We start from the raw sequence: 230,686 nt of genomic DNA on the forward strand, positions 1-230,686 counted from the left end.
TCTGAAGTTGAAGAAGAAGTTCACTTAACTGTTGGTGTCGTTAGTTATGATGCTAACGGTGATACACGTACTGGTGGTGCATCAGGTTTCTTAACTGAACGTTTGGAAGAAGGTCAAAAAGTACGTGTTTTTGTTGAACACAATGACAACTTCCGCTTACCACAATCCGATGATACGCCAGTAATTATGATTGGACCAGGTACAGGTGTAGCGCCATTTAGAGCCTTTATGCAAGAACGTGAAGCGCGTGATGCCAACGGTGATAACTGGATGTTTTTTGGTGATCAAACTTTCACTCAAGACTTCTTATATCAAGTTGAATGGCAAAATTATTTGAAATCAGGTTTATTAACACGCATGGACGTAGCCTTTTCTCGCGACCAAGCTGAAAAAGTTTACGTACAAGACCGATTAAAAGAACAAGCAAGTGATATTTTTGCTTGGTTAGAACGTGGTGCACACTTATATATTTGTGGTGATGCTAATCGTATGGCCAAAGATGTTCATCAAACCTTGGTGGAAATCATCCAAGAGCACGGTAAATTAAGTGCAGAACAAGCAGAAGACTATTTAAAATCACTTAGATCTAATAAGCGTTACCAGAAGGATGTTTACTAATGAGCAGCAATTTCACCCAAGTTGAAAACCCAGTATTGGTTGTTGAAGGTAAGCAGGCCGATAACGAACGCTTGAAAGCGGAAAGTGATTACTTACGTGGTACGATCAAAGAAGACCTGCAAGACAGAATGACGGGTGGCTTCACCAGCGATAACTTCCAGTTGATACGTACTCACGGTATGTATCAGCAAGACGATCGTGATATTCGTGCCGAGCGTCAAAAGCAAAAGCTTGAACCATTACATAACGTTATGCTTCGCGCGCGTTTACCAGGTGGTATTATCAATCCAACACAATGGTTGGCTATTGATAAATTTGCTGATGATTATACTTCATACGGTAGTATTCGCTTAACAACGCGTCAAACATTTCAATTTCATGGTGTACTAAAACCAAATATTAAATTGATGCACCAAACACTGAACAGCGTTGGTTTAGATTCAATTGCGACTGCGGGTGATGTTAACCGTAACGTACTTTGTACTTCTAACCCTGTTGAATCAACCTTGCATCAAGAAGCTTACGAATGGGCAACTAAAATCAGTGAGCATTTATTACCAAAAACGCGTGCTTATGCTGAAATTTGGTTAGATGAAGAGAAAGTTGAAACGACTGAAGCAGATGAAATCGAGCCTATTTTAGGTAGTAATTATTTACCACGTAAGTTTAAAACAACCGTAGTAATTCCACCTAATAACGACATTGATGTACATGCCAATGATTTAAACTTTGTTGCTATCAGCGAAGGTGGTGAGTTAATTGGTTTTAACGTACTTGTTGGTGGTGGCTTAGCCATGACTCATGGTGATAAAGCAACTTACCCTCGTTGTGCCGATGATTTTGGTTTTATTCCAAAAGAACATACATTAGCGATTGCCGAAGCCGTTGTTACTACTCAACGTGATTGGGGTAACCGTGTTAACCGTAAAAACGCTAAAACTAAATATACTTTAGATAGAGTTGGTGCTGATACGTTTAAAGCTGAAGTGGAACGCAGAGCAGGTATTGAGTTCTCTGAATCTCGTTCATATGAATTTACTCACCGTGGCGATAGCTTTGGTTGGGTTGAAGGTATTGATGGTAAAAACCACCTGACCCTATTCATTGAAAATGGTCGTATTCTTGATTTCAACGATGCTAATTCTGGTAGTAAAGCGTTAAAAACAGGTATGCGTGAAATCGCCAAAATACATAAAGGCGATTTCCGTTTAACTGCAAACCAAAACTTAATTGTTGCCGGTGTTTCTGCAGAAGATAAAGCTATTATTGAACAACTTGCTCGTGAGCACGGTTTAATTAATGACGGTGTTTCTAATCAGCGTAAGAGCTCAATGGCCTGTGTTGCCTTTCCTACTTGTCCATTAGCTATGGCTGAAGCTGAGCGTTACTTACCTGGTTTAGTCGATGATGTTGAAGCTATTCTTGAAAAGAATGGCCTGAAAGACGACAGTATTATCTTACGTGTTACGGGTTGTCCAAATGGTTGTGGCCGTGCCATGCTTGCTGAAATCGGTTTAGTCGGTAAAGGTCCTGGTAAGTACAATATGTACTTAGGTAGTGATTTAGCCGGTAGTCGTGTACCAAAATTATACAAAGAAAATGTTGATGAGGCTGGCGTATTGAGTGAAATTGATGCGTTAAGTGCTCGTTGGTCTGCAGAACGTAATGACGGTGAAGCATTTGGTGATTTTGTTATTCGTGCAGGTATCGTTGAACAAGTTATTGTGAGCTTTAGGGATTTTCACCATGCTTAATACCACAACAGGTATTGCCGATAAAGAGCTTACCAGCCCTTTTGAAGTAGCCTTTCCTCATCCTGCTATAGGAGAGTGGAATCAATCTTTGGAAAAACAAACAGCGATTGCTCGTGCAGAGTGGGCAATGGAAAACTTGCCAGGTCAGTTTGTTTTATCTTCAAGCTTCGGCATTCAGTCTGCTGTGATGTTGCACTTACTTACTCAAGTAGATAGTAATATTCCAGTGTTGATTACAGATACAGGACATTTGTTTCCTGAAACCTATCGATTCATTGAGCAACTGACTGATCGTTTGAACTTGAACTTACAAGTCTATCAAGCAAAAGAAAGTGCCGCATGGCAACAAGCCAAGTACGGTGATGAATGGGCGCAAAGTGATGATGCACTTAAAGCGTATAACCGACGTAATAAAGTTGAGCCTTTAGAGCGCGGGTTATCTGACTTAAATGCTAATACTTGGTTTTCTGGTGTTCGTCGTCAACAATCGGCTCACCGAGAAGGTTTGTCTGTCGTGGGTACACTGCGTGGTCGTTATAAAGTACATCCAATTATTGATTGGAGTAATAAAGACGTGCATGAATACCTAACTAAACACAATTTACCTTACCATCCACTTTGGGATGAGGGTTATGTATCGGTTGGTGATGTTCACAGCACTAAACCATTAACACTGGGTATGACCGAAGAAGAAACACGCTTTGGTGGTGGTCAACGTGAGTGTGGTTTACATACTGACGGTGATGGTATTTAATTACCCAGTTAATTTATTATCTTAGCCGTAAAAATAAAAAGCTAAAAGAGCCACTCTTTTAGCTTTTTTTATGCCTGTTAATCGACTTATTCATTCAAAACAAGCACGAGATTTCTGGTGATTACTTGATGGCTTGCAGTTTTGTTTCTCTGCTTGACGTCGCGGTGGCGACCACACCCAAGGGGCGACGTACCGCCGCGTCTCCCCTTGGAACCCCTGCGACGCCCTACTCAGCAGAACATTCAGCTTTCAATTTCAACTAGCGTAAACCACGATTCCTGCCGCTAAGCTCATGGTACAAGTCGTCCATGAACAACGACAGCCCTCGACGTCCTCAACCATTGCTAGTTGGAGATTGAATTGCTGAGATGGGATTTGGAGTGTTTAGCACGGATAGCTGACATAACAGTTGTCATCCCCGTGGTTACTTAGTCGGGGATCCAGTTCTTAGTGACATAGATTCCCGACAAGACACTTCGGGAATGACGGTGGACTTTCCGGCTTATCAACAACCACCAAGTCTGCTTGAACAAACGCTGAAATGAATGAAAGTGTTCACGTATGTTCATCAGGGATGATGAACAAAGCGCTGTCGGCACATGGATGTGCCATCAGCGCTGTTACGTCGATAACACTTGAGTGAATTGAAGAATACGTTTGTTAGCAGCTCCGAGGGATTCCAAAGGGAGGCCGGAGGCAGTCTCACTCTTTCTTCTGGGTGTCGTCGCCACCGCGACAAATCATTTTAGTAGATACTTATTCTATTTATTCACTGACATAATGCCTTCTCATACCACTTTGGCGACAAAAGCAAAAATTGGGGTAAGGTCAGGAATAAGATCCCAAAGGAGACGCTGGCAAGCTTCACAGATTTCAACAAGTCATTAACTTTCCCAAGACATAAAAGAGTTATCGCCCACCACACTCTATTTCACGCTTAGGTATCCTTTTTGAGAAACAGCCAGACAAGGACGCCGACGAATAAAAAAACGTTAATATTTAGCAAGGTATCCACCAATTGCATACTCATTTGAAGGTCTCCTTTTTTAGCTCTTTGATAAAACAGACGACGATTAACAAAATGATGTAAATGAACGGCAAGGCACCTAAGGCGATAATGCTTTTGACAGCGGAGATGCTGTTGGAGAAGATCATTACTAACCCAAGTGCCCCCAAAATACCCCCCCAGATCAGTTTAGTATTCGTGGATGGGTTGAGGTTACCACCACTGGAAAACATTGAGAGTACAAACGCTGCACTGACTACGCTCGTCACTACAAAGAGAAAGGCTGCAATAACAGTCGCACTAATAGTCAGCACGGAAAACGGCAACTTTTCGAGGACAAAAAACGTGGTGCTATCGATGTTAGTTTCAATCACATCTAGAATTGCTATGTCCGTTTCCAAGGCCCCATAAAACCCGATACTACCAAAAGCCCCGAACCAGAAAATCGAGAAAACCGACGGTACCACAACCACACCGAGAATAAATTCCTTGATGGTCCTTCCCTTAGAAATACGAGCGATGAATACGCCTACGAACGGCGACCAGGCCAGCCACCATACCATGTAAGTGAGGGTCCAGGACTGAAACCAGTTGCCCGCTACTTCATCATAAAAGGTCAGTGTTTGAAAACCCTGGGTAAGGACTCTTGATAAGTAATCGCCTGCCCCACCCATAATCCCACCCATAATGTAATGGGTAGGTCCGGCGAGGATGACGAAGAACAACAAACAGCCCGCGATGGTCATAGCCGTATTAGAGAGCAGAGCCATCCCCTTGCCCAAATCAACGGTCAGCGGGCCGAGGTAGGCGATAAGCAGCAGCCCAAAAATGATCATACTGAGGGTCATTCCAGGCTTTTCCAGTCCGAACAGAGACACCACGCCGGCCTGGACTTGAAATACGCCAATGGCGATGGATCCGCCTACACCAATGGCGATCGCGGTGATAGCCATGAGGTCGCTGAAACCACCCACCAACTTCGGCCAGCCTTTATCTCCGAAGACATACCGGATGGGAGCACTGATAAGATTAGGCGTTCCCTTACGGAAACTGAAATAGGCAATGATAAGGCCAACCGTGGCGTATATGGACCACGCATGCAGCCCCCAGTGAAAGTTCGTGGAAAAAAGTGCATTCTGTGCCGCGTCTGGTTCGCTCATGTAGGGTAAAAAGGATTTATAGTGGAACAGAGGTTCGGCACTACCAAAATATAGAAGCCCAACTCCCATGCCTGCGGCAAAGAGCATTGTAAGCCAGCTCACTGTAGAGAACTCAGGCTCATCGTCATCCTTGCCCAGTTTTATGCTCCCGTACTTGGAAAAAGCTAGCCAGATACACAAGAATACCAGCAGGCAGACGGTCAGCATGATGAACCAACCTCGACTATTGAACATGATCCCGACCACCGTCGCAGAAAATGCCGCCAAGCCAGCCGTATCAGCGATACCCCACACGGCGATTCCACCGGTTAAAATCAATGAGAGCAGAAGGGTTGGATTCTTGAACATGAGGTTTCCTTTCCGTGTTGACCAATTAAAAATAGTGACTATATCTGATCTAATCTATTAAGAAGGTTAATAAGCCCGGTCTATATTTCATAGCCTTCCTCCTATCGCCGCCCATTTAATAATGGACTCAATATGTACGTTTGACTCTAGTATAGTCTTCACAGTTTTTACGATAAGCTTTATACGAAATATAATTTTATTGGCATAGGAAATTATATTCAGGCTTACTTAAATAACGCCGAGGCCCTCATTTATATAACTCTACTAATTCATTTGAAATTCTGATCTAGCCCCATAAAAATGGACGCGATAATTACGTCTAGCTGAAAAACTAAACCTGTAACCTCCGAACGAGCGCTTTATGATCATACACCTGTCTTTATCTAAATTTTTGAAAACGTCAACAATGCGCACGAAACTGTCTTTACAAACGCTAGAGCAATCTCAACATGGCTATGCCTTGGTTTGTATTATTTACCATTAAGCTCGTTCTATTGAAAAACTCTGCACTTCACTTATTTTTTTGATATCAAGCGCTAACATCACCAGTCTATCAATGCCTAGTGCAACACCTGAACACTGTGGTAATCCATGACTTAATGCCGCAATAAAGTTTTTATCTATGGGTTTAACGGGCAAACCTTGAGCTGCTCGTTTAGCATTATCTTCTTCAAACCTAACTTGTTGCTCGTTAGCATCAGTTAACTCATTAAAACCATTTACCAATTCAATACCCTTGAAGTAACATTCGAATCGCTGTGCGACTAGAGGATCTTCACTTGATATTTTTGCTAATGAGGCTTGAGCTATCGGAAAGTCATAGATAAATTGTGGCTCGTTAATACCAATGCTTGGTTCGATAATTTCAGTGAAGATGAACTGCAATAATAAGTCAGCATCATTCATTTCAATAAGCCAATCAGCAGCTTTTTCATGCTGATTTAGTACCTCAACAAGCTCATCAAAACTTGCTGTTAACGGATCAACAGAGACTGTTTTAAGGAAGATATCTTGATAGCTAGTAAATAATGCCTTATTACCACCTAAAACCACTTGTAGTAAATCAGCCACCTCAGACATCAAATCAAACTGATCAAAGCCAATACGGTACCATTCAAGCATTGTGAACTCAGGATTATGATTCTTACCTGACTCTTCATGACGGAATGCTTTAGCAATTTGAAAAATACAGCCATAACCTGAAGCAAGCAAACGCTTCATATGAAATTCTGGTGAGGTTTGTAAAAATAATTCGGTAGAGTGACCCGCTGGACTATCAGCTAAAAAATCATAATTGCAGGAGAGTGCATCCAAATAAACATCTGTCACTGTGCCCTGGGATAGTGCGGGGGTTTCCACTTCAATAACTTTACGCTCAGCGAAGAATTGTCTTATCTGCTGTAAGACTGCCGCGCGCTTTTGTGCGTTTTGCCAAGTCAGTGTACTTTGCCAGTTCATTGAAATTCCTTTGAAGTTTAGCGAGAAAACAGATAGATTTCCGACAATAGACCTCGGAAATGACGACTGATACTTTATAGTCTATTGCGAGGTAATCAATCAATTTACTTAATATATTTCTCAATAAATGGTTTTGAATTTAATCAAATTTCAGGCACAAAAAAGGCCGCGTTAGCGACCTTCCTTATTCGATATTATTTCTAATATGGATTTGTGTTTTAACAGATAATTTAACAAGACGTTGGCACGGAGTTGACGCTAGTCAATGAGTACCAACAACGAAGCTAAATCGATGTTAAAGACAAATTAAGCCATAATCTTAGAAACAACACCAGCACCAACAGTACGACCACCTTCACGGATAGCGAAGCGTAAACCTTCGTCCATCGCTACTGGGTTGATTAGCTCAACAACAAACTTAAGGTTGTCGCCAGGCATTACCATTTCAACACCTTCAGGAAGCTCTACAGCACCTGTGATATCTGTTGTACGGAAGTAAAACTGTGGACGGTATCCTTTGAAGAATGGAGTATGACGACCACCTTCATCTTTCGAAAGAACATAAACTTCAGATTCGAATTTAGTGTGTGGTAAAATTGAACCAGGAGCACATAGTACTTGACCACGTTCAACATCTTCACGCTTAAGACCACGTAGAAGAACACCACAGTTCTCGCCAGCACGACCTTCGTCAAGAAGCTTACGGAACATTTCAACACCAGTACAAGTTGATTTTTGTGTATCACGGATACCAACAACTTCTACTTCTTCACCAATTTTGATGATACCACGTTCAACACGACCAGTAACAACTGTACCACGACCTGAGATTGAGAATACATCTTCGATAGGCATGATGAATGCACCGTCGATTGCACGCTCTGGCTCTGGAATGTAAGTATCAAGTGCATCAGCAAGTTCGATAATTTTCGCTTCCCATGCTTCATCGCCTTGAAGAGCGCCTAAAGCTGAACCTTGAATTACTGGTAAATCATCACCAGGGAAGTCATATTCAGAAAGAAGTTCACGAACTTCCATTTCTACTAGTTCAAGTAATTCTTCATCATCAACAACATCACATTTGTTCATGAAAACGATAATGAAAGGAACACCAACTTGGCGAGACAATAAGATGTGCTCACGTGTTTGTGGCATAGGACCATCTGTAGCAGCAACTACTAAGATAGCGCCATCCATTTGTGCAGCACCAGTTATCATGTTTTTGATGTAATCGGCGTGACCAGGACAATCTACGTGTGCATAGTGACGTACTTCAGTATCGTATTCGATGTGAGAAGTATTGATTGTAATACCACGTTCACGTTCTTCAGGAGCGTTATCGATTTGTGCGAAATCTTTAACTTCACCACCGTGAACTTTAGTTAATACAGCAGAGATAGCAGCTGTTAAAGTTGTTTTACCGTGATCTACGTGACCGATAGTACCAACGTTAACGTGCGGTTTATTACGTTCAAATTTTTCTTTAGCCATTTTTCAATTACCTTTAAGTTTAGTAAACTATATAAATTAAAAGGCGCAGTCAAAATGACCTTGCCAGATGTAAATATTCGAGTAATGGATTCTCTAACGAGTTTCCATAATTTTTTGTGCTACCAATTTCGGTGCTTCATTATACTGCTGAAACTCCATAGAGTAAGATGCACGGCCTTGAGTAGCACTACGCAAGTCGGTAGCATAGCCAAACATTTCAGCTAAGGGTACCAATGCATTTACAATTTTCGAACCTGCAGGACCTTCGTCCATACCATCAATCATACCGCGACGACGGTTTAAGTCACCTACAACATCACCCATATTGGCTTCTGGCGTAGTAACTTCTACTTTCATCATTGGCTCTAGAATAACAGGGTTTGCTTCAAGCGCACCTTTTCTAAAGCCCATAGAAGCAGCAACTTTAAATGCTATCTCATTTGAGTCAACATCATGAAAAGAACCATCATAAAGGGTAACCTTTATGTCTAATAACGGATAACCAGCTAAAACACCACTATCCATCTGTTCTTTACAGCCTTTTTCTACTGCAGGAATAAATTCTTTTGGTACGGTTCCGCCAACGATTTCGTTAACAAACTCAAAACCAGCACCTTCTTCATTCGGTTCCATTTTCAACCAAACGTGGCCAAATTGACCTTTACCACCTGATTGACGGATAAATTTACCTTCAACTTCAACAGTACCGCGAATTGTTTCTCGATAAGAAACTTGTGGGTTACCAACGTTACACTCAACACCAAATTCACGTTTCATACGTTCAACAAGGATATCTAAGTGTAGCTCACCCATACCCGAGATAATGGTCTGTCCAGTTTCATCGTCAGTGGCCACTCTAAATGAGGGGTCTTCTGCTGCAAGTTTACCTAAAGCAACACCCATTTTTTCTTGTGCTGCGAGTGTTCTTGGCTCTACGGCAACTGAAATTACCGGTTCAGGAAACTCCATGCGTTCTAGCGTAATAACATTTTTGATATCACATAACGTATCACCCGTAGTGACATCTTTCAAACCAATTGCAGCCGCTATATCACCAGCACGAACTTCTTTAATCTCTTGCCTGTCGTTGGCATGCATTTGTACTATACGACCAAAACGTTCTTTTTTACCCTTAACTGGGTTATAAACGCTATCACCTGTTTGCACTACACCTGAATATACACGGAAGAATGTCAGGGTACCAACAAATGGGTCTGTTGCTATTTTAAAAGCGAGTGCTGAAAAAGGTGCTTCATCATCTGCGGAGCGAGTACCTTCAGTTTCATCTTTATCATCATTGATACCAGTAATCGCTGTCACTTCAGTTGGTGAAGGCAGATATTCAATAACAGCATCAAGTACAGCTTGTACGCCTTTGTTTTTAAAGGCACTACCACAGCTACACAAAATAATTTCATTCGCTAATGTACGAGCACGCAAACCTATTTTAATCTCTGCTTCGGTTAACTCACCTTCTTCAAGGTATTTATCCATTAGCTCTTCATTGGCTTCAGCAGCTTCAGAAACGAGGTTTTCTCGCCACTCTTCAGCAAGTTCTTGCATATCTGCAGGAATATCTTCATAGCTGAAAGTCATGCCCTGATCACTTGCATTCCAGTTGATGGCCTTCATTTTTATCAGATCAACAACACCTTCAAAATCGTCTTCTGCACCAATAGCTAAATGTATTGGAACTGCATTTGCGCCCAGACGAGTTTTAAGTTGCTCAACTACATATAAGAAGTCAGCTCCTGTTCTGTCCATTTTGTTCACAAACACTATGCGTGGTACGGCATACTTTTCCATTTGACGCCAAACCGTTTCGGTTTGCGGCTGAACACCTGAAGAACCACATAACACTAATACAGCACCATCAAGTACACGTAAAGAACGTTCAACCTCAATAGTAAAATCAACGTGACCTGGGGTATCAATGATATTGATACGGTGATCATCAAATTGACCTTCCATTCCTTTCCAGAAACACGTAGTTGCTGCAGAGGTTATGGTTATGCCACGTTCTTGCTCTTGTTCCATCCAGTCCATAGTGGCCGCGCCATCATGCACTTCACCAATTTTATGAGATAGACCTGTATAGAATAATACGCGTTCTGTGGTTGTCGTTTTACCTGCATCTACATGCGCACAGATACCAATATTACGGTAGCGCTCTATAGGAGTGATACGGGCCAAAATGAAATCCTCTTACTATTACTGGTCAGTAAACAAGTAATATATATTTAGTGTTATTAATTAAATATTCGTTGTTGAGTAAATCACAACAGCCAAACACTTAATTAATAAAACTCTGACTCATATTTCTAACTTAGTGGTAAAAGCACTAGTCCGTAAAATGAGTATGGCTAGCAAGAGTAACTCTTGCTAGCCATGTATCTACCTTTGAGTAAACCCAAAAGTAGATAATACAATCAGTCAATACTGCTAGCTTACCAGCGGTAGTGAGCGAATGCTTTGTTAGCGTCAGCCATACGGTGAACGTCTTCACGTTTCTTAACCGCTGAACCTTTGCTATCAGACGCATCTAACATTTCGTTAGCTAGGCGCTGAGCCATTGATTTTTCACCACGTTTACGAGCTGCTTCAACTAACCAACGCATGGCTAGAGCATTACGACGCACTGGACGTACTTCAACTGGAACCTGATAAGTAGAACCACCAACACGACGAGATTTAACTTCGACAGATGGGCGGATGTTATCTAAAGCTTCTTCGAAAAGCTCTAATTGATCTTTTTCAGATTTCTGAGCTAAAATATCTAATGCACCGTAAACAATTTTTTCGGCAGTAGATTTCTTACCATCAACCATAAGGATGTTGATGAATTTTGCTAAAAGTTCGTTATGGAACTTAGGATCTGGCAATATTTTACGTTGCCCAACGACGCGTCTTCTTGGCATCTTAATTCTCCGTAGTATTCAGGATAAATCCAAAATATATAAATTTTAAAAATTTCTTAATTTGGCCTTACTTAACGTTTTTATCTTTTACCTATCAAGTAGGTAAAGGAGGGAAAACTTAAGATTTAGGTCGTTTAGCACCGTATTTAGAACGGCCTTGTCTTCTATCGCTTACACCAGAACAATCTAGCGCGCCACGAACAGTGTGATAACGCACACCTGGTAAATCTTTAACACGACCACCACGGATTAAAATCACGCTATGCTCTTGTAAGTTGTGACCTTCACCACCGATGTATGAAGTTACTTCGAAGCCGTTAGTTAAACGAACACGAGCTACTTTACGTAAAGCTGAGTTAGGTTTTTTTGGTGTAGTAGTATACACACTAGTACAAACGCCACGACGTTGTGGACAAGCTTGTAACGCTGGAACGTTACTTTTTGTTACTTGTCTAACACGTGGTTTGCGTACTAGTTGGTTAATAGTTGCCATTATAGCTCCTGATTAGTTGTTACCAAGGAAAGTAGCCTTGATAAATTATTGTGAAAGCTTTAAATCAATGGGAAAAGCTTACACGCTCGTAATATATCTTTTACCTTATAAAGACGTGAAAATCATCACACCTTTTATATTATGCACACTGGGTACAGAATATCAGGTCGCGAAATTCTATAGGTCAATGATTGAGCTGTCAAGTATTTATACCAATAACACTAACTAAGTGATCATTTTAAAATAGCCAAACGATCCTATAACCTCGTTGCTTTAACTAACAATCGTTCGCTATCACTCAAACAAACGTCTTGTTATTGATAGATTATTCTTGTTGCTTATTTTTAAGTGAAAGCTCTGACCTTACTTAATGACGTTGGTATTCGTTTTCTAGGTAAAATTTATAAACTATAAAAACAAAAAACCGCACCTCTTTCAAGGTACGGTTTTATAATAACGCTTTACTATATGGAGTAGAGGACTAGCCCATATAACAAGTTATTAATGATTACCTGACAGTAAATCTGAATTTAACGCATCAGTTAATGCTTTTTCTGCATCATCCGCTGAAACGGTAGATTCAACAGCTGGTGCTAAAGCAGCAGCTTTACGTCTTGCTCGTTCTTGATGGTACGAATAACCTGTACCAGCTGGGATTAAACGACCAACGATAACGTTTTCTTTCAAGCCACGTAGACCATCTTTCTTACCTGCAACTGCAGCTTCAGTAAGTACACGTGTTGTTTCTTGGAAAGATGCTGCTGAAATGAATGATTCAGTTGCAAGTGATGCTTTAGTAATACCCATCATCTGCATTTCATATTCAGCTGGTTGCTTACCTTCAGCTTCAAGTTCACGGTTTGAGATATTAACTCGCGCCACTTCAACTTGTTCGCCTTTAAGGAAAGTAGAATCACCTGCATCAAGAATTTCACACTTACGGATCATTTGACGTACGATAACTTCAATGTGCTTATCGTTAATCTTAACACCCTGTAGACGGTAAACTTCTTGAACTTCGTTAACGATGTAGTTAGCAACTGGTGCAACACCACGTAAACGTAAGATATCATGTGGAGATTCAGGACCATCGGCAATAACTTCACCTTTGATTACTGGCTCACCTTCATAGATATTCAATAGACGCGTTTTCGGGATCATCTCTTCGTAAACTTCACCGCTAGGCTGAGTAATCAATAAGCGTACTTTACCTTTGGTTTCTTTACCGAAAGCAACAACACCTGTTTTCTCTGCAAGTATCGCAGGAAGTTTAGGTTTACGTGCTTCAAATAAATCAGCTACACGAGGAAGACCACCGGTAATATCACGAGTTTTTGAACTTGCTTGTGGTATACGAGCTAGTGCATCACCAACGCCAACATCCGCGCCATCTTCAAGGTTAACAATCGCATTACCTGGAAGATAGTAAAGTGCTGGAATTTCAGTTCCCGCAATCATTACTTCTTTGCCTTTCGCATCTACAAGTTTCAATGCTGGACGCATTTCTTTACCTGTTGCATTACGTTGTGCAGCGTCAGTAATAACGATACTTGATAAACCAGTTAACTCATCAGTTTGGCGAACCATAGTTACGCCATCAGCAAGATCAACGAATTGAACCTTACCTGCCACTTCCGTGATGATAGGGTGAGTATGTGGGTCCCAGTTAGCGATAGTATCGCCAGAGTTCACTGCTTCACCGTCATTTTTAGAAAGTACAGAACCGTAAGGAACTTTATAACGTTCTTTCTCACGGCCCATTTCATCAATGATTGTTAACTCTGATGAACGAGACGTAATTACAAGATGTTTCTCTGAGTTTGTTACAAACTTAGCGTTTTGTAATTTCAAAGTACCTGTATTTTTAACTTGTACGCTGCTTTCAGCAGTAGCACGAGATGAAGCACCACCGATATGGAACGTACGCATTGTTAACTGTGTACCCGGTTCACCAATTGATTGTGCAGCAACTACACCAATAGCTTCACCTTGGTTGATCATATGACCACGAGCCAAATCACGACCGTAACAATTAGCACAAATACCAAAGTCAGTCTTACAAGTAATGATTGAACGTACTTTGATTTGATCTACTGAGTTATCTTCAATAACATCACAAAGTGCTTCATCAATTAGTGTATTACGCGGAAGTAATACTTCTTCAGTACCTGGAATTAACACGTCATCACACACGACACGACCTAGAACACGTTCGCGTAATGGCTCAACAACATCACCACCTTCGATTAGTGGCGTCATTAATAAACCGTCATGTGTACCACAGTCATGGTTAGTAACAACCAAATCTTGTGCAACATCAACTAAACGACGAGTTAGATAACCCGAGTTAGCTGTTTTAAGTGCCGTATCGGCAAGACCTTTACGCGCACCGTGAGTTGAGATGAAGTATTGTAATACAGTCAGACCTTCACGGAAGTTAGCTTTGATTGGCGTTTCGATGATTGAACCATCTGGTTTAGCCATCAAACCACGCATACCCGCTAATTGACGAATCTGTGCAGCACTACCACGAGCACCCGAGTCAGCCATCATAAAGATTGAGTTGAAAGAATCTTGTTCTTCCATTTCGCCATCGCGGTTTTTAACCATTTCTTTCGAAAGGTTATCCATCATCGCTTTCGAAACTTTTTCGTTAGCAGATGACCAAATATCGATTACTTTGTTGTACTTCTCACCGGCAGTTACTAGACCTTGGTCAAACTGGGCTTGAATTTCAGCAACTTCAGCTTCTGAATCTTCTACAATCGTATACTTAGCTTCAGGAATAACCATATCGTCGATACCAACAGAACAACCTGCAATCATCGCGTAATGGAAACCTGTATACATGATTTGATCAGCAAACATTACTGTTTCTTTCAAACCTAAGTTACGGTAAGCATGGTTAATCAGTTTCGAAATTGGTTTTTTACCAAGTGGCTTGTCAATTAGGTCATAAGGTAAGCCCTTAGGACATACTTGCCACATAATTGCGCGACCAACGGTAGTATCACGTAATTTAGTTACTGGTTCCCATTCACCGTCAGCATTTTTAACGTGCTCAGTGATACGAACTTTGATACGAGCATGAAGTTCAGCAACACCTGTACGGTAAGCCTTTTCTACTTCTTTCTCGTCAGTAAAGTACATGCCTTCACCTAAACCATTAATACGGAATCTTGTTAGGTAATAAAGACCTAATACAACATCCTGTGATGGTACGATGATTGGTTCACCGTTAGCTGGTGCTAGAACGTTGTTCGTTGACATCATCAACGTACGTGCTTCCATTTGTGCTTCGATTGTCAACGGTACGTGTACCGCCATTTGGTCACCATCGAAATCGGCATTGTATGCCGCACAAACTAGTGGATGAAGATGAATTGCTTTACCTTCAATCAACACAGGTTCAAAAGCTTGGATACCCAATCTATGAAGTGTTGGTGCACGGTTAAGCATAACTGGATGTTCACGGATTACTTCATCAAGTACATCCCAAACTTCAGCGCCTTCACGTTCAACTAATTTCTTAGCCGCTTTAATTGTAGTCGCTAAACCACGTGCTTCTAATTTACCGTAGATAAATGGCTTGAATAATTCAAGTGCCATTTTCTTAGGTAAACCACACTGATGTAGTTTAAGCGTAGGACCAACAGTGATTACTGAACGACCAGAGTAATCAACACGTTTACCTAGTAAATTCTGACGGAAACGACCTTGCTTACCTTTAATCATATCGGCAAGAGATTTAAGAGGACGTTTGTTAGAACCCGTAATTGCACGACCACGACGACCGTTATCTAAAAGTGCATCAACAGATTCTTGTAACATACGTTTTTCGTTACGTACAATAATATCTGGAGCAACTAAGTCTAGAAGACGTTTTAGACGGTTGTTACGGTTAATAACACGACGGTATAAATCGTTAAGATCAGAAGTCGCAAAACGACCACCATCTAGTGGTACTAACGGACGTAAATCTGGCGGTAAAATTGGTAGAACATTCATAATCATCCACTCAGGTTTGTTACCTGAGGCAGCGAATGCTTCCATTAATTTTAAACGCTTAGTGATTTTTTTACGTTTAGTTTCACTACCGATTTCTGGTAATTCTTCACGCATTTGCGCTACTTCACCGTCTAAATCGATTTGTTGTAGTAAAGCTAATACCGCTTCAGCACCCATTAAGGCGTCAAATTCATCACCGTGCTCTTCTAACGCATCAAGATATTCTTCTTCCGTTAGAATTTGGCTTTTTTCTAATGTCGTTAAACCAGGTTCGGTTACAACATATGACTCAAAATAAAGCACACGCTCAATATCACGTAACGTCATATCAAGGAGCAAACCAATACGTGATGGTAATGATTTTAAGAACCAAATGTGAGCCACTGGACTTGCTAATTCGATATGACCCATACGGTCACGACGAACTTTAGTCAATGTAACTTCTACGCCACATTTTTCACAGATAACACCACGATGCTTTAAGCGTTTGTATTTGCCACAAAGACATTCATAGTCTTTTACAGGGCCAAAAATACGCGCACAGAATAAGCCGTCACGTTCTGGCTTAAAAGTACGGTAGTTAATGGTTTCTGGCTTTTTAACTTCACCAAATGACCAAGAACGTACCAAATCTGGCGACGCTAATCCGATGCGAATACCATCGAAATCTTCGGTTTGATTCTGTTGCTTAAGAAACTTAAGTAAATCTTTCACACACTTCTCCTGTCGGAGTTAAACTTTGAGAAGAAGGCAAAATAATTTGCCTTCTTCGCTTACCGGCTTATCCATCAGGATAAGCGCAGTTGACTTATGGTTTGAAACCTAGTCTTTGTCCAACTCGATGTTAATGCCTAACGAGCGGATTTCTTTCAACAATACGTTGAATGACTCAGGAATACCTGGTTCCATGCGATGATCACCATCAACTAAGTTTTTATACATCTTAGTACGACCGTTAACATCATCAGACTTAACTGTAAGCATTTCTTGTAAGGTATAAGCAGCACCGTAAGCTTCAAGTGCCCATACTTCCATCTCACCGAAACGCTGACCACCGAACTGAGCTTTACCACCAAGTGGTTGATGAGTTACTAGTGAGTAAGAACCAGTTGAACGAGCATGCATTTTGTCATCAACTAAATGGTTTAGTTTTAACATATACATATAACCAACAGTAACAGGACGTTCAAACTCACGACCGGTACGGCCATCAGTTAATACGAACTGACCACTTTGTGGCATATCAGCAAGCACGAATAACTCTTTAATTTCTTTCTCTGCAGCGCCATCAAATGCTGGTGTAGCAATTGGTAGACCAGCACGTAAGTTACCTGCTAAGCGTAAAACTTCATCATCAGAGAAACTAGCAACATCAACTACTTGGCGAGATTCACCAACATTGTAAACTTCTTGAATGAAGTTACGTAGTTTATGAATTTCTTGTTGCGCTTCTAACATGCGGTTGATCTTTTCACCGATACCGCGACACGCCATACCTAAGTGAGTTTCTAAGATCTGACCAATGTTCATACGTGATGGAACACCTAACGGGTTCAATACGATATCAACTGGTACACCGAATTGATCGTATGGCATATCTTCAACAGGTACTACGTTTGAAATAACACCCTTGTTACCATGACGACCAGCCATTTTATCACCAGGCTGAATATGACGTTTAACAGCTAAGTAAACCTTAACGATTTTTAAAACGCCAGGTTGTAAGTCATCACCTTGAGTGATCTTACGACGCTTAACTTCAAACTTCTTATCAAAATCTTCTTTGATATTATCAAATTGCTCAGCAATTTGCTCAAGTTCAGCTTGTTGCGCTTCATCAGCTAATTTTTGTGTTAACCACTTGTCACGAGACATTGACGTTAAGTCAGACTCATTTAAACCAGCAGATAACAATAACTTCTTAGTACGTGCGTAAATACCATCTTCTAAAATGCTTAATTCATCGCCAAGATCTTTCTTAACTTCTTTAAGTTGCATTTGTTCAATTTCAACTGCACGAGCATCTTTTTCAACGCCGTCACGAGTAAATATTTGAACATCGATGATAGTACCTTTAACAGAGTTAGGTACACGTAATGAACTATCTTTAACGTCAGCAGCTTTCTCACCGAAAATTGCTCGTAGTAGTTTTTCTTCTGGCGTAAGTTGTGTTTCACCTTTTGGTGTCACTTTACCTACTAAGATATCGCCACCATTTACTTCAGCACCAATATAAACAACACCCGCTTCATCTAATTTAGATAATGCTGATTCGCCTACGTTTGGAATATCTGCCGTAATTTCTTCACTACCCAATTTAGTATCACGTGCAATACACGTTAACTCTTGGATATGAATAGTAGTAAATCTATCCTCTATAGCAACACGCTCAGATAACAACATTGAATCTTCAAAGTTGTAACCATTCCAAGGCATGAAAGCAATACGCATGTTTTGACCTAACGCCAATTCACCCATATCAGTAGAAGGACCATCAGCTAATACATCACCACGTACAACTGGCTCACCCATACGACACACTGGACGTTGGTTGATACAAGTGTTTTGGTTAGAACGTGTGTATTTAGTTAAGTTATAAATATCAATACCGGCTTCACCAGCATGCATTTCATTTTCATTAACTTTTACCACGATGCGTGATGCGTCAACATAGCTTACTACGCCGCCACGTTTGGCAACGGCAGTAACACCAGAATCAACAGCAACTACTTTTTCCATACCCGTACCAACAAGTGGTTTATCAACTCGTAAAGTAGGTACAGCTTGACGTTGCATGTTCGAGCCCATCAAGGCTCTGTTTGCATCATCGTGTTCAAGGAATGGAATAAGTGACGCCGCAACAGAAATAATTTGTTGTGGTGAAACATCCATATATTGAACTTCAGCAGAAGCTTTTAACGTAAATTCGTTTCTATGACGACAGTTAACTAAATCTTCCGTTAACATGTTTTTATCATCACTTTTAGCGTTTGCCTGAGCGATAACAAAGTTACCCTCTTCAATCGCTGATAAGTAATCAATATCGTCAGTCACTAAACCGTCAATTACTTTACGGTATGGTGTTTCTAAGAAACCGAAATCATTGGTACGTGCGTAACATGAAAGCGAGTTGATCAAACCAATGTTTGGACCCTCTGGCGTTTCGATTGGACAAACACGACCGTAATGCGTTGGATGTACATCTCGTACTTCAAAACCAGCACGTTCACGGGTTAAACCACCCGGCCCTAAGGCAGAAATACGACGCTTATGCGTTACTTCTGATAACGGGTTGTTTTGATCCATAAACTGTGACAATTGTGATGAGCCAAAGAACTCTTTCACTGCCGCAGAAATTGGTTTAGCGTTGATTAAATCTTGTGGCATGATTGCATCTAAGTCACCAAGACTTAAGCGCTCACGTACTGCACGTTCAACACGAACAAGACCAACACGGAATTGGTTTTCAGCCATTTCGCCAACAGAACGAATACGACGGTTACCTAAGTGATCTATATCATCAACTTCACCTTTACCGTCACGAATGCCGATTAAGGTTTTCATTACTGAAATAATGTCTTCTTTTGACAAGATACCAGTACCAACATCATCAGCATTGCCAACACGACGGTTGAACTTCATACGACCTACAGTTGATAAGTCATAACGTTCTGATGCGAAGAATAAGTTAGAGAACAATCCTTCAGCAGCGTCTTTCGTTGGTGGCTCGCCTGGACGCATCATGCGGTATACTTCAACTAAAGCTTCTAGCTTGTTAGTTGAACTATCAACACGAAGTGTATCTGACATATATGAACCAACATCAAATTCGTTCATGTATAAAGTAGATAATACTTTATGGCCCGCTTGGCTAAGCTCGGCTAATAATTCTAAAGTGATAATTGCGTTTGCTTCAGCAATTACTTCACCCGTAGATTTGTCGATGTAAGCTTTTGATAAAACACGACCAACGATATAATCTGCTGGTACTTCTAGTTTTTCCAATTTTGCTTTTGATAAAGCGCGAATATGACGTGCGGTAATACGACGACCAGATTCAACTAATACTTCACCTTTTTTGATAGAAATATCAAAAATAGCTGTTTCGCCACGAAGACGTTCAGGGATAAGATCCATGATCAACTTATCACCTTTAATGGTGTAATCAGTTGTGTCATAGAACATCGCTAAAATTTCTTCAGTCGAATATTCTAATGCACGTAAGATAATTGACGCTGGTAATTTACGACGTCTATCTATACGTACAAATAAGTTATCTTTTGGATCGAATTCAAAGTCTAACCATGAACCACGGTAAGGAATAACGCGAGCGTTATATAATACTTTACCTGAGGAGTGAGTTTTACCTTTATCGTGATCAAAGAATACACCAGGAGAACGGTGTAATTGTGAAACGATAACACGCTCAGTACCATTGATTACGAAAGTACCGTTATCTGTCATCAACGGGATTTCGCCCATGTACACTTCTTGTTCTTTGATATCTTTAACAGTACCTGCTGCGGCTTCTTTATCGTAAACCACTAAGCGTAATTTTACGCGTAATGGTGCAGAATAAGTCACACCACGAATTTGACATTCTTTAACGTCAAATAATGGTTCACCTAAACGATAGCTAACATATTGTAATTCTGAGCTACCTGAATATGCTTTAATTGGGAAAATAGAACGAAAAGCAGCCTCTAGACCGGTTTCACCTGTTGCGTCAATATCAATAAACTTGCGGAAAGAATCGAGTTGAATGGACAACAAGAATGGATATTCCATTACTTGTGCACTTTTACCAAAGTCCTTTCTAATTCGCTTTTTCTCAAAGTATGAGTAAGCCATGGGGTTCCTCAGCTTGCTGGTTATGGCCAAATCTGCCCACTGAGCAACGCTCAGTTAGACAGGTTATGCTGTAATATTTACGTCTAAATACTACTAGATGATTTAAAATAATCACCTAAACGCTTAATAGTAAATTGTTAACAAATAAAGAAATATTTATTCACTAACAACAAAAGCGCAAAAAGGCCGGTGACGTTTAAATCACCAGCCATGCCTTTTCAGGCAAACAATCTGTTTAAAAACAGATTATTTGATCTCAATAGAAGCACCAGCTTCTTCAAGAAGTTTCTTAAGTTCTTCAGCTTCAGCTTTTTCTACGCCTTCTTTAACCATGCCAAGAGCTTCAACTAAGTCTTTAGCTTCTTTAAGGCCTAAACCTGTAGCGCCACGAACTGCTTTGATTACTGCAACTTTCTTCTCACCGAAGCTAGTCATAACAACATCAAATTCGCTTTGCTCTTCAGCAGCTTCAGCAGGTCCAGCAGCTGCAACAGCAGCAGAAGCAGAAACACCAAATTTTTCTTCCATTGCTTCGATTAAAGCAACAACGTCCATTACTGACATTTCAGCAACTGCGTTTAAGATATCGTCTTTAGAGATAGACATACTATAATTTCCTAATTTTTAATAAACAGGCTATATTTACTTTCTTATGAAAGTAATAAAAAGCACTGTTTGAAATAACTACAAATACAAAAAGCTGGGTTATAAGCAATAAGCTTATGTAACCTATGCAGCTTCCTGTTCTTTCTGATCGCGTATAGCAGCAAACGTGCGGGCTAATTTGCCTGCAGATGCTTCTTTCATAACGCTCATCAAACGTGAAATCGCTTCGTCGTAAGTAGGTAGCTTAGCTAACATATTTACGTCTACTGCGTTACCTTCAAATGCAGCTGCTTTTAATTCAAATTTTTCGTTAGCTTTAGCGAAATCTGTGAATAAACGTGCAGCAGCACCTGGGTGATCACTTGAAAAAGCAATTAATGAAGGACCTTTGAATACGTCAGAAACACATTCAAATTCAGTACCTTCTACTGCACGACGTGCTAATGTGTTACGGACAACTTTCATCCATACGCCATTTTCACGTGCTTGCTTACGCAATACAGTAATTGCTTCAACTGTAACACCACGGGCATCCGCGATTACAACTGAGTGAGCGCCATTAGCAGCTTCTTGAACTTCAGCAACAATTGCTTTTTTGTCATCAAGATTGATAGCCATTGGCTTTAACTCCTGGTTCAGACCGGTAAAGTACCGGTATTTACAATCCTTAGCTACTAATTACTTACTAGCTAAGCCATAACGGCGAGGACCAGAAAAATCTAGGAAATATCTGGGTAATCACCATCTACGTAGGATAAATTAAGTCGTTAAATCAGAAGAAATAACGACACCTACGGTCTTGGACGGGGGTTGTGTATTTATCAGGCATCACTCGATATTACTCGAACAAATAGGCCTAAAAACAGCACAACTCCTACCAAAATTTAAGGGGCGAAATTATAGATTATAATTTCGCCCTTGTAAAGATTCAATACACAAAACTTTACTCAACAATATTTACAGGTAATAAATTACCAGTAATATTAAGCTTGAGTTAGTGTTGCTTGGTTGACGACAACGCCGGCACCCATAGTTGTAGAAAGAGAAACTTTCTTCAAGTATTGACCTTTAGCATTTGCAGGTTTAGCTTTTTTAAGCGCTTCTAGCAAAGACTCTAAGTTTTCTTGCAATTGTGCAGGTTCGAAATCAGCCTTACCGATAGTAGTATGGATGATACCGTTCTTGTCGTTGCGGTAACGGATCTGACCAGACTTAGCGTTTTTAACAGCGCCAGCTACGTCAGGAGTTACTGTACCAACTTTAGGGTTAGGCATTAAACCACGAGGGCCTAAGATTTGACCTAGTTGACCAACAACACGCATTGCATCTGGAGAAGCAATAACAACGTCGAAGTTCATTTCGCCAGCTTTTACTTGCGCGGCTAAATCTTCCATACCAACGATGTCAGCACCAGCTGCTTTAGCTTTCTCTGCGTTTTCGCCTTGTGTAAATACAGCAACACGAACTTCACGACCAGTACCATTTGGTAATACTGTAGCGCCACGAACGTTTTGATCTGATTTACGAGCGTCAATACCAAGATTTACAGCAACATCAACGCTTTCACGGAAGTTAGCTGTAGCAAATTCTTTTAATAAAGAAACTGCTTCATTGATATCATATTCTTTTGTTACGTCTACTTTTTCACGGATAAGACGAGCGCGTTTTGATAATTTAGCCATTGATTAGTCCTCTACCACTAAACCAATTGAACGAGCAGAGCCCGCAATGGTACGCACTGCAGCTTCAAGAGAACCAGCAGTTAAATCAGGTTCTTTTGTCTTAACGATTTCTTCAAGTTGAGCTGTAGTAACAGTTCCAACTTTATCAGTGTTAGGACGACCAGAGCCGCTTTTTATGCCAGCTGCTTTTTTCAATAAGAAAGAAGCAGGTGGAGTTTTTGTTTCGAAAGTAAACGAACGGTCACTATATACAGTAATTACTACTGGAACCGGAGCGCCTTTTTCTAAAGAATCTGTTTTCGCGTTGAACGCTTTACAGAATTCCATGATGTTAACACCATGTTGACCTAATGCAGGACCAACTGGTGGTGACGGGTTAGCTGCACCAGCAGCTACTTGTAGCTTGATTAAAGCTTGGACTTTCTTAGCCATTTTAAAATACCTTTTGTTTGGGTAGTTAACGCAATTCACTTAACACTAAGGTGGAATTCACCAACTTATAGCAAAGTTTTCGCTTCCCTGTTTACAAAATTCGCTTTAAAAACAATTGTTTTCACAACAGAATAAAGCGCATTTAGTGCGCGCTAAAAATAAGCGGCAGCGGATTATATATTAACCAGCCATATCATTTCAAGCGCTTTTATTGTTACCTAGAAAATAGTCGTGTTATGTATTTGCTTCACACCACTATTTCCTCTGTAAAATCAGCGTTTTTCTGCTACTTTATTAGTACTAGAAATAGTCGCTTCTATACGACGGTTTTTCTCGTGTGCAGCGGCAGTATTATTTTTATCTAATAATTTGCTTTCACCATAGCCAATAGCCTTAAGTCGGCTTGCATCAATGCCAAATTCATTAATTAGCACATCAACAACCGCCTGAGCACGTTTAGTTGATAACGTTTGGTTGTATTTTGCGCTACCTTTAGCTGAACTATGCCCTTTAATTGTTAAACTAAGATCTGGGTAAGCTTCCATAAATTTAGCGACTTTAACCATAATTGGTTTATATTTTTCTTTAACTACGGCTTTGTTGCTATCAAAGTTAATAAGTAACTCAACTGTATCTTGCCCTTCAGTAAAAACAGTACAACCTACTTCATTTACCTTGTCCGTTGCAGGAGTATTAGCGCAATTATCTTTACTATCTAACACACCATCGTTATCACTATCTAATTCTGCGATAGGAGCCACAACCGCAACCGGCGCAACAACCGCAACGGCTTTAACCGGCTCACTACGCTTTATTTCAGCTTTTTGAGTACCAAAGAAATAAATAAAACCTAACTTAGCAGATAGGTCAGTGTAATTATCTTCAAATTGATAATGGCCTTTTCCTTCAAAATAAAGCGCCATATTCTTACTTAAATAATGGCGGTAGCCAGCACCTAACGCTGCAGAAAGGTTCGATTCCTCAACATCTAAAACATCTGCACCACCAACAACATAGAAACTTTCTTTAAATGGGAAATATAATAGGTCTAACGCAATGCTTTTGCCTGATGACAAATCATAATTATGATTTTCAGCAACCGGATTAAAGTGAGTATAAGAAAGTCTAGTTTCAAATAACTCTGAGATACGGTAACCCGCTTCAACACCTAAACCTGAAGCATGGTCAATTGATGAGTTGGCATTGCTATTAAAAAGACGATCCTCATCTGTTTTTAAATACATGGCATGGCCACCAAGATACACCTTGCCAACTAAACTCTCAGCACTTGGCTGCTCGGCAGCTGATAACGATAAAGAAAAAATTGATAAACCGATAAACTGGCTTATTTTTGAAACTGATAAGTAGCGCATTACATATTATCCCTATGAATGTAGTCCAATGATTGGTTTTTTACGGCGCATATTTTAATCGTTTTTCCTTTATGTTGCAGCATTTAGTTATTAAATTGTAAAAATACCTTTCATATTGTTACCCAAAACACATTTATGAGTAGTATTTCGTGCTGCACAGGGCTTAACCTCCTTGTTTTGGCTAAAGTCTCTTACATTTAACATTTTGATTTTAGTTATAATGCTTTCATAAAAATGTCAGTCACATTATTCCTAGGTCTTATATGTCTATATCTGCACACAGCTACAAACTACAAAAGTTTGTTGAAAGTAAAAGATTTCAAAGCTTTCTTATTTTCCTTATCCTCTTTAATGCAATTAGTCTGGGTCTTGAAACAACCACGTTTGGTAAAGCAAATGCTGCTCTTCTACACACTATAGATACGACCATATTAGTATTATTCACAATAGAGCTTTTATTAAAACTCATTGTGTATAGAAGTCAGTTTTTTCGTTCCGGGTGGAACTGGTTTGATTTTATAATCGTTGCCATTTCTTGGGCACCTACAAGCGGTGCATTATCGGTACTACGCGCCTTCAGAATCTTGAGGGTTTTACGTTTACTTTCTGTCGTCCCGCAAATGCGTCGTGTAATAGGCGCGCTAGGGCATTCATTACCAGGAATGGCTTCAGTCGTTGGTGTATTGAGTATTATATTTTATGTGTCTGCAGTACTAACGACTAAAATATTTGGCACTCATAGTGATGCGAATATGCAGGAGTGGTTTGGCAACATCGGTGCTTCTGCTTACACGCTATTTCAGGTAATGACATTAGAGAGTTGGTCTATGGGAATAGTTCGTCCAACCATGGAATTATTTCCTCTCTCTTGGGTATTCTTTGTACCCTTTATTATTATTACCAGCTTTGCGGTCCTTAACTTATTTATAGGTATTATTGTTGATGCGATGCAAGTCATGCATGAAGAAGAAGGTAAACCTAAACAAGTCATAGCGACTAAAGAAGATATGTTAATTCTTGAACAAAAAATTGATAAGCTAAATCAATTACTACAAAACAAATCTGAGCCAATTAAATAGCAGAAAAAAATTATCTTATGTGATTAAAGTATTACCAAATTGATACCAATAAGTTAAGGTTAACTCTATAAAAAAGATAACCTTACGGTAAAAAAATGACAGCGGCCTCTCTTTATTCTCATTTATGTAAACGAATGCTACTTGCTCTGGTGATACTTCTCTCCGCTTGTAGCAGCAAACCACAACCAAGCAACCCACCTACCCTAACCAAGGCTAATATTTATATTAACCAGCTGGCTTTTGACGTTCAAGCGCCAAAACAAGCAGTGATTGCTTTACCCATAGGTGAAACAGCAAGTCGCTTTATCGTTTATCAAAGTTCAAACATTATTTATCAAGGTAAGCTTACTGCTCAGCCCAGCTTTACTGAATGGGGCCAAGGTGCTCACTATTACCTCGCTGATTTTTCTCAAGTAAAGCGACGAGGTGAATTTCATATTGTAGTAAATACACCCAAGCAGCAACTAGCTTCATCAACGTTCGCGATTAAACATAATGCTTACTTCGCGCTTACAGCCAAATCACTAGTCAATTACTTTAAAGCGAGTCGTCATACTAACCCGAGAGATCAATCTCTTCGCATAAATGGTACTGAACGTTACGTTAATGTTTCTGGTGGTTGGGTAGATGCAGGAGGCGATCAAGGCAAGCATTTAAGTCAGCATACTGAGTCTAACTTTTTAGTATCTCAGCAAGGCGCAATAGCTGCGTGGGCAATGGCAAAATCTTATGATAGCTTAAATCGATTGTATGACCGAAGGGCCTTAACATTGGAGCTTGCTGAGGAAGTTATTTGGGGTGCCGATTATTTACATAGAATATTAGACAGTGAAGGCTACTTCTATACCAGTATATTCGATCAGCGCGGTTTTGCAGAAGAACGTTTGGTCACGGGCTATCAAGGACCTGACGGTGATTATAATACTAACTTCAAAGCCGCTTTTCGTGAAGGTGGGGGTATGGCTATTGCCGCGTTAGTAAGAGCACATGAACTGAGTAATAAAACAGGCGTTCAAGGTGAGTTTTCTGCAAAGCAGTATTTAACCGATGCTGAGCGTGCTTTTGCCCATTTACAAAAGAACAACCTACGTTATGTGGATAATGGTAAAGAAAACATTATCGATGATTACACTGCACTCATTGCAGCAACTGAACTTTATCGCATAACTAAAAAATCTAAATACTTAAAAGCCGCACGCCACCGTGCTCATAACTTAAATAATAGAATGACTTCACAAGGTTGGTTTGTGAGTGATGATGACGAAAGACCTTTTTATCATGGGGCTGAAGCAGGATTACCTGTAATTGCCTTAGTTGATTATTTAGCAATAGAGCGTAATCGACAAATTAAAGCGAAAACTAAACGTACTATTAAACTATCGCTTGATTATCAACTCGCCTTAAATTCTCAGGTCGCCAATCCATTTAATTTGGCACGCCAAACATTTAGAAGCTACAAAGATCACTTGTATTCTAAACAACAAGAAGGCTTTTTTATCCCGCATGCCAGTGAAGCTAAACATGCATGGCAAGGTGAAAGTTCACGCTTGGCCTCATTAACCGCCGCAGCAATATGGGGAGGTAAAATTACTCACATTGATAAAGCTGGTGCTTTTGGTATCAATGATGAACTCGGTTATTTTGCACAAAGCCAAATGGATTGGATCATGGGTAAAAATCCTTACCAAATAAGTATGCTATACGGCTTTGGCGTTAATAACCCACCGCATGCTAAAAGTGCGGGTACTATGTTAAATGGTGGTATTTCAAATGGTATCACTGGTGCAACATCAAGCCAAAATGGCCGTGGCATTACTTGGGCTGAAGGGCCTGATGAAAATAATAGGCGCTGGGTAGAGCAATGGTTACAAAATTCAACCTGGTATTTGTTAGCTATGACTGCAATGACTGAGTAATGAACATCAACGGACTGAGCTATTTAACTTAGTCCGTTAGCAAAACTACCTTATATCTCTTCAAGTACAGATTTTACACTAGAACCTTTTCATCAAGCAGCCATAAGTGAATAGGTTTATCTAACATTTACTCTACTACTGAACTTACACAGACGAGTATTAACCAGCTGATGATTAATCTATTATAGCGATCCTGTTATGCTGATATGCTGATATGCTGATATGTAAAGTGATAACAATCGGATCAATAAATTAATCCGTTGGATGTTTTTTAAATTTCTCTAGAAGTGTCGATTTAATCACAAAAAAAAACGCTTGCACAAGGCAAGCGTTTTTATATCAAGTGAGAAGGAGCGACTACTTAGCTACCCTTTTCAACTTGACCAAATTCTAAATCAACTGGCGTTGAACGACCAAAGATAAGTACTGATACCTTGATACGGTTTTTCTCGTAATCAAGTTCTTCAACCACACCATTAAAGTCAGCGAATGGTCCATCAATAACACGAATAACCTCACCTGGTTCAAACAATGTCTTAGGCTTCGGCTTATCAGTTTCTTCAAGGCGTTGTAAAATACGATCCGCTTCTTTCTGGGTAATTGGTGCAGGACGATCACTTGTACCACCAATAAAGCCAAGAACGCGTGGAACACTTTTCACTAAATGCCAAGCATCAACATCCATTTCCATTTGAACTAAAACGTATCCAGGGAAAAACTTACGTGAACTTTTACGCTTTTGACCAGCACGCATCTCTACTACTTCTTCAGTAGGGACTAAAATCTCACCAAACTTATCTTCTAAGCCGTGGATTCCAATGTGCTCTTTCAATGTCTTTTGAACGCGACCTTCATAACCTGAAAATGCTTGTACTACATACCAACGCAATTTCGGGTTTCTATTGACTTGATTTTCTGCATTTTCTGCCGCTGAAATTTCTTCTGGGTTATTTTCTTCTGGGTTATTTTCTTCTGACATAACTAAACCTGCATACCTGTAACTAAACCAACTAACCAGAATAGAACAGAGTCTAATCCCCAAAGTAGCAATGACATTAATAACGTCACTACTAACACAATACCTGTTGTTTGTACGGCTTCTTGGCGTGTTGGCCAAACAACTTTACGTACTTCAGTACGCGCTTCTTTTGCAAATATAGCGGCATTACGACCTTTTTCAGTTTGTAATGCAATTAAACCAGCAATACCGACCATTGCTACAACAGCAACGGCTCTAATTAATACTGATTCTTCACCGTAAACGTAATTACCCGCAACAGCACCAGCTAAAAGTAAGAATATAACTCCCCACTTTACTGTATCGAAAGAACTGCTTGGTTGCTCTTCTGTACTTGCATTCATAATTCTATTCCGTATTTATCTACTTTCTAATAACACGACTTGTTATCACAAGTCGCTAAAACATAGATGAATTCACCTATATTTACTCAAAAATGGCAGGGGTGGAGAGACTCGAACTCCCAACCATCGGTTTTGGAGACCGCTGTTCTACCAATTGGAACTACACCCCTACAGATTGCTTATAAAGCAATGGTTACACTTATCAGGTGAATCTTAGTTTTTTGGGAAATAAGAGATACTCGAGAAGTGAGGCGCTATTATACTCAGCCCAGTGTTTTACTCAAGAAGTATTTGATGTATTGGCTAAGATAAGCCGTTTCTCTGCAATACTATCTTCGAATCGTCAGAACATGATTATTTAAAACACAATCGATACTCAGTAGCCATTAAGAAATGGCATATCGCATTATTGAAGTCCGGTCACTTTTTCAAAATCCTACTCTATAAAACTAAAGACTTCTTTCAAGCTATTAATGACGCGCACAAAAAAGGCCGCGCGAGCGACCTTCTTTATTCGATATTATTTCTAATATGAATTTGTGTTTTAACAGATAATTTAACAAGACGTTGGCACGGAGTTGACGTTAGTCAATGAGTACCAACAACGAAGCTAAATCGATGTTAAAGACAAATTAAGCCATAATCTTAGAAACAACACCAGCACCAACAGTACGACCACCTTCACGGATAGCGAAGCGTAAACCTTCGTCCATCGCTACTGGGTTGATTAGCTCAACAACAAACTTAAGGTTGTCGCCAGGCATTACCATTTCAACACCTTCAGGAAGCTCTACAGCACCTGTGATATCTGTTGTACGGAAGTAAAACTGTGGACGGTATCCTTTGAAGAATGGAGTATGACGACCACCTTCATCTTTCGAAAGAACATATACTTCAGATTCGAATTTAGTGTGTGGTAAAATTGAACCAGGAGCACATAGTACTTGACCACGTTCAACATCTTCACGCTTAAGACCACGTAGAAGAACACCACAGTTCTCGCCAGCACGACCTTCGTCAAGAAGCTTACGGAACATTTCAACACCAGTACAAGTTGATTTTTGTGTATCACGGATACCAACAACTTCTACTTCTTCACCAATTTTGATGATACCACGTTCAACACGACCAGTAACAACTGTACCACGACCTGAGATTGAGAATACATCTTCGATAGGCATGATGAATGCACCGTCGATTGCACGCTCTGGCTCTGGAATGTAAGTATCAAGTGCATCAGCAAGTTCGATAATTTTCGCTTCCCATGCTTCATCGCCTTGAAGAGCGCCTAAAGCTGAACCTTGAATTACTGGTAAATCATCACCAGGGAAGTCATATTCAGAAAGAAGTTCACGAACTTCCATTTCTACTAGTTCAAGTAATTCTTCATCATCAACAACATCACATTTGTTCATGAAAACGATAATGAAAGGAACACCAACTTGGCGAGACAATAAGATGTGCTCACGTGTTTGTGGCATAGGACCATCTGTAGCAGCAACTACTAAGATAGCGCCATCCATTTGTGCAGCACCAGTTATCATGTTTTTGATGTAATCGGCGTGACCAGGACAATCTACGTGTGCATAGTGACGTACTTCAGTATCGTATTCGATGTGAGAAGTATTGATTGTAATACCACGTTCACGTTCTTCAGGAGCGTTATCGATTTGTGCGAAATCTTTAACTTCACCACCGTGAACTTTAGTTAATACCGCAGAGATAGCGGCTGTTAAAGTTGTTTTACCGTGATCAACGTGTCCAATAGTACCAACATTCACATGTGGTTTATTACGTTCAAATTTTTCTTTAGCCATTGTAAGATACCTCTGGGTATAGTAATTATTTACTGTTTATTTAAGTTTGATATTTAATTTGAGATAAGGATAGATTAATCTAGGAATGGTGCTGATAGGCAGATTCGAACTGCCGACCTCACCCTTACCAAGGGTGCGCTCTACCAACTGAGCCATATCAGCATTCATATACAAAGATTGGAGCGGGCGGCGAGAATCGAACTCGCAGCTTTAGCTTGGAAGGCTAAGGTATTACCACTATACGACGCCCGCGTTTTCTATCAGATATCTCTTTTTGATTTATCCTTATTTTGCAATAAGCATAAATCGAAAGATGGTGGAGGGAGGTGGATTCGAACCACCGAAGGCTGAGCCGTCAGATTTACAGTCTGATCCCTTTGGCCACTCGGGAACCCCTCCACTTAAAGCCTATACCTTTTAAAAAGGTACCTTATATAAGCATTGCTTTAATAAGTATTAATGGTGCCGACTGCCGGAATCGAACTGGCGACCTACTGATTACAAGTCAGTTGCTCTACCAACTGAGCTAAGTCGGCACTACATTAAGTGGTGCGAATTCTAGTGTAATGTTTTACGCCTTGCAATAGCTAAATCCAAATATTTTGCACTTTTTTCATCTTTATTGATTGTTTGATGGTTTTTCATTCAAAGAAAGACTGTTTTTGCTGCTCAACGGCTTGTTACTGGTGGTTAAAGTAAAAAATCCGACACTATTAAATGTCGGATCTCTTTATTTTTCTTTGCTAGGACATTTTCTTGACTATATTTCTTGCTAGATATAGTCCTGTTATTCCTTAATTCAGTACCAAGTTTTAATGTGATAAAGAAGAAGCGGGCATTCCGCCTAATTGTCCTGCTGACATTTGTGGCATTATCGGTGTTTGTTGATCCACTTGTGCTCTAGCCGCTGCCGCTGTTAAAGCGCCAACTGATTTATTTCGTGCTCTCACCATAGGTGCTGGGATGATACGGCCCTTTACTTTTGGCTCTGGGGCAAAGTTAGCCGCCGATTTACCCAGCAGACGAGTATGGATACACGATCTAATTTCTTCTAGGGTGTAATTAGCTTTTACTTTAATACGAAGATGTGGAATTGAAGCTGCTTCTAGGCTACCACTAACAAACCAATCTTTTTTAATTTTATAACCTCGGCCCTGCGTATCTACTAAATCAATGGCGCCCAGTAGTTTCATACTGCTACGATCACAAATCACAAAATCTAAGTACTTGGTTTCGGCGCTTTTTGCTGCCGTTTGACTGGCCCGACTTGAAACACCATTGCGTATAGTTACCACATCACTGAGTCTGACGCGATTCAACACTCGGTATTTTGCACCTAATGCTTGTTCAACAAGGTTTTGGAAGTTTTTTTCTGCGGGGGTAAAAATTGCTTTTTTACTATCAAAAGGAAAAGGAAAGCTGTTGTCATTTAAACGACTAGCTAACACGGCAACAATTACCACTAAGGTAATCAAGGCAAATAATATCAGTTCCATACATTTCTCCAGCGATTCAAATTCTTGACGCTTTCTCTATATTAGAGAATAAACGTACTACTTAACCTTGATTAAGCAAAATATGTGCCGAAGTTCTATATTACACAAAGGTTTATTAAGATCCGATTTTATCTATGAGTACGTTGTTATTACTGAGGTATTATTTTGAATAGTGCTTATTTAAGAAATAGATGCAGCGTCAAAATGCTGCACCTATATATAGTGGCATTAATTTAGGCGGGGTATTTTTCTTCTAACGCTTGGTATAATTGCTGCTGAAAATCTTCTGCGCCAGTATCTAAAGTAGTGACTAGTTTTGCTAATACTTCATTATCTTCTTCACCGTGCCATTCTTTAATATAACTCCCCTCTTTATAACCGTGATCTTGGCGGAAAAAGTTTAGTGTATTTTTACCAACATATTGTCTGAATAATTCATCTAGATCCATATTCATTAAAGACATGCAGTCAGCTAAAGCCTTAGCATCAAAAGCTCTACTTGTAACAGCAGCTGACGCTAAATTTTCTAGCGCTATTTTAAAGTCACTTTCTGCCGTACCTTGGTGTAATTCTTTTGAAAGTTCACTGGCAATTAATTCGGCGCTATCACCAGACATTAAACGTAAACTCAAACCAAAGTGAAAAATATCAACGAGTTCTAATTGCACTTGAGCGATGTCAATTTCTTGGTGTTTCCACCATTTCCAACCATGATGGTCTAACATCTCAGCACATTCTACCCAAATTGCACGATACCATTCATAGCCATTTTCACGCCATGTATCACTAACACGACTGTTCATCGCATCTTGCATGACCAGCATTTGGCTAATTTGTTTCTCGGCTATAGAGAGTGCAGTTGATAGTTTTTCGCTCATGTATTTCTCAAATAATAATGTTAGTACCGTTATTTTGCCGTAGCTGATAGCTTGTGACAAGTATTATACCAAACGGATTAATTTATTGACCAACTTAGCCCTACATTAGTCAGATTACAATTAGCTGTTTGTTTTGCTTTAAGAGTGACTTTATGACTATATTAGATAGGTAAAACTCTTTTCCCTCTGCTTCTTGTTACCACATCACCAAGCAAACGAGTTAGCTCAAGGAAAGCCCTATGAAGTATTTAGAAAATAATCTACTACTTAACTCCGTCATTGATCTAATTGATGACTTGATTTTTTATAAAGATAAACACTTCAGATACATTGGTTGTAATACTGCTTTCCTCTACTTTGTCGGTAAAAAATCTGAGGACCTGATAGGCAAGGATGATTTTGAGATATTTGATCACGACTTGGCTAGCCTATTCAGAAAGCACGATAAACTTATGCTCGCTGAAGGTTGTGTTAGATCCAATGAAGAATGGGTTATCTATCCTAATAACAAAAAAGTTTATCTGTTAACTAAAAAAATTCCTTTTGTCTATGATGGTATTAACACGGGAATTTTAGGCATTAGTCGAGATATCACTTCGTTAGAAAAAGCCAATCAGCAATTACAGCAACAAACGTTATTGGATGAACTTACACGGGTAAAAAATAGAAAAGCGTATAATCTTAAAATTAAATCTTTACTGGCTGTTTTTGAACGTTACCAAACATCTTTCTCAATTATCAGCATAGATATTGATGATTTTAAAAACATTAATGATAATTTTGGTCATGATGTTGGCGATACGGTCTTACGCAGTTTTGGTGCTCTTATCGAAAAAAACATTCGAGAAACTGACCATCTATTTAGAATTGGTGGTGAAGAATTTGTCATTTTATCGGAGTCAAAAACCAAAGTTGATGCGATTCAGTTAGCCGAAAAATTAAGAAAAATTGTTGCATCTAAAACTCTTCATTCGAATATTAATATCACCATCAGTTTAGGTATCTGTGAAGTAACCACAGGTGATGGCCCCAACTCTATCGCTAAGCGAGTTGATAATTTACTTTATGAAGCAAAGTCACATGGAAAAAATACAGTGACCTATCGTTCGGTAACATGAAATTTCAATTTATTGATCGAACCATACTCTTTGATATTAACTCATTAACTGAACAGTTTTTTTCTTACCATAGCGCGATAGGCTTTCGGCGTTAAGTGTAAGTCTTTCTTAAATAATCGCGTTAAATGCCCTTGATCTTGATAACCCACCTGATCGGCTATTTCTTGTATGGTTAAATTACTTGATGCCAATAATTCTTTTGCTGTTTCTATTCTCAACTGTTGCCAGTATTGTGTAGCACGTACTCCAGTAGCTGATTTGAATCGACGGGTAAATGAGCGTTGGCTCATACCAAATTGCTTGGCGATCTCTGTCAGGGTTAATTCCGTATTCAAATTCGTGCGTAGCCAAAATTGAATTTCAGCAATCAATTCATCCGCATGCCTATCGCCCGATCCCTCCAAATAACGTTGTTCCTCATAAGGCTTGCGTATCTCATGAGAGAAATTCCGTTCTACATTTTGTGCTGCCTCTTTACCATAGTGCTGAGAAATTAGGTGAACAATGATATCAGCCAATGCATTTAGGCTAGCAGCACAATAAATGCGTTCAGATTGAGTAATAAAAAAATCGGGTTTTAAATCAACTTGCGGGTAATCTCGTTTAAATTGGTCAACATAATGCCAATGTGTGGTCGCCGAGTGATTGTCTAGTAAACCTGACTCTGCCAAAAAGCACACCCCGGTGCCAACACCAATTAAAGTACTTCCTTGCTGCCAGCAATGCTTTAACCAAGCAACTAATTTTTGATGACTTTTAAGTACAGGGCGAGGATTGCGCCACAGACTGGGCACAATAATAATATCAGGTGGGGCTGATTTAACTAATAATTCACTATCAAGGGTGATATCTGCAACCATAGTAATGCCTGCACGTGACTTTATTTTAACTGACGACTCACTTAAAAATTGCGTGTTAAGTTTTAATACTGATTTATCATAACGCCTAGCAAAAGCTTCTCCAGCAAGTAACATCTCAATAGGTAAAGTCACTCCCGTGGCTAATACATGCGGATATATAACTAAATTCACAGTTAACTTATTTGTTAAACAATCTGTTTTTATACGCTTATTAGGCATAATTTCTTTCCTACTCACCACTTATGGCCATTATTACACACTATAAGGCCATTTTGGCTTATTATTATTTTGAGGAGTCATTAGAATAGACACTATCAAACGCAATACTACTATTTTGCATTTATTCAAATTCTTTAAGTGGATTATTACATGACACGTTTACCTTTAATTATTGGCATGGGCGGTATTAATGCTTCAGGCCGTACCTCATTTCATCAAGGATTTCGACGTATAGTAATCGACAAATTAACTGCTCAAGCGCGCCAAGAAACATTTGTCGGTTTAGCAAGCTTAATGAAAATTGTCACAAAAAAAGATGGCAGTTTAGTTGATGCTGACGGTAATCTTGTTTTAGCGAATGAAATCGAAAGCAAGTTTGGGCAACAAATTCTTGCCGGTACCTTAATTCGTAAAATTGAAAAAAATCATTTTGATCCTGATGCGACTCACTGGCATCAAAAAATGAATCTCAGCGCTACAGATAAACCTATAACATTTGAATTACGTGCCAAAGAATTACCTAAACCAGTACCAAATTCATGGTTGGTAACTGATATAGGTGAAGGCCGAGTTTCTGTCGAAATTCCTGAACAACTAACGATTACGCACGATTCGTATCGTGATAACCCGATTAAGGCTGCAGGTCAGTTTCCAACAGGGTTTGATCCTGCCGAGCTTTACAACAGTCGAAATCATCCTCGCGGTTTACAAGCAACTATTTTTGCTGCTACGGATGCTATACGCTCTACTGGGTTCGAATGGGATGACATTTTAGCTAAAATTAGTCCTGATGAAGTAGGGACATACTCAGCGTCCATTGCAGGACAAATGCATGATGAGGGTTTTGGTGGCTTAGTTAAAAGCCGTTTAACGGGTTCTCGTGTCAGTACTAAGCAATTAGCGCTGGGACTTAATACTATGTCTACTGATTTTATCAATGCTTATGTTACTGGTAATGTCGGCACCACCTTTACTAGCTCAGGTGCTTGTGCAACATTCTTATATAATTTACGCGCAGCGGCACATGACATGGCAGCTGGTCGTACTCGTATCGCTATTGTGGGTAGTAGTGAAACACCTATCACACCAGAAATGATTGAAGGCTTTGGCAACATGAGTGCATTAGCCAATGAAGAAGGGTTAAAGAAACTTGATGGTACTGATACTGCTGATCATCGCCGAACTAGCCGTCCATTTGGTAATAACTGCGGTTTTACTATGGGTGAAGGTGCTCATTTTGTTGTATTAATGGATGATGCCCTTGCGTTAGAAATGGGCGCAAAAATACTTGGTTCTGTTGCCGACGTATTCATTAATGCTGACGGTTATAAAAAATCGATTACAGCACCTGGTCCTGGTAACTATATTACTATGGCCAAATCCGTTGCTTTAGCGGAACAAGTTTTAGGTAAAGAAGCGCTACAAGAGCGTAGTTTTATTTTGGCGCATGGTTCAAGTACACCACAAAATCGCGTTACTGAATCATTAATTTATCATAAAGTCGCAGAATGTTTTGATATCAAAAACTGGCCTGTTGCTGCGCCTAAAGCTTATGTTGGTAACACGTTAGCTCCCGCTAGTGGCGATCAAATGGCAATGGCATTAGGTATTTTTAGCGATAACATTATGCCAGGTATTACCACTATTGATGAAGTTGCTGAAGATGTTCATAACGAACACCTTAATATTGCAACTGACCATTGGCACTGCCCTGATATGGATATAGCGTTTATCAATTCAAAAGGCTTTGGTGGCAATAATGCAACTGCTACTGTTTTTTCTCCAAAAGTCAGTTTAACCATGATGGAAAAACGTTATGGCGCTGAGGCAATGGAAACTTACCAACAAAAATTAGCTGAGGTAGAACAAGCTCAACAAGTTTATCGCGATAACGCTAACAATGGTCAATTTGATTTAATTTATAAGTTTGGTAAAGGTCTGATTAATGAAGCTGATATTGAGTTAACTAGCGACAGTTTAACCTTTGCTGAATTCAAAAATAGCATTGCACTACCGAGCAAAAACCCGTTTGATGATATGGTCTAACCTTATCTAGTATGGTGTTAGCTTGCCAAATTGGTAAGCTAACACCTGAAATGCTGTTGCATTTTCTTTAAGTGTAAAATCGAGTCACTTCTCCTCCTACTTATAGTTTTCCCAAACAAAAATAAGGCAAAGTATGTCTCGGCTTCGCATCATTCTCATCACATTCCTATCACTATCAGCCTTTGCTGCTAACTCGCTGATCACTCGTTTTGCTTTAGAAAAAACGACTATTGATGAAGCCAGCTTCATTATGCTTCGAGTTGTCTCAGGAGCTCTATTCTTGTGGTTATTCTTAGCGATAAAAAAAGATAAAAAAATAGTACAAGGCGGTACATGGTTTGCTGCTTTTGCTTTGTTTATTTATGCCGTCAGTTTTACCTATGGTTACGGATTGATTGCGGCTGGCACAGGTGCCTTATTACTCTTTGGCTCAGTACAAATTACTATGACCGTTGCGGGTTACCGTGAAGGAGAACGGCTAAACGTAATACAACTAGTCGGCTTTGTTTTAGCACTTGCTGGATTAGTCATTTTGATGCTACCCGGTATAAGCGCACCTTCCTTTATGGGAGCATTCTTGATGTGTATTTCAGGAGTCGCTTGGAGTATTTACACACTGCAAGGCAGAGGTGCAAGTAGCCCCGCAGCTAGTACTGCCGGTAACTTCATAAAAGCTGCCCCCATGGCAATACTGTTATGGCTCATAGTTTACCTTTCCTCAAATAACACTATCGATTTAGCAAACATAGGCGTTATTTATGCATTGTTATCAGGTATTGTTACTTCTGGTATCGGCTATATTATTTGGTATAGTGTTTTACCTGAACTTAAAGCCACTCAAGCCGCGATTGTGCAATTAAGTGTCCCACTATTGGTAACATTAGCGGGTGCCCTATTGCTCAATGAGGCCATCACATTACGCATTGTATTCGCTTCTCTGACTATTTTAATCGGTACTATTCTAGTGCTTACGTTTAAACGTAAGCACTAGCAGTATTTTAGCTCTTCAATGCCACCAGCATAACGACAAGGCATTGAATAACTAGAGTTACCTTAAAGACAATAAGAGAATGACATCTCACCAACTTTCATCCTTACCCTGTTGTAGCTACTACTTCACAACAGATAACCATTCTAAAATAACTTCAGTACCGCCAACAAACTGTATTTTATTTTGATAATTCGCTAAATACAGCATGATATTCAAAATAATTCTAAGCTAATAGCATTATATTCTTAAGCTGTATTTATATTATACAGTGGCTTTTCACATCACCCACAACAAGCGTTTTTACTGAACTTTCGTTTCCCAACATATTTTTTCAGTTCGTTTTTTATTCTATTTGTAATGATTACACATCAAATAATTGTAGATAATATACAATATAACGTATATAAGTGTGTCCGTCATTCAGGGTTATTCGCTTAAGAAATCCCCGCTGCTGACAGGTAAAAATACAAGGGAAGCTAAGTCAGCTTAAAGGACACAACAAAACAATAATAATATAAAACAACAATAAAATAGGTAAAACCAAATGATTACATCAAGCTTAAAGGCACGTAAATCTCTCGCTGCTATTGCCGTAGGTACCGCACTAATACTTAATGCCCCTAGCGCATTGGCTATCGACACAGGTACGGTTAAAGGCCATATCATCAGTAATGAAGGCACTGTCCTCAGCAATGCGACCATCACCTTAAAACATAAAACCAAAGGTTTAGTATTCACGGTTAAAACCAACGATAAAGGTAATTACTCACTGCGTAATGTTCCCGTAGGTGACTATAATATTACCATCACAAAAGATGGCTACAACGGCGCAGAAGAACCTAATATCAGCTTGAGAATTGGTCAACCTGTTATTATAGATAGTCAATTACTGTCAAGCTCTGCGACAGCGCAAGAGATTGAACGCATTGATATTCTCGGTAGTAGTATTCGTCGTGTAGATTTAGCGTCTTCAACTTCAGGTGTTACCTTCAATCAGGAAGAGCTTGATAGAATGCCAGTAGATAATGGTTTTGAAAATATTGCTTTATTAGCCCCCGGTACCTCTTCTGCAGGTGGTTCAAATTTTAAGGGTGCTTCTAGCTTTGGAGGTTCATCTTCTGCGGAAAATGCCTATTACTTAAACGGTCTTAATATCACTAATATTAAAACAGGTTTAGGCGCGTTATCCCTACCATGGGAAGCTATTTCGCAGACACAAGTTAAAACAGGTGGTGTAAGCCCTGAATTTGGTGGTGCCTTGGGTGGTATTGTTAATGCCGTATCAAAGTCTGGTGATAATGAATTTAAATTTGGCGGACAAATACGTATTGATCCCTCTTCAATGCGCGCAAGCCAAGACACTGTTTACCTTGCCAACGGCAATGTTTCTAGTGATGGAGCTACTGGACAAGATAGTTACCAATTTACCGAAGCAAGACTTTGGGTAAGTGGTGCCATTATCGAAGATTCACTATTCTTCTATGGTTTATATGAGCCACGTAAAGAAGATGAAACATACTCAACACAAACCGTAACGACAGATCGTGTACGAGAATCAGACCGCTGGTTTGCAAAAGCAGATTGGTTTGTTAACGAAAATCACTCTTTTGGCTTTATGGCGATGAATAATAAACGCACATGGACCAAGAAAAATTACGCCTATGACTCGCAAGCCAATACTGTTGGTGAAAAACTGGGTGTGAACTCACCCGGTGAAGATGGCGGTCAATTATATAGCATTAATTATAACGGTTACTTAACGGATAACTTCAGTGTAAACGCAGTGATTGGTCGTGTGGTTGAGGAAGTTAATACTATTCCTGGTTCAGCAGCACCAAGTGTCTGGGATGCTACTGATGGCTGGGTGAAATTAAGTAACGACACTGACAGCACTTTAAAAAATGAAGAATACACCCGTGACCAAGCACGTATCGATTTCAGCTTAGATCTTGAAGAACATGCAATTAGTTTTGGAGTTGATTATACCAATGTAGCCGTTGATTATTTAGAGTTCCCTAATGGTGAAGGTGACGCTGCCGCTTGGTGGACAGTATATACTGCCGGCGATGGCAGTGTTTCTGGTGCGCCAGCAGGTGATACCTATATTGAAAAACGTGTCCGTAATAGATTTACTGATTCTGATGTGAGTCAACTAGCCTTTTATGTAAACGACTCATGGCAAGCAACTGACAATTTAGTATTAAACATGGGTGTACGTTATACCCAATCTGAAAATACCATGAACAGTGGTGAAGCTTATGTTGATTTTGATAGTCAAATAGCACCGCGCTTACAAGCCATCTATGACTTATCTGGTGATGGAAGTTCAAAAGTTTATGCCACTTATGGCCGTTTCTTTCAGCCAGTATCAGCTAACATGAACATTACTCAAGGTAGTTCAGCAACAGACGTACGTGATTATTACCGCACAGACCAACTAGACAACGATGGTTATCCCGCTTTACTGGCTGACGGTTCTCCTAGCCATGGCTCAGCATATCGCGAGACTGATATTCGTCAAGACAGCACTAACTTAGCAGCTGGTGGTATTGCTTCGACTACGTTAGAGCCTATGTACTCAGATGAGATCACCGTAGGCTTTCAGCAAGAAGTATTTGATACCATGACTTTTGGTACACGCGTTATTTGGCGTGAACTTGGCCGTGGTGTAGAAGATAGTGATATCCAATCACCGCTGAATAAGAAACTGGCTGAACTTGGGTATAATGATGTCGGTGGTACATGGTTCTTACACAACCCGGGTGAAAGCTTAACGATTGAACAAGATTTTGATGGTAATCCTGATAATGGCGTTGAAGCAGTAACTTTATCTGCTGAGGAAATGATGTTGCCTAAGATGGAACGTCATTATGCTGCAATGGAATTCACCCTTGATGGTTCGATCACGGATAGCTTCCGCATTAACTCTTCTTACACTTACTCTAAAAACTGGGGTAATACAGAAGGTCTAGTTAAAACAGATAATAACCAAGCAGATCCAGGTTGGACAACTTCATACGATTACGGAGATGTTATGGACCACGGCTATGGCTTGTTACCAAACGATCACACCCATGTATTTAAATTTAACGGTAGTTACGACATTACTGAAAACTTAATTTTTGGTTTCGTTTCGAGTATCAGTTCTGGTCGTCCACAAAGTTACCTTGGCCGTCATCCAACAGGCGTAGATAGCTGTGCTGCTGGTAATGTATGGGAAGCGTGTTATGGCAATTCTGGTCATGAGAGCTTTTACGATGAAAACGAACAACCGGCTAAGCGTGGTTCAAAAGGTAACCTTGATTGGGTTACTAATGTCGACTTATCATTAACTTATATTACTGAAGTAATGGAGGGTGATTTATCATTCAAAGCAACAGTTTATAATGTATTTGATAGCGATTCAGCGACCAATATTAATGAAACAAGAACGTCCCTTAATGATGATGGTAACTTAGTTAAAAATGCAGATTACGGAAGTATTACTGATCGTCAAACAGAACGTTATGTATCATTTGTTGCCCGTTACGAGTTTTAATATTTACTGTTTAAGCAGCTAATATGTCGCTGCAGCTAAGATTCAAGCCGCTCTTTTAGAGCGGTTTTTTTATCGCTCAACCTTAAGTATTATGCGTACTTTCCTTACCGAGTCAAAGCCAACCAATAAAGCTGTACATAAAACCAGTAAACGCATTATACTTAAGTCTTTGTTGTTAATAACTAACACTTGGACATGGCTTGAAACTCTATATTGCCGAAAAACCGAGTTTAGGTCGCGCTATTGCTGCCGCATTACCTAAACCACAAAAAAACCATAAAACACATATTGAGCTCGCTAACGGTGATGTGGTCAGTTGGTGTATCGGACACATCTTGGCGCAAGCAGACCCTGAAGATTATGATGCCGAATTAAAAAAATGGCGCATGGAAAGTTTGCCAATAGTGCCACAGCAATGGCAATTAAAACCCATTCCCCGTACTCGTGCACAACTGACAGTACTAAGAAAGTTGGTAAAACAAGCTGATGAAATTATTCACGCTGGCGATCCCGATAGAGAAGGTCAATTACTCGTAGATGAAGTAATTGATTACTTTAAATTATCAAAAACCAAAAAAGCTAACATTAAGCGCCTGCTGATCAGCGATTTAAACTTACCTGCCGTTAAGCGAGCACTTACGTCACTAAAACCTAATAGTGATTTTATGCCGTTATCTATTTCTGCTTTAGCTCGTTCTCGCGCTGATTGGCTTTATGGTATTAACCTTACCCGTGCTTATACCTTACAAGGGCAAAAAACCGGTTATAACTCAGTATTATCGGTAGGTCGTGTGCAAACACCTTTGTTAGGTTTAGTGGTTAGACGTGAGCAAGAAATATCAGAATTTGTCAGTAAGCCTTTCTTCCAAGTGCAGGCCCATATTGCGCTAACTGCAAATGAAGCCGTCGCTTTTACCGCCAAATGGCAGCCAAGTGAAAACTGTCAACCATATTGCGATGAAGAAGGTCGGGTTTTGGTAAAAGCATTAGCTGAAAATGTCGTTAAACGCATTACTAACCAACCCGCAAAAATCAGTAATATTGACAGTAACGAAAAACAACAAGCCGCCCCATTACCCTTTAATTTATCACAATTACAAATTAGTGCTGCTAAGCAGTTTTCTATGAATGCCAAGCTTGTGCTTGATGTGTGTCAGGCTTTGTATGAAAGACATAAGTTAATTACCTACCCACGCTCAGATTGTCGTTATTTACCTAAAGAGCAATTAAAGCAAGCAAGTGGCATTGTTAATACACTCGCCAAATCATCATTACCTTGTAATAAACCCGCTCAAGGGGCAAATACTTCTTTAGTAAGTAAGGCATGGAACGATAAAAAAATAACCGCCCATCATGCGATTATCCCTACCGAGAAATCACCTGAAAACATCAACTTAAATACCTTTGAAAAAAATGTCTATTTACTTATTGTACGTCAGTATTTAGTACAGTTTTATCCTGCCTATATTTATCAGCAAACCAAAGTGAATTTGTTGATTGCTGGCGGACACTTTGTAAGCCAAGCAAAAACAGAGAAACAACTGGGCTGGCAAGTATTATTCCCAAAAAGTAATAAAACGAAAAACCAAAACAAGTTAGAACATGGGCAAGAACAAGAGCAAACATTGCCTCCTTTAACAAAAGGGCAACTATTACATTGCCAACAAGGCGAATTAATAGAAAAACACACCTCACCACCGCAATCTTTTACTGATGCAACGCTGCTCGGTGCAATGACCGGAATTTCGCGTTACGTCAATGACGCGGCCATTAAAAAAGTACTGAAAGAAACTGATGGTCTAGGTACAGACGCTACTCGCGCCGGCATTATTGATTTACTTTTTAAACGTGATTTTTTACAACGTCAAGGCAAAGCAATAACCGCAACTGAGGTTGGTGTTGCGTTAATCAACGCCCTACCCACCATGGCTACTTTGCCAGATATGACAGCACAATGGGAAGCAACTCTCACAGCAATCAGTGAGAAAAATGCCAACTATCTAAGCTTTATGCAACCATTAACAATTATTGTCAATGAGATGGTGCAAGGTGCCAGTCAGCAATCTTTTTCTGGTTTACCTAAGGTTGCTTTTAAACCTAAGCGCGGCAAAAGAACCTTTCAGAAGAAGCCCGTAAAAAAAGCAAGTTAGCATCAAGAGACTTGTCTGAAGTCAGACTGTAAAAAGGTAGGTAATCTCAAACAACCTTAAGAGATAGGAAGATGTCAGTGCTATTATTCTGAGGAAAGTTTACGTGTCATTAGCTTGCCTATTGCAAGTCAATTTACCGCTGCCGTAAGTCAGACTTAACGTAAACTACTTTTTAATGCGCCAAGTAATGCCATATAAATTGGATCACAAAACTCAGTTACAGCATTTTCATTATCGGAAGTGAAACTAGAGCTCCATTCAACCAACACACCCGTGCTACTTTCAGACAAATTAACCATACCTAGATAGTTATCTACCGCTGACTTAGCAATAGCATCTGGTCCATCATCAATGGAATAGGTAAAAGTATAATTACTTGTATCTAGTGTTACTAAGGTTTCGTGAATTGCATCATTTAGAATGCGCTTAGCGCCCACTTCAGTGCCACTAGCAGGACCTACTTTAACTAAAGAGGTGATCACTCCTTCCGCCCACGACATATCATGAAAGTTGCCTATTTGTTGCCAAACTGCTTCAATTGACGCGTCTATGACTATATTGTTGTAACATCTACCCATGAGTGACACCTGATTGTAAAACATGAAATATACAGTTAAGTTTATGTCATCACAGTAAAATTGCCAAATAACAGGAAACTAATAGTACACAGTACGACCTGTCTATAATCTATAGTGCTGATTATCCCCAAGCAAACACTTTTCTATCGTCCCAGATTGTAATATCATCGAAAATATTCTGAGTAAAAGCAAAGAGAGCAAGATGATTATTCTGCAAAACGCCATGGAAAAAAGTAACTTATATAAAGTTGATGAATTTGGCGTTAAAAATTACAACTATGGCATATTAGCAATACTTTCCTTCGTCCTATTTGCATTTATTAATATCAGCTTAGGTTATGTCACCTTTGTAGCAGAAACCGCCGTAGAGGGATCACCCGTAAAGAATTATGCTGATGCTTTTTGGCTGATGCTGATGTCATCAACCACCATCGGCTTTGGTGATGTCTATCCAATTACGTTAGAGGGTCGTATTGCTGTTTTTACTATGTTCATTTTAGGTGTCGGCATATTAGGTGGTGTAGGCGCTGTTTTTGCCAATAAGATTTTTGGCTTTGCTGATACCAATATAAAAAATCGAGAACTTAGACAGCAAAATGAAGAAATCCTGTTACAAAATGATAAGATTTATCAAAAATTAACCGCATTAGAAGATAAGTTAGAAGCGTTTAATAAAGAGACAAGATAATCCATGGAACTTGATGCAAGACAAACGTTAATTTTGGCGGTAATGGTCCTCTTTTTAGGACGATTATTAAATAATAAAATAACTTTTTTGCAACAGTACAATATTCCAGAGCCTGTCACTGGAGGTATTGTTGCCTCAATTTTCTTTAGCGTTATTTATTTCATTTTTGATCAAAGCATCGATTTCTCTTTAAAACAACGAGATATATTACTAGTTGTTTTTTTCACCTGTGTTGGCTTGTCTGCAAAATTCTCCACCTTAATGCAAGGGGGAAAGGCACTAGTCACTTTACTTTTTATGGCCGTTTTTTACTTATTTATTCAAAATTTCACTGGTATCGCAGTCACAATGGCTACCGACTTAGCAACGCCTGTCGGTGTATTAGGCAGCTCTATATCTCTCAGTGGTGGACATGGAACTGCTATTGCTTGGGCTCCTACCTTTGTTAGTGATTTTGGTATTAAAAATGCGACGGAAATAGGTATCGCGTGTGCCACCTTTGGCTTAGTTTTGGGGGGAATATGTGGTGGACCAATCGCCGGCTATTTAATAAAACGTCATAAACTTAGCTCAAGTTGCCAAGAACACCTTTCTGTTGGAACTAAAAACGAACAAGAAAAAATAACAGTTCATAGTGTTTATAGCGTGTTATTAATTTTATGTATTGCCGTTGGTATAGGTTTACACTTACATCAATTAATTGACAGCTTCGGTATTAATTTACCTATTTTTGTTCCTTGCTTATTTGGCGGTATTATTCTTACCAATACGATACCTTTAGTTTGGAAAAAGTTACCTTGGCCAACAGGAACACCCACATTAGCGTTAATTTCTGATTTTTGTTTGGGGTTATTTTTGGCCATGTCTTTAATGAGCTTGCAACTATGGACACTCATCGATCTCGCTTTACCAATTTTATTACTACTAGCCGCGCAAGTTATTATGGTTTTATTATTCATCATCTTTGTGGTGTTTAGAGTATTAGGCAAAAATTACGATGCAGCCATTATGGCTTCGGGTTATGCAGGGTTAGCGTTGGGAGCAACACCTACAGCCATTGCTAATATGACCGCAGTGACAAAAAAGTATGGGGCTTCACCGCAGGCATTTATCGTTGTACCACTCATTGGTGCTTTCTTTATTGATATAGCTAATGCGTTTGTTATCCAAATTTTTCTTGGCTGGCTGAGTTAATAAATTAACCCCTTTAGGCAGAGTATTTACAGCTAGGTATAAAATTTTCCTTTAGGATATTTTCTTAGTAAAATGTTTAGACTTAATTGTTCAAGATTACTAACAGAAATAGTGCAATTTCAAGACTCTCTTATACGAGGTATGACCCTCTAAAAACCAGAGAAAACGCCAGCCTATTGTCTCCATCAAAATAACAAACTATGTTTTACTATCTTCCTTACCCTATCTGATGTATAACAGCGCAATGAAAATTCCAAAGCGTATATTGCCTCTCGTAGAAGAAGGCTTAATTGATGAAGTGCTCAACCAATTAATGAGTGGTAAAGAAGCCACTGTCTATCGTGTTCGTTGCGGCGATGAAATTCGCTGCGCGAAAGTTTATAAAGAAGCGACTCAACGTAGTTTTAAAAAAGCGTCACAGTACACCGAAGGTCGAAAAGGCCGAAGTAGTCGACGTGCTAGAGCAATGGAGAAAGGCTCTAAGTACGGTAAGAGCCAACAAGAAACAGCTTGGCAAAATGCTGAAGTGGAAGCCTTGTATACTCTGGCTGAACATAATGTCCGCGTACCTCAGCCTTATGGCTGTTTTGACGGCGTGTTATTGATGGAACTTATCACCGATGAACAAGGTGATGTTGCTCCTCGACTTAACGATATTGTAATGCCTGCAGACCAAGCGATGGAAGATCATGCCTTAATGATGATTTATATCATGCGCATGCTCTGTGCTGGTATAGTTCATGGTGATCTATCTGAATTTAATGTTTTAGTTGATGCTTATGGTCCCGTGGTTATTGACTTACCTCAAGCAGTTGATGCTTCGGCTAATAACAATGCCAAAGCGATGTTACTGCGCGATGTCAACAATATCACTACGTATTATGCTCAATTTGTTCCAAATTTAGCATTAACTAGATTTGGTGAAGAAATGTGGGCTTTATATGAAGCAGGTGAATTAAGCGATACCACTAAATTAACCGGTTTATTTGCTGAAGACACTCAAAGTGCCGATGTAGAGACGATACTAGCCGAAATTCAAGCGGCTTTTGAGCAGGAGCAAGACCGACTTGCCTATCTCAAAGAAGCTGCTGAGCAAGATTAACTTAATCCTCTCTTCCGATAGTCCTTATTTTTAATCATTCCTTAAATGAAAAAGGCACATTAACTTAAGTTAATGTGCCTTTTTTGTCATTACTTCTTGGTATATTTTTCTAACCACTTAAATACTTCGTCGTACCAAACCACTAAGTTGTCCGGTTTACGAATATGGTGATCTTCATCTGGAAACATCACTAAACGACTATCAATGCCTTTACGCTGTAAGGTGGTAAATGCACCTAAACTTTGTGCGTAAGGTACGCGATAATCTAACTCACCTTGAATCACTAACATAGGTGTTTGCCAGTTATTAACATAAGCATATGGGTTGAATTTAGTGTAATCAGGGCTTACCTTGCCTTTAGCACTACCACTTTCTTTGCCCCATGAAGGGCCGCCCATATCATACTCAGGGAACCATAACTCTTCAGTAGATTGATAAAAACTTGGCATATCGTATAAACCCGCGTGATTAATCAAACATTTAAAACGAGTAGGCCAGTTTCCGGCAATCCAGTTCATCATGTAACCACCGTAAGAGGCACCTAAAGCACAAGCATTATCACCATCTAACCAAGGTTGATCTTTTACAATAAATTCTAAACCTTTTTGTAAGTCTTCTAATGGCTTACCACCCCAATCACGACTGATTGAATTGGTAAATTCTTGCCCATAACCAGTAGAGCCGTGGAAGTCGACCATCACCACTCCATATCCCTGCGCTGCCCATAATTGAGCATTCCAACGATAATGGAACATATTGCCAAAACTACCTTGAGGGCCACCGTGTACTAAAAAGGCTATAGGGTATTTTTTACCTGCTTCAAAGTTAGCTGGCTTTAACCAATAACCGTGCACGGTTTCATCATTCCAACCTTTAAAGTTAAATTGTTGGTAATCAGCAAACTTTACTTCGCCCAGCTTATCTTTATTGATATGAGTTAATTGCGTTAAATCATCACCATGGTTATCAATAGAAAAAATATCTTGCGGTGAATTTAAAGTATGGCGAGTAAAATAAATTTTATTCCCGTGGCTTGATATATCACCATTACTACCAACATTATAAATGCTACGTACTTCATCAAACTCAGGTGTAATAGAGAAAATACTTTTTTGGCCAACATCTTGCGCCACAACATATACAGAATTGTTATCCGGTGCAAAAGCTAAGCTACTAATTGAACGATCCCAGTCACTGGCAACTGCGCGGGTTTTTCCTGTTCTGTTATCACGTAACTGTAGCGTAAACTTATCCGCTTCATAGCCTGGTATTTTCATGGCTTTATAAGCAAGATATCTACCGTTAGGTGAATAAACAGGACTTGAATCCCATGCTTGATTCTTTTCGGTAATATTCTTGAGATTAAAAGCCGTTTGCCCTTCAGCAAGAGACACTTCAAAAATATCAAAGTTAGTACTCCAAGCATGATCTTTGGCTGCGGCTTTACTTGATGAGTCTTTCGCTGAGAATGCTAAAGACGTCGCATCAGGATGAATGCTTACCTGGCTAAGACCTGCAAAATCACTTACCCAATTTGGCATAATATCTTGGGCATGCTGAAGCTGACCGTTTTTATCGACATGAGCAATAAATAGATGCTCTTTATACTCTGTTGTCCATGTATCCCAGTGGCGAACCATCAATTGGTCATAAGCACGGATATTATATTTTTTTTCTTCATCCGCTTTCTTTGACTCAACGGTGCAAGCTAACGTTTCACAACCTGGCTTAACAGTAAAAGACAGCGCGAACACTTGACCATTTTTAGCAAATTTAAAGCCGTTAACTTCTACCGGAAAATCCGATATTTGCTTCGCTGTTTTTTGCTGTAAATCTTGCTGCCAAATTTGGTTAGTTCCACTGCGTGATGAGAGGAAATACACAGATTTTCCATCATCCGCCCAGACAACATTGCTTTCAGAGTTCTCATGTTCGGTAAGTTGACTGATTTGGCCAGTCTTAATATTTTGTTTATATAAGTGATTGTCTTTAGAGCTACTGCCTTTTTTCAAACCATAAACGAGTACATCACCTTGAGGAGATAAAGTGACATCATGCAGTTGGTTTAATTCATTAAGTTTTTCAACGGTAAACACTTCAGACGCTGAGTCCGCTGCTTTTACCGTAGTTGCCGCAGTCAATAATGACAGCGCTGCAACGCTAAGTAATTTTTTCATACGAGTCTCGAATAATTGTAAACTCAGCAAGAATATACAATCCGCATGCGTTACACAATTACTTAACTGTAAAGCTATGGCAACAGAACAATAAAATTCGACAACGACGTACACTGTTTTTTACGCTAAGGCATAAATATGATGTTTATTCTGACTGAATGACTCAATTAATTTTGAATATTACAAGTTAGACGTTTAAATAATATACAGCTATTATTAAAGCACTTCATGGAAGTAGGCCATCTCTTGATAGTGATGTTTGCGATCTGTAGTAAATGAGTATGGTTCATATACAACAATCAAAATTAATGGATTTATTATGTTTAAAAAATTATCTTTAGTAATTTTAATATTACTATTTTGCCAAGGTTTTGTTTACGCCAAAAAACTACCCACAAGAATATCGTATATTGCCATTCCTGTCGTAACCCCTACACAAAGCTGGCAAGTATCTGCACAATTACGCGTCCCAAGAAACTCAAATTCCGCAATCCCCGCAGTCGTTATTTTACATAGCTCTGCCGGTGTCGACAGTACAGGTTCCTTCTACGCCCGTGCACTCAATAATAGTGGTATTGCAACCTTAGAGCTTGATTTATGGGGTGCGCGTGACTTAGATGGAGGCAGCGAGAATAGACCTGAGTCCCCACAAGAAACCTTGCCTGATGTTATCGCCGCTCTCGCTTACTTAGCTCAGCATCCTAGCATTGATAAAGATCGCATTGGTGTTATTGGTTTTTCTTGGGGAGGTATTTTATCTATGTTAACCGCAACAGAGCAGTATATGTCAATGTCTGGTTTACCCTATCGTTTTGCCGGACATGTAGCTCACTATCCTCTTTGTTGGTTATTTAATTATGCACCTGGCTTTGAGTTTGACAACTTTACTGGCGCACCTGTTCTCATTCAAACCGGCGCCAAAGATGATTATGATTTACCAGAAACCTGCCCAGCATTAGTAAATAACCTCTCTGAACATGATCAATCACTTGTTAAAGTTAATGTTTATAAAAGAGCTTTTCATGCCTGGGATCGATTAGAGCCTAAGTGGGTAGTAGACGATCCTTTTTCACATTTAGGCCAAGGGGGACAAGTTACGTTAGCACCCAATATACGAGTTGCTTATAAATCTCGACATCGGGTAGTGAAGTTTTTCACCGGATTATTTAATCTACGAAAGAGTAAACCTAATGACCATGACCATGATAATGATGAATAGTATTACCTTTGATAAGGTAATGGAGCTATAAACACAAACAGCCCGAAGTTATGTTCAATAACTCGGGCTGTATCAGTAAGTCTTTCAAGTGAAATGAATAAGTTAGCTACTTATTTGCTTGTTTCGCTTTTTTATCATTTTTCTCTTGGCGGCGTTCTTCAATAATACTTTGAATGTCACCACCGATGTGACTTTCACCACGTTCTTCAGCCAATGATATTTGACGTTGACGTTCAGCATAGCGGTTACGTTGTTGTTCAGAAACTTTATCATGACAACGGTGACAACTTACGCCTTTAACATAATGTTCGCTTTCTTTTTCAACGTCAGTTAACGGAAAACGACAGGCAAAACATTGATCGTATTGTCCTTGCTCTAGTTCATGATTAACTGCAACACGACCATCAAAAACAAAACATTCACCTTCCCATAAGGTTTCGGTACTTGGCACTTCTTCAAGGTATTTTAAGATGCCGCCTTCAAGATGATATACCTCTTCAAAACCTTGTTCTTTTAAGTATGCCGTAGATTTTTCACAACGAATACCGCCAGTACAATACATGGCAACTTTCTTGTGTTTATTTTTATCTAGGTTCTTTGCAACATAATCAGGAAACTCACGAAACGTTTCAGTGTTTGGATTTATGGCATTTTTAAAAGTGCCAATTTCAATTTCATAATCGTTACGGGTATCAACTAAGACCACTTCTGGATCAGAAATTAAAGCATTCCAATCTTTAGGCTTCACATAAGTGCCAACTACTTGGTTAGGATCAATACCTTCAATACCCATAGTAACGATTTCTTTTTTCAATTTCACTTTAGTGCGATGAAATGGGTTTTCTTCGCTGTAAGATTCTTTATGAGAAATGTTATCTAAACCCGGCTGTTCTCCGAGGAATGCCAACACTGCATCAATACCAGCTTGTGGGCCAGCGATGGTACCGTTGATGCCTTCAGCAGCCAATAATAAGGTACCTTTAACCTCAACACTGGTCATTTTATTTGATAATGGCTCACGTAATGCTTCAAATGCATCTAAACGTACGAACTTATATAACGCACAAATAGTAATACTATTAGTTGACGATTTTTTTGATGTTATTTGTGATGTAACAGATGTTGATAACTCTTTTTCTGATGTACTCATGGTCTCTCCATTGAGCTAACTGGAACGTAAATCCAGTGCTGTAGATTAAATTTTTTAAAATCAATAATAAACGGATCATTAATCACGTTTTTAGGGAGGCGTATTTTAGCAGAGTTGTCTTAAAATTAAAATAGCTCACTCAGTAGACGAACTATGGCCTAACGTCATCAAAAACTAGGATTATGCTAATAACATAAACGCCAAAAAAAACGCCACCCTGTTTTAACAGGCTGGCATTTTTATTTAACTATTTGGTATTTTCTTTAAGTGAAGTAATGCTCTTTCTAGGAGGAAGCACGGAGCCTATGACTATAGGTGAGTACTTCCAACAACAAAAGAGTGAAACTTAACGATAAGAAAATATCAAATTAGGCTTCTACTTGTAAAATCACCGTATCAGCTTTCTTGGTGTATTCTTCCATCTTATCAAAGTTCAAGTAACGGTAGGTATCAGCAGCAGTAGCATCGATTTGAGATGCATACTCCATATACTCAGCAGGACTTGGAAGTTTACCTAAGATAGCACCAACACCAGCAAGCTCTGCTGAAGTAAGGTAAACATTCGCGCCATTACCTAAGCGGTTAGGGAAATTACGAGTTGAAGTAGACAATACCGTCGTATTATCACCTACACGTGCTTGGTTACCCATACACAGTGAACAACCCGGAGTTTCTACACGAGCGCCGGCTTTACCATAAATGTTGAAGTAACCTTCATCTTTGAGTTGTGCGCTATCCATTTTAGTCGGTGGTGTAACCCACATGCGTGTTGGCAATGAACCACCAAAGTTCTCAATCAATTTACCTGCAGCGCGGAAATGACCAATGTTAGTCATACATGAACCGATGAATACTTCATCAATTGCAACACCAGCAACATCTGATAATAATTTCGCATCATCAGGGTCATTTGGACAACAAACGATAGGCTCTTTGATATCAGCTAAGTCAATTTCAATAATGTGAGCGTATTCAGCATCTGAATCGGCTTCCATTAATGAAGGGTTAGCTAACCATTCTTCCATACCCTTAATACGACGGGTAATAGTACGAACGTCACCGTAACCTTCAGCAATCATCCACTTAAGCATAACAATATTAGACTTTAAGTATTCAGCAACAGAATCTTCTTCGAGCTTGATTGAACAACCTGCTGCAGAGCGCTCAGCTGAGGCATCAGATAATTCAAACGCTTGCTCTACTGATAAACCTTTAAGGCCTTCAATTTCTAGTACACGACCAGAGAATTCGTTGATTTTACCGGCTTTCTCAACAGTTAATAAACCTTTTTTGATACCGTAGTAAGGGATAGCATGAACTAGGTCACGTAACGTGATACCTGGTTGCATTTCACCTTTAAAGCGAACCAATACTGATTCAGGCATATCAAGTGGCATAACACCCGTTGCCGCTGCAAAAGCAACTAAACCTGAGCCCGCAGGGAAAGAAATACCTAATGGGAAACGTGTATGAGAATCACCACCAGTACCGACGGTATCAGGTAACAACATGCGGTTTAACCAAGAATGGATAACACCATCACCTGGGCGTAATGAAACACCGCCACGATTCATCATGAAATCAGGTAATGTATGATGCGTAATAACATCAACAGGCTTAGGGTAAGCTGAGGTATGACAGAAAGACTGCATAGTTAAATCAGCAGAAAAACCTAAACAGGCTAAATCTTTCAACTCATCACGTGTCATAGGACCAGTAGTATCTTGCGAGCCTACAGTCGTCATTTTAGGTTCACAATATTGACCAGGACGAACGCCATCAACATCACATGCTTTACCTACCATCTTCTGCGCTAAAGTAAAGCCTTTAGCAGAAGCCGCTGGATCAACCGGCGTTGCAAATAAATCAGTCGTTTCTAAACCTAATGCTTCACGAGCACGACCTGTTAAACCACGACCAATGATAAGAGGAATACGTCCACCAGCACGAACTTCGTCAAACAGTACCGGGCTCAGTTCAAATGTTGAAATAACCTCGCCAGCAGCATTTTTAACAACGCCTTCGTATGGATAAATGTCAATAACATCACCCATGTGCATCGCTTGCACGTCTAATTCAATCGGTAATGCGCCTGAATCTTCCATAGTGTTATAGAAGATAGGAGCGATTTTACCGCCTAAACAGACACCGCCACCACGTTTGTTAGGGATACAAGGGATATCATCGCCCATAAACCATAAAACTGAATTAGTTGCTGACTTACGAGAAGAGCCTGTACCCACAACATCACCAACGTACGCTAGTGGAATCCCATCTTTTTGCATTTCTTCAAGCTGAACGATAGGACCAATAGTGCCATCTTCATCAGGGTTGATACCTTCACGGGCAATTTTAAGCATTGCTTTAGCGTGTAATGGAATATCAGGACGAGACCAAGCATCAGGTGCTGGTGATAAATCATCAGTGTTAGTTTCACCCGTCACTTTAAAAACTTTAACTGTGATCTTTTCAGCTACTTTTTCTTTTGATGTGAACCATTCAGCGTCAGCCCAAGATTGCATAACTTGCTTAGCAGCAACATTGCCCGCTTCAGCTTTTTCTTGAACATCATGGAAGGCATCAAACATTAATAATGTATTTGATAGGCCTTTAGCTGCTGTCGTTGATAACGTGTCACACTCTAAAAGGTCAATCATCGGCTGAATGTTATACCCACCTAACATGGTGCCTAATAATTGTGTGGCTTTTTCAGGGCTTAAGATGGATGAAGTCGCTTCACCTTTAGCCACTGCTGCTAAAAATCCCGCTTTAACATAAGCTGCTTCATCAACACCCGCTGGTACACGATTTGTTAATAAATCAATTAAAAAAGCATCTTCACCGACTGGTGGGTTTTTAACTAATTCGACTAATGCTGCTGTCTGTTCAGCGTCTAAAGCTTTAGGTACGATACCTTCAGCTGCACGTTCTGCTATGTGGTTGCGATATTCTTGAAGCACGACATTCACCTTTTTATTTGGAGACACTAGTCACTTTAGAGATGACTCGATAACATAGAGCCGATTTAGGACAAAGCTTTTAAGTATCTAGGATTAAAAAATTCATCTTAATAATACAATATTGTCGACACTTTTTGTCATCTGTAATTAGTTACAGTGTTTATTTTCAATATTCACTTTATTTATAGTATTTATTTTTCAATCAGCTACGTGTATTAACGTTTTAATTTGTACGACTATTATACTAGTCTATTATTCTTCTTTTTTTATATTGTCGGAAATGTTTCGATTTTGCTTAAGATTCTCTTATGCAAAAAGTTAACAATTAGGCTTGTTAAGATGGCTGCATGGTGTGTTGATTTAGGCAGCTTGATCATAGTTATAGTATAGGAGATAAGATGGTTTTCAGCGACTAGAGGAATTTTAAATCTGCCAAGATAATCGTATTTTAGTCGCAAAATTGCATGGGTATAGGAGGCTTTAGAACTAAACATCACCTTGAAAAGAGTATTTCCAGTGTAGCCAACAATCCAATATAAGTCACATAACTATATTTTCTAGTTGTCATTATTGTTATGAATAGTGCTTATTTAAGCAAATGATTAGTAGTTAGCAGAAAATCAGGTAAAATAGTCGCAAAAATTTGTCCTTGCTAATAATGTCAATATTATTAGCCATATTATAGCTAGAGAGAGTATCAGATGAGCTTATATTCAGAGTACATTAAAGAAATAGAAAGTCGTAAAACCGATCTAGGATTGGCACCTTTGCCAATTGATTCTGCCGATTTATTATCTGAGATTATCGCTCAGATTAAAGACTCAGGTAATGCGCATCGCGAAGAGTCTCTTAACTTTTTAATTTATAACACCTTACCAGGTACAACAAGTGCTGCAGGTGTTAAAGCTGCATTTTTAAAAGAGATTATTCTTGCTGAATCAGTAGTAGCTGAAATCACCCCTGCATTTGCTTTTGAATTGTTATCTCACATGAAAGGTGGTCCTTCAATTGAAGTGTTACTCGACCTTGCATTAGGTGATGACGCTGCATTAGCTGCTCAAGCCTCAGACGTATTAAAAACTCAAGTATTCCTATATGACGCTGATACTTCTCGCCTTGAAGCTGCATTTAAAGCAGGCAACACTGTTGCTAAAGATATTCTTGAAAGCTACGCCCAAGCAGAGTTTTTTACTAAGCTTCCTGAAGTAGCAGAAAAAGTTGAAGTAGTGACTTATATTGCCGGTGAAGGTGATATCTCAACTGATTTACTTTCTCCGGGTCATCAAGCCCATTCTCGTGCTGACCGTGAATTACATGGCCAATGCATGAGCACACCAGAAGCCCAAGCAGAAATACTAGCATTACAAGTTAAGCATCCTAATGCGAAAGTGATGTTAATTGCTGAAAAAGGCACTATGGGTGTTGGTTCTTCTCGTATGTCGGGTGTTAACAACGTTGCACTATTGGCAGGTAAACAAGCAAGCCCATACGTACCGTTTATTAACATTGCACCGGTAGTTGCTGGTACTAATGGTATTTCTCCAATCTTCTTAACAACCGTTGATGTAACTGGCGGTATTGGTCTTGACCTTAAAAACTGGGTTAAGAAAGTAGATGCAAGTGGCAACGCAGTTGTTGATGAAAATGGTGATGCAGTTTTAGAAGAAGCTTACTCAGTAGCAACTGGCACTGTGTTAACTATTGATACCAAAGCGAAGAAATTATACAACGGTGACAAAGAGCTTGCGGATATCTCTTCAGCCTTTACACCACAGAAAGTAGAATTCATGAAAGCAGGTGGTTCTTACGCGGTAACATTTGGTAAGAAATTACAAACGTTCGCTGCTGAAACACTTGGCGTAGCAACAACACCTGTATATGCAACTTCAAAAGAAATTTCACATGAAGGTCAAGGTTTAACGGCCGTTGAGAAAATCTTTAATAACAACGCTGTTGGTGTAACGTCTGAAACACCATTACATGCAGGCTCAGATGTTCGCGTTAAAGTGAACATTGTTGGCTCTCAAGACACGACAGGTCCTATGACATGTCAAGAACTTGAAGCGATGGCAGCATCTACTATTTCTCCACTAGTAGACGCTGCATACCAATCAGGTTGTCATACAGCGTCAGTTTGGGATAGCAAAGCTAAAGCTAACATTCCTAAGCTTATGGCATTCATGAATAAGTTCGGTCTTATTACTGCACGTGACCCGAAAGGCGTTTACCATGCAATGACTGATGTTATTCATAAAGTACTAAACGATATCACAGTAGACGATCGCGCAATCATCATTGGTGGTGACTCGCATACTCGTATGTCTAAAGGTGTAGCCTTTGGTGCTGACTCGGGTACAGTAGCAATCGCGCTAGCCACAGGTGAATCGGCCATGCCAATTCCTGAGTCTGTAAAAGTTACTTTTAAAGGTAACATGCAAGGCCACATGGATTTCCGTGATGTAGTTCACGCAACTCAAGCCCAAATGCTTAAACAATTTGGTGGTGAGAACGTATTCCAAGGCCGTATCATTGAAGTGCATATTGGTACTTTATTAGCTGACCAAGCATTCACATTTACTGATTGGTCTGCAGAAATGAAGGCTAAAGCGTCTATCTGTATTTCTGAAGATGAAACGTTAATTAAATCACTTGAGCTTGCTAAGAGCCGTATCCAAATCATGATCAACAAGGGTATGGAAAACGAAGCGAAAACACTTAACGGTTTAATCGCATTAGCTGATCAACGTATCAATGACATTAACACAGGTACTAATCCAGCATTAGCACCAGATGATAATGCTACATACTACGCAGAAGTAGTGATTGACTTAGATATTATCGACCAGCCAATGATTGCTGATCCAGATGTAAACAACGAAGACGCCTCTAAACGTTATACGCATGACGTTATTCGCCCTGTTTCATTCTACGCTGATAAATCAGTTGATTTAGGTTTTGTTGGTTCTTGTATGGTTCACAAAGGCGATATGCAAATCATCGCTCAAATGTTCCGTAATATGGAAGCACAAGGTAACAAGATAGAATTTAAAGCACCATTAGTTGTTGCGCCACCAACTTACAACATTGTTGATGAGCTTAAAGCTGAAGGCGATTGGGATATTTTACAGAAGTATTCAGGTTTTGAATTTGATGATGCTGTGCCTAAAAACGCTGCCCGTACTAAGTATGAAAACATCATGTACTTAGAACGCCCAGGCTGTAACTTATGTATGGGTAACCAAGAGAAAGCTGAACCAGGTGACACGGTTATTGCAACATCAACGCGTTTATTCCAAGGTCGTGTTGTAGCAGATACTCCTGAGAAGAAAGGTGAATCACTACTTGGCTCTACACCGTTAGTGGTACTTTCAACTATGCTTGGTCGTTTCCCTTCAATCGAAGAGTACAAGTCAGCAGTAGAAGGTATCGATTTAACTCGATTCGCTCCTCCTACGCATGAGATGACTACTAAGTACACTGCTCAAGCAGTACCGGTTAAAGTGGTATAATAGATAATTAGTGGGTAGAACTTCTACTTTACTATCTAAATAAAAATGCGGATTACTTAACTTAATTAAGTCAAGTAATCCGCATTTTTTTTATCCTTTAATTTATGCTTTGCTATTCACTATATAAATTTACTAAAGTGCCATTTGATTCAAGTAAATAATCACTTCACAAAGTCGCTTTTCGTATTACCCTTTTATTGGACACTCAAGTTTAGCCGTTAAGTTTGGCATAATTAAATTAGGTGACGCACGGGGGAAATCGAAGCTTTCAACACCTTTGATTAACTCCAATTTATAACCATAAGATCCACAGATTAGGTAACTTCTACGCAATAAAAATGCAGATAAACGCTCAAAGTTAACTTTATTATTAGAAATAACTTCTAACTGATAATGGCTGTCATCAAATTGAGTTCTTTTGAATTGTAGTTTGTGATCAAAGTCCCATTCTGACTGGGCTTTACCTAGAACGACTTGACTAGGTCCTGCACAAGCAGCTAATAATGAAACACATAACAAGAAAGTAATATAGTGAAGTACTGGTTTTAGGGTGAAATTTAACATAGTTATTATCCTTTTAACTGTTGTCTTATTAGTCTATCAAATAGCAAATGATGACAGCAATAGTGCTGAATCAGTTACTTAAGAGAAATTAAGTACCGATAGGGTGCTCAATCAGATTAAAGCTCGTTTTTGGCTCACCATAAACATAAATACTGCAATTTTTCCAACTAGTAGGAATTGTCCAAGTATTATCATTTTCTACCGTATAAACATGGCGCTTATTAGCACAACGAACATCTAAAGTATGTAAAGACCCTTCAATGTTGGTTAACGAAAACTTATTTCTTACTAAGTCTGCATACCAGTAATCTCTATCGATAGCAGCCTTAATCATAATATCTTTGTCGCTACTGATTACTGAATCAATATCTGCCATAACCTTTTCAAGTTTTGCCAAATACGGCTTTGCCTCTTCAAGTTTAATAAGCTTTTTATAGGTATTAAATGTGCTTTGAAATTTATTTGACGTCGCCTCTAAGTAAAATTGTTGATACAGCACTGAAAATTTTAACTTCTCACTTTTTACTCCGCTATCAAGGGTCACTCGATCAAGGTGATATAACTGTAAGGTATCATTACCTATTTCTCTTGCATAATTTGCCGCAAGAATGTGCATGTAGTTATTTTCACTCAGGTGCATTGTTTTTCGTGCGTTCATCTTAGCTAATTGATGTTCTACTTCCTGGTAATCTTTATCTTTCAAAGCTTGGGTAGCTATTTCATATTTTTTCTTAAATCTTCGAGACACTCCTTTAGTTCCAACGTTCTTGCCCATACGAAAATTCATTTGTACTGTATTAACACATTGCTGTATTGGCTTACCATTTTCAAATGCTGGTTGATACTTCCATTTAGTCACGGCTTTTAGCGTTGCCTTATTAAAATCTTCGCTACCTGAAGATTCTTTAACTAATGCATCTGAAACGTTGCCCTTTTCATCGATAACAAAACTAATAACTGTCCACCCTTCACGGCTTTCCCGAGCCGCGTCAATAGGGTATTTAGGTTGAATACGTTCAATCGGCTCAGGAGTGATAATCGTTGATAGGTGCTGAGAAATTTCGTTGGCAGCAACTTGGCCGTAAGTGCTAGCTGCTAGAAGAGCAACTACACCGATATAGAATATTTTATGACTCATAATGAAATCCTTTTTTTTAGAGTTACCTAAGGTTAACAGAATGTTAATTACCAATCTACAGACATAAAAAAACCAACTATAAATAACTAAAATTAGTCACTATAATTGGTTTTATTAAATAATATTTAATTCGCTAAGCGAAAGTAAACGTTATTATTTTTTCTTTTTAACTGCTTTAGCATTTGGTAAATCAGTGATTGAACCTTCAAAGATTTCTGCTGCTAAGCCAATTGATTCATTTAACGTTGGGTGAGCATGAATGGTTAAACCAATATCTTCTGCATCAGCACCCATTTCAACAGCTAAACAAATTTCGCCTAACATTTCGCCAGCATTGATACCCACGATAGCGCCACCAAGTATACGACCTGTTTCTTTTTCGAAGATTAACTTAGTTTTACCTTCAGTACGTGCAGAAGCGATAGCACGGCCAGATGCAGCCCAAGGGAAGTTAGCGATTTCAATGTTTAAACCTTGCTCTTTCGCTTCAGACTCAGTTACACCAACCCAAGCCATTTCTGGATCAGTATAGGCGATTGAAGGGATACAACGAGGTTCGAAAGTATGCTTCTTGCCAGAAATTACTTCTGCTGCACAATGTGCTTCATGAACGGCTTTATGCGCAAGCATAGGTTGACCAACAACATCACCAATCGCGAAGATGTGAGGTACGTTAGTACGAAGTTCATTAGTTACATTGATGAAACCACGTTCATCAACATTTACGCCCGCTTTATCAGCAGCAACTAAGTGACCATTTGGCTTACGACCAACAGCAACTAAAATTTTGTCATAACGTACTTGTTCTTTTGGAGCTTTTTTGCCTTCAAAAGTAACGTATAAACCGTCATCTTTTGCTTCAACAGCAACAACTTTAGTAGACAACATGATGTTGAATTTTTTCTTGTTGTAGTTGTTATAAACTCTAACGATATCTTTATCAGCTGCTGGAACTAATTGGTCTGCAAACTCAACAACAGATACATTAGAACCTAAAGCAGAGTATACAGTACCCATTTCTAGGCCAATGATACCGCCACCAAGTACTAATAACTCTTCTGGAACGTCTTTAAGCTCTAGTGCGCCAGTTGAATCGATAACACGTGGGTCATCGTTCGGGATAAATGGTAAGTCAATTACTGAAGAACCCGCTGCAATAATTGCGTTATCAAAAGTAATAGTCGTTTTTTCGCCGTCATTACCTTCAACTTCGATAGTTTTATCAGAAGTGAATTTACCGTAACCGTAAACTGTAGCTACTTTACGGGCTTTAGACATACTGCCTAAACCACCAGTAAGTTGAGCAATTACGCTTTCTTTCCAGCCACGAATTTTATCTAAATCAATTTCAGGCTTACCGAAAGTAACACCGTGAGAAGCCATTGCAGCTGCATCATCAATAACTTTAGCAACGTGAAGTAATGCTTTTGATGGGATACAACCAACGTTTAAACAAACGCCACCTAATGTTTCACGGCTTTCAACTAATACTACGTCTAAACCTAAATCTGCTGCACGAAATGCCGCTGAATAACCACCAGGGCCTGCACCTAATACTACTACTTGAGTTTTGATATTGTTACTCATGCTTATCCTCATTGAATATGTAAGCTGATATAGGGTTTCTGTATCAGCTTTTATTTATAATAATTTCTTGTGGCGAAATTCTACGCCTATGCGTTGAATTTCGCCAATATTAATTAACCACTGCCGACTAAAGTCTGAGTGTCTAACGTTTGAACGTACAGATTAAAGTACTAACTTACGAATGTCAGACATAACGCCCGCTAAATGCACAGTGAAACGTGCAGCTAATGCACCATCAATAACACGATGATCGTAAGACATTGATAGTGGCAACATTAATTTAGGTTCAAAATCCTTACCATTCCACTTAGGTTTCATTTCTGATTTAGAAACACCTAAAATAGCCACTTCTGGTGCATTAACGATTGGCGTAAATGCCGTGCCGCCAATACCACCTAGGCTAGAGATAGTAAAACAACCACCTTGCATATCTTGCGCTTTTAGTTTGCCATCACGTGCTTTAATACTAATTTCTAATAATTCACGAGATAACTGATGAATACCTTTTTGATCAACATCACGAACTACCGGTACAACCAAACCATTTGGCGTATCAACCGCAACACCGATGTGAATGTACTTTTTAAGAATTAAGCTTTCACCATCTTCACTTAGGCTTGAGTTAAACGTTGGGAAAGTGCGTAATGCATCTGCCGCCGCCTTCAAAATGAAAACTAATGGTGTAATTTTAAAACCAAGCTTTTGTTTTTCACAAACAACGTTCTGTTCTTTACGGAACGCTTCAACGTTAGTGATATCAGCTTCATCGAATTGAGTAACATGTGGAATAGTTACCCAGTTACGATGTAAAAATGGTCCAGAAATTTTCTGAATACGTGTTAATGCTTTCGTTTCAATTTCGCCAAACTTAGAGAAATCAATCGCTTTAGCACTAACAACTTGTAAACCACCTTCACCCGCAGCAACTGAACTACCTGCATTCGCTTTTGGACGAGATAACTCATATTTAACATATGATTGCACATCTTCTTTTAAGATTCGGCCTTTACGACCAGTGCCTTTCACTAAGGTTAAATCAACACCAAATTCACGTGCAAGACGACGAATTGAAGGTGAGGTGTAAATAGTACCTTTATTTACATTACCCGCTTGTGGGTGATGTGGAACAGGTGCACTTTTCTGTGGTGCAGCTACCGCCGCTGGAGCAGAAACAGGAGCAGCTGCTACTGGTGCTGCTTGAACTGCAGGTGCTGCTGCAACAGGTGCTACGCCGCCAGAAGTTTCAAGTTTTATAACAAGTGAACCTTGCTTAACTTTGTCACCGTTGTTAATAAAGACTTCTTTCACTGTACCGGCGTGGGTTGATGGAACATCCATCGTTGCTTTATCTGTTTCGAGTGTGATTAAACCATCTTCTTCTTCAATCACATCACCAACGCTAACTAATACTTCAATAACGTCAACTTCGCCGTCTTCGCCAATATCAGGTACTGCGATTTCAATCACTTGCGATGCAGTAGCAACAGCAGCGACTACTGGAGCAGCTTCAACTGCAGCAACTGGTGCTGCAGGCGCTTCAACTACGGCTGCAGTAGGCGCTTCTTCAGCTGGAGCAGATACTGCACCAGCCGCCTTCATTTCAGCAATAATATCGCCTTCTTTAATTTTGTCGCCAACTTTTACGTTTAAGCTAACAAGCTCACCCGCAAATGGAGCAGGAATATCCATTGAAGCTTTATCAGTTTCAACAGTAACAATACCTTCATCTGCTTCTAAGGTATCGCCAACAGCAAAACAAATTTCAATAATTTCAACTTCATCGCCACCCACATCAGGGACTAGAACTTTTTCTATAGACATAATATTTTCCTTATCTAGCCGCTAATTAAGCGTAAAGTGGGTTAAGTTTTTCAGTATCAATATCAAAACGTTTAATTGCTTCAGTTACTACTGAACGTTTGATTTCACCACGGTTTGATAATTCAAATAATGCCGCAACAACTACATAAGCTGCACTTACTTCGAAGTGTGTACGTAAGTTTGCACGACTATCACTACGACCAAAACCATCAGTACCTAAACAACGGTATTCAGTATCAATGTACGCACGTACTTGATCAGAGTAGTTTTTGATGTAATCCGTTGCAGCAATTGCTGGGCCGGCTGCTTTAGTAATGATTTGTGCAATGTAAGGTACACGCTGTTCACTTTCTGGGTGAAGCATGTTCCAACGTGTTACATCTTGACCATCACGGCCTAGTTCATTGAATGAAGTTACTGAGTAAACATCACTAGAAACATTGTAATCATTCGCTAGAATTTGTGCCGCTTCACGTACTTTCTCTAAAATAGTACCTGAACCTAATAACTGAACATTAGCAGTCGCTTTACCTTTAGCAGGTGCGGCTTGTTCAAGTTGGTAAATACCTTTAATGATTTCTTCTTCAACCGTTTTACTTTCCGGCATTGCTGGATGTTGATAGTTTTCATTCATTAACGTTAAGTAGAAGAAAACATTTTCATTTTCTTCGTACATGCGACGTAAACCTTCACGCACGATAACTGCAATTTCATAACCGTAAGTTGGATCATAAGTCACACAGTTAGGAATTAAACCTGCCTGTACATGAGAATGACCATCTTGATGTTGCAGACCTTCACCGTTAAGCGTTGTTCTACCTGCAGTAGCACCTAATAAGAAACCACGTGCTTGGCTATCGCCAGCTGCCCATGCTAAATCACCAACACGTTGGAAACCAAACATTGAGTAATAAATATAGAATGGAATCGTTACTGCATTACACGTTGAATAAGACGTACCGGCAGCAACCCAAGAGGCCATAGCGCCTAATTCGTTAATGCCTTCTTGTAAAACTTGGCCTTGTTTATCTTCACGATAATAAGCAACTTGGTCAGCATCTTGTGGAATATACTTTTGACCTTCGCTAGCATAAATACCTACTTGGCGGAATAAACCTTCCATACCAAAGGTACGTGCTTCATCTGGAATAATTGGTACGATGCGCTTACCAATTTTTTTATCTTTTAATAAGCTGTTCAGTACACGAACAAATGTCATTGTTGATGATACTTGACGCTCACCTGAACCTTTTAAAATCGGTTCAAATATTTTAAGTGCTGGAATTTCAAGTTGCTCTTCTGCTTGCTTACGACGTGCAGGTAATGAACCACCTAATGCTTCACGGCGGGCTTTCATGTACTTGAATTCTTCGCTATCTTCAGGGAATTTGTAGAAAGGTAAATCAGCAATATCATCATCACTTACTGGGATATTGAAACGATCACGGTAATGTTTAATTGCCTCAACGTCCATTTTCTTAACGTTATGTGCAATGTTTAATGCTTCGCCTGAAGCGCCTAAACCGAAACCTTTAACTGTTTTAGCTAAGATTACTGTTGGACGACCTTTAGTGTTTTTCGCTTTTTCATAAGCCGCATAAACTTTAACTGGATCATGACCACCACGGTTTAAACGCCAGATATCTTCATCTGACATGTTAGCAACCATAGCTTTAGTTTCAGGGTACTTGTTAAAGAAGTTTTCGCGCGTGTACTTACCACCTTTCGCTTTACAGTTTTGGTATTCGCCATCAACTGTTTCGTTCATTAACTGTAGTAATTTACCTGACGTATCACGTGCAATAAGAGAATCCCAATAAGAACCCCAAATAACTTTCACTACTTCCCAGCCTGCGCCACGGAATGTACCTTCAAGCTCCTGGATGATTTTACCGTTACCACGTACCGGGCCATCTAAACGTTGTAAGTTACAGTTAACAATGAACGTTAAGTTATCTAAACCTTCACGTGAAGCTAAACCGATTGCACCTAATGATTCTGGCTCATCTGTTTCACCATCACCTAGGAAACAGTAAACACGTTGGCCTGAACAATCTTTAATGCCACGGTCAGTTAAGTATTTTAAGAAACGTGCAGTATAGATAGCTTGTAATGGACCTAAGCCCATAGAAACTGTTGGGAACTGCCAAAAATCTTTCATCAAATGAGGATGCGGGTATGAAGATAAACCTTTACCATCACACTCTTGACGGAAGTTATTCATTTGCTCTTCAGTTAAACGACCTTCCATAAAAGCACGAGAATAAATACCTGGAGAGATATGACCTTGAGCAAAAATGAAATCGCCACCGTCAGCTTCCGATGCAGCTTTAAAGAAGTGGTTAAAACCCACATCATATAAAGTAGATGAAGAGGCGAAACTACCAATGTGTCCACCAAGCTCTAAATCTTTTTTAGAGGCACGTAATACTAAAACTAAAGCGTTCCAACGAATTGCAGAACGAATTCGTGATTCAATAGTCTGATCCGCAGGCATGTTTGGTTCTTGACCTGGTGGGATAGTATTTACATAAGCAGTAGTTGCATCAAATGGTAAATGAGTACCACCACGACGAGCTCGTTCAATTAACGTTTCTAATAATTGATGTGCGCGCTCTGGGCCTTCATTTTCTAATACTGACTCCATTGATTCTAACCACTCTTGGGTTTCTGCTGAATCAATATCGATATTTGGTAGATCTGACATATTGTTTAGTCTCCAATACTTTTTTATTTAATAAAAAGTTTTAATTAAATGTTTAAAATTAAATTCTCTAACTATTCGTTATTTCACTTCATTAATTCTTTCTTCTAACTCTGTGCGCTGTGCGCATAATTCTTCTACATTCTGCGCATTGAACGTTCCATGCGACTGTTTTCTTGTGTACATTTCTTTAAAGAGTAATAAAACTTCTTCGATAAACGCTAAGTGTCTATGGCTTGCTCCCCAAGCATTTTGAGGTTCGCCACTGACTTATCTACATTCTGCGCATTGAACGTTCCATGCGACTATTTTCTTGTGTCGATTTTAATAATACTTCTTCGATAAACGCTAAGTGTCTATGGCTTGCTCCCCAAGCTTTTTGGGGTTGGCCACTGAGAATGGCATTAAGCAAGCGCTTTCTATAATCGGTAATCTTGCTAAAGATATCAGGACGCTTTGCTAATACTGTTAAATTTTGTGCAATATTATCTGCTAATAATGACGACATGCTGCGAGCAAGCTGTAAAATAACCGCATTATGTGACGCTGCACAGATGGCTAAATGAAACTCAACAACCGCTTCAGCTTCCCCTCGAAAGTCATCTTCTAATTGGCTGTTACCAATTTCATTATGCTTTGCTTGAATTTGTTCAAAGTCCGCTGGTGTACCTCGCATAGCTGCATAGTAAGACGCCATACCTTCGATACCATGGCGAAACTCTAATAAATCAAATTGTGATTCATTATTATTGGACATTAATTCAAAAAAGGGATCAGAAAAACCACTGAGTAAATTGTTACAAACAAAAGTGCCTCCACCTTGTTTACGTGTCACCAAACCTTTGGCTTCTAACTTCTGTATCGCTTCACGTAATGATGGTCTTGAAACTTCAAATTGCAGTGCCAGTTCTCGCTCAGGTAATAATTTTTCACCTGGCTGCAAACTGCCTTCAATTATCATCCCTTCAAGCTGGGCTAAAATAATATCAGCTAATTTCTGTGGCTTTACTCGCCCAGTGTTTTTGGCTGTTAGAATTGATTTATTTGTCGTTACGTTTGTATTCATAAAAGTAAATTAAATAATTATTTCAATGATAATAAAAAGACAATAAGGCTTAAAATCACTCGCCAAACACATGGTAAATTGGTAAGACCAATCATTTTCTGGGTAATAAAGTAGCAAATTTAGCTACTTTTGACAAGTAAATTTAGTTGATGGATAGTATTTATGCAAGTTTTTTATGCGCTAAAACAAATTATTTTAACTATTTTAGCGCATTAATAGAGAGGAAAACGATTGGTCTGACCAATCGTTTTTAACTAGATTTAATTAAGTAAGCCACTAAGTGTCAAGATTGAAATAACGGCAAGTACAAGTAGAACATTGCGTTTTGCCAGTCTAACAAGTAAACAAGGCTCTGCTGTGCAATCGTTTTCGTTTACCAAAAGGTCTTCCGATTTTTCTGCAACATCAATTAAAACTTGATGGGTTGCTTTTTGACTATCAAACAAACTTTCTAGCCAAACAGGCATAGCTTTGGAGAAGTGGCCAACAAACATATAACCAAAAGAAGCTATACGCACAGGTAACCAGTCTAACCAAAAAAGAACATCATGATGGTTTTGGCAGCCATTCATAATATTTGGAGCAACATTCCCTTCATGAGCAGTTTCATGCTGCTCTTCAGTTTCAATGTCGCTTTTATCTACTGAACTGACTTCTGCTTGAGCTTCATTTTCAGCGGCACTAGCCATACATTTTGCTTTTTTATGTTCAATGACTGTAGTTAACAAGCGATAAAATACCGCGCCAGCAGCACCAAAAACGGTGAAGAACAGCATAATAGCAATGTAATAACGGTAGTTTAACCAAATAAGTGCTTGGCCAAAGCCCATCTCCGGCAAGTTTTTGTCTGATAATAATTGCTCGTGATGCATTTCGGTCGTCGTTTCTTCGCCACGAAAAGCAGAGTGTAAATAACTCTTGTAGCTCTTTCTAGTGGTTGTGCAACCAAAACAAACGATAAGTATCACGGTAGAAAGCAGTAATTGAAGTACAGAGTTGTCAATAATCTCTAGTAACAGGTATGTCGCAATAACAGGCAAGAGAATAAACACAGCACTAGCAGTAGTGCCGTGCTTAGCGGTAAAGTTTTTGCCAAAGAAATCTAGGTAATGTTGGTAATAAAAATTAAATTGCCATACTTTTGCAGATAAAGATCGATCGGCTGCTAATGCAATTAATAAACTTAATAAACTCATGTTAGGTGTTGTTCCTTGTCGCTTGTTCAGTCAAACACTGACGAAAGTATTGCCAGTCAAATACCGACCCGGGATCGGTTTTTCTAACCGGGGCAATATCACAATGACCAACAACATTGTCCATAATAATAGCAGGAAATTGGTCTTGCAAACAAAGTGTTAAAGAGATTAATTGCTGATATTGTTTTGCTGTATAACAGATATCATCTGTGCCTTCCAATTCAATGCCAATGGAGTAATCATTACAACGATCTCTTTTCTTAAATGATGAGACCCCTGCATGCCAAGCTTTGTCAGTAAAAGCAACATACTGAATCACACGACCATCACGCCGAATGAGACAGTGTGCTGAAACTTCAACGCCTCTTAAGTCATTAAAACTAACATGGGCGTTACAATCTAGTTGGCCAAGAAATAAATCACTAATGTAATTACCGCCAAATTTCCCAGCAGGCAATGAGATATTATGAACAACAAGTAAACTAATTTCTTCATCCAATTCACGGGGTGAAAAAAACGGTGACGGCAGGTGTTCCGCCTGAGCTAACCAGCCAGAGGAAATTGAAAGCATGTGTTTCTCATTTTTATAGTGATTAATGCGTTTGGTCGTAAGGTTACACTTTGTACTTTATTACTTGCTAACATACAATATCGATACCCTTAATCAAAGGTTGCTTAGTATGGCTGAAGTTGACCCAACAAACAAAATAGCAAAGATATTCGTTTGGCTAGCCTGGATAATTGGCTTAGCACTATTAATGTTCGTATTTCAGGATGTTCTAGACGAGCAATTCAACCCGAATAGCCGCCCGGAAATGCGCTTAACGGAGAATGGCCAAGCAGAGGTGATTTTAGATCAAAATAGGCAAGGTCATTATGTTGCCCGTGGCACAATAAATGAGACTCCTGTTACCTTTTTACTCGATACTGGTGCAACTCAAGTATCCATACCCGCGCATATTGCTGAGCAGTTAGGTCTAGTCGCACAAGGGAATTATCGAGTACAAACTGCAAATGGCAGTATTACCGTTTATAAAACTGAAATTGCCCAATTGAGCTTAGGTAATATTTTCTTGTATAATGTCGCCGCTCACATTAATCCGGCAATGAAAGCAGATGAAATACTTTTAGGCATGAGCGCACTAAAACAAGTAGACTTTTATCAAACGGGTAAACAATTAATCTTACGGGACCCCCTGTAATAGGAAGAAAGCAATGCTTAGTTCACAATTAGAAAAATTACAGCAAGATATTAGCAAAACAATCTCTTGGGCCCTTTGTGAAGATTTAGGTGCCGTTGATAATGTTATGCCTCAAGCGAGCCAAGATATTACCGCGATGTTAATTCCCGAAAATGAGCAAGCAGTTGCCACTGTAATTACCCGTGAAGATTGTATCGTTTGTGGTGTAGCATGGGTGAATGAAGTATTCAAGCAACTTGATGCTTCCTTAAATAGAAACGCTGAACAGGCGACCAAAATCACTTGGTTCGTTAATGATGGCGAATCTGTTGCCGCTAACAGCACTTTGTTTGAACTTGAGGGTGATGCTCGTACTTTGTTGACGGGTGAGCGTGTCGCCTTAAACTTTTTACAAACATTATCAGGAACAGCCACGTTAACAAGTCATTATGTTAAAGAGTTAGCCGGCAGTGATACTAAACTTCTTGATACCCGTAAAACGTTACCGGGATTACGTAGTGCACAAAAATATGCCGTGTTATGCGGTGGCGGTGTAAACCATAGAATTGGTTTATTCGATGCCTTTTTAATAAAAGAAAACCATATTGCCGCTTGTGGTGGCATTAGCCAAGCAGTTGCTACAGCTAAAGGCAATCACAGTGATAAGACTGTTGAAGTAGAAGTAGAGTCACTCAATGAACTTGAACAAGCGCTTAACGCTGGTGCTGATATTATCATGCTTGATAACTTCACCCCTGAAATGATAGAGCAAGCCGTCAAGGCAACACGCGGTAAAGCAAAACTAGAAGTCTCTGGCAATATGACCATTGAAATTTTGCAGGAATACGCCAAAGCAGGCGTCGATTACATCTCAAGTGGCGCACTAACCAAACATGTTAATGCTATTGATTTATCGATGCGTTTTAAATAAGCACTACTATAAATAAAAAAAGCGGTAAGCATTTTATGCTTACCGCTTTTTTTATGAAAAACTTATCGTATCTTTCAGATACATTAGGTTTAATTAGGTTCCCATTAATCCCCAAACCACAGCGACAAGGGCCGTTACTGCTATCATGATGCTGTATATAGTGCCAATAAAGCTAAATTTTACAAAGGTAAAAAAGTAGCCTTGTTTATATACTTTCTTCTGCATTAAAAATAAATAGATGGGTATCCATAGCAATAAACCGCCTGCAACTATTCCAACAAAATTTGCGATCTCTGGGCTGTTGGTTTCTATATTAGCCTCTAATAAATCGAGTATTTCAGAAAGTAGTAGTGCGATGAAAATAAAACTGTGGCTATGCAAAGCCACCGTTAAATGCTCCATATATAATCGTTTTGAGAAAATAAACATCACTTTCAGTAATACCGCAAAAAGTGGTAGTAAAATAAACATCAACTGAGGAAGCTTACCAATAACTTGCTCAATGAGTGGACCGGTATCTGAGTTAAAAGCTTTTTCAGCTTTTGTAATTAACTCTTTAACAAAGACATTAACTTTTTTATTCTTTTCTTTAGAAAGAAAATCAAGTTGTACCTTTTCGTCGCCACTATCATCTATAGTTAAGTCTTTCTTAGTATTAACGTCCTCATCACCGGTCTTCTCTTTCAATAAACTGGTAATCAATGCGTCAAAACGGGCTTGTTTATCGGTAGGTAAAGGTTCTTTAACTTGCTCAAAATCTAACTCGACAAGTTTTCGAGTCAGTTTTATAATATCTTTGTTATTACCTTGGGTATAGTCACTGTTTAAATCGTTAAGGTAAATGTTAAACCTTGCTAAATCAGCAGTTAACTTATCCGCCTTAGCAATAACTTCAACATTATTTTCTTCTTTATTTTCTAACGTGCTCTTCTCTGTTTTCAGCGTTTCTATATGGCTTTTAACTTCAGTGATCAGACCTTGTTTGCCGTTTATATTAATGACGTTATCATCACCCGCAACAAAGAACTTCAAGGTTATAAAAAAAACAATACTAATAAATAAATATAATCGTAGTGGCGGTACATAATGCACCCTCCTACCAGCAAAATATTCATTCGTTAAAAAAGCGGGTCTTGTTAGTAAGGGAAAAACTGTTCGACTTGCGCGAGAATCAAAACTAAAAATATCATCTAGTAGGTGCATTATAACCACCCAAAAATATTTCAATTTCGACTCGGCTTCTTGTCCACAATTTGCACAAAAAGGTCCACTTAGTGGAACATGGCAATTTTCACAACTTTGATTGTCCTCAATTGGAACAGTTACCACATTATTTGTAGATTCGACTTCGGTTAACTCTGTTGTTTGCATAATGAATAATTATTGAATAGCAATAGACAATAAAAGCATAACACTATGTGAATATAAAGTTACAAAGTAATTAAAAAACTTAAGAAAATAAGATGTCGAGACTGATCTATTCTGCTAAATTGATAATTGAGATAAAAGATCAAATCAATATATTTCAACTAACTCTATTAAGACTGGTCAACTATGCTTAGACATAATCACCAAAAAACAATATTGAAAATAAAGCCAAAAGCAGGAGAATTATAATGGCGTTTGAAGTTAAATTTGAATTAACCGAATCAGACTTAGATCATTTCCGCGATGTTATGCGTAAAGCGCAAGCAGGTGCCAAACAACTTAGCGAGCAAGAAATTTTAGCTAATGCTAAAAAGATTAGTCAAAATATAAAGGATAATGTACCCGAGTTTGTTCGTGAAAGAATTCAAAAGCTAGAAACTTTTGTTGCCATGATTGAAGATGATGAATGGCAGATCCCAAGTGACGAGCGCACCGAAGTATTAAGTGCTTTAGCTTACTTTAGTGATCCTGAAGATTTAGTACCTGATCATATTCCAGTATTAGGCTTTTTAGATGATGCGATTATGATCGAACTTGTTGCTGAAGAATTTAAAGATGATTTTGAAGCCTTTGAAGAGTTTTGCGCATACCGTCAACGTGAAGAAGGTCGAAGCGGAGATGCAACTATTACTCGTGAAGAGTGGTTAGAGTCAAAACGTCACGAATTACATAGTAGAATGAGAAGTCGTCGTTCATCGAGAAGAAGTGGCCGTTCTTCATTTCGTTCTGTTTTTTAAAGTAAACACCGTTAAAACGATTTCTCTATAAGAGTAGAATTGGCTTTAAGCTATCAAAATGGCAAAGCATTTGCTTTGTCATTTCTTTACCTTCTTATCTTAACTCTACTTAAACTGTTCTTGCTAAAGGTCGCTCGGTCTACCTGCATCCCCTTGACTATAATCACACACCCCTTGAGAAAAGATTGCTCGTAAAGACGTTAACTGCTCAGCTAGCTCTATGCCACCATACATACCTTGCTTAATTGCTTGTTCAAACGGAATTTTATAACATTTGAAAACACTGCCTTGCCAAGGTCCTTCGGCTTGAATACGGCTATTTGAAAAAATAGCATAATGCTCTGCACATGCTCCTCGTTTTAGCGCTTCATTTCCATAACCAACATCGTTCCAATTACCATCCCAAACATCTCTTCCTTCCGCCAGCACCCCACCCTTATCATCAAAACAAGTATCTTGTAATTGTGTAGGTTTGCTTTGAACCGCATTGAGCTTCGGAAATTCATTACGTTTCAATAGCCATATATCCATAAGGTCAAACGCTTGATTTGTCGGATCAAAATCACGCTTTGCCACCCAAATCACCTGGTTTTCATAATGTCCATTCGCTTGTTGTAAACGTAAACGCGTGCTAAAAGATGCCGACATGTGATGCATGTCCAATTTTTCTTCTAAGTAATGGCGAACATCAATAATGGGTAAATCAAGTTTACCAATAAAAACCTGTCCTCCTCGATAGGCTGCTTCAATCGCGTTAACTGAAGCACTACGTCGAGGTGCCATTTCATTATCAATCACTTGCGTTATATTATCGCTGCCCCATAACGAAATCCAAAATGGCATTTTACGGCCAAAAGGAGTAATAATTGTTTCAGCTCTCATTTGGTGTTGCGCTTTCCAACTGCCTATATTTTTATTGAGATGAACAAATTCAGCTAAGGTGATTTTATTTTGTTTTAAAGCGTGTAGTCCATATTGAACCCCTTCATTATCCCAAGTACTCTCTACTAATCCGTGCTTATCACGGCTGAACAGCCAAGCCATATCTTCCCAGTAATTCCAATTCGTTTGCTCAACCACATCGTCACTATAAAAGTGTCTTAAAAACCCCTGCCTAGGATTATGAATAAAGGTTGATAAGCCAAAGTAACCGTTAATACATTCGCTATTGCCTTGAGGGAAACTCGGCACCATGCCCGCCATCAATTGAGCGACAGGTTGAAGAAAAGCAATTTTTTGTGGAAAGTCTTGTAAGCTGTTCATACCTTCAAGTAGTTGTCGTTGCTCCCACTGTTGCCAACGGCTATTGCCTTTTGATCGAAAGGTAAAGTAATTATTAAATAAGTCACAATCTAAGGTATAAATTGTTTGGCTTAACATATCAGGATAAGAATATTGAGGAATTAAGCCATCAAGAATTCCACGGCTATTTTGACCGATAAGATATTGTGCTAACCCTCCACCTGATCCGCCAATACCAACAGTGTATAACGGCTCGCCAAATAAACTAATGAAATGGAGCTTAACCCTACGAGCGGTATCTTCTGCCAATAACATATTATAGGTATAGCTAGTACGATTACCGCTTGAACTAATAATCGCATAGCCTTTTTGTACTTCTTCTAAACGACGAGAAATGGTTCGTGTCGCTTTTTGCCTACCTTGTCTAAAACCTATGCCCGAACCGCCATGAAACTGATAGATTAGTTTTTTATTCCACAGTGAGCTTAACGTACGTGTACCCAACTCCTCTGGGGTGATTGCCATAACAATAGTGTAGATAAAACGATTAATACTGCCTTGCTCTGCGCGAAACAATTGCAAAGGTAGCTGGGCATCTCTTAAAGACGTTAATTGAGAAAACTGCTCAGTAGCAATTTTAATTAGCTTTTCATCAAGATTTAAATAATAAAACTGTAGATGACTTTTAAATAGGCAATCTTTCGAATAACCAATAACTTTACTACGCTGCGCTATATTTTCATAAACAGGCACACCAAAGCCTTCTTGGTTATCTACCAAGGGCTGACCTATATGGGAATCTATGGTCATGCAATAGAACGGATATTGCTTTGAGCCTGAATATAAAGAATTACTGGGTCCAACATCACCGAGCATGACCGGAAAGTGGAATGTTTCTTTTGGTCGAGTCACTAGGCTGATATGCGGAGAGATTGGCAGTAAATAATTATCCTCTGCTGTGGCTAACCGCTTAACTTGCCGATATTTGTACGGTTGTTCAGAAGGATAAAGCCATACTAAAACGGCAATCAGAGCGAGAGTAGATAATATAAATTTTTTCTTTTGCATTACAACACCACCGAAAAAATTACCCACACCTAAGTTAAATATAGTGGAATTAATTTAGTCCGGTAGAAGATATTATGCTGAAAAAGTCGCCGCTTATTTCAACTTAGCAATAAACGTTTTTCTAAACTTGGCTAATTTTGGTGATACAACGGCTTGGCAATATTGATTTTCTGGATTATTTTTAAAGTAATTTTGATGATAATCTTCACCACAATAAAAAGTAACCGCTGGACTCACTTGCGTGACAATAGAGTCATCAAATAACTGCTCTTGATTAATTTCATCGATTATAGCTAAAGCAACTTCTTGCTGTTGCTCATCATGGGTAAAAACTTCAGAGCGGTATTGTGTTCCTATGTCATTTCCTTGTCGGTTTAACTGCGTTGGATTGTGCAAACTGAAAAATATCTCTAATATTTCTCTATAGCCAATCACTTCACTATCAAACTGAAGCTGTACTACTTCAGCATGACCACTACGACCAGTACAAACCTCTTCATAAGTTGGCGCTGTACTCTGCCCTCCCATATAACCTGGCTTTGCTGTAATAATGCCCTTGACCAAGTTGAGCGCACTTTCAATACACCAGAAGCAGCCTCCGGCTAAAGTCGCTTTTTGTAATGGCTTTTCGTTAAGTTGATCTGTCATTTTATCCACTGCCTTAATCATTGTTTCTTTTATGATTTATCTCAGCCTTTTTTGTTGTTAAATAGGCTAAGATATTATCGTTAATTTATCTATACCCAAGCCACTTGAAGCTGCATATTCAGGTAGCTTGGATATATACCATTATTATTATACTCATATTTAGCCAGTAAGAAATATATGCCACAATTCTTCAAAAGAACGAGCCAAATTCAAGCTATAATTGCGTTGCGTAGCATTGCTATCGCGATTCAATTACTGTTAATTCTCTTCGTCAATTTGGGCTTAGCGTACGAGTTACCATGGATGCCATTGGTAAGTGTTATCAGCTTAGAAGTACTTTTTACATTCAGTAGTTATCTTTATTATAGCCGCAATCATTTAAGTGAAAAGAAGGCCAGTCAAAAAGCAATCTTAGTTCAAATATGCGCTGATATTATTTTTCTTTCACTATTACTATTCTTTAGTGGCGGAGCAACCAATGCTTTTGTTTCTTTATTACTCATTCCTATCGCGATAGCCGCGGTCACTTTAACACCATTATTACTGACGGTAGTTGCCTTCCTTGCGATTGCTTCTTACAGCATTTTATTATGGTCATTACCCATGAGTGTTATGCACGGTAATATGCAAGGTCACTTTATTGGCATGGGTATCAACTTTTTATTTTCAGCACTCGTGGTTGCTATTGTCGTTGGTAAAATGGCACGTAGTATTAATCAACAAGAGCTTGCTATTGCTGCCTATCGTGAAAATTTATTGAAACAAGAGCAAGTGACCTCTTTAGGTGTTGCTTCCGCTCAGGTAACTCACCAATTGGCGACACCTATAGCAACAGTGCAACTGCTGGCTGATGAATTAAGTGAAGATTTACCTGGCAACGAAATAGTGCTTGATATGCAAAGCCAACTTACTCGTTGTAGAGACAGCTTATCTGAATTTCGTGCGATGGTGTTCGATATAAAAGAACAGGTCATTAAAGCCATTAATTGCCAAGATTTATTCGATGAAATAACCGATAATGTCCGAGTAAATAATCCAGAAGTCATCTTACAATTATTAAAGAATAGTGACGAACACGCTAAAGATGTCACCATTGATGGTGATGCTGCCTTGTTACCTGCTATTCTCAATTTAATTAATAATGCGATTAGAGCGAGTAAGGCCAATAACAGCAATGCACTTAGCCTCACTTGTCAAACTATTGAGGATAACTGGCAATTCACTATTCGTGATTATGGTAAAGGATTTACTTTAAAGAAACTTAATGAGCTAGGGGTAAAACCGGTCAATAGTGATCAAGGTTTTGGCATGGCCGTTTTTTTAAGTCACGCAAGTTTAGAACGCCTTGGTGGTAAGTTAGCTTTAACAAATCATCAAGAGGGCGGTGCATTAGTCACTTTAAGCCTGCCAATTTCATCACACAATCAACTATAAGGAAATGATTATGCCTAATTCAGCAATAGCTACAGTGCCATCAAAATTATTAATCGTTGAAGATGATGTTATTTTTGCCAACACCCTTAATAGACGACTGACTAAACACGGTTTTGATTGTGTTCAAGTAGATAATAACAATGATGCGTTACTCGCATGCCATCGCCACACACCCGATTATATTTTGCTAGATATGAAATTAGCAGAAGAAAACACCTTATCAATCATTACACCATTACGTAAATTACGCCCAGATAGCCGTATTGTGCTACTTACTGGTTTTGCTAGCATTGCTACCGCAGTTGACGCAATAAAATTAGGGGCAGATGATTATCTCTCTAAACCAGTCGATAGCCAAACACTGCTTGCGACGCTTAAAGGCAGCAAAGCTGAAACCATAAAAGTTGATACCCAAAGCGAACAAACTTTATCTGCAGAGCAAGTTGAATGGCAACATATTCAACAAGTGTTAAAAGCTAACCAAGGTAATATTTCGGCAACTGCTAGGCAGCTTTCAATGCACCGAAGAACGTTACAACGTAAGTTACAAAAGCGACCTCAATCGCCTTAAACACGCCAACTTAAAGAGGACTTAATAGTTATATGCCAGGTGTTGATGAAATCTAACCATCATTTCTTCTTTAGTCGGTTCTATTTCCAGTTCTACTGCCATTAATTGCATTGCTTGCTCTATCTGATTTAAAAATCGTCCAAAGCCATGGCCACTATTATTTTCAGGTGTTGCCACAAAGACTAATTGCACATTATCCGTAAGCTCAGCTGCATTCCATTTGCTAACAATACCGCATGGACTCTGCTCAGGGTTATACCCTAACATTTGCAACTCACCCACTCGAGATACGATCTCATGAATACTGTATCTAACAATAGGTACTAGCCCATTGGCAATCAGCGCACCATTGTTTAGGTTATAGCGCTTTGCCGCCATAGTAAAAACATCTGTTAAATACATATACAAAGGATTGTAAGGATCTTTTGAATGACTATCTATTTCTACTTGTTGCAATAACTCATTACTGATCTTCAAGGTAACAACAGCATAATTCATTGCACTATGGTGACTTGGTACTGTCACTTTTTGGCTAGCATAGCGTTTATCAATCTCACGTAATTTATGGGCTTGGGTAATGGTGCAACCTTTATTCTTAGAAAACAGATCGTAAGTCAAATGCTGATGATCTCTCAAACGCATATCGCTTTTATCTAGCTTAATTTTTTCACAAAACTTTTCCACCACTTGACTAACTTTACTATGAAAATGAGCAGCGTTAACCCTGATTTCACTCCCAGTAGCTAAAAAGAGTAAACACACTTTCTTAGCCCTTTTACTACCATCAAAAAACGATTTTTTAAGGTGGTGGCTTTCTGGATTGTAATAAAATAAAATTTGCTGGTTAGTTTGCCACTGATGCATTTCTTGGCTGTATCTTACGCGTGCAAGTTTATCATTGGCAATAAACTGACAATTTTCTAGCTCTACTTCATCAGTCAATTCAAAAAACAGTACCGATAATTGCTGATAAAAATCATAATATGGCTGTGGCTTTAAATCGCTGTATTTTCCTGACAACTGCTGAAACAATTCATCGGTCAACGTAAACTCGGCTAAGATATATTGATTATCACGCACATTACCAGGTAAGTAAGCTTTGTGAGCGGCACTTCGTTTTCTAATAATTGACATCTTCATCCCTAAATTTATTAACCTTTTACGATGGGAGCAGTATAATGAGTGCCGATGAAGCTTTTGTGACATAAATATGTCACAAATATGACAAGCATTTACGCGTAAAAGGACCTAATTTGTTAAACGATCAACAAGCCCTGATTGAAGCGATTAATCAAACGATGCCTTTTGGTAAATATGCAGGTAGAAAATTATTGCAATTACCTGAGCCGTATTTGGTTTGGTTTCATAGCAAAGGGTTTCCTGAAGGTAAATTAGGACAACAGTTAGCCTTGATGTATGAAGTGAAACTCAATGGTTTAGAAACCATGCTGCAACCATTATTACGTACTTAATAGCTTAAAATACATAGTGTTTTCTCAAAGAAGTTTATTTAGCGATCCCTAACCAACAGCAAGAACCTTTTTTAGAGTAATTTTGTCTATCAAGTTAGCTCTTTATTATATATCGCCATAACGTTTTAACATGATGCGCTGCTAACAAATTGTTTTGCCAAAGTAAACTTTCATAAGGAAAATTTGCCTGCTCTTTTCCTTATTTTATCCTATTCACTCCTCTTTCAAATTACATTTTTTCGCTTGCATCACTACAAAAAATCCTCTTAAATAACTTGTCAACTGATGAAATTTCATACTTTTTTAGTCAAGATAAAGTTCGATAATCGAGCACTCTGTAGTTTTAAGTAATGAATTACCTCAGGAAAACGAGACACATTAAATTTGTTTATTAATTGATTTATAAAACAATTATAAAATTTTTATAAGGTGGAATAAATGAAAAGACAAAAAAGGGATAAATTAGGTAGAGCGCATTCTAATGGATATCAGGCTGGCCTTGGCGGCAAAACTAAGGAGCAGTGCCCTTATCAGGATATTGATACTAAATCTCAATGGCTAGGTGGTTGGCGAGATGCCATAAGTGATAGAAATTTGGGGTTATTTAAGTAAGAAAACGGAATAATACTAATCCCCGAACGTTAACGTTCGGGGATAAATATCGTAAAAAAACTAAGCTTATAGAGTGTTAATTAAATCACCCGAGAAAAACGTTGCTGATTAACATGCTTTTTCATATAAGCATCAAAGCTCATACAAATGATACGAATTAATAAGCGGGCTTTTTGCTCTACCTTAATATGTTTAGCATTATTTTCTACTAAACCATCATCAATGAAAGTATTTAATAATGGTAAATCTTCAGCAAAATACTCATCAAAATTAATATTATATTTTTCACTAATAACTTGTTTATCTAGATACAAATTACACATCAATTCTTGAATAACTTCACCACGTAAAATGTCATCTTCAGATAAACTTACGCCTTTAATTTGGGCATGCTGTTTTTCTGTAATTGCTTGGTAATATTCTTTCAGATCTTTTATATTCTGGCTAAAGCTATTACCAATAGAGCTAATTGATGACACGCCTAAGCCTAATAAGTCACAGCCACCTTTAGTCGTGTATCCTTGGAAGTTACGATGCAAGGTACCATCACTTTGCGCGATAGCTAATTCATCATTTGGTTTAGCAAAATGATCCATACCGATAAAGTCATAACCAAAGTCACAAAGTGTTTCTATTGCCAATTTCATTAAGGCGAATTTTTCTTGCGTACTTGGTAACCATTCATCACGCAATTTACGCTGTGCAGCAAAACGGCTTGGTATATGGGCGTAACTAAATAGATAGATACGGTCAACATCCCACTCATGCGCTTTTACTAACGTTTTAGTAAAATTCTCAAGTGTTTGATGCGGTAAACCATAAATAAGGTCAATATTAATAGACTTAAAGCCAACATCTTTGGCGTGCTGAATAAAGTCACCAATGAACTCAGTTGACTGCACACGATTAATAGCTTGTTGTACTTTTAAATCAAGATCTTGCACACCTAAACTCAAGCGATTGAAACCTAATGAATATAAATGCTCAGCTAAGTCCATTTCAATTTCACGAGGATCAATTTCAATACTCATTTCTAAATCATCTGAGAAATTAAATTTCTCTTTTAATAAAGATACAAGTTGAGTAATTTGTGGGTGAGTTAAAAAACTAGGTGTACCACCGCCCCAATGCAGTTGCTTAACGGTATACTCTTCAAACAAGGGTGCCTGTAGCGCTATTTCTTGTGCTAAATATTCAAGGTAAGTATCTGCTTTTCCACGATGACGAGTAATGACTTTATTACAACCACAGTAATAACAAAGCGTATGACAAAATGGGATATGCACATAAAGTGACAATTCGCGGTTTTGCGAGTTTTCTATCGCTTTAATAAAGTCATCATGTTTAAAATTATCATGAAACTCTAACGCTGTTGGATAAGAGGTGTATCTTGGTCCGCTGGTGTTATATTTATTTAATAGCGCATTATCGAAGAATTGACTTACTTTCATATTTTCATACCGTTTTATTTAGTGAACGAAAATATTATAGCCTTTTATAATTTATACGCATTGATCAAGCGCAATAACAGACCTTAATAAGCTCTGTTATTGGAATTAAGGCCTGGAACTAGCGCTAAGGGGTCAGGTGAGTAAGTTGCTCAGTAGTGAATTGAAAAAGCTTATCCAAATCAGTAACAACCCCATCATGCCTTTTGTTTAAAGCCGTTATACGTTGGTAATCTTCACGCATACGCTCTTTTTTCGTTAGCGTTTTACGTGCATCAAGAATGGAAAGATTTTTAATTTCTTCATACAAGCCAAAAATTGCCGGAAATTTCTCAGATAATTCCGTCAATGTTTTCAATGAAGACAACAATACTGACAAACGCCAGCAACCTTCATCAAACTCACATTGCTCTTCCTGCATAGCACGTGTAATTAATAGCACACTATCAAATACTTTTTTATCGTGCTTATTTAGTGCTTGCTGTTGTGCCAATTTTGCTTGTGCTTGTTGTTTTTTTTGTTGGGCTACTTTTTTTAATAACTTACCTGCATAAAATGCTAAGGCAAGTACAATAATAACGCCAAACAACAAAGCATAAAGCCAAAAATCACTCATCGAAGTTACTCTTTCTCTTCAAAATCTGAAAAGTCTGGGCGATCTAATTTATCCCATAAGTCATCTTCACTATCACCGTTATTAGATTCATCGCTATCACTAGCGTCGTCATCTTCATCGAGACCTAATTCAGCCGATAATGCTTGATGACGTTCCATCTTCTCATTGTAGTAATCAACTTCTTGCTCTGTTAAGGCAGTATCATCTTCTTGCTTAGCTAAAATTGTTTGCAACGTTTCATCTTGTTCAATTGCATCTAATTCTTGCTCTGGCGATAACTCAATAACGATGTTCTCAACGACTGTATCTTCAACAAAACGAATACTCGCAATAGGTGCCGATTTTTGGCTGGCTAGTTTCGCTTTTGCTTGTTTAGATTTTTCTGCTTTAGCTTTTTCGGCTTTAGTAATTATTTTACCTAAAACAATCGGGGTTTTATTGCCAAGACGCGGATCTTTATTGCCCCCTTGCTGATTATTATCAGTTTGCTCTGGCATTGCTTCTTTCTGACGATTGCCCGCCACCTTACCCGTTGTTTTGCGGGTACGCTTCTCAACTTTTTCTAATTCTTGCTTACTTAACTTAGGTTTAGCTGTCGGTGCTCCACCTGGTTTTCTAGATTTTTTTGAACGAGACATAGATACAGTTACTTTTTTACTAATAATGTCAGCTATTTTACGTTATTAATGGCTTAAAAACCTTAAAAAGCAGAAAAAAGACACAAAAAAAGCGCCAATCGGCGCTTTTTTTATGTCTTATTATTTTAAAGACGCATCTTAATCTTTGGGTCAGTATTGATTTCGCCACTTTTAGAGATAGTAGCGATATTATCATTGCAGCTTAGTACTGCCACATGAGTATCATGAAAGTCTCTAATAAAGTTAAGCTTATAGCCAAATTGCGCTAAGCTACTGGCAGCAAATTTTTGTGCCAACGTTAAACTTTCCCAAAGTTTATCTGTATCGCCCAACATTTCTTGCCGGCGCTCCAACAGGTATTCTCTTTGCATTGCTGCAGCCATAATTCCCCCTCCCTAGACCAATTATGATTTAGATAAGTTTTTATTATTATTATTATTATTACTATTTTGAATGAAATTTAACCTACTTTACATATAACATCAATAGCGATTACACTGTTACCTTGAATTAGTTGGTTTTTAACCAAATAGTCTTTGATAGTTAAGGTAAAAAATGACACGTGTATTAGATGAATTATCAGCGTTATTAAAACTAGAAGTTATTGAACAAGGCATCTATCGAGGACAAAGCCAAGATTTAGGCTATAAAGCTCTCTTTGGTGGTCAAGTTATGGGCCAAGCGCTTTCAGCTGCTCAAGAAACGATTGCTGCTAATCGCTCTGTTCATTCGCTACATTATTATTTTTTACGTCCTGGTGACGCTAGCTTACCTGTTGTTTATGAAGTAGAAGTCATTCGTGATGGTTCGAGTTTTAGCACCCGTAGAGTGCAAGCAGTGCAAAACGGTAAAGCCATATTCTATATGACAGCGTCTTTTCAACATGCTGAAACAGGCTTTGACCACCAAGATACAATGCCAAAGGTGACTGCTCCCGAAGATCTTCCATCATTCACTGATTATATAAAAGCCAACCAAGACTATATACCTAAGTCATTGCGCGAAAAGTTTCTTGCTGAAAAGCCTATTGATGTTCGTCCTGTTCAGCAATATAACTGGTTGCAACCAAAACCAACAGATTCTGTAAGCCAAATGTGGATAAAGGCCAATGGAGATTTACCTGATGATTTAGGCATACATACCTATATGTTAGCTTACACGTCAGATTTCCATTTTTTACCGACGGCATTACTACCTCATGGTGCCAGTCATTGGCAACCAAACTTCCAAATTGCCACTATAGATCACGCTATGTGGTTCCATCGTCCATTTCGCTTTGATGATTGGTTACTTTATTGTATGGATAGTCCGTCTGCGAGTAATGGTCGCGGGTTAGTGAGAGGACAAATATATAATCGTCAGGGGGAGTTAGTTGCCTCTACCATGCAGGAAGGTGTGATTAGGCAACGATAACTATTAGTAACGTGGTTATAAATCTATAGTCACGTTACTTTTTAGACAAGTTGCTTTGCAGTCAAGTAAATGACAGCTATATAGCACGTGTTCTTTTTTCTAATACTTTACGTTTTTCAACCGCTAGTGAAGTGACGCGCGCTTTTAATACCGGCTCTAAACCTAACATAAAGTACACTTCAGCCATTAAAAATAATGGCCCAATCAGAAACTGGCTCAAATCATCCACAAAAGCCGGTTTGGCTTTTTCATAATAATGACCAATAAACTGAATAATCCATCCAACAACAAATAAACCTAGTGCGATATAAATCAAACCCGCTGTACCACTCAATAATTGCGCAATAAACAAGTTAATTAATATATATATCAGCATGCCCAATGCTAATAAACGATGCAAAAAAATATAGTAAATAGCGACTACAGAAAAAATAGCCATCGCTAAGGTATAGTGCAAAGTCACTTGAGTACTAAAAACATCATCCATGGTTATTTCAAATGTAATGGTACTCAACATCAGTGTTACTGCTAACACTATCAAAGGTACTCCAACAAAATGGGTATTGATGTTTTTCTGATTCAAATGCACACTTTTATAACGCGCTAATTGCTCTTCAATTGACTTCATTTAAATACCCTATGCTATGAATTTTTCTGCCAATCATGACCACTAGGATGTTGAAAAACACGCAAGTCAAACTGTGGTGCAATGGCAAAAAGGTGGTCAAAAATATCAGCTTGAATTGTCTCGTAAGCGCTCCAATCTGTGGTGTTTGCAAAACAGTATATTTCCAGTGGCAAGCCAGTTTGCGTAGCGGTTAACTGCCTAACCATACATGTCAGATCATCACGAATATGACTATTTTGTTGTAAGTACTTAGTAATATAAGCACGAAACGTTCCTATGTTAGTCAATTGTCGACTATTTAAGGAAGTAAACGATTGGGCAATTTCATCGCTATTATTGTCTTCTTCACTCAGCGCCAACTCTTGTTTTTTATCACTAAGGTAATCTTGTAATAAATATGCATTTGTTAATTGGTTTATTTTTTCAGTACTGCAGAAATCAATACTAGCAATATCAATAATAACGGTACGCTTTATACGTCGTGCCCCCGTATGATACATATTGCGCCAGTTTTTAAAAGAATCACTAATCAGCGCGTAAGTAGGTACTGTAGTAATAGTTTTATCAAAATTTTCTATTTTCACCGTACTTAGACCTATTTCTAGTACATCGCCATCTGCACCATATTTGGGTAACTCAACCCAGTCACCTGCAACGACCATTCTATTCGCTGAGATTTGAATACTAGCGACCAAGCCTTTAATTGTGTCTTGAAAAACCAACAATAGTACCGCGGTCAAAGCACCTAGACCACTTAATAGATAAACAGGTGAACGGTCAATTATAAGCGAAACAATGATAATACTGGTCACTAAATATAAAGCTAATTTAATGATTTGAATAATAGCGCTTAATGGTAAAAAGCGTTGTTTGGCACTTTCTTTATAGATGCTTCGACTGACATTAAGTAAGGCGCTAATACAACGTGATATTTGAAAAGTAAGTAACACTTTACTCAATAAAATGAGTAAAGTACTGGCAATACTGGTGGTTTCTAAGATAAGTGGCGTTAAGAAGAGCATCAATACAAACGGCAGCAGTAAAGCCATACGACTGAGCACGCCATGCTCCATCAATGCATCATCCCAGGTGTTTTTACTATTAATAATGACCTTATTCATTAAACCCAAGACTTGATATTTCGCAACATAATAACTTAGGCTAGAAATCAACAAGATCACACCTATACCTACAGCTGTTGCGCTACTGGCTAAATATTTCAAGCTAATGCCTTGCTCACTCAGCCAAATACTGATCAGTTCATTCATATACTTCTCCTGCCATCTTATTGGCAAGTAGCTTAGTTAAGGGACAATACGCGTTTAAATTTAGTCATCACGTTGAGCATTATGTTGCTGTCTCATGTTCTCAAGTCTTGCATCTTTATCATGCCAAAATTGCGTTAACCATTTTTGAAAAGCAATTCTATCATTTCGATCTGAAAAATTGATATGCCCCAACTCACTAGCAATATCGAATGTATGGATATCAATGTGTACATTTTCCACCTGCCCATAGATAAAATCACTGAAATTTGGAATTCCATCGGGATAATAAATAGTAACATCAACAATTTTAGTCAAATGCTCACCCATAGCATCCAATACAAAAGAGATGCCGCCTGACTTAGGTTTCAACATATGTTGAAAAGGAGAGCCTTGTTTATCATGCTTTTTTTGACTAAAACGCGTGCCTTCAATAAAATTCATCACGCTAACGGGTTTGTGTTTAAACTTAGCACACGCATTTCGAGTCGTTTCTAAGTCTTTACCACGTAGATGAGGATTCTTCTTCAAGAAAGCTTGGCTATATCGTTTCATAAAAGGAAAGTCGAGAGCCCACCAAGCGAGTCCAAGCAGAGGTACATAAATAAGTTCTTTTTTTAAGAAGAATTTTAAAAATGGAATGTTTCCGTGTAAAGCACGTTGTAAAACGACAATATCAACCCAACTTTGATGGTTTGCTAACACCAAATACCAATCATTAATTTTAAGTTCTTCTAAACCTGTCACCACGATATTTGTTTTAGTAAATATATTTTGAATTATACTATTTGTTGCAACCCAATTACTGGCCATTAAATCAAGTAAGTAGCTGAATATTTTTTTTGAAAAAGTTAATGGAATTAATGCTTTAAACAGTGAAAAAACTAAAATAGGTAACAGCCAAAATATGGTATTAAGGATATAAAGGGAAAAGGATATAAAACCGATCAATTTGGCTGGTAAGAAATTTAGCATATCTTGATAATAACTAATAATAATAGATAAGTAACACGGATAACGTCATTTAATCATGATTCAGCTAATAATTAAATTTTTTTATTACTCCTCTATCACGCAATTCATTTTAAAATCACACTATTCGTTAAATAATCGTTAAATTATTATTTTGGGTAAAAAGTGATCTCTTTTTTTTTATCATCCAAGAATAACGCTGTTTACGTGAATATAAGGGTGTAAAACACATGGTTACATGCAAATACTTTATAAAACGATTGAAAATAGACTTTTTAGTGTTTTCTAATAGTGAATAATTACCTTTAATAATTGAGTTTTTAATCAGTTTCAAGCATACTCGAACTAGCTTAATAATAGGAGATAAAATGAACTTTAATAGAGCTGTAATCAAAGTCGGTAGTGCTTTAGTAGCACCCAGTCGCGATGGTTGTAGTGGCCAATATATCTTAGCAATTGCACAATTCATTACCAAATGCCAACAGCAAGGTAAGGAAATTATTTTAGTTTCATCCGGTGGTGTCGCTGCTGGCCGTACTATCATTCAACACGGCTCCCCCAAACTCTCACTATCCACTAAAAAAGCCATGGCAAGCGTTGGTCAAATGCAAATGATGGCTAATTGGCAACGTTTCTTTGATGTTCCTTGTAGCCAGATACTCATTACCCAAAATGATTTAGCGGACAGAGAACGCTTTATAAGCATTCAAGAAACAATAAAAATTCAATTAGCCAATGGCGTGTTACCCATTGTTAATGAGAATGATACCGTCACCACCAAAGCACTTGCTATCGGCGATAATGACAATATAGCCGCGTTAGTTGCTCAGGCATGTGAAGCGGACAGTTTATTCATATTAAGTGATATTGATGGTGTATTTACCAAAGACCCAAATATCAATGACGATGCCGTATTAATCCCAAATATCGATAAGATTACTGATGAAATTTATGCCATGGCTGGCACTAGTCGTAATCCTTTAGCGAGCGGAGGCATGAAAACTAAAATACAAGCCGCTGAAAAAGCCGTTGAACACGGTATAAATACTTATATCGTTAACGGCACTAAAAGTGAGGTATTTAGCTCACTTTTAGCAAAAGTTAATCCAGGTACTCGTTTTGCCGCAGATAAAGATATTATTACCGCTAAAAAGCATTGGTTAAAACATACTTTAAAAAGCCGAGGTAAAATTAAACTCGACCCTGGTGCTGTTAATGCCGTCGTTAACAAAGGTGCTTCTTTATTACCATCGGGTATAAAATCAGTGACTAATAGATTTAAAGCCGGTGATGCCATCGATTTAGTTGATGCAAGAAATAATGCGGTGATTGCCAAAGGCATTACTTTGTATAGTCACTATGACTTAAAAAGAATTATGGGCAAACACAGTAATGATATCACCGATATTTTAGGGCATGACCAAGGCGATGTTGTAGTTCACCGTGATGATATGGTTATTTTATGATTAGACTAAAATAGTTATAGTAAATAGATTAAAACCACTTAAACAATTTTTGACAAGAGTAGCAAAATGACTGATTTTAATATCGCCACTATGGCACAAAAGGCTAAACAAGCCAGCAGAGTGGCTGCACAACTTAACAGTAGTGAAAAAAATGCGCTATTAAATGACATTGCCACTGCAATTGAAAATAATAGTGATGCCATTATCAAAGAGAACAGTAAAGATATTGCCGCAGGTAGAGAAAAAGGCCTGTCGCAAGCCATGTTGGACCGATTAGTGCTAACGGATAAAGGCATTAAGGATATGAGTTCTGCTATCCGTGAAATTGTTGCTCTAACGGATCCGGTTGGAGATATTGATAAACTATCATTACGCCCGAATGGCATTCAAGTCGGTAAAATGCGCATCCCTCTTGGCGTTATAGCCATGATTTATGAAGCGCGTCCCAATGTTACAGCAGAAGCTGCCGCCTTATGTATTAAATCGGGTAATGCCGTGATTTTACGTGGTGGCTCAGAAGCAATTCATTCCAACTTAGCTATCGCTCACTGCTTACATCAGGTATTAACGACTCATAATGTTGATGAGCATATTGTTAGTGTTATTCCTGATACTAGCCGCAGTGTTATTGAACAACTATTGCAACAAAGCGACACGATTGACCTCGTTATTCCACGTGGCGGTGAAGGCTTGATCCGCTATGTTAGTGAAAATAGTCGTATTCCTGTTATCCAACATTATAAGGGCGTATGTCATTTATACATTGATAAATACGCAGACTTAGATAAAGCTATCAACATTTTAGTTAATGGTAAAACCCAAAAACCAAGTGCTTGTAACGCCTTTGAAACCGTTTTGGTACATAGTGATATTAGTGAAAGGTTTTTACCCCTAGCAGCTAAAGCACTCAATGATGCTGCACAAGTTAAAGTTCATGCGTGTCAAAATAGTGTTGGGTTTTTTCCTAATGCTGAGCTGGCAACTGAAGAAGATTATCAAGCGGAGTATTTAGCGCAAGAAATTGCGGTGAAGGTAGTGAGCAGCTTTGATACGGCAATTAGTCATATCAATCAATTTACCTCTGATCATACTGAAGTAATTATCAGCCAAGACATTTCACGCAGCCAAAAATTCATTCGCCAAATAAACTCCTCAGTAGTAATGGTGAATGCCTCTTCACGCTTCTCAGATGGTAACCAATTAGGCTTAGGTTCGGAAATAGGCATATCTACCAGTAAACTACATGCTTATGGTCCAATGGGCTTAGAAGCGTTAACCACTGAAAAATTTGTTGTTTTTGGCGATGGTCAAGTTCGACTATAAACAATAGAGTCACTATAACAATATGCCTATGGAACTCTTATTAGGCATAGAAGCGTTAACCACTGAGAAATTTGTTGTTTTTGGCGATGGTCAAGTTCGACTATAAACAATAGAGTCGCTATAACAATATGCCTATGGAACTTTTATTAGGCATAGAAGCATTAACCACTGAGAAATTTGTTGTTTTTGGTGATGGTCAAGTTCGACTATAGACAATAGAGTCACTATAACAATATGCCTATGGAACTCTTATTAGGCATAGAAGTGAGAAGCTTATATTTAGTAAACGATGACGATAAATAAAAAAGCCTAAGATTCAAAAGATCTTAGGCTTTTTTTACTTAAATTTAACGCTTAATGAACACGTCGTGCATTTGGTTTTTGTTTCACAATGCTCAATGCTAAACGGTCTGCCCATTGCCCGTCATGTTTATTCTGACAAGCTTGTTCACTATCAAAGCGAACGCTTTTTTTAATATTTTTAACAACAACCCCTACTTTTAACAATTGCTTCTGGATAGTCGCGATCATTATTTCATCTTGTTGCAACGCCTTCATTGCGTCAATTTCTTCATCGGTATTAAATACACACGTAACAACTAAACTACCGGGGAAGTTAGTGTAATTGGCTCTATGGGTTAACCAAACAAAACCTGCCACCTCATGCAAAGATGACTCACACGCTATAGTTAATGCCTTGCAGACGTTATTATCAATTTTTTGATTCGTTTTGCTTAATTTCATCATTATTATCATACCAATTCAATTTTATCCATTTTAACTGTGCCTAAAAGGGAACACAATAAAACCGTTTACGTTAAATTTTTCTACTTCTGACTAAAACCCACTAAAAAGTAAAATTCACCGACTAATACCAATCGGATTAATGCTTGTGATTTTCTTAGTTACTGAGTATGCTACGCGGCCATTTTCTTGTAGGCATTCTCGTAGGTATTAATGATGATAGGTTTTGATTACGGTACATCCAACTGTGGTGTCGCCACTATGCGTAACGGCCAACCCCACATTATTCCGCTATTAGGTGATGAATCATACATTGCTTCAAATCTATATGCCCCAAGTCGCGATGTTATCGCCAATTGGCTTTCTCAACAGTTGGCTAGCCCACAACAAGCAAACTTTATCGCTGAGAGAAAAAGTCAGTTACAAAAAGGTCAAGCAGCGCTGCGAGAGTTAAAATTTGACGGTATTTCCAGTGAATTACTCTTTGGTAAAGCTGCCTTAGCGCAGTACCTTGAAGACCCCGAAGAAGGCTATTACATCAAATCACCTAAGTCATTTCTTGGTGCTAGTGGTTTAGCGACGGCACAGATTCAATTTTTTGAAGATATTGTTGCTTGTATGATGAGTAATGTAAAAAATCTCACTGAACAAGTACTGCAAAAAGAAGTTACACAAACGGTTATCGGTCGACCTATTAATTTCCAAGGCTTACATGGTGAAGAAAGTAACCGACAAGCCATCAGCGTATTAACTAATGCGGCAAAACGTGTTGGTTTTAAAGACGTTGAGTTTCAGTATGAGCCCGTTGCGGCAGGTTTCGAGTTTGAAAGCTCACTAACAAAAGAAACACGGGTATTAGTTGTTGATATCGGTGGCGGAACGAGTGATTGTTCAATGCTTCTGATGAGCCCAAATTTCACTGACAACGATAATCGTAACGATCATCTGCTCGCTCATACCGGTGTTCGTGTGGCAGGTAATGACTTTGATATTCAATTAGCCTTACAAGGCATCATGCCGAGCTTTGGCATGAATAGTTTATTGAAGACGGGTAAACCCATGCCAACAAGTAGTTTTTACCAAGCGCTAGCAATTAATAACATTAACGAGCAAACAGAATTTTACAGTGCCAAAAATAGACGTAATTTGATTCAATTATCTCGTGATGCCAAAGAAACCGCTATTATTGAACGCTTAGTAGCCGTGCACGACCATAAACTTAGTTATCAATTAGTCAATGCCGCTGAACAAGCAAAAATCGAACTAACAGAGCAAACTAAGCAAACGATTGACTTAAGTGATGTTACTGATGGACTTTGTGCTGAAGTTACCAAAGAAACCTTGCGTTCAGCCAATAAACGTACTTTAGAAAGCATTGCTAATATAATGCACTCAGCTGTCCAACAAGCCCAGTGTCAACCTGAAGTGATTTTTGTCACTGGTGGTACCGCAAAATCTCCTGTATTGAGTGAGTTTTTACAGCAACAAATGCCTAATATCCCAATTGTTGTTGGAGATCATTTTGGAAGCGTTACTTCAGGTTTGGCGCGTTGGGCTGAGAAAATATATCAATAATCAATTTAACGTTTAGTTTGTTAATAATTAAACGCTGGTAAATTGAGTAAATTAAAGTAAAAAAAACGACGCTCCATGCGTCGTTTTAGTTAGCGGCTGTAAATATTTCAGCCCTAAAATCCATTCAATTTAAAGCGCTTTAACTAACATAATGTTTCCTGTTATTGCGACAATTAAACACTGACTTTGTGCACTAATGGATTCCCCATTCGCATCCTCAGCTAAACGCGCTTGCCAATCAATACCAGAATAACGAATACTACCACTGCTTACATTAATTTCAGTACTTGCTAAGACGGTTAATCCAATCATGTCACTGGAGTTATCTGTTTTATCTTTTGAATTCTGTAATGTCTTGAATGGCTTCCATAAAATAGCAGTAACAACCGCCGTTAATAAACCAACCGTTAATATTTCACTTTGCCAACCATCAACAAAACCAATACTAACTAAAATACCGGTAGTCAAACTAGCAATAGCAAAAAAGAATAACGGACCACTTAACCCCATAATACTGAGTTCAATTACAAAGCTAATACCCGCAATTAAGTACCATAAATGATCAGGGTTTTCTAAAAAATATTCCATAAAACCTCTTTAGTAAATTAACATAGACCTTTTAAACGCTAGATCTATATTAAGTACTAGTTAGACAGCTTCAAACTACTTGAAACAGCAATGGCTTGTGCAACAGTATTAGCAATATTGTCACCCGTTTTACCATCTGTCAGTACCACTGTACTTTCATTAGCAATAGCTTGATGAGCTGAAATAGCATCTTGTGCTAGTGTTAGCATTACCGCAGATTGACCTTCCTCACTATTTGCCGCATGACCTACGACCTCTAACGCATTAGCATCCGCATCCGCAACTAAGCGAATCGCTTCCGCTTTACCTGTTGCCTCAAGAATTTGTGACTCTTTTGATGCTTCTGCTGCAAGCACTTGCTCAGCTTTTGCTGCCTCAGCATCTAATACTCTCGCTTGTTTCTGACCCTCAGCTTCGGTGATCGCTGCAATTTTAACCCCTTCTGCGGTTAATATCACTGAGCGTTTTTCACGCTCTGCAGTCATTTGTTTTTCCATATCTTCACGGATAGTCTGTGGTGGCGTGATATCTTTTATTTCATAACGAGTTACCATAACACCCCAAGGGGCAGTAGCTTCTGTCATTGAATTTAAGATTTGAGCATTAATCGCATCACGGTTTTGAAAACAATCATCTAACTCCATTGAGCCAATAGCATTACGCATACTAGTCATAGCAAGTTGTACTACCGACATTTTATAATCGGTGATGTTATTCGTCGCCGCTGAAGCATCTGTGACTTTCATAAATAAAATACCGTCAATATCTAAAGTAATGTTGTCTTTAGTTATTGCCGGCTGTGAAATAATCTCTAATGACTGCTCTTTTAAATTACGATCAGCAGCTACTGATTGCACATAAGGGATAATAAAATTTAAGCCCGCAGAGAGGGTTTTGCTGTACTTACCTAAGGTATAAATAACATAACCTCGGTTTTGTGGTACAAAATAAATGCCCTTTTTGAGCGTGTATAAAATAACAATAGTCAGCCATAAAACCGGACTAGTAAGAATACCTTCAACAATGTTTTCCATAAATATATTTTCCTTATTATTTGAATCTACGTTTGATATAAAATCTAAATTCAATTGAGACTTATTTTTAACAACACGTTAATAGACTGTTAAAGGCAAAGCAAGTTATTTTACCAAGGTTATTGATTGCACGGCGGCAAGAACGATCGAGTTAAAATTATTTCAGGAATAAAATAACAGCTTCTCTACATATCTTTGTATGCCGAGAGAGTGCATTACATCAAGGCGCTGGAAGACCAGTATTTTCCCACTATAGAGGTAAGTGTATCAGCCAAAAAATAATAAGGGGATAAAGTGACATTTAAAACTTTGGGGCACCTTGCAGCACCGATTTTATTTGTCGCTATAGCAATATGGGGATATTTTCAATTAGATAAAATGCCAAAAGCACCAACAGAAGGTGGTGCTTTTGAGTTTTGCCAATAATATTTTGAAACAGGATTATCACTAGTGATAACGTCTTGTTCAATAACCGGCCTTTACTTGTCAGTAAATTAGTTAGCTTATATAAGTACAACAATAATCAATTAAAGTTTTCGCGCGAACTTCAAAAGAACTATTTGCAGGGACGCCAAAAGATTGTCCGCCGCTAATGTTTTGCCATTCAGTAGCACCGGCCAGTAAAATTTCACATTCACCGGCAGTAATTTCCATTAACTCTTCTTCATTAGTACCAAACTTATATTCACCTGGCATCATGATACCTAAGGTTTTAAAACTTCCATCGTTGAAAGTAACCTTTCGGCTGGTAACTTTACCATCAAAATAAACGCTGGCTGCTTTAGTAACGGTAACTTCTTTAAACTCTGACATTGATAATTCTCTTTAATATTGTGATGATTTAAAAATAGGAAGACTAAAAGCAAAAACGGGAAGCCATTAGCATCTATTGAGCAATGGATTCCCGATTTAGTGACTACGGGAATGACAACCCCAAGGCTGTCATTCTAAGTCGCTATTATGTTGCACTAGCAATTTTTTTCATGTCAGTCATATAACCGCGAAGTTCTTTACCAATCACTTCAACACCATGACTGCGAATAGCTTCGTTTACTTCAATCAAACGAGCATTATCAACGTTATTTGAACTTTCTTTTAAGCCTTCACCTAATTGCTCTAACGATAAGTTAGCTGTGAAGTCTTTAAGTAATGGTACAGCAGCATGAGTAAATAAGTAGTTACCGTACTCTGCAGTATCAGAAATAACTACATTCATTTCATAAAGCTTGTTACGCGCAATACAGTTAGCAATTAATGGCGTTTCATGAAGTGACTCATAATATGCTGACTCTTCAACAATTCCAGCAGCTACCATTGCTTCAAAGGCTAATTCAACACCTGCTTTGATCATGGCAACAACGAAAATGCCTTTATCGTAATATTCTTGTTCAGTAATTTCAGTGTCACAATCAGCAGCTAATTCAAAAGTAGATTCTGCTGTTTCTGCGCGCCATGTTAATAAGTTAATATCATCATTTGCCCAATCAGCCATCATAGTTTCAGAGAAGCGACCTTCAATGATGTCATCCATATGCTTTTCAAATAATGGACGTAAAATCACTTTCAATTCTTCAGACATATCAAACGCTGCAATTTTCGCAGGGTTTGATAAGCGATCCATCATGTTAGTGATGCCGCCATGCTTAAGACCTTCAGTAGTTGTTTCTAAACCGTACTGTAATAATTTACGAGCGTAAGCTGCGTCCATACCTTGAGCAAGTAATTGCTTGTGACCTAATACCGCAGCTGTTTGCAACATGCCGCAAAGAATCGTTTGCTCGCCCATTAAGTCAGACTTAACTTCTGCGATGAAAGATGACTGTAAAACACCGGCTCTATCACCACCAGTTGCACTAGCGTAAGCTTTAGCAATAGCTAAACCATTACCTTGTGGATCATTTTCTGGGTGAACTGCAATAAGTGTTGGTACACCAAAACCACGTTTGTATTCTTCACGTACTTCAGTACCAGGACACTTAGGAGCAACCATCACAACCGTGATATCAGAACGAACTTGCATGCCTTCTTCAACGATGTTGAAACCATGTGAATAAGAAAGCGTAGCACCTTGCTTCATCAACGGCATTACCGCAGTAACAGCTGAAGTATGTTGCTTATCAGGTGTTAAGTTTAAAACTAAATCTGCTTGAGGAATTAAGTCAGCGTAGTTACCCACTGTAAAACCATTTTCTGTAGCCCACTGCCATGATTGACGTTTTTCGCTAATTGCACCATCACGTAAAGCATAAGAAATATTTAAACCTGAATCACGCATGTTTAAACCTTGGTTTAAACCTTGAGCACCACAACCAACAATAACAATGTTCCAGTCTTTGATGAAATTACAGCCATCGCTAAACTCTTCACGTTTCATAAAACGACATTGGCCTAATTGACCTAATTTTTCACGTAAACTTAAAGTATTAAAATAATTGCTCATGGGGATCCTTGGAATATCTAAAATTTAATGGGTCAGATTTTCTGACGATGAAAATACCATACCCTAGATATCATGTTGCAAGAAGTGATATATTCGCACTGCAACGTTGCGTTTTTAGCAATACAAAGATAATTATCTACACAAGGGCAATAAATTATGGATCAAAAAGCACTGTCGATGTTTGCCCATTTGAGCAAAACCTTACACTTCGGCAAAACTGCGCAAGCACACCACATCAGTCCGTCCACGCTAAGTAGAGCAATTCAACGACTCGAAGATGAGGTTGGCGGTGAATTATTACATCGCGATAATCGAACGGTGGTCCTTACGGATGTCGGCAAAAAATTCAAAATTTATGCCGAGCACCAGCTTGAACAGTGGCATAGCTTCAAACAATCACTTGACCATAAACAAGTGGCGTTAACTGGAAAGCTACATATTTATTGTTCCGTTACTGCCGCGTACAGTCATTTACCGCCGTTACTTGAACGCTTTCGTGCTCGACATCCTTTAGTAGAAATTATGCTGACCACTGGGGATGCCGCTGACGCCCTTGAACAAGTACAAAATCAATCCGTTGATTTTGCTATCGCTGCTGCGCCTGAAAACTTACCCCGTAGTGTTTACTTCCACCATCTTGATACCATAGCGCTTACGGTTATTGCGCCAACCATGACTTGCAAGGTGCAGCAACAACTGAGTCAAAAAGTTTTAAGTTGGTCTGAAATTCCGATAATTCTGCCCGAGCATGGTGCTGCCCGAAAAAGATTTGAGCTTTGGTATCGTAAAAAGCAACAAGGAAAACCTACCATCTACGCGACTGTTTCTGGTCACGAAGCCTTGGTAAGCATGGTTGCTTTAGGTTGTGGTGTTGGCATAGTGCCGCAGGTCGTAGTGGATAACAGCCCAGTGAAAGATAGGGTTAGCAATCTCGAAAATATTGGTGATATAGAGCCCTTTGAGTTGGGGGTCTGTTGTTTGAATCAATCAAAAGCACAACCACTAATTAAAGCTTTTTTTTCGTCAATTATTTAATTTTCATTTTGCACTAGACCGAAACAGCACTCATTAAATGGCGTAACAACCTATCCATAGCTCGGTAAGATAAGGCCTCAATTAGATGTTTATGGCAAATATTTGAGGTTCCTTCCATATCTGCAAGCGTACGGGCAATCTTCAAAATTTTGTGGTGCGCTCGAGTTGATAAGCCAAGTTTTTCCACTGCAAGTTCTAAAAACTCATTATCATCAGCACTTAAATCACAATAACGCTTCAATTCGCTACTGCTGATATGTGCGTTGGCTTTATTTTGTCTTTGCAGCTGGATAGTCCGACATACTCGCACTCGCTGTTGTACTTGTGCGCTTGATTCATTTTTTTTACTGCTCTGCGCCCATGTCCCTCGGGGTAGCCTTGCGACTTCAATTTGAATATCAATCCGGTCAAGAAAAGGTCCTGACAAACGATTTAAATATCGTAAAACTTGTTCTGGCGTACTACGTTTGTCGTTATAGAATCCGGTTGGACTCGGGTTCATCGCTGCAATTAATTGAAAACGTGCGGGAAAGCATTGTTTGTGCAAAGCTCTGGAAATAGTAACTTCACCTGATTCCATTGGCTCTCGTAACACGTCTAACACTTTTCGTTCAAACTCAGGTAATTCATCTAAAAATAATACACCGTTGTGCGCGAGCGTTATTTCTCCTGGTTTGGGCTGACTGCCACCTCCGACTAAAGCCGCTGATGACGCAGTATGATGTGGTGCTCGAAAAGGTCGAGTAAACCACGACTTACGCGTAATGCCTTGATGGCTAATCGATTGAATGGCAGCGACTTGAAGTGCCTCGTTCTCGGTCATCGGCGGTAAAATACCCGCTAAACGGCTAGCTAACATGGTTTTACCCGTGCCCGGAGGCCCGATGAACAATAAATTATGACCACCACTGGCAGCAATTTCAAGCGCCCGCTTTGCCAAGGGTTGCCCCATAACATCACTCATATCTAATTCTTGCTCTTCCTCAGTCAACTCCTCTGCCATTATTTTCTCAGTCACTAACGGTAAAATTTGTTGACCGGCAAAATGAGAAAACAGTTGTGTTAAATGACTTATGCCATGAATTTTTGCTTGTTTAACCCAACTAGCCTGTTCGGTATTTTGTGTGGGAATAATCAAAGTACGCTTACTTTGACTACTTGCCATAGCAACAGGAATTTCCCCGACAATAGCCCTTAGTTCACCGGATAATGCCAGCTCTCCAGCAAATTCATACTGAGATAGATCAACGGGTGGTAGTTGTTCAGACGCGGCAAGAATTCCCACCGCTATGGGTAGATCAAAACGGCCACCCTCTTTCGGTAAGTCAGCAGGAGCCAAATTAACCGTAATACGTTTAGCCGGAAATTCGTAACCACAATTTATTATGGCGCTACGCACCCTGTCTTTTGACTCTTTTACCGAGGCTTCGGGTAAACCAACGATATTGAATGCGGGTAAACCATTAGCAAGATGAACTTCAACCGAAACAAGGGGAGATTCAAGGCCGATACGAGCGCGACTGTACACACAAGAAAGTGACATATAAATTCCATTTAATTGATTCCTTTTTTCCAGTGTAGTTCAAATATTTTTATATTGGTTTATTATTGATTGTCGATTACTGTACAAAAATACTATAACAAAAAACCTTGCACATAGGATTAGAGCTATGGTACTAATTTAATAAGTAAGCGACGCTGAACATAAAAAAACCAATAATCAGTCTGCGCAAAATAAACAAGCAAAGAGATAAAATGCAAATATTTAACTCAATTATTATAAACCTTCTCGTCGTGGTGATTCTTAAATCATCTCGAGGGTTTTGTTGAGCTAAAAAAAAGCATTCAATCAAATAACAAACCCTCGCTTCGCAAGAACCGAGGGTTTTCTTTTTAGTTTCTTTTTAATTGATTTTTTATTAAAGATGAAGATGCTGGAAATACAGACATTAACAATATAACAATTGGAATCATCATGACCAAGAGTAAAACGCTAACAGGCGGCGCATTATTATTTGAAGTATTACAAGAGCACGGTGTTCAGCACGTTTTCGGCTACCCCGGCGGTGCCATAATGCCAATTTATGACGCTTTATACGATAGTGATGTAAAGCATTTTCTATGTCGTCACGAGCAAGGAGCAGCATTTTCTGCTGTAGGTTATGCGCGTGCTGCAGGTACTGTTGGTGTCTGTTTAGCGACCTCAGGTCCAGGGGCAACAAACTTGATTACCGGTCTTGCCGATGCGCTTGCCGATTCGATTCCAGTTGTTGCTATTACAGGACAAGTTCCTACTGCTGCGATGGGTAGTGATGCCTTCCAAGAAATTGATATTTTTGGTTTATCTCTTGCGTGTACTAAGCATTCTTTTCAAGTAACTGATATTAATGAGCTTGAAAAAGTATTGCATCAAGCCTTTGAAATTGCTTTAGAAGGTCGTCATGGACCCGTACTTGTTGATATTCCAAAAGACATTCAATTAGCAGAAGTAACTCAGCGTTTAGATAAACTGTCTCATTTAAAGAATAAAGTAAAATTACCCCTTGCAGATATCAGCAAAGCCCTTGATTTACTGACGCATGCTAAGCAACCTATTTTGTATGTAGGTGGTGGTGTTGGTATGGCTAACGCGGTAGAAGAAGTACGCGATTTTGCTGAAAAGACAGGTATGCCTAGTGTTTCGACATTAAAGGGATTGGGTGCAATAAATCCGGATAATGAAAACCACCTTGGTATGTTAGGTATGCACGGTACAAAAGCAGCTAACCTTGCGGTACAGCAAAGTGATTTATTAGTGGTAGTTGGCGCTCGTTTTGATGACCGAGTGACTGGCAAACTAGATGAATTTGCTCCGAATGCTAAAGTTATTCATTTTGATATTGATACCGCTGAAATTAATAAACGTCGTGATGCTGACGCTGCTATTTTAGGAGACTTAAAGGGTAACTTACCATTATTAACGACTGAATTAGACATAGCAGATTGGCAACAAAAATTGCAGCAAATGAACACTGACTTTGCTTGGCGATATGATCACCCCGGTGATAGTATTTTTGCCCCTGGCGTATTAAAAACAGTAAGCGACCTTATGCCGAGCAACACCTGTGTAACCACTGATGTTGGTCAACACCAAATGTGGGCCGCACAACATATGACATTTGATGATCCAAGCAACTTTTTAACCAGTGGCGGCATGGGTACTATGGGATTTGGTTTACCCGCAGCAATTGGTGCACAAATATCACGACCTCACGATACAGTAATAGCTGTATCGGGTGATGGTTCAATTATGATGAATGTACAAGAATTAGCTACGATTAAACGCTACCAAATCCCCGTGAAAGTCGTGTTAATTGATAACGCTAAACTAGGTATGGTTCGTCAATGGCAAGACCTATTCTTTGACGGCCGATTAAGCGAAACTGATTTGTCTGACAACCCTGACTTTGTCATGCTAGCCCAAGCGTTCGACATAAAATCACAGCTGATTACTAAAAAGAGTGAAGTTAAAGCTGCCATTGAAGAGATGCTAGATCATGATGGCCCTTATTTATTACAAGTAAAAATAGATGCAGCGGAAAATGTTTGGCCGCTAGTACCGCCAAATACAGCAAACGATAAAATGATGGAGAGTGTTTAATATGAGTTCTATGACGCTGAATAAGTATCAATTAATCATTATGGCTGATGATAAGCAGGTAGTATTGGAGCGAATTTTACAAGTCACTCGCTATCGCGGCTTTCTAATCAATGGTATGAATGCCGAAGTAAATACCGGTAACAATGTTGCCACAATTACTATGAGTGTTAGTAGTGAACGTCCTATTTCTTTGCTTATTGATCAAATAAACAAATTGATCGACATCAAGGGTGTCAAAGTGGACAATAGTGAAGTGCAAATACAACAACACAGCGCTTAAATAACACGGCGCTTAGACAACAAGTAATATAATAAAAATTCGCTCTCTACAAATTTACATTACTCTGACATTGGCGTCGGGGTTTGTTGGTTTTTCAAGAGCAACAAAATTAGGAAAAGATAATGGCTAAAGTAAATGCAGACTATATTTGGTTCAATGGTGAAATCATGCCGTGGCAAAATGCTACTGTTCATGTAATGAGTCATGCACTTCATTACGGTTCATCAGTTTTTGAAGGCATTCGTGCCTATGAAACACATAAAGGCACGTGTATCTTCCGTTTAGAAGAGCATATCAAGCGTTTATTTGATTCAGCAAAAATTTACCGAATGAATATTCCATACACGCAAGAAGAAGTTGTACAAGCCTGTAAAGATGCTGTTGTAAAAAACGATTTAAAATCAGCATATCTTCGTCCATTAGCCTTTTTAGGTGATATCGGTATGGGTCTTCGTCCACCTATCGATGCTAAAGCTGACCTTATGATTGCCGCATTTAGCTGGGAAGCATACTTAGGTGCAGACGCCATTGAGAATGGTGTTGATGTGGGCGTTTCTAGTTGGAACCGTTTAGCGCCAAATACAATGCCTACTGCAGCAAAAGCAGGTGGTAACTATTTGTCTTCACAGCTTATATCTACTGAAGCTGCTCGCCATGGTTATGCCGAAGGTGTAGCACTTGATGTGAATAACATGGTAAGTGAAGGCGCAGGTCAAAACTTATTTTTAGTACGTAACGGTGTTATTTATACTCCACCGGGCACAGCTTCTATTTTGCAAGGTTTAACACGAGATGCTGTTTTCTACTTGGCTAAGCAGTTAGGTTATGAAGTACGTGAAGAATCTATTGCACGTGAAGCACTATATCTTGCTGATGAATTCTTTATGTGTGGTACAGCTACTGAAGTAGTACCGGTTAAATCGGTAGATGGTTTACCTGTAGGTACTGGTTCTCGTGGTCCTATCACTAAAGCACTTCAAGAAGCCTTTTTTGGTATTTTTGATGGCACTACCAGCGTACCAGAAAGCTGGTTAGATCCTGTAAAATAAAATGCCTTTCGGCTCTAGTTCCTCGTTAGGAGTACTCACCTATATTCATAGGCTCCGTGCTCCTGACTTGTCTAGAGTCAAAATACAATTTTATTAACCTTCTTTATATAAAGTTATTTTAAAAGTTCATTTAGCTTAGTAATAACAAAGTGAATTTCCAAAATAATATTATTAAAAAATAAGTTCTCAAACTCACCAATTGGAATGTAAAAATCATGCCTAAATTAAGATCTGCAACTTCTACTCAAGGCCGTAACATGGCCGGTGCTCGTGCTTTATGGCGTGCAACAGGCATGACAGACGGCGACTTTGGGAAACCTATTATCGCGGTAGTGAACTCTTTCACTCAATTTGTACCCGGTCATGTGCATTTAAAAGACATGGGCCAATTAGTTGCCGGCGCTATTGAAGAAGCAGGCGGTGTTGCCAAAGAATTCAACACTATTGCGGTTGATGACGGTATCGCAATGGGTCACTCAGGTATGCTTTATAGCCTGCCTTCTCGTGATTTAATTGCTGACTCAGTTGAATACATGGTTAACGCACATTGTGCCGATGCCATGGTTTGTATATCAAACTGTGACAAGATTACTCCAGGCATGATGATGGCTGCAATGCGTTTAAACATCCCGGTAATTTTTGTTTCTGGTGGTCCAATGGAAGCCGGTAAAACAAAGCTTTCAGATCAAATTATCAAGCTTGATTTAGTTGATGCCATGATTAAAGGCGCGGATCCAACAGTAAGTGATGAAGACAGTGATAAAATCGAACGCTCTGCCTGTCCTACCTGTGGTTCATGCTCAGGTATGTTTACTGCCAATTCAATGAATTGTTTAGCTGAAGCATTAGGTTTAGCCTTACCGGGTAACGGTTCAATGTTGGCTACACATGCCGATAGAGAGAAATTATTTTTAGATGCTGGTAAAGAGATTGTCAAATTAACTAAGCGTTATTATCAAGATAACGATGAGTCTGCACTACCACGTAATATTGCCTGTAAAGAGGCTTTACACAATGCTATGTGTTTAGATATTGCGATGGGTGGTTCAACCAACACTATCTTGCATTTATTGGCAACAGCACAAGAAGCCGAAATTGATTACACCATGGATGACATGGATAAATTATCACGCATTGTGCCGCAATTATGTAAAGTAGCGCCTTCAACGCCTGAGTATCACATGGAAGACGTGCATCGCGCTGGTGGTGTCATTTCAATATTAGGTGAGTTATCACGTGCTGGTTTATTAAAAACAGATGTGCCTAATGTATTAGGTACCACGTTAGCCGATGTGATCGCCAAATATGATATTACGCTGACTGATGATGAAGACGTTAAAAAATTCTACCGTGCTGGCCCTGCTGGCATTCGTACCACTAAAGCATTTAGCCAAGATTGTCGTTGGGATACCTTAGACGATGATAGAGTAAATGGCTGTATTCGTAACCTTGAAAATGCCTTTTCGTTAGAAGGTGGTTTAGCGGTACTTTCAGGTAATATTGCCGTCGACGGCTGTGTGGTTAAAACCGCCGGTGTAAGTGACGACAATCTTGTATTTACCGGTCCTGCACACATTTTTGAAAGCCAAGATGATGCCGTAGCCGGTGTTTTAGACGGTAAAGTAGTCGCTGGTGAAGTGGTTGTTATTCGTTATGAAGGCCCTAAAGGCGGACCAGGCATGCAAGAAATGCTTTATCCAACGACTTACTTAAAGTCTATGGGTTTAGGTAAAGCCTGTGCCTTATTAACTGATGGTCGTTTCTCAGGTGGTACTTCAGGGTTATCCATTGGTCATGTTTCTCCTGAAGCAGCTGACGGCGGCACAATCGCCTTAGTTGAACAAGGCGATATCATTCATATTGATATTCCTACTCGTGAAATTACCTTACAAGTATCTGAAGCTGAACTTGATGCACGTCGTGCTGCAATGGAAGCTAAGGGTAAAAGTGCTTGGAAACCTGCTGATCGTGTTCGTCCAATTAGCTACGCACTTAAAAACTACGCAATGTTGGCAACCAGTGCAGACAAAGGCGCAGTACGTAACCGTGCGTTACTTGATGGTTTAGTCGATTAGTAACAAAAAAACTGCGCACAATACTGCTAAAGAGTAACTAGTGCTGATAAAGGTACTGTGCGTAACCGTGACTTATTAGATGGTCTAGTTGATAAGTCAAACTGAATAATTGTGCTAGAAAGGACAAAGAACTTTCAAGCTCAGCTAATATGATTTCGTCATTCCCGAGTTTTCTAACCGGGAATCTAGCTTTCAGATAATGGATGCTCGATATAATCAACTCGAGCATGACAATTTCATGGTTAGCTGCATTTTTTCAAGTGATTGACAGTAATTTAGGCAAAACCATGACAGAAACACTCAAACAAGTATCACCCCAAGAGCCATTAGATTATCTACGTCGTATTCTACTTGCCCCTATTTATGACCTAGCCGTTGAAACCGAACTGACGGCTTGCAACAAATTATCCTCCCGTTTAAATAACCACATTTATTTAAAACGTGAAGATCAGCAACCCGTACATTCGTTTAAGTTACGTGGCGCTTACAACAAACTCAATAGTTTAACTGAAGAGCAATGCATTCATGGTGTTATCGCGGCTTCTGCTGGTAATCATGCACAGGGTTTAGCACTAGCCGCTAAAAAACTGGGTATTAAGGCAACTATCGTCATGCCCAAAACGACCCCTGATATTAAGGTGGACAATGTAAGACGCTTTGGTGGTGAGGTACGATTAGTTGGCAATAGTTTCAATGAAGCACAAGCCGCTTCAATCGAATATGCCAAAGCAGAAAACAAAACCCTGGTTCATCCCTTTGACGATGTTGAAGTCATAATTGGCCAAGGTACTGTGGCTAAAGAACTGTTACAACAATTACCCCAAGCTGATGTGGTTTTTATACCTGTAGGCGGAGGCGGTCTACTTGCGGGTATGGCGGTTTACTTAAAACAGCTAAACCCCAGAACTAAAATTATCGGTGTAGAAGCTGAAGATTCAGCTTGTCTAAAAGCAGCACTCGAAGCAGGAGAGCCCGTTGATTTAACTCAAGTAGGTTTGTTTGCCGATGGCGTTGCCGTTAAACGTATTGGTGAAAATACCTTTGGTTTGATTCAAGAGTTTTGTGATGAAGTGATCACAGTTTCAACCGATGAAATTTGTGCATCTATTAAAGATATTTTCGAAGAAACACGCGTTATTGCCGAGCCAGCTGGTGCATTATCTTTAGCGGGTTTACAAAAATATTGTCTGACCAGCAAAGGTAATGAATCTTTAGCAGCAATACTTTCAGGCGCAAACATGAACTTTCATACCTTGCGCTATGTATCGGAGCGTTGTGAATTAGGTGAAAAGAAAGAAGCGATATTAGCGGTTACTATTCCCGAAGAAAAAGGAAGTTTTAAACGGTTTTGCCAATCTATAGGTAACCGTGCCATTACCGAGTTCAACTATCGTTATTCTGGTAAACCTAGTGCTGAAATTTTTGTCGGTGTTCGTCTTGGCGGCAGTGTGGAAGAACGTCAAGAGTTACTGCAAGGGCTAGAAAGCGCAAATTATCAAGTGAGAGATTTTACTGATAATGAACTAGCTAAATTGCACGTTCGCTACATGATTGGTGGAAAAACGCCTCATTCAGCGAAGAACGGTAACGATGAGCGACTCTTTAGTTTTGAGTTTCCTGAACATCCGGGAGCGTTAGAAAAATTCTTAGCCGCTATGGGGGAATACTGGAATATCACCTTATTTCATTACCGTAATCATGGCGCAGCATTTGGTCAGGTACTTGCTGGTTTCGATCTTGAGAAAAGTCAGCAGAACGAATTCTTCCAACATCTTGATGACCTTGGCTATCAGTGGCAAGAAGAAACTGACAACCTCGCTTATCAGACATTTTTGAATTAATGCAGAAGAGCCAATAAAGTTGATACTTTATTGGCTCTTTTCTTTTAAGTATTACTTAGCTGGAATAGCCGCATCAATTTTCTTCAACGACCGTAAGAATAGACCTAATCCGCCCATAGCCAGTATCAAAATAACAATTAAGTCAAAAGAGGTCATAGTTCTAAAGCTAAAACGAATAGAGGAAATTACGCCAAAGATAAGACCTGTGATAGAGCCTAGCGCTAACAGCCAACCAATAGGGTTCTTACTGTTATAAAAAATAATCCCGACACCAAACATAAAAGGGATCATAACCATACCACTCGTTACGCTATAATTTCCGCCCATAGCAGAGAAGCCATAAAGACGCATCCCCATACCAAAACTAGAACTTACCGTAATTGCATTAAGCAGCAGGTAAAAACCACCGCACATCATGATCAATCCAATAAAAAACTGTCCTAAACCACCTGATGTCCCACCTGCTCCGCGCATAAAGTCTCTTCTTTCACTATGTTAGTTATTGTGTTTTTTATAGATAGTACCTGAGCAAAGGTAATAATGGCAAGACTTTGATTGGACGTCATAAATAACCTAAACTCTGGATAAGCAGCACTTGCTCAACATTCCCATTTTTGTGGTTCTCATCGTTAAAACGTCGATAAATAGCCAGCTATTCATAAACTTTTTGCCTTGATAACCTCAGAAATTGAAACATTGATCGGACATTTAACTACATTGTTCCTGCTAATTTTTCTGTGTTACAACCTAATCTATTGATTTTAAATAAACATCAAGCACTCATTATCCAGAGTTCTGGTTAAATAATGAGTTGAGCTTGGGTTATACGAACTACTGATAAGTTAAATATCAAAGATATTTAACTGCTATTCAACCTGATCATACATTTTTCGACCAGACCGTGGAAACAAGATAAAATGTATATTTACACTCATATGTCATTGTTTCAGGCAATAACCTAGTTTTTAAACTTTATCGACTTTCCTGTTTGATAACAGCCATTACATTGCGCGTTATGTTGTCACAGCGATCACCAGCAAATTCATACAAGCTAAGCTTCTGTTCGGTGAGTACCTCCCCTATTTCGATTTTTAACATTTTTTTAGCTCGATGAAAGCGTACTTTTACAACGTTATATTCAAGTGAAAGTATTTGAGCAATGTCATTTATCGCCATTTTTTCAATGGCACGTAAAATAAAGATCGCACGATAATTTATAGGTAATGCGTTAATTAATTGTTCTAGCGTAGCTTTAGTTTGTTGATTCGCAATAGCGTCATGAATGGGCTCGGCGGCAGTATCAAGTTCAATTAAATTAAACACTTCTTTCTCCTCTTTATAGCTTAAGCGACTAGATTTTCTTAAACGCATCAAAGCAATATTTCGCGTTATAGTGGCAATCCAAGTCATAAAACCTTTTGGTCCCTTAAAGGTAGCGAGTTTTTGATAAGCAGTAATGTGCGCTTCTTGCACAATATCCATCGCCTCATCGTCATCAGCAAAAATGCCTTTGGCTATGCGAAACATAAGCTGGTTATAGCGACGTATTACGACTTCGTACGCATTAATATTGCCCGCTAAAATATGCGTAATGAGTTGGTAGTCTTCTGTTGTCGTTAAAGAATCCATTTCGGTCATGTGTTTGCCTGTAAATCACGTTTAAGTTAACTTTTTTTACTTCATTTTTTTAAGATTACCGCCATGGTATTTTAATACATGGCAGTATGCAGCCTGAGCCTATTTACAATGATAGTAAATATTGTACTAAATCATCTTTTTCAGAAGGCATTAACCCTAAAGCCAAGTGATTATTATAATGCTCGACTACATCAAGTAAGGTCGCGGCGCTACCATCATGAAAATATGGCGGATGCTGCCACACGCCTGCCAATGGCGTAGTACGGTATTTTCCGGTAAGACTTCGGCTGGCTAACGTTGGGTCTGTACCGACAACGTCTGGATAATGAAGCTGTGTGCCAGCATCTGTAAATTTATCGCCGCTATGACAAGAACCACAGTTGCCTTGATTATTAAAGACCACCTTGCCTCGCGTAGCCGCATCACTATCAAAACTCCCTTCAGGGGCTTTAGGGGCATTTAAGGAAAATTGATAAGCTTCTAAGGCAGGCAGTTTTTCGGTAAGTAAATCAGGATCGTGCATAATATTGAGTCCTAACCTTTCATCAATAAAATTACCTTGTGCGCCCATTTGTGTCACGGCAACATAAGCATTCCAATATGAAATACTTCCTTCACCCGTATAGGTTGCTAATGCGACGTCTTTTAAGCCATAAGCTGGTGGTATTACGGTAGGATCATTAAGACCATCTTGATTCCAATACGCATCATACTTACCAGCGCCCCAAGATAGCAGTACGTCTTGCGTCGCCTGATCTTGTAAAGCTGGTGACAATGACAAAATAACACCAGGATTTAGATCTCTATTTGCCCAGCCATCTAATCGCTTACCAATGCCTGGAGCAACGGAGTCATCAACTGTTGAGTGACACAAGGCACAAGTCGCCCCGAGGCTAACTAAGGTATCTTTACCATTAATTTCTTGAACATCACCTTGTAAACCAACAACTGCATTGAGCTTTAATAAGGTGATAGTTGTGGCGGGGTCAGTAAGATCAACCGTTTGTAATACCCCTTCAGGTAATACCTCAGAATCAACTTTAAGGCCGACTGATAAAGCAGTTACCGGATCGACTGCGCCAGCAACTACATTGTGTAATTGCAACGTATCTGTCCATAGTTGCTCATCGCCAAAGGTATCAAAGCGAAATATTTCTTTGCCTTGTGAAACCAGTTCAGGATCTAACATTGTTTCTTTTTTGGATGATTCATTACATCCTGACAGCCCTAATAATATCAGGGGTATGAGCGTAATTATCTTGCTTGTATGTTTCATGTTGCTCTCATATTTTCTAATAAGTGTAATTAATAGATGTATGAGTTAAGAAAAAGTAACAAAGATATTGAAAAAATTGTTAGAAAATAAAGGCTGCTCTGTGCGCAAAGCGGGAGAAGAATTTTTAAATTGTTTGTGTTAGTCGAAGTCGACTGTACACCCGTTAGTTGACTTAAACAGCTCGACAGCTAACTTAATAATCATTGGCATAGCGGACGTTCTCAAAATCGGTTTTGAGACTACTTTCATTATCAAAAAACAAAATACAGTAATAGAACTAGAACAATATCTTTGACTGCTTCAACTCATTCCTGCCGTTCGTCTTCTCTATATGAACGTTTATGTTTGGCTATATTACGAAATCGTGTCCGATATGCCTTAACAACTTCTCTTAGTCGTTTCTAATTCAATTGGATCGCATGAGACTGAAGATCCTCGGTGCTGTTTAGAAGGTTTTTATCCAAAGATTGTCGCGCGGGATCTGTATTTATTATTGAATATAACAATGAGGTATAGCGTTATTAACGCAGAGTAAGTTTAGGTTGTAACTCGACGCTACCGTCAAAATCAACGGCCATCAGTTCTTTATGGTTTAGTAGTACAGCGAGCACATCGCCACGGTAGACATTACGCACAAACAGAAGCCTCGCTCCACAGCGCTGTAAATGGTCGACCTCGAAATGCTGGACAAAAGAGAGGCCATTGTACATTTCGTTTGATGTGACGCGCCCACGACGTTCGTATGATGATGACATATATAGATCTCCCAGTAATGATAGGCGTATGGCATGAAAAAAGACTGTCAATGTTAAAAGTACTAAAAATTATAGGTTCGATGGACGGAAAAGACTAGTCCGATGAGCTAAGCAATTATTATGAATATGTGCATAGTCATATGTTTCGACCTATTGGCACTCTATCGCTCGTTTTTATTGTTATTCCTAATCACCAAAAAATCTCAGCCATTTTTAAATGACATTAAAAGATAATTATAATTTAAATTTTTTATTCCGCTTTACTCATTAAGCCATGCCAATGCTATTATGTGAACGACAGCAAAGTTGGCTGAGTTACCAGCCAGACAGATCAACTTATTGGTAAAAGTTATCATCAATGGTTAGTGTTTTAAGTCCATTAACACAACTCGACATTGGAAATATATTTAATAGATTTGGTATTATTGCTATCTTCTTTTCATTGATGCTAGAATTAAAAGAAATCTTATTACCTAGTTATTAAGTATTTAATACCTAGCTAATAGTAACTCACTCATAATCTAAGTGTTGCTTGTGCCTACTTTTATAAATAAAACAATGATGGTAATAGTGCTTTGTTTGATCTTTATCGGTCAATCAATGGCATCAATGACTATGTTTTATAGCATGACAAGTATGCAACAAAGTGAGCAAATGATGACTAAAATGTCATCGATGAAAGGTTCAAATCATCACAGCACACAGAGAAACAACACTGCCCACGACATGAGTGCCATGTCTGATTGTGACGAAGAAATGATGACAAAAAAAACTTGTTCTTCTATGTCTTCTGAAAGTTGTTGTGAACAAGAATGTGATTGTTTAACAAGCGGATGCTCAACTGTATCGGCATTTTCAATGATTATCAATTACACCCCTGTATTTGCAACACCGAGTAAAATAAAGTCACTCAATACCATTACCACAAGTCAAACACTTACCTCCCTTTATAGACCACCAATTCTGAGCTAATCACAGTCTCATTGCGTCTACATTTTGCTGTATAAATTTTATAGTTGATCACTTAAAAAGTATCGCTGATGCAAAAAACCGTCTCGTCATTACCGTAAAGTATTCCCTCAGGAGGGAGTCATGTTTTTATTTTCTTTTCCCGTTCAAGCTCGCACAACTGTTGCCAGCATCATCACATTAAGTTTGTTATGTGTTGTTAGCCCTACTCTTCAAGCTGCTGATAATCAAAAAGTTTGGTCATTTAATAGCACAGTGAAAACCGCACAAAAAAACGACCCTTGGCTCACGGGCAATAAACACCAGCAACAAGCCGTTGAGGCCCTGAGCAATGCAGCTTCAAGTTTACCTGACCCTAAAATGTCAGTCGCATTTGCAAACCTGCCTACCGATGGTTTTGATTTTTCTCAAGAAGGTATGACACAGCTAAAGGTGGGTATTACCCAAATGTTTCCTCGTGGTGATAGCCTGACAATAAAGAATCAGCAATTACGTATTCAAAGTGAAGCCTATCCCTTTCAACGTAGCGACAGAGAAGCCAAAGTTGCGGTTACGGTTGGCAGTTTGTGGCTTGATGCTTATAACGTTCAACAAAGTATTATCCTGATTGAACAAAACCGCTCCTTGTTCGAGCAATTAGCTGATGTTGCCCAAGCCAGCTATTCTTCAACCTTAGGTAAAACACGTCAACAAGATATTGTTCGTGCACAGCTAGAGTTAACGCAACTCGATGATCGACTAGATATACTCGCGCAACAGCAAAATGCTTATTTAGGTATGTTATCGCAATGGCTATCAACTGCTTTTATTGCTAATACAGTGCAAGTAAACATGAGTGAGGTCGGTCAACTACATAATATGAAATTGGCTAAAAAACTGCCTCAGTTAGATTTGCTTCATAAAGATTTGCTCCAATCGGGTTCAGCCCGTTCAAATTTAAAAAGTAATGATCTGAGTAATAACCCTTGGTTATCTGTTGAAGAACTGACTCAAGTTTTTGCTAAGCACCCTGCAATTATTGCCTTAGATAAAAAAATACTAGCGACAAAAACAGGTATAAATTTGGCAGAACAAGCCTATCAACCAGAATGGGGCATTAACGCAAGTTATGGCTATCGTGATGATGATGCCATGGGTAATAATCGAGCAGATTTATTTTCTGTTGGGGTTACTTTCGATTTACCATTGTTTACTGATAACCGTCAAGATATGACCGTAAAATCAGCGGTTTCAGCGACAGAAGCGGTAAAAACAGAAAAGGTATTATTACTACGCCGATTACTCGGTGCTTTCTCTAGTGCGCAAGGACGTTTATCACGATTGAATAATCGTAAAACACTTTACCAAACAAGACTGTTACCGCAAGTTAACGACCAAGCAGAAGCCTCATTAACAGCATATACCAATGATGATGGCGATTTTTCAGAAGTAGTAAGATCACGTATTGCCGTACTCAACGCTGAGATCGAACAACTAAAAATTGCCGTTGAACAGCAAAAAATAATCTTAGAACTGAATTACCTCTTTGTCGGTAATTTGGCTACGAACAATACACCGGCAGACTTTGCTATAGGTGAGGAAAAATAATGACTATCAATAAAGAAACCAACAACTCAGTAAAACGTCCACCGTTAAAAACCGGACTAGTTGCGTTAACAAGTTTAGTCTTAGGGATAATAATAACCTTAACAGTGATAACTTTTTTACCTTCAAAACCAACCACTGTTGATAATAGTACAGAAGAAAATAGACCCTTGTACTGGGTAGCGCCAATGGATGCAAATTTCAGACGTGATCAACCTGGTCAATCCCCTATGGGAATGGATTTGATCCCTTATTACGGTAGTCAAAATAATACGATTGATGAAGGCCCTGGTACTATAAAAATATCGCCGAGTGTTATTAACAACTTAGGTGTACGTACTACTACGGCAACTTACCGCCCACTAAAAACCACGATAGAAACCGTTGGTTACGTCACTTATGATGAAGACAAATTAGTGAATATTCACCCACGTATTGCAGGCTGGGTTGAAAAGCTCTACATCAACGCTATTGGTGATCCGGTTAAAAAAGGACAACCGCTTTATGACATCTATTCTCCTGAATTGGTCAATGCTCAAGAAGAATTACTGCTCGCGCTAGATCGAAAAAATAAACGTTTAATTATCGCGGCGGAAAATCGTCTTATCGCGCTACAAATTCCTCGTAACGCCATTAATACATTAAAAAAAGATAAAAAAGTACAACTAAATGTCACCTTTTACGCACCACAAAATGGTGTGGTAGAGAGCTTATTTGTCAGACAAGGTTTTTACGTCAAACCAGAAACCATGATGTTGTCCATAGTAGATTTAACGCAGGTATGGGTGAAAGCAGAAGTTTTTGAGCACGATGTCTTTAAAGTTGTCATGGGCGATAGTGCTAGCATGCGTTTAGATTATTTGCCCTCTAAACAATGGTTCGGTAAAGTTGAACACGTGCATCCCATGTTAAACCCAAAAACTAGAACCGGTATTGTTAGGCTGCATTTTAATAACCAGAATGGTGATTTAAGACCTAATATGTTCGCGCAAATTTCAATAGCGATCAACGACAACGAATCTGCTTTGCAAGTACCAAAAGAAGCCGTTATTCGTACTGGTAACCAAGACAGAGTTGTTTTGGCGCTAGGCGATGGTTACTTTAAGTCGATCGCGGTGAAAATTGGTCGTTTTGATCGTGATAATATCGAGATTATTTCTGGTCTTTCTGTTGGAGAGAAAGTGGTCAGTTCTGCACAATTTCTTCTCGACTCTGAATCTAGCAAAACGTCTGACTTTAACCGTATGTATATTGAAGAATTTAAGCCTGATGATTCAACAGCCGAAACGAATAACGACGTTTCTTCAGCAACTGTGCATGGCACGGTTACTTCGGTAATGACCGGTCACCGCATGGTCACTATCAATCGTGAAGCAATTGAAAAATGGAATAGAGAGCCTGCTAGTGTAGATTTCATGGTAAGTGAATCCGTTGATATGGCACTATTTACTGTTGATGCTTATTTAATGTTTACCTTCGAAATTAAAGACGGTGAATTTACCATTGTTAGCGCTATGGCAATGAAACAAGGCATGTTGCACGACATGACTCAGGGAGAGAAATAATGATTGCTGCCATTATTCGTTGGTCAGTAGGCAATCGTTTCTTTGTCATACTAGCCACTATGATTTTAGTGGGCGTAGGTTTGTATTCAGTAAAAAATACGCCTATTGATGCATTGCCTGATTTATCTGATGTGCAAGTTATTATCAAAACGAGTTATCCCGGACAAGCACCGCAAGTGGTTGAAGATCAGGTAACTTATCCGCTTACTACCGCCATGTTGTCAGTACCTGGCGCGGTAACTGTGCGTGGTTTCTCTTTTTTTGGTGATTCTTATGTCTATATTATTTTTGAAGAGGATACTGATCTTTATTGGGCTCGTTCTCGCGTATTAGAATATTTAAGTCAGGTATCTTCTAACCTGCCTAGTGATGCAAAACCACAATTAGGCCCTGATGCTACAGGCGTTGGTTGGGTATACCTATATTCCTTGATCGACAAAACTGGCCAACATGATTTAAGTCAATTACGTAGCTTACAAGATTGGTTTTTAAAATATGAACTGCAAACTGTAAAAGGCGTTTCAGAGGTAACCGCACTAGGCGGCATGGTTAAGCAATACCAAGTGCAAGTTAACCCTGACAAGCTACGTGCTTTTGGCATTCCACTCTCTCTTATTCAAACTGCCATTAAACAAGGCAACCAAGAGATTGGCGCTTCCGTAGTAGAAATGGCCGAAGCTGAATACATGGTAAGGGCAACGGGCTACCTAAAAGGCGTAGAAGACCTTGAAAATATTCCCTTAGGTGTCAATAAAAACGGTACACCATTGTTACTTAAAGATGTTGCAGAAATAGGCACTGGTCCACAAATGCGCCGTGGCATTGCCGAGCTTAATGGTGAGGGTGAAACCGTTGGCGGCATTGTGGTGATGCGCTTTGGTGAAAATGCTCAGCAGGTCATTAACGGCGTAAAGGCTAAACTAGAACAATTGAAAAAAGGCTTACCTGAAGGGGTAGAAATTGTTCCTGTATATGACAGATCGGCGTTAATTGAGCGTGCAGTGAGCAACTTAGCGATGAAGCTTTTAGAGGAGTTTGGTGTTGTCGCTTTAGTTTGCGTCATTTTCCTCTTTCATCTCCGTTCTTCTTTAGTGGTGATCATTAGCATTCCTGTCGGTATTTTAACAGCCTTTATCGTAATGCATGCACAAGGTTTGAATGCCAACATCATGTCTCTTGGTGGCATTGCTATTGCCATTGGCGCTATGGTTGATGGTGCGATTGTGATGATTGAAAACATGCACAAGCACATGGAGCGCTTACCCCAAGATCAGCCCTTATCAAACGATAAACGTTGGCAGATTGTGATTGATTCCGCTAGCGAAGTAGGCCCGGCATTATTCTTTAGCTTACTCATTATCACGGTCAGCTTTGTGCCTGTATTTACCCTTGAAGCGCAAGAAGGTCGAATGTTTTCACCACTCGCTTTCACCAAAACCTATGCAATGGCTGCGGCGGCGGCGTTAGCTATTACCTTGATACCAGTATTAATGGGTTATTTTATTCGTGGTAAAGTACTCGCTGAACATAAAAACCCAGTGAATAAATTCTTAACTGCATTGTACCTACCTGCGCTCAAAACAGTATTACGCTTTCCTAAAGTTACCTTAACTGCCGCCGTAGTCGTGCTTATCATTGGTTTATATCCGTTAGATAAAATAGGCAGTGAATTCATTCCACCTCTTGATGAAGGTGATTTGATGTATATGCCTACCACTTATCCTGGAATATCTATCGGTCAAGCAAGACAGTTACTGCAACAAACCGACAAGCTGATTAAAACGGTACCTGAAGTAAAAACCGTTTTTGGTAAAATGGGACGCGCTGAAACAGCAACGGATCCTGCACCGTTAACTATGATAGAAACCTTCATTCAATTTAAGCCTAAAAGTGAATGGCGAGAAGGTATGACTAGCGCTAGTTTGAAAAAAGAACTTGATGCGATAGTAAAACTCCCCGGTGTCACAAATGCCTGGGTTATGCCAATAAAAACCCGTATAGATATGTTAGCTACAGGGATAAAAACACCTGTAGGCATTAAAATATCGGGGCCAAAACTTGAAACGATTCAATCCATTGGTCAACAGCTTGAAAGTATCTTGGCCAAAGTACCTGGTACAGCTTCAGTATATTCTGAGCGTGTTGCTGGCGGTCGCTATATCAAAGTTGATATTCAACGCGGCAAAGCGGCTCGTTATGGTTTAAATATTAGTGATATTCAACAAGTGGTTGCCACCGCAATTGGCGGTATGAATGTTACCAATACAGTAGAAGGTTTAGAGCGTTATCCTGTTAGTTTACGTTATCCCCAAGATTACCGAGACTCACCAGAGCAGCTTTCACAATTACCTATTGTTACGCCCAATGGTCAGCGAATTTCGTTAGGCGATGTTGCCCATATATTTATTGAAGATGGTCCGCCTGGTATTAAATCAGAGAATGCCAGATTAACGGGCTGGGCTTTCATTGACTTGGCTGATACCAAAGGGGTTGATGTTGGCAGTTACGTGAACCATGCACAAACGGTACTAGATAAGGAATTGAAACTTCCTACAGGTTATTCTATTACTTGGGCAGGTCAGTATGAATACATGCAGAGGGCGAAAGCCAAACTGACTTATGTTGTCCCATTAACGCTGGCAATTATCATTGTATTACTGTATCTAAACTTTCGTAATGTCATTGAAGTCGCCATGATTTTAGGTACGCTACCACTTGCTATGGTGGGGAGTATTTGGTTAATGTACTTACAAGGTTTCAACTTCTCTGTCGCAGTAGGTGTTGGTTTTATTGCCCTAGCTGGAGTTGCAGTAGAAATTGGCGTTATTATGCTGGTTTACTTAAATCAAGCGTATAATGCTTTATTGGCCGATAATGCCACAACAGGAAAAATGATAACAAAAGCAGATATTTCACAGGCAGTACTTCATGGGGCAGGTTTAAGAGTAAGACCTGTTATGATGACCGGAGGAACGGTTATTGTTGGCTTATTACCCATATTATATGGCACAGGAACCGGCTCAGAAGTGATGAGTCGAATTGCTGCACCTATGGTAGGTGGTATGGCAAGCGCTATGTTGTTGACCTTGCTCGTTTTACCCGCGCTCTATTATTTGTGGCGCTCTACCAATTTACCTACGACTACGGTTGAAGTTCAAGAAAAATAACATGATAAAACATACTAAAAATCTTATACCACTTAGTCTCGCATTCTTGGTTATATGCGCAAGCATTCTTACTAAGCCTGTCCAGGCAAAAGTATTAGTTGTCGCTTCTGATGAATGGTGTCCTTATGTCTGTGATAATGCGAATCTTCCAGGATTTTTAGTTGAAATAGTGACAGAGATCGCGGCTAAAAACAGCCTTAAAGTAAAGTTTGCTTTAACGCCTTTAGCAAGAGCACTAGACCTCACTGAAAAGGGTAAAATAGACATAGTTCTTGGTTTAACGCCACAGCATGTAAGTGACTTTCAGCTGCAAAAAAGTCACTTAAGCTTTGGTGGTTTATATAATGATTTTTATGTACGTGCTACTGACCCATGGCGCTTTCAAAGTATTACTGACTTAGAAGGCGCGTTAAAAAACAATGCTGTTTTTGGTACTATCAATGGCTATGAGTACGGCGAAAAAATCGAGAATTTACTTAAAGATAATGCTGCACATGTATTCTCTGCTAGTGGTAATTCCCCATTGCAAAAACAATTGAGAATGTTGCGTTTAGGGCGATTAGATATTTTATTGGACTCAAGATTTACTGTGCAATATCAGCTATCTAAGTTGTCACAAAAAACATCACAGTTAAAAACATCAACTACGTCCGATCCAACAATCGTTTATGCCGGCACTGAAGGAATTTTTATTCCGCTGTTTTTAGGGTTTTCACCTTTACTGAGTAAAGAATACATACAAATTTTCGATTATGGCTTAAGTAACCTTAGAGAAAATGGGCAGTTAAACAGAATTTTAGCAAAATATGGCGTGAGAGATTGGCATCAGCAATCTGTTACGCTTCAAGATAAAGAATCATCACTATTAATGGAGGGATAAAGTCTTTTTTGAAAGGCTACCCTGATTCATTATTACCCTAAACATTAATTTTAAGACTATAAATGCACTTTTTCAAAAAAATAATACTTACTAGCTTGGTTAATTTTCTAACCATATTTGTTGTGTCTGCCAGTGCAGATATCACTCAGGTACCTTTAGATAAATACCAATGGAGCTATGACACAGACCCGTATGGTAGTGAAGCCATTATTAACGAAAAGCTTATTAGACATGGCGGTATTTGGATCAAATTTAAGCGAGTGCCCCGCGTTGATGCTAAGCGTAATTCATGGGTTGAATTAATTTACAGGTTACCTAGCGCTTCTTTGGCTGGTAGCCAGAAAATACGTTTAACCTACCAATGTGATATTGCTCTCATTATTAAATTATCACAGCGAGAATACGGTAAAAATGGCGATCAAAGTTATGCTCATTACCAAATAGAGTTACCACCGACAAACCAGTGGTCAACTAAGGAAGTTGATTTAAAAGACTTCTCACGACCAGAATGGATACCCGCCAGCGCAACAGATTATGGTTTATTACCTGAACATATTGATGCAATTTATTTGACACCAAGCATGACAGATACAGACGGTGGAGAAGCTATTTTACAAGTACGTTCGATTGAGTTAATACCTTAAATACTTTAAGGAATAACTTTAAGCAATCACAGTAGAGGACCACTTTAGAAAACAGCAGCTATTCTTCACAAGCTTTCAACTTATCTATGCTTTAAATAAAATACTCAACGACTATTTTTTTAATCCGACAATGCTATATTCGCCACCGACAGTGAGTTTAACTACTACCGGTTTATCTGATGTATTTTTCCAATACCAGCCGTGAACACCTGCAAATGGCGTAGTAAAACTACCTTTCATTTCCGTCAACGTCGCAATAGCATAACTTTCATAATAACCTGTGGTATCACCTTCAGGCTCGCCGTGTAAATCAAAGAAAAGTGCAGTACCATCAGTTTGCCATTGATATTCCATTTTCTTAAACTGTGCCATAGCAAATTTATACTCAACACCGCGCCCTGCAGGGACAATAACTTCAATAATATCGGTTTCTTGCTGATTTGCTGTGTTGAGTTCATCACTTTTTTTGATGCTAATTGACGCAGTCCCCCCTGGGTTTGCTAAAGCCGTTAAGCCAAGCTTAGCGCCAATACCCGTAGGATCTATATTGTATTCTGCTGGTAATATAAAACTAATTAGTACTAAGCCCGCAATCACCAGAGCGATAATCGTTGATTTGAGTAAAGCATTATTTGATAACGTATGTTGCATATATACCCGTTCTACTTGTAGATGCATGATTCAGTTAGAATTAGAAACGCCTTTAGGCAAGACTTTGATTGAATAGAATAGCTATTCTATTGTCGAAATCAATAACGCAGCATAAAGTGTTTCTAAACCAGCCCCTTGGGGAAGACTGAGCAAATCATACTCTACGTTACATTTCTTTTTAAGGGAATGACCCTTAATAAAAAAATGCGCCTTGATTTTGAATCGCTCAGACTTCCTGAAACGAGCATATTCAAGTCGAGCGGGTAGATGTCTCTTTTTCTTATTGTTAATAATAACGCTAGCTAGTGAAATAACCGGTTAACTGAAAACCTATCAGCATAAAACCTGCGCTCATTAATAAGGTATTACTTGCCGTTGAAAACTGTGTAAACGAATGATGTTTTCGCCAAAAGCTAATGACCAGTAATATAAATGTTAGCGCAGCAAACTGCCCCAACTCCACCCCTATATTAAAAGCAATCAAGTTCTCCCATAAACCCTCTTTGGGTAGTTGAAATTCTTGTAATTTTGTCGCTAAACCAAAGCCATGAAACAAGCCAAAAATCAGTACTGCCATTTTAGCATTTGGGCTAAAGCCTAAGGTACGCTGAAAACCACCTAAGTTATCAAAGCCTTTATAAACAACCGACAGACCGATAATAGCATCAATTAGATAAGCATTAACTTGCACGTCACCCAGTACACCAAAGAGTAGAGTTAAGCTATGCCCCAAGGTAAACATACTGACATACAATAAAATGTCTTTGCTCTTGTATAAAAAGAATATTACGCCGGCTAAAAACAGCAAATGATCGTATCCGGTCACCATATGTTTAGCGCCAATATACATAAAAGGGAAAAATTGAACCCCGGTATTGTTTTGTAAAAAAAGACGGGTACTTTCATCTACGCCATGAGCCATAGCATTGAAAGACAGTAAACCCACCATACTCAATACCATAGTAATTAAGGCTAGGCGACTACTTCGAGGAAACATTAATTACTCCGCTGATTTCAGCCTATATTGAGTGATAAGAATGGTTGTTAAAACAAATAGCATTAGGACTGAGTACATAATGCCAGTTAAATAGATCCTGACAAGTCCTGCGGCTAAGATTTTTAAATTCAACTTGGTATTCTACAAAGCACCGACAAAGCAATATTCAATTCATGTTAATTTCACATGGTGAAATTTTTATTAAAGCCTCGTAGTGATATACACGTCCTTGGGTAATTAAATACTCCACTTAAAATCGCTCAGCAAAGCCCTGTTTTGCCACACTTTCATAGCTAACTATGAGTCATTTTCTGCCGCCATTTAAAGAGATTTCCGTAAACTTTAGTGCCCTAGTACAACGACTAAAGTAACAAATAAATCAAAGCTGACACTTGTGTCAACTATCCATTCTGCTATAGTGAATCCATACGAATATTCAACTCGACACTAAAAATCAAAATTAAAGCGGAAAGAATAATGGTAGCAAATACAATAAAATTCCTGTTAAACAACGAGCTAGTAAAGATTGAAAACTTAGATCCTAACACGACTGTTTTACAATACTTACGTGAAGAGCAATTTAAATCTGGCACAAAAGAAGGCTGTGCTTCAGGTGATTGCGGTGCTTGTACCGTAGTATTAGCTGAACTAGATACTGAAAATTCTGGTCAACTTACTTATAAATCAATTAACTCTTGTATTACCTTTGTCGGTAATTTAAATGGCAAGCAATTGATTACCGTTGAAGACTTGAAAGAAGGCGCTCAGCTACATCACGCCCAGCAAACGATTGTTGATAATCACGGTTCACAATGTGGATTCTGTACCCCTGGATTTGTTATGTCTTCTTTTGCTTTGCATAAACAAAACAACAAACCAAATCGCGCTGAGGTATTAGAAGCATTAGCAGGAAATTTATGTCGATGTACCGGTTACCGTTCAATTATTGAAGCGGCAATGACTTCTAGCGAAGGTAATCAAGAAGATTCATTTGCTAAGCATTACCAACAAACGCTAGTAACACTTACTGAGCTAGAGAAATTACCAACCCCTACATTACATGGTAATGGTAATACTTATATCGCTCCGCAGAACATTGATGAGCTAGCGACTGAATTAACTAACGAACCAAAATCAACGATAGTGGCTGGTGGTACCGATTTAGCCCTGTCAGTTACTCAAAACTTAGCGGTTGTCAAAAAGCTTGTGTATGTTGGTAACGTTGCCGAATTAACCACTATTGAAGAAACTGAGTCTGAAATAATTATCGGCTCTGCATTACCCTACAGTGACTTTATCAATACTTTACACCACTACTACCCAGATCTTGGTGACATGATTGAGCGTATTGGTGCGAAACAAGTTCGTAATACCGGTACTTTAGGCGGCAACGTAGGTAACGCTTCACCTATTGGCGATATGCCTCCTGCATTAATCGCACTTGGCGCAACGATGACGCTGCACCTTAACGGCACAGAGCGTACTATCTTAGTTGAAGATTTTTTCCTTGATTACAAAAAAACGGTTCTGCAAACCTCTGAATTCATCAAGTCTATTACCATTCCTAAGCCCGTTGCTGGTCAAACACTGAAGCTTTACAAGATCTCTAAGCGCTTAGATGATGATATTTCTGCGGTATTAGCCGCTTTTTTCATTGAGCAAACACCTACAGAAAACGGCCAAAAAATTACCAATATCCGTTTAGCGTTCGGTGGCATGGCTGGTATTCCTAAGCGTGGCCCCGCGGCAGAAGCTGCATTATTAGGTAAAAACTTAACAAAAGAATCAGTAGCCCAAGCAAAAGCAGCGTTAGCGACCGATTTTCAGCCTATGACTGATGTACGTGCTTCTGACAAGTATCGTATGACCGTAGCTCAAAACCTTATCGAGAAATGCTATTTAGAGCTACAAAGTGCCCATACAAGAGAAGTTATTGAAACACGAGTGGTGAATTACTAATGCGTACTTTAATTGATGTAAAAAAAGCCGATACCCAAAAGGTAAAAACGAACGCTGACAAAGATGTAGTTAACGGACAAAAAAATATTGGCCTAGGTGGCGTAGGTCGTTCTAAAAAACATGAAAGTGCTGACAAGCAAGTCGCTGGTGAAGCCATTTATGTTGATGACCGTCCAGCTCTTCGTGGCGAATTACATGCAGCGGTTGGTCAATCAACCATGGCACACGCTAACATCATTTCAATGGACTTATCTGCCGTTAAAGCTGCAGAAGGTGTGGTAAAAGTAATGACCGTTGAAGATGTACCCGGTCATACTGATATTGGTCCGGTATTCCCAGGTGACCCAGTACTAGCTATTGGTAAAGTAGAATTTGTTGGTCAGCCGCTTTTCGCCGTTGCAGCAACAAGCTTCGACCTTGCGCGTAAAGCCGTTAAACTTGCAAAAGTTGAGTATCAAGAGCTTGAAGCAGTACTTACCGTAAAAGACGCTTTAGCGAAGCAAAGTTTTGTTCGTCCTCCACATACGTTGAAACGTGGCGATTCTGAATCAGCTATTGCCAGTGCTGAGCATCAATTATCAGGTGAAATAGTTGTTGGTGGTCAAGAGCATATGTATCTTGAAGGGCAAGTTTCAACAGCAGAGCCTACTGAAGATGGTGGCATGAACATTTACACCTCTTCACAACATCCAAGTGAAGTACAAAAGTTAGTGGCTGAAGTACTTGATATTCCACTAAACAAAGTTTTAGTTGATATGCGCCGTATGGGTGGTGGTTTCGGTGGTAAAGAAACACAAGCGGCTCCTTGGGCATGTATTGCCGCTTTACTTGCTAATGAAACCAAACGTCCTGTTAAATTTAAGTTAGCGCGTTTAGACGATATGGTCATGACAGGTAAACGTCATCCATTTGAAAACAACTACACCGTTGGTTTTGACAAAAATGGTCAAATCAAAGGCATTAACATCGAAGTCAATGGTAACTGTGGTTACTCACCAGATTTATCTGATGCGATTGTTGATAGAGCGATGTTCCACTCAGATAATGCTTATTACTTAGATCAATCAACGATTACCGGTAACCGTTGTAAACTAAACACGGTTTCTCATACTGCTTACCGTGGTTTTGGTGGTCCTCAAGGTATGATGACAATCGAACTGATCATGGATGAAATTGCTCGTCATCTAGGCAAAGATCCCTTAGCAATCCGCAAAATTAACTTATACGGTAAAGAAGAGCGTAACGTTACTCATTATGATCAAACCGTTGAGCATAACAACTTAAGCGAGATCATTGAATCGTTAGAAGAAAGTTCAGATTACCAAGCCCGTCGTAAAGCGATCACTGAATACAATGCTACTAGCAGCATACTGAAAAAAGGTATTGCCTTAACACCGGTAAAATTTGGTATTTCATTCACGGTACAGCATTTGAACCAAGCCGGTGCCCTTGTTCATGTTTACACTGATGGCACAATTCACTTAAGCCACGGTGGTAGTGAAATGGGACAAGGTTTGAATACTAAAGTAGCGCAAATTGTTGCTGAAGAATTCCAAGTTGATGTTGATACCGTTGCTTGTTCTGCTGCCCGTACTGATAAAGTGCCAAACTCATCGCCTACCGCAGCCTCTTCAGGTACTGACTTAAATGGTAAAGCGGCTGAAGCAGCGGCTAAAACCATCAAACAACGTTTAATTGACTTTGCTTGTGAGAAATATGACGTTGAAGCGCAGCAAGTTCACTTTGAAAACAACAATGTCATCGTAGGTGAGCAAACTTTTAGCTTTGCTGAGTTCTCTCAAATTGCTTACATGAATCGTGTTTCATTATCTTCTACCGGTTTCTACAAAACACCTAAGATTCATTATGATCGTGCTAGTGGTAAAGGGCGTCCGTTCTTCTACTTCGCAACAGGTGCTTGTGTTTCTGAAGTCATCATAGATACCTTAACCGGTGAGTACAAAACGGTACGTACTGATATATTACAAGATGTTGGTGCTTCAATTAATCCAGCCATTGATATCGGTCAAATCGAAGGTGCTTTCATTCAAGGCATGGGTTGGTTAACGACAGAAGAATTAGTATGGAATGAACAAGGTCGTTTACTGTCAAACAACCCTGCAACCTACAAAATTCCAGCGATTAACGATGCACCTGAAGACTTCCGTGTAGCGTTAGTACCTAATGCTCCAAATCCAGAGCGTACTATTTACAACTCGAAAGCAGTAGGTGAGCCACCGTTTATGTTAGGTATGGCTGTTTGGTCGGCATTGAAAGATGCTGTTGCCAGTGTCGCGGACTACAAAGTTAGTCCTAAGCTAGACACACCTGCGACACCTGAACGTGTGTTATTTGCTGTTGAAGCACTTAAAGCCGCTCATGAAAATAACGCAACTGCGACGAAGTAATAGGAATATCATCATGAAAATTAATTGGACCGGTGCAGCACATCAATTGAACAAACAGGGCAAAGCCTATGTTATAGCTACAATTGTTGGGGTAACTGGTTCAACGCCACGTAATAGTGGCACCAAAATGGTGATAACCCATGATGATATTTTTGACACCATAGGTGGCGGTCATCTTGAACATAAAGTGATTAAACATGCACATCAGCTGTTAATGGCTGGTGATGATTGCCAACAGCTAGAACATTTTCAGTTAGGTGCACAACTTGGTCAATGTTGTGGTGGTAATGCCAGCGTATTGTTTGAAAGTTTTAGCGCCAGTGGTGTCAATATCATGCTATTTGGCGCAGGTCATGTGGGTAAAGCACTCATGCCTATTCTTGCTGGTTTACCATGCAGCATTACTTGGGTTGATAGCCGTGCAGAGCAATTTCCCGATGACTCGGGCAATTATCATAATGTCACCACACTGGTCAGTGATAATCCGGCTGAAGAAGTTTCTCTCATGCCAGCGAACAGTTATTACATAGTGATGACGCATAACCATCAACTCGATTTTGAGATTAGTCACAATATTTTAAAACGTGCTGACTTTGCTTATCTAGGTTTGATTGCCTCGGATACCAAATGGCGCCGTTTTCAACAAAGGTTCCAGCATCGTGATATTGCTAAAAGCCTAGTAGAAAAGATGAACTGCCCAATTGGTTTACCGCAAGTACAAGGTAAGTTGCCGATGGAAGTCGCCGTGTCAGTTGCAGGTGAAATTATTCAACTTTATCAAGCAGCGCTAGCGTCACAAGCATTAGCGAACCCCGGTGCCAATAAGCAAAAAGATGCCAAACCACAAAGCACTAAACAAGGTATCGCTTGGCAAGAATTAAAAAGCTTAATGACTGAAGAGATAGTCAGTTAGCAAGCCAAAAAAAGCAAAAATATGCTCGCACATATTTACCAATAGAAAACGTATTCCACAAGTTCAGGTTCATTACATTAGAGGAGTAGCAAAGTGTCTCATTTTGCTCTACAAAGTACACAAGTAGTCATTGCAGGAAAAATGATCGCAGCCTGCGTCGAAATTAAAGACCAGCTGATTCATGCTATTCATGCTTATGGCCAAGAATTAAGTTGCGAAGTTAAAGACTTTGGCGAACAAGTGATTATGCCTGGCTTGGTCGACTCCCATGTTCATATCAATGAACCTGGTCGTACTGAGTGGGAAGGTTTTAATACTGCTACTCAAGCAGCAGCTGCTGGTGGTATCACCGCCTTGGTAGATATGCCGTTAAACTGTATTCCAGTTACGACAACGAAAGCCGCTTTTCAAGAAAAACTCGATTCTGTTGACGATAAACTTTGGGTCGATTGTGGTTTTTGGGGTGGTGTTATTCCTGACAATATTGATGAACTTGATGATTTACTCAACGCAGGAGTTTTAGGTGTTAAATCTTTTTTAATTGATTCAGGTATCGAAGAGTTTCCCCCTGTTGAAGCAAAAGATATGCGCGCTGCTATGCCTATTTTAGCTAAACATAATGTGCCTTATTTGATCCACGCAGAACTTGATTGTGGTCATTTTGATGACGTTGAAATCACTAAAGAATACGACTCTTTCTTAGAATCACGGCCAAAAAGCTGGGAAAACAATGCTATCTCGTTAATGGTTGATATGGCCCGTGAATCAAAAGAAGCCGGTGATAACTGTAAAGTTCATATCGTACATTTATCCTCTGATGAAGCATTAAGTACTATTGCTCAAGCAAAGTCTGAAGGTTTACGCTTTACCGCTGAAACCTGCCCTCATTATTTAACCATTGCCTCGGAAAACATTCCAGATGGCAAAACATTATTCAAATGTTGTCCGCCAATTCGTTAAAACAAAAACCGTGAACACTTATGGCAAGCCGTTACCGATGGCCGCTTAGATTTTATCGTTTCTGATCACTCTCCTTGTACACCAGAATTAAAACATATTGATACCGGTGATATTGAAAAAGCATGGGGTGGCATTTCAGCGCTGCAATTTGGCCTCTCTTTAATTTGGACTGAAGCCAAAGATCGCGGTTTTACCTTGGTAGATCTAGCGCGTTTAATGTCGCAGGAAACAGCTAAATTTGCTGGTTTAGACAGTGTTAAAGGCGCAATTAAAGTGGGTAATCATGCCGATTTCTGTGTATTTGATGAAAAGTTCGAATACACCATTACCACCGAAATGATCAAGCACAAGCACAACATTACTCCTTATGCAGGTCGAAAGGTTTTTGGTCAAGTAAACCATACCTTTGTCCGTGGCTTTCATGTTTATCAGCAAGATGAATTCATTAATTCGCCTATAGGTCGACCGTTACTTAAAGGTCAGTTGTAAGGCTTTTAAAAAAACGTTTAATAATAAGTATTAAAAGAAATTATTAATAAAAAATTTAACATACACGCAATGTATCAGAGTCGACAAAGGCTTGCCTGACAATGCAGTAACTGGAGATAAAAAATGATTGAAGATTGGTTAGCACAAAACAAATTGTCGGCAGAAGAAGCGGTATTAGAGCAAAAATTAAAAACTCATTATGTAGATTTAGCCAGTGAAAAAGTAGGTGGCGAAACATTGTCATGTAGTGATGATTTCTTCGCTGAAATGGAAAACTTATTAAAAGTAGGCCGTGGTATTTTTATCGAAGAGAAATTTACTGAACGTGGTAAATGGATGGACGGTTGGGAATCACGCAGAAGTTATGGCCGTAACAATGGTCGTGATTCTGATTGGTGTATTATCCGTTTAGGCATTAGCGGTGTTATTCGCGCTTTTGATATCGACACTAACTACTTCCGTGGTAACGCGCCAGAAAAAGTATCTGTTGAAGCTTGTGTAAGTGAAGTACAACCCAATGCAGATACCGTTTGGCAGACAATTTTTGAAGCGACTGACGTTAAAGCGCATAGCCAAAATCTTTTTGAAATATCGAATGATACTGCTTTCACCCATGTGCGTTTAACCATGTTCCCTGATGGTGGTATTGCCCGTTTCCGTGTTTATGGTGAAGCAGATGTAAACTGGAATGATTTTGTTGACGGTGAACTCATTGACTTAGCTTCGATTAAAAATGGTGCAAAAGCATTGTTAGTAAGCGATATGTTTTTCAGTGATAAAAACAACCTAATCATGCCTGGCCGTGGCGCCAACATGGGTGATGGCTGGGAAACTAAACGTCGTCGTGATCCAGGTCCAGATTGGTCAATTGTTAAACTTGCTGCAACAGGAAGTGTCAACAAGGTAATCATTGATACTTGTCATTTTAAAGGTAACTTCCCTGATACCTTTATGCTTGAAGGTTGTATCAGTGATAGTGATGATTTCACAGTAAATGCAGCACCTGTAACTTGGACAGCCATAATTCCAAGCACTAAGTTATATGCTCATCGTGAACACTTATTCACTAAAGAGATCATCGTTGAAAAAGAACAACCGTTTACTCATGTACGTTTAAGCATCTTCCCTGATGGTGGTATTTCTCGTATGCGTGTTTTTGGTAACCGCCAAGGTTAGTTAACACGCTTAGCAATGGCATTTTTTAAATGCTATTGCTAAAGATAAAGAACAAGGAAACGAACATGATATTAGCAGATTTAAACCAATTACCAGCAGCAGATGCTAGCCATACGTTCATGCAGTGTTGTACTTCAAGCACGTGGGTTAACAAAATGGTTAATGCCCGTCCATTTGCTAGTGAAACTGCATTAACACAAGCAGCTGATGACGCATGGTTAGGTTTAACCGAACAAGATTATTTTGAAGCATTTGAAGGTCACCCAAAAATTGGTGATGTAAGTAGCTTACGTGCTAAATATGCAAATACCAAAGAATTAGCCGGTAACGAGCAAGGTCTAGTGAAAGAAGCCGACGACGATGTACTTGAAGTACTTTCTCAAGGTAATAGCGACTATGAAGAAAAATTTGGCTTTATCTTTATTGTTTGTGCTACAGGTAAAAGTGCTAAACAAATGTCTGATTTATTACAAGCACGTCTACCAAATAACAAAGCTCAAGAACTTGTAAATGCCGCTGAAGAACAGCGTAAAATTTTCCAACTGCGCATTACCAAAGCCTTCGAAAAGACATTAGCTGAAGGCTAATTCACAGTAACAGCTAAGATAAAAGGAATGAACATGAGTCAAATTACTACCCATATACTTGATACTACCCGTGGTTTACCTGCGCAAAATGTCCCTATTACTTTGTTTGCTCAAGACGGTGATAGTTGGAAAGAAGTCAACGGCGGAGTCACTAATGTTGATGGTCGTTTACCGGGTTTATTAGCTGATGACGAAAAATTACCAGCGGGTGTTTACCGTATGCATTTTGCCACCGCAGTTTATTTTAACGCGAACAACGAAGCAGGTTTTTACCCATACGTTGATATTGTTTTTGAAATCGACGCCAGCGGTACTCATTACCATATTCCATTATTGCTAACAGCATATGGATACTCTACTTATCGTGGTAGCTAACTTGCCTTTAAGTATTAGTACCCAAGTAAGCACGAAGTAATAAAGAACAATAGTTTCTAGCCAGTAGAAAAATATTAACAGTTAACAGAGAAGATTAAGATGACCAGTAAAATCATTAATGTTGTACCCCAAGAGCTAACGGCAGAGAATTTCTCCGCTTATGGGGATGTAATTTCAGTGTCCGAAAGTGCTGAACATTTCGCCATTAATGATGGCCATACTATGCGTTATCATAATCTTGCTGATGTTGATGTTGCTGAGCAACAGGGTAAAACCTTAATTAATATTTTTCGTTCCACCCCGCTGGCTTTTCCTTTACCTGTCGAAATGATGGAGCGCCATCCTTTAGGCAGCCAAGCATTTATACCTATGGGCAAGCAACCTTATGTGGTTGTGGTTGCACCCGCAGGTGAGCTTGATATATCAGCCATTAAAGTGTTTTTAGCAAGCGGTGAGCAAGGCGTAAATTACCACAAAGGTACTTGGCATCACTTTTGTTTAGCGCTTAATGAAGTCAGTGACTTTCTCGTGGTCGATCGCGGCGGAGAAGGTGATAATTGTGATGTTGAAAAACTCGACGGTTCGCTTGTGATCAAATTAGCAGATAAGCAATAAAGCGATGAAAACTTCATTCGTAAAAGAGTAAATAGATAGCACGGTATTAGGCCGTGAAAAACAGTAAAACACCCAGTAATAGTAAAATTCAATAAGTAATAGGTTAAGAAATATGTCGAACAACACTGCAAACACTTCTTCAACGAGTGAAGCAATAAGTAAAGCTACAAGTACCGGCCGCAAAGCATATCGTGGCGAAGTACTGCACTTTTTAGCGGATCCTGCCAAAGTATCAGAAGAAGAGAGTTATCAGTACTTTGAAGATGGACTATTAGTCATCAACAATGGCTTAGTTGAAGCTTTAGGTAACGCCAAGGATTTACTGATAACGTTACCCGCCGACGTTATCGTTACTCAATATGACAATGGCCTAATCATGCCTGGGTTTATTGATACTCATGTACATTATGCACAATCCGAAATGGTCGCCTCTTACGGCGAACAATTACTCGAGTGGTTAGAAAACTACACTTTCCCTGAAGAAAAACAATTTGCTGATATTGAACACGGTAAACGTGTTGCTGAATTTTTCTTAACCCAATTATTAGATGCCGGTACCACCACCGCATTAGTATTTGGCACAGTACATAAAGAATCTGTTGAAGCCTTTTTTATAGTCGCTCAGCAGAAAAAATTACGCATGATTTGCGGTAAAGTCTTGATGAATCAAAACTGTCCTGTCGATTTATCAGATACTGTTGAATCAGGCTATGCCGACAGCAAAGCGCTCATTGAAAAATGGCATAACACTGACAGATTACAATATGCGATAACGCCACGTTTTGCCCCAACCTGTTCAACGGATCAACTGAATAAAGCCGGTGAGTTATTAAAAGAATATCCTAGTGTTTATTTACATACCCATTTATCTGAAAACAAAGATGAAATTGCTTGGGTCAGTGAATTATTTCCAGACAGTGACGGTTATCTTGATGTGTACGATAAAAGCAGTTTATTAGGTCGCCGTAGCGTTTTTGCTCACGGTGTACATTTGCACGATCATGAATGCCAGCGTTTAAGTGATACCAATTCAGCAATTGCCTTTTGCCCGACCTCAAACTTATTTTTAGGCAGCGGTTGTTTTAACTTGAAACAAGCGGAAGAATTTGATGTGAATGTGGGGCTAGGCACCGACATTGGTGCAGGCAGTAGTTTCTCTATGTTGACCACACTTAACGAAGGTTATAAAACCCAGCAATTACGTGGCGATAAATTAAGCCCATACAAATCATTATATTTAGCGACCTTAGGTGGCGCTGTCGCCTTGGATTTAGAAGGGACTATTGGTAACTTCGTCCAAGGCGCTGAAGCTGACTTTATCGTGCTTGATTATCAAGCAACCCCTTTAATGGATGTACGCATCAAACGCTGTAACACTTTAACCGAGAAATTGTTCGTGTTGAGTATGCTAGGTGACGATAGACACGTTAAAGCTACCCATATCATGGGCGAAAAAGTTTAATTAATAAATTATTTAATACCTGAAAGCTGCGAATACGGCATCAGAAGTACTCATTTATAGTTATAAATTCCGTGCTTCTTCTTTGTACTCACAAACTTCAGTCATCAACTAATTCACTAATGGTATATTAATTTTTAAATTATAAAACGCTTCACTTATTAAAGGCTAAGAAGCTAATAAAAATACCAGTACTACCTATAACAGACGGTTGCCTAGCTGGGTCTAAGGCAACATCGCTTAAGAAGAATAATTTTTTAAAAGGAAAATTATTCAACAACATAATTAACTAGTTAATCATAAAATTATAAAACGTTTACCCAAGGTAAGCGTACAAAAGGAAAGACTATGGACCCGTATATCACTGAGTGGTTAAATCTAATCATTCGCTTCGCACATCTTATCGTTGGTATCGCTTGGATCGGTGCATCATTTTACTTTGTTTGGTTAGATAACCATCTTGAAAAGCCACCCGAAGAAAAAGCTGAAAAAGGCATTTCAGGTGATCTTTGGGCCATTCATGGCGGTGGCTTCTATGAAGTAGCAAAATATAAATTAGCACCACCTAAAATGCCAACCACATTACATTGGTTTAAGTGGGAAGCTTACACCACTTGGATCACAGGTTTCTTACTACTCTCGCTTATGTTTTATGTTGGCGCTGAGTCTTACCTAATTGATCCGCGCGTGAAAGATTTAACTCAATGGCAAGCTATTGGTTTAGGGCTAGGCTCGATTGTTATTGGTGTCGGTAGTTATGAGTTATTAGTACGAACAAAACTTAAAGACCACGGGTTAGTGTTAGCCGTTATTTTATTCGCTATTGCTACAGCTTTATCTTACGGCTTAACCCAGGTATTTAGTGCCCGTGGTGCTTACATGCATATGGGTGCTATCTTAGGTACCATCATGGCTGGCAATGTATTTTTCGGCATTATGCCATCACAGCGCGCCTTAGTAAAAGCGGTAGAAGAAGGTGCTACGCCTGACTCTAAATATGGCCTTAACGCCAAGTTACGCTCAACGCACAACACCTATATCACCTTACCCGTGTTGTTTATTATGATTTCAAATCATTACCCAATTACCTATAACCATAGTGCAAATTGGTTAGTGTTAATGGCCATCATATTAATCACTGCAGCCATACGTCAGTATTTTGTTTTACGTCATTTTGGTAAGCAAAAACCTATGATATTAATGAGCTCTATTCTCGCCACTATTGTGCTTGCCTATGCTATTGCTCCAAAGACAGTTGAACTATCTGCTGAACAAAAACAGCAAGGTGTTAGTAATGCGCAAGTACAACATATTATTGAAACCCGTTGCAGTGCCTGTCATTCAGAAGCACCAACTGATGATGTATTTAAATCTCCTCAAGGTGGCGTTATTTTTTCAGACATTGCTTCTATCAAACAATGGGCACCAAGAATTGAAGCGCGCGTTGTTAACTCTAAAGACATGCCATTTATGAACAAAACCCAAATGACAGAGGAAGAACGCTTAACGTTGGCTCTTTGGTTAAGTAAAGAAAAAGATAAAGGATAAGAAATGAAGCAAAAAACAATCAAGCACGGTTATAAGGTTGCAGGCTGTTTAGTGAATTTAGTCAATCATGAAATATTGCCTGGTCTTAATATTCATGCCGATGACTTCTGGGATTCTGTTGCTGAAGTTTTAGCTGAGTTTACTCCGCGTAATCAACAGCTATTAGCGACAAGAGCTAGTTTACAAGCGCATATTGATGTTTGGCATACTGACTCAGCAAACCAACCTTTTAACCAACAGCGCTATGAGTTGTTTTTAAAGGAAATAGGATATTTGGTCACAGAGAAAGCAGATTTTACTATCTCTACTCAAAATGTTGATGATGAAGTTGCCCTTATCGCGGGCCCTCAGCTTGTAGTGCCTTTGATGAATGCACGATTTGCCCTGAATGCCGCGAACGCTCGATGGGGCAGTTTGTATGACGCTTTATATGGTACCGATGTTATTGGTGACGATAATGGCGCTAAACAAACGAAAGATTTCAATCCTGTTCGTGGACGTAGAGTACAAGCGTACGCGCGCCGATTTTTAGATGAAACCTTACCGTTAACCCGTGGTAGTCATATTGATGCCGTGAAGTACCATATCGTAAAAAAAACCTTTACTGTGACCCTTTTCACGGGTGAACAAGTGCAGTTAAAAGATGCCGAACAGTTTGTTGGCTACAACGGCTCAACAGGTGATCCCTCTACGCTACTTTGCCGTCATAATGGTTTACACATTGAAATCCAAATAGATAAAGACAATGTTGTTGGCAAAACCGATGCCGCTGCTGTTAAAGATGTGGTGTTAGAGTCCGCGTTAAGTACTATTCAAGACTGTGAAGACTCTATTGCCGCGGTAGATGCCTCGGACAAAACCTCGGTTTATCGTAACTGGTTAGGTTTAATGAAAGGTGATCTTGCTGAGATTATTCAAAAAGGCACTAGAACCATCACCCGTACCTTAAACCATGACCGCAACTATTTATCGCCTGACCAAAAAGAAATCACCATACCGGGAAGAAGCCTGCAATTCATTCGTAATGTAGGCCACTTAATGACCACCAATGCTATTGTCACAGCGGAGGATGAAAAAGTACCTGAAGGTATTGTTGATGGCCTCATCACCAGTTTAATTTCACTGCACGATTTAAAGGGCACCTCGAAATTTAAGAACTCTAAACAAGGCAGCATTTACATTGTAAAACCTAAAATGCATGGCCCTGAAGAAGTCGCCTTTAGTCATGATTTATTTAGTGCCATTGAACGTCATTTGGGTTTAGCCCAAAACACCATAAAAATGGGAATCATGGATGAAGAACGCCGCACTTCTGCCAATCTAAAGGAGTGTATTCGCGCTGCCCAAACACGCCTTGCGTTCATTAATACGGGTTTTTTAGACCGCACCGGTGATGAAATTCATACCAGTATGCAAGCGGGTGCTATGGCTCAAAAAGCCTTGATGAAAGATGAACCCTGGATAACAGCCTATGAAAATAGAAATGTCAGAATTGGTTTGCAAGCAGGCCTGCAAGGTAAGGCGCAAATTGGTAAAGGCATGTGGGCAATACCGGATCAAATGTCGGAAATGGTTACCAGTAAAATAGCCCATCCAAAATCAGGCGCAAATTGTGCTTGGGTTCCCTCACCTACTGCCGCTACGTTACACGTAATGCATTACCACAAAGTCAATGTGCAAGAGATTCAAAGTGCCATGCAAGCCGAGTTTTCTTTACCGGGAACCATTGATGATTTAAGCGAGTTATTGACTATCCCTTTACTGAAAAATCAAACTGAATTATCAATAGCGGCAATTCAAAAAGAAGTAGATAACAACATTCAAGGTTTACTGGGTTATGTGGTTCGCTGGGTAAATCAAGGCATTGGTTGCTCAAAAGTACCTGATATCGACAATATAGCCCGCATGGAAGATAGAGCAACCTTACGAATATCAAGTCAACATGTTTGCAACTGGCTTCATCATGGTGTGATCAGTGAAAGCCAAGTACTTGAATCACTACAGCGCATGGCTGAAGTTGTCGATCAACAAAATGCTGCCGATAGCAGCTACATTGCTATCGGGACAGATTTTGGTGAAAGTATTGCTTTTAAAGCCGCCGCGGATCTTATTTTCCAAGGCAAAGAACAACCAAGTGGTTATACCGAACCGTTATTACATCAAAGGCGACAGGAAGTTAAAGCCGTGTAATCGTTTTATTAAAAGTTATATACCCGCTCCACTTGAAGATGCTCGTTTCAGGAAGCTTGAGCGATTGATAATCAAGGCGCATTTTTTTATTAAGGGTCATTCAGGAGAATATGCTCCTGCATTCTCTAAAAACACCATCCATGTAGCGCCCTTAAAAAGAAATGTAACGCAGAGTATGATTTGCTCAGCCTTCCCCAAGGGGCTGGTTTAGAAACGCTTTATGCCGCGTTATTGATTTCGACAATAGAATAACTATTCTCTTCAATCAATGCCTTGCCTAAAGGCGTTACTAATTCCAGCTGAATCCTGCATCTTCAAGTGGAACGGGTATATTAATAGCCACATTATTTGCAACGCAGGTAATGTGGCTTTTTCATTGATGAGATAATAAAAATCATAAATAGCCTCAATCAACTAATAGCGCGATTAAGTCAAAGTATTTATCATCAAGACTATAGCTGCCAGATAACATTTGTTATAAAATTATTTCCTGCATCATCAATGAAGTCATGAGGTATTTGTGTCGGTAAAAAAAGAATCTGTAGGGCAAGTTCGCCAAAGGAATGTTGCGCTTATTTTAACGGCGGCCAAAACAGAGTTTGTTACACATGGCTTTAAAGGCGCGTCAATTAAGCGCATTGCTGAACGTGCAAATATTCCTCGAGCAAATATTCATTATTATTTCGATGACAAAACTGATCTTTATCAGCAATTACTCTCTGAAATAATTGTCAGTTGGAATACGAGTTTCGATACCTTAAGTATTGATGATGATCCTAAAACAATTCTTACTGCTTATATTCATGAAAAAATCATGCATGCCAAGCATGATCCCGATGGTTCAAAAATATTTGCCAGTGAAGTAATTCATGGCGCGCCTATTCTTAAAGACTATTTACATACCGAATTTAAGCAATGGTTAGATGAAAAAATCACCATCATTGAAACCTGGGTTAAACAAGGCCAAATAGACGTAATCAACCCACATCACTTGTTATTCCTTATTTGGAGTTCCACACAGCATTATGCTGACTTTAATGTGCAAGTATTGGCAGGTTTTGGTAAAGAGGCAATGAACGATGATGATTTTGATGATGTAGTTCAGTCTCTGACTTCAATCATCCTCAAAGGCTGTGGTTTATCTTAAGCCGGATAGTTGCGTTTCTTTCACAAAGTTAAAAGAGTGCTTCACCTGCACTAACAACTTTACTGGCATTGTTGACATGATTTATTGAAAAGCTTACTGTCATCTTAGTTTTGAAAGTTCAACAGTCCCGAATAAATAATAGAAACTAACCTATGAAAATTGAAGAGATAATGAGTGAAGAAGTCACTTGTATAGATTTAGATGACAGATTATCTGTTGTTAGAGAACTATTTATTAAGCATAAATTTCACCATTTAATGGTTACAGATAGTAAAAATGAACTGGTAGCTGTTATTTCCGAAAGAGATTATTTAAAAGCAACAAATTCAAATATAGAGTTACCCACCGCCAATGAGAAAGATTTGGCGATGTTAAATAAACGCGTTCATCAAATTGTCTCGAGAAAATTAGTCGCCATCAAACAATTCAGCCCTTTTAGTGAAGCAATAAAAACCTTTCATGATACCGGCATGTCCTGTCTTCCCGTAATCAATAGCAATAATCAGCCTGTCGGAGTTATAACGTCTCGAGACATAATTAAGTGGCTTTATAGTAAAGTAAACTCACCTAAATCTTAGGGTTTGTTGATCTTTCGCGGTTAAATTTTGTTCGCTTTTTTAAAGAGAGTAAAGCGTTTTAATCGCGGCGAGTAGTGTGTAGCCTAGTCGTTCTAAGCAAATCCTACTCAACAATGAGTAAGACGCTGTTAGCCGAATCCTTCGGACAGCATTTGTTGGTCATTTTTACCGCGTTATCGCCTTTTTATGTGGAACAACCACATGACAAAGCCTCTTCCTTGTATAAATACCCAACAAATAGCTGCAAAAACAATCTCGAAAGGTCAACAGACCCTAACTTTTATGGTACTAAACGGCGTGTGGTTAATAGAACCGCTGCCGTGTCCCCCTCAAAATCGTGATTATGATGTTCGTAACTAAGCTGCGATGACAGACATTCAGTAATTCAACCAGTAGAAAAAGCAAAAACGTGGCACTTCTTCCTATAAAAACATCCGATTCAACACAAAAAAAAGCCCTTTATGTTTCACATAGTGAAAACTTAACGCGTAAATTTTTATAAAAAAGCCCTTTGATTTTCACTATATGAAAAAAAAGACCATCGAAAGATGGTCTTTTTTCATTAATAAAACTCTTTTCTAAGGTTTTATTGGTGTAACGCGTCTTTTAAAGCCGTTAAACATAAGGCAACATTCTCGCTTTTAGCCGCATGTCCCATAAGACCGATACGCCATGCTTTACCAGCAAAAGCACCTAAACCAGCACCTATTTCAAGATTGTAGTGCTCTAATAGGTAATCTCGTATTTTAGCATCATCAGCACCATCAGGAATGTAGATAGCGTTTAACTGAGGTAAGCGCTCTTCTTCAGGTACGATGAACTCAATACCTAACTCTTTCAGTCCCTTAGCTAATACTTCGTGCTGTGTTTTATGACGTGCCCAGCTATTTTCTAAGCCTTCATCATGAAGCATTACCAAGGCTTCATGTAAGGCATATAAAGAGTTTACTGGGGCAGTATGATGGTAACTACGCTTACCTTCACCAGACCAATAGCCCATCACTAACGTTTGGTCTAAGAACCAACTTTGTATTTGAGTTTTACGATTCTGTACGACTGCTACAGCCTTAGGGCTAAAGGAAAGGGGCGATATGCCTGGTACACAAGACATACATTTTTGCGTACCCGAATAGATAGCGTCTATGCCCCATTCATCCACTTTCAGCTCTACGCCTCCTAATGATGTCACTGCATCGACAATCGTCAAGCAATCATGCTCTTGAGCCATTTTACATAGGGCTTTAGCATCTGACAGCGCACCCGTTGAGGTTTCTGCATGAACAAAGGCTAAGAATTTAGCATCTGGGTGGTCATGTAACGCGGCTTTTACCTTATGCGTTTCAACTGCACGCCCCCAAGGAGAGTCAACAACCACGGCCTCTGCACCTATTCTGGTAACGTTCTGAATCATACGGTCACCAAAAACACCATTACGACAAACAATCACTTTGTCGCCCGCTTCAACTAAGTTCACAAAACATGCTTCCATCCCGGCTGAACCCGGTGCTGATAAGGCGATAGTGAATTCATTTTTGGTTTGGAACGCGTATTGAAGTAGCGTTTTTACTTCATCCATCATATTGATAAATAACGGATCAAGATGACCAATCGTTGGCCTAGCCAATGCGGACAATACTCGTGCACTTACATCTGAAGGACCAGGGCCCATTAAAATTCTTTGTGGTGGATTGAATGATTTAAATGTCATAATTGCTTTACCTTCTATTTTAGTTTTAATTTTTAGTTGTGTTTATAAAACAACCTGATGTATCGTAGTAAATCGCAACCTGACACATGTGTCAAGTTACGAAAAACAATGAAACATAGACATATTGAAAAAAATTAAAATTAAAATTAAAATCATAACTAAAATTACATTGAGAGAGACAATATGAAAATTTCAGCACCACTTACCGCCCTCGCATTAACCGCTGCGTTAAATGCGCCAATGGTTTCAGCAGAGATCTGGGGAAATACAGAAGTACAATTACAAGCACTAGGTGAATTAGAACGAGTAGGTACCGGTGGCACCGCTGACACTACTATCATCACTTTCCAACATGCAGGTGGCTGGGAATACGGCGATAACTTCTTCTTTATGGATTATTCTCGTTACTCCGTAAATAATGATGCTAACTTCCCAGTAGCAGATTCAAGTGAGCTTTACGGCGAGTGGTATTCAAACTTTAGCTTAGGCGCAATTAGTGGTAATGATCTTAGCTTTGGCCCAGTAAAAGATATTGGTATTGTTGCTGGTTTTAACTTCGCTCCTGAAGTAGACAGTGCTTGGGTATTACCTGGTGTGAGATTCGCCTTAGATTTACCCGGTTTTGCCTTTGCGCAAATTGATGTTACTGGTTATATCCATCAAGGTGGTGGCAGTGCAGATTCTCCTGTATTTACCGTAGTTGATGAAGACTCTAGCTTTATGGTTGATTTTGCTTGGGCATATCCCTTTAAAATTGGTTCAACAAGCTGGAGCATTGAAGGTCATTTAGAATACATTGACGGCCGTACTCAAGTTAATAATTTTGGCACAACAGAGCTCGAATCATGGATTCTATTTCAACCACAAATTCGCTTAGATTTAGGTGAAGTATTAGGCCATAAAGCACAGCGTTTATTCGTTGGTGTTGAATACCAATACTGGAAAAACAAACTAGGTGAGAAAGGTACTGATGATAACGCTGCACAACTTCTTGCTGTATGGCGTTTCTAATACCAAATTAATTTATTTATACCCGTAAATTAAAATAAGCTGCCAATTTCATTGTGTTTATTGGCAGCCTTTTTACTATCCACATTTTTTGAAAACGCCATACTGAACCCCACTACTGTGGCGCAGTATTTTGCACTCTTCAACCCTACTTATACCCTTGCTAACAGGTCTTAGGGGACTTTCTTGATGAAAGGTGCATTTCACTGATTTATCTGAAGCTTATTAAAACAAAAACAACGATATAACTTTACGACAACTCATACCAAACGGATTAATTTTGGTATTCAACATGTTCCCCAAAGAAAGCGTTGATTACCGTCTTAATTTCTAACCTTAACACTATAAGAAGTAGGTCAATAATGTCTGATTTTAAACAAGCAGCACTGGATTATCACGCCTTACCAACGGCTGGAAAAATTGCCATTGCTATCACAAAACCCGCCGAAACAAGTGCTGATTTATCACTAGCCTATAGTCCTGGCGTCGCTGAGCCTTGTCGAGAAATCGCCAAAAATCCTGACGATGTTTATAAATACACAGGAAAAGGCAATACCGTTGCCGTTATCTCAAACGGTACTGCCGTATTAGGTTTAGGTAATTTAGGGCCGATGGCATCTAAGCCAGTAATGGAGGGTAAAGCCTTATTATTTAAACGCTTTGCAGACATTAATTCGTTCGATATTGAAGTAACGCATAAAACACCTGAAGAGTTCATCAATACGGTGGCTGCTATTGCGGATAGTTTTGGAGGTATTAACTTAGAAGATATCAAAGCACCCGAGTGTTTTATCATTGAAAAAGCATTAAATGAGCGCTGTAAAATACCGGTATTCCATGATGACCAGCACGGTACTGCTATCGTGACGGCTGCTGCCATGATTAATGCCCTAGAAATTCAAAATAAGAAAATTGAACAAGCTGATATCGTTTGTTTAGGTGCCGGTGCAGCTGCTATTGCATGTATGGAGTTGCTAATTCAATGTGGCGCAATGCGTGAAAAAATATACATGCTCGACACGAAAGGCGTTATTCATACCCGCCGTGATGATTTATCTGAATATAAAACCCGTTTTGCCAACAACACCGACAAACGAACCTTAGATGATGTCATTGAAGGCGCTGATGTTTTTATTGGTGTTTCTGGTCCTAACTTACTTAGCACTGATCAGCTAAAGAAAATGGCAGACAACCCTGTTGTGTTTGCGTGTTCTAACCCAGACCCTGAAATAAAACCTGAATTAGCGCACAGTGTTAGAAGTGATTTAATTATGGCAACAGGTCGTTCTGATTACCCAAATCAAGTGAACAATGTTTTATGTTTCCCTTTTATTTTCCGCGGTGCTTTAGATGTACGAGCGCGTAAGATTAATAACGAAATGAAAATAGCTGCGGTCCATGCGATTAGAGAGCTAGCCAAGCAAGATGTACCGGAAAGTGTTTTAAAAGCAAGTAATGAAAAGGAATTATCCTTTGGTAAAGGTTACATTATCCCTCGCCCGATGGATCCAAGGTTATGCAAAAACGTTGCCTTAGCCGTTGCCAAAGCTGCGGTTGACTCAGGCGTTGCTGCACTGCCTTTACCTGATGGTTATATGAATGAAATCTAAACTACTGCCTTAATTCATTTAATCGAAAAAGCCGCTACTTTTAGCGGCTTTTATAGCCATCTTTTATAACTAGATCATGATATCTGCAAAAAACACATCTAATAACGAATCATTCGCATCCAATTATATTTTATTTTATAAAAATGTTTTACAATCCTCAAAATGTCACTTCAATACTGACAAAGCTCCCCCTGCAATGTTATCTAAACGCGTATTAAGTCCATAAAAGACTTACCTTGTTTTCTAGCTCAGGGATATATCAGGGCTTTTCAGTGCTAGCTTTAGGTAAACTCATGAATATAAGAAAAACTTTTTTTTGGCTGCATTTAATAATAGGCTGTAGTGCTGCTATTTTTATTTTTTTAATGTCTCTCACGGGTGTTGCATTAACCTATGAACGTCAGATGATTAAAACCGCCGAACGTAGCGATTATCCTGAAGCACCAATCGCATCAAATAAAAAATTGCCCCTGTCACAGCTTTTAATTATAGCTAAACAATACCCAAGCAAAAAAGTCGCTCAAGTTGTGGTAGAAAATCAGCCCAATGCACCGATTATTATTAAAGATGGCAGAAAAACATTAGCTTATCTTAATCCTTATACGGGGGCAGAAATAGCGATACCCGGTCAAGGCACCAAAACTTTTTTCCGTAAATTAAGAGCTTTTCATCGTTGGCTAACCTTCGATGGAAAATTCAGTCAAACCGGGCGAGAGGTTAATGGTATTGCCAATATCATTTTTATTGTTTTAATTCTTTCAGGGCTTTATTTATGGCTACCTAAACGATTTAACAACAGAGCATTCAAGCAAAGGTTAACCTTGTCTGGAAATTACCCAAACAAGAGTGCGAGAAATTATCAATGGCATAATGTTTTTGGTATTTATATCGCGCCGGTACTTTTTGTAGTGGTGGTTACTGCGGTATTTTTTTCATACAAATGGCCAGGTCAAACGCTTAAAAACTATGTATCTACCGAATCAGTTTCGCTCGCTAAGCCTGTAGAAGTTTCAGCTCAACAAGGTGAATTACTTCTGCCTATTGTTAAGCAATTAACCAAAATAAGACAATATTACCCACAGTGGCAAAGCATTCAATTCTCATTGGATAATGCCCCGACTAACAGCAAAATTTACCGTGTGGATATGGGCAATGGTGGTGAACCACAAAAACGTGTTTCGATATTATTAGATTCCTCAACAGGTGATGTGGTTCAAGAACAAACATTTGAACAACTATCTAACTATAGCAAGCTACGCAGCTATATTAGGTTTCTTCATACTGGTGAAGTCTTTGGGCCATTTGGACAAACTATTGCAGGTTTGGCTTCGTTGTTTGCATGCTTGTTAGTGTATACCGGCGCGATGCTTTCTTGGAGACGTTGGAAAAATAGTCGAAAAGTAAGTGGCACTGTATCCGCGCAAGTAAATTAATTATGACTTAATAAGGTTGGTATAAGTAGATCCTTAAGTGGCTCTACTTAAATGGTGGTATTAGTCGCGTTTATATAAAGACTCTATTGTGCTTGTCGCAATAGTGTTCGCATTAATCATATAGCCCGTTAACGCGCCTGACGCCTCTTTTGGCAATTCTAGCTTCTCTACCGATAATGCATGTACGGTAAAGCGGTAATGATGCACTCCGTGACCTTCTGGCGGGCAAGCGCCACCAAATCCTCGGTAACCGAAATCATTGGCTATTTGCACACTGCCCTCGGGTGCTAAGTCATTTTTAGCACTGCCGGCGCCTGCGGCTATTTCGGTCACAGTATGAGGAATATTCACTATTTGCCAATGCCACCAACCACTGCCTGTCGGTGCATCAGGATCATAGGCCGTAATCGCAAAACTTTTCGTGCCTTCAGGTACACCCGACCATGTTAGCTGTGGCGATAAGTCACCACCGGCACAACCAAAGCCATTAAACTCTTGGGCTTTAGACATGAACTCTCCATCAGCAATATCCTGGCTAGATAATTTAAGTGTCTCTGCGAAAACGGCTGATGAAAGACCTACGAAGAGTAATGCAACTAATGTGAACGGCTTAAACATAATGATGAACCTTAATTAATGAATTGCTCATTGGTGGTTAGCAATGGATGATTAACTATAGCTAAGTATTCTAGCGATATCCCACATAATTTATAGTCTAGATACCGTCAAGTTTCGCCCTAACCGTTCTGTTTGGTGAGTTTTATATAAACTTACACATGCCGTGACCTAAAGAACTATTAGGTCTTTGGGTGTAACCATAACGACTATAAAAGGCCTCTTTGCCCTGTGCAGCCAACAAACCAATAGTAGAACCTTGGTTAGTGGCATCAGATAAATAGTCTTCTATCTGATCCATTAACGCCGCGCCAATACCCATTTTTTGGTAGCTTGGGTCTACAATCACATCTTGAATGTAAAAATACATAGCGCCATCACCAACGACTCTTCCCATACCAACAAGTTGGTTCTCGTGTCGAATGTTCACATGGAACAAGCTGTTATTTAAGCTGTTTTCGGCGAGGTTCGCATCAAGATCGCCCCATCCCACTCTACTGCGTAATGTCAAAAAGTCTGCAACCGTTGGGCTTTCTAATTTTAAGCAAAATTTATCTGCTAACACTGTCATCTCCATTTATTCTAGCGAGCGTAATTGTACGCTCTAATAAGAAAATCAAAGTCTATTACTACGTTAACTTAATGGCTGATAATTTCACATAATTAACATCACTTTTATTTCAGGACTTTTTTAGGATTATGTTGTTAACGAGTTAATTTTAGACAGCAAAAAATGACTGTTTAAATGAATAAACAGCCATAGTGAATTGTTGCCCTTGAAAAGGCTTATTTATTAATTTATCTGGCTAAAAAGTAGTGTTATAAGTTGAAGTAAGTAACCTGCCCTTTAGCTTCAGCTAATTCAGCAGCTACTGAGGCTACAGCTAAATCTTGTAAGCCAACACCAGTACCATCAAACAAGGTAATATCTTCTGCTGAAGTACGGCCGGTTTTAGTGCCGTTAATCACTTCACCAATTGGCACAATATCGCTCTGATGAATGAGTTTTTGTGCAATCGCATGTTGGGCTTCACCCAGCATAATTGATTGCGCTAATTCATCAGTAAAGACCTTATCTACTGTCAGTAATTTAGCATCAACTTCTTGCTTACCTATAGTGTCGGTTCCCATACACGCAATGTGAGTGCCTGGCTTGATCCAGTCTTTATCTATTAACGCTTCAAAAGCTGAAGTAATGGTAATAATGACATCCGCTTGAGCACAAAGTTCTTCACGCGTTACTGATTCAAACGGTAAACCTAATTCTTCAGCCACTGCGGCAAGGTTAGGTATTTGTTCAGGGTGGAAGTTCCAGCAAACAATTTTTTCAAAGTCACGTTGCTCAACAGCAGCACGTAATTGAAAAGTAGATTGATGACCTGCACCTACCATACCTAGCACTTTTGAATCTTTACGGGCTAAATGCGCGATAGAAACAGCAGAAGAGGCAGCAGTACGCACGGCAGTTAAGTAGTTGCCGCCAACAAGGGATTTTAACTGGCATGTATCAGGGTCAAACAAAATCACGGTGGATTGGTGGTTAGTCAGGTCTTTTTGCACATTACCTGGCCAGTACCCCCCTGATTTTAAACCTAGCACCATACCGTCACGGTCGAAGCCTGATTTAAAACCATAGAGAGCATCCGCATGGCCAATGGCTTCACGTATTACCGGAAAATTGTAGGCGGTATTTTTAGCCATAGCAGAAAACACGTTTTCTACCGCAGTAAAAGCATCGGCTCTACCCATCACTTCTTGGCATACCGCTTCTGAAACTACAGATACACCTTTTTTAACTGGTAAAGAGCTTTCTGGTAAATGGTTTTCTTTTGAATCACTCATAATTAATGTCCTAGAAAAATAGCAAAACCCTCAACAAAGACTGAGGGCATAAATAGCTTATTAGTACGCTTTACCACGTGCAGAAACTGGCCATAAGGTTTCAACTTTGCCATTACGTACGCCAACATAGTAATCGTGAACGTTACACGTTGGATCACAATGCCCTGGTACTAGTTTTAGCTTTTCATTAATTTTTAATGCGCCGTTAGCATCTGAAATAACACCATGTTCATCAGAACACTTAATGTATTCAACATCGTCACGACCAAAAATGTACGGTAAACCACTATCTACTGATTGCGCTTTAAGACCCGCATCACAAATAGCTTTGTCAGCTTTGGTGTGACTCATAACAGACGTTAAGATGAATAATGAGTTTTCAAATTCTGAAATTCGTTCACCTTTTTCATCATGAATTCGTTGGTAATCGGCGTCCATAAATGCATAAGAACCACATTGTAATTCATTGAAAACACCTGAATTGCCTTCAAAGTAATATGAACCTGTACCGCCACCACCAACGATGTCACACTCAAGCCCTTCTGCTTTAAGCATGTCGATTGTACGAGCAACCATACCAACAGCGATATCGATCTTCTCTTTACGTTCTTGGAAGTTTTCCATGTGCTGCATAGCGCCTTGGTAAGCTTGAATACCAGAAAAAGTTAAACCCGGTGTTGCGGCAATCGCTTTAGCGATATCAACTACTGGCTGACCTTCACTTACACCACAACGACCCGCGCCACAGTCAATTTCAACTAAACATTCAATTTGCGTGTCATGTTTATTAACCGCAGCCGCTAATTCAGCAACGTTTTCAATATCATCAACACAAACAAGAGTGCGAGCACCAAGTTTAGGTATACGTGCTAAACGGTCTATTTTTGCTGGATCACGTACTTGGTTAGACACTAAAACATCTTTAATACCGCCACGCGCAAAAACTTCGGCTTCTGATACTTTTTGACAACATACACCACAGCTATCACCCAGTTTCTCTTGTAGAAGTGCTATATCGACAGATTTATGCATTTTGCCATGCACACGATGGCGAACACCCATCTCTTTAGCGAATTGTCCCATCTTAGTAATGTTGCGCTCTAAAGCGTCTAAATCAACAATCAAACAAGGTGTTTGAATGTCCGCTTCATCCATACCTGGAAGTGCCGGAACGTCATAACCTACTTCTAAATCGTTTACTGTTGTCATCTTCTTCTCCATAATTTTAATTAATATTTAGATAATTTTTAGATTGAGCTTTTGTATGATTTTTAATTTGAACTTGAACCGAAATTTGAATTCGTTTTATTTTTTACTGTGGTACTTGTCGGCTTATTTATTCATCCACGGTAATTTATCTAAATCGACATTACCGCCAGTGAGAATTACCCCAATACGCTTGCCTTTAAATACTTCGGGGTTTTTCAAAATAATAGCTAGGGTTACCGCGCTGCTTGGCTCCACTACAATTTTCATGCGGATCCAAATAAGCTTCATTGCCGCGACAATTTCGTCTTCGGTTGCCGTTAAAATATCGGTGACATGATTTTTAACGAAATGCCAAGTTAGATCTTTAAGTGGAACTTTTAGACCATCGGCAATTGTTTCTGGAGCATCATCGGCAATAATATGACCGGCTTTAAATGAGCGCGCAGCATCATCAGCATTCAAAGGCTCTGCCGCATAAATTTTTATTGTCGGATTAGTAGTAGATAGTGTTAAGCAGGTGCCTGAGATCATGCCGCCACCGCCAATTGGCGCAACCACAGTATCTAAATTAAGGACTTGATTAACGAGTTCTTTAGCACAAGTGGCTTGACCTGCGATAACGCGTGGATCATTGTAAGGATGAACAAAATCAGCACCTGATTCGGCAACAACTTCAGCAAATACGGCTTCGCGTGAGCTAGTAGAAGGCTCACATTCAACGATGATTCCGCCGTAGCCAATGACAGCATCTTTCTTAGCTTGCGGCGCTGTACGTGGCATCACTACGGTAACGGGTATGCCACGTCGTCCGGCTGCATAAGATAACGATAAAGCATGGTTACCTGATGAATGTGTAGCAACACCAATTTTTGCTTCAGCGTCTGTTAAACCAAAAACAGCATTACAGGCACCGCGCACTTTAAAAGCAGCTGCCTTTTGCAGGTTTTCACATTTAAAAAACAGCTCAGCACCTGTTAAATCATTTAGGAAACGTGAGGTTAATACGGGTGTTTCGTGAATAAAGGGTTTAATACGTTCGTGGGCAACGAGTACATCCTCATAGCTTGGAATATTCATGGTTGGTTTAGGTGAACTGCTCATAGGTTCCTCTTAATATCTCTTGCGGTATTAGCCGTCATGTTAGTCGTGGTTTTAGCCGTGACATTAATCGTGTGGTAAGTCGTATGTATCTATATGAGTCTCAAGGTGACTCTTAATTTGTAGATGATGTTTAATCTGTAACTAATTTTTTTGCTTCAATTTCACCTTATGGAAAACAGCTGGTTCAGGCAAACAAGATGAATTCCACCATGTGAAATATCAGTTTTTTATTATGGTAAAACACTATGCATACCCCTGATAAATAAGGGGCTATATGAATACTGAGTTCAAGGAAATCTACAGATTCCACGATGTGAAATCGACAAACTCGAATTAATGATGGTTTTTGTCGGTTTTAGCTCTATATTAAAAATTGTAAAATATAAAGTTGACACATGAGTCAAGAAAAGAGATGTTATAGCAATTCAAATAAGTAATGGGTCAAATTTTAATGAGAGTAAACCTTCAAGAACAAAACGCTTGATTGAGCAATAGCTGGCTACTGCGATTGAGAGCAACAATGTTATTGGATGTTTAGACCATTTAAAAAGATCACTTAGTTAGTTTGATTGGTATTAAAACTGAGCCTGTAAATAAGCGGTAATATTATGACTAAAATTAAACCAGAATCTCGCATTCAAGTAATAGATAGAGCAGCCACATTACTAGACGCTATATCACGCTATACCATGCCGGTAACATTAAAGGCGCTTAGTGCTGATACTAACTTAGCGCCATCTACTGCTTTTCGCATATTACATTCCCTTATCGATAATCATTTTGTTGATCGGGACAATTCAGGCAAGTACCAGTTAAGTGGCCGACTCATTAGGCTCAGCAATTATCAATCTCAACACGTGGATTTTCGTAAAGTAGCAATACCTTACATGGAAAAACTTCGAGATAAATTTGGTGAAACCATTAACCTCACCACGCGTGAAGGTGATGTGATTATTTACGTAGAAAAGGCCATTCCCAACAGAATGATGCATGTTCAACAAATTATTGGTAGCCGTGCGCCGCTTCATGTAACAGGTGTCGGTAAAATGATGTTAGGCATGGAAGGAAGTGAAGGCATTAGTGGATATGCTCATCGCACAAACTTGCCAACCTATACCCGTAAAACATTTTCAGAAATAGAAAGCTTAGAGCGTGAATGTATGCGCTGTGTTGAACAAGGCTTCGCCTATGACAATGAAGAAGCCGAAATAGGTGTAGGTTGTATTGGTGTGCTGTTATATGACAGATACGGTGAAGTTGTTGCCGGATTATCAGTGTCAGCACCGATTGATAGACGTAAAGATGAATGGGTCAAACATTTAGTCAAAGCAGGTAAATCAATTTCCATTGAACTTGGCTTTGTTAAAAACCAACAGCCAATCAAAGAGACCAATTAAGCAAAATATATAAATTTACACCAGCAAGGGTATTTCTCACCGCTAATATTTTATCTCTGCGGCATACCCACCCCCCATCATAATGGAGATTGGGTTTATACCCAAACCACTTCCAACTGCATGATTCAGTTGGAATTATAAACGTTTTAGGTAAGGCATTGATTGAAGAGAATGGTTCTTCCCTTCTCAAAATTAATAACGCGGCCAAAAAGCTTTCTAAACCAACCCTTTGGGGATTTCTGAGCAATTCATGAACTTCGTTGCGTCTGTTTTTAATGGAATAACCATTAATAAAAAGATGCGCCTTGCTCATGTGTTGCTCATTATCCTGAACAAGCATTTTGAAGTGGCTTGGGTATATACCAGATTTAAAATTAAAGAGTGGAAACTATGTTGACAATAAATAGACTAAACCAAACGGAAGCAAAAACGATAATTGACGGCGCGGTGAATAAAGCCAATGAACTCGGCGTACCTATGTGCATTGCCGTAGTAGATGAATCAGGTAATTTAATTGCCTTTGAACGTATGGATGGCGGTAAAGTACACAGCATTACCATTTCGCAAGACAAAGCATTTACCGCGGCATCAGCGCGTAAGGGTACCCACGAATTTAATAAAGCCTGTATTCCAGGACATAAAAATAATTTATTTGGTATTCATACTGCTTTAGGTGGCCGTATGTGTATTGTTGGCGGTGGTTTGCCTATCACCTTTAATGGCAGCGTTGTTGGTGGCATTGGCGTGAGTTCAGGTTCACCCGAGCAAGATTTAGGCTGTGCACAAGCAGGTGTTGATAGTTTTAGTAAAACCTATGGCTAACTAATCTGGCGAAAGTGAGCTTACACTCAAAACTGTATTCGTCTCAGTAGACTCACTTTTGCCACTATCATGACTGACCAGAATACCTCTTATAACAGGTAGATAGCCAGTTATTATGATGACACCTACTTTCGTAATCCTTGCCCATATATAATTTTGTTTTTTCGACTGAACTATCCTACTATTTACTCTTAATACCTCAGCTTAACAATCACTTCGGAAATATATTAGTGCAACACCTTTCAAATAAAATTAAAATTATTCTCGCTATTATACTGCTCATTACTATTGCTTCGGTTATTTACCGTGTTACTCAAAAGGAGCCTGAGCTTCCTAAAATGACAGTATCAGAGAAAAAAGCAAGATTTAGAGCGTTAATCGTTCCTGCCGTTAACATTGTTTACACGAAACTAATGGCTCGATATGAAGAGGTTAAAACAACACTTGAGGCGGGTAAAACTAATGCTGAGATTGAAAGATTAAAAGTGGAATACAAAGTGACTACCAATGAAAAATTGCTCATGGCACTTAAGCCTTCGCCAAAAAGTATTACCATCGCACAAGCTGCAATAGAAAGCTCCTGGGCTACTTCGCGTTTTTTTAGAGTCGCTAATAACATCTTCGGTGTATGGTCTTTTGACGAAGATGAACCTAGAGTTGCAGCTTTAAAAAAACGTGGCGACAAAACTATTTGGGTGAAAAAATATCCTTCCATTGAAGATGCAATATACGATTATTATCGCACTTTGGGACGCAGTGGTGCTTTCGCTGCGTTTAGGCAAGCGAGAATGCAAACAAATGACCCTTTTATATTGGTTACTAAATTGGACCATTATTCTGAAAAAGGTAGCCTTTATGGTGAAGAGCTTATTTCAATTATAAAGTTCAATAAATTTAATAAGTATGACGCTGATTAAATCAAGCGAACCTCTAAAAAGTCAGTTTACATGCCCTAAACTGACTTTTTTATGAGTAACAGTTGCTGAAGTTAGCGCTCACTAAAGCATAACTACAGCGTAATTGGCGAGTCGAAATCACCCAGCCACGTGCTTACTTTGATTCGAAATAGGACATCACAGCAAATATATATTAAACTCAACAGCACTAGCCCCTTGGAGGTAGTAATAACTGGTGAATTTTATTAATTATTCCTAATAAAATTTAGCCATAGTGTTATTACATATTATTTGAAGCGCACCTAACCCCGTTTAATCCTTAGGCTAAAAATGAACAATAGTTATTACGTTAAGACCTTATTCTCATTAATATTTTTTTCCAGCACATTATGGTCCAAACCGTCTCACCTTTCAGATAAAGTCGTTATACCAACAAATAACTGGTCAAGCCAACGGGTATTGTCGAATGTTGTTGGTCAGTTGATTGAAGATTTAGGCACCCCTGTCGAGTACATAAACATCAGTGCTGACCGCCAATGGGGGGCACTAAAACGTGGGGTTATTCATTTTCAGATAGAAGTATGGGAACCTTCAATGGGGCAAGAGTTTAATAAGCTTGTCGCTAACGGTGACATTATTGATTTAGGCACACATGAAGCTAAAGTGATAGAAGATTGGTGGTACCCAAAATATGTTGAAGATTTATGTCCAGAGTTACCCCAATGGCAGGCTTTAAATAAATGTAGAGCTCTTTTTAAGGGATCCAAAAAAACTGAGAAAGGTGTGTATTTTGGTGGCCCATGGAATTATGGTGATGCTGATATTATTCGAGCATTAGGGCTAAATTTTGCCATCGAACGTTTACCTGATGAATCAGCATTGTGGGAAGAGCTTACCAATGCAATTGAAAAAAAGCGCCCTATCCTGATGCTAAATTGGAGTCCTAATTGGACCGACAATAATATCGAAGGTGAATTTGTCAATTTTCCACTTTATACAGAGCAATGTGAAAAAGTACCCGAATGGGGGCTCAACAAAAAACTAGTTAAAGACTGTGGCAACCGCAGAGGCGGATGGTTAAAGAAAGCAGCGTCTCTCAACTTAAAGCAAAAGTTTCCTTGTGTGTATCACTTAATTCAAAACATTAGCTTTACCAATCGTATGATTACAGATGCGTCTTCTTTAGCTGTTATTGAAAAGCTTTCGGATCAGGCCGCCGCTATTGAATGGTCAAAGAAATATGCTAAAGATATCAAAAGGTGGTCATCATTAGAGTGTCAACAATAAACCTTCAGACGCATTGTTACTGCATACATTGTTTTGCTTCCTTAAAATTGAATTTGGCATAAGTCAGCAACAAAATGCCACAGGCAACGATAAACGCGGTTAAATATAAAGCATGATTATAAGTCTGAAATTGTTCGATCAATGCGACGCTGTATAATGGCGCGATAATTTGGCCTACCCCGTAAGCCGATGTTAATGCTCCCATAATAAATACTGGATTGTTCTTTGATAGTTGACCGCCAAAATTCATAAACAAGGCAACCAAACCAATAAATGTAGCGCCAAAGAAAATGCCACTGATAAGATTCATAACTATATTGTTAGAAAATACAGGGATTAAAATCCCGATAATCTGTAACAGCATGGCGACTACCATAATATTAATACTGCCAAAACGATGTGCTAATCGCATCCATATAATACAAGACGGAATTCCGGCAATACCTGCTACTAACCATACCCAGCCACCATAGCCTGACAAACCTTCTAATGAGTTCACTATGTCAGGCAAAAAGGTTGATTGTACGACCATACCTACACCCTCGGTGAAGTAGGCCAAAATAAGAATGATGACCATAGGTGAAAAAAGTGATTTATCAAATTTATGTTTAACAACTTCATTGGTAGGTTGTTTCTCAAAGCGTAAAATATAAGCGGAATAACATGAAAAGAAACCACCAATAATCGCCAATATAAGCCATGCATCTTTCCAATCTCCGCCATAACTAAATACCCCTCGCATCACAAGGTCAGTAATGACGATTGAAAAGCCTAAACCACTAAAGTGTATGCCCATTGCTTTAGTTTTATTGGTCGACTGTAGTTTCAGCATGACAATAGCAGATCCGACAACCAGCGCCATTGCAGCCCCAAAGCCAGCCAAGAATCGGGCAATAACCCAAACGATGTTATTTTCAGTAAGACCTAAAACAAAAGAGCAAATAACACAAAGCACTAACCCGAATCTGAAATATTTTACCTTGGTGTAGATATCTTTAATAAAAATAGAAAAAACGGATCCGCTTAAATAACCGAAGTAATTTATTGAGGCAAGCACACCAGCAAAAGCTATGTTGATTGAGTCTTCTAACATTGCGGGCAAAAGTGAAGTAAAAACAAAACGAGCGACACCAACACCCACAACAAGGGCTAATATACCTGCCAATAAAATTGCATTATTACTTTCTCGGTTGAAGTGCGCCATATTGCTCCATAAAGATGTTCCTTGCGATATATTGCAGTGTATAACCAACTGAGATAAATAAGTAAATCACCAATGATGATGAGTAACATATAAAATGTAGATGTAAGACCTACTGATGAGAAATAGTGCTGACCGGCATAAAAAAATGACATTGTCGCTTTTGTTCAATCCCTCAACGTATTTAAATCCTACTATACAAATCATACAAATATATACCCGTTACCAATCAAGATACATGTTTCAGAGTGTTTGAGCAGTTTCAATTCAAGGCGCTGTGATGAAATAATGGTTATTCCCTTACAAATCAGAGCAACGATGAAGTGATGTTGCTCAAGCGCTTCTTTGATGGGTTTAAAATGACTGTAAACTGCGTTAAATAATCAAACCATAGAATGACTATATTTAAATTATTTGTCTTGCCTAAAGTCATTTTAATTCCCACTGAAATCCTGCACTTTGAATGGTAACGGGTATAGGTGTCTAACTTATAAAAAATTGAATCTCTAAAATAACAATCACCAGATAGTAGGTAGTAGGTAGTAAACAATGTTTAAAATTAAAACGATTAAATCGCTGAGAGAATTAACAGAATTAACAGAATTAACAGAATTAAAAAAAGCATATTTTGACAGCTCGATTGTGCCACTCGATGGCATGTGGCATTTTGGCTTCGTTCCTATGGCTAAACACTTTGGCTTTTATGTAAATAAAAACCTAGCAGGATTTTGTTGCGTTAATGATGATGGATACCTGCTGCAATTTTATCTTCAGCCAGAGTTCCACCTGTTTTCCCAGAAATTATTTACTTTAATTTCCCAGCAAAATAGTTCAATAATAGGTGAAGTTAAAGGCGCATTTGTTAGCACCTCAGAGCCGAATTATCAGGCTTTATGTTTAGATAACTCAGCGACATTTAAAGTGAATGCCTTGATGTACCAGCACAACACTAAGTTGGCTGATGAAAACCTTGAGATGATTGATATGCAAATAGCGGGTACTGAGCAACTAACCGATTTTGTTAGCTTTGCAGTAGACAATATTGGTGCTCCCGAGCAATGGCTAACGCAATATTACGGCAATTTAATTGCTCGCAAAGAACTTTTTGGTTATTGGCATGAAGGGAAATTATTAGCGGCTGGAGAATGTCGTTTATTCGATCAATATCAAACTGAATATGCTGACTTAGGCATGATTGTCGCGCAATTTATCCGTGGACAAGGTATCGCTAAAAAAGTATTAGCCTTCCTCACTAAACATGCCTCTACTCAAGGATTAAGCTCTATCTGTTCTACCGAAAGCAATAATGTGGCCGCTCAAAAAGCCATCGCCCATGCTGGCTTTACCTCAGCTCATCGTATAGTACAGTTTGAGTTCAAGCACGTATAAAAAATGACTATACTCATAATATAGTTAACATAAAGTGGTTGAGTTAGATTGATCAAAAAAACGATTAAGGTGTGTGATGATACATTGGTTGAAAGTCCCTAATAACCCAGAAATTGCTAAATATATAGCCTGTTATTGGTTCCTTGAAAAATTGCCTAACGCTGAAGGGAATAATGATTATCCGAAACTTAATCCTGATCCAGCAACACACTTAATTTTGGCGCTGCCAAAGCAAAACTTTCTATACAAGAGTGACAATGGTGTTACTCAAATGCAGGGTTGTCATTGGCTACACCCTCATGGGAAAACCTATGAATTAGATCACGCTAAGTCTGTTGCGTGTATTGGCATTAAATTCCATGTCGGCGCGCTATATTCATTACCAAATCTTGTAGCCTTGCAAAGTAAAACACCGTAAGCAGTGGTCGATACTATTCAAGCCGTTTCTTTTGACAACATTAATATTGATGAGAGTAGTTTTGATGACCGTAAGTTAAGCGATAATAATCAAGTAAATGAACATGGCTTAGTTACTCTAGCCCGAAATTCCCCTGATGACTGCGCTGAAATGCTAGATAACCTATGCCTGTCTTGGTTGACAAAAAGCCATGAGGATAATCATAGTGAACTGACTAGGAAAATACTGCCACTGCTGGCTAAAACTGCAATTAATACATTAGGAAATACCCTCTTTTGTTCACAACGCACCTTAGAGCGTAGCTTTTTAAAAGTCACGGGGTTAACACTTAAGCAATGCCAATCAATGAACAGGCTAGAAGCCATTTTAGAATTTCTCTATCAGCGAGAAAAAAGTGAGATTGACTGGGTAGATATTGCTTATCAATTTGGTTTTAGCGATCAACCTCACCTAATTCGATATTTAAAAAAACAACTCGGATTAACACCACAAGATTATGCCCTACAACGGGGTTTTACCATCGATGTTTATGGTGGCGTTGATTCACTGTAGCACTGCTATTTTATATCATCATTTGTCCTGCCCACACTTTCATCCCAGCTCACCATGTAATCGAAAAGTTATGCTGAGCAATGTTATTGCCTAGTGCCTCGAGTGTTTTTACGTCACTTAAAAGCAGTTGCTGGGTTTTAATATCATCGCTAATTTGTAGATATTCTTGCTTTTCAACAAGTTTAATATCTGTTGCTATGCCATGGTAAATTTTATTGTCTTTGGTGGTCACCTTGATTAGGCTACGACGCATACAGACAATTTCAAAATAGTCATGGGCATCACAACTTATCTTATTTTTCATTGAGTACTCCCTCCTTTTTACTTAAACCTTACAACTTAACACTTAAATCGCTATTTCATCGGTATTAGCTAAATTATAAGCGAATAATACTATGCCCCTGACTAGCAATATCACCTTCCACCTCAAGGTTAGCCAATTCACTATGGCAAAAATTGCAACGGCTTTGCTTAATATTATCTATTGCCACACCTAAACCATCAAGATACTGTTTGGCATATTGCTCTACCTCTTTAATATTTTCATTGTTCACCAAAACATCAAAATGGATATATTCACCTGACGCTGTCATTACATGGGTATCAAAAACATGTATTTGCATACTCATTGCTCCTACTAAATTATTTACTTTTGCCGGGTAAACTTAAATCACCAGATGCGACATCAAATACATCGGTAACACACAGTAAAGGCGCATGTACTTGCTGGTTTATTTTTAAACCTGCGGTAACACCATCAAAAGAAAAGCTTTCTGGAAAACCAAGTGAAGATAGCGGCACTCGCACTAAGACTTCAGATTGCGCTAAAGTAAAATCAAATCCAGGACTGTCAATAAAGATGGGCAAATTTGGCCAAGTCACCGGTAATTTAGGTGAACTACCTTGAGCAATATCTTTAACTTTTAAAGCGCCTTCACCACAAGCATTATCTGGCACAAGAACTACCCAGTGGCTATGCCATTTATCTCCGTCATTGGTTTTGTTGCCATCACCATCTTCATCATATAAAGGAGTATCATCGAAGTCAGGATGCACAGTTAAAGCTAAAGAGAGAATGCCTTGATCCGCTTCAAAACCGACTGCAGAACTATTAAGTGACGTTGGCCATACATAACTATAGACCTCGGCGCCTGCTAACTGACCCTTTTTTTGGGGCTGTTTATTACCCACTTTACCGGTTACCGCTTGTTGGAAGATTAAATGACTACCTTGCGTAATTACCTTGGCATGAACAATATCAAATTCAGTTGCAATGGCCGAAGAGACGGGTGCTTGAATATGACCGCTGTGCTTATTGTGAGCATATGTAGTTGTTGTCAGCAGCGCTGTGCTCAAGGTTGCTGCGATAAATAGGTGTGAAGTTTTCATGATTAATCCTTTTAGTTAATTTAACTAAGTGCTTAACACTTAATTTGTCTTATTACGTTCAAAATAGTTTCGATTCGAAACCATTTATATTTAAGCATAATAAAACTCTGCTTGTAAAATCTGTTTTGACTCGATACTATTGAGGGATGAATGATGAACTATTTAATTTAATCGAGCGTTTAGCCAATTTATTACGGCAAGAAACGCGACTGGAAGGGCAAAGCTTAGGGTTACAACCTATACAGCAAGAGGCTTTGTATTATCTATCGACCTGTAATCGTTATTCAGATACCACCTTAGCGGTAACTGAATTTTTAGGATTAACTAAAGGCACGGTATCACAGTCGTTAAAAATCCTGGAAAGCAAAACCTTAATTGCTAAAGTAAAAGACAAAAAAGATAAGCGTATTACCCATTTAAAAGTGACTGAGGCAGGTCGAAATTTTTTGACGAAAACCTGCCCACCGCAAAAGTTTACCGATGCTATAACCAGTTTGTCTGTTGATGAAGAGTTTGAGACCAAAACATTACTTAAAAAAGTGTTGAGTAACTATCAACATGCTACGGGTCGAACTGCCTTTGGGGTCTGCCAACATTGTAAATTTAACCGCAAGACTAGTGATGGTATTTTATGTGATTTAACTAAAGAAGCCTTAAGCAGCGATGACATCATGCTTATCTGCAGAGAGTATGTCGTTTAAGCATGATCTAACAATCTAAAATTCCAGTTTTCTACTTCGTTGCTTACTAAGCGTTGTACAACTTTTTCCATCCAACTATCAGATAATCGGCTCTGTTTTTTTAATACCAACAGCTTTTCATTATTGAGTGGGTCACCAAAAAATGTCTCACACACCGCAGTAATTGTCATGGCATTGGTAACTCTGTCAATTAACTCAAGTGGTTCATTCACACTGACCATTCCAGGTTGAATAACGCGATATAACCAACCACTGCGACTAATATCCTGCATATCGACCGATAAATTTTCGATGCCCCAACGTTTATTTAGTTTGAAACAAGGTGAGCGAGGCTGACTCACTTCGATAATAGCTTCTCCCCATTGGTAGCGATCGCCCAAACATACAGTCTGTTCTGTCATACCTATTGAACTAATATTTTCACCCATACCCGCAGCTTGCCAAGAATTATCTGTGTTATATTTCTGTTGCCAATAGGCATAATGCTCAGCCGGATATTGATGTAACGCACGCTCTAGTCCACCATGATGAAGTTTGTCAGCGCACTCATCACCTGCTAATCCGTCAACTGATAAATACAAGCTAGTGTTAACTGGATGCTTATCTATCGCAGTTTCAATACCGTAACGCTCCGCCACTTTTCCGCAGTAAATGTTCGTTAGATAGTGTTTGATTTTCATGCGCTAACCCTTGGTTAAATTATGCTTTTGGTGATGATTTTTTTACTGCTGAATAATAGAAAAATAAACACGCCAAAAACCATAAATCTTTAATTAGAAAATGTCCCGTCGTTGATAATAATGTCTCACTTGATAATGAACCAGAAAAACTTATTAAAAAGGTCTGAGTTACGATAAAAACCATACCAGACATCAGAATAGCAGGCACAGTCAGTTTTGGAGAATACATAGCTAAAATTAACATAACCACAGCAATTAAATCATACACGCCAATGATATTTGACGTTGTTTGTATGCTGAAAAAATTATACAACCAACCCATAAAAGGAGAACTTTTTACTAATCCTTCTATACCTTGTGCTTCAAGTAAAGTGAATTTCATGCCACCAATCCACAGTAAAACGAGTAACACCGGCATGATGCTAATCCAAGCTGTAACCAGCGGAGAAAACGTGCGTTTGACTAGCAGTATTCCTATCGATAATAAGGCGAAATACTTAATAACACCCTGGCCAGAGCCAATAACAGGAAATCCCCCCATAGAGGCTATCCACATAGAATCACTTAACAAAGAACCTAACGGCACTATGCTTATCGCGATAAGTAAATAGCCTAATACTGAACGAAAGTTATATTGCTTTATAGATAAAAATGCCAATACCGCACTAGAAATAAAAGCGAATGCAGCAATTGAATTAAATACTTTGGCGGGTAATATATCGGAAATGAGATAAAAATCAGTCGTTAGGGTTATATGTTTATGGGGACCCAACAGTAATATACTTAACCCTAACAGCGCAGTAGAAATTCCAATTAAGAGTAAAGTAAAGTTAAGGTGTAGCGTCTTCATATAGATCCTGAGTGTATTAAAATAATAAGTGCCAATAAGACCTGTTTAACTGATTTTTATTTCGTTTCATATGAAAGTACTAATTTATCCATAAATCCAAACAATAAGGTATTCATAGCTAAGCTACTGCTCGCCATTATGTTTTCAGGATCTTGTATGTAGTTATGGTGACCGATTTTTTCAAATTCATCATGAGAAACCAGAATTAAATCCGCCAGCGATTCAGCAGTGAATTCTAAGTGGCATTGAAAACCATAAACCAACGGTGAGTACTCAATGATCTGTCTCGGACAGCCTGCACTTGCTGCTAAGATCTTACTCGTTGGCGTTAAACCTGGCATATCATTATGCCAGTGACCAACAATTTCCGTGGCATTAAAGTGTGATAAGTTAGAGTGTTGTCTACCTGATTCAGTTAACGCTATGGGAAAATAACCTATTTCTTTGTGTGGGCTTTGTTCAAATTTAGCCCCCAGTGCATCACCAATAAGTTGAGCGCCTAAGCAAACTCCTAATACCGCTTTGCCATTTTCAATACAACGACGGATAAAATCAGTCTCTTCATTCGCTTTAAAGTAAGGGGACTCTTCTACTGTGGTTGCAGGACATTGCGGTCCACCTAACACAATGAGTAAATCGATAGCATTATTAACTAGGGGTAAGGCTTCACCCAGATAAATTTTACTACGAGTAACACTATAATTTCGCTCTTCCGCCCAGCTTAAAAGTGCCCCTGGCCCTTCATATGCTTCATGGATAATAAAGTGTACTTTCATGGATTGCTCTCTCTCATAGCGCTTGAATTCATATTGCCTAACTGACTTCTTATGCTAGCATTACTTCTATAATCACAATATCTACATTAAGACAGTAAACAATGACAACCCGCCAAATAAAAGAAGCTAACTTATTAATTAGTGAACGCACTGACTTTCAAGTAACGGCGAAAGTAGAACAAATGGCGAAAGGTTATATTGATAAATGGCATCAACATCCATGGCACCAAATTGCATTTCCATTTGAAGGCATACTGCAAACCAAAGTTGCGGATAGTCAGTTTGTTATTCCTCATAGTGGTATGTTGTTTATTCCTGCCAATACACGTCATGAATCATTTGTCGTGACTGATACCAAATTTATTGGCATTTACCTCAACCCTCAATTTCATGATCAATTCCCACTAAAAGCTAAGGCCATATCTGTGACACCCTTTCTAAGAGAATTGGTCTTATATATCAATAATTGTGTCAGTAACTCGATCGCTTCAGAGGAGGAACTATCTAAATTAGTGGCAGTGTTGATTGATCAAATATCGAGTGGAGAGTCATACAAAATGAAATTGTTACTACCGAGTGATCGACGGTTGATGATTATTTTCAATGCATTGATGGCAGATCCACAACTGGATACCAAGTTATCTGACTGGGCCACGCAGGTGGGAGCATCAGAAAGAACACTCTCAAGGTTATTCACTAAAGAACTCGGTATGACATTCCCGCTTTGGCGCCAGCACCTTAGATTAGTGTCATCATTGAACTTACTTGAAACTACGATTTCAGTGCAAGAAGTCGCTTTTAAAGTCGGCTATAACGCCGACTCATCATTTATTTTTGCCTTTAAAAAATTATTTCAGCAAACACCACAGCAATATCGCAACAGTGGCTTTAAGCTAAGTTCTAGAATAAATGATGAATAATGCTGAGGTACTTATCACACAGCCAGCATTGCCCCTTTCTCATTTACTAGTCAAGACTCCCAACTATCTCGCATAGCATTGAAAATTAATACTAAACTTTCTACATTGTATATATTATTCATTTATATTGTTAAATATAGGATTCAAACATAGTCGCAGCTACATTTAGTTACACTTACGCAGCTTACAACTTAGCTTAATCGTTGTACTTTACAGACTCATTTAATTTAGGGCTTTGTTATGAAAGGACTTCAGGTAAATAGATGGGCAATTTTATTATTAGCTCTTGCTGGACTTACAGGATGTGGCGGTGGCGGTAGTGATAGTGATAGTACCGAAGTTCCAAAAAGTAATACGCCCGCACCGATTGATACTTCACCAGAAGCCTTCAATTTTGAACATAAAACAGAGCAACCTTTAACAACTTTAATCACTTCTAACTTGGTTAAGGTTACAGGTATCAATTCATCAAGTCCCATTAGTATAACTGGTGGGGAGTATTCTATCGATGGTGGTACTTTTTCAAATATCACAAGCACAGTTAACGATCAACAATCAGTTACAGTGAGACTCCTTTCCTCAGCAAGTTATTCAACATCTAGTGACGTGATCATCACTATTGGAGATGTTAGTGAGACTTTCTCCGTGACCACTCATAGTAACCTGACTAAATTTGCTCACGAGTTGAGCACTGATCATGATGCTAGGTATTCAATAGTTAATCAACCGACTCGAGGCCGTGTAGTAGTAAGCCCTGATCTAAAAAAGTTAACTTATCAAGCAATGAATAGCTTTGATTACTTACAGGAAGGAGAGACAACTCAAGAAACAATCCAAGTAACACTTTTAGGTGAAGAAGAGAATAATACTTATGATTTAAGCTTTACCATCACCGGACTACCGAATACATCCGTTTGTGATGATAGAACTATTATCGATCTAGTACCCAACGAAGTGAATCAACCTTTACCTCATATTCCAGAAGGAAGCTGTGTTCGTGTCGATGCCTCAAGTTTAAATAACGGCAGTTCTTGGGCTATATGGACAGGAGAAAATGGGGGTGCTCGCCCAATTATGCTGTCCGTTATTGGCGTTGATAAAACAGACTCTACTTTAACGTTTTTACCTCCTACTGACGGACGATATAGTCTTAGTTGGTGTCCCGTTACGGGCGAATGTCTAGTAAGCTTTCAATTCTATAGTGACATGCCAAACACAAAAAAAGAGTTAAATGTCGCACTTCATGTCCTTAGTTTCCATCCCGAAGATGAGATATATTTATCCGTTACCGAAAAAAACCATGCAGACACTGCAGGTTATACCTATCGCTGGGTCATTCATGACTGGACTGGCGAACATCATAAGCTCGTTGATATTTTAACTACAGAAAACAAACTAAAACTACCCGTTTCATTGGACAATAATAATTACAATATCAAGGTCGTTGTCGATGATAATATTGTTCAGCTTGAAGGTGGTTTTAGTTCCGTATCGAATGGTCTCTACGGTAAAATAAAGCTTGATGCTAACACCATTGGTAATTATGAAACGTTATCTGATTTTGTTGCTATTAGAGATCTAAACTCGAATCAAAAAGCACCAAGTTTAGTCGTAATGATAGATGGTGATGCAACTCGATACCAAGGTAACAAGGATATGCCTATTGTTATCAAAGCCATAAAGGACTCTCAATTAACCTTTGATTTATCAGAAACATCAGATGAAAATGGTGATAACTTACGTTATTACATTAATGGCGCCTTATACGAGAATTCGTCCAGTCGTATTACCTTCTCTGTTACCTCCAGTACTTACTATACTATTTGTGCCATTGATGGCTTCCCTTGGACCAGTGAAGAAAACCCCTGTCTACTTTTTGATGTCATAGCACAATAACGACTAATTAACGCTTTATGGTAATGCGTGCCCTCTTGCGCAAAGCCATAATGCATACCAATGCTCTCTCGTTAGGTTGATGTTATCAACTTCTGCACAGGCTTTAATACGTTCAACATTGGTGGTACCAATAACGGGTTGAATATTCGCAGGATGACGCTTTAACCACGATAATACTACGGCCTCTTTACTCACCTGATACTCAGCGGCCAACTTAGTAATTAGCTCTGCCGTTTGCTGAATATGAAGCGGTTCTTGAGAAATATCATGTCCGGTAAACAAACCTTGGCTTAAGCAGCCCCATGATTGCAGCTGTATATTGTTTTGTCGGCAATATTCAATGGTACCTGCACCATAGTTTACCGACGGTTCTCCAGAATTCCCTGACGTTACGCCTTCTTCTAGCCAAGCTAAATGGCTTAAGCTGAGTTCAACTTGGTTGACGACTAAAGGCTGTGATAATGCTGCTGATAAAAAGGCCATTTGATGGTGCTGCATGTTCGAAACACCAAAGTTTTTGACTTTTCCGCTAGCAGATAACGTATCAAAAGCTTGAGCAACTAATTCAGGTTCCATCAGGGGATCTGGGCGATGAAGCATTAATATATCTAATTGCTCTATGTTTAACCGAGACAGACTATTTTCAACTGAATTTATAATCCACTCAGGCGAACAGTCATAACGTTGCGGTCCTAAAATATCTTCAAATCTAATGCCACATTTTGATTGAATAGATATTAACTCGCGTAATTCGGGACGTGCTTTTAATACTTCACCAAAAACTTGTTCAGCTTTACCAAAAGTATAAATGTCTGCATGGTCAAATAATTTAATACCTGAATCAATAGCAGTATCAACAACCTCATGGGCTTTTTTTATATCTGCTACGCTAATAGGGTTTTTATCCCAAGTACCGCCTAATCCCATGCAACCAAAGACAAGTGAGCTATTGTTTTTTATTGAGCGCGATAACGGGTATTTATTACTATTCATTTACATTCCTATGGAAAACGGCTGCTAGAATCATGGCTATTTATGAGAATTGACTCTCTTATATGTGCATTCTTCACTAAAACATTAGCAAATAAAATATGACAAAAAAATAATCATTGTTTAGTATAAAAAACAATGGCCGATTATTGATTTAAACTAATGATGAAAGAACACAAAAAACTTGAACGTTTAATGCTGTTTAGTGAAGTCGCTGAGCACTTAAGTTTTACTGCTGCAGCTGAAAAACTAAATATTTCTCGTGGCCACCTTTCTAGCCAAATTAGGCGTTTAGAACAAGATATGGAGATGGTTTTGTTGATTCGTTCAACAAGAAGTGTCCGCTTAACACCTGAGGGTGAGCGTGTTCTGACCGGTATGAATAAGATCCGCCATGACCTATTAGAGTTAGAAAGAAGTGCTGAACATGAAGGTAATACAATAGAAGGAAGAATAAAAATTACCGCTCCTGGCGGATTTGCCGAACGATTTTTATTTGATGTTTTTTCAAAGTTTAAGCAATTACACCCTGCCATCGAATTTTCAATTAATTGCAGTTACACCCGGTTTGATTTAAACAGAAGTGATTTTGATTTAGCCTTTAGAGCAACCAATGAGCCACCCCAAAACATGGTCGCTAAACATTTAATGTCTTATCAACATTGCTGTTGCGCATCTCCTGAGTATTTTGCGGAAAAAGGCACACCAAAAACTCCAACTGATTTAATAAATCATGAATGCCTCAGGGGACAAGAACAAGTTACCTGGCAATTTCAACAAGAAGCAGTACCAACACAGGGTTGGTTAGAAGTTAATGATAACAATATGCTAAAAAGACTCGCTTTAGCGGGTAAAGGTATTATTAGAGTGCCTAAATATTTAGTAGACAAGGAACTAAAGTCAGGCAAACTTAAGGCGATATTTGAAGAGAAAATGCCAAGCGGTTCGATGATTTATCTGATACATCCACAACGTATTCATCAGTCAAAAAGAATATCAACCTTCCTCAACTTTACTCAGCAATATTTTGATAAATAGTTTTAAAGACCAATCGGACTATTTATCGAAAGCTTATCGAGCTAAATATCTATTGCTCTGATCAAAAAATAAGTTGGCCAAATCTCTCGTACCTGAGATTCCCACTTGGGGTCAACTCTGCCACTCGGTAACTGTAAAAACCAATATCTTGCCCATGTTCGAACAACTTTCCCTGACTTGCTTAACTTTAGTGGAGAGAATCGGCGTTGATAAGAATTACCGTCATATTCAACAACAGCATTATTCTTAGCTCTTTTATGTAAAAAATCCAATGCTGTACTAATTAATTCTACCTCTGTTAATGGTATTATCCCCTGTTTTTTTAAACACGCGAGTATCTCGGCTTTTTTTATACTGGCCTGCATATAGTCATCTATATGTGGGGTGTAAACCATGCCAGTTAAGCCATAAATAGAGGTTCGCTCTCTATCGGCTAGTGCTTTTAAAGGCATGATTTGCTCATTAATATCATATAGTTCACCGATATTATGTAGCTTGGGGGTTAATTTAGACAATTGCTACGCTCTCATTTTTTTTCATTTATTTCTCAATAACCTCATTAACTTGCAGAATCATTTTATTGATTAGGTAATGCCTTCATCTTAACGGCTTCAATAATGAAGTTTTTGATATCAGCCAGTCGGTAGGGTTTTTCAATTTTATGGTCAAAGCAAGCATCCATCGTTACATCGAGTTCTCCAGTGATTAAAATTTTTATCGAATCACTGGCAATCGCCTTAGCGACCTCAACCCCATTTTGTTTTTTTAATCGGTAGTCAATAAAGATCAAATCTGGGTTGTTATTATTGCAATATTCTATGCCTGGTTCTTCGTCAGTAAAAACCGCAAGGTTAATTTCATCTGAGTGTAGATATTCTTTGAACATCTGGCATAACATTTCTTCATCATCAATATAAACAACCTTGATTGGCATATTAATCCTGATTCACTTTGTTGTTTAATTTCGGAAAATGAATAACAAAAGATGTATTTTTGTTGTTATTATCGATCGCAATTTTGGCTCCATGATTATCTAAAATCCCCTTTACAATAGATAAACCAAGTCCTGTACCTTCTCCCGTATTTTTTGTAGTAAAAAATGGTTCAAATATTGATAACTGCTTATCTAATGGAATGGTGAAACCAGCATCGGTGATTGAAACGATGTAATCTTGTGTCGTTTCTGTGACTAAGATATCAATCCACTTTTCAGACAATTCTGAAAGAGCATCAATAGCGTTATTAATTAAGTTTACAATAACTTGTTCAATTTCTATTTCATTACACAGAATATTACTCTCTTCGATATACTCACATTGCAGCTCTATCATACAAAGCTTTAGTTTGGGTCTAGTGAGTACTATCGCTTCACTAATAAGATTTTTAAGTGAGCAAGTAGTATGTTGGATTGCTTCATCGCTTCGGGAGAATTTTTTCAAACTCTTAACGATATGAGTAATTCGATCACAAGACCTTAAAATAATAGCTGATTTTGCTAAAATATCTTCTGGAGATGCAGTGGTGTTGGTTAATTGTAATAATTCAGCATAGCCAGATATAACACCTAGTGGATTATTTATCTCATGGGCAACACTTGCTGATAGCTCGCCAAGTGCTGCAAACTTTGCGTTCATAATACTTTTTTGTCTTTCTTGATTATACTTTATCTCGGTAATTTTACGTTGATGAATGTCTTGAATAGTCCCTGATATTGTTTCGATTTTACCATCTATATAGTTAGCTTTCCCATTGGTATATATCCATTTTATATCACCTTTTGGTGTTCTCGCTTGTAGCTCTAAGCCATAAGATTCGCCAAATTCGATAGCCCTGTGAATTGCTTTTTCAATGATAGGCTGGTCTTCAGCAATAAATAACTGCAATCCTTCGGGTAACATCGGCGATAATCCGTCCACTTGTTCAACGTCTAATATCCTAAAGGTTTCATTGGTCCACGTTAGCGCGCCGCTAGCAACATCCATTTCCCAACCGCCAACTTTTGCAGCTGAACTTGTTTCACTGAGGATCTCAAGCGCCTTTAAACGATCATGTTCACTATTAACTTTGTCGGTTATATCTTGCCTTATAGCAATGTAATTAGTGATTTTCTCATTATTATCAAATATAGGGACTAATATGCTTTGTACAAAATAGTAATCACCATTTTTTTTGCGATTTTTTATTGCGCCTGACCAAATCTTTCCTGATGATATTTTTCTCCATATCTCACTAAAGAAAGAGGTAGGGTGATGGTCAGAATTAATTAATTTATGTGTGTTACCTATTAATTCTGCTTTTGAATATCCCGATATTTCACAAAAATTATCATTAACTTTTGTGATGACACCGCTTATATCGGTTTCAGCATAAATAGTTTCTTGCGCTAATGCGCGCTGTAAGTATTGCAGTTTATTTCGCACTTTAACTTGCTCTGTAATATCACGAGCAACGGCATAGATAAGCCCCGAATCACCCTCAATATAACCGTTCCAGGCAAAAGTTAGATAGTGATTGTTTTTATGCCGATATCTATTTTCAAAAAATAAAGAATCATGTCCTGAGTTTAATTTGGCAAATTCTTGTGCTGTTTTATCGACATCATCTGGATGTATGAAATCAAGGATTGGCGCTGATAGTAATTCTTCTTCGCTATAGCCTAAAACTTGGGTAAATGAGGGGTTAATGGTTTGGAAGTACCCCGTTGTATTAGCTACACATAACATATCAATAGATAGGTTAAAGAATTTCTCGTAGATATTCTGTTCTGCTTCGATTGGCATCGTTAAAACTCTATAAAAGCTAGTGTTATTAATAGTCGTATAAGATGTCCGCTATAGCTAAGGGATCGACTTTTTTTGCTCGACAAGTTGTTTGATTGTCTTTTTTAAAAGCGTAAAGTTTAGCGGTTTTCCAAAGCAAGTTTCAGCCCCGAGTTTAACTATCCTATTCACATTATCATCAGTTAATGCGCCAGTCATTGCAATAACTATAATATTTGCGGTTGCGGGCGTACTTTTAATACGGTGACAAATAGAAAATCCATCCATCCCTACCATCATTAAATCTAGCATTACTACATCAGGCTTAAAAGTATGCAGTAAATCACCTGCATCAAAAGGATTGTAGGCTATTTGAATTTTCGCGTGCGGAAAAAGATTTTCTAAAAACTGAATGAGCATGTCTGCAAACGCTTTATCATCCTCAATGATCAAGATAGAGATATTTTTTTTGACATTAGATTTAGGTTTAGACATTAAGGATAAGATGTCGTCTCTATCAAAACGTCTATGTCCACCGGGAGTAGAGATAAAAGGTAATCGACCGATTTGAGCCCAATGACGAATAGTCGTTGGTGCTACATGCAATAATTTAGCAGCCTCTGCGGGTGTTAACAGAGACTTTTTACTGATATCCAATCCAATAATCCTTAATAAAAACAAGTCGATTTCACTATAGCAGTATCCCACCCCCTAATATTAACCTAGATCAATGTAGTTATTTTATTTATTGAGCTCACATTGAATTTCAGCTATATTCCACCGATATTGTCGCTTTTGTCGTTTTTGTCAATAGGTCGATATATTTTTGTTACTCGGATGTAATTATCATTAATTTATCTAAAAGGAATTCACAATGACAAAAAGAAACCAACCGATCATTAATGAGGAAGTTAATTTTCAAAAGGGTGTGGAATTAATTTCTACCACGGATAAAAACGGCGTTATTACCTATGCAAATCCAGAATTCTGTCGAATTGCTGGCTTCTCTCTCGATGAACTTATCGGACAACATCATAATATTGTAAGACATCCCGATATGCCGTCCGCTGCATTTAAAGATTTATGGGAAAATTTACAGTCAGGCTTACCTTGGCGTGGAGTCGTTAAAAATCGCTGTAAAGATGGCCGATATTATTGGGTAGACGCTTTTGTGACACCAATTTTTGAACTTGGTGAGCTCGTAGGTTATCAATCTGTCAGAACACGTTTAGATGATGAAACCAAGAAAAATGCGATTTCATCTTATCAAACATTACAAAGCGGCAAGTCATTAACTAAATGGTACCAAAATGCGACAGTTAAAAACTTAGCATACTGGACCTTAAGTATTACCACGTTAATAAGCGCCATGTATTACCCATATATGGTGTTTTTATTACCTTTCTTACCCTTTATAACGTATAAAAATGAAATTATAGATACACCTAAGTATCTTAAAAAGCTAGCGCTTGATTATGACAGTGTTTCACGCTTAATTTATTGTGGAACTAAACCTCAAGGCATTGCAGATTTTCATTTAAAGATTGCTGAAGGTAAAATAAAAACAATTTTAGGACGCATTATCGATAGTAGTAATTTACTCAGTTCTGGTGCTAGTAACCTTGAAGAGGCGGCCCAAATAGCTAAAGAAGGCGCTGAGCAAGAAACTACCGAACTACATCAAGTATCGACGGCCGTTGAGGAGATGGTTGCCACCATCGATGAAGTTGCGCAAAATACCACTTTCACTTCACAAAAAGTGAATCAAGCACATTCAGATTGTCAAATCGCCACAAAAGCCATGCACCTTACCATGGAAAAAGTGAACCTATTAGCTCAAGACGTCGCTAATTCAGCATCTTCAGCAACAGAGCTCGCTAGCGAAGTAGAAAAAGTTGGTAGCATTATGCACGAAATTCAAGGTATTGCAGACCAAACAAATTTATTAGCGCTAAATGCTGCGATCGAAGCTGCGAGAGCCGGAGAGCATGGCCGTGGCTTTTCAGTTGTAGCCGATGAAGTTCGGGCATTATCAAGCAGAACCCATGCAGCAACAGAGCAAATACAAACCTCAATATCAGAAATGCAAAGTACTCTATTGTCTTGGGTGCAAACAATGACTAAAGGTAAAGAGTCTGCTGAGAGTTGTGTTGAAAAAGCAACAGAAGCTCATAATGTTGTTGAGAAAGTTTATTCCTCAATCACTGACATTTCTGACTTAGCCATTCAAATATCAACAGCATCAGAAGAACAAAGTATGGTGTCGCAAGAAATCAGTCGCAATATTATGAACATCAGTGACGCTTCTCAAAATAATCTTCATCAAGCCAATACCGTAGAAAGCGAGACCATAAACATTAAAACAAGAGCAAACTCCCTTGGGGCTTTAGGCCAGGCTTTTAATGGATAAAGATGATGACTGATTATGCAAGCCTATTAATGTCTTTAACCAGTAGTTCCGCAGTAGATTCTGGATGTATGGAGCAGTTAATACAAGAAGGGCTATATATTACACCTTCTTTATTTTCTATCGACCGTGCAGGGCTGTGGGTATTAGATAAAGACGAACAAGCTTACCTTTGTGAAGCTGATTTTTTTGATGGCATGATCAATCACAGATCGTCTCAACGGTTAGCTAAAAAAGAAGATGCTGAGCTTTTCTCTTTTTTAGAAAACACCTCTGAAATAATTATCAATAATTATTTCACCTATGAATCATTTGGTATAAATACCAGCAAAATATTATCTCGATTTCAGCTATGTTCACTTCTGCTTATTCCCTTGCAAATTAAAGGCAAAAATAGAGGTTTTATATTTTTAGGTGACAGTGAAAAAAATATCGAATGGTCTACCGATGTACTATTTGCCAGTAGAATTTTAGTGCAGCTCTTTGAACGAGCGCTATTAGCACTTGATAATACAGTCGCTGAAACTAAACTCCAGCATCAATACCAGTTGATGAATGAAATAGAGAAGCTTGCCAAAATTGGTGGTTGGGACTACGAAATATCGACAAGAAAAACACATTGGACAGAAGAAACATATCGGATTTATGGCTTATCGCCTGATGAAGAAATAACAATAGAACAGGCAACTAAATTTTACAGTCCAGAAGTTCAAAAAACGATAAAAGATGTCTTTGAGTTAGCCGTAAGTCAGTTGATACCTTATCAGGTAGAGTTGCCTTTTGTTGATGCTCAGGGCAACCATAAGTGGGTAAAAACAACAGGGCAAATAAGAAGTAATACTCAAGGCGTTGCAACCCATATTTACGGTGTATTCGAAGACATAACCGAACAAAAACAACTACTCGACTCTGAAAGATCGACCAGTGAAGACTTAAAAACAATTGTTGATAATTTAAACGATAGTATTATCACTATTTCTAGTAAAGGCATTATTTTATCTGCCAATAGGATGGTGGAAAAAACATTTGGCTATTTACAGCAAGAGCTGATTGGCCAAAACGTTTCAATATTAATGCCAAAGCCCTTTGTTTCTAAGCATGATAAGTATATGCAGAACTACCTCAAAACAGGTCATGCTAAAATCATTGGCATAGGAAGAGAGCTTCCTGCGATGAAAAAAGATGGCACTAGTTTTCCGATGGAATTATCGATATCAGAAGTACTGCACGGAAATGATAAAGTCTTTATTGGCATAGTGCGAGACATCACAGAGAGAAAAAAAGCAGAAAAAGATATTCATCAACTTGCTTATTATGATGACACTACTGGGGTGATGAATCGATACTCTCTTGATCGTGATTTAAAAAAATGTTTCGATAAATCCTTACTATTGAACGAAAATATCACCGCAATGTTAATAAACTTAGATAAGTTTTCTCAAATTAACTTAATTCATGGTGATGATACCGGCGACGTCATTCTAAAAGAAACCGCGACCAGACTAAATGAACGGTTACCTTCTTGGGTAGTTACTTATAGAAGCAGTGCAGATAGTTTTTATGTGCTTATCAATCCAAGTGCAGCTGTTGGTTTAGATGACTCCCGTATAATGACTAATGAAGACTTAGCCGAGCAAATTCTTAAAGAGATTCATCAAACTATTATCGTCAATCAGCACGTAATTAATGTGCAAGCGAGTATAGGGATATTAAATATTCCTGCTAAAGAAATAGACTACATCGATATCAAACCATTACTAGAATTAGCCGTCTTTAATGCTAAAAATAAGGGCGGAAATAATTATGTCTTCGCTAGTAATAATGATACCTGTTCGCTTAAAAGGCACTCAGAATTGTCATTAGCAATGAAAAGTAACCTGTTCATCCGTGAACTCAATATTGTGTTACAGCCTCAATATTCCACACAAGGCAAAATTGTTGGTTCAGAGGCATTGGTGCGGTGGCAGTCGGCATCGCTAGGAGGGATATCACCCGTTGAATTTATACCCTTAGCAGAAAAAAATGGCGCTATTATTGAGTTAGGTAATTGGATTATCGATAAAGCATGTAGCTTGTTAGCGCAAAGGCGTATGTTTTCAAAAGAATCATCCCCTATATCTGTCAATATAAGCGCTAAGCAAATTGCTCAGCCAAACTTTGTCGATAACCTGTTAACTAGCCTTGATAATTACCAAGTTCCCTACTCTGAGCTTGTACTTGAATTAACCGAAAGTGCACTGGTTACCGACTTGAAACTCGTGGTCAGTAAAATGGAATTATTAAAAAGTAAAGGTATTCTCTTTTCGATTGATGATTTTGGTACCGGATATTCAAGCTTGAACTATATTCATCACCTGCCAATCACAGAGTTAAAAATTGATAAATGTTTTGTTGATGATATAAAAAATGCAGTCGATGATGTACCTATCATCAATACCATATTACAAATGGCCAAGTCATTAAAACTCAGGGTGGTCGCTGAGGGTGTTGAGTCTAAAGCACAACTCAATTATTTAGCTGACCATGGTTGTGATGTTATACAAGGTTATTACTTTTCTAAGCCTCTAAATTCTGCCCAGTGGTTAGATAAATGGAAAGTAATATAAGTAATTGAAAGAAATAATGTCTGTGAATAAATGGGACAGCCTAGCCTTTTCGTAACCGGCTGTCTTTTAATTATCACTAACGGATCAATAAATTAGTCCGATTGGTATAAGGTGTATTTACTTTGAAAGCTCTGCTGCCGTATCAACAAATATTCCTTGAATATCTTTCGCTTCTCTTTCTGTTTGACCGCCGTGCTTTAGAAATGCAGCAATAATTTTTTGTGTTTTTTCTTCTTTCGCGCGTTCAAGAAAATAGCGTAACTCTAGCTCACTACCCACATCCTCATCTTTGATAGAAGCGGCAATAATTTCCTTATACATAACGATATCGCGAATTTCCCATGCACTTACTAATTGCAATAACGGTTCAATGAAAGCATCCAGTTCTACTTTAGGAACAAACTGAGTAATGATGTTTAACGCTTCTGCTTGTTGAGCCGTAAAGTCTGCTCCTGTTAACAATGCTTGCAGTGCTTTGCCTTTACCTAAACGACGTGCAAACTGAACTGCACCTTGACCACCCGTTGGAATATTAATGTGTAATTCTGGTTGAGCAAAAGCCGAATTTTCAGTGCCGTATGCTAAATCACATGCCATAACAAATTCATTGCCGCCACCGCGAGCTACACCATCGACTATCGCAACTGAAAGTTGCTTCATCGCTTTTATATTACCAATCATATGGTTGAATTCAATTGAAGCTGCTTGTCCCCCTTGACTACCATTGATTACATTCAAATCCAGATGAGCGATAAAAAATGTATCATGAAATGATTTAAAAACAACTGCTTTAGTTTCTCTGTCATCTTTTAGCGACAAAACAAAAGCGTTAATTTCATTAATTAAATCAATAGTTAAAACATTCACAGGAGGGTTTTTGATTAATATTGTAGCCACGCCAGCTTCTTTAGTTATCATTAATTTATTCATCATTATTTCCTCTTAGGGTAGATATTACAGCGACACTATTTGTGTCACTTCGAATTCATGTAGCTACTTTAAAAGTATATTAGGCATCAATAAACAGACTAACTTGAACTATAATGATTCCAAAACGGAACCAATGGAGTCTTTATGGATCTCTCTAGTCGATTATTACTGTTATTAGAAGTTGCTGAATTAGGCAGTTTTGCCAAAGTATCAGAGCAAAGGAATGTCAACAGATCTGCTATATCAAAACAGATAACTAAACTCGAACAAGAGCTTGGCGTGCACCTATTGAATAGGACAACGCGTTCGTTGTCGCTAACTGCTGCAGGGTCAGAAATGGCTAATCAGGCAATTCATTTAAGAGCGTTACTCAATAACTCAAAACGCCTTGCACAGAACTACCATCATGAACCTTTAGGAGAACTTAAAATATCTAGTTCAACATTATTTGGTCGCCAATACGTGCAACAAGTTATTCTGAAGTTTCAACAACTGTATCCTGATATTCGCATTGAATTATTATTAGAAGATCGCGAAGTGGACATAGTAGGCGAAGGATTTGATATAGGATTTCGTATTGGCGAGCCTAAAGAGTCAAATTTAATCTCTAAAAAAATAGCTCGAAATCGACTATTAATTGTCGCCGCGCCGAGCTTTATTGAAAAATATGGTTTGCCAACTACAGTGCCAAAATTAGAAAGCTTGCCTGCGGTTGTTTACTCAACTCAAGGTTTGTTAATTGATAAAATAAAATACCAAGATAGTAAAGGGGAAGATGCTTTTATACAGTTCAATATCGCCTACAAAGTTAATGAAGTTGAGATGTTAATTAATACTGCGTTAGCAGGTCAGATGTTAACGGTTACCACGGCGCAGATGATCGAAAATGAAATTTTAGAAGGCAAACTGATTCCAATAATGACCCATCTAAATTTAATGGATTATGGTTCGTTTTACGCCGTTTATCCTCATAGAGATTCACCATTAAAAACAAGGCTTTTTATCGAGATGTTAAAGGATATTGTTGGGGATAAAACACCCATTTGGGAGTCACGTATTCCTGGGTTGGAAAAGATGTACGGTAATTCAAAATGAACGTTACAATAACTTACTTAGCCTCGCTAATTAAAACTGTTTTATATATATAAAACCAAAATATAAACATTTTGATTACTATTACGTCACCTGATAGGGTATGTATCATGGAAATATTGATACAACTTAAAGGGAATTAATCAATGGCTGACAATAAAGTCCATCTTGTACAAAAATCTCGTCGTCAATTTTTACGCAGTGCAGGCATGTTAGCGCTAGGAGCTTCTCCGCTTCTTAGCTTAGCCGCAACCGACAATAATGAAGGCGTTAGCCTTGCCGGAGGCATGAGACCTTTAGTTAAATATCCTGGAAAACGGGATTTGATTTTAGTTCACAGCAGGCCACCCCATTTAGAAACACCTTTTTCTGTATTTAATGAAAGTCTTATTACCCCAAATGATGCATTTTATGTTCGTTATCACCTTGCAAACTTTCCTACCGAAATAGACCTAAACACATATAAACTTAACGTTAACGGTGCCGTTAAAAAGACACTTCAGCTTAGCCTTCAAGAACTTAAGTCAATGGCAGAACCTGTTGAAGTTGTTGCTGTCAATCAATGTTCAGGCAACAGCAGAGGGTATTCATCGCCACGCGTTTTTGGTGCCCAACTCAGTAATGGAGCAATGGGAAATGCACGTTGGACCGGTATCCCCCTTAGAACTGTGTTGGAAAAAGCAGGTGTATCACCTGAAGCAATGTACGTTACTTTTAATGGCCTTGATAAGCCGGTATTACCAACCACTCCTGACTTTAAGAAAGCACTAAATATTGACCACGCTCTAAGCGCAGAACCATTACTAGCTTGGGGAATGAACGGTGAAGATCTACCTTTTTTAAACGGTTATCCTTTGAAGCTTATTGTACCTGGCTATTTCGGTACGTATTGGGTTAAACATTTATCTGAAATAACCGTATTAGACACTGAATTCACCGGCCACGATTCCTATTTCATGAATACCGCTTATCAACTGCCCGACAATGACTGTCTATGTATTACCCCAGGCAGTACCGCTGATAAAAGCCGTCCGATTTCAACACTTCCTGTGCGCAGCTTTATGACTAATATTGCTGCTGGAGATACCCTGCCATCAGCTAAGCCCATTGAACTTGAAGGTATTGCCTTTGACGATGGTTCTGGCATAAAAAATGTCGATATATCAATCGATGGCGGCATAACTTGGCTCACCAGTACTTTAGGTGAAAGCTTGGGACGATTCTCCTTTCGCCCATGGAAGCTTACTGTCAGTTTTACACAAAAAGGAAATGCATTAGTCATGGTACGAGCCAGTAACAAAAACGGTGAAGTGCAACCACTTAGGGCAAGCTGGAATCATGGTGGCTATATACGCCATGCTATTGAATCAGTCGCCATTAACGTTACATAGAGGTACCCCATGTCTAACAACACATCATTTGCTACTTTGTTGAGCCCTACAATTGTAAGTACCTTGCTAACTATTGTCGTTTTTTCTGGCATATCACCTTCAGTCAGCCAGGCATATGCATCAGTCGACAAGACTATAAAAAAGATTACGCTGCCAGCAAGTACCATTTCTCTACCAAAATCAGAATTACCCGGTTATAACCTAGCCCTGCAAAAATGAACTATTTGCCACTCCGTTGATTACATACATCATCAGCCCCCAGGCATGGATCAAAAAGCATGGACAAATGCAGTGTTAAAAATGCAGCACTCTTATGGCGCACCAATAAGTGAAAGCGATATAAGCAGTATTGGCGCTTATCTATCCGTTGTATACGGCTCAGCCAAAGCTGATGATCCAGAAATTATTGATGCTTCCAAACCTCCAGTTAGTGCTCCACCTTCTGGTGAAGCACTCGACGTACAAGTGTTGCTAACGAACAATGGATGTACGGGTTGTCATGATATTAATAAGAAAATCGTAGGTCCTGCATTTAAGAGTATTGCCAAAAAATATAAGGCCGAAACTGATGCTATTAAGAAGTTAGTCGCCTCGATTCAAAGCGGCGGTAGCGGAAAATGGGGAAATATGACCATGCCACCGATGAATGTTAACGATAAACAAGCTGAGGCATTAGCAGTGTTTATACTCAAACAGTAACTCACAAACCTGAGAAGATCCGCTACTCCCTTTTATCTAGCGGCTCTTTTCATGTACCACATAGTGATTGAAATCAATTCAACAAAAAACAGCCTCACTAGAGGCTGTTTTAATTATTCTTTTAGTTAATTTATACCAATCGTATTCGTTAACTTTTATAAACAGTAATAATTAATCGGTCATCATTATTCTACTGTCATTCTTATTGCGATAACTTATTTAGCTAGCTTCACTGGTTGCTCAATAACATCAACAGCAATTGCTGCTGAACCGGCTCTTCTTGGGTCTGACGCCCCTAAAAATACACCATTATGTTTCATAATGGTTTGTAGGCTGCCCAGTGAGCTCGATACTTTGACGTTATAGCCTTGCGCTTTTAATATATCAACGGTATCAGCAGGAATATTCCTTTCAACAGACAACACATCAGGTTGCCATTGGTGATGGACTCTTGGTGCATTAGTGGCCTCAGCAATATTCATTTCGAAATATAAAACATTCACCAATTGTTGAAATACCGAGGTGATTATTTTGCTACCGCCAGGTGTACCGGTAGCAATATATGGCTCACCATTTTTTAAAACGATCGTTGGCGTCATTGAACTTAGTGGCCGTTTTTTGGCTTCGATTGCATTAGCTTCCCCGCCAATCAAACCATAACTATTTGGGCTACCTGGTTTTACCGAAAAATCATCCATGGTGTTGTTCAGTAAAATTCCTGTACCTGGAATAGTAATACCACTACCGTAGTTGTGATTTAAAGTATAAGTACTACTAACCACATTACCCGCGGCATCCATTACAGAAAAATGTGTTGTATCAGGGCTTTCATATTTGCTGGGTTCACCGGCTTTAATATCACTTGAAGGAGTTATTTTATTCCGCTTAATATTTTTACTGAGTTCTTTTGCATATATTTTGCTGGTTAAGCCCTTACTCGGTACGTTGACAAAAGCGGGGTCGCCTAAAAAGGTACTTCTGTCAGCATAAGCGCGCTTAAAGATTTCAGTTTGCAGATGTATCATTGCTGCAGAGCCTTGCTGAATGTTCTCTAAGTTAAGTGTTTCAAACATATTTAACATTTGGATAAGGTGAACGCCACCTGAGCTTGGTGGTGGCATAGTTAAAATTTCAAATCCTTGAAATGTGCCACGAATCGGCGCTACTTCATTAACTTTATAATCAGCTAAGTCTTTTGCAGTAATGAGGCCATCACCCTGCTCCATTGCAGCGACAATTTTTTTTGCAATATCCCCTTGGTAAAATCCAGATTTACCCTGCTCGCGCAAATACGCTAAGCTATTCGCGAGATCTTTTTGTACCCAAACTTCGCCAGCTAGATACGGCTGGCAATTTTCTTTTAAAAATACTCGGCATGTTTCAGCGTTAACTGATAAAAACATTTGTTCTTTGTAAAAAAATCGCGCCATATCATCGTCAACAATAATGCCAGTTCTAGCGAGTTTTTCTGCGGGTTTAATGACCTCAGACCAAGACATTGAACCATATTTTTCAAGGGCATAGTGTAAACCAGCAACTGTGCCTGGTACTCCTGAGGCGGATAATGTTTTCAATGATTTATTCACTATCGGGTAACCATATTCATCAAGAAAAACATCTTTGTATGCTAAAGCAGGAGCCGTTTCTCGATAATCAATGGCAATTGTTTTATTTTTATCGCCTAAATGGACCAGCATAAAACCACCACCCGCTAAATTTCCAGCGCGTGGTAAAACAACAGATAATGCAAAACCTACCGCGACCGCAGCATCAACCGCGTTGCCACCTTGCCTTAGAATATCAGCACCCACTTCACTGGCGATCCGTTTTTGACTAACAACCATGCCTTTTCTGCCGATAACAGGGTGAGAGACATCATGATAATCAACCAATTGCCATAAACGAGGAAGCTCTGCTGTGCTAACTTGCTGGACTGGTGTCGTGGCGACACTAGTCGTCGCGACGAACGCTAAAAAACAACAGGTTAATTTTATTACCGTATACCGAGGCTTTTTTTGGGGGGGAGCACTGTAGAATAATCGATTATGAATATTGGTAATAAAATTATTTTTCATAGTTATTTCTTTATATCATAGGATTTTCCACTAAGGAAAAATGGTTGGATGAACTGTCCAGCTTCTACTCGACAGTTTGTAACTCAGAAAATTATCATCATTAGCAGGTAAGCACCTTCATTTATTAATGACGCCAGTTAGAATTGTAAAACATTTCGATAACATTAAGCAGTTATGCTTTGTATCATGACGTGTCGCATCGAAATTCAGTTAAAAAGAAAAACCTTATACTTTTGGCTTTTCAGATATCCAAAGTTTAATATTTCCTTTAACCACAACAACATCATTTTCATCATAAGCAGTGATGTTAACAAGCATATCACCAGGCTTCCAATCTTCTGCATTAACCTTAGCTACGCATCGAATATCACTACCTGCTTTTGCGGTGTAATCAACGGTCATTCCTTTTGGGATCCAACGTAGGTGCTTAGGTACAGATGCTTCTGCCATTACCCCCATTGCCATTTCTAAACCATTACAAATAGCGATCACATGCACCGTTTTTATATGATTAAAAACCTTTTTTCTTTTTTTGATAAGACAAGTACACTGGTTAGGTACTAATTCTGAAATTTTAGGGCTAATAGTCGCAAAATAAGGCGCGATGCGGCTGACCATAATTGAAAATAGTTTATTCCCAAAAGGGTATTTTTCAAGTTTATGGTATAACGATAGAGTTTTATTGGTCTGGTTCATAATCTGCTTTTAACGGTTATTTTCAAGAGTTTTTCAATGCTAGGTGAAGTTAGCTCTAGATTAACTTAATTTTTAATTGAGTGAATAAGACTAACGCCAAGCAACATTAAGAATAATGAGCTGAAGGTAACTTATCATTAGCTCAACGTCACTACAAACTAATGAAATAGTTAACTATACCCGTTCCACTTGAAGATGCAGGATTCAGCTGGAATTATAAACGCCTTTAGGCAAAGCATTGATTGAAGAGAATAGTTATTCTATTGTCGAAATCAATAACGTGGCATAACGCGTTTATAAACCAGCCCATTGGGGAGACCTGAGCAAAAAACATTCATCGTTACATTTGTTTTTAAGGACGCAACATGGATGTAACTTATTAGAGAATGCAGGAGCACATTTTCCCGAGTAACCCTTAACAAAAAAATGTGCCTTGATTATGATTCGCTCCGGCTTCCTGAAACGAGCATCTTCAAGTGGAGCGGGTATATACATAAGTTTTATTTAAGTTATTTTTAATGATTATAAATTTAACAACTGCATTCCCCTCGTTCTAGTATCGGTAATAAAAGTTTTCGATCTGAACCATTGCAATGATATTTATTCATTTTTGATGTAATCTGGTCCTGAACGGCAACAAGACTCTTTGATAAAAACTAAAGGAAATAATAATAATGAAAAAATTAATCCTACCATTAGCCGCTTTAATATTAAGTACTTATATAATGCCAGCTACGGCACAGTCAGATTGCGGGGACATCACAATAAGTGAAATGAACTGGGCCTCAGGACAATTGGTAACATCGGTATCCAAATTCATTTTAGAACAGGGGTACGGCTGTAACGTTCTAACCATCCCAACATCTACCGTTCCTTACGTTGTATCTCTTGCTGAAACCGGTAAACCTGACATCATTACCGAACTATGGATCACCGCAGTGCCTCTGTATAAAGAGCTTGAAAAACAGGGCAAAGTAATAACGGCAACTAAAGTTCTTTCTGATGGTGGTACTAACGGTTGGTGGATTCCGAAATACCTTGCCGACAAACATCCGGAGCTGAAAACCATAGAAGGCGTCCTGGCTAACCCAGAACTGGTTGGCGGTCGTTTCCATAATGCACCAAATGGCTGGGGCATGCGAACCACGAACGACAACTTGATCAAGGCATTCGACTTTGCTGGCAATAAGATGGATGTTTTCAACCATGGCTCAGGTGAAACACTGGCCGCCTCTATTGCATCAGCTTACGACGCTCATGAACCATGGTTCGGCTACTACTGGGCACCGACATCTGTCTTAGGTAAATATGAAATGGTTGCCGTAGATATGGGATCTTTCGATGAAGAAGCCTATGCCTGCGCTGAAAGTAAAGAATGTGCTAATCCGAAAAAGACCTCTCTGCCAAGCGCCACCGTAGTGACTGCAATAACAACCGATCTGGCTACACGTGAGCCGGAAGTGCTGAACCTGATGAAGAAGCTCTCCTTTACTAACAAGCAGATGAGTCAATTACTGGCTTGGCAAGAAGCTAATAAAGCCTCTTCTGAAGAGGCTGCCGTTCACTTTATTACCACCCAGCAGGGTGTCTGGTCAGCGTGGCTCAGCGAAGATGCCCGTAAAAACCTTGCACCACTGCTGAAATAAACTGCATTAACGATGGGACCAGTAAGTAAGTATTGATACTGGTCCTCCCCTCTCACACACATATTGACAGCAGATATTGCAACAAAATCAAGATGCCCTAAATACAAAGCAACAGCAGTTACCCTGATAAGGAGTTATCCGAACAGGGTAAAATAAATAGGAAATATTTAATATGTCATTTTATGACTCGCTATTCGATTCACTTGGATTACAGGACTGGTGCAGTAACGAAGCTAAAGCCGGCCCAATGACCATGGCTGAACTTTTAGCAAAAAGCAAAAGCTCTACGGTAACCGAAGAGACTTCTCTCTGGAATATGCCTTTCCCGTCACTCGATAATCTCCATGGCGCTTGCAACAGTATCCCTCGTACGCGAGATATGACTTCAGGTGTCGAGCAGCTTTTCCTCAATGTTAAAAGCAGCCTTCAGTTTGTACTTGATCCCCTAACACAGCCTCTGAGCTGGCTATTGGATGGTTCTATCTGGTTATTTGTTGCTACGCCTTGGTGGCTTTTGATCGGATTAACACTGCTCACTGTGCAACGGGTGACTCGTTCAAAAGGCGCTACCTTGTTGACCGCTATTACTTGGTTCTTCCTTGCCTTTATCGACCACTACTCTTACGCTGTGCAAACAATGGCGATTATCTTTGTCTGTACGGGGATCAGTGTTTTACTCGGCGTTCCCATCGGCATAGCGATGTCAAAATACGATAGGTTTCAAAAAGGGGTCATTCCGATTCTTGATATGCTGCAAACCTTGCCCTCCTTTGTCTATCTCATTCCACTCATCTTTCTGTTCAGTGTCACCGAATCCAAATTATATGGCATTGCGATTATTATGTACGCGATAGTTCCAGTAATTAGACTCACTGATCTGGGTATACGATTAGTCGATAAAGATATTATTGAAGGGGCTAATGCCTTTGGTATGAGCGCCCGTCAAAAATTGTTCAATGTTGAACTGCCACTGGCACTACCTAACATCATGGCCGGCATTAACCAGACTATTATGATGTCACTGGCGATGGTGGTTATCGCATCACTAGTATCTGCACCGGGTCTTGGTGTATTGGTATTGCGGGGAATTAATAACCTTGAGCTCGGTGTGGGACTAGTCTCTGGTTTCTGTATCGTAATTTTGGCAATATTGTTAGACCGTGTAAGTAAAGCAACGTTAGCACGGATTGATGTATCTCAATCTAACACCTGAGGCAGTGAACAATGACAGCTAATATAAAAATATCTATCAAAAAGCTCTATAAAATATTTGGCCCTGAGCCAGAAATGGCACTGCAACATGTTAAAAATGGCATTGAAAAACCCGATCTTCTGGAACAGTACGGTCATGTATTGGGCTTGAAAGATATCAACATCGATATGTTAGATGGCCAGATTACTGTGATTATGGGCTTATCTGGCTCTGGAAAATCTACTTTAATTCGCCATTTTAATCGGTTGATAGAACCCACTGATGGTCAGATTTTGATCGACGGTATTAATGTGATGGACTTATCTGATGAAGAGCTACGTAAAATGCGCCAATCAGATATGTCGATGGTGTTTCAGAATTTTGCCCTACTGCCTCATAAAACAGTATTGGAAAATGCAGGTACAGCTCTGCGAGTCAGAGGGATCTCAGCAGAAGAGGCCGACATCGAAGCTAAAAAATGGCTCGACCGAGTAGGTCTGACCGGTTTTGAAGGACACTATCCACATCAGCTCTCTGGTGGTATGCAGCAACGAGTAGGTATCGCCAGAGCGCTGACCTCAAACTCGGCAGTGATGCTAATGGATGAAGCTTTTTCAGCACTGGATCCATTGATCCGTAATGATATGCAAGATCTACTGCTAGCTCTTCAAAAAGAGCTGCACAAAACGATTATCTTTATTAGCCATGATCTAGATGAAGCGCTTAAACTAGCCGACCATCTGGTTATTCTTAAAGATGGTGAAGTAATTCAACAAGGTGAACCCCAGCATATTCTATTAAACCCTTGCGACCCTTACATTGAAAGTTTTGTCAGCGAAATTAACCGAGTACGAGTACTGCGAGTACGTTCAGTGATGCAACCGCTACTTGATAAAGCCTTAGATACAGCTGGCAGTGTAGACGTCAACGCTACGCTAGAAGATGTGATCTCTCAATCAGGTGGCGACACTAACAAGGTGTACTTAGTCAAGAAAGAAGATGAAGCTGTAGGGACTATATGTATGAAAGACTTAGTGCGTGCTCTGGTACCCAGAGTTCCCTCCCAAAAAGAAGCTATTACGGCTTAGAGACAAGGCATTAATTGAAGAGAATGGTTACTCAGGAGAACATGCTCCTGAACAATCATTATTTCATTACAGCGCCTTGAATTGAAATTACTCAAGTACTCTGAAACCTGCATCTTGATTGATAACGGGTATATACCCGTTCCACTTGCTTTAAATATAATGATTTAACTTTCAATTACCAACCGTCTAATCCATATCAAATATTATGATGTTAAATACTTCGAAAAATTCTCGACCACATAATCCTTAAACGCTTTTAAACGTAGTGGTTGATGCTTATCTTGAACATAAACTAAATAAAATGGAGTGGATGCTACCTGCCATTGATCAAATAATGGCACCAGTACTCCTTGTTCGAGTTCTGTTTTACAATAAAGCTCTGGCACCCTAATAATACCGTTACCTGAAATAGCTGAAGAGACCATCACTCTGCCACTTTTACACGTAAGATTACCCGCTACGATCACTTCAACTTTTTTATTATTATCGCTATTAATGAACGTCCAGTTTTTTAAACTGCCAGCAATACATCGATGATGTACCAATCCTTTTGGGTCATTCGGTTCACCATTTTTTGCTAAGTACTTAGGGCTCACATAGGTATTTATCTTTATATCGGTAAGTTTTCTTGCGATAAGTGATGAATCGGCTAATTCTCCCATACGAAAAACGAAATCGAACTCTCCTGAGACCAGATCGACTCGCCGACTAGAAAAGTCTAGTTCGATATTAATATCAGGGTACTGAACCATAAAATCACTAATTAACGAAGCAATGATCTCTTCTGCAATATAACCACCAACACAATTAATGCGAATATTGCCCGATAAAGAATCAGCACTTTCGAGCACTCGATCAATAGCATGAGATATACCATTAAGTGATTGTTTACAGCGTTCATAAAATGCTTCACCTTGCGGTGTTAAATGTTGCGTGCGGGTAGTCCTTATCAATAAACTTACACCGAGGCTAGATTCTAATTGAGCTAACTGTTTGGAAATATGTGACCTTGAACACGCTAGTTCTTCAGCCGCTTTAGTAAAGCTCCCTTGCTCAGCCAGCACAACAAAAGTTCTGATATCAGAAAGACTCACGTGTTTTTTCATACGACCTCTTTGTCAACTTAGAGTAAACAGATATGACTGTTGATGCATATATATCACCAAAAAACAGCAAAGTAAAACGGTGATAGTCGTTGGTTATTCCATTGATAAAATAGCCTATAAATTGCAACTATAACTATCTCAGGGAGTGAGTAGATAGGTATACAATGTACTATAAAGCAATAGATTGGTAACTCCTAGTCATCAATGATGTGAGTAAAGTGCCATATATCATTACCTAAGGTTTCTTTATTATTAACTCAACAGAAAAAATTCTATGACGAGGTATTAATATGAAAAATTTAGTGGTTATTACTGGCGCAAGCTCAGGTATTGGTGAAGAGTTAGCGAAACAAATGAATGCACAAGGTCACCCTTTATTGTTGCTAGCAAGAAGAGTCGAAAAACTTGAAGCCCTTGGGCTTTCAAATACTTTATGCATGAAAGTGGATGTGACTGATAAAGAAGCTTTCCAAAATGCGATAAACACAGCTACTGATAAGTATGGTCCTGTCGACCTACTGGTAAATAATGCTGGTCTTATGTTACTTGGCCAAGTAGATGTTCAAAGTGCAGCTGAATGGAAAGCAATGTATGACGTGAATGTATTAGGTTTGTTAAATGGTATGCAAAGCGTACTACCGTCTATGAAGCAACGTAATACTGGCACGATCATCAATATTAGCTCGGTCGCTGGCAGAAAAACATTTGGTGACCATGCCGCTTATTGTGGGACTAAATTTGCTGTTCATGCTATTTCTGAGAACGTAAGAGAAGAAGTAGCTAATAACAACGTCAGAGTCATCACTATTGCCCCGGGTGCTGTTGAAACAGAATTATTATCACACACCACTTCGAGTGATATCGTTTCAGGCTATGAGTCTTGGAAAAAAGAGATGGGCGGTGTTTTAGCGCCGATTGATGTCTCTAACGCAATTTCGTACGCATATAATCAACCGCAAAACGTTTGTATTCGTGAGATTGTTTTAGCACCAACTAAACAGCAGCCATAATTAAATAAATATAAAATCAAAGCGCTTCATATTTTTGAAGTGCTTTTCCTCAAATCGTTGCAGATATTATGACGAACAATATCAAAAACAACTTCACTCATTTTTATTTAACAAAAAAAACTTATCTCTTATCTACTGACTGCAATAACAAGCGATACAAATTTTTAGTCGCAGAGCCAGTTTTATCCGCTTTAGGCAATGCTAGGTGCAATGGGACATGATAACAATTTGAATATTCTACATTGAGAATAACTAAGTCCGGATCATTCTGTCTTTTGATAATATGTTCAGGTATACGGCAATAACCCAAACCATGCTTAACCGCTTGCAAAGCATGGTCAAAATTATCTACCGTGATACGTTGATTCGATTTCAACCATCCAACATCTCTTTTTACTGACTCTCCTAAATCTCGAGTGACTATTTGTCTATTTACTGCCAGATCAGCCATGCAAAGTTCAGGTTTACTCGCTAATGGGTGACTTTTCATCACAATAGGTAACATATTTACTGTACCAAACGACTCACAAGGATAGTTAGTTATAGGAAGAGTTATGATTGAAATATCGGCACTTTCTTGCTCTACCATACTAGAGGTTTTCGATAATGAGGTCTCAATAACTTTTATTGAAGTTGTGCTATTTCCTTCAAGAAAAATTGCCAGAGGCTCGTATAACCATTTACGGTCGCACAAGTGATCAATAGCAATAATAATTTCTGATTCAACTCCCTGTGCTAACTGAATACTGATCTCTTCCAAGGCTTGAGCTTGCTCTATCATCGATTGTGCACGTCGTAATAAAGACTTGCCATCATCTGTCAATACAGCTCGACGTCCTTCAACTTTTACAACAGAAATACCTAGCTGACTTTCTAATTTTTTGATGGCGTAAATCAATGTGGTATGACTTTTATTTAGCGCAGTTGCCGCCGCTTGAATACTGCCAGCCTTATCTACCTCAAATAAGGTTAACCATTGGTCTAGCGTTGTTTTTAGTCTCATTGGTCTATTTATTCCACAGTTACACGCAGTTTTATGAACTTTAATGTGTAATTTTTATAGGTAACATAGCATATATCACCTAAACAAAGCACAACGCTTTGTAATGATCTTAACTAATAAACAACAAACCTATTGGAGAAATACCATGAAAAAGCTATTACAAGTAGATTTCGATTTTACTGGCCCATTCGGTGAAGAAATGTCGACCCTGTTGATGGATTTAGCACAATCAATAAACAATGAACCAGGAATGATTTGGAAAATTTGGACTGAAAACCCTAAAGAACAATTAGGAGGAGGCATTTATTTATTTGAAAATGAAGCCTATGCACAAGCATATTTAGAAATGCACTCAGCGCGTTTAAAAGAGATGGGAGTAGAGAAAATTAGAGGGCATATCTTTGATATTAACCTGCCCTTGTCAACAATTAACCATGCCCCAATGACTGAGGTGAAATAATGATGAATAGTAGAACCTTTTTAACACTACATGGCGTGATCAATAGTGTGTTTGCTTTTGTCTTATTTTTCATTCCTCATCTTGTTTGGCCAATGTACGGTGTAGAAATAAATGACCAATATGCTTATTTCCTGTCACAACATACAAGCATCTTTTTAGGTGGAATAGGCGCTATCAGTCTGCTATTAAGAGATATTGAAGAAGGTGAAACGGCCAAAAAATTATTCTTAGCCCTATTTATCACAAATATCTTAGGTGTGGTAATTACCCTATATGCGGGTGCGACAGGAATATTTGTCGGTTTTGGTTGGAGTGATCCTGCATTTTTCATTGTTCTGTCAGTGCTCAGTTATTTTCAATTTAAAAAGCAATAATGCAAAATGATACGCTTTATAACTTTAAAGCGTATCCATTTAATAAAACAAAACTACATGAAATAGATACGGTATTCACATTGTATTATTGTATTGTTAATAAAAACCGAAATAGACTATTGTTAATATTACTAAGTAAAACAACTGGTTGACGAGTTAACTGGTGTCAAAATAATTTACAGATTATTTTAACTCTATAAATTTCAACTTCCATTTTATTGAAATAACTAAACTTTTCCAAACTGGTACGATTAGTGCTTTAATCATTCTATATACAAATATTATAATTAATATTTACATTCATATTTATTTTAAATTTATTAAAGAGGTTCAATATGAACATAAAACTTATCCCACTTTTAGTACTCACAGCTACTCTTACTTTTCTAACGCCAACGGCTAATGCAAGTTTAATTCTTGGTACAGGTACTTCGGCATTAGTTGGTGGCGATTTAACTGACCCTGAAAATGATGGTTTGGTTAATTCTAACGTTAACTATGATGCAACATTTCGTTCAAGTGTAGAACCTGGTTTTGGCGGCGGTGAATTTGCATTCAATGTATTTGATAACACCTTAACAAGTCGCAACGGTAAATGGTGTTGTAGTGGTGGAAACGTTTGGGTCGAAGCAGACTTTGGTACAGACCGTTATATATTAGACATGTTTACACTATCTTCGGCAAATGACGTACCGAGTAGAGATTCTGATCAATGGAGAATTTTAGGCTCTAATGATGGCATTAATTACACTGCGCTTTATTCTTATGATGTAGCTGGCCAGTCTATTTGGGGTTCAGATCGTTTTGAAGTGGTTCAATTTTCAAATAATGCTGATTATAACGTTAATACCGCATACAGTATTTTCCGCTACCAATCGACTTCTGTTGTAAGTGGTTCAAATCATCAGTTAGGTGAAATTGAGTTTTTTGGCACTAAGATTCCAGAGCCTTCAACAATTGCTATTTTTGCCTTAGGTCTTATTGGCTTAGCATCTCGTCAATTTAAGAAGTAATCTTAAGCATTCAAATGGTATAGATTCTATAAAACACTGATTATAATGATCAGTGTTTTTTTGTTTCTGAAGATTAGTTATTTATAAATTAAAATAAAGTATTCATCAAAGAGCGAGTAGCCATAGCTACACTATATGAGTGCTGTTTTCCCTCATTATCCTCTATCCATTGAAACATCTCAGTACTTACTTATTAACCACAGCGGTTCTATAAATAACCTGTTTTCTGCATTTGCTAATTTAGTCGGCTGCTTTAAATTTTGACTGTGTTAATAAGAGTTAAAATTAGCATTTTTTTACTTAGTTGACGCAAGGTAATGAAAAGCTTAAGGTCTTCTTAGAGCGAAAAGAAAATATTCAAGACACTCCAATTTATGCTCAACCCATAATATTAGCTAACCAAGTAAGTTAATAGATGATTCGATGCTTTGAAAAGCGTAGTAATGTACTTTCAGCGTCAAAGTTAAAACAACTACATATTTAAGTGAGCAATGGCAAACATATCCACTAAAGCGAGTTCATTCCTTCACTCCAATCAGTACTTATTAGCGCTGCTCTTTGGAGTTATAGGGGCAATAGTCAATCTATATCCAATAGAGTTAGCTTTTAGTATTGCACTTGTTGTTGGTAATACCGCCTACATTGTTGCCGCTTCATTTCTACGTCCCGGTCTAACATTACTTTGCGCTCTCATCAGCGTTATTCCACTTTATTTCTATTGGGGTCATCCATTTGGCTTCCTTACTTTTGGCCTTGAAGCGTGGTTCATTTCAATGTTACGAGCAAGGGGTTGGTATGTACTTACTGCTGACTTACTTTATTGGTTAGTTATTGGTATGCCGCTTACTGCTTTGCTTATCTGGAGCAACATGGAGTTTGCCCAAAGTTTCATGCTCTTTAGTGTATTGAAACAAGCTATCAATGCAATGCTCTATACTTCCTTAGCTTGTATTTTTCTGTTCACTTTTAATGATTATTTCCAATCGATAAAATCAAGTCAACCGCCATTAGTTAAAAGTTTACCCAAATGGCTTTTGTATTCATTTTGGAGTATTTCTGCCTTTTTTGTTATTTGTGTTTCATTGGTACTCAGTACTAATTTTAGCGAGTTTCAGAAGGCACAACTTGAAAAAGAATTAGAAATTAACAATAACTATATTACCCATATTGGCAATAGTTATTTAAATGAACATCAACAAGCGATTGAAAATATCGCCTACCAACTTTCTAGCATAACAGCCCCTGAAGAAAGGCAAAAAGCCCTGTCAAAATTTCACCATTTATACCCTGGTTTTTTAACCATGCTGATTGCCACCGAGCAAGGCGAAATAGAACTCGCATCACCAAATTCCATTATGGAAAAATTAGCTGTTGACCAACGTTCCGTAATCGACCGCCCTTACTTCATTCATGCTATGGAAGAACAAAAGTTATTCGTTTCTGCCGTATTTCTAGGTAGAGGTTTTGGTGCTGACCCCATTATTGCCATCAGTGCTCCACTCTATCAAGGTGGTCAAGTAAATGGCCCTTCAGGTATTGTTGAAGGCTCCTTGAATTTAGGAAAGTTTGGCCTTTATGACAAAATAGGCCACGATGAAAAGCTAATCAAAACGATTGTAACGGATCAAAATGACCGAATTATCTATTCTTCAGATAGTTTGCAACTAGAGGCCTTATCGGGATTTACCTATGAAGATCGTGCCTATAAAAATTCATCAAATTTAATCAGTTTAAAATCAGAAAAAAATGAAGGTGAAATGTTCATTCACAAGCAAACGCAATTAATGAATGACTGGAAAATACATTCCTTGATAGAACATAAGTTTTCTTTGAAAAACATAGAAGACTTGTACTTAGTTATGTTTTTAACACTGTTTGTTACTTTACTTACAGCCAGCTTTTTTGCAAAGAGATTCGCCATTCATTTAAGTCGCCCACTGAAATTCGTTATGGATGAATTATCAAAAGGCAAAAAAACAGGTGATTTCAGAGATGTTCCTTACGAAACGCCCACCGAAATTCAAAAACTTTACCAAGAATTAAAAGTTAACCGTCTTGCACTGCTGGATAATCAAGAAGAATTACAAAAGCAGGTTTTAAAAAGAACAGAAGAACTTAACCAAGCAAACCGTAAATTAACGGAACAAGCCAATACCGACACGTTAACAGGACTCTATAACCGCCGATATTTTGAAAAGAATTTTAAAATGATGCAATCAATTTTTTCTCGAAATAAGTCGAACTTGATGTATGCAATAATTGATTTAGATTTGTTTAAAAACATTAATGATACACACGGACATTTGTTCGGTGATTATTGTTTGCTTACCGTGGCAAACATGCTTAAGACATTTTTTAATCGCGATTCTGATCTTGTTGCTCGCTTTGGTGGGGAAGAATTTGTCGTTGTTTCTCAATGTGATGATGTTGAAATACTTAGGTCGCGAATGGAGAGTTTTCTTCAACAAGTCGCTGCCTATGCATTTAAAGATGATGGTAAAGGGCCTATCACATTAACCATTTCAGTTGGCATAGCGGTAGGAGAAGCGAGTTATTCTAATCTACAGGAAGATTGGTTTGCCGTTGCTGATGAGTGCCTTTACGATGCTAAAGATAATGGTCGAAATCAAACGAAAATAACAGTGCTAGATATTGCAGCTAAAGCAAACGTTTAATACCAATAAAAAAGCGACTACTCTGTGAGTAAGTCGCTTTGTTAAATTCGAATTATTGAGAACTGGTATTAAAAATTATCAATAATTCCGCCACCTGTGGGTTCTAAATAAAGTTGGAAACATTTTTCTCTTACAGGGCTATTTTTGCCGTTAAGCTAAAATAGGCTTCTTTAAATAAAGATCGAAACAAACTTGGTACCAAGCTTTTTTACGTTCAAATACTACCAAAATACCGCTGAATAAAGTTGGAAACGAAAGAATCACTTATATTCACTCATAATCACTAAATAATCACCTCTCTATCATCGTCCTTACTTAACTAACCCACGTATAGTTTCTGCTGTTCATTCAACAGGAGAAAATTATGAATAATCAACAAAGCAAACATAAGTCAAACCAAGCTAATTCGAATAAAGGTACGACAGGAACAAACAACGAGGATCAAAAAACGAGGATCAAAAAACACTTGATATTAAAAAGCTGATCACAAAATAGTGTTCTTAACTAATTATTTAAAGTTTATAAAATCGAACACATTATGTTAAATATTATTGTACAAGTAGCTAAATTTAATAATTAAAAAACTAAATAGTCTAAATTTAGCGCCCAACCATATCACTTTAATTAGCAGTATAAGAAAACCTAATAGTAGTGGATGGCGGAAAGTGATAGTGATTGAAGGCTGTTATTTAGCAACTTATATTGAATTCAGATGAGTTAGCTAGTTAGTTAGTTAGTTAATTAGGAGTCAGCATTAATACCTTTATAGGTTTCAGCTGACACTGCGACTGTATGTTTTTGAGATAATTACTCCAGAAACAAACCTTAAAAAATATATATAAAATTATAAAGAGGTATTGAAGTATGACCATGACAAACACTGAAAAAAATAGCTATTTAACTGATGTGGGGAATTCAGGCTCTGTAGACTATGAGGAAACTCCGGATGATTTTTTAGAAAAACGGCAATTAAAAAAAGGAACTGCAGGCTGGATTTTACTTGCCGGGCTAGGCGTTTCCTATGTGATTTCTGGTGATTTTGCTGGTTGGAATTTTGGGCTTGCACAAGGTGGTTTCGGTGGCATGTTTATCGCTACTTTGATGATGGCAACGATGTACACTCTAATGGTGTTCGGACTTGCTGAACTATCATCATCAATACCTACAGCAGGCGGTGGTTACGGCTTTGCTCGACGTGCAATGGGTCCTCTTGGTGGTTTTTTGACCGGTACTGCAATTTTGTTAGAGTATGCTATAGCACCGGCAGCAATCGCTATTTTTATCGGGGGATATGTAAGTGAACTCTTCGGTTTCAGTGGCCCTCTTGTTTATGCGGCATTTTACGCTATTTTCATCGGAATACATATTTGGGGAGCAGGAGAAGCACTGAAAATTATGTTAGTTATCACTGCTGTCGCTGCAACTGCCCTGCTTGCATTCATTGTCGGTATGATCCCTTACTTTGAACTTAGCAACTTACTTGACATTCCGGTTAATGAGACTGTAGCTGGTGCTAGTGCATTTTTACCTGAAGGCTATTTCGGTATTTGGGCTGCTATTCCGTTTGCTATGTGGTTATTCCTTGCTGTGGAAGGTGTACCTCTTGCAGCAGAAGAAACAAAGAATCCAGGACGCGATCTACCTAAAGGACTTATTACCGCTATGGTCATTCTCTTAGTCTTAGGTGGTTTAATTTTATTCCTTGCACCTGGTGGTTCAAGTGCCAACTTAATGAAAGACCACGCTGCTCCTTTAGTAGGTGCTCTACAACATGTTTACGGTGAAAGCAGTTCGTTAGCTATGTTCGTTAATTTGGTTGGACTTGCAGGATTAGTTGCTAGTTTCTTTTCTATAATTTTTGCCTATTCTCGACAGGTATTTGCATTATCGCGTGCTGGATATCTTCCACAATGGTTGTCTTTAACAGGCAAACGAAAAGTACCTACCCTAGCGCTGATTGTGCCAGGTGTAATTGGCTTTTTACTTTCATTGACTGGCGAAGGTGACTTAATGATCACCATGGCAGTGTTTGGTGCAACAATCTCGTACGCTATGATGATGCTTTCACACATCATATTACGTATTAAAGAACCTGATATGCACCGCCCATACCGTACTCCAGGTGGTGTGATAACAACAGGTATCGCATTTATATTATCTATAATAGCGTTTGCTAGTACATTCCTTGTAAGTCTCGAAGCTGCAATGTGGTCTGCAGTGTTCTACGTAATTATGCTAGCGTACTTTGTTTTCTATAGTCGCCATCACTTGGTACACAACGCACCTGAGGAAGAGTTTGCAGCAATAGCTCAAGCTGAATCCAGTCTGAAATAAGTAATAACGGGGGACTGATAACAAGTCCCCCTCCTATTAATAATACCTTTGAAAAATATAGGGTATAAAACACCAATTCCAACGTAATAATCCATATTTACTGAAATAAAAACATTTAAATAATATATAAAGGTACGAAAAATGATGAATCCAAGAGATGTTAAAAGCATCGAAGATGCTAGAAATATTGTCAATGAACGCGGTCTTAGTCATGTAAAGGTAGGGATTTTTGATCTTGACGGAGTTATGCGTGGAAAATATATGAGTAAAGAAAAGTTTCTTTCCTCATTAGATAGCGGCTTTGCTTTTTGCGATGTTGTATTAGGATGGGATTCTAATGATCAACTTTATGGAAATGCAACTAAAGAGAGCTTTACAGGCTGGCATACTGGATTCCCTGATGCACCAGTTCGTGTTGTGCCTGAAAGTTGTCGAGAGATCCCTTTTGAAAATGGTATGTTGCTATTTATTGGTGAATTTGAAGAGAAAGCAGCAGAAGTTTGTCCACGTGGGCTACTTCATCGAGTAATTAAGAAAGCTGAAGATATGGGATTCGATGCTTTTGCTGCACTTGAATATGAATTTTTCATGTTTAAAGAAACACCAGAAAGTGCTCGCGAAAAGGGGTATAAAAACTTAGAGACTCTAACATCTGATATGTTTGGCTACTCAGTTTTACGTAGTTCAGTACACTCTGATTTGTATGAACAAATCTTGGATATGTCTGAGAAAATGGATTTCCCTATTGAAGGAATTCACTCAGAAACTGGACCTGGTGTACTTGAAGCTGCTATTGCGGTAGACAGTGCTGCAAATGCAGCAGATAAAGGTGCCTTATTCAAAACATTCATGAAAGTACTCGCTCAGAAAAATGGCTTAATGGCTACATTCATGGCTAAGTGGTCAATGGATTATCCTGGACAAAGTGGTCATATTCATATTTCTCTTAATAATCGCGATGGATCTGGCTCCGCTTTTCATGATCCATCACAAAAATACAACATGAGTAAAATTCAACGACATTTCTTAGCGGGTCAACAGCGCTTGATGCCTGAATTTTTAAGCCTTATTGCCCCTACAATTAACAGCTATACGCGATTAATCCCAGGTTTTTGGGCTCCAACTGATGCCACTTGGGGTGTAGAAAACCGTACCACAGCATTGCGAGTAATTCCTGGTAGTGCAAAATCTCAACGAGTTGAATATCGTTTAGGCTCTGCTGATGGCAATCCTTACTTAACCTTAGCGGCGGCATTAGCATCAGGTCTTTATGGCATCATGAATGAAATGGAGCCAGAAGAACAAGTAAAAGGCAATGCCTACGAACAAGATCATCCTGCATATTTAAAATTATCGACTACTTTATGGGATGCAACTCAACTTTTAAAAACCTCTGATGCTGCTCGAGAGATGTTTGGCGATGCATTTGTTGATCAATTCGCCACTTCAAGAGAGTGGGAAGAACTTGAATATCGTAAACACGTTTCTGATTTTGAAATGAACCGATATTTTGAAATTATCTAAATTAATTTAGCGCAAATTATGTGCCGTAGGGGTCTCCTATGGCCAGTTGTTAAGGTATAAAAATGAGTCAAATACAAAAAACACTATCGCCAATAGATGGGTCTACATACGTAGAACGTCCTTTAGCTGATTTAAATCAAGTAAAAAATATTATTACGCAAGCAGATAAAGCCCAAAAATCTTGGAGTAAAACTACTCTAGCAGAAAGAAAGACTATTTGTAGTCGAGCAGTAGAAGCGTTTGAGGCGAATAAAGACAATATAGCACAAGAGCTTTGTTGGCAGATGGGTCGACCTATCCGTTATGCCGCTGGAGAAGTTGGTAGTTTCGCAGACCGCGGACGTTATTTAATTTCTATTGCAGATGAGGTACTAGCACCAATACAAACGAGTGAGAAAGCCGGCTTTGAGCGCTACATAACACACGAGCCTGTAGGTGTAGTTTTAGTGATCGCTCCGTGGAACTATCCGCTACACACGCCTATTAATGCTGTTATGCCTGCTTTACTTGCCGGTAATAGCGTCATTCTTAAGCACTCAGCACAAACACCACTTTGTTCTGAGCGTATTGTTGAAGCTTTTACTGAAGCAGGCTTACCTGAGGGTGTACTCCAGTTCTTACATATGAGTCATGAAAATACGGAAATGGCCATTAAATCTGCTGAAATTGGCGCTGTATCTTTTACCGGTTCTGTACCTGCAGGTGTAATAGTTGAGAAAGCCGCAGCGGGACGTTTCATTAATGTAGGTTTGGAGCTTGGAGGCAAAGATCCTACTTATATTCGTAAAGATGCTGACCTCAAACATGCTGTTGAAAGTACAGTAGATGGTTCTTTCTTTAACTCTGGTCAATCTTGTTGTGGCATAGAACGTATCTACGTAGATGAAGCAATTTATGATGAATATTTAGCTGCCTTTGTAGCCTTAGTTAAAGAGTATAAGTTAGGTCGTTCTGATAACCCGGAAACAACACTTGGTCCACTAGTTCGCACTTCTGCTGCTGAATTTGTACGTGGCCAAATTGACGAAGCAGTCAAACAAGGTGCAACAGCGCATATTACCCCTTCTGATTTTGATTTGAATAAAGTGGGTACACCATATATGGCACCTCAGGTACTAACTGACGTTGATCATACTATGCGAGTAATGACCGAAGAAAGCTTCGGCCCTGTTGTGGGCATTATGAAGGTGTCTTCAGATGAAGAAGCAATAAGGTTGATGAATGATAGTGAATTCGGTCTTACTGCATCAATCTTTAGCTCAGATATAGAAAGAGCTGTAACACTCGGCCAAGAATTGGAAGCAGGTACATTTTTTGTTAATCGCTGTGACTACCTTGACCCTGAATTAGTATGGACAGGAGTTAAAAACACTGGCCGTGGCTGTACATTATCAAAGTTAGGCTTTGATAACTTTACTCGAGCTAAATCATTCCATATCAAAAATAATATTTAAGAGGTCTAAAATGAATAATTTAACTGCTAACTGGAATTATCCTAATAGTATTCTAACCGGCTCAGGACGAATAAATGAGCTAGCTGAAACCTGTAAAAGCTTGAAAATGAGAGCTCCTCTGCTAATTACTGATCCAGGTCTAGCTGCTTTGGCGATGATCGGTGAAGCCGTTGATAGTTGTAATGAATCAGGACTACGTTGTGGTCTTTTCAGTAACATTCAGGGAAACCCAACAGGTAAAAACGTAGAAGATGGCGTTGCTGCTTATAAAGCAGGTAAATATGATGGTGTTATTGCATTTGGAGGCGGTTCAGCACTTGATGCAGCTAAAGCCGTGGCACTAATGGTTGGCCAAAATGCACCACTGTGGGATTTTGAAGACGTTGGTGATAACTGGACACGAGTAAATGAAGCAGGTGTTGCTCCAATAGTTGCCGTCCCTACCACCGCAGGTACAGGGTCAGAAGTTGGCAGGGCATCAGTGATCACAGATGAAGACAGTCACGTAAAGCGGATTATATTTCATCCATTAATGTTGCCATCCGTGGTTATCCTCGATCCAACACTAACCATAGGTCTTCCTCCTCATATTACCGCTGCCACAGGAATGGATGCCTTATCACACAATTTAGAGGCACTGTGCTCTCCTTTCTACCACCCTATGGCCGAAGGAATCGCTATTGAAGGAATTAGACTGGTGAAAGAATATTTACCTCGCGCGGTAGCTGACGGGACAGATATAGAAGCACGTACTCAAATGTTAGTCGCTTCAAGTATGGGAGCAACCGCATTCCAGAAAGGGCTAGGAGGAATGCATGCTATTGCTCATTCACTTGGCGCTCTTTATGGTGCGCATCATGGATTGTTGAACGCAATTCTAATGCCTTACGTGCTTAAGGCTAATAGAGTTGAAGTTGAAGAACGTATTGAGCGTCTTAGCCGGTATTTAAATTTAGAAGATTCTAGCTTTGATGGTTTTATGGCATGGGTGTTGGAAATGAGAGTGAACCTTGGCATCCCACATTCATTATCGTTGATTGATATCAATGAACTCCAAGCCGCTTTGGTGGGGAAAATGTCCGCAGTTGACCCATCTGCTGGAGGTAATCCAATTACATTTTCTGCAGAGCAATATTCAGAAATTTTTCTAAATGCGGTTAAGGGTCAATTAGATTAGTTACTTTCGATGAATCTTGCGAGATAACTAACACCTGGAGGTAAAATGAGAATAGCAATTTTACAATGTGACAGCGTATTGGATAAATTCCAGAAAGATTTTGGTAATTATCCACAAATGATCATTGATTTATTGACTAGCGTTGAAGATAAATTGGAAGTTGAATTCTTTAATGTTCAAAAGGGTAAATATCCAGAGTATATCGACGATTGGGATCTTTTCATCACTACAGGAAGTAAAGCCAGTGTGAATGACAATGAAGTCTGGATTAAAGTTCTTATAGCGTTTATCCAACAGCTTGATGTAGCTCAAAAAAAATTGATTGGCATCTGCTTTGGCCATCAAGCTATAGCTATAGCAAGAGGCGGATCGGTGGAGAAATCTGATAAGGGCTGGGGGATTGGTATCTCATCTAACCGAATTCTTACTCAACCCGATTGGATGAATACACAAAATAGTTGCCTAAATATTATTGTGAGCCATCAAGACCAGATAACTCTTTTGCCAAAAGGAACAAAGGTTATTGCTGAAAGTGACTTCTGCCCTTATTTCATGGTTCAGTGGGATGAGCACATGCTAAGTGTCCAAGGACACCCAGAGTGGAGTAAGTCTTATTCCGAAACGCTCATAAATGATCGCCGTAGCATCATTTCGGGAAAACGCATTGAGGAAGCTTTAGCATCACTAGAAAAAACACCTCATAACCATGAGTTTGCTCAATGGATTATGGATTTTGCTAAAAGGAGTATTTTATAATATTTTCCTAGGTCACTATATTAGTTCTATACACTCAGAAATGAGACTTTTTTAGGGGGACGTTTTCAAATTTTTGTATTTTAACCGTATTGAAATACAAAATTTGAGTTACCTTTCATGCCGAGACTCGCAATGAGTCTCGGCTTTTTTAGGAACTAGTTATTGACCACATCAAGGCATCATGACCTTGTACTCTAAAATTAATTTTATGTAAGACCTTTCAAATTTTGTCGTAAAAAGAACGATTGAGCCTTATGGCCCCTAACTTAGCTGTACCCAATATAAAGAGCACACTGTGATACATATTGTTAGTTGATGGCCTAGTTATATTTAGAATGTACGGAAACACTATTACAGCCTACTGGAAATCGTGATGGAAATGACCAACACCAAATAATTATAATGGAAAGCTAGTATGTATTTATCAAAAATTTCAAACCAATTTAAGATTGGAGCATTATTATTATTAACCGCTTCAGTATTAGTTATCTTCTTTGTGATGAACTCACAAGCACTGCCTAAGCTTGCTGCCGCATCCAAAAAACTTGCAATTGAACAAGTAAACTCGAAAAGTAATGAGTTGAAGGTTGAACTTGGAGATATTGCCAGTTTAACTCAAAGTATGGCGCTGATTACGCAAAAATTAACGCTAGACAGTGAAGAATTTCACAAAATATTTCCATCTTTGATTGATAAGTTTGGTCAAAAAAATATTGCTGGTGGTGGTATTTGGCCGGAACCTTATGCTTTTAATGAAGTACAAGAAAAAAGCTCTTTTTTCTGGGGTAGAAACAGTACTGGTCAGCTATCTTTTTTAAATGATTATAACCAACCAAATAGTTCTAGCTACCATAACGAAGGATGGTATAAATCAGTAAAAAACTTACCCAATGGTATCTGTGCTTGGTCCGGTGCTTATCAAGATCCTGTGTCAAAAGCACAAATGGTCACTTGCTCTGTAGGTATTAATAGGAAGAATAAGTTTTGGGGAGTTGCTACAGTTGATGTTTTACTTTCTAACTTAGATACGTTTTCGCTTGAAGCCAGCCATCAAATTAATGGACATCTATTTATTATGGACCAACTCGGTAAAATCGTAACCATGCCTACACTGCGTGATTTTGATATGAAAATGCAGAATATTAATACCTTGTCTGAAAAAGATAGCTCCCTACAAGCATTTGTAAATGTACTAACTGACAGTATTACCGATAACGATAATATGATTATTACGACTCTGGAAGAAGGTGTAATCAAAGATGATAAGTCGACCATGATTTTTCAAAAAATGCATGGGATTAATTGGGGTATTGGCTTAGTACTACCTAATAAAGTCACATCTCAAACATCAAAAAGTATTAGCTGGTCACTTTATATTGTTTTTATACCAACACTTTTCATTTTACTTTTAATTGCCTATTGGTTCGCCCAACGGCTGTTAAATGGCATATCTGAAACGACAATTCAAATTAATCGTTTAGCCGAAGGCGGCATAGAAAAGCTGTCTATTTCGAGTAATAATGAACTTGATAAGCTTAGAAGTGCAGTTAATGAATATGGAGATTCATTACAATCAATGTTTATGAAAATATTAAGGGTATCTAACGAAATAGCAAACAATTCAAATGAAATTAATGATTTATCATCATTACTGAGCCAGCGTTCTGACTTGCAAGCTGACCAAAACAATTTGCTTGCCTCGGCAATCACAGAGATGAGTTACAGTGCAGAAGGTGTAACGGAGAAAACCATTGCCACAGCCAAGACCGCTATTGGTGCGAAGGATAATGCTGAAGAAGGGCGCATTTTAGTAACTAATACTGCTGAAGCCATATCCCAGTTAACTTTTTTGATTCAAACTTCATCCGAAGTTATTGAACAATTAGACAATGATAGCCAACAAGTAGTGGCCGTTCTTGAAGTGATCAAATCAATCTCAGAGCAAGCAAACTTATTAGCATTAAATGCGGCTATCGAAGCAGCAAGAGCTGGTGAACATGGGCGCGGTTTTGCTGTTGTTGCTCATGAAATGAGAACCTTGGCAGGAAGAACATCTGAATCTGTGAACGAAATTGGTACAATGACTTCAAAATTACAAGACGCTTCACGAAATGCAGTCACAGCAATTAGAGGAGGGTTAACAACTTCAGAACAAACATTAATTAACGCACAACTAGCCTCGGATAAACTTATTGTATTATCACAGTCATTTCAAGATATATCGGATGAAATGAATGAAGTAGCAATAGCTTCTGAAGAGCAAAATAATGTTACACAGGACATAAGTAAATTAGTCGAAAAAACGAATAATCAAAGTAAACTTAATGCTGACACTGCGTTACAATTAAAAGAACTAAGCAACTCATCAGAGCTCTTATCTAAAGAGCTCAAGGAATTAACCTAACAAATAAAAAGTCGTAAAAAAAGATGAGTAAACCAGCAAAAGTACCTCCCCTAAAGAATAGGAATTGATGTTTAGGGGAGTATTAATAGTTATCGTAGAAGTATATTAGTATTGAACGGCACAGTCACCATAGTGTACTTCATCAACTAAAATCAAAATTAAGGTTTGTACCCTAGTGCAGCTTTATTTTCGGCTTTACTGAGCGACCAATCTTATGCGCTAACATCCCCACAGTCCCTTTCACCCAGCCATGAATAGCGATTAAATGCATTCGGTACAATGATATATAGATTAGTCGAGCTATTCGTCCTTCAATAAACATCGAGCCTTTGGTGAGATTACCCATCAAGCTGCCAACCGTACTGTATTTACTCAAATTAACCAGCGAGCCGTAATCCGTGTAGATATAATCACGCAATGGCTTCCCCTGCTCTGACCGTACTATATTCTTATATACCAGACTAGCCATCTGGTGTGCCGACTGCGCACGTGGTGGAACCCAGGAACCATTCAATTGTTTGCAGGCACAACAATCACCAATCACATATATTTTAGCATCACAATTACTTTGTAGAGTAGGCTTAACAATAATCTGACCGCTGCGGTTAGTTTCAAATAAATCCAACTTTTGAATGAACTCCGGCGCTTTTATTCCCGCAGCCCAAACCATTAAATCTGCCGAAATGCGTTTATCTCCGTTGGTAATGAACCCATCTTTATCTGCACTTGTTACACGCACATGCTCTTGAACCACCACCCCCAACTTTATCAATTCACGCTTGGCTGCTTTGGATATTTTTTCAGGTAATGCAGGCAATATACGCGGTCCCGCCTCAATCAGGTCTATCTTAAGGCGTTTGGTAGACATATCTGGCATGCCGTAAATATTTAACAGACCCACAACGCGATAGAGCTCTGCCGCTAATTCAACACCGGTCGCACCACCACCAACAATGGCCAACCTTAGTTCACTATCGGAAGACTGGTGATTCATACGTGTAAACTTATTGAACAGCGCCCGTTGAAAACGTTCAGCTTGTTGAGGTGAATCTAAAAAATAACTATTCTCAGCAACGCCAGGCGTGCCAAAATCGTTACTCACACTGCCAACAGCCAGAACCAAAGTATCAAACATCAGTTCCCGCTCAGGTAGAACCTCTTCACCCTCTTCATCGATCAATGCTTGCAACTTTATATGCTTAGAATGCTGATTCAGACCGATCATGGTGCCTAGCTGAAATTGATAATAGTGCGCACTGGAGTGCGCACGATACTCGACGCCATCAGTGTTAACATCAAGCGTTCCCGTTGCTACTTCATGTAATAATGGTTTCCATATATGAGATCGATTACGATCAACCAGAATAATATTCGCCAGTTTTTTTTTACCATACTTATGACCAAGCTGCGTAGCCAATTCAAGCCCGCCGGCACCGCCTCCAACAATAACAATGGTTTTCATAGTAAATCCTCAAAATAAAGTTAGGTTAATGCTCGTATTCAAGCACTAACCTGACCAATTTTAAAAACAGTGTTACAGCCTTATATTTTCAAATTACGATCTAAAAATAGTACCTCCTTCTAACAACTGAAATGGCTAACAATACTTAATCAAGAAATATGAACGCTAAAGCGATGCCTTTATGGGATAGTGCTATGCTTTCGAGAAGGTTCATCATTGAAAGAATAAATGTCCAACTAAGGAATATATCTCAAATAGAGCACTCTCTTCATCGTAGCCCTAATGGATTAATACTGAATTTACTTGCTGGGTAGTGGCTTATTGCCTAAAGGACAATAAGCCAACACTTAATATTACTGGTGTAGAGTGTAAATCAATGGTTATCGCTTAACCCGATCTGGGGTTAAATAATCATTTAGGCTTTTTTTAAATCTAGTAGGCTTAGGTTATAAATCAATATCTACAGCATAAGAAACATAAAATTTAATGTCATTGCTATCCACACCATCATCATAATCTGTTTTAGTTGCACCTAAAGTGAAACCATCTTTACTGATTGATACGCCAAAATCGATAGAATCAGTTGAGAAATCACCACTGTAGTCACCAATGTGTAAAGCCACTTCAGCACCATTTTTTAGAGCTATTGAATAATCGAGGTTGGCGTATACAGAATCACCAAATTCAGCACCGTCTCCACCAGCTTCAGAGTCTGCTAAAACAGCAACACCAAAAGTAAAACCACCAGTTGAGATGCTTGCGTAAATTTCAGAAAAATCGTTTTCATCAGCAATAGAATCAGGAAATGCAAAATAAACATAACCTATGTCATAAGAAACGTTTTCGTTTATATCGCCACCAAAACCAAGATAAAGGTCTAGTTCAGTTTTCATGTCACCCCATGAAGCATTTGAAGCCCATGTGCCAGCATAGAATCCTGAGTCAGCAGCATAGTCAATACCACCTGAAATAGCGGCCGAACCGTCAGTTTGTTCAAGGCCGCGCCATAAGTAATTAGAAGTGGCAGCAACATTTGCAGATAAGCCTTCTACTGCTAATGCTTGAGTAGAAAAAAGTGCTGATTGAGTACCTGCCAGTAAGCATAGAGTAATTAATGATTTTTTAAAGATATTCATTTTTTTTCACCTTATTGTTTTATTTCTGTTTTATAGTTTTTATTTTTCTTAATGTGCACAGTGTTTAACCAAACGCATATTAAACCTGCGTACTTCAACGATGACGATATTACCAACGAGCGTGTATTTATATGTTGGTAAACTGCACTTTTCAACACGTATCAATTATGATAATCAAACACTATTAGAAGTAGTAATTATGTAAATTACTACTTCTCAGTACGTGCTTCCGAAAAACTAAAAGAGGTAAATTATTTGAGTATCCTTTTGAATTCATGTACGACTTAAAAACGCCCCCTGCAACAAGGGGATTGTCCGATGGTATGAGAATTGTCACATAACCTAAAATACAGCCTAAAAATAACATAATGACTATTAAAGTAGTCCTTAATTAAAATCGGTTATAATGGAATATTTTTGATAGTGGAAATTTATTTAAGAGTAAGGCACCTGAGATTACAACAAGACTTGACTCAAAACACTTCCAAGTTCAGACATACGCAAAGGTTCCTGAGACTCATTAGTTAACTAGTGATAGACTGCCGTTTAGTTAAATTTTACTGATAGGAAAGTATATGGCTTCATTTTTCGAATTTGATCTTCGTGCTTTAAACATTTTTTCTCATGTTGCTAAAAGTGGCAATATGAGCCAGACAGCAGATCTACTCGGTATAACTCAAAGCTCTATCTCCCAAACTATTTCTAATTTAGAGGACTCGCTAGATACCAAACTATTGGATCGCTCTCTTCGCCCTATAGAACTTACCACCGCAGGCCGCTTTCTTTATGACCGCAGCGAGTTGTTGCTTCAAGAAGCTAGAAAAACAAGCCTCGCGATCAAGCAAGCTGATTACTCACAGTTACGCCATATTAATATTTCAGTAGTAGACTCCATGGTAACTTCTGTTGGTCGAGCATTAGTAGATACTGTATCAAAGAGAGCAAAAGACTGGTCAATAAGCACTGGACGGTCTCATCTTCATGGCTATTCATTACTTTCTCGAAATGCGGATATAATCATATCTGATGATGCCCTTGAAGATTCTGATAATTTATGCCGTTTCCGTATCTTACGTGAACCTTTCATACTCGCTCTGCCCAATGATTACACAAAGCAGGTAAGAGATTTAAGTAAATTACTCACAGAGCTAGACTTTATTCGCTACTCCTCTAACTCATTAATTGGGCGATCAGTTGAGCGCCATCTTCGTTCTATGCATGTAGAGCCCCCTGAGCGACTGCAACTTGACAATTCCTATGCTGTAGTTTCTGCTGTTTCAGCTGGCCTGGGTTGGACAGTTACGACACCATTATGTCTATTTCAAAGTGGTGTTAAACTACATCAGATTCAGATTCTTCCACTACCAGTAGACCCGCTTTATCGTTCCATTACTTTAACTGCCCGTAAAGGTGAACTGGGAGACCTTCCTAAAAAAATGGCCAGAGAAATCATAGGTACATTAGAAAAAGATTTTCTTTCGGAGATGTCTGATAAAAAACCATGGCTTAAAAATTTACTTACACTAGGGGACTAAGTTAATTGTAGATTAGTTTTAATCACCCCAAATATCTTCCCTATATTTAAATATACAAGAGCTGAACATCAGTATGTAGAGACTTTTTGTTAAATATAATAAAGCTTAATGTATGTCCCCCCACTCGGTAAAGTATCGTAGGTATTAGCTTTTCCAATACTATTATATTGCAAGATCTAATTGTATTTGCAGTCATCTTTTATATAAGTATTATTCAATTAGTTTTAGAAGGATGTCACTTGGTTGCTGATACTTTCCGATTGATAAACTGTTAACTTCTTGAACTTAAATTGAGTATCTTCCGAAATGCACTTTTTCCGAGGATCCAAGTGAGCCTCGGCTTTTAATGGTTTAATCAAACTATGAAGTTTTTTCTTAGCATAAATAAAACCTATACATCAAAAAGATTAAAAATAATAAAGAGTAAATAGATAAAGGGGATATATATGCTATTAACGTTAGCGAAGAGGAGCAATGAAGCACGTCCGGTAAGCTATTCTGGTATCGGAGCCCAGTTAAAGTCAATCAGGATGAAGAATAAACTAACCCTCAGAGAAGCGGGTAATCTTACTCGATTGGCGCCTTCTACCTTATCTAAAATTGAGAATGAACAAATATCTCCAACATTTACCGTGATGCAAAAATTGGCAACGGGTTTGAATATCGAATTACCACAATTATTCTCTAAACCCGAAATGACTTTAGCTTCTGGTCGCCGTGATATAACAATGAATAATCAAGGTGAATATCATTTCACATCAACCTATAAACATGAATTGCTTTCTACGCAATTTAGCAATAAGAAAATGATTCCATACAAGAGTAGAGTTCATGCTCGTAGCTTTGATGATTTTGGTGAATGGGTACGCCATAGTGGTGAAGAATACTTATTGGTACTTGAAGGTGAAGTCCAATTGCTTACAGAATCTTATGAGCCAGTGAACCTAGTAGAGGGGGATAGCGTATATTATGACGCCATGATGGGGCATTTGGTTATTTCTGTAAGTGAAAATGACGCGAAAATTCTCTGGATCACCGCAAAGTAGCTTCGACATAATACAAGTAATGAATATACTATCGATTCAATCTAGCATTTGTGATTACAATATAAGAATATCAAAGCACAACTATAGTTAGATTGTAAATCTAAGCAAGCTTTAAACTTGAGAACACGTAAAAGTTAGAAGACACTTTATGCCCCAAAGTGAAATAGAAGCTATAAATTAGTGACCAAAATAATTTAGTCACTACAGAGCAAACGTTTATACACAACTACAAATATTGAATTGGAAATTTTTTCATTTATCAAAGAATAAAAAAGCGACTACTCTGTGAGTAAGTCGCTTTGTTAAATTCGAATTATTGAGAACTGGTATTAAAAATTATCAATAATTCGGCCACCATTTTATTGTGAAGCTATTATTCTACAGTAACTGATTTTGCTAAATTTCGTGGTTGATCCACATCCGTACCTTTGATTATCGCTACATAATAAGAAAGTAGCTGTAATGGTAGGGTGTAAACGATAGGTGCGATAATATCATCACACACAGGCACGTTAATCACTTTCATGGTGTCATCACTAGCAAAGTTAGCATCGCTATCCGCAAAGACATACATTAAGCCGCCACGAGCTCGTACTTCTTCAACGTTCGATTTAAGTTTTTCAATTAAATCATTTTTTGGTGCTACAACAATTACCGGCATTTCTGCATCAATAAGCGCTAATGGACCATGTTTCAATTCACCAGCAGCATACGCTTCAGCATGAATATAAGAAATTTCTTTAAGCTTGAGTGCGCCTTCCATTGCGATTGGGTACTGGTCTCCACGACCTAAAAATAATGCATGGTGCTTATCTGCAAAGTCTTCAGCCAAATCTTCAATTGAAGAAGCAAGTGCTAATACTTCATCAAGTTTTGCCGGCAACGACATTAATGATTGAGTAATTTCGGTTTGTTTCTCATCAGACATACCGTGATGCTGGCCAATAGCTACGGTCATCATTAATAAACCAACAAGCTGAGTAGTAAACGCTTTGGTTGATGCTACGCCAATTTCAGCGCCCGCTTTAGTCATAAAGGCAAGATCGGATTCACGTACTAATGATGAACCAGGAACATTACAAATAACTAAGCTAGATTGATAACCAATTTCTTTCGCTAAACGCAAAGCAGCTAAAGTATCAGCGGTTTCGCCAGATTGCGAAATAGTAACCAATAAAGAGTTTTTAGGTACAAAAGATTTGCGGTATCTAAACTCACTGGCAATTTCAATATTACAAGAAACACCGGCAAGCTCTTCTAACCAATATCTTGCAACCATGCCTGAGTGGTAACTAGTACCACAAGCTATAATTTGTACATGCTCTACATTTTTAAATATCTCATCGGCGCCTTCGCCAAATGTATTGATATCTAACATACCATTCACTAAACGACCTTCTAATGAATTACGGATAGCAGTAGGTTGTTCGTAAGTTTCTTTTAACATGTAGTGACGATATTCACCTTTGTCACCACTGTCGTGGGAAACGTTAGCATCTTTCGCTTCACGCTCAACAGGCTCGCCATTGGTATCAAAGATACTTACTTTGAATCGACTAATTTGTGCAACATCACCTTCTTCAAGGTAAGAGAATTTACGCGTTACAGGTAGTAATGCCATAATGTCTGAAGCAATGAAATTTTCGCCTAAACCGTAACCGATAACTAACGGGCTACCAGAGCGAGCAACAATAATGTTGTCTTGATCGCGACTATCCATTACCACAGTGCCATATGCACCTTCAAGCTGCTTAACTGTTTTCTGTACTGCTGATAATAAAGTATCACTGGTTTTTAATTCATGATGAACCAAGTGAGTAATAACTTCAGTATCAGTTTGCGATAGAAATTCATAACCTAAACCCTGTAGCTGACTACGTAAGGTTTGATGATTTTCGATAATGCCATTATGTACTACCGCAATAGTATTATTAGAGACATGTGGGTGAGCATTCACTTCACTTGGAACACCATGAGTGGCCCAACGTGTGTGTGCTATCCCGGTACCACCTGTTACAGGTTGTTGCTCTAATGCTTGGGCAAGTTCTTGTACTTTACCTAAACGTTTTGTTGTTAGTAGTTCGTTATTGTTATTGATCACTGCAACACCGGCAGAATCATAACCGCGATACTCTAATCGCTTTAAACCTTCTACTAAAATATCTGCTACATCGCGTTGTGCTACTGCACCGACTATACCGCACATAATATTGATTCCTTTTTCATTTTTACGTATTTGATTGTTTGAGCTTGGTTAACGTCATTAACTTTCATAAGTCAGAGCGTTAACCTTTGGCGATAATTAATTTTACGCCTTGCTCAGTTAAGGCTATTCGCATTTCGTCTGAGAGACCATCATCTGTGATCACTGTATGAATTTGCTGCCAATTGAGTTCTAAATTAGGGATTTTCTTCGTTATTTTTGCCGATTCAACCATCACTATAACTTCACGAGCCACTTCAGCCATTACTCGACTCAGGCCGATTAACTCATTAAAAGTAGTCGTTCCGCGCTTGATATCGATACCATCAGCACCGATAAATAGTTGGTCAAAATCGTACGATCGTAAAACTTGTTCCGCGACTTGTCCCTGAAAAGCTTCAGAGGTAGCATCCCAAGTTCCACCGGTCATCAATAATGTTGGTTCATTTTCTAATGCATGAATCTCATTAGCAATACTAAGTGCATTAGTCATAACGACTAAACCTTTCTTATTCGCTAATTCGCTCACTAAAGCAGACGTAGTTTGACCGCTATCGATAATAATACGATTGTGATCACGAATAAGCATGGCCGCTTTTTTGGCAATATGTAACTTTTGTTGAGAAAGTTGATCTACCTTTGCTTCAGTTATTTCACTTGGCAAAGCAACCGCACCGCCATAACGTCTGAGCAATAAGCCACTTGTTTCAAGGGCTGCGAGGTCTTTTCTGATGGTGACTTCTGAAGTATCAAACTGCTTGGCTAAGCTGTCAACGCTCACTTCACCCTGAGCATTTAAGTCAGCAATTATATTATGGCGACGTTGTTGGGTATTTCGTTTCGACATAGGATTTTATGTTTTACTTATATGATTAATTTATCTCGAATAGTTTCGAATTGCGTAACTTAGTTTCGCTATTGGCCGTATTATGTTTCATACCGAAAGATAATGCAATTTATAGTTCGCTTTTCGTAATAAATCACGCACAAAATTTAGTCATAAAAAAGACGCTATAAAAATAACGCCTTCAATAACGGGGGTTAACTCTTTTGGTAATTAACTCTTTTTAACAGGTCTCTGCCAACCAGCAATATTACGTTGTTTGGCTCGAGTTAGTGCTAAATCATTATCTTCTACTTCTTTGCTAATCACTGAACCCGCACCAACAGTTGCTGAATTACCAATAGTGACTGGTGCTACCAATGAGCTATTAGAGCCAATAAAAGCATTATCACCAATTTCGGTGGTTGATTTATTTACGCCATCGTAATTGCAGGTAATAGTGCCCGCACCAATATTCACCTTAGTGCCAATTTCTGCATTACCAAGGTAACTTAAGTGACCTGCTTTACTACCAGCACCTAAGGTGGTTTTTTTCATTTCAACAAAGTTACCCACATGTGAGTCTTGCTTCATTACTGAACCCGGACGAAGGCGAGCAAAAGGACCTACCGAACAATCGGCTTCGATAACCGTATCTTCAATAATACTGTTTGGCTTAATTTCAACGTTAGCACCAATGCTACTGTTTTTAATAATACAGTTCGCACCTATCTGCACGTTATCAGCAAGGCTAACCTCACCTTCAAAAATACAGTTAATATCGATGCTCACTTCAGTGCCTGTGGTTAAGTACCCACGGACATCAATGCGTGCTGGATCGCGTAAACTGGCGCCAGCTATCATCAGCTCTTCTGCGATTCTTGCTTGGTAAGCACGCTCTAACGTGGCTAATTGCACACGATTATTAGCGCCTTCAACTTCTATTTCTGTTTCAGGGTGCGCAGTAGCAATAGCCTTACCTTCACCATGAGCAGCTGCAATAATATCAGTCAGGTAGTATTCACCTTGAGCATTATCACTAGATAAATTACTTAACCAACGTTTTAAATCACCACCGTTGGCTAATAAAATACCGGTATTGGCTTCATTAATTTTTAGTTGCTCAGCGCTGGCATCTTTTTGCTCAATAATACCAACAACTTGCTGTTGTCCTGAGATTTCTTGACGAACGATACGGCCATAACCCATTGGATTAGCTAGATGAACCGTTAATAGCGCCATACCATTTTCTGGTTTAGCGGCTAATAAACTTTCTAACGTAGAGACTTTAGTTAACGGCACATCACCATAAAGTACTAATACATCTTCATCATCCGTTAAAAATGGTGAAGCTTGATCTACGGCGTGGCCTGTACCAAGTTGTTCAACTTGCTCAACAAACGTTAAATCGTCACCGGTAATACGCTGTTGTAATACATCGCCACCAAATCCATACACTACATAGATATTACTTGCGCCAAGTTGGCGAGCACTGTCGATAACATGACCAACCATAGGCTTGTCAGCTACGCTATGAAGTACTTTTGGCAAAGAAGAGCGCATACGGGTACCTTTACCCGCGGCAAGAATAACGACAGAAAGTGACATGATAAATCCATTCATTGAGCATTTTAAGAGCGCGTATTGTAACCAAGTTTGTACTGCTTAGGCTAGTGGTTGTTAACCTTACAGCATTAAAATAGTTGTTCTATAGCTGTTTACTAACTTAACGATAAAGGCATTAACCTACGGCTAATAGTGTGACGGCTTCAATAGCCTCTGCTTTGTATTGGCTAATTAAACTGGCTAATTCAGGCTTACAAGATCCACATTTAGTGCCGCATTGTAATTTTTCACCCAAAGCATCAACACTGTTACAGCCTTGCGCTATTGCTTTATTAATGGTTTTTTCGCCAACATTATAACAGCTGCAGACTTGCTTTCCTTGGTTGAACTCATCACTAGCAATACCAAGTAATAACGACTGAATGGTGGCAAACGCTAGCTTTTCTTCACTAAAAACATGTTCAAGCCATGCCGGCTCTATTTCAGGCCAGTTTATTGAAAAATAGCTTAAAAAGACAAGTTTACCTGCTTGTAAACAAACAATATAAGACTGTCCTTCTTGGTTAAAGGTTAGCCACTCCCCTGATAAAGCACTTGTTTGTTGACACCATAGCAAAGCATCAATAGTTGGTTCATCTAAAGCAACTTGATAAGAATCACCATAAGCGGTTGTACTTTTAACCCAAAAGTCAGCACTGAGTGTAACGTTACTGGTGGTATGTACGCTTACATATTGCTTATACGTTTTTTTACATAAGGCGACTGCACCGTGTTTACTCTCAGCTTGACCGGAAAGAGGATCAACAATACTTTGATATAAATCACTGACATTACCGTGTGAGGCATAGTTCTTATTCCAGTGAATTGGCATAAAGCATTCACCTGAGCGCTGCTTTGCATCGACTTTCACATGCGCTATGGCTTGTCCTGTACTTGCGGTGATCGACAGCATATCGTCATTTTTCACAGTTAATTCTTGCGCATCTTTAGGGTGTAAATATAAATAAGGCTTGTCAGTATGCGCTGAAAGCTTATTTGTTTTACCGGTACGTGTCATGGTGTGCCATTGGTCACGCAGTCGGCCACTGTTTAATACAAACGGGAACTCTACTGAAGTGCGTTGTAGCGGTAATTGTGGTGTCACCGGAATAAATTGCGCTTTACTTGATGGGGTATTAAATTTTCCGTCAGCATAAACGCGAGCACAACCTTCAGGATAGGTCTCATTAATGGGCCATTGTATTGGCGCCAGTTCATTATATTCTTTGGTTGTTAATTGACTTAAACCGCTTAAATCAAGCAATCGCTCACCGTTATTTTCAAATTGAGTTAGTTGTGCATGTTCTTTAAAAATATCACTAACGTCATCAAAATCAAAACCACTGAAACCCATTTTGGTCGCAACGTCTTGGATAATTTGCCAATCATGTTTGGCTTGTCCTGCTGGTAATACTGCATTACGTTGACGAGATATACGGCGCTCTGAATTAGTGACCGTACCATTTTTTTCTAACCACGGCGTTGCAGGTAATTTTACATCGGCAAAAGCCAAGGTATCGTTTTGCTCAACACAATCCGACACCACTACTAGCTCACATTTTTTCAACGCAGCAATGACTTTAGCGCGATCAGGTAGGCTTACCACTGGATTGGTTGCCATTATCCATACAGCTTTAATCTCACCTGAGGCAAGTTTATCAAACAGGTCAATCGCTTTAGCGCCTTGTCTGTTAGCGATGGTAGGTGATTGCCAAAAACGTTGAACTTTGTCTTGATGCTGTGGATTATCGATATCCATATGCGCAGCAAGTTGATTGGCTAATCCGCCAACTTCTCTGCCGCCCATGGCATTAGGTTGTCCTGTGATAGAGAAAGGGCCACTGCCTGCTTTACCAATTTTACCACTGGCTAAATGACAGTTAATAATGCTTTGGCATTTATCTACCCCTGAAGAGGATTGATTGATGCCCATAGAATAAAAGCTTATCGCTTTTTCACTTTTACAGAACAGATGATAAACGGCAGTTAGTTCTTCAACGTTCACTTGGCAAAAATCTGCAACCTTGGTTACTGTCCAACTAACTACTTGTCTAAGTGCTTGGTCAAAACCTTCAGTGTGTTGTTCAATGTAATCGCTATCTAAGCCTTGGTTTTCGCTTAAAAAATTCAAGAGTCCATTAAAGAAGGCGCCATCAGACCCTGGCTTTAATTGAATGAAATGATCAGCTAATTCACAGGTAGCCGTTTTTCTCGGATCAATCACCACCACTTTCATTGCGGGATTTATTTTTTTAGCTCGTTCAATACGTTGATATAAAACAGGATGCGTCCACGCTGCGTTTGAGCCTGTGAGTAATAATAAGTCAGTTTGCTCTAAATCTTGATAAGTACATGGCACTACGTCTTCGCCAAACGCCCGTTTGTAAGCAGAAACCGCTGACGACATGCAAAGTCGAGAGTTAGTATCAATATTGCCAGAACCGATATAACCCTTCATCAATTTATTGGCTACATAATAATCTTCAGTCAATAACTGTCCTGACACATAAAAAGCCACCGCATCTTTACCGTGTTTTTTTATGATGTCGTTAAATTGCTCAGCGACATAATCAGTCGCTTTATCCCAACTTACTTGCTCACCTGCAATTTCAGGGGCTAACAAGCGACCCGTTAAATCAATAGTATTAAGTAAATTACTACCTTTAACACATAGTCTGCCATAGTTTGAAGGATGGGCAGCTGAGCCAATTAATGACGTTGCTTTGCCATCTGCTACGCTGATATCAACACCGCAACCCACGCCACAATAGGCACAAGTACTTTGAATAAGTGACGGTTCACCGGTTTTAATTACAGGTGAGGTAAGCGGTGATGTCGGTAATAAATCGCTCAAACTGAACTCCAAAAAAATTAACTTGGGCTATAGAATAATTTTCAAGATAACAAGACGGGAAAAGTTTGATGTAGTTTCCTACTTCAACTATTCCCAACAATGTTAGGTTGGAAATTAGCTATAGACGCTAGTAAAAAAGTTGTACTTGCTCGTTTTCGATCCGTATATCGTAAACAGAAATAGTTTGTTCTTCTTGTAAACAGCGCCCTGTTTTTAAAGAGTAATGTTGTTTATATAAAGGAGAGGAAACTACCGGTTCATCATCAATACAGCCAACAAGACCGCGATATAATACATTGGCTTGACCAATAGGATCATAGTTGCCAACGGCATATATTTTCTCTTCGCTGTTAGGAATATGGAAGATGGCTATTTGCTCATCTTCACCTGTAGCATCAGCAATTAAGGCACTTATGCCAGAGTCTTTTACTAGATCACTTGCGTTACAAATAGTGCGCCATGCTTTGTTCGTTGTTGTAGTCATTTTGTTGTGCTCCTCTTAAGCTTCTTCAGCTAATGCATCGGCTGTCTCAGTGTCGTTTTCGATAGTATCGATCAGGGTTACTTCGATTTTTTCTTGGCCACGTGCCGGACGAATTTGCTCTCGTTCAGTAACAAACTGGATATTGCTATCGCCTTTGTCAGAGTTAACAAACGGTTTAAAACGTTTCAATGCTTCTGGATCTTCTATCGTTGTTTTCCATTCACATTGATAAGAGCCAACAATTGACGCCATTTGCGTTTCCAGCACATCGGTAATGCCTAAACTGTCTTTCATCACCACGTCTTGCAAGTAAGCTAAACCGCCTTCTAAATTATCCATCCAAACTGAAGTACGCTGTAATCTGTCACCCGTTTGTACGTAGAACATTAAAATGCGATCAACATATTTTACTAAGGTTTCATCATCTAAATCCGTGGCAAATAAATCAGCGTGACGTGGTTTCATACCGCCGTTACCCGCGACATAAAGGTTCCAGCCATTATCCGTGGCGATAATGCCAATATCTTTCCCTTGTGCTTCAGCACACTCACGAGTACAACCAGAGACACCAAATTTAATTTTATGTGGTGCACGTAAGCCTTTGTAACGATTTTCTAAATCGATTGCCATAGACATACTGTCTTGTACGCCGTAACGACACCACGTAGAGCCAACACATGATTTAACAGTACGTAATGATTTTCCGTATGCGTGACCCGTTTCAAAACCGGCATCCACTAATTCTTTCCAGATTGGCGGTAATTGCTCAACACGTGCTCCGAAGAGATCCACACGCGCGCCACCGGTAATTTTGGTGTATAAATTATATTTATTAGCAACTTCGCCTAATACGATAAGTTTATCCGGGGTTATTTCACCGCCAGCAATACGCGGTACCACTGAGTAAGTCCCATCTTTTTGCATGTTACCTAGGTAAGTATCATTGGTATCTTGTAGTGATAAATGGGGCTTTTTAAGAATGTAATCATTCCATACTGACGCAAGAACTGAACCGGCTACCGGTTTACAAATTTCACAACCTAAACCTTTGCCGTGTTTCTCTAATAACTCATCAAAAGTTTTTATTTTTTCTACGCTAACAATATCGAATATTTCACGACGTGAATAAGCGAAATGCTCACAAATGTCTTTCTTAACTTCAACACCACGTTTTTCAAATTCGTTATCGGCAACACTCTTAACTAAAGCGGCACAACCACCACAACCAGAGCCAGCTTTAGTACAGCTTTTAACATCACCTACCGTTGTTGCGCCAGCGTCAATAGAAGCAATGATGTCGCCTTTAGTGACGTTATGACATGAACAAATAGTTGCTGATTCAGGTAAAGCATCAACACCTAATGTTGGTTTATCAGCCGCCATAGGAAGAATAAGGCCTTCAGGGGACTCAGGTAATTCAATAGCATTAAGCATATATTGCAATAAGGTATCGTATTCACTGGTATCACCAATAAGTACGGCACCGAGTAAGGCTTTTTTATCCGCAGATACTACGATTTTTTTATAAACACCTTCTGGTTGATTCTCGTAGGTATAAGTTAATGAGCCTGCTGTTTTACCATGAGCATCACCAATTGAGCCTACTTCTACGCCCATCAGTTTCAATTTAGTACTCATATCAGCACCAGTAAACTCAGCAATATCTCCATTTTCGCCCGTAATGCCATCTATGTGTTTGGCGACAACTTTAGCCATCGCATAACCCGGAGCCACTAAGCCAAAGATGAAGTTATTCCACAAAGCACACTCACCAATAGCATAAATGTTTTCATCTGACGTTTGACACTGGTTGTTAACGACAATACCGCCACGTTCACCTAAAGTAAGCTCAAACTCACGTGCTAGGTTGTCATAGGGACGAATGCCCGCTGAGAATAAAATCAGATCGGTTTCTAATTCACTACCATCGTTGAAACAAAGCTTATAACGACTAGTATCGCCTTTTTCAATTACGTTAGTGGCTTTAGAGGTGTGAACTTTAACCCCTAAGTCTTCAATTTTTTCTCTGAGTAAACGACCACCGCCACCATCAATTTGCACGCCCATCAATTGTGGCGCAAATTCAACAACGTGTGTTTGTAGACCAAGTTGCTTTATAGCATTTGCCGCTTCAAGCCCTAATAAACCACCACCGATAACCACACCAACTTTACTTACTTTAGCGCTATTTGCGATGTCTTCTAAATCATCAATGGTGCGATAAACTAAACAGTGATCTTGGTCTTTTCCTGGAATAGGCGGAACAAATGGGTATGAACCAGTTGCTAAAATTAACTTATCATAGTGGTAAGTCTCACCATTTTCAGTCGTGACATATTGAACTATTTTATCAATCAAGATCACTTTCGCATTGGTTTTAAAGTTCACACCCAACTCTTCATAATGCTCTGGTGTAGTCATTGCTAAATCGTCTGCAGTTTTACCACCAAAATATTCTGATAAGTGAACGCGATCGTAAGCCAAGCGTGATTCTGCTGAGAGCACTGTTATTTGGTAATTTGGATTTTTAGCCATTTCCTCAACAAAGTGATGGCCAACCATGCCATTACCTACCACAACAATATTAGTTTTAGTTAATAGCTGTTTATCTGTATTCATAAGGACGATCCTACTCAAAATGCGGGAATAAAATAAAACCGTTTAGCAAAAAAACACTATTAACAAGGTTTTATTCAAGATGCTTTGAATAGAGCAAGCTAGATGCCAATATTTTTTTTACATTTATAACAATAACTTAACTAATTTAATATCATTAAGAGTTACCCCTTTGCACTAGGCTGAATATTATTTAGCACTCGGACGGTGCAGCATTATCACAAAATGTAAGCAAACTGAGCAGGGGCTTAAGAAAGAGAAATGAAAATAGAGATAATCACGATATGTTATAGAAAGTGGTAAGTCTGTTACCTGTAAATATTTGAGTATTATGAAGGTGTCACTGAATAGCTATAACTAGGTTCATGATTTCGAAATTATGTTGAACACGCTCATTACTTTACCTTTGTATTAGAAAGGCTTGTTACATACTCTCCAGGACTCATGCCAGATATATTTCGGAACATATAAATAAAGGGAGATAGAGAACTGTACCCCAAATCCAAAGAAATACTTGTCGTACTATGGCCAGCAGTCAGTAATTCTATCGCTTTAAGAAAACGGAGCCTGAGGTTCCATGCCTGAATAGTCATACCTGTTTCTCTATGAAATTTTCGCTCCAAAGTTCGCTTCGACATCGCTAAATCCTCTGCTAACATCAGCGTTGTTTGCTTACTTCCAGGTCGCTCATAAAGTTGACTGCACATTTTCAAAAGCTCAAATGATTTAGGCCAAGGAAGATGCTCAGTAACATGCTTTAAACGTGGCAGCGTACTCAACATTAGAGAAACAACGTCTTCTTCATAACCTGAAATAGAGTATTCAACATCAAATGTAGAAACTTCTATGATCAGCGCTTTTATGATGGGGGATATTTTGAGTACCAAGCTTTTGTCAGTGGGCAGCTGTTGGTATCTGTCATCAATGTATAAGCTTTTTAATTCAGCGCCAAATTCAGTTGAAACACTGTGCGTACACCCACAGGGTAGCCATACAGCATTTTCAGGAGGGATGAAAAGTCTTTCACCAACGACGTCGACAGTTAGCACACCGGAAATAGCATACAAAAGTTGATGCCACCTATGTTTATGCGAAGCGAAATAGTGCCTTGCTGGCATATACTGCTGGCGGGCAAAAACCTCACGAGGAAGGCTTTCCAAATTAAGTAATTTAAGTTCAGTCGGATAATGTGGCATCTACTTCACAATTTGTCGTTTTATATGTATATGTTGTCATAGTGTATAGAGATTGTCTTTCGATTATTAGATATCCTAAGGGTTATACCTATTCCACTTGAAGATTCATGATTCAGCTGGCATTAGAAGCGCCTTTAGGCAAGACATTGATTGACGAGAATAATTATTTCCTTGTCGAATTGAGGAGTAATGTCGTATTAAATTATCAGAACAATCCAAGGTTCAGCTTGCCTGTGTGACAGGAGGTGTGATCACTGTCGGTATAGCTCGATTTGCTTATACACCCATGTTGCCTGAAATGGTCGAAGAAATTGGCCTTACAGAGACTGTTGCGGGGTTTTTGGCAGCCGCAAATTATGCTGGGTATCTGTGCGGAGCATTGCTCATTTCTTTCATGCATAACCTTCAATTAAAAATTAAATTATATCGCTATGGTTTAATAGCAGCTGTCGCGACTACGCTGTGCATGGCTGCGACAACAAATGAGTGGTTATGGTATCTATTACGCTATGTTTCAGGCTTAAGCAGTGCCGCTGGTATTTTATTAGGTGGTGGGCTGTTGATGCTCTGGCTCAGACACAATCACGCAAAAGCTGAACTTGGTATTTTTTTTTCAAGCCTAGGGATCGGAATTGTTCTGACAGCGATTACTGCCCAACTCATAAAAATTGAATATAGCTGGGATCAGCAGTGGTTAATCTATGGTCTATTTGCTCTTATCCTCATTATCCCTGTATTGCTCTGGTTTCCAGACTTTGCTAAGTCAACAATTGGGACACAACACACAGCGCACAAGGAGGCTCAATCCCTTCCCTCAAAACAGTTTTTTCTAACCTTACAGTCGGCTTACTTTTGCGCCGGATTTGGGTATGTGGTGACGGCAACATTCCTCATTGCAATAGTTGAATTGCTTCCCGGAATGAGAGGCCTTGGCTGGGCAGTTTGGTTAGTGGTTGGGGTTGCTGCTGCACCAGGGTGCTGGTTGTGGGACATCTATGTAAGAAAGGTTGGCCTTTGGTCATCACTGTTTCAAGCTTACATCCTAAACATGGTGAGTACTGCTCTGCTCTTGTTCGACCCGTCTGCTACGGTGGTTTTTATCAGTGCTGTACTATACGGTTTCAGCTTTATTGGCATTGTTAGTATGACACTGTCGATGGTAGGACGCCTCTATCCGGAAAATGCGTCCAGAGCGATGAGTCACCTCACGTTCAGTTACGGACTCGCACAGGTTATCGCGCCAGCGCTGGTTGGGATAATTGCCGAAAAAAGTGGAAGTTTCACGGATGGACTGATAATTACTGTGATTGTAATGCTAGTAGGGATCACTTTATTGATGCGAGCAGTGGCGCTCCTAAAGTCAGGAAATAGAGAACTGTTGATTTAAAGAGTAACTAATACCTAGTGCCTAGGCCTATACCTAATGATTTATGATTAATGATTAATGATTAAAATAATCACAATCTTGCCATTAAAAAAATATCACTGATAACCATAAGATAAAGAAGAACACGGTAGCACCTTGCCAAAAAAGTACCGGATTACGCTGCAAAATAGGCTGGCTTTTATATTCTTCCAATGCAGAGACGGTGGGTTTGCTCAAATCAGCTTTAAATTCAGAATACGCCTGTAAACGAAATTTAGGATCGGCTTGGGTCGCTTTTGACAGCACCATATCAAGCCAAAAAGGTAAATCGCTGCGAAATTGTCTAATACTACGATACTGCCACTGTGAATAATTTTCCACGCGACTTTTTTCGTCATTAACAGCGTAGCTGTGCATATCAGCTCTTTGCATCGGCTTGTAAGGTAATTCTCCGCAAAGCATTTCATAAGTGATAACACCTAAGGAAAATAAATCGCTTTGATGGTCTGCATGTAAAGTTAATAAGGTTTCTGGTGCGATATAATTCAATGTGCCTTGTGGCACAGTTTCGGTAACAACATCATCATTTTCAGCAAGAGATGCAATAAGTGCGGTGCCATAATCAATGAGAAAAATTTTACCGTAGGCATCAATCATTATGTTGTCAGGCTTTAAATCCCGATGAATAACTTCTAAGCGCTGAAATGAACGTAAGGCGATAATAATTTGCCCAACAATATCGCGTACTTGGGCAAGATTAGGTTTTGGATTATCAAACATCCATTGCCCCAGAGTTTGCCCATCAATATATTCACAAATATGATAAAGAAAGCGACTATTCTCGCTGCCGCGTTTTATTTTCATCACATGACTATTACTCAGCCTTTCCCCTAGCCAAGCTTCACGTATGAAACCTTGTAAATAACTACTATCATCAGCGAGGTTTTGTGAAGGAACCTTAAGAACACAAGGTTCAGATTCATTAGGGTGTTTCGCTAAATATAAATGTGACCGAATGCTGGCATGAATAACTTTACAAATTTCATAGTCATCAATATTGTTACCAACCGCTAACGCAGGTGGTATCGCCTTATTTAAAAGCTCTCGTTCAATTTCGACTAACGCCCTATTAGGCGTACCGCCGATATAAACTAATAAACAGCTGACATTATCTTCACTGCCATTTGCTATTGCCAACTCCGTAAGTAATTGCGCCATTTTCTCTAACGCTTTTGTACTAGGTGACTGCGTTAATGTGCTTAATTTTTTTTTAATTTGTTGTGTCGATAAATATTCATGAACGCCATCGCAAGTAAGTACAAAAATATCACCCGCTTGAATAGCAACTTGCTGCACATCAACTTGCAATCGATGATCTGCTCCCAGTGCACGGGTTAGCACACTATGAGAGGGTCCCCGCTTTTGTTGATGGTCCTTAGTCAGTACCTCGATCTCATTTTGTCGATACTGGCTGATACGCGTATCGCCGACATGAAAAATATAAGCGGTGGACGATTTGACTATCAGTGCTGAAAAGGTTGTTAACCATTGCAATGTATAACCCGATACCGCATCAGCTTGCGCATACAGCCATTGATTTAAGCTAGATAACACCTTACTGGCAGACTTTTGTGTTGACCAGGTTTGCGGTGTTGCGTAATAGTCGTTAATAAATTGTGTCACTGATAATTGTGCCGCCTCTGCTGCTTTACTAGCACTGGATACCCCATCAGCAATAACCGCAACAACACCTTTAACAGTCAATTCTGCATCACTGGGCACTAAGGATGCAAAAGCATCTTCATTGGTTGCTTTTATACCTGCGCTGCTATAACCACCCAATAACACCTGTAACTTTGCCGGTGTTACCTTAGGCGTATGAGTTGCTTGCGGTGTTTGTGCATTACTATCAGTTTTCATTTATTTCCTATAAATGGCTTTGGTTACCATAAGCTTACTAAACGGGTAACAATTGAGTTATTCACCCTTAATTAACTTTAGTTAACTTTAATTAACTCTACTGTACCGTCTTCTCGAATCTCGGTAATAGAACCTTTTGGCTCTTGCATAAAGAGCAAGGTAACAAAACCTAATACTGCTGTTGCTGCAATCACTAAGAAAAAAGTTTGATAGCTGACCATAGATAATACCGTTAAATAAACCACAGCACCGACATTACCATATGCCCCAGTCATACCTGCTATTTGCCCTGTCAGTCGACGTTTAATTAATGGCACTGCAGCAAATACTGCCCCCTCTCCTGCTTGTACAAAGAACGAACAAGCCATTGCGGTAATCACGGCTAATATTAGCGGCCAGGAACTATCAATTGACGCCATGGCAAGATAACCAAGTGCTAAACCTGCGGTTAATATCAACAACGTTTTCTTACGACCATATTTATCACTTAACCAACCACCGCCAGGTCGAGACATTAAGTTCATAAAAGCATAAAGCGATGCGAGCATGCCTGCATAAACCATGTCTAAGCTAAACGTTTCAGCAAAAAATAATGGCAACATAGAAACTACTGCGAGTTCAGAGCCAAACGTAGCAAAATATAAAACATTAAGCACAGCCACTTGCTTGAACTGATACTGATGAATTTCAGGAACTTTTTCGGTAAATAAATGACCATTTACCTGATAGGTTTTCCAAACTTCAGCAATAAATAATATAACCAAAGATACATAAGCAATTATGGTCAGATTGCTCGATAACAAGCTCACACCTTGCGGTGACAATTTCCAAGTAAGCAAGGCTAAAGCACCGTACATAGGTAACTTCATCAACAATAATAAGTAAAAATCGCCAACACTGGTAACTTCCATCGCGCCAGTTTGCTTAGGTTTAAAGTAGGTAGCTCCTTTAGGCGTATCACTAACATTTGTATACCAGATGAAGCTGAAAAGTAAACTCATCAAACCCGTTAAGGCAACAGCATAACGCCAAGCATCTTCAATACCGAACGTTTTACCTAGGTAGAGAGTGATTAAGGGTAACGACATTGCCGCTGCGGCAGAACCGAAATTCCCCCAGCCACCATAAAGACCTTCTGCAGTGCCTAACTCATGGGCAGGAAACCATTCACTGACCATACGAATACCAATAACAAAACCAGCCCCAATAAAGCCCAGTAAAAAACGAGCCAAGGCTGCTTGTTCAAAATTTTGCGCTAAGGCAAACATAAAACAAGGCAAACTACATACCGCTAGCAGCACTGCAAAGGTTAACCGAGGGCCATACTTGTCCGTTAACATGCCAATGATAATGCGCGCTGGTATGGTTAGTGCTACGTTTAAAATAAGCAGCGTTTTTATTTCACTACTGCTCAGCCCTAAACTATCCGCAATCACCGCTAATAAGGGGGCATGGTTAAACCACACCATAAAGGTGATAAAAAAGGCCATCCAACTTAAATGTAGGATTTTCATTTTCCCAGTAAATGACCATAATTTAATGCCAATTTCACTACTCATTGTTTACTCCTTAAAGTTTATATAACTTTATAGAGCAAGCAAAATGCCAGTAATAAATAATTTTTTATAAGCTTAAGTATCATGAAGTTAGTGGAAATCATACTAAGGGGAGAAGGTGTGGCATGCACTTTTTATGGGGGTCCGCACCTAGACAGTGCAGGAGATTCAATACAGTAAGAAGGTGATCGTTGGGTAATACGAGTTGATTTATCGACTTAAATTAAGCTTATCACTGCCAGCTTTACTCCTGACAGTAATCATTATAAGCGACGAAGTAAGGACAGTTATTTCACTGTTTGGGTGTAAAACTCACCTATGTACTGGCCACCTTTAATTTTTGCAATTAAACGTAATTTATAACTATCTCCTTTATTAGCCACTAAATTACCTAAAGGTGTATTACTACGCCAATAATAAGGGCTCTTTTTCATGCCTAAAGGATACGGTGTCATCTTGTCACTCTTATCGACTAAAAACAGGGTCGCACTATCTAGTGGAAAAGTTGAATTAACTTCAGTAACCCCAGCTTCGTCAGAGACATTTATTTTAAATTCGCCTGAGATAAGTACACAATTTTTATTGGCAATATCACAATGCCCTTCTGGCACTAGTTGTATTATTTTATTTGCTGAAGCTTCATTCTCTTCATAATAATCGGCAGCAATAAAGCCCACAACGGCAAGAATAGGTGCGACCATAAAGGCAAGTTTTGTGTGTTTATTCATAAGATTATCTTTAAGTTATATTGGGTTGTTTATTTTTGATTTCATTAAAACAAATTGCCCTAGAAAAAGAAAGGCTAGGCGACTTTTAAAATGGGTCGTCTAGCCTTTTAGTTTTACGATTTTTACGTTAAGTGTTATTGGATAAAACCATTAACACTTCATCATTTTTCTAGTGATCGTGTGCTGCAGCACAGTCACCTGGAGAACGCATGTTTTCTACCATAGCTACAATATTAGCTGGACATGGTCCAGTAAACTGAAGAACGATGAAAGCGACACCAAAGTTAACTATTGCACCAACTGCACCAAAAGCGTTAGGAGAGATTCCAAAGAACCAATCTTTACCCATGTCACCTAGGAATGAAGTACCTGGAATAAACATAATGCCTTTGTGTTGGAACACATACATCATTGTTACACCGATACCTGCAACCATACCTGAAATTGCTGCTGTACCACTCATTTTCTTAGAGAATATACCCATCATTAATGCTGGGAAGATACTTGATGCTGCTAAACCAAAGGCTAGTGCAACCGTACCTGCAGCAAACCCTGGAGGATGTAATCCAAGATAACCAGAGACTAATATCGCTATAGTCATCACAACTCGACCGGCAAGTAACTCATTTTTCTCTGACAAGTCAGGTGTTAATACCCCTTTCATTAAATCATGTGAGATAGATGAGGATATTGCTAACAATAAGCCCGCCGCAGTAGATAACGCAGCCGCTAGACCACCAGCAGCAACTAAAGCAATTACCCAGTTTGGTAAATTCGCAATTGCAGGGTTAGCGAGTACCATAATGTCACGGTCAACTTTAACCATTTCATTTGGAACCACTACTATTTCTTTCCCAGTCATTGTATTTATTTTGGTGACAGTTTGATCTGTTGCATTAGATGTATACTGAATTTTACCATCGCCATTTTTATCTTCAAACTTCAATAAACCAGTTTTTTCCCAGTCTTTGAACCATTGTGGACGTTCATCATAAACAAGGTTCTGACCTGCTGTAGGTTCAATGGTATTCATCAAGTTAAGACGAGCCATAGCACCAACTGCTGGAGCAACTGTGTAAAGTAAACCGATGAAAACAAGTGCATAACCTGCAGATTGACGTGCTGCTTGTACTGAAGGAACAGTGAAGAAGCGCATAATTACATGAGGAAGACCCGCAGTACCAATCATAAGAGAGATAGTGTAAGCGAACATATTCAATGTTCCGCCTAAGTTACTCGTTGTGTACTCTTTAAAGCCTAAATCAGTAACAACCATATCTAACTTATCAAGTAAGTAAACACCACTACCATCAGCTAAAGTACTACCTAAGCCTAGTTGTGGAATTGGGTTACCGGTAAGTTGTAATGAAATAAAGATTGCTGGAATTGTATAAGCAAAAATCATTACTACATACTGAGCGATTTGCGTATAAGTAATACCTTTCATACCACCTAGTACAGCGTATACCCAAACAACGAACATGCCGATGCCTAAGCCTAAACCGTAATCAACTTCTAGGAAACGAGAGAAAGCAACACCCACACCTTTCATTTGACCGATGATGTAAGTTAATGAAGCGATGATTAAACAAGCAACCGCAACAATACGTGCAGTTTTTGAGTAATATCTATCAAAAATGAATTCAGGTACTGTGAACTTACCGTGTTTACGCATGTATGGCGCTAAAAGCATTGCCAATAATACATAACCACCTGTCCAACCCATTAAGAAAACTGAGCCACCGTAACCTAAGAAAGCAATTAAGCCTGCCATTGAAATGAATGACGCTGCACTCATCCAATCGGCACCAATTGCCATACCATTTTGCATTGGGGTAATACCACCGCCCGCTACGTAAAAATCACTGGTTGAACCCGCACGAGCCCACCAAGCAATAGCGAAGTATAAAGCGAACGTGCTAAATACTGCGATGTAAGTATAGAGTTTTAACTCATCCATTATTTGCTCCCCTCTGCATATTTAATATCAAGCTTATTCATTTTGTGGCCATACCAAAAAATTAAGCCAAGAAATGCATAGATAGCACCTTGCTGTGCAAACCAAAAACCAAGTTTGTACCCACCTATACTAATTGCATTTAGCGGCTCTACCAGAAGTAAACCAAAACCAAATGAAACAACAAACCAGATTGCAAGGCAGATCAAGATAATTCGAATATTCTCCGACCAATATGTTTCTTTATTTTCCACAATAGTCTCCTAGCGACATAGCGTATTTAGCGATTTATTTTTTTATTTCGCTTCATTACGCCTTTCTTAAAAAAGAATTAGTAATAATTTATGAACATTGTAGTAAAAGTGTGGATATAGATTTCTGTCAAAATATCTCCTAGGAGCTAACAGTGGCAAAAATCCATATTCAACTTTTAACTGTTAAATACACTACCAAGCTTTGTTTTAACGGGGTATTAGCCTTTAGTCTAGATCACAAAAAAATCCTAAAAACAGTAGCTTAACTGAGTAAATAGTCTATTTTTAAATTTCCCTCTATTTAATCATGATTTAGTTAGGTTTCACTAAAAAACCAAAGTTATACACCCTTTATAGCAATTACGTCTCGAACTTTAGTCTAGGTTTAAGCAATAACACTTGTCTCTTAGCTCACAAGGTTCTAAATTAACGATATCACTCGATATTTGGTCATAAATTCCTAAAGGAAGAGGCAATAGCATGGATACTGAACTTTCAGAAATTAGCACTTTTATTCACAGCATCCCGCCTTTTGATAGCTTACCCAAACAAGTGCTTGCTCAGCTTGTTCGTGAATTAAATATCAATTATGTTAGAAAAGGTGATGATTTACCGCCAAAAGGCATTAATGAACCCAGGTTATACATATTACGAAAAGGGGCTATCAGCTGCCTCTCACCAGATGGTGAATTAGTCAGTCGACTCGGTGAAGGAGACTTGTGTGACGCCTTTTATCATAGCGATGCCAGTGCGCTCAGTAATAGCCAATCCACTGTAACAAGCCAGCTCAACGTTCATACTGATGAAGACTGCTTAATCTACAGTGTCGAAGCAAGCGTATTACATGAGATAGGTAAGCGTTTTCCTAGTATTAGTGACTATTTTAGCCAAAATTCAGCACAACGTTTAAAAACTAAAATGAGTCAAGTTAATGAAGAAGCTATTTTATCTTCTACCTTGATGAATACTTCGGTCAGTAACTTCTATCAGAGTCCTGTCGCCTCTATTGATGCTGAACAAACGATTCAGCAAGCCGCGGTGCAAATGACTGAACAAGGCTATTCTTGCCTAGTTGTACTTGAGCATGAGAATCCTGTTGGTATTGTTACGGATAAAGATATCCGCCGACGCTGCGTAGCCGAGGGGTTAGCAACCAGTGAAGTCATTAGCGAAATTATGACACGCGACATGTGTACTATTGATGCAAAAAGCAACGCTTATGATGCCTTAATGATGATGACAGCTAAGCATATCCACCACCTACCGGTCACCAAACATGACAACCTTGTCGGTATGGTTACCGTCACAGACTTGATTAATAATGAAGGCCATAATGCCATAAACTTATCCGGCATTATTAACAAAGCTAATACACTATCTGAATTAAAAGAAATCAGCCACTTGTTACCTAAACTACAAATTAGATTAGCAAAATTAGGTAGCAGTGCCGACCATGTTGGTAAAAGTGTTAGCGCAATTACCATGGCTTTCACCAAACGTTTGATTGAGATGGCTGAATACAAGTTTGGCCAAGCTCCAGTGCCATATGCATGGCTTGCTGCGGGCTCACAAGCACGGCAAGAGCAACTGGCTCATTCAGATCAAGATAATGCCATTATTATCTGCGATTCAATGAAACCTTATGATGATGCTTGGTTTGAAAGTCTTGCTACTTTCGTCTGTGATGGTTTAGCCGAGTGTGGTTTTATATACTGTCCCGGCGATATTATGGCAACCAATCCAAAATGGCGACAGCCCCAAAAAATCTGGCATAACTACTTTACTGGTTGGGTGGAAACTCCTAGTCCGAAGGCTTTGTTAAATAGTAGTGTATTCTTTGATTTAGAAACCATATATGGTGACGTCTCCCTACTGAACAAAGTTAGAAAACAACTACTGATAAAAACTCAAAAAAGTACGTTATTTATCGCACATTTATCTAAAAACGCTTTAAATTTACGTCCACCTCTTGGCTTTTTCCGTGATTTTGTTCTAAAACAAAATGGTAAGCATAAAGCCACATTAGATTTAAAACATAATGGTATCGCGCCTGTGGTCGATTTAGCTCGAATTTATGCACTTGCAGAAGGCATCAGCTCGGTGAATACCATAGAGCGAATTCAACAAGCGGCTGGCACACCTTCATTAACAAAAGCCTCCGCAGAAAACTTAATTGATGCCTACGAGTTTTTAGGTATGCTCAGAGTTGAACACCAAGCGAAAGAGTTAGCGCGAGGCGAAAGCCCTGACAACTACTTATCACCAAAAGAAATTTCTAAGCTAGAACGTGAACACCTTAAAGATGCATTCAAGGTGATCAAAAGTCTACAAGACGCTAGACAATCGAGTTACTAATGACCAGTACAACCTTAGCAAATTCAAATATTTTTGGTTGGTTACTTGGTTATGAAGCCAAGCGTAAACAGTTGTTAAAAAAAGCACCTGAAGGCGCATTACGAGATTATTTATCGGTACCCTTACCTGATATAAATACTCTCATTGATAAGGTAGAAATTTTAGCGGTCGATTTTGAAACAACCGGTCTTAACGCCAAACAAGATAAACTACTCAGTGTTGGCTTTGTTACACTGAAAAAGCAGCAAATATCACTCAAAACAAGCTATCACCAAATTATCAAAACTAAAGCACAACTTGAAGAAAGTAATGTCATTATTCATCACATTACCGACAGCCAAAAAGAACAGGGACAAGCATTAGCGATAGTGGTTGAAGAGTTATTAAAAGCCTTAGCGGGTAAAGTAATGCTGGTACATTTTGCCCGTATTGAAAAGCAATTTTTGACTGAAGCGTGTTATGAGTTATATGGTATGGCACCCTCTTTTCCCATGATAGATACACTTGTACTTGCTAAGCGCCGTTTAGATAAACGTGATGTTTCCTATGACCCCTCAGAGTTACGCTTGACTAACTTACGACGTAAGTTTCAGCTCCCAGAACACCATGCCCATAATGCACTATACGACGCGATTGCCACCGCTGAATTATTTATGGCACAAATGAGTAAAGCCAATAAAGATGGTAAAACACCACTTAAAGATGTTTTATTGTAGGGTCAGTTGGCCTTTCGTGGTTAAATTTTGTTCGAGTTAAAAGCGATTTAATCGCGGCGAGTAGTGTGTAGCCTAGTCATTCTAAGCAAATATTACTCAACAAAGAGTAAAGCGCTTTTAGCCGAATCCTCCGGATAGCGTTTGTTGGTCATTTTTACGGCGTTATCGCCTTTTTATGTGGAAAAACCACATGGCAAAGGCTCTGTCTTGTATAAATACCCAGCAAAAGGCTACAAAAACAATCCGAAAGTTCAACAGTCCCTAATAACAACAATACAACTTCTTCATTTCTTTTGTTAAATAATATGTGCTTTTGAGCTGTAGCTCTTCCGCTTTACCGTGCTTAGGTTACAATCATAAAATGTTAGTAGAACCTCTACAAAAAGGATGCTCATGAATAACTTATTGAACGCACAAAACAACGGCACACCATTAATTATCATTGAAAAATCAGCCTATCAAGCTTGGCTTGAAAGCCAAACTCAACAAAGCCAAACTTGGTTGTTAAACACGCAGTTTAGCGGTAACGGCTTAGCCCTTATCCCTAATAATCAAGGCGAACTCAGCCAGGTGTTATTTGTAGTTACTGATGCGAGTGACTTTTTTGCTTGTGGCGACTTAATTAAGCAGTTACCACAAGGTCAGTATTTATTACAAACAGAGCCGGAGCATGTTGAACCTATTAGCTTTGGTTGGTTAGTGGGTGCTTACCAATATGATAGATACATCAGTCATAAATCAACTAAACAATTAGCGAGTTTAGCAATTAACAATGTTGATATTGTAGAAAGCGCAATAAAGTTTGCTCAAGCGACCGCATTGACTCGTGATTTAGTAAATACGCCTGCTGCCGATATGATGCCAGTAGACATTGCTCAAGCGGCATTAGAACTCGCAGAGCAATTTAACGGTAATGTTAAGCAAATAATTGGTGATGAACTTTTAGTACAGAATTACCCGACCATTCATGCTGTCGGCCGTGCCAGCATTCATACACCCCGCTTAGTCGATTTAACGTGGGGCGATAGTAAAAATCCACAAGTTACTTTAGTCGGTAAAGGTGTTTGTTTTGATAGTGGTGGTTTAGATATGAAACCAGCTGCTGGCATGCGAAACATGAAAAAGGACATGGGCGGCGCTGCACATGTGTTAGGTCTAGCACAATTAATCATGGCGCATAACTTACCAATTAATTTGCGTGTGTTAATTCCAGCGGTAGAAAATGCGGTATCAAGCAACGCACTTCGCCCAGGAGATGTGGTTACTACACGCAAAGGTCTTACTGTTGAAATTCACAATACCGATGCTGAAGGTCGTTTAGTTTTATGTGATGCGCTAGCCGAGGCAGAAAATGATGAACCTGAATTAATTATAGATTTTGCCACGCTAACGGGTGCAATGCGTGTTGCTTTAGGTACTGAATTACCTGGTTTTTTCTCTACCAATGATGAAGTTGCCGCAGGTATTACCTTAGCGGGTAGCAAAATTAACGATCCAGTTTGGCGTATGCCACTTTATAGCCCATACGATAATATGTTCGACAGCACCATTGCTGATATGACTAACTGTCCTACACAGCCTTTTGGCGGTGCTATTACTGCAGCGTTATATTTACAACGTTTTGTCGAAAAAACAGATTGGGTACATTTTGATGTAATGGCGTTTAACATTCGCCATTTGTCAGGGCGTCCATTAGGTGGTGAAGCCTTTGGTATTCGTGCCGTGTTTGATTACTTAGAAGCTAGATTTAACTAAGACTACTTAACTAAGTAACATTCTGCGTTAAACAAATAAAAAGCCTGCACTTAATACCCGCTCCACTTGAAGAGGTCAGTTTCAGCTGAATCATGCATCTTCAAGTGGAACGGGTATATATCTTCTAGATAATACGCAGGCTTTTTCTATTGAGTGTTTACTCACTCAATTATTTAATCCCAGTTTTCACACCTCTCATCGAATTTAAGACACTTTTCATTGGTTTACCCTGCAAAAAAACATAAACTCGTGAGTGAAATTTTTTCGAATAGACCTTTAGGACTAGAAATGACACTAAAAATAAACTCATTAAAGCGGGCCTTAGCGATCAGCTTAGGTTTGCTTACTTGTTCTGTCGCAATGGCTGAGCATGCAAGCAAAGTTATCACTGCTGAAAACCTTGCTACTCTGCAATCAGTCAGTCAAGCACAAGTAAGCCCGAGTGGTGAATACGTTGCTTATACTCGCTCAGTTCCTCGTGAAATCTATGTTGAAAAAGATGGCAAAAACTGGGGTGAACT

The 230,686-nt window shown here is 39.0% G+C and carries 183 protein-coding genes, 5 tRNA genes and 3 pseudogenes (2 of these 191 running past the window's edge); 96 read left to right on the top strand and 95 right to left on the bottom strand.

The window, feature by feature from the left end; all coding sequences use genetic code 11:
• The 3 genes in view from ESZ36_RS04085 to ESZ36_RS04095 are tightly spaced (each overlapping or abutting the next) and all read left to right on the top strand, a layout consistent with a single transcriptional unit that may run on beyond the window.
• Positions 1-618: the 3' portion of an assimilatory sulfite reductase (NADPH) flavoprotein subunit gene (locus tag ESZ36_RS04085; protein ID WP_146783923.1), read on the top strand. 1,221 nt of this gene lie to the left of the window's left edge; only the last 618 of its 1,839 coding nucleotides appear in the window; its start codon lies beyond the left edge, outside the window; its stop codon occupies positions 616-618.
• Positions 618-2,372, top strand: a complete 1,755-nt coding sequence (gene cysI, locus ESZ36_RS04090; RefSeq protein ID WP_146783926.1) for an assimilatory sulfite reductase (NADPH) hemoprotein subunit — start codon at positions 618-620, stop codon at positions 2,370-2,372. Before ESZ36_RS04085 ends, cysI begins: the two co-directional genes overlap by 1 nt.
• The gene (locus ESZ36_RS04095) at positions 2,365-3,126 is read left to right on the top strand and encodes a phosphoadenylyl-sulfate reductase (protein ID WP_146783929.1); all 762 of its coding nucleotides are present in this window, start codon (positions 2,365-2,367) and stop codon (positions 3,124-3,126) included. The genes cysI and ESZ36_RS04095 overlap by 8 nt, the downstream gene beginning before the upstream one ends.
• 1,026 nt (positions 3,127-4,152) lie before the next feature.
• Here ESZ36_RS04095 and ESZ36_RS04100 read toward each other — a convergent pair.
• The 13 genes from ESZ36_RS04100 to ESZ36_RS04160 form a co-directional block, all read right to left on the bottom strand.
• On the bottom strand, positions 4,153-5,640 hold the full coding sequence (locus tag ESZ36_RS04100; protein WP_146783932.1) for a BCCT family transporter: 1,488 nt from the start codon (positions 5,638-5,640) through the stop codon (positions 4,153-4,155).
• Between the two features lie 480 nt (positions 5,641-6,120).
• Positions 6,121-7,098 carry an elongation factor P--(R)-beta-lysine ligase gene (gene epmA, locus ESZ36_RS04105; RefSeq protein ID WP_146783935.1) on the bottom strand — a complete coding sequence of 326 codons (978 nt, stop codon included), beginning with the start codon at positions 7,096-7,098 and terminating at the stop codon, positions 6,121-6,123.
• Between the two features lie 306 nt (positions 7,099-7,404).
• Complete coding sequence (gene tuf, locus ESZ36_RS04110; RefSeq protein WP_146783938.1) at positions 7,405-8,589, bottom strand: elongation factor Tu; 1,185 nt, start codon at positions 8,587-8,589, stop codon at positions 7,405-7,407.
• 93 nt (positions 8,590-8,682) lie between these two features.
• Positions 8,683-10,782 (bottom strand): elongation factor G, encoded by a 2,100-nt coding sequence (gene fusA, locus ESZ36_RS04115; protein WP_146783941.1) that lies wholly within the window; start codon positions 10,780-10,782, stop codon positions 8,683-8,685.
• Positions 10,783-11,036: 254 nt separating this feature from the next.
• The gene (rpsG, locus tag ESZ36_RS04120; protein WP_011045491.1) at positions 11,037-11,507 is read right to left on the bottom strand and encodes a 30S ribosomal protein S7; all 471 of its coding nucleotides are present in this window, start codon (positions 11,505-11,507) and stop codon (positions 11,037-11,039) included.
• A 118-nt stretch (positions 11,508-11,625) separates the two neighbouring features.
• The gene (rpsL, locus tag ESZ36_RS04125) at positions 11,626-12,000 is read right to left on the bottom strand and encodes a 30S ribosomal protein S12 (protein WP_146783944.1); all 375 of its coding nucleotides are present in this window, start codon (positions 11,998-12,000) and stop codon (positions 11,626-11,628) included.
• Positions 12,001-12,501: 501 nt separating this feature from the next.
• Positions 12,502-16,722: a DNA-directed RNA polymerase subunit beta' gene (gene rpoC, locus ESZ36_RS04130; RefSeq protein WP_146783947.1), complete on the bottom strand. Its 4,221-nt coding sequence runs from the start codon at positions 16,720-16,722 to the stop codon at positions 12,502-12,504.
• A 108-nt stretch (positions 16,723-16,830) separates the two neighbouring features.
• Entirely contained in the window at positions 16,831-20,859 is a 4,029-nt protein-coding gene (gene rpoB / locus ESZ36_RS04135; RefSeq protein ID WP_146783950.1) for a DNA-directed RNA polymerase subunit beta, read from the bottom strand.
• A gap of 246 nt (positions 20,860-21,105) precedes the next feature.
• Positions 21,106-21,465, bottom strand: coding sequence for a 50S ribosomal protein L7/L12 (gene rplL / locus ESZ36_RS04140; protein ID WP_146783953.1), 360 nt, complete (start codon positions 21,463-21,465; stop codon positions 21,106-21,108).
• A 123-nt stretch (positions 21,466-21,588) separates the two neighbouring features.
• Complete coding sequence (gene rplJ / locus ESZ36_RS04145; protein WP_146783956.1) at positions 21,589-22,083, bottom strand: 50S ribosomal protein L10; 495 nt, start codon at positions 22,081-22,083, stop codon at positions 21,589-21,591.
• Positions 22,084-22,448: 365 nt separating this feature from the next.
• Complete coding sequence (gene rplA / locus ESZ36_RS04150; protein WP_011045497.1) at positions 22,449-23,147, bottom strand: 50S ribosomal protein L1; 699 nt, start codon at positions 23,145-23,147, stop codon at positions 22,449-22,451.
• A gap of 3 nt (positions 23,148-23,150) precedes the next feature.
• Complete coding sequence (rplK, locus tag ESZ36_RS04155) at positions 23,151-23,579, bottom strand: 50S ribosomal protein L11 (RefSeq protein ID WP_146783959.1); 429 nt, start codon at positions 23,577-23,579, stop codon at positions 23,151-23,153.
• Between the two features lie 272 nt (positions 23,580-23,851).
• The gene (locus tag ESZ36_RS04160) at positions 23,852-24,952 is read right to left on the bottom strand and encodes an OmpA family protein (protein WP_146783961.1); all 1,101 of its coding nucleotides are present in this window, start codon (positions 24,950-24,952) and stop codon (positions 23,852-23,854) included.
• 263 nt (positions 24,953-25,215) lie between these two features.
• Here ESZ36_RS04160 and ESZ36_RS04165 point away from each other — a divergent pair, with 263 nt between their 5' ends.
• A complete protein-coding gene (locus ESZ36_RS04165; RefSeq protein ID WP_146783964.1) occupies positions 25,216-26,031 on the top strand; it encodes an ion transporter in 816 nt (271 codons plus the stop codon).
• A gap of 95 nt (positions 26,032-26,126) precedes the next feature.
• Positions 26,127-27,947 carry a glycoside hydrolase family 9 protein gene (locus ESZ36_RS04170; RefSeq protein ID WP_146783967.1) on the top strand — a complete coding sequence of 607 codons (1,821 nt, stop codon included), beginning with the start codon at positions 26,127-26,129 and terminating at the stop codon, positions 27,945-27,947.
• A gap of 361 nt (positions 27,948-28,308) precedes the next feature.
• Here ESZ36_RS04170 and nusG read toward each other — a convergent pair whose 3' ends face one another.
• The 10 genes from nusG to ESZ36_RS04220 form a co-directional block, all read right to left on the bottom strand.
• The gene (gene nusG / locus ESZ36_RS04175; protein ID WP_246128986.1) at positions 28,309-28,926 is read right to left on the bottom strand and encodes a transcription termination/antitermination protein NusG; all 618 of its coding nucleotides are present in this window, start codon (positions 28,924-28,926) and stop codon (positions 28,309-28,311) included.
• A 2-nt stretch (positions 28,927-28,928) separates the two neighbouring features.
• Entirely contained in the window at positions 28,929-29,309 is a 381-nt protein-coding gene (gene secE, locus ESZ36_RS04180) for a preprotein translocase subunit SecE (RefSeq protein ID WP_146783970.1), read from the bottom strand.
• A 93-nt stretch (positions 29,310-29,402) separates the two neighbouring features.
• Positions 29,403-29,479: transfer RNA gene (locus ESZ36_RS04185), tRNA-Trp, on the bottom strand.
• 462 nt (positions 29,480-29,941) lie between these two features.
• Positions 29,942-31,126 carry an elongation factor Tu gene (tuf, locus tag ESZ36_RS04190; protein WP_146783938.1) on the bottom strand — a complete coding sequence of 395 codons (1,185 nt, stop codon included), beginning with the start codon at positions 31,124-31,126 and terminating at the stop codon, positions 29,942-29,944.
• Positions 31,127-31,212: 86 nt separating this feature from the next.
• A tRNA-Thr gene (locus ESZ36_RS04195) sits at positions 31,213-31,288 on the bottom strand.
• 16 nt (positions 31,289-31,304) lie between these two features.
• Positions 31,305-31,378 (bottom strand) — tRNA-Gly (locus tag ESZ36_RS04200).
• 62 nt (positions 31,379-31,440) lie between these two features.
• Positions 31,441-31,525, bottom strand: a tRNA-Tyr gene (locus tag ESZ36_RS04205).
• 61 nt (positions 31,526-31,586) lie between these two features.
• Positions 31,587-31,662 (bottom strand) — tRNA-Thr (locus tag ESZ36_RS04210).
• A gap of 276 nt (positions 31,663-31,938) precedes the next feature.
• A complete protein-coding gene (locus ESZ36_RS04215; protein WP_146783972.1) occupies positions 31,939-32,622 on the bottom strand; it encodes a DUF2726 domain-containing protein in 684 nt (227 codons plus the stop codon).
• Between the two features lie 233 nt (positions 32,623-32,855).
• The gene (locus ESZ36_RS04220) at positions 32,856-33,500 is read right to left on the bottom strand and encodes a dUTP diphosphatase (RefSeq protein ID WP_011045505.1); all 645 of its coding nucleotides are present in this window, start codon (positions 33,498-33,500) and stop codon (positions 32,856-32,858) included.
• Positions 33,501-33,739: 239 nt separating this feature from the next.
• Between ESZ36_RS04220 and ESZ36_RS04225 the strand changes: the two genes are divergently transcribed.
• Positions 33,740-34,618, top strand: coding sequence for a GGDEF domain-containing protein (locus ESZ36_RS04225; RefSeq protein WP_146783975.1), 879 nt, complete (start codon positions 33,740-33,742; stop codon positions 34,616-34,618).
• Positions 34,619-34,662: 44 nt separating this feature from the next.
• Here the strand turns inward: ESZ36_RS04225 and ESZ36_RS04230 are convergent, their stop codons facing one another.
• The gene (locus ESZ36_RS04230; RefSeq protein WP_146783978.1) at positions 34,663-35,697 is read right to left on the bottom strand and encodes a GlxA family transcriptional regulator; all 1,035 of its coding nucleotides are present in this window, start codon (positions 35,695-35,697) and stop codon (positions 34,663-34,665) included.
• A gap of 150 nt (positions 35,698-35,847) precedes the next feature.
• Between ESZ36_RS04230 and ESZ36_RS04235 the strand changes: the two genes are divergently transcribed.
• The 4 genes from ESZ36_RS04235 to ESZ36_RS04250 all read left to right on the top strand — a co-directional run bounded on the left by ESZ36_RS04235 (position 35,848) and on the right by ESZ36_RS04250 (position 44,422).
• Positions 35,848-37,743, top strand: coding sequence for a beta-ketoacyl synthase (locus ESZ36_RS04235; RefSeq protein ID WP_146783981.1), 1,896 nt, complete (start codon positions 35,848-35,850; stop codon positions 37,741-37,743).
• Positions 37,744-37,876: 133 nt separating this feature from the next.
• On the top strand, positions 37,877-38,734 hold the full coding sequence (locus ESZ36_RS04240) for a DMT family transporter (protein ID WP_146783984.1): 858 nt from the start codon (positions 37,877-37,879) through the stop codon (positions 38,732-38,734).
• A gap of 544 nt (positions 38,735-39,278) precedes the next feature.
• Positions 39,279-42,272 (top strand): TonB-dependent receptor, encoded by a 2,994-nt coding sequence (locus ESZ36_RS04245; RefSeq protein ID WP_146783987.1) that lies wholly within the window; start codon positions 39,279-39,281, stop codon positions 42,270-42,272.
• Between the two features lie 200 nt (positions 42,273-42,472).
• Positions 42,473-44,422 carry a DNA topoisomerase III gene (locus ESZ36_RS04250; RefSeq protein WP_146783989.1) on the top strand — a complete coding sequence of 650 codons (1,950 nt, stop codon included), beginning with the start codon at positions 42,473-42,475 and terminating at the stop codon, positions 44,420-44,422.
• A 155-nt stretch (positions 44,423-44,577) separates the two neighbouring features.
• Here ESZ36_RS04250 and ESZ36_RS04255 read toward each other — a convergent pair whose 3' ends face one another.
• Positions 44,578-45,000: an SRPBCC family protein gene (locus ESZ36_RS04255; protein ID WP_146783992.1), complete on the bottom strand. Its 423-nt coding sequence runs from the start codon at positions 44,998-45,000 to the stop codon at positions 44,578-44,580.
• Between the two features lie 202 nt (positions 45,001-45,202).
• Here ESZ36_RS04255 and ESZ36_RS04260 point away from each other — a divergent pair, with 202 nt between their 5' ends.
• From ESZ36_RS04260 to ESZ36_RS04270, 3 genes are all read left to right on the top strand, one after another.
• Positions 45,203-45,688: a potassium channel family protein gene (locus ESZ36_RS04260; RefSeq protein WP_246128987.1), complete on the top strand. Its 486-nt coding sequence runs from the start codon at positions 45,203-45,205 to the stop codon at positions 45,686-45,688.
• Positions 45,689-45,691: 3 nt separating this feature from the next.
• Positions 45,692-46,882, top strand: coding sequence for a sodium/glutamate symporter (gene gltS, locus ESZ36_RS04265; RefSeq protein ID WP_146783994.1), 1,191 nt, complete (start codon positions 45,692-45,694; stop codon positions 46,880-46,882).
• Positions 46,883-47,126: 244 nt separating this feature from the next.
• Positions 47,127-47,984, top strand: coding sequence for a PA4780 family RIO1-like protein kinase (locus ESZ36_RS04270; protein ID WP_146783997.1), 858 nt, complete (start codon positions 47,127-47,129; stop codon positions 47,982-47,984).
• An 89-nt stretch (positions 47,985-48,073) separates the two neighbouring features.
• On the opposite strand, the gene ESZ36_RS04275 is transcribed toward ESZ36_RS04270, so the two are convergent.
• On the bottom strand, positions 48,074-50,161 hold the full coding sequence (locus ESZ36_RS04275; protein ID WP_146783999.1) for a S9 family peptidase: 2,088 nt from the start codon (positions 50,159-50,161) through the stop codon (positions 48,074-48,076).
• Positions 50,162-50,480: 319 nt separating this feature from the next.
• Here ESZ36_RS04275 and ESZ36_RS04280 point away from each other — a divergent pair, with 319 nt between their 5' ends.
• Entirely contained in the window at positions 50,481-51,380 is a 900-nt protein-coding gene (locus ESZ36_RS04280; protein ID WP_146784002.1) for a dienelactone hydrolase family protein, read from the top strand.
• 106 nt (positions 51,381-51,486) lie between these two features.
• Here ESZ36_RS04280 and trhO read toward each other — a convergent pair whose 3' ends face one another.
• Together trhO and acnB are read right to left on the bottom strand one after the other, a co-directional pair.
• Entirely contained in the window at positions 51,487-52,530 is a 1,044-nt protein-coding gene (trhO, locus tag ESZ36_RS04285) for an oxygen-dependent tRNA uridine(34) hydroxylase TrhO (protein ID WP_146784006.1), read from the bottom strand.
• Positions 52,531-52,898: 368 nt separating this feature from the next.
• Complete coding sequence (gene acnB, locus ESZ36_RS04290; protein WP_146784765.1) at positions 52,899-55,490, bottom strand: bifunctional aconitate hydratase 2/2-methylisocitrate dehydratase; 2,592 nt, start codon at positions 55,488-55,490, stop codon at positions 52,899-52,901.
• Positions 55,491-56,191: 701 nt separating this feature from the next.
• Between acnB and ESZ36_RS04295 the strand changes: the two genes are divergently transcribed.
• On the top strand, positions 56,192-58,999 hold the full coding sequence (locus ESZ36_RS04295) for a bifunctional aconitate hydratase 2/2-methylisocitrate dehydratase (protein WP_146784009.1): 2,808 nt from the start codon (positions 56,192-56,194) through the stop codon (positions 58,997-58,999).
• A 186-nt stretch (positions 59,000-59,185) separates the two neighbouring features.
• Here ESZ36_RS04295 and ESZ36_RS04300 read toward each other — a convergent pair whose 3' ends face one another.
• The 8 genes from ESZ36_RS04300 to ampD form a co-directional block, all read right to left on the bottom strand.
• Positions 59,186-59,563 (bottom strand): hypothetical protein, encoded by a 378-nt coding sequence (locus tag ESZ36_RS04300; RefSeq protein WP_146784012.1) that lies wholly within the window; start codon positions 59,561-59,563, stop codon positions 59,186-59,188.
• 88 nt (positions 59,564-59,651) lie between these two features.
• A complete protein-coding gene (locus ESZ36_RS04305; RefSeq protein WP_146784014.1) occupies positions 59,652-60,701 on the bottom strand; it encodes an energy transducer TonB in 1,050 nt (349 codons plus the stop codon).
• A gap of 153 nt (positions 60,702-60,854) precedes the next feature.
• On the bottom strand, positions 60,855-62,288 hold the full coding sequence (gene lpdA / locus ESZ36_RS04310; protein ID WP_011045524.1) for a dihydrolipoyl dehydrogenase: 1,434 nt from the start codon (positions 62,286-62,288) through the stop codon (positions 60,855-60,857).
• Positions 62,289-62,450: 162 nt separating this feature from the next.
• Positions 62,451-64,109, bottom strand: coding sequence for a dihydrolipoyllysine-residue acetyltransferase (gene aceF / locus ESZ36_RS04315; protein ID WP_211357758.1), 1,659 nt, complete (start codon positions 64,107-64,109; stop codon positions 62,451-62,453).
• A gap of 25 nt (positions 64,110-64,134) precedes the next feature.
• A complete protein-coding gene (gene aceE, locus ESZ36_RS04320; protein ID WP_146784020.1) occupies positions 64,135-66,816 on the bottom strand; it encodes a pyruvate dehydrogenase (acetyl-transferring), homodimeric type in 2,682 nt (893 codons plus the stop codon).
• A 271-nt stretch (positions 66,817-67,087) separates the two neighbouring features.
• Positions 67,088-67,879: a pyruvate dehydrogenase complex transcriptional repressor PdhR gene (gene pdhR / locus ESZ36_RS04330; RefSeq protein ID WP_146784023.1), complete on the bottom strand. Its 792-nt coding sequence runs from the start codon at positions 67,877-67,879 to the stop codon at positions 67,088-67,090.
• A 260-nt stretch (positions 67,880-68,139) separates the two neighbouring features.
• Complete coding sequence (ampE, locus tag ESZ36_RS04335) at positions 68,140-69,075, bottom strand: beta-lactamase regulator AmpE (RefSeq protein WP_146784026.1); 936 nt, start codon at positions 69,073-69,075, stop codon at positions 68,140-68,142.
• A gap of 1 nt (position 69,076) precedes the next feature.
• The gene (ampD, locus tag ESZ36_RS04340) at positions 69,077-69,646 is read right to left on the bottom strand and encodes a 1,6-anhydro-N-acetylmuramyl-L-alanine amidase AmpD (RefSeq protein WP_146784029.1); all 570 of its coding nucleotides are present in this window, start codon (positions 69,644-69,646) and stop codon (positions 69,077-69,079) included.
• A 109-nt stretch (positions 69,647-69,755) separates the two neighbouring features.
• Between ampD and ESZ36_RS04345 the strand changes: the two genes are divergently transcribed.
• Together ESZ36_RS04345 and nadC are read left to right on the top strand one after the other, a co-directional pair.
• On the top strand, positions 69,756-70,277 hold the full coding sequence (locus tag ESZ36_RS04345) for a retropepsin-like aspartic protease family protein (protein WP_146784032.1): 522 nt from the start codon (positions 69,756-69,758) through the stop codon (positions 70,275-70,277).
• A 13-nt stretch (positions 70,278-70,290) separates the two neighbouring features.
• Positions 70,291-71,187, top strand: coding sequence for a carboxylating nicotinate-nucleotide diphosphorylase (gene nadC / locus ESZ36_RS04350; protein WP_146784035.1), 897 nt, complete (start codon positions 70,291-70,293; stop codon positions 71,185-71,187).
• A gap of 93 nt (positions 71,188-71,280) precedes the next feature.
• On the opposite strand, the gene ESZ36_RS04355 is transcribed toward nadC, so the two are convergent.
• Positions 71,281-72,558: a DUF3667 domain-containing protein gene (locus ESZ36_RS04355; protein WP_146784038.1), complete on the bottom strand. Its 1,278-nt coding sequence runs from the start codon at positions 72,556-72,558 to the stop codon at positions 71,281-71,283.
• 245 nt (positions 72,559-72,803) lie between these two features.
• Here ESZ36_RS04355 and ESZ36_RS04360 point away from each other — a divergent pair, with 245 nt between their 5' ends.
• Positions 72,804-73,352: a YkvA family protein gene (locus tag ESZ36_RS04360; protein ID WP_146784040.1), complete on the top strand. Its 549-nt coding sequence runs from the start codon at positions 72,804-72,806 to the stop codon at positions 73,350-73,352.
• Between the two features lie 123 nt (positions 73,353-73,475).
• Here the strand turns inward: ESZ36_RS04360 and ESZ36_RS04365 are convergent, their stop codons facing one another.
• Together ESZ36_RS04365 and msrA are read right to left on the bottom strand one after the other, a co-directional pair.
• A complete protein-coding gene (locus tag ESZ36_RS04365; protein ID WP_146784043.1) occupies positions 73,476-75,662 on the bottom strand; it encodes a DUF6351 family protein in 2,187 nt (728 codons plus the stop codon).
• 93 nt (positions 75,663-75,755) lie between these two features.
• Entirely contained in the window at positions 75,756-76,310 is a 555-nt protein-coding gene (gene msrA, locus ESZ36_RS04370; RefSeq protein ID WP_146784046.1) for a peptide-methionine (S)-S-oxide reductase MsrA, read from the bottom strand.
• A gap of 177 nt (positions 76,311-76,487) precedes the next feature.
• Here msrA and ESZ36_RS04375 point away from each other — a divergent pair, with 177 nt between their 5' ends.
• A complete protein-coding gene (locus ESZ36_RS04375; protein ID WP_146784050.1) occupies positions 76,488-77,744 on the top strand; it encodes a sensor histidine kinase in 1,257 nt (418 codons plus the stop codon).
• A gap of 10 nt (positions 77,745-77,754) precedes the next feature.
• Positions 77,755-78,315 (top strand): response regulator transcription factor, encoded by a 561-nt coding sequence (locus tag ESZ36_RS04380; RefSeq protein WP_146784053.1) that lies wholly within the window; start codon positions 77,755-77,757, stop codon positions 78,313-78,315.
• A 21-nt stretch (positions 78,316-78,336) separates the two neighbouring features.
• Here the strand turns inward: ESZ36_RS04380 and ESZ36_RS04385 are convergent, their stop codons facing one another.
• A complete protein-coding gene (locus tag ESZ36_RS04385) occupies positions 78,337-79,449 on the bottom strand; it encodes a DUF3083 family protein (protein WP_146784056.1) in 1,113 nt (370 codons plus the stop codon).
• 119 nt (positions 79,450-79,568) lie between these two features.
• Here ESZ36_RS04385 and ESZ36_RS04390 point away from each other — a divergent pair, with 119 nt between their 5' ends.
• Together ESZ36_RS04390 and rmf are read left to right on the top strand one after the other, a co-directional pair.
• Positions 79,569-79,787: a DUF3820 family protein gene (locus ESZ36_RS04390; RefSeq protein WP_011045540.1), complete on the top strand. Its 219-nt coding sequence runs from the start codon at positions 79,569-79,571 to the stop codon at positions 79,785-79,787.
• 438 nt (positions 79,788-80,225) lie between these two features.
• Complete coding sequence (gene rmf / locus ESZ36_RS04395; RefSeq protein ID WP_146784058.1) at positions 80,226-80,399, top strand: ribosome modulation factor; 174 nt, start codon at positions 80,226-80,228, stop codon at positions 80,397-80,399.
• An 80-nt stretch (positions 80,400-80,479) separates the two neighbouring features.
• On the opposite strand, the gene hemN is transcribed toward rmf, so the two are convergent.
• From hemN to ESZ36_RS04415, 4 genes are all read right to left on the bottom strand, one after another.
• Complete coding sequence (gene hemN / locus ESZ36_RS04400; protein ID WP_146784061.1) at positions 80,480-81,850, bottom strand: oxygen-independent coproporphyrinogen III oxidase; 1,371 nt, start codon at positions 81,848-81,850, stop codon at positions 80,480-80,482.
• Positions 81,851-81,974: 124 nt separating this feature from the next.
• A complete protein-coding gene (locus tag ESZ36_RS04405) occupies positions 81,975-82,463 on the bottom strand; it encodes a DUF2489 domain-containing protein (RefSeq protein ID WP_146784064.1) in 489 nt (162 codons plus the stop codon).
• A 5-nt stretch (positions 82,464-82,468) separates the two neighbouring features.
• A complete protein-coding gene (yihI, locus tag ESZ36_RS04410; RefSeq protein WP_146784067.1) occupies positions 82,469-83,101 on the bottom strand; it encodes a Der GTPase-activating protein YihI in 633 nt (210 codons plus the stop codon).
• A 125-nt stretch (positions 83,102-83,226) separates the two neighbouring features.
• On the bottom strand, positions 83,227-83,484 hold the full coding sequence (locus ESZ36_RS04415) for a hypothetical protein (protein ID WP_146784069.1): 258 nt from the start codon (positions 83,482-83,484) through the stop codon (positions 83,227-83,229).
• 172 nt (positions 83,485-83,656) lie between these two features.
• Between ESZ36_RS04415 and tesB the strand changes: the two genes are divergently transcribed.
• A complete protein-coding gene (gene tesB, locus ESZ36_RS04420; RefSeq protein WP_146784071.1) occupies positions 83,657-84,514 on the top strand; it encodes an acyl-CoA thioesterase II in 858 nt (285 codons plus the stop codon).
• A 76-nt stretch (positions 84,515-84,590) separates the two neighbouring features.
• On the opposite strand, the gene ESZ36_RS04425 is transcribed toward tesB, so the two are convergent.
• Genes ESZ36_RS04425 through ESZ36_RS04435 form a run of 3 tightly spaced genes read right to left on the bottom strand, consistent with a single transcriptional unit; the run spans position 84,591 to position 87,382 of the window.
• Positions 84,591-85,142, bottom strand: a complete 552-nt coding sequence (locus ESZ36_RS04425; protein ID WP_146784074.1) for an Mpo1 family 2-hydroxy fatty acid dioxygenase — start codon at positions 85,140-85,142, stop codon at positions 84,591-84,593.
• 14 nt (positions 85,143-85,156) lie between these two features.
• Entirely contained in the window at positions 85,157-86,410 is a 1,254-nt protein-coding gene (locus tag ESZ36_RS04430) for a mechanosensitive ion channel family protein (RefSeq protein WP_146784076.1), read from the bottom strand.
• Between the two features lie 60 nt (positions 86,411-86,470).
• Complete coding sequence (locus ESZ36_RS04435; RefSeq protein WP_146784078.1) at positions 86,471-87,382, bottom strand: acyltransferase; 912 nt, start codon at positions 87,380-87,382, stop codon at positions 86,471-86,473.
• 365 nt (positions 87,383-87,747) lie between these two features.
• Between ESZ36_RS04435 and proB the strand changes: the two genes are divergently transcribed.
• Positions 87,748-88,845, top strand: a complete 1,098-nt coding sequence (proB, locus tag ESZ36_RS04440; protein WP_146784081.1) for a glutamate 5-kinase — start codon at positions 87,748-87,750, stop codon at positions 88,843-88,845.
• Between the two features lie 66 nt (positions 88,846-88,911).
• Positions 88,912-90,168, top strand: coding sequence for a glutamate-5-semialdehyde dehydrogenase (locus ESZ36_RS04445; RefSeq protein ID WP_146784084.1), 1,257 nt, complete (start codon positions 88,912-88,914; stop codon positions 90,166-90,168).
• 354 nt (positions 90,169-90,522) lie between these two features.
• Here ESZ36_RS04445 and ESZ36_RS04450 read toward each other — a convergent pair whose 3' ends face one another.
• A complete protein-coding gene (locus ESZ36_RS04450; protein WP_146784768.1) occupies positions 90,523-90,912 on the bottom strand; it encodes a Fis family transcriptional regulator in 390 nt (129 codons plus the stop codon).
• A gap of 213 nt (positions 90,913-91,125) precedes the next feature.
• Here ESZ36_RS04450 and yegD point away from each other — a divergent pair, with 213 nt between their 5' ends.
• A complete protein-coding gene (gene yegD, locus ESZ36_RS04455; RefSeq protein WP_170235769.1) occupies positions 91,126-92,487 on the top strand; it encodes a molecular chaperone in 1,362 nt (453 codons plus the stop codon).
• Positions 92,488-92,616: 129 nt separating this feature from the next.
• On the opposite strand, the gene ESZ36_RS04460 is transcribed toward yegD, so the two are convergent.
• Both ESZ36_RS04460 and ESZ36_RS04465 read right to left on the bottom strand, forming a co-directional pair.
• Positions 92,617-93,075: an NfeD family protein gene (locus ESZ36_RS04460; RefSeq protein WP_146784087.1), complete on the bottom strand. Its 459-nt coding sequence runs from the start codon at positions 93,073-93,075 to the stop codon at positions 92,617-92,619.
• Positions 93,076-93,131: 56 nt separating this feature from the next.
• Positions 93,132-94,109, bottom strand: coding sequence for an SPFH domain-containing protein (locus ESZ36_RS04465; RefSeq protein ID WP_146784090.1), 978 nt, complete (start codon positions 94,107-94,109; stop codon positions 93,132-93,134).
• Between the two features lie 294 nt (positions 94,110-94,403).
• On the opposite strand from ESZ36_RS04465, the gene ESZ36_RS23055 reads away from it, so the two are divergent.
• Positions 94,404-94,535 (top strand): hypothetical protein, encoded by a 132-nt coding sequence (locus ESZ36_RS23055; protein ID WP_281285027.1) that lies wholly within the window; start codon positions 94,404-94,406, stop codon positions 94,533-94,535.
• A gap of 72 nt (positions 94,536-94,607) precedes the next feature.
• Here the strand turns inward: ESZ36_RS23055 and ppnP are convergent, their stop codons facing one another.
• Positions 94,608-94,922, bottom strand: coding sequence for a pyrimidine/purine nucleoside phosphorylase (ppnP, locus tag ESZ36_RS04470; protein WP_101157937.1), 315 nt, complete (start codon positions 94,920-94,922; stop codon positions 94,608-94,610).
• Positions 94,923-95,067: 145 nt separating this feature from the next.
• Positions 95,068-96,549, bottom strand: coding sequence for a ketol-acid reductoisomerase (gene ilvC, locus ESZ36_RS04475; protein ID WP_146784093.1), 1,482 nt, complete (start codon positions 96,547-96,549; stop codon positions 95,068-95,070).
• Positions 96,550-96,705: 156 nt separating this feature from the next.
• Between ilvC and ilvY the strand changes: the two genes are divergently transcribed.
• Positions 96,706-97,584 (top strand): HTH-type transcriptional activator IlvY, encoded by an 879-nt coding sequence (gene ilvY / locus ESZ36_RS04480; protein WP_146784096.1) that lies wholly within the window; start codon positions 96,706-96,708, stop codon positions 97,582-97,584.
• Between the two features lie 13 nt (positions 97,585-97,597).
• Here the strand turns inward: ilvY and ESZ36_RS04485 are convergent, their stop codons facing one another.
• Positions 97,598-99,127, bottom strand: a complete 1,530-nt coding sequence (locus ESZ36_RS04485; RefSeq protein ID WP_146784099.1) for a YifB family Mg chelatase-like AAA ATPase — start codon at positions 99,125-99,127, stop codon at positions 97,598-97,600.
• A gap of 432 nt (positions 99,128-99,559) precedes the next feature.
• Between ESZ36_RS04485 and ilvG the strand changes: the two genes are divergently transcribed.
• The 5 genes from ilvG (at position 99,560) to ilvA (ending at position 106,469) form a co-directional block, all read left to right on the top strand.
• Positions 99,560-101,224: an acetolactate synthase 2 catalytic subunit gene (ilvG, locus tag ESZ36_RS04490; protein WP_146784102.1), complete on the top strand. Its 1,665-nt coding sequence runs from the start codon at positions 99,560-99,562 to the stop codon at positions 101,222-101,224.
• Between the two features lies 1 nt (position 101,225).
• Positions 101,226-101,504, top strand: a complete 279-nt coding sequence (ilvM, locus tag ESZ36_RS04495) for an acetolactate synthase 2 small subunit (protein ID WP_146784105.1) — start codon at positions 101,226-101,228, stop codon at positions 101,502-101,504.
• Positions 101,505-101,626: 122 nt separating this feature from the next.
• The gene (locus ESZ36_RS04500) at positions 101,627-102,553 is read left to right on the top strand and encodes a branched-chain amino acid transaminase (RefSeq protein ID WP_146784108.1); all 927 of its coding nucleotides are present in this window, start codon (positions 101,627-101,629) and stop codon (positions 102,551-102,553) included.
• A 215-nt stretch (positions 102,554-102,768) separates the two neighbouring features.
• Positions 102,769-104,628 carry a dihydroxy-acid dehydratase gene (ilvD, locus tag ESZ36_RS04505; RefSeq protein WP_146784111.1) on the top strand — a complete coding sequence of 620 codons (1,860 nt, stop codon included), beginning with the start codon at positions 102,769-102,771 and terminating at the stop codon, positions 104,626-104,628.
• 287 nt (positions 104,629-104,915) lie between these two features.
• A complete protein-coding gene (gene ilvA / locus ESZ36_RS04510; RefSeq protein ID WP_146784115.1) occupies positions 104,916-106,469 on the top strand; it encodes a threonine ammonia-lyase, biosynthetic in 1,554 nt (517 codons plus the stop codon).
• A 51-nt stretch (positions 106,470-106,520) separates the two neighbouring features.
• On the opposite strand, the gene ESZ36_RS04515 is transcribed toward ilvA, so the two are convergent.
• The 3 genes from ESZ36_RS04515 to ESZ36_RS04525 all read right to left on the bottom strand — a co-directional run bounded on the left by ESZ36_RS04515 (position 106,521) and on the right by ESZ36_RS04525 (position 109,383).
• Positions 106,521-106,943 (bottom strand): hypothetical protein, encoded by a 423-nt coding sequence (locus tag ESZ36_RS04515; RefSeq protein WP_146784118.1) that lies wholly within the window; start codon positions 106,941-106,943, stop codon positions 106,521-106,523.
• A 498-nt stretch (positions 106,944-107,441) separates the two neighbouring features.
• The gene (locus ESZ36_RS04520; protein ID WP_146784121.1) at positions 107,442-108,107 is read right to left on the bottom strand and encodes an RNA polymerase sigma factor; all 666 of its coding nucleotides are present in this window, start codon (positions 108,105-108,107) and stop codon (positions 107,442-107,444) included.
• A 103-nt stretch (positions 108,108-108,210) separates the two neighbouring features.
• The gene (locus ESZ36_RS04525; protein ID WP_146784123.1) at positions 108,211-109,383 is read right to left on the bottom strand and encodes a hypothetical protein; all 1,173 of its coding nucleotides are present in this window, start codon (positions 109,381-109,383) and stop codon (positions 108,211-108,213) included.
• A gap of 1,289 nt (positions 109,384-110,672) precedes the next feature.
• Between ESZ36_RS04525 and ESZ36_RS04530 the strand changes: the two genes are divergently transcribed.
• From ESZ36_RS04530 to ESZ36_RS04555, 6 genes are all read left to right on the top strand, one after another.
• Positions 110,673-111,110 (top strand): hypothetical protein, encoded by a 438-nt coding sequence (locus ESZ36_RS04530; RefSeq protein WP_146784125.1) that lies wholly within the window; start codon positions 110,673-110,675, stop codon positions 111,108-111,110.
• Positions 111,111-111,230: 120 nt separating this feature from the next.
• Positions 111,231-112,694 (top strand): TolC family protein, encoded by a 1,464-nt coding sequence (locus ESZ36_RS04535; RefSeq protein ID WP_146784128.1) that lies wholly within the window; start codon positions 111,231-111,233, stop codon positions 112,692-112,694.
• Positions 112,694-114,256 (top strand): efflux RND transporter periplasmic adaptor subunit, encoded by a 1,563-nt coding sequence (locus ESZ36_RS04540; RefSeq protein WP_146784131.1) that lies wholly within the window; start codon positions 112,694-112,696, stop codon positions 114,254-114,256. The genes ESZ36_RS04535 and ESZ36_RS04540 overlap by 1 nt, the downstream gene beginning before the upstream one ends.
• Positions 114,256-117,423, top strand: a complete 3,168-nt coding sequence (locus tag ESZ36_RS04545) for an efflux RND transporter permease subunit (RefSeq protein ID WP_146784134.1) — start codon at positions 114,256-114,258, stop codon at positions 117,421-117,423. The genes ESZ36_RS04540 and ESZ36_RS04545 overlap by 1 nt, the downstream gene beginning before the upstream one ends.
• A 1-nt stretch (position 117,424) precedes the next feature.
• Entirely contained in the window at positions 117,425-118,303 is an 879-nt protein-coding gene (locus ESZ36_RS04550; RefSeq protein ID WP_146784136.1) for a substrate-binding periplasmic protein, read from the top strand.
• Positions 118,304-118,365: 62 nt separating this feature from the next.
• Positions 118,366-118,947: a hypothetical protein gene (locus tag ESZ36_RS04555; protein ID WP_146784139.1), complete on the top strand. Its 582-nt coding sequence runs from the start codon at positions 118,366-118,368 to the stop codon at positions 118,945-118,947.
• A 111-nt stretch (positions 118,948-119,058) separates the two neighbouring features.
• Here the strand turns inward: ESZ36_RS04555 and ESZ36_RS04560 are convergent, their stop codons facing one another.
• The gene (locus ESZ36_RS04560; RefSeq protein WP_146784142.1) at positions 119,059-119,598 is read right to left on the bottom strand and encodes a hypothetical protein; all 540 of its coding nucleotides are present in this window, start codon (positions 119,596-119,598) and stop codon (positions 119,059-119,061) included.
• 298 nt (positions 119,599-119,896) lie between these two features.
• Positions 119,897-120,559 carry a HupE/UreJ family protein gene (locus ESZ36_RS04565; RefSeq protein WP_425457373.1) on the bottom strand — a complete coding sequence of 221 codons (663 nt, stop codon included), beginning with the start codon at positions 120,557-120,559 and terminating at the stop codon, positions 119,897-119,899.
• A gap of 513 nt (positions 120,560-121,072) precedes the next feature.
• Here ESZ36_RS04565 and xdhA point away from each other — a divergent pair.
• From xdhA to ESZ36_RS22805, 14 genes and pseudogenes are all read left to right on the top strand, one after another.
• The gene (gene xdhA, locus ESZ36_RS04570) at positions 121,073-122,554 is read left to right on the top strand and encodes a xanthine dehydrogenase small subunit (protein WP_146784148.1); all 1,482 of its coding nucleotides are present in this window, start codon (positions 121,073-121,075) and stop codon (positions 122,552-122,554) included.
• On the top strand, positions 122,554-124,962 hold the full coding sequence (xdhB, locus tag ESZ36_RS04575; protein WP_146784151.1) for a xanthine dehydrogenase molybdopterin binding subunit: 2,409 nt from the start codon (positions 122,554-122,556) through the stop codon (positions 124,960-124,962). Before xdhA ends, xdhB begins: the two co-directional genes overlap by 1 nt.
• A gap of 13 nt (positions 124,963-124,975) precedes the next feature.
• Entirely contained in the window at positions 124,976-125,875 is a 900-nt protein-coding gene (gene xdhC / locus ESZ36_RS04580) for a xanthine dehydrogenase accessory protein XdhC (RefSeq protein WP_146784154.1), read from the top strand.
• 93 nt (positions 125,876-125,968) lie between these two features.
• Positions 125,969-127,324: pseudogene (gene allB, locus ESZ36_RS04585) on the top strand (allantoinase AllB).
• A 123-nt stretch (positions 127,325-127,447) separates the two neighbouring features.
• The gene (alc, locus tag ESZ36_RS04590) at positions 127,448-128,500 is read left to right on the top strand and encodes an allantoicase (protein ID WP_146784156.1); all 1,053 of its coding nucleotides are present in this window, start codon (positions 127,448-127,450) and stop codon (positions 128,498-128,500) included.
• A 65-nt stretch (positions 128,501-128,565) separates the two neighbouring features.
• Positions 128,566-129,087, top strand: a complete 522-nt coding sequence (uraD, locus tag ESZ36_RS04595; RefSeq protein ID WP_146784159.1) for a 2-oxo-4-hydroxy-4-carboxy-5-ureidoimidazoline decarboxylase — start codon at positions 128,566-128,568, stop codon at positions 129,085-129,087.
• Positions 129,088-129,120: 33 nt separating this feature from the next.
• Positions 129,121-129,462: a hydroxyisourate hydrolase gene (gene uraH / locus ESZ36_RS04600; protein ID WP_146784162.1), complete on the top strand. Its 342-nt coding sequence runs from the start codon at positions 129,121-129,123 to the stop codon at positions 129,460-129,462.
• A gap of 99 nt (positions 129,463-129,561) precedes the next feature.
• Positions 129,562-130,077: an ureidoglycolate lyase gene (locus tag ESZ36_RS04605; RefSeq protein ID WP_146784165.1), complete on the top strand. Its 516-nt coding sequence runs from the start codon at positions 129,562-129,564 to the stop codon at positions 130,075-130,077.
• 112 nt (positions 130,078-130,189) lie between these two features.
• On the top strand, positions 130,190-131,539 hold the full coding sequence (gene guaD, locus ESZ36_RS04610; protein ID WP_146784168.1) for a guanine deaminase: 1,350 nt from the start codon (positions 130,190-130,192) through the stop codon (positions 131,537-131,539).
• A 345-nt stretch (positions 131,540-131,884) separates the two neighbouring features.
• A complete protein-coding gene (locus ESZ36_RS04615; RefSeq protein ID WP_146784171.1) occupies positions 131,885-133,084 on the top strand; it encodes a urate hydroxylase PuuD in 1,200 nt (399 codons plus the stop codon).
• Positions 133,085-133,087: 3 nt separating this feature from the next.
• On the top strand, positions 133,088-135,274 hold the full coding sequence (locus ESZ36_RS04620) for a malate synthase G (protein ID WP_146784174.1): 2,187 nt from the start codon (positions 133,088-133,090) through the stop codon (positions 135,272-135,274).
• Between the two features lie 520 nt (positions 135,275-135,794).
• Entirely contained in the window at positions 135,795-136,421 is a 627-nt protein-coding gene (locus tag ESZ36_RS04630; RefSeq protein ID WP_146784177.1) for a TetR/AcrR family transcriptional regulator, read from the top strand.
• A gap of 152 nt (positions 136,422-136,573) precedes the next feature.
• Entirely contained in the window at positions 136,574-136,999 is a 426-nt protein-coding gene (locus ESZ36_RS04635) for a CBS domain-containing protein (RefSeq protein WP_146784179.1), read from the top strand.
• Between the two features lie 74 nt (positions 137,000-137,073).
• Positions 137,074-137,340: a hypothetical protein gene (locus ESZ36_RS22805; RefSeq protein WP_246128988.1), complete on the top strand. Its 267-nt coding sequence runs from the start codon at positions 137,074-137,076 to the stop codon at positions 137,338-137,340.
• Positions 137,341-137,585: 245 nt separating this feature from the next.
• On the opposite strand, the gene ESZ36_RS04645 is transcribed toward ESZ36_RS22805, so the two are convergent.
• Positions 137,586-138,707 (bottom strand): pyridoxal-phosphate-dependent aminotransferase family protein, encoded by a 1,122-nt coding sequence (locus ESZ36_RS04645; protein ID WP_146784182.1) that lies wholly within the window; start codon positions 138,705-138,707, stop codon positions 137,586-137,588.
• Between the two features lie 183 nt (positions 138,708-138,890).
• On the opposite strand from ESZ36_RS04645, the gene ESZ36_RS04650 reads away from it, so the two are divergent.
• The 3 genes from ESZ36_RS04650 (at position 138,891) to ESZ36_RS04660 (ending at position 142,758) form a co-directional block, all read left to right on the top strand.
• On the top strand, positions 138,891-139,718 hold the full coding sequence (locus ESZ36_RS04650) for an outer membrane protein OmpK (RefSeq protein WP_146784185.1): 828 nt from the start codon (positions 138,891-138,893) through the stop codon (positions 139,716-139,718).
• 359 nt (positions 139,719-140,077) lie between these two features.
• On the top strand, positions 140,078-141,325 hold the full coding sequence (locus tag ESZ36_RS04655) for a malic enzyme-like NAD(P)-binding protein (RefSeq protein WP_146784189.1): 1,248 nt from the start codon (positions 140,078-140,080) through the stop codon (positions 141,323-141,325).
• 293 nt (positions 141,326-141,618) lie between these two features.
• Positions 141,619-142,758: a PepSY-associated TM helix domain-containing protein gene (locus ESZ36_RS04660; protein ID WP_146784191.1), complete on the top strand. Its 1,140-nt coding sequence runs from the start codon at positions 141,619-141,621 to the stop codon at positions 142,756-142,758.
• A gap of 60 nt (positions 142,759-142,818) precedes the next feature.
• On the opposite strand, the gene ESZ36_RS04665 is transcribed toward ESZ36_RS04660, so the two are convergent.
• The 5 genes from ESZ36_RS04665 to bhcB all read right to left on the bottom strand — a co-directional run bounded on the left by ESZ36_RS04665 (position 142,819) and on the right by bhcB (position 147,525).
• Positions 142,819-143,376, bottom strand: a complete 558-nt coding sequence (locus tag ESZ36_RS04665) for a YbhB/YbcL family Raf kinase inhibitor-like protein (RefSeq protein WP_146784193.1) — start codon at positions 143,374-143,376, stop codon at positions 142,819-142,821.
• Positions 143,377-143,518: 142 nt separating this feature from the next.
• Entirely contained in the window at positions 143,519-143,944 is a 426-nt protein-coding gene (locus tag ESZ36_RS04670; RefSeq protein WP_146784196.1) for a GNAT family N-acetyltransferase, read from the bottom strand.
• 248 nt (positions 143,945-144,192) lie between these two features.
• Entirely contained in the window at positions 144,193-145,215 is a 1,023-nt protein-coding gene (bhcD, locus tag ESZ36_RS04675) for an iminosuccinate reductase BhcD (RefSeq protein ID WP_146784200.1), read from the bottom strand.
• Between the two features lie 60 nt (positions 145,216-145,275).
• Positions 145,276-146,424 carry a 3-hydroxy-D-aspartate aldolase BhcC gene (gene bhcC, locus ESZ36_RS04680; RefSeq protein ID WP_146784203.1) on the bottom strand — a complete coding sequence of 383 codons (1,149 nt, stop codon included), beginning with the start codon at positions 146,422-146,424 and terminating at the stop codon, positions 145,276-145,278.
• 123 nt (positions 146,425-146,547) lie between these two features.
• Positions 146,548-147,525 (bottom strand): beta-hydroxyaspartate dehydratase BhcB, encoded by a 978-nt coding sequence (bhcB, locus tag ESZ36_RS04685; RefSeq protein WP_146784206.1) that lies wholly within the window; start codon positions 147,523-147,525, stop codon positions 146,548-146,550.
• A gap of 608 nt (positions 147,526-148,133) precedes the next feature.
• On the opposite strand from bhcB, the gene ESZ36_RS04690 reads away from it, so the two are divergent.
• The 4 genes from ESZ36_RS04690 (at position 148,134) to ESZ36_RS04710 (ending at position 151,927) form a co-directional block, all read left to right on the top strand.
• Entirely contained in the window at positions 148,134-148,922 is a 789-nt protein-coding gene (locus ESZ36_RS04690) for an IclR family transcriptional regulator (protein ID WP_146784209.1), read from the top strand.
• A 390-nt stretch (positions 148,923-149,312) separates the two neighbouring features.
• Complete coding sequence (locus tag ESZ36_RS04700; RefSeq protein ID WP_011045612.1) at positions 149,313-149,744, top strand: GlcG/HbpS family heme-binding protein; 432 nt, start codon at positions 149,313-149,315, stop codon at positions 149,742-149,744.
• Between the two features lie 230 nt (positions 149,745-149,974).
• A complete protein-coding gene (locus tag ESZ36_RS04705) occupies positions 149,975-150,661 on the top strand; it encodes a glucosaminidase domain-containing protein (RefSeq protein ID WP_146784213.1) in 687 nt (228 codons plus the stop codon).
• 309 nt (positions 150,662-150,970) lie between these two features.
• A complete protein-coding gene (locus ESZ36_RS04710; RefSeq protein ID WP_146784216.1) occupies positions 150,971-151,927 on the top strand; it encodes an ABC transporter substrate-binding protein in 957 nt (318 codons plus the stop codon).
• Between the two features lie 16 nt (positions 151,928-151,943).
• Here the strand turns inward: ESZ36_RS04710 and ESZ36_RS04715 are convergent, their stop codons facing one another.
• Complete coding sequence (locus ESZ36_RS04715) at positions 151,944-153,131, bottom strand: YbfB/YjiJ family MFS transporter (RefSeq protein ID WP_146784219.1); 1,188 nt, start codon at positions 153,129-153,131, stop codon at positions 151,944-151,946.
• A gap of 546 nt (positions 153,132-153,677) precedes the next feature.
• On the opposite strand from ESZ36_RS04715, the gene ESZ36_RS04720 reads away from it, so the two are divergent.
• The 3 genes from ESZ36_RS04720 (at position 153,678) to ESZ36_RS23120 (ending at position 155,487) form a co-directional block, all read left to right on the top strand.
• A complete protein-coding gene (locus ESZ36_RS04720) occupies positions 153,678-154,517 on the top strand; it encodes a GNAT family N-acetyltransferase (protein WP_146784222.1) in 840 nt (279 codons plus the stop codon).
• Between the two features lie 76 nt (positions 154,518-154,593).
• Positions 154,594-154,935, top strand: a complete 342-nt coding sequence (locus ESZ36_RS23115) for a DUF6597 domain-containing transcriptional factor (RefSeq protein WP_342779715.1) — start codon at positions 154,594-154,596, stop codon at positions 154,933-154,935.
• A 3-nt stretch (positions 154,936-154,938) separates the two neighbouring features.
• Positions 154,939-155,487 carry a helix-turn-helix domain-containing protein gene (locus ESZ36_RS23120; RefSeq protein WP_342779716.1) on the top strand — a complete coding sequence of 183 codons (549 nt, stop codon included), beginning with the start codon at positions 154,939-154,941 and terminating at the stop codon, positions 155,485-155,487.
• 49 nt (positions 155,488-155,536) lie between these two features.
• On the opposite strand, the gene ESZ36_RS04730 is transcribed toward ESZ36_RS23120, so the two are convergent.
• From ESZ36_RS04730 to ESZ36_RS04740, 3 genes are all read right to left on the bottom strand, one after another.
• Entirely contained in the window at positions 155,537-155,791 is a 255-nt protein-coding gene (locus ESZ36_RS04730; protein ID WP_146784225.1) for a Rho-binding antiterminator, read from the bottom strand.
• Positions 155,792-155,864: 73 nt separating this feature from the next.
• Positions 155,865-156,116 (bottom strand): DUF2024 family protein, encoded by a 252-nt coding sequence (locus tag ESZ36_RS04735; RefSeq protein ID WP_246128989.1) that lies wholly within the window; start codon positions 156,114-156,116, stop codon positions 155,865-155,867.
• 13 nt (positions 156,117-156,129) lie between these two features.
• Entirely contained in the window at positions 156,130-156,876 is a 747-nt protein-coding gene (locus ESZ36_RS04740; protein ID WP_146784230.1) for a hypothetical protein, read from the bottom strand.
• A 146-nt stretch (positions 156,877-157,022) separates the two neighbouring features.
• Between ESZ36_RS04740 and ESZ36_RS04745 the strand changes: the two genes are divergently transcribed.
• A complete protein-coding gene (locus tag ESZ36_RS04745) occupies positions 157,023-157,577 on the top strand; it encodes a MarR family winged helix-turn-helix transcriptional regulator (RefSeq protein WP_146784234.1) in 555 nt (184 codons plus the stop codon).
• Here ESZ36_RS04745 and ESZ36_RS04750 read toward each other — a convergent pair.
• Genes ESZ36_RS04750 through ESZ36_RS04760 form a run of 3 tightly spaced genes read right to left on the bottom strand, consistent with a single transcriptional unit; the run spans position 157,574 to position 159,883 of the window.
• Positions 157,574-158,257, bottom strand: coding sequence for an MOSC domain-containing protein (locus tag ESZ36_RS04750; protein WP_146784236.1), 684 nt, complete (start codon positions 158,255-158,257; stop codon positions 157,574-157,576). The two genes, ESZ36_RS04745 and ESZ36_RS04750, sit on opposite strands and share 4 nt — an antisense overlap.
• A gap of 19 nt (positions 158,258-158,276) precedes the next feature.
• Positions 158,277-159,107: a DUF417 family protein gene (locus tag ESZ36_RS04755; RefSeq protein ID WP_146784240.1), complete on the bottom strand. Its 831-nt coding sequence runs from the start codon at positions 159,105-159,107 to the stop codon at positions 158,277-158,279.
• 56 nt (positions 159,108-159,163) lie between these two features.
• Positions 159,164-159,883, bottom strand: coding sequence for a glutamine amidotransferase-related protein (locus ESZ36_RS04760; RefSeq protein WP_146784243.1), 720 nt, complete (start codon positions 159,881-159,883; stop codon positions 159,164-159,166).
• A 101-nt stretch (positions 159,884-159,984) separates the two neighbouring features.
• Between ESZ36_RS04760 and ESZ36_RS04765 the strand changes: the two genes are divergently transcribed.
• A complete protein-coding gene (locus ESZ36_RS04765; RefSeq protein WP_146784246.1) occupies positions 159,985-160,803 on the top strand; it encodes an AraC family transcriptional regulator in 819 nt (272 codons plus the stop codon).
• Between the two features lie 240 nt (positions 160,804-161,043).
• Entirely contained in the window at positions 161,044-162,699 is a 1,656-nt protein-coding gene (locus tag ESZ36_RS04770) for a hypothetical protein (protein ID WP_146784249.1), read from the top strand.
• A 15-nt stretch (positions 162,700-162,714) separates the two neighbouring features.
• Here ESZ36_RS04770 and ESZ36_RS04775 read toward each other — a convergent pair whose 3' ends face one another.
• Positions 162,715-163,692 (bottom strand): aldo/keto reductase, encoded by a 978-nt coding sequence (locus ESZ36_RS04775; protein ID WP_146784252.1) that lies wholly within the window; start codon positions 163,690-163,692, stop codon positions 162,715-162,717.
• A 159-nt stretch (positions 163,693-163,851) separates the two neighbouring features.
• On the opposite strand from ESZ36_RS04775, the gene ESZ36_RS04780 reads away from it, so the two are divergent.
• On the top strand, positions 163,852-164,727 hold the full coding sequence (locus ESZ36_RS04780) for a LysR family transcriptional regulator (protein ID WP_211357759.1): 876 nt from the start codon (positions 163,852-163,854) through the stop codon (positions 164,725-164,727).
• Positions 164,728-164,768: 41 nt separating this feature from the next.
• Here the strand turns inward: ESZ36_RS04780 and ESZ36_RS04785 are convergent, their stop codons facing one another.
• The 4 genes from ESZ36_RS04785 to ESZ36_RS04800 form a co-directional block, all read right to left on the bottom strand.
• Positions 164,769-165,242 carry a hypothetical protein gene (locus ESZ36_RS04785; RefSeq protein WP_146784255.1) on the bottom strand — a complete coding sequence of 158 codons (474 nt, stop codon included), beginning with the start codon at positions 165,240-165,242 and terminating at the stop codon, positions 164,769-164,771.
• Positions 165,243-165,304: 62 nt separating this feature from the next.
• Positions 165,305-165,661, bottom strand: a complete 357-nt coding sequence (locus ESZ36_RS04790) for a response regulator (RefSeq protein ID WP_146784258.1) — start codon at positions 165,659-165,661, stop codon at positions 165,305-165,307.
• A gap of 1 nt (position 165,662) precedes the next feature.
• On the bottom strand, positions 165,663-167,507 hold the full coding sequence (locus tag ESZ36_RS04795) for a PAS domain-containing protein (RefSeq protein ID WP_146784261.1): 1,845 nt from the start codon (positions 167,505-167,507) through the stop codon (positions 165,663-165,665).
• A 57-nt stretch (positions 167,508-167,564) separates the two neighbouring features.
• Positions 167,565-168,143, bottom strand: coding sequence for a response regulator (locus ESZ36_RS04800; protein ID WP_170235770.1), 579 nt, complete (start codon positions 168,141-168,143; stop codon positions 167,565-167,567).
• Between the two features lie 217 nt (positions 168,144-168,360).
• On the opposite strand from ESZ36_RS04800, the gene ESZ36_RS04805 reads away from it, so the two are divergent.
• Together ESZ36_RS04805 and ESZ36_RS04810 are read left to right on the top strand one after the other, a co-directional pair.
• Positions 168,361-169,896, top strand: a complete 1,536-nt coding sequence (locus ESZ36_RS04805) for a methyl-accepting chemotaxis protein (protein WP_146784267.1) — start codon at positions 168,361-168,363, stop codon at positions 169,894-169,896.
• A gap of 2 nt (positions 169,897-169,898) precedes the next feature.
• The gene (locus ESZ36_RS04810; protein WP_146784270.1) at positions 169,899-172,499 is read left to right on the top strand and encodes a bifunctional diguanylate cyclase/phosphodiesterase; all 2,601 of its coding nucleotides are present in this window, start codon (positions 169,899-169,901) and stop codon (positions 172,497-172,499) included.
• Positions 172,500-172,616: 117 nt separating this feature from the next.
• Here the strand turns inward: ESZ36_RS04810 and ESZ36_RS04815 are convergent, their stop codons facing one another.
• Entirely contained in the window at positions 172,617-173,432 is an 816-nt protein-coding gene (locus ESZ36_RS04815; RefSeq protein ID WP_246128990.1) for an enoyl-CoA hydratase/isomerase family protein, read from the bottom strand.
• Between the two features lie 141 nt (positions 173,433-173,573).
• On the opposite strand from ESZ36_RS04815, the gene ESZ36_RS04820 reads away from it, so the two are divergent.
• The 4 genes from ESZ36_RS04820 (at position 173,574) to ESZ36_RS04835 (ending at position 176,611) form a co-directional block, all read left to right on the top strand.
• The gene (locus ESZ36_RS04820; protein WP_146784273.1) at positions 173,574-174,524 is read left to right on the top strand and encodes a LysR family transcriptional regulator; all 951 of its coding nucleotides are present in this window, start codon (positions 173,574-173,576) and stop codon (positions 174,522-174,524) included.
• 143 nt (positions 174,525-174,667) lie between these two features.
• Entirely contained in the window at positions 174,668-175,912 is a 1,245-nt protein-coding gene (sorA, locus tag ESZ36_RS04825) for a SorA family sulfite dehydrogenase catalytic subunit (RefSeq protein WP_146784275.1), read from the top strand.
• Between the two features lie 9 nt (positions 175,913-175,921).
• Positions 175,922-176,131, top strand: a complete 210-nt coding sequence (locus ESZ36_RS04830) for a hypothetical protein (RefSeq protein ID WP_146784278.1) — start codon at positions 175,922-175,924, stop codon at positions 176,129-176,131.
• A gap of 45 nt (positions 176,132-176,176) precedes the next feature.
• On the top strand, positions 176,177-176,611 hold the full coding sequence (locus tag ESZ36_RS04835) for a c-type cytochrome (protein ID WP_146784281.1): 435 nt from the start codon (positions 176,177-176,179) through the stop codon (positions 176,609-176,611).
• A 215-nt stretch (positions 176,612-176,826) separates the two neighbouring features.
• On the opposite strand, the gene ggt is transcribed toward ESZ36_RS04835, so the two are convergent.
• A complete protein-coding gene (ggt, locus tag ESZ36_RS04840; RefSeq protein ID WP_146784284.1) occupies positions 176,827-178,686 on the bottom strand; it encodes a gamma-glutamyltransferase in 1,860 nt (619 codons plus the stop codon).
• Between the two features lie 225 nt (positions 178,687-178,911).
• A complete protein-coding gene (locus tag ESZ36_RS04845) occupies positions 178,912-179,382 on the bottom strand; it encodes a hotdog fold domain-containing protein (RefSeq protein WP_146784287.1) in 471 nt (156 codons plus the stop codon).
• A 674-nt stretch (positions 179,383-180,056) separates the two neighbouring features.
• Here ESZ36_RS04845 and ESZ36_RS04855 point away from each other — a divergent pair.
• The 3 genes from ESZ36_RS04855 to ESZ36_RS04865 all read left to right on the top strand — a co-directional run bounded on the left by ESZ36_RS04855 (position 180,057) and on the right by ESZ36_RS04865 (position 183,308).
• Positions 180,057-181,028 carry an ABC transporter substrate-binding protein gene (locus tag ESZ36_RS04855; protein ID WP_146784290.1) on the top strand — a complete coding sequence of 324 codons (972 nt, stop codon included), beginning with the start codon at positions 180,057-180,059 and terminating at the stop codon, positions 181,026-181,028.
• Between the two features lie 172 nt (positions 181,029-181,200).
• On the top strand, positions 181,201-182,241 hold the full coding sequence (locus tag ESZ36_RS04860; RefSeq protein WP_146784293.1) for an ABC transporter permease: 1,041 nt from the start codon (positions 181,201-181,203) through the stop codon (positions 182,239-182,241).
• Between the two features lie 11 nt (positions 182,242-182,252).
• The gene (locus ESZ36_RS04865) at positions 182,253-183,308 is read left to right on the top strand and encodes a betaine/proline/choline family ABC transporter ATP-binding protein (protein WP_146784296.1); all 1,056 of its coding nucleotides are present in this window, start codon (positions 182,253-182,255) and stop codon (positions 183,306-183,308) included.
• Between the two features lie 203 nt (positions 183,309-183,511).
• Here the strand turns inward: ESZ36_RS04865 and ESZ36_RS04870 are convergent, their stop codons facing one another.
• Positions 183,512-184,414, bottom strand: coding sequence for a LysR family transcriptional regulator (locus ESZ36_RS04870; protein WP_146784299.1), 903 nt, complete (start codon positions 184,412-184,414; stop codon positions 183,512-183,514).
• 290 nt (positions 184,415-184,704) lie between these two features.
• Here ESZ36_RS04870 and ESZ36_RS04875 point away from each other — a divergent pair, with 290 nt between their 5' ends.
• Positions 184,705-185,424: an SDR family oxidoreductase gene (locus tag ESZ36_RS04875; RefSeq protein WP_146784302.1), complete on the top strand. Its 720-nt coding sequence runs from the start codon at positions 184,705-184,707 to the stop codon at positions 185,422-185,424.
• 121 nt (positions 185,425-185,545) lie between these two features.
• Here the strand turns inward: ESZ36_RS04875 and ESZ36_RS04880 are convergent, their stop codons facing one another.
• Positions 185,546-186,427: a LysR family transcriptional regulator gene (locus ESZ36_RS04880; RefSeq protein WP_146784305.1), complete on the bottom strand. Its 882-nt coding sequence runs from the start codon at positions 186,425-186,427 to the stop codon at positions 185,546-185,548.
• A gap of 145 nt (positions 186,428-186,572) precedes the next feature.
• Here ESZ36_RS04880 and ESZ36_RS04885 point away from each other — a divergent pair, with 145 nt between their 5' ends.
• The 10 genes from ESZ36_RS04885 to ESZ36_RS04930 all read left to right on the top strand — a co-directional run bounded on the left by ESZ36_RS04885 (position 186,573) and on the right by ESZ36_RS04930 (position 200,598).
• On the top strand, positions 186,573-186,887 hold the full coding sequence (locus ESZ36_RS04885; RefSeq protein WP_146784308.1) for a monooxygenase: 315 nt from the start codon (positions 186,573-186,575) through the stop codon (positions 186,885-186,887).
• On the top strand, positions 186,887-187,261 hold the full coding sequence (locus ESZ36_RS04890) for a hypothetical protein (RefSeq protein ID WP_246128991.1): 375 nt from the start codon (positions 186,887-186,889) through the stop codon (positions 187,259-187,261). Before ESZ36_RS04885 ends, ESZ36_RS04890 begins: the two co-directional genes overlap by 1 nt.
• A gap of 335 nt (positions 187,262-187,596) precedes the next feature.
• Complete coding sequence (locus tag ESZ36_RS04895) at positions 187,597-188,274, top strand: PEP-CTERM sorting domain-containing protein (protein ID WP_146784311.1); 678 nt, start codon at positions 187,597-187,599, stop codon at positions 188,272-188,274.
• A 491-nt stretch (positions 188,275-188,765) separates the two neighbouring features.
• Positions 188,766-190,949 carry a sensor domain-containing diguanylate cyclase gene (locus ESZ36_RS04900; protein WP_146784314.1) on the top strand — a complete coding sequence of 728 codons (2,184 nt, stop codon included), beginning with the start codon at positions 188,766-188,768 and terminating at the stop codon, positions 190,947-190,949.
• An 864-nt stretch (positions 190,950-191,813) separates the two neighbouring features.
• Positions 191,814-193,283: an ethanolamine permease gene (gene eat / locus ESZ36_RS04905; protein WP_246128992.1), complete on the top strand. Its 1,470-nt coding sequence runs from the start codon at positions 191,814-191,816 to the stop codon at positions 193,281-193,283.
• 141 nt (positions 193,284-193,424) lie between these two features.
• Positions 193,425-194,807, top strand: a complete 1,383-nt coding sequence (locus ESZ36_RS04910; RefSeq protein WP_211357760.1) for a glutamine synthetase family protein — start codon at positions 193,425-193,427, stop codon at positions 194,805-194,807.
• Positions 194,808-194,869: 62 nt separating this feature from the next.
• A complete protein-coding gene (locus ESZ36_RS04915) occupies positions 194,870-196,261 on the top strand; it encodes an aldehyde dehydrogenase family protein (protein ID WP_146784317.1) in 1,392 nt (463 codons plus the stop codon).
• Positions 196,262-196,271: 10 nt separating this feature from the next.
• Positions 196,272-197,438 carry an iron-containing alcohol dehydrogenase gene (locus ESZ36_RS04920; RefSeq protein ID WP_146784320.1) on the top strand — a complete coding sequence of 389 codons (1,167 nt, stop codon included), beginning with the start codon at positions 196,272-196,274 and terminating at the stop codon, positions 197,436-197,438.
• Positions 197,439-197,483: 45 nt separating this feature from the next.
• Entirely contained in the window at positions 197,484-198,194 is a 711-nt protein-coding gene (locus ESZ36_RS04925; protein ID WP_146784322.1) for a glutamine amidotransferase-related protein, read from the top strand.
• 415 nt (positions 198,195-198,609) lie between these two features.
• Entirely contained in the window at positions 198,610-200,598 is a 1,989-nt protein-coding gene (locus ESZ36_RS04930; RefSeq protein WP_146784325.1) for a methyl-accepting chemotaxis protein, read from the top strand.
• A gap of 172 nt (positions 200,599-200,770) precedes the next feature.
• On the opposite strand, the gene ESZ36_RS04935 is transcribed toward ESZ36_RS04930, so the two are convergent.
• A complete protein-coding gene (locus ESZ36_RS04935; protein WP_146784328.1) occupies positions 200,771-202,060 on the bottom strand; it encodes an NAD(P)/FAD-dependent oxidoreductase in 1,290 nt (429 codons plus the stop codon).
• A 152-nt stretch (positions 202,061-202,212) separates the two neighbouring features.
• On the opposite strand from ESZ36_RS04935, the pseudogene ESZ36_RS04940 reads away from it, so the two are divergent.
• A pseudogene (locus ESZ36_RS04940) lies at positions 202,213-202,451 on the top strand (transposase); the annotation flags it as partial.
• Positions 202,452-202,506: 55 nt separating this feature from the next.
• Here the strand turns inward: ESZ36_RS04940 and ESZ36_RS04945 are convergent.
• Positions 202,507-203,196, bottom strand: coding sequence for a TorF family putative porin (locus tag ESZ36_RS04945; RefSeq protein WP_146784330.1), 690 nt, complete (start codon positions 203,194-203,196; stop codon positions 202,507-202,509).
• A 575-nt stretch (positions 203,197-203,771) separates the two neighbouring features.
• On the opposite strand from ESZ36_RS04945, the gene ESZ36_RS04950 reads away from it, so the two are divergent.
• Both ESZ36_RS04950 and ESZ36_RS04955 read left to right on the top strand, forming a co-directional pair.
• A complete protein-coding gene (locus ESZ36_RS04950; RefSeq protein ID WP_146784333.1) occupies positions 203,772-204,731 on the top strand; it encodes a LysR family transcriptional regulator in 960 nt (319 codons plus the stop codon).
• A 446-nt stretch (positions 204,732-205,177) separates the two neighbouring features.
• On the top strand, positions 205,178-205,777 hold the full coding sequence (locus ESZ36_RS04955; RefSeq protein ID WP_146784336.1) for a helix-turn-helix domain-containing protein: 600 nt from the start codon (positions 205,178-205,180) through the stop codon (positions 205,775-205,777).
• Between the two features lie 373 nt (positions 205,778-206,150).
• Here the strand turns inward: ESZ36_RS04955 and glmS are convergent, their stop codons facing one another.
• From glmS to ESZ36_RS04990, 7 genes are all read right to left on the bottom strand, one after another.
• Complete coding sequence (gene glmS / locus ESZ36_RS04960) at positions 206,151-207,983, bottom strand: glutamine--fructose-6-phosphate transaminase (isomerizing) (protein ID WP_146784340.1); 1,833 nt, start codon at positions 207,981-207,983, stop codon at positions 206,151-206,153.
• A gap of 79 nt (positions 207,984-208,062) precedes the next feature.
• On the bottom strand, positions 208,063-208,827 hold the full coding sequence (locus ESZ36_RS04965) for a DeoR/GlpR family DNA-binding transcription regulator (protein ID WP_146784343.1): 765 nt from the start codon (positions 208,825-208,827) through the stop codon (positions 208,063-208,065).
• A 210-nt stretch (positions 208,828-209,037) separates the two neighbouring features.
• Positions 209,038-210,411 (bottom strand): bifunctional UDP-N-acetylglucosamine diphosphorylase/glucosamine-1-phosphate N-acetyltransferase GlmU, encoded by a 1,374-nt coding sequence (glmU, locus tag ESZ36_RS04970; protein ID WP_146784345.1) that lies wholly within the window; start codon positions 210,409-210,411, stop codon positions 209,038-209,040.
• A gap of 133 nt (positions 210,412-210,544) precedes the next feature.
• Positions 210,545-213,262, bottom strand: coding sequence for a nitrate reductase (locus ESZ36_RS04975; RefSeq protein ID WP_146784348.1), 2,718 nt, complete (start codon positions 213,260-213,262; stop codon positions 210,545-210,547).
• A 127-nt stretch (positions 213,263-213,389) separates the two neighbouring features.
• Positions 213,390-213,746 carry a nitrite reductase small subunit NirD gene (gene nirD / locus ESZ36_RS04980; protein ID WP_146784351.1) on the bottom strand — a complete coding sequence of 119 codons (357 nt, stop codon included), beginning with the start codon at positions 213,744-213,746 and terminating at the stop codon, positions 213,390-213,392.
• A gap of 15 nt (positions 213,747-213,761) precedes the next feature.
• Positions 213,762-216,365: a nitrite reductase large subunit NirB gene (nirB, locus tag ESZ36_RS04985; RefSeq protein ID WP_146784354.1), complete on the bottom strand. Its 2,604-nt coding sequence runs from the start codon at positions 216,363-216,365 to the stop codon at positions 213,762-213,764.
• Between the two features lie 392 nt (positions 216,366-216,757).
• The gene (locus ESZ36_RS04990; protein ID WP_211357761.1) at positions 216,758-217,558 is read right to left on the bottom strand and encodes an AraC family transcriptional regulator; all 801 of its coding nucleotides are present in this window, start codon (positions 217,556-217,558) and stop codon (positions 216,758-216,760) included.
• A gap of 235 nt (positions 217,559-217,793) precedes the next feature.
• On the opposite strand from ESZ36_RS04990, the gene ESZ36_RS04995 reads away from it, so the two are divergent.
• Entirely contained in the window at positions 217,794-218,945 is a 1,152-nt protein-coding gene (locus tag ESZ36_RS04995) for a YbfB/YjiJ family MFS transporter (RefSeq protein ID WP_246128993.1), read from the top strand.
• A gap of 84 nt (positions 218,946-219,029) precedes the next feature.
• Here the strand turns inward: ESZ36_RS04995 and ESZ36_RS05000 are convergent, their stop codons facing one another.
• The 5 genes from ESZ36_RS05000 to ESZ36_RS05020 form a co-directional block, all read right to left on the bottom strand.
• Positions 219,030-220,844: a bifunctional protein-serine/threonine kinase/phosphatase gene (locus tag ESZ36_RS05000; RefSeq protein WP_146784357.1), complete on the bottom strand. Its 1,815-nt coding sequence runs from the start codon at positions 220,842-220,844 to the stop codon at positions 219,030-219,032.
• Positions 220,845-220,921: 77 nt separating this feature from the next.
• Positions 220,922-222,403, bottom strand: coding sequence for a NarK family nitrate/nitrite MFS transporter (locus ESZ36_RS05005; protein WP_146784360.1), 1,482 nt, complete (start codon positions 222,401-222,403; stop codon positions 220,922-220,924).
• A gap of 284 nt (positions 222,404-222,687) precedes the next feature.
• The gene (locus ESZ36_RS05010) at positions 222,688-223,128 is read right to left on the bottom strand and encodes a hypothetical protein (RefSeq protein ID WP_146784363.1); all 441 of its coding nucleotides are present in this window, start codon (positions 223,126-223,128) and stop codon (positions 222,688-222,690) included.
• A gap of 169 nt (positions 223,129-223,297) precedes the next feature.
• Complete coding sequence (locus ESZ36_RS05015; protein ID WP_146784367.1) at positions 223,298-225,088, bottom strand: sodium:solute symporter family protein; 1,791 nt, start codon at positions 225,086-225,088, stop codon at positions 223,298-223,300.
• On the bottom strand, positions 225,088-225,339 hold the full coding sequence (locus ESZ36_RS05020; protein ID WP_146784370.1) for a DUF4212 domain-containing protein: 252 nt from the start codon (positions 225,337-225,339) through the stop codon (positions 225,088-225,090). The genes ESZ36_RS05015 and ESZ36_RS05020 overlap by 1 nt, the downstream gene beginning before the upstream one ends.
• Before the next feature lie 480 nt (positions 225,340-225,819).
• Between ESZ36_RS05020 and ESZ36_RS05025 the strand changes: the two genes are divergently transcribed.
• The 5 genes and pseudogenes from ESZ36_RS05025 to ESZ36_RS05045 form a co-directional block, all read left to right on the top strand.
• Positions 225,820-227,694, top strand: coding sequence for a putative nucleotidyltransferase substrate binding domain-containing protein (locus tag ESZ36_RS05025; RefSeq protein ID WP_146784373.1), 1,875 nt, complete (start codon positions 225,820-225,822; stop codon positions 227,692-227,694).
• Positions 227,694-228,410, top strand: a complete 717-nt coding sequence (locus ESZ36_RS05030) for an exonuclease domain-containing protein (RefSeq protein WP_146784375.1) — start codon at positions 227,694-227,696, stop codon at positions 228,408-228,410. The genes ESZ36_RS05025 and ESZ36_RS05030 overlap by 1 nt, the downstream gene beginning before the upstream one ends.
• A 63-nt stretch (positions 228,411-228,473) precedes the next feature.
• Positions 228,474-228,727 (top strand): annotated as a pseudogene (locus ESZ36_RS22810) (hypothetical protein).
• 76 nt (positions 228,728-228,803) lie between these two features.
• The gene (locus ESZ36_RS05040; protein WP_146784379.1) at positions 228,804-230,165 is read left to right on the top strand and encodes a leucyl aminopeptidase family protein; all 1,362 of its coding nucleotides are present in this window, start codon (positions 228,804-228,806) and stop codon (positions 230,163-230,165) included.
• Between the two features lie 288 nt (positions 230,166-230,453).
• Positions 230,454-230,686, top strand: the 5' end (the start) of a protein-coding gene (locus tag ESZ36_RS05045) for a S9 family peptidase (protein WP_146784382.1). The gene runs 1,849 nt beyond the window's last position; 233 of the gene's 2,082 nt are visible here — the first part of the coding sequence; it begins with the start codon at positions 230,454-230,456; its stop codon lies off the right edge, out of view.

It is taken from the genome of Colwellia demingiae (genome assembly GCF_007954275.1).
Classification (GTDB): Bacteria; Pseudomonadota; Gammaproteobacteria; order Enterobacterales; family Alteromonadaceae; genus Colwellia; species Colwellia demingiae.

Excerpts from the sequence above, each read along its gene's own strand:
- cysI (WP_146783926.1), top strand. The coding sequence starts at position 618 with ATGAGCAGCAATTTCACCCAAGTTGAAAACCCAGTATTGGTTGTTGAA.
- ESZ36_RS04095 (WP_146783929.1), top strand. The coding sequence starts at position 2,365 with ATGCTTAATACCACAACAGGTATTGCCGATAAAGAGCTTACCAGCCCT.
- ESZ36_RS04100 (WP_146783932.1), bottom strand. The coding sequence starts at position 5,640 with ATGTTCAAGAATCCAACCCTTCTGCTCTCATTGATTTTAACCGGTGGA.
- epmA (WP_146783935.1), bottom strand. The coding sequence starts at position 7,098 with ATGAACTGGCAAAGTACACTGACTTGGCAAAACGCACAAAAGCGCGCG.
- tuf (WP_146783938.1), bottom strand. The coding sequence starts at position 8,589 with ATGGCTAAAGAAAAATTTGAACGTAATAAACCGCACGTTAACGTTGGT.
- rpsG (WP_011045491.1), bottom strand. The coding sequence starts at position 11,507 with ATGCCAAGAAGACGCGTCGTTGGGCAACGTAAAATATTGCCAGATCCT.
- rpsL (WP_146783944.1), bottom strand. The coding sequence starts at position 12,000 with ATGGCAACTATTAACCAACTAGTACGCAAACCACGTGTTAGACAAGTA.
- rpoB (WP_146783950.1), bottom strand. The coding sequence starts at position 20,859 with ATGGCTTACTCATACTTTGAGAAAAAGCGAATTAGAAAGGACTTTGGT.
- rplL (WP_146783953.1), bottom strand. The coding sequence starts at position 21,465 with ATGTCTATCTCTAAAGACGATATCTTAAACGCAGTTGCTGAAATGTCA.
- rplJ (WP_146783956.1), bottom strand. The coding sequence starts at position 22,083 with ATGGCTATCAATCTTGATGACAAAAAAGCAATTGTTGCTGAAGTTCAA.
- rplA (WP_011045497.1), bottom strand. The coding sequence starts at position 23,147 with ATGGCTAAATTATCAAAACGCGCTCGTCTTATCCGTGAAAAAGTAGAC.
- rplK (WP_146783959.1), bottom strand. The coding sequence starts at position 23,579 with ATGGCTAAGAAAGTCCAAGCTTTAATCAAGCTACAAGTAGCTGCTGGT.
- ESZ36_RS04160 (WP_146783961.1), bottom strand. The coding sequence starts at position 24,952 with ATGCGCTACTTATCAGTTTCAAAAATAAGCCAGTTTATCGGTTTATCA.
- ESZ36_RS04165 (WP_146783964.1), top strand. The coding sequence starts at position 25,216 with ATGTCTATATCTGCACACAGCTACAAACTACAAAAGTTTGTTGAAAGT.
- ESZ36_RS04170 (WP_146783967.1), top strand. The coding sequence starts at position 26,127 with ATGACAGCGGCCTCTCTTTATTCTCATTTATGTAAACGAATGCTACTT.
- nusG (WP_246128986.1), bottom strand. The coding sequence starts at position 28,926 with ATGTCAGAAGAAAATAACCCAGAAGAAAATAACCCAGAAGAAATTTCA.
- secE (WP_146783970.1), bottom strand. The coding sequence starts at position 29,309 with ATGAATGCAAGTACAGAAGAGCAACCAAGCAGTTCTTTCGATACAGTA.
- tuf (WP_146783938.1), bottom strand. The coding sequence starts at position 31,126 with ATGGCTAAAGAAAAATTTGAACGTAATAAACCACATGTGAATGTTGGT.
- ESZ36_RS04215 (WP_146783972.1), bottom strand. The coding sequence starts at position 32,622 with ATGGAACTGATATTATTTGCCTTGATTACCTTAGTGGTAATTGTTGCC.
- ESZ36_RS04220 (WP_011045505.1), bottom strand. The coding sequence starts at position 33,500 with ATGAGCGAAAAACTATCAACTGCACTCTCTATAGCCGAGAAACAAATT.
- ESZ36_RS04225 (WP_146783975.1), top strand. The coding sequence starts at position 33,740 with ATGAAGTATTTAGAAAATAATCTACTACTTAACTCCGTCATTGATCTA.
- ESZ36_RS04230 (WP_146783978.1), bottom strand. The coding sequence starts at position 35,697 with ATGCCTAATAAGCGTATAAAAACAGATTGTTTAACAAATAAGTTAACT.
- ESZ36_RS04235 (WP_146783981.1), top strand. The coding sequence starts at position 35,848 with ATGACACGTTTACCTTTAATTATTGGCATGGGCGGTATTAATGCTTCA.
- ESZ36_RS04240 (WP_146783984.1), top strand. The coding sequence starts at position 37,877 with ATGTCTCGGCTTCGCATCATTCTCATCACATTCCTATCACTATCAGCC.
- ESZ36_RS04245 (WP_146783987.1), top strand. The coding sequence starts at position 39,279 with ATGATTACATCAAGCTTAAAGGCACGTAAATCTCTCGCTGCTATTGCC.
- ESZ36_RS04255 (WP_146783992.1), bottom strand. The coding sequence starts at position 45,000 with ATGGGTAGATGTTACAACAATATAGTCATAGACGCGTCAATTGAAGCA.
- ESZ36_RS04260 (WP_246128987.1), top strand. The coding sequence starts at position 45,203 with ATGATTATTCTGCAAAACGCCATGGAAAAAAGTAACTTATATAAAGTT.
- gltS (WP_146783994.1), top strand. The coding sequence starts at position 45,692 with ATGGAACTTGATGCAAGACAAACGTTAATTTTGGCGGTAATGGTCCTC.
- ESZ36_RS04270 (WP_146783997.1), top strand. The coding sequence starts at position 47,127 with ATGAAAATTCCAAAGCGTATATTGCCTCTCGTAGAAGAAGGCTTAATT.
- ESZ36_RS04275 (WP_146783999.1), bottom strand. The coding sequence starts at position 50,161 with ATGAAAAAATTACTTAGCGTTGCAGCGCTGTCATTATTGACTGCGGCA.
- ESZ36_RS04280 (WP_146784002.1), top strand. The coding sequence starts at position 50,481 with ATGTTTAAAAAATTATCTTTAGTAATTTTAATATTACTATTTTGCCAA.
- trhO (WP_146784006.1), bottom strand. The coding sequence starts at position 52,530 with ATGAGTACATCAGAAAAAGAGTTATCAACATCTGTTACATCACAAATA.
- ESZ36_RS04295 (WP_146784009.1), top strand. The coding sequence starts at position 56,192 with ATGAGCTTATATTCAGAGTACATTAAAGAAATAGAAAGTCGTAAAACC.
- ESZ36_RS04300 (WP_146784012.1), bottom strand. The coding sequence starts at position 59,563 with ATGTTAAATTTCACCCTAAAACCAGTACTTCACTATATTACTTTCTTG.
- ESZ36_RS04305 (WP_146784014.1), bottom strand. The coding sequence starts at position 60,701 with ATGAGTCATAAAATATTCTATATCGGTGTAGTTGCTCTTCTAGCAGCT.
- lpdA (WP_011045524.1), bottom strand. The coding sequence starts at position 62,288 with ATGAGTAACAATATCAAAACTCAAGTAGTAGTATTAGGTGCAGGCCCT.
- aceF (WP_211357758.1), bottom strand. The coding sequence starts at position 64,109 with ATGTCTATAGAAAAAGTTCTAGTCCCTGATGTGGGTGGCGATGAAGTT.
- aceE (WP_146784020.1), bottom strand. The coding sequence starts at position 66,816 with ATGTCAGATCTACCAAATATCGATATTGATTCAGCAGAAACCCAAGAG.
- pdhR (WP_146784023.1), bottom strand. The coding sequence starts at position 67,879 with ATGAATACAAACGTAACGACAAATAAATCAATTCTAACAGCCAAAAAC.
- ampE (WP_146784026.1), bottom strand. The coding sequence starts at position 69,075 with ATGAGTTTATTAAGTTTATTAATTGCATTAGCAGCCGATCGATCTTTA.
- ampD (WP_146784029.1), bottom strand. The coding sequence starts at position 69,646 with ATGCTTTCAATTTCCTCTGGCTGGTTAGCTCAGGCGGAACACCTGCCG.
- ESZ36_RS04345 (WP_146784032.1), top strand. The coding sequence starts at position 69,756 with ATGGCTGAAGTTGACCCAACAAACAAAATAGCAAAGATATTCGTTTGG.
- nadC (WP_146784035.1), top strand. The coding sequence starts at position 70,291 with ATGCTTAGTTCACAATTAGAAAAATTACAGCAAGATATTAGCAAAACA.
- ESZ36_RS04355 (WP_146784038.1), bottom strand. The coding sequence starts at position 72,558 with ATGCAAACAACAGAGTTAACCGAAGTCGAATCTACAAATAATGTGGTA.
- ESZ36_RS04360 (WP_146784040.1), top strand. The coding sequence starts at position 72,804 with ATGGCGTTTGAAGTTAAATTTGAATTAACCGAATCAGACTTAGATCAT.
- ESZ36_RS04365 (WP_146784043.1), bottom strand. The coding sequence starts at position 75,662 with ATGCAAAAGAAAAAATTTATATTATCTACTCTCGCTCTGATTGCCGTT.
- msrA (WP_146784046.1), bottom strand. The coding sequence starts at position 76,310 with ATGACAGATCAACTTAACGAAAAGCCATTACAAAAAGCGACTTTAGCC.
- ESZ36_RS04375 (WP_146784050.1), top strand. The coding sequence starts at position 76,488 with ATGCCACAATTCTTCAAAAGAACGAGCCAAATTCAAGCTATAATTGCG.
- ESZ36_RS04380 (WP_146784053.1), top strand. The coding sequence starts at position 77,755 with ATGCCTAATTCAGCAATAGCTACAGTGCCATCAAAATTATTAATCGTT.
- ESZ36_RS04385 (WP_146784056.1), bottom strand. The coding sequence starts at position 79,449 with ATGTCAATTATTAGAAAACGAAGTGCCGCTCACAAAGCTTACTTACCT.
- rmf (WP_146784058.1), top strand. The coding sequence starts at position 80,226 with ATGAAAAGACAAAAAAGGGATAAATTAGGTAGAGCGCATTCTAATGGA.
- hemN (WP_146784061.1), bottom strand. The coding sequence starts at position 81,850 with ATGAAAGTAAGTCAATTCTTCGATAATGCGCTATTAAATAAATATAAC.
- ESZ36_RS04405 (WP_146784064.1), bottom strand. The coding sequence starts at position 82,463 with ATGAGTGATTTTTGGCTTTATGCTTTGTTGTTTGGCGTTATTATTGTA.
- yihI (WP_146784067.1), bottom strand. The coding sequence starts at position 83,101 with ATGTCTCGTTCAAAAAAATCTAGAAAACCAGGTGGAGCACCGACAGCT.
- ESZ36_RS04415 (WP_146784069.1), bottom strand. The coding sequence starts at position 83,484 with ATGGCTGCAGCAATGCAAAGAGAATACCTGTTGGAGCGCCGGCAAGAA.
- tesB (WP_146784071.1), top strand. The coding sequence starts at position 83,657 with ATGACACGTGTATTAGATGAATTATCAGCGTTATTAAAACTAGAAGTT.
- ESZ36_RS04425 (WP_146784074.1), bottom strand. The coding sequence starts at position 85,142 with ATGAAGTCAATTGAAGAGCAATTAGCGCGTTATAAAAGTGTGCATTTG.
- ESZ36_RS04430 (WP_146784076.1), bottom strand. The coding sequence starts at position 86,410 with ATGAATGAACTGATCAGTATTTGGCTGAGTGAGCAAGGCATTAGCTTG.
- ESZ36_RS04435 (WP_146784078.1), bottom strand. The coding sequence starts at position 87,382 with ATGCTAAATTTCTTACCAGCCAAATTGATCGGTTTTATATCCTTTTCC.
- proB (WP_146784081.1), top strand. The coding sequence starts at position 87,748 with ATGAACTTTAATAGAGCTGTAATCAAAGTCGGTAGTGCTTTAGTAGCA.
- ESZ36_RS04445 (WP_146784084.1), top strand. The coding sequence starts at position 88,912 with ATGACTGATTTTAATATCGCCACTATGGCACAAAAGGCTAAACAAGCC.
- ESZ36_RS04450 (WP_146784768.1), bottom strand. The coding sequence starts at position 90,912 with ATGAAATTAAGCAAAACGAATCAAAAAATTGATAATAACGTCTGCAAG.
- yegD (WP_170235769.1), top strand. The coding sequence starts at position 91,126 with ATGATGATAGGTTTTGATTACGGTACATCCAACTGTGGTGTCGCCACT.
- ESZ36_RS04460 (WP_146784087.1), bottom strand. The coding sequence starts at position 93,075 with ATGGAATATTTTTTAGAAAACCCTGATCATTTATGGTACTTAATTGCG.
- ESZ36_RS04465 (WP_146784090.1), bottom strand. The coding sequence starts at position 94,109 with ATGGAAAACATTGTTGAAGGTATTCTTACTAGTCCGGTTTTATGGCTG.
- ppnP (WP_101157937.1), bottom strand. The coding sequence starts at position 94,922 with ATGTCAGAGTTTAAAGAAGTTACCGTTACTAAAGCAGCCAGCGTTTAT.
- ilvC (WP_146784093.1), bottom strand. The coding sequence starts at position 96,549 with ATGAGCAATTATTTTAATACTTTAAGTTTACGTGAAAAATTAGGTCAA.
- ilvY (WP_146784096.1), top strand. The coding sequence starts at position 96,706 with ATGGATCAAAAAGCACTGTCGATGTTTGCCCATTTGAGCAAAACCTTA.
- ESZ36_RS04485 (WP_146784099.1), bottom strand. The coding sequence starts at position 99,127 with ATGTCACTTTCTTGTGTGTACAGTCGCGCTCGTATCGGCCTTGAATCT.
- ilvG (WP_146784102.1), top strand. The coding sequence starts at position 99,560 with ATGACCAAGAGTAAAACGCTAACAGGCGGCGCATTATTATTTGAAGTA.
- ilvM (WP_146784105.1), top strand. The coding sequence starts at position 101,226 with ATGAGTTCTATGACGCTGAATAAGTATCAATTAATCATTATGGCTGAT.
- ESZ36_RS04500 (WP_146784108.1), top strand. The coding sequence starts at position 101,627 with ATGGCTAAAGTAAATGCAGACTATATTTGGTTCAATGGTGAAATCATG.
- ilvD (WP_146784111.1), top strand. The coding sequence starts at position 102,769 with ATGCCTAAATTAAGATCTGCAACTTCTACTCAAGGCCGTAACATGGCC.
- ilvA (WP_146784115.1), top strand. The coding sequence starts at position 104,916 with ATGACAGAAACACTCAAACAAGTATCACCCCAAGAGCCATTAGATTAT.
- ESZ36_RS04515 (WP_146784118.1), bottom strand. The coding sequence starts at position 106,943 with ATGCGCGGAGCAGGTGGGACATCAGGTGGTTTAGGACAGTTTTTTATT.
- ESZ36_RS04520 (WP_146784121.1), bottom strand. The coding sequence starts at position 108,107 with ATGACCGAAATGGATTCTTTAACGACAACAGAAGACTACCAACTCATT.
- ESZ36_RS04525 (WP_146784123.1), bottom strand. The coding sequence starts at position 109,383 with ATGAAACATACAAGCAAGATAATTACGCTCATACCCCTGATATTATTA.
- ESZ36_RS04535 (WP_146784128.1), top strand. The coding sequence starts at position 111,231 with ATGTTTTTATTTTCTTTTCCCGTTCAAGCTCGCACAACTGTTGCCAGC.
- ESZ36_RS04540 (WP_146784131.1), top strand. The coding sequence starts at position 112,694 with ATGACTATCAATAAAGAAACCAACAACTCAGTAAAACGTCCACCGTTA.
- ESZ36_RS04545 (WP_146784134.1), top strand. The coding sequence starts at position 114,256 with ATGATTGCTGCCATTATTCGTTGGTCAGTAGGCAATCGTTTCTTTGTC.
- ESZ36_RS04550 (WP_146784136.1), top strand. The coding sequence starts at position 117,425 with ATGATAAAACATACTAAAAATCTTATACCACTTAGTCTCGCATTCTTG.
- ESZ36_RS04555 (WP_146784139.1), top strand. The coding sequence starts at position 118,366 with ATGCACTTTTTCAAAAAAATAATACTTACTAGCTTGGTTAATTTTCTA.
- ESZ36_RS04560 (WP_146784142.1), bottom strand. The coding sequence starts at position 119,598 with ATGCAACATACGTTATCAAATAATGCTTTACTCAAATCAACGATTATC.
- ESZ36_RS04565 (WP_425457373.1), bottom strand. The coding sequence starts at position 120,559 with ATGGTATTGAGTATGGTGGGTTTACTGTCTTTCAATGCTATGGCTCAT.
- xdhA (WP_146784148.1), top strand. The coding sequence starts at position 121,073 with ATGGTAGCAAATACAATAAAATTCCTGTTAAACAACGAGCTAGTAAAG.
- xdhB (WP_146784151.1), top strand. The coding sequence starts at position 122,554 with ATGCGTACTTTAATTGATGTAAAAAAAGCCGATACCCAAAAGGTAAAA.
- xdhC (WP_146784154.1), top strand. The coding sequence starts at position 124,976 with ATGAAAATTAATTGGACCGGTGCAGCACATCAATTGAACAAACAGGGC.
- alc (WP_146784156.1), top strand. The coding sequence starts at position 127,448 with ATGATTGAAGATTGGTTAGCACAAAACAAATTGTCGGCAGAAGAAGCG.
- uraD (WP_146784159.1), top strand. The coding sequence starts at position 128,566 with ATGATATTAGCAGATTTAAACCAATTACCAGCAGCAGATGCTAGCCAT.
- uraH (WP_146784162.1), top strand. The coding sequence starts at position 129,121 with ATGAGTCAAATTACTACCCATATACTTGATACTACCCGTGGTTTACCT.
- ESZ36_RS04605 (WP_146784165.1), top strand. The coding sequence starts at position 129,562 with ATGACCAGTAAAATCATTAATGTTGTACCCCAAGAGCTAACGGCAGAG.
- guaD (WP_146784168.1), top strand. The coding sequence starts at position 130,190 with ATGTCGAACAACACTGCAAACACTTCTTCAACGAGTGAAGCAATAAGT.
- ESZ36_RS04615 (WP_146784171.1), top strand. The coding sequence starts at position 131,885 with ATGGACCCGTATATCACTGAGTGGTTAAATCTAATCATTCGCTTCGCA.
- ESZ36_RS04620 (WP_146784174.1), top strand. The coding sequence starts at position 133,088 with ATGAAGCAAAAAACAATCAAGCACGGTTATAAGGTTGCAGGCTGTTTA.
- ESZ36_RS04635 (WP_146784179.1), top strand. The coding sequence starts at position 136,574 with ATGAAAATTGAAGAGATAATGAGTGAAGAAGTCACTTGTATAGATTTA.
- ESZ36_RS04645 (WP_146784182.1), bottom strand. The coding sequence starts at position 138,707 with ATGACATTTAAATCATTCAATCCACCACAAAGAATTTTAATGGGCCCT.
- ESZ36_RS04650 (WP_146784185.1), top strand. The coding sequence starts at position 138,891 with ATGAAAATTTCAGCACCACTTACCGCCCTCGCATTAACCGCTGCGTTA.
- ESZ36_RS04655 (WP_146784189.1), top strand. The coding sequence starts at position 140,078 with ATGTCTGATTTTAAACAAGCAGCACTGGATTATCACGCCTTACCAACG.
- ESZ36_RS04660 (WP_146784191.1), top strand. The coding sequence starts at position 141,619 with ATGAATATAAGAAAAACTTTTTTTTGGCTGCATTTAATAATAGGCTGT.
- ESZ36_RS04665 (WP_146784193.1), bottom strand. The coding sequence starts at position 143,376 with ATGTTTAAGCCGTTCACATTAGTTGCATTACTCTTCGTAGGTCTTTCA.
- ESZ36_RS04670 (WP_146784196.1), bottom strand. The coding sequence starts at position 143,944 with ATGACAGTGTTAGCAGATAAATTTTGCTTAAAATTAGAAAGCCCAACG.
- bhcD (WP_146784200.1), bottom strand. The coding sequence starts at position 145,215 with ATGAGTGATTCAAAAGAAAACCATTTACCAGAAAGCTCTTTACCAGTT.
- bhcC (WP_146784203.1), bottom strand. The coding sequence starts at position 146,424 with ATGACAACAGTAAACGATTTAGAAGTAGGTTATGACGTTCCGGCACTT.
- bhcB (WP_146784206.1), bottom strand. The coding sequence starts at position 147,525 with ATGAGCAGTTCACCTAAACCAACCATGAATATTCCAAGCTATGAGGAT.
- ESZ36_RS04690 (WP_146784209.1), top strand. The coding sequence starts at position 148,134 with ATGACTAAAATTAAACCAGAATCTCGCATTCAAGTAATAGATAGAGCA.
- ESZ36_RS04700 (WP_011045612.1), top strand. The coding sequence starts at position 149,313 with ATGTTGACAATAAATAGACTAAACCAAACGGAAGCAAAAACGATAATT.
- ESZ36_RS04710 (WP_146784216.1), top strand. The coding sequence starts at position 150,971 with ATGAACAATAGTTATTACGTTAAGACCTTATTCTCATTAATATTTTTT.
- ESZ36_RS04715 (WP_146784219.1), bottom strand. The coding sequence starts at position 153,131 with ATGGCGCACTTCAACCGAGAAAGTAATAATGCAATTTTATTGGCAGGT.
- ESZ36_RS04720 (WP_146784222.1), top strand. The coding sequence starts at position 153,678 with ATGTTTAAAATTAAAACGATTAAATCGCTGAGAGAATTAACAGAATTA.
- ESZ36_RS23115 (WP_342779715.1), top strand. The coding sequence starts at position 154,594 with ATGATACATTGGTTGAAAGTCCCTAATAACCCAGAAATTGCTAAATAT.
- ESZ36_RS04730 (WP_146784225.1), bottom strand. The coding sequence starts at position 155,791 with ATGAAAAATAAGATAAGTTGTGATGCCCATGACTATTTTGAAATTGTC.
- ESZ36_RS04735 (WP_246128989.1), bottom strand. The coding sequence starts at position 156,116 with ATGAGTATGCAAATACATGTTTTTGATACCCATGTAATGACAGCGTCA.
- ESZ36_RS04740 (WP_146784230.1), bottom strand. The coding sequence starts at position 156,876 with ATGAAAACTTCACACCTATTTATCGCAGCAACCTTGAGCACAGCGCTG.
- ESZ36_RS04745 (WP_146784234.1), top strand. The coding sequence starts at position 157,023 with ATGAATGATGAACTATTTAATTTAATCGAGCGTTTAGCCAATTTATTA.
- ESZ36_RS04750 (WP_146784236.1), bottom strand. The coding sequence starts at position 158,257 with ATGAAAATCAAACACTATCTAACGAACATTTACTGCGGAAAAGTGGCG.
- ESZ36_RS04755 (WP_146784240.1), bottom strand. The coding sequence starts at position 159,107 with ATGAAGACGCTACACCTTAACTTTACTTTACTCTTAATTGGAATTTCT.
- ESZ36_RS04760 (WP_146784243.1), bottom strand. The coding sequence starts at position 159,883 with ATGAAAGTACACTTTATTATCCATGAAGCATATGAAGGGCCAGGGGCA.
- ESZ36_RS04765 (WP_146784246.1), top strand. The coding sequence starts at position 159,985 with ATGACAACCCGCCAAATAAAAGAAGCTAACTTATTAATTAGTGAACGC.
- ESZ36_RS04770 (WP_146784249.1), top strand. The coding sequence starts at position 161,044 with ATGAAAGGACTTCAGGTAAATAGATGGGCAATTTTATTATTAGCTCTT.
- ESZ36_RS04775 (WP_146784252.1), bottom strand. The coding sequence starts at position 163,692 with ATGAATAGTAATAAATACCCGTTATCGCGCTCAATAAAAAACAATAGC.
- ESZ36_RS04780 (WP_211357759.1), top strand. The coding sequence starts at position 163,852 with ATGATGAAAGAACACAAAAAACTTGAACGTTTAATGCTGTTTAGTGAA.
- ESZ36_RS04790 (WP_146784258.1), bottom strand. The coding sequence starts at position 165,661 with ATGCCAATCAAGGTTGTTTATATTGATGATGAAGAAATGTTATGCCAG.
- ESZ36_RS04795 (WP_146784261.1), bottom strand. The coding sequence starts at position 167,507 with ATGCCAATCGAAGCAGAACAGAATATCTACGAGAAATTCTTTAACCTA.
- ESZ36_RS04805 (WP_146784267.1), top strand. The coding sequence starts at position 168,361 with ATGACAAAAAGAAACCAACCGATCATTAATGAGGAAGTTAATTTTCAA.
- ESZ36_RS04810 (WP_146784270.1), top strand. The coding sequence starts at position 169,899 with ATGATGACTGATTATGCAAGCCTATTAATGTCTTTAACCAGTAGTTCC.
- ESZ36_RS04815 (WP_246128990.1), bottom strand. The coding sequence starts at position 173,432 with ATGATGAATAAATTAATGATAACTAAAGAAGCTGGCGTGGCTACAATA.
- ESZ36_RS04820 (WP_146784273.1), top strand. The coding sequence starts at position 173,574 with ATGGATCTCTCTAGTCGATTATTACTGTTATTAGAAGTTGCTGAATTA.
- sorA (WP_146784275.1), top strand. The coding sequence starts at position 174,668 with ATGGCTGACAATAAAGTCCATCTTGTACAAAAATCTCGTCGTCAATTT.
- ESZ36_RS04830 (WP_146784278.1), top strand. The coding sequence starts at position 175,922 with ATGTCTAACAACACATCATTTGCTACTTTGTTGAGCCCTACAATTGTA.
- ESZ36_RS04835 (WP_146784281.1), top strand. The coding sequence starts at position 176,177 with ATGGATCAAAAAGCATGGACAAATGCAGTGTTAAAAATGCAGCACTCT.
- ggt (WP_146784284.1), bottom strand. The coding sequence starts at position 178,686 with ATGAAAAATAATTTTATTACCAATATTCATAATCGATTATTCTACAGT.
- ESZ36_RS04845 (WP_146784287.1), bottom strand. The coding sequence starts at position 179,382 with ATGAACCAGACCAATAAAACTCTATCGTTATACCATAAACTTGAAAAA.
- ESZ36_RS04855 (WP_146784290.1), top strand. The coding sequence starts at position 180,057 with ATGAAAAAATTAATCCTACCATTAGCCGCTTTAATATTAAGTACTTAT.
- ESZ36_RS04860 (WP_146784293.1), top strand. The coding sequence starts at position 181,201 with ATGTCATTTTATGACTCGCTATTCGATTCACTTGGATTACAGGACTGG.
- ESZ36_RS04865 (WP_146784296.1), top strand. The coding sequence starts at position 182,253 with ATGACAGCTAATATAAAAATATCTATCAAAAAGCTCTATAAAATATTT.
- ESZ36_RS04870 (WP_146784299.1), bottom strand. The coding sequence starts at position 184,414 with ATGAAAAAACACGTGAGTCTTTCTGATATCAGAACTTTTGTTGTGCTG.
- ESZ36_RS04875 (WP_146784302.1), top strand. The coding sequence starts at position 184,705 with ATGAAAAATTTAGTGGTTATTACTGGCGCAAGCTCAGGTATTGGTGAA.
- ESZ36_RS04880 (WP_146784305.1), bottom strand. The coding sequence starts at position 186,427 with ATGAGACTAAAAACAACGCTAGACCAATGGTTAACCTTATTTGAGGTA.
- ESZ36_RS04885 (WP_146784308.1), top strand. The coding sequence starts at position 186,573 with ATGAAAAAGCTATTACAAGTAGATTTCGATTTTACTGGCCCATTCGGT.
- ESZ36_RS04890 (WP_246128991.1), top strand. The coding sequence starts at position 186,887 with ATGATGAATAGTAGAACCTTTTTAACACTACATGGCGTGATCAATAGT.
- ESZ36_RS04895 (WP_146784311.1), top strand. The coding sequence starts at position 187,597 with ATGAACATAAAACTTATCCCACTTTTAGTACTCACAGCTACTCTTACT.
- ESZ36_RS04900 (WP_146784314.1), top strand. The coding sequence starts at position 188,766 with ATGGCAAACATATCCACTAAAGCGAGTTCATTCCTTCACTCCAATCAG.
- eat (WP_246128992.1), top strand. The coding sequence starts at position 191,814 with ATGACCATGACAAACACTGAAAAAAATAGCTATTTAACTGATGTGGGG.
- ESZ36_RS04910 (WP_211357760.1), top strand. The coding sequence starts at position 193,425 with ATGATGAATCCAAGAGATGTTAAAAGCATCGAAGATGCTAGAAATATT.
- ESZ36_RS04915 (WP_146784317.1), top strand. The coding sequence starts at position 194,870 with ATGAGTCAAATACAAAAAACACTATCGCCAATAGATGGGTCTACATAC.
- ESZ36_RS04920 (WP_146784320.1), top strand. The coding sequence starts at position 196,272 with ATGAATAATTTAACTGCTAACTGGAATTATCCTAATAGTATTCTAACC.
- ESZ36_RS04925 (WP_146784322.1), top strand. The coding sequence starts at position 197,484 with ATGAGAATAGCAATTTTACAATGTGACAGCGTATTGGATAAATTCCAG.
- ESZ36_RS04930 (WP_146784325.1), top strand. The coding sequence starts at position 198,610 with ATGTATTTATCAAAAATTTCAAACCAATTTAAGATTGGAGCATTATTA.
- ESZ36_RS04935 (WP_146784328.1), bottom strand. The coding sequence starts at position 202,060 with ATGAAAACCATTGTTATTGTTGGAGGCGGTGCCGGCGGGCTTGAATTG.
- ESZ36_RS04945 (WP_146784330.1), bottom strand. The coding sequence starts at position 203,196 with ATGAATATCTTTAAAAAATCATTAATTACTCTATGCTTACTGGCAGGT.
- ESZ36_RS04950 (WP_146784333.1), top strand. The coding sequence starts at position 203,772 with ATGGCTTCATTTTTCGAATTTGATCTTCGTGCTTTAAACATTTTTTCT.
- ESZ36_RS04955 (WP_146784336.1), top strand. The coding sequence starts at position 205,178 with ATGCTATTAACGTTAGCGAAGAGGAGCAATGAAGCACGTCCGGTAAGC.
- glmS (WP_146784340.1), bottom strand. The coding sequence starts at position 207,983 with ATGTGCGGTATAGTCGGTGCAGTAGCACAACGCGATGTAGCAGATATT.
- ESZ36_RS04965 (WP_146784343.1), bottom strand. The coding sequence starts at position 208,827 with ATGTCGAAACGAAATACCCAACAACGTCGCCATAATATAATTGCTGAC.
- glmU (WP_146784345.1), bottom strand. The coding sequence starts at position 210,411 with ATGTCACTTTCTGTCGTTATTCTTGCCGCGGGTAAAGGTACCCGTATG.
- nirD (WP_146784351.1), bottom strand. The coding sequence starts at position 213,746 with ATGACTACAACAACGAACAAAGCATGGCGCACTATTTGTAACGCAAGT.
- nirB (WP_146784354.1), bottom strand. The coding sequence starts at position 216,365 with ATGAATACAGATAAACAGCTATTAACTAAAACTAATATTGTTGTGGTA.
- ESZ36_RS04990 (WP_211357761.1), bottom strand. The coding sequence starts at position 217,558 with ATGCCACATTATCCGACTGAACTTAAATTACTTAATTTGGAAAGCCTT.
- ESZ36_RS05000 (WP_146784357.1), bottom strand. The coding sequence starts at position 220,844 with ATGAAAACTGATAGTAATGCACAAACACCGCAAGCAACTCATACGCCT.
- ESZ36_RS05005 (WP_146784360.1), bottom strand. The coding sequence starts at position 222,403 with ATGAGTAGTGAAATTGGCATTAAATTATGGTCATTTACTGGGAAAATG.
- ESZ36_RS05010 (WP_146784363.1), bottom strand. The coding sequence starts at position 223,128 with ATGAATAAACACACAAAACTTGCCTTTATGGTCGCACCTATTCTTGCC.
- ESZ36_RS05015 (WP_146784367.1), bottom strand. The coding sequence starts at position 225,088 with ATGGATGAGTTAAAACTCTATACTTACATCGCAGTATTTAGCACGTTC.
- ESZ36_RS05025 (WP_146784373.1), top strand. The coding sequence starts at position 225,820 with ATGGATACTGAACTTTCAGAAATTAGCACTTTTATTCACAGCATCCCG.
- ESZ36_RS05030 (WP_146784375.1), top strand. The coding sequence starts at position 227,694 with ATGACCAGTACAACCTTAGCAAATTCAAATATTTTTGGTTGGTTACTT.
- ESZ36_RS05040 (WP_146784379.1), top strand. The coding sequence starts at position 228,804 with ATGAATAACTTATTGAACGCACAAAACAACGGCACACCATTAATTATC.